Genomic DNA, 230686 nt, shown 5'->3' with positions numbered 1-230686 from the left:
TCATTGGAATCAGACATCGAATCTTTAGGTGCTTCATCCATTTTTTTATCGATTTTTTCCTGGCGGCTTCCAAACATCAGCTGATCAAACTTGTTTTTTGGGGGACTTGCCATTCTTTTCACCTTCCCGGCAATATAGTTCTGCTGATAATAATCTATGAAGGGGAGACAAATGTGCATGGACGAATGCATTAGTCTTATTGATAAATTAAACGATATGAGCTAAAATTAGTACCAAGTCATAATATATGATGTTAAAAATTTCTATACTAAAGGGGCTGCACATATGAACGCTGGAATTATCGGAATTGGCCGGTATATCCCTGAAAATGTGGTTACAAATCACGACCTTGAGAAACGTATGGATACGTCGGACGAATGGATCCGTACCCGGACTGGAATAGAGGAAAGACGCATTGCAAGCGATGATATTGATACATCTGATATGGCCTTCATGGCTGCTGAAAAAGCACTGATAGATGCCGGAATTACGGCGGAAGAACTGGATATGATTCTTGTAGCAACCGTAACACCTGATCAGCCGTTCCCTTCGGTTGCATGCCGAATACAGGAGAGACTGGGAGCACGCCAAATTCCTGCAATGGATATTAGTGCTGCATGTGCAGGCTTTATGTACGGTCTTGTCACAGGAAAACAGTTTATTGAAACGGGTGTCTACAAAAACATTTTGGTTGTAGGCGTTGAAAAGCTTTCTAAGGTGACAAACTGGGAAGACCGCAATACGGCTGTTCTTTTTGGAGATGCAGCAGGGGCAGCGATTCTTGGACCTGTTTCTGAAGGGAAAGGTATCCTTTCTTTCGATTTGGGAGCAGACGGTTCGGGAGGCAAGCATTTATACCAGGAAGAATTTATTATCATGAACGGCCGCGAGGTTTTCAAATTTGCAGTTAGGCAAATGGGCGAGTCCAGCGTTAAAGTGCTCGACAAAGCCGGATTGACAAAGGCCGATGTAGATATGCTTGTTCCTCATCAGGCGAACATCCGGATCATGGAAGCATCGAGAGAACGCCTTGAGCTTCCGCCTGAGAAAATGTCTAAGACAGTAAACAAATTTGGAAATACATCCGCAGCTTCTATTCCGCTAAGTATTGTAGAAGAGCTGGAAGCTGGTAAAATAAAAGACGGAGATCTGCTTGTCATGGTAGGATTCGGAGGCGGCTTAACATGGGGCGCCATTGCCATGAGATGGGGACGTTAAAAAGATAAACTATTTTAATGGAAAATGAGGTGTCTTCTATATGGAAAAGAAAAGAGTAGTGGTTACTGGACTGGGGGCTGTCAGTCCTCTGGGATTGGATGCTGAAACAACATGGGAAAATGCGATCAATGGCGTTTCCGGAATCAAGCCGCTTACGCGTGTAAATGCGGATGACTATCCGGCAAAAGTAGCCGGAGAAATCACAGATTTTGATCCTGAACAATACATGGATAAAAAAGAAGCAAGAAAAATGGACCGCTTTACGCAATATGCAGTAGCGGCTTCTATGATGGCCGTAAAAGATGCAAACCTTGAAATTACAGATGAAAATGCTCCAAGGGTTGGAGTATGGGTAGGATCCGGAATCGGAGGAATGGAAACATTCGAAACCCAGCACCGGATTCTTATGGAAAAAGGACCTAAACGCGTAAGCCCGTTTTTTGTGCCGATGATGATTCCTGATATGGCAGCCGGCCAGGTGTCCATTGCACTGGGAGCGAAAGGATTTAACGCATGTACAGTGACTGCCTGTGCGACAGGTACGAACTCCATTGGTGACGCATACCGTGTCATAGAGCGCGGCGATGCGGATGTGATGATTTCCGGAGGAGCAGAAGCACCGCTTTCACAAATGGCTTTTGCCGGTTTCAGCTCAAGCAAAGCGCTATCCACCAATCCGGATCCTGCTAAAGCAAGCCGTCCGTTTGACGCAGAGCGTGATGGTTTTGTAATGGGTGAAGGAGCTGGGATCCTAGTGCTTGAGGAGCTTGAACACGCTCTTGCACGCGGTGCTAAAATCTATGCAGAAATCGTTGGCTATGGTGCAACAGGCGATGCTTATCACATTACGGCTCCGGCTCCAGGAGGAGAAGGAGGAGTCCGTGCAATGAGACAGGCAATTGAAACAGCAAATCTTAAGCCGGAAAATGTGGATTACATCAACGCTCATGGAACCAGCACGCCTTATAATGATAAATTTGAAACACTGGCCATTAAAGAAGTATTCGGAGACCATGCGAAAAAAGTGGCAATAAGCTCAACGAAATCCATGACGGGCCATTTGCTTGGAGCAGCTGGCGGAGTTGAAGCCATTTTCGCTGTACTTTCGATTAAGGAAGGAATCATTCCTCCAACCATCAACCTGGAAAATCCAGATCCGGAATGTGATCTTGATTACGTTCCAAATGAAGCCCGCAAAACAAATGTGAATGTGGCTCTCAGCAATTCACTTGGCTTTGGCGGTCATAATGCAACGATCTTGTTTAAAAAATACGAGTAAGTTAGAAGCTGCCGATTGAATCGGCAGCTTTTTGCTATTTAACACTGGTCGTTAAAAAGAAAATTCCCTTCCCACATTAACCCGTCCCTTCATACATTAAAAAAGGGGGGATGAAGATGGGTGTAATTAGAACGGACCAATGGTTTGAAGAAGAGCTGAGCCTGGATGGGCTTGCCAAAAAGCTGAAACCGTACTTCCCTGACCGGAGTGAAAAAGCACTAATAAAGTCATTGCTTCCATTCGGGGTTTACCGAAATAGCCAGTCTGCTCGTAAGACGATGCAAACCATTAAGGAAGAGAAAATCCTGCCCTACATTAAAGGAGAGTTTGAAGCTCTTCGCAAGAAATGGTCTGGTCCGGATGCGCCGGTCTTTATTTTGCCCGGTGATCTATCAAACGGGAAAATAAAGCGGGAGTACGGCGGGAAATCTGGACTCGCTTTTCATGATAAATTGTTTCTGTTTCTGGCTCCAGACGTTCCTAAGGAAGAGATTAAAGCCCTGCTGATTCATGAATATCATCATATTTGCCGGTTAGCCAAGGATCCGAAAAAAGAAAAGGACTATACGCTGGCTGATGTAGTCATTATGGAAGGACTTGCTGAAAATGCCGTCCGGGAACTGCTTGGCGAGGATAAAACAGCCAGCTGGACCAGACTTTATCAGGATACTCAGCTTCGCCAATTTTGGAAAAGGCACATCCTTCCGAACCAGTCCCTCAAGCAGGAGGACCGGCAATTCGATAAAATGATATACGGTCTTGGAATGTACCCGAAAATGCTTGGCTATACAGCCGGGTATTATGCCGTTAAATTCTATATGAAAGATACAGGTTCGATGACGGAGAGTCTTTTCAAAACGCCTTCCGAACGCATAATCAAGGCCCTTAATATAGAGGAGTAAAGGCGAAAGAAAATCCGCCCATAATCTGCAGAAACTGGAATATTTTTTGCTCGTCCTGCCTATACTGATTGACAAACAGATGAGAAGGTGAGGGGTAAGAAATGTTGTTTCTTCATGATGTATGGGTAAATTGGTTTGAGGGAGAAGAAAATGGATACAACGTGTGCCATTTCCACGAATGGCGAAAGGATGACAGTGTTGAGCTTCTGGATCAAGTTCCTTTGCTCAAGGTGAATCAAGTGCTGTTCCGGTATATCGAAAACGATCTTTCCGAGATTCCGCAGAGCCTCCTAAAAGACATTCACCAAAAAGCCTACATCCGGAAAAATCATGAACGAATCCAACTGGATTACTGCTTCGTCGTTACAGATGGACAAGGAATTATTGCAATTGACACAATCGGCTATAGCATCCCTGTACGGAAAAGCCGGTTGATTCCAAGACAGGAACAGCTTGTCTATGAGATGGTGAAAGACGTAGAGGCAGATGATTATCCGTTTCAGGGGCCGCTGCATGGGGAAGAAAAGGAATTTCATATTTTGTCTCTGGCCCCTGATCACATGAGAGGACTGACCCGTAAGGAACGGCAGCTAAAACAGCTTCTATTCATGGCATTGGATCAGCTCCAAACCACAAAAAATACGGCAGAAATAAAATATTGGTACACAGAATGGAATCCGCAGGAGTATGAACAAATCCGTTCCATGGAATTTCAGGATGTCTTCCAAAAGCTATACAGTGAAACCGTAAATGGGTGGTCGCCGAAGCATATGTCGCTATGCGAGCATCTTGTTAAAGGACAACCCTTTTTTGAGAAATTATGGGATACCGAACACGAATCGAAAGTAAATTAAATGCAATGGACAAGCCTCCTGATAACCCCGGCTGAAGACTGGGTGCAGGGGGTTTTTGTGTGTTTAGGCTTACAGTCAGCTTCCAGGTGGTACGATATAATAGAAGATAAAGCGCTTTCTTTATAAAAAAATTCGTTTCAAGGAGGCATAAATATGGCAAAAGCAGCAGACTATGCAAGTACAAAGCGCATAACAGGCAATATTTTTAAAGGATCGGTCGGAAATCTAATCGAGTGGTATGACTGGTATGTTTACTCCGCTTTCGCTGTGTATTTTTCAGCAGAATTCTTTCCAGCAGGAGACTCCACGAGCCAGCTGCTTAATACGGCAGCCATTTTTGCTGTCGGCTTTCTAATGAGGCCGATCGGCAGTCTCATAATGGGAAGATATGCGGATCGTCATGGGAGAAGAGCTGCGCTGACGCTGTCCATCACCATTATGGCAGCAGGATCTTTGATCATTGCCTGTACACCTGGCTACAGTTCGATCGGTGTCATGGCTCCAGTCATTCTTGTTCTTGCTAGGCTTCTCCAAGGTCTTTCACTGGGCGGAGAATATGGTACATCTGCTACTTATTTATCCGAAATGGCCAGTTCGGGCCGCCGCGGATATTATTCAAGTTTTCAATACGTCACGCTGGTTGCCGGACAGCTTACCGCATTGGGTGTTCAAATTATTCTTCAGCAAGTATTAAGTGAACCTGATATGAACTCATGGGGATGGCGCATACCTTATGTAATTGGGGCAATGGGGGCGCTTGCAGTATTATGGCTGCGGAGATCCATGGACGAGTCTGATCAATTCGAAAAAATGGGGAAAGAAAAAAGAACGAATGCAGGGACTCTCAAGGTGCTGATGAAGTATCCGAAAGCAGTATGGACAGTAGTCGGTCTGACACTTGGAGGAACGGTTGCATTTTATACATATACGACATATTTGCAAAAATTCATGATTAATACATCAGGCATTCCAAAAGAAACCGTAAGCTGGATCAACTTTGCTGCCCTTTTTGTCTTTATTATTTTGCAGCCGCTTGCGGGAATGCTATCAGACCGAATTGGAAGAAGGCCGCTGCTCATGTGCTTTGGGATACTCGGAACCATTTTTACCGTTCCAATCTTCCTGCTGCTCGAGCAAACGCAAAATCCAGCAGGCGCGTTTTTGCTTATGATGACGGGGCTTATTATTGTGACCGGCTATACATCCATTAATGCCATCGTAAAAGCCGAGCTGTTTCCTACCCAAATCCGGGCACTGGGTGTTGGATTCCCTTACGCGTTAACCGTTGCAATCTTTGGTGGAACAGCCGAATTCATTGCTTTGTGGATGAAGAGTATGGGAGTGGAATGGCTGTTTTACGTCTATGTCGCTCTCTGTATTGCCATTAGTTTTTTTACTTATTGGAGGATGACAGAGTCATCAAAGGATTCCCATTTGGAATCAGAGCTGAAGGCGGAGAAAGTGGAGATTTCCAATGATTCTGGTCACTCGATGTAAACAAACGGTGATGTCTGGTCTCGCGGCCGGGCATCTTTTTGAGTTTTGGAACAGGGGATTTCTGTTTTGGAGCCACTGAACTGGAGGATTTCAGGAAATTAATAAGTGGAAAAAGGAGCTGTTAATAAGCGCTTCCGCCTTTAGAATTTAGATTGGGTTTGGCTGATTTCCGCTTCAGATTGCTTGCTTTCCGCGGGGCGGGCGGTGAGCCTCCGCGGCGCAAGCGCCTGTGGGGTCTCACCTGTCCCGCTGCTCCCGCAGGAGTCGCGCACCTTCCGCTCCAATCAGCCTAACCATAATTGTTCTGAGTACCTATATAAAATTACACCCCTGGGAAAGCTTTCACAACGTCCAGGGGGGTTCGATCATTTCCTCTCAGTAAGACTTTTTAGAAAGGCTCTTTTTCCCTCAAACCTGCTCGAATAAAAAAAGCCCAGCTAAGCTGAGCTATCTTCAAATTATCTGCGTTTTCTTCCTAATCCCATTGCATTTTCCATCTTACGAAGCATTTTATTCGCTGCGCGATTCGCTCGTTCTGCTCCTTCATCAAGGATACGGTCAAGTTCATCGGATTCCATCAGTTCGTAGTATCTCTCCTGAATCGGAGCAATTTCGTCAACTACGACTTGAGCTAAATCTCCTTTAAAATCTCCATAGCCTTTTCCTTCATACTTCGCTTCCAGTTCTTCAATCGTTAATCCCGTGAAAATAGAGTAGATGGATAGAAGATTGGAAACACCTGGTTTGTTCTCTTTATCAAATTTTACTATGCCTTCCGAGTCAGTCACAGCACTTTTGATTTTCTTCTCGATCTGCTTAGGCTCATCAAGCAGAGTAATAAAAGCCTTTTGATTCGGATCGGATTTGCTCATTTTTCTGAGAGGATCAGCAAGTGACATAATGCGGGCTCCAACTTTTGGTATCCTGACATCAGGCACTGTGAAAATATCATTGTATTTACGGTTAAAGCGCTCCGCTAAGTCCCTTGTTAATTCGATGTGCTGCTTTTGATCTTCCCCAACCGGTACTAGATCGGTTCCGTATAAAAGGATGTCTGCTGCCATTAAAGGAGGATACGTTAGCAATCCTGCAGCAACTGCTTCCTTACCGGATGACTTATCTTTAAATTGCGTCATGCGCTCAAGCTCCCCGATATAAGCAACACACTGAAGCATCCATCCTGCCTGAGCGTGCGCAGGCACTTCCGATTGGATAAACAGGGTCGCTTTTTCCGGATCAAGCCCGATCGCCACATATAGGGCAGCAAGGCTGCGGATGCTTTCGCGCAATTTAGCTTTATCCTGATGAACCGTGATGGCATGCTGATCCACGATGCAGAAATAGCTGTTATAGTCATTTTGAAGCTCAATAAACTGCTTCATGGCGCCGATGTAGTTGCCTAAAGTCACAACTCCGCTCGGCTGAATACCTGAAAAAATGGTTTTCAATAGAAACATCTCCTCTGCTGCATAAATTATGGCTCTGTGTTAAGCCAAACAAAAAAAGGCCCACTCATCCCTGAAGAAGGGACGAATGAACCGTGGTGCCACCCTGATTGCTCTCCGATCCAACGGAAAGCCGCTTAAAATCCTTTAACGCAGGACATACGGCATTGCCTACTTCAATTTCGGCATGCGGCTCAAAAGTCCATTCCACGAAGTTCAATGCCTGATTTCCAGCAGCCTCAGGCTCTCTGCAAATGAATGATCCGTGTACTACTCTTTATCTTCGCCGGTACATTTAACTGATACATATTATAAAAAAGAAATGCTTTTCGTGCAACTATACGTAGTATATGCCAAGCCCGATCAGCATTAAACCCAGCAATGCCAGACTGGCGAATAGAAGAGGAGAAACGGAAAAGGATACGAGCTCAGAAAATGGACGAATACTCTGAGCTTCATCTTTATCCATTTCTTTTCCGTTGATTTTAAAGGCCCTTCTCATCCCATATGTAGCAGCGTCGAAGAATCCGCTTTGTGCCACTGTTCCGAATAAAGAAATAAAAAGGAGTATGCCGCCAACTATAAATGATGAATTAATAAATCCCAGCAAAGTGAGTTCTCTATAGTAGAGAAAACATCCAATAACAGAGACAGTCAACCCGCCAAGGAAAATAAAGGCGCTTTTTTTCATCTGAAATCACCGCTTCCTTATGAATAATACTAGTATAGCCATAATATTTTGTGTGTGGTTCATTATATCTGAAAAGTAGCACACACATTTATATCCCTATATTTTACCATTATGCATAGGGAATCTTACACTCTCTTTACATAAACATTAATTATTTTTTACAGACACCCTGCTTGTCAAGGTTAAGCTAGCAACTTTTAAAAAAATCTCTGAAATATAAAACGAAACAACTAGGTATAAAGAACTATTTTTATAGGCCTGAATTATTAGTATTATTGCATTTGTGTAAATTTTTTTAAAAAAACACATGTACAAATATTTAAAAGCTTGTATAATAATCCTTGTAAGAATTATCAGAAAATAAAAGGGGGTCAAACAAGTGAAAAATTCTAAATTTTCACTTCTAGTAGTACTTACTTTAGTCCTGAGTTTGTTCTTGACTGCTTGCTACGGCGGCAATAAAGAAGGAGCAAGCACTAAGCCTAAGGATACCGGTAATGGCACAAAAGAAGAAACACCAGCTGTACCTCAAGAACTTAAAGTTTTTGAAAGTGCTGAGCTTCCTTCTATGGACAGCGTTATGGCTGAGGATGCAGCAAGCTTCGAAATCATTAATAACGTTAACGAAGGACTTTACCGCTTGGATAAAGACCAAAAGGCTATCCCGGCTGTTGCTAGTGAAGATCCGGTTGAAAGTGAAGATAAGCTGACTTACACAATCAAACTTAAGGATAATGCTAAATGGACAAACGGCGAGCCTGTAACAGCAAACGATTTCGTTTTTGCATGGCAGCGCGCTCTAGATCCTAAAACTGCTTCTCCTTACGGACCATACATGATGATCGGCAAAATCGCTAATGCTGACAAGGTTTATGACCAATCTGCTAAACCTGAAGAGCTAGGTGTTAAAGCGGTTGACGAGCACACTCTTGAAGTTAAACTTGTAAAGCCAATTACTTATTTCAAAGAATTGATGGCATTCCCATCCTTCTACCCGCAAAACAAGAAGTTTGTTGAAGAAAAAGGCGCTAAATTTGGAACAAATGCAGAAAACCTAGTATTTAACGGACCTTTCAAAATGACTGATTGGGGCGGCCCTCAAGCAACTTCTTGGAAGCTTGAGAAAAATGCAGATTACTGGGATGCTGCAAATGTAAAACTAGAAAATATTCAATTCAACGTTTCTAAAGATCCTCAAGCATCAGTAAATGCTTTTGAATCTGGTCAAGTAGATAAAACTCCTAAACTTGCAACTGCTGCAATCATCTCTCAATACGAGGGTGATGATCAAATGCAAAGATTCCTTGAGCCATCTGTATGGTGGATTAAGATGAACCAAAAGAACCCGGCTCTTAAAAACCAAAACATCCGCCGCGCAATTGCACTTGCAGTTGACAGAAAAGCGCTTGTTGACGATGTATTACAAAACGGTTCAATCGTTGCTGACGGTATCGTTCCAAAAGAATTTGCAGCTGATGATTCCGGAAAAGACTTCCGTGAAACAGGCAAATATCTTGAAACAAACAAAGAAGAAGCGAAAAAACTTTGGGCACAAGGCTTAAAAGAGCTTGGCCAATCAAAACTATCCCTTGGATATTTGAGCCAGGATACTGAAACAGCTAAACTTGAAGCTTCTTTCGTGAAAGAGCAGTTAGAAACAACACTTGAAGGTTTGGCAGTTGAAGTTAAGAGTGTACCTTTCAAAATTAAATTGGATCTTGAAGACAAAATGGATTATGACCTATTGAATGGCGGTTGGGGACCAGATTACCAAAATCCAATGACGTATATGGATCTTTGGATCACTGACGGAGCTCAAAACAAAATGGGATATTCTGATCCTAAATTCGATGATTTAATTAAACAAGCTGATAAAGAGACTGACCTGAATAAGCAATTTGAAATCTTCGCTCAAGCAGAAAAAGTTCTTCTTGAAGAGGATGTAGCACTTTCTCCACTTTACCAGCGTTCTGTAAACGTACTTATAAAAGCAAAAGTTAAAGGTCTTGTTCATCACAACATCGGTGGCGAGTACAGCTACCAATGGGTAACAATTGAAGGCGAATAAGTCAATTAAATAGCAAAAACTATTTTTCTATGAACAGTAGAAGAGAGTATAGAAATATACTCTCTTTTTACCTATCGTTAAATTGTCGAAATTTCTTGAATAATGCATTAATTAGGAGGTGTCTGCATCATGACAAAATACATCTTGCAACGTATTGTTTATATGATTATCACATTGTTCATTGTAATATCTGCAACCTTTTTCCTCATGAAACTAATCCCTGGAAGCCCGTTTAACTCTGCAGAAAAACTATCGGAGGAACAGCTTCATATTATGAATGAAAAATATGGGTTGAACGATCCCGTGCCTGTACAATATGCGAGGTATATGGGCGGAATGCTGAAAGGCGACCTGGGTACATCCTTCCAATTTAATAACACTCCAGTAACCACGATCATTTCCGCAGGAATTGGTCCCTCTGCCACTCTTGGTTTGCAGGCCATGTTTTTTGGAACAATTATTGGTATTTTTCTGGGGGTGATCGCAGCTCTTAAACAAAACACATGGATCGATTACGGATCTACATTCTTTGCGGTTGTCGGTAAGTCTATACCATCTTTTGTTTTTGCTGCATTGCTTCAATACTATATTGCACGTGAGCTTGGCTGGTTTCCGGTTATGCTATGGAACGGACCGGAGTACAGCGTTTTGCCGACTATTGCCCTTGCCATGTTCCCGATTTCAATTGCCGCACGTTTTATGCGTACTGAGATGATTGATGTATTAAATTCAGATTATATTACATTAGCTAAAGCAAAAGGTGCCAGCAGCTTTCAAATTTCTGTGAAGCACGCCCTTAGGAACGCACTTATTCCAGTTGTTACGGTACTTGCACCGTTAGCTGTCGGATTAATGACTGGTTCACTTGTTATTGAGAAAATATTTGGTATTCCCGGAATTGGAGAGGCATTCGTAAGATCCATCATGATGAATGATTATTCGGTAATTATGGGAACCTCCATTCTTTTCGCAACATTGTTTGTAGTTGTCATTTTATTAGTGGATATTTTATATGGATTAATTGATCCGCGTATCCGTGTTAGTGGGGGGAGTAGCAAATGATAAACACAGAAAAGAGATCACAGGACTTGTTCCTACCTGCCCCGCTTGATTCTTCAAAAAGCGAACGAATTGAAAAACCAAGTTTGAACTATTGGCAGGATAGCTGGCTGCGTATTAAAAAAAACAAGGCCGCAATTGTTAGCTTAGTCGTCCTGTTCTTAATTATAATCATGGCATTTGCGGGTCCTTTTATGACTCCTCACAGTGCACGTGAGCAAAATACGAAACATGCAAATCTGCCTCCGCGTATTCAAGGAATTGAAAATGTAAGCTGGCTTCCATTTGATGGGCAACTTAAGAAGAAAGATGGCACAGTTATTAATGCTTATCAGACTGAGACGCGTCAAGTTAAAGAATATTACTGGTTCGGAACAGATCAGCTTGGTCGTGACATCTTCGCCCGGATCTGGAAAGGGACTCAAATTTCTCTTTTAATTGCCTTTGTTGCATCATTGATTGATTTACTCGTTGGAGTGGCGTACGGTGCGATTTCCGGTTATGTTGGGGGAAGAGTAGACGGCTTTATGCAGAGGATTATTGAAATCCTTGTGGGGATCCCAAATCTAGTTGTGGTAATCCTTATGATTTTGATTCTAAAGCCTGGTATCATTCCTATTATCATTGCTTTAACTATTACAGGATGGACAACAATGGCTCGTGTAGTACGGGCTTCCGTATTAAGAATGAAAAACCAGGAATTTGTGCTTGCCTCCAGAACATTGGGAGCTTCCAATGCAAAGATTATTTTTCGTCATATGCTTCCAAACATGTTTGGGGTTATGATCATTAATACAATGTTCAGTATTCCGAATGCCATTTTCTTTGAAGCCTTCTTGAGCTTTATTGGATTGGGTCTGCAGGATCCAAATGCATCACTTGGAACACTTGTAAATGATGGATTCAGAAGTATGATCTTATTCCCATACCAAATGTTTATTCCGGCAATTATGATTGCCATACTAATGGTAGCATTCAACTTGATTGCAGATGGATTGCGTGATGCGCTTGATCCAAAAATGCGCGACTAAGGCAGGTGTCCAATAATGGAAAAAGTATTAGAAGTTAAAGACCTTGAAATCTCCTTCCATACGTTTGGCGGGGAAGTTCAAGCCATTCGTAATGTGAGTTTTGATTTATATAAAGGGGAAACCCTTGCAATTGTAGGAGAATCCGGTTCCGGAAAATCAGTAACGACTAAATCTATTATGAGACTGCTTCCTGAAAGCAACTCTGAAATTAAGAATGGCAGCATTCTTTTTGAAGGTAAGGATTTAACGAAGCTGAAAGATAAACAAATGCAAAAAATCCGCGGAAAAGATATCTCGATGATTTTCCAGGATCCGATGACTTCTTTAAATCCGACTATGACAGTCGGAAAGCAAATCATGGAACCGATTATCCGTCACCAAAATCTAAGCCGGGGAGAAGCTAAACGCCGTGCGATTGACCTGCTGAAGCTGGTAGGAATTCCAATGCCGGAAGAACGCTTTAAGCAATACCCTCATCAATTTTCGGGCGGTATGAGACAGCGTGTAGTTATTGCAATCGCGCTCGCGTGCAATCCAAAGGTTTTGATTGCTGATGAACCTACAACTGCTTTGGATGTTACGATTCAGGCGCAAATCCTTGATTTGATGAAAGAACTACAAAAGAAGATTGATACATCTATCATTTTTATTACGCATGATCTTGGTGTGGTTGCCAACGTTGCAGACCGTGTAGCTGTTATGTATGGCGGTAAAATCGTGGAATACGGTACAGCTGACGAGATTTTCTATAATCCTAAGCATCCATATACATGGGGCCTAATCAGTTCCATGCCAGATCTAGATTCGAAGGAAGACGAACTGTTCTCTATTCCGGGAACACCTCCTGACTTGCTTGCACCGCCGAAGGGGGATGCATTCGCTGCCCGTAATCCATTTGCCTTGAAAATTGATTTGGAAGAGCAGCCGCCTTTCTTTAAAATTTCAAATTCTCATTATGTTGCCTCCTGGCTCTATCATGAAAATGCACCGAAAGTTGAACCGCCTGAAGCGGTCAAAAAGAGAATGCGTCAGTTCCCTGAATTGAAGGAGGGAAAATAAGATGGCAAAAGAAAAATTGCTTGAAGTAAAAAATCTAAAACAATACTTTAATAAAGGAAAATCCAATGAAGTCAGAGCAGTAGATAACGTGACTTTTGATATTTTCAGAGGGGAAACCCTCGGCCTTGTTGGAGAATCCGGCTGCGGAAAGTCGACAACAGGCCGTACGATCATACGCCTGTATGATGCTACAGGTGGGGAAGTTTTATTTGACGGGGAGAATGTTCACGGGAAAAAGAGCAAATCCGATCTGAAGAAATTCAATCGAAAAATGCAGATGATATTTCAGGATCCGTATGCTTCGTTAAACCCAAGACTTAAGATCTCTGAAATCATTGCAGAAGGCATTGATATTCACGGGCTTGCTAAAACATCTAAAGAACGGATGGACCGGGTGGTTGAGCTTTTGGAAACGGTAGGTTTGAATCGTGAGCATGCAAACCGTTATCCGCATGAATTCAGCGGCGGACAGCGTCAGCGGATTGGGATTGCACGCGCTCTAGCAGTGGAACCGGAATTCATTATCGCTGATGAGCCGATTTCCGCCTTGGATGTATCCATTCAAGCTCAGGTTGTAAATCTGCTGAAAAAGCTTCAAAAGGAAAAAGGGTTAACGTTTTTATTCATCGCCCATGATTTATCCATGGTGAAATATATCAGTGACCGTATTGGGGTTATGTATTATGGGAAATTAGTAGAGCTTGCCGATGCAGATGAGCTTTATAAAAATCCGATTCACCCTTATACACAATCCCTTCTATCAGCAATTCCTCTTCCGGATCCTGATTACGAGCGCACGCGTGTAAGAAGGGCATATGAGCCTTCTAAACACAAAATACAGCCTGGAGAAGAGATGGAGCTTCGTGAAGTGAAACCAGGACACTTCGTTATGTGTTCAAATGAAGAGTTCGTTCAATATCAAAAACAATATGCTGCTATTGTTTAGTTCATAAAAACGCACGGACCTGGATGGGTCTGTGCGTTTTTTTATACTGTACAGGTATCAAGGCATTGAGAATAGAAAATTTTAGGATATTACTAGGCGGATTGGCTCGTTTTTTATTTATCCATAATGTGCGGTATATCCTCTATCAACCTCTGAAAAACTTCCCTATACTTTTTACATAGAGTGTTTATTAAGGAGGAACCGGATTTTGAAAAAATCGGATAAAAAGAAAATCACTATTCTGACTGTCTTGATGTCCTTGGCAGGAACCGCATTCGCAGCTCAACCTGCTCAAGCAGCCAATGGCTCTTCCCATGCACTGAATGAGGTTATCATTCCAGAAAAGAAATTGCCCGGTAACATGCCGAGATTTGTTTATGATTCTGGTTTCAAGTTTGAATATCCAGATGCGGTAAGAGGCGTGTACATCACTGGGACATCTGCCGGCGGAGAAAAAATGGATTCCCTCATAAAACTGATGGACGATACCGAATTAAATAGCATGGTGATCGATGTTAAAGACGATTCCGGAAATTTTACGTTTCATCCAGATAAGAAATCTCCGTTCTACAGCATTAGCAAAGCTTACATAAAAGATCCAAAGGCAATGATGAAAAAGCTTGAGGATCATAAGATTTATCCGATCGGCCGCATTGTCGTGTTTAAAGACAATGTGCTGGCAGAAAAAAAGCCCGAGTGGTCCTATAAGAAAGACGGACAGGTTTGGCAGAATGGTACAGGCGCTAAATTTGTGAACCCATTTGTAAAAGAAGTCTGGGATTACAATGTACAGGCAGCGATTGAAGCAGCAAAAATGGGTTTTAAAGAAATCCAGTTTGATTATGTCCGATTCCCTGAGGGTTTTGAAACGAAGGATAAAGTACTTTCATACAGTGAGGGAGACTACGAAAAGGACAGCCGTGATAACACTCAGAAACGGGTACAGGCTGTAACAGATTTCACGGAATATGCACGTGAGAAGCTGAAGCCGTACGGTGTGAAAGTGTCCGTCGATATTTTTGGCTATTCTGCAACCTTGCCAGAAGCGCCAGGAATCGGACAGAACTTCTCAAAAATTTCGGATAATGTCGATGTCATCTCATCCATGATTTATCCAAGCCACTGGGGCCCATATTTCGGGATTGAAAAACCGGATACGGAGCCATATAAGCTCGTTAAGGAATATGCAAAGCTTGAGAATGAGAAGCTTGGCGACCTGAAAACAAGACCGATTTCCCGTCCATGGCTGCAGGATTTCACGGCTTCTTATTTAGGGAAGGGCAACTATTTGAAATATGGCAAACCTGAAGTAGAAGCACAAATAAAAGCGTTAAATGAGGAAGGAATCAATGAGTTTCTTCTATGGAATGCAAGCAACCGCTATACTGAGGGCGTCGATTATACGCCGCTTAAATGAGAACGCTGAAAAAACACTTGGGAAATCCAGCCCAAGTGTTTTTTAATTCATACCGGATCTGTATTATATCCTGCAAAGATATTTTGAAAGCCTGTTCGCGTATCTGTCCATACTCCGATGTATCCGCCTGCAGGAACACATGCAATGTCTATATAATCTCCAATCAGCGGGACAGGAGTTGGACTGGTTCCGTTAGGATTGAAGGAAGTGGACGTAATTCTTTGGTTTACAAAGGTCTGCCCTCCGTCAGTGGATCTTGCGGTAAAGACATCGAGGTTAAATCCATCCAATTGATTGCTGTAATAAATGATGTTGATCGTTCCAATCAACGGGTCAACATCAATCGCAGGAAAGAAGTTTTGGGAACCAGGGATTGCGTTTGTTACACTTATTGGAGTACTCCATGTTAATCCCTCGTCTGATGATTTAGATAAGAAAACATCCGAATAACCCTGTCGAAAATCCTGCCATACAGCATAAACGCTCCCATTGTTAATTCCTACTGAATTATCGGTTCCTAAATTGGCGAATGTCAGTACCCTGAAGGCGTATCCTGGAACAGGCAAAACGGTTGGTACTGGTACAACATCGGATACAATCACCGTAGGCTCAAAGGTTGCGCCTCCATCCAAAGATCTTCTGATGTCAAATTGTGAAACAGGGTCGGTTGTTATCCATCCGGCATATACATTCCCTGTAAAACCAACGGTCACATCAGGCCTTTCCACTTGTTCGGCTTCGTCAGAGAGAAGCACAGGAGTTTGAAACGTATTGCCGCCGTCGATTGAACGATTGAAAAAGGCGACTGATCCTCCAATATTTTGTACGTTAAACTGATGATTATAGGTAACGTAAATGTTGCCTAAATATGGACTGGACTGTGAGTTGTCCGCTGTAATATTAGTTTCGTCATTATTAATATACGTACCATAACCAGGTCCGACGACAACTGGATTCGAAAATGTCACTCCATTATCCGTTGATTTATAAACGAGTGTAGTACCGCTCTCTGCACCAGGAAATGCATGGGCAGAAACGACAAATGTGGCTGGAAAAACGTAAGCAACCATCGCTGCTTCCGCTCCTGTAAATGGAGCTGGAAGAGGAAGAATCGAATTGGACCAGGTTGCGCCTCCATCCACTGAACGGTAAAGGCCTGTTCTCGGAAGACCGGTTGAATTATCGGTTGCGACTGCTACCATAAAGTTTGTGCTTAAAAGATTAACCGCGATACTGGGTTCGAATTTGGGCAGGCCATCGGGGGTAACCTGAAAATTAAAAATCGGCAAGTAGGGTCTCCTCCTTAACTGTCTCTTAGTTAATGTTATGCTGAGTAACTAAACATGGAATGGACAGGTTAATCAACTTACATAAAATGGACAGGAAAATCAGCAAACATACAGACACTTTTGCTTTATATTAATAAACTATAGCAATTCCATGAAAGGAGTAGATCCATATAGCTAGAATTGTAGATGCCAAAACTTCTCAAAATGCAAGCTATGCCAATTCCATTGGGGTTCTGGTAACAGGGACTCCACAGCTGACAGGCCAGTTAACACTGGATTTAAGCAGTGCGGGAGCAAACAGCCGTGTCACCTTCGAAGGGACCGTTTCATTGCAGCTTCCTTTGCTTCCTGTTACTGCCCAGGCTACCGCCACCATTGTAAGAGGAACTTCCCCCTCGGATTTGGCTGTTTATTCTGCTGCACAGACTCTTGATTTAAACATTATAGGGCCTCAAGTTTTATCGTTCAGCGGATCAGATTTCAATGTACCAGCAGGAGGACCTGTAACGTACACGATGTTTCTCAGTGTAACTGGGCTTGGAGTAACCCGGGTTGGCCCTGAAAGTTTTAATGCTGTTGCTTACACAGATTAAGAATAGTAGGTGAAATGAAAAATGAACTATTTTACAGGGGTTATTACGAATACACGCGTAACGGGTACGGCAGCTTCAACGGTAGTTGTAAATACTAGAAACCTTAGTCTAGTGGATGATGCGACCATTGTCGTTGAACTTCGCTATACGCTTGAATCGCCTATTATGACTCCGCTCTATGTAAATGGTTACGTTGTGCCGGCTGGTACAGTTGATATTCGTGAGTTTTCTATTCCTGGGGTATTTGCATATGAACTGGAAATCAGTGTAATCAGTCCATCTGAAGAAGAAACAATTTTGACGGTATTCGGATTGGATGAATCCGGGAATCTTGTGCAAAATCAAAGAGTTCTCCAGTCAGAATTTACGGTTCTGCCTGCTGTTCTGTAAAAAAGAGAATTTTTAATTAGTGACTTTAAAATAAATGGTGTTTTTGCAAGCTTTGTTGTATTAAATAGAGTTATGGTATGGCGTATTTCGAGCTTGCCGAGTGGCAGGGGCTTGGATTTTCGTCGCAGGGCATACGGAATATAACCTGTCCCTCAATTCCCACAGAACTCTCGCATCTTTCACTTCATTCCTAATTTATTTGGCTAATAGCACTACCGTAGCGAACTGAGAAACATTTAAAACACCCTAATAGGCTGCCGTGACTCGAAATTCAAAAAGGGTCAGGTGGCCTAATTTTGCTTGGATTCTTTCGTTGTAGTAAAGAATATCCTCGAAAATATTGATATTACGTTGGAAAAGGAATGGATGGATCTTGCAGTCTTAGAACTCCTCGGTTTTTAAATGAGATTGGAAGAAATCAATCACGGCATGACCCAACAATTTCCCCTTCTAGACATCCTGCTTACTGCTTTATTTTCCGTTACAGCGTTCTGATATGCATCTGTAAACACATCCTTTCAAGTACTTTATTATGATTTCATTCTCCATCTTTAAATGGAAGATCTGACGGTTCCTTCGTTTCTCTTCTGTGGTAGTATCAGATTCATGTTTATAGGAGTTCTATTTTCCAATCAGCTGATCAAACCGATGGATTTCTCCATTTCTATGCCACCGTATCTAAGTTTTAATTTGAAAATTAATTTTTTTCATATTTATCCATTAGCTGTTTGGTCGATAAATTCGTGTTAACTTATTTCGAATTACACCCATTTGATTTCACTAGAATAGGTGTTTTTGCCCACGCAAAAACACCTTCGAATAGTAGTGGTGGTGTAACCATTTCAAAGGTGTTTTATAGTGTGTCATTTTTTATGCTAGTTTAAAATTGAAATACTCTCGGCGGGTTTTTTCTCCTTTCGATTAGGTTGGATGAAAGTGATCCTTAATTGTTTGTGTAAAGCTGATTGTTTTGAAAAACATATTGAATTGAACAGAGTATGAAATCTCTCAGAGAAACCAGGTTAAGGCTGATGCTCAAAAAAAGCTATGAGGAGGATCGCCTATGAGGAAACTGAACGTCAGAAGAGCTTATCACAGCGGGCATGTTTGTTAGAGCATTACAAAAAAAGTGCTACCGTAAGTTCTGCTTCTCTCCAATTCATTAATGTTATGGTCCAATGATTCCAAGGGATCTGAGCATAACATTAAAAGAATTCCCATACTTTTCGGGTGAAAAATTCTGTTTAATATGGAGAACACCCTGCTCCCGAATTTTTTCTCTAGCCTCAGTGTTAATGATGATTTCTTTAGCATGATTGACAGCTTGCATCAAGTCTCCTTGAGGATTAATCTTTCCTGTGCAGTTATGAATAATGAAACTTTTGATTCCATCCGAATCGGTCGCTACTACAGGGCAACGGCACAGTAAAGCTTCTGAGACGCTGTATCCAAATCCTTCCAGAATTGATGTGGAACTAAGAAATCCGCCGGAATCGCCAATTTTTGAATAAAAATCAGCCATTTCATGATTGGGGACGTCCTCATGATGAATCAAATGAGAGGTAAGGTGAAGTTGTTCCGTAAGTTTTTTAAATTCCTCCTTTTGATCATCAGCACTCAATTTGAGATCTCCAAACATCCATATTTGGAGATTATTATTCCATTTAACTAAATGTGAACAAAGTTCTAAAAAAAATGACCAATTTTTATTAGGTTCCAGTCTGCCTACCCACCCGATAATTGGCTGGCTGATTTTTTCATGATTTCTATATCCAAATCCATGGATATCCAATGGATTGTCAAAACAGTATTGCGGAGTATCAGGGATTTTACTATTAAATAAACGAATAAGATGTGAGGTCTGCGGATATAAAATGGCTTGAGCATATGATTTGATGTAAGGAACAGCCTGATCGACTACTGCAGTTGCTTCACTGGGTATGCCAAGACCTTGGACTTCATATATGATTTTTCCGGAATAACCTAGATTCCGTACCCTTTCCATTAAATAAAAATCTGTGCAAACGACGATTACATCATACTGATTTTGATCCAATATTTCTTTTATTTTCGTGTCATCATTTGTGATATGAGTAGTAATACCTATGATGTTTTTCTTACCTTCTGCGTTGAAAAGGTAAAGAAGATGGGATTCAATTCCCATGTTCGCCAGTGATTTTGCCCTTATCCGGTTTAATGTTTCCATCCCTCCGCTTGGAAGATAGAATGTGAACAAAATTTTCATGTTTTAAACCTCTCTTGTTGGGATTGCATCCATTATTGAAGTTTTTCTTTTAACTTTAATGTCCTGAACAACTGATTTGTGAATGGATTTTCGGAATTAAGCTCTGTCTGAAAAACAACCTTTTCATAGTTTGAAGTAAAGGAGCTGGAAAGAATGGAGGGAGCAGCATTCCTAAGTTGAGAGATCAAAGTTTGAATGAACATTGGGGTTGGAAAAAGATCATCTCCTAAGATTAATGTATAAGGAGTTTGGATGGAACGTATGGCAGCAAGGAGTGCCTGATGTTCATTTACAAATGGGTTCGAGATAAATTCAGTAAGAGGATGGGAAATCTGGATTAAAGTGCCCGTTATAGATTGGTCTGGGGATCTATCCACGATTCTAAAATGATAATTGCTAAATACTTGATCGTAGAGATCTTCAGCTCTCTTTACTGCATTTTCTGTATCTGTTCCTACATATACAACTGTCAGCTCCGGTGTGATTTGGAGTCTCACTCTTGCTTGATGTCTTACTAGGTGATACATATATCTCCACCGGCGATGGTGATTTTCATTTTTTAATGAGGCGGAAATACTAAATTCCGAGTCAACCCGGTAATCAACAAGTTCAACAGGAATGAACGCCATGTCGCAGAATTGGGTAAGCCTCAGCCAGTAATCATAATCTTCAACGGGTTCAGCCCCGTAGCCGTCTAAATTTTTAGCATATTCACTTTTGTACATGAAAGAAACTCCAACAATACATGCGTCCATCAGATTTTCTTTCGGCATGGCCTGGTAGTTTCTTTGTATTTCAAGCTGTGCTTCGGTCAGGAGAGTATTTCCGTCATCATTAATATTCTGAAAGGAACTGTACACCAAACCTACGTTAGTTGGAGAGGTGGAAAGAAAGGTTCTTAATGTGCTTAGGAAATTTGGATAATAGATGTTATCACTTGAGACCCAGGTTAAATATTTAATTGAAGGATCTTGAAAAAGAATATCAAATCCTCTGTTTAGTGATTTGGAAACACCTTTATTGGTTTCATTAATTACAATCTCAATTCTAGGATCGTTTCTGCTGTATTCTTCCACAAACCCAATCATCTCAGGAGCTCCATCCACTACTATTATCATGCGGAAATAAGGAAGATCCTGGTGTAGCATGGATTCAATTGCAGCCTTTAGGAAGGAAGGTTTCTGTATATATACGGGCATAACAACACCGGTGTCATTCATGAATAAATACACCTCTTTGACTTTTATGCTATCTTATTCATGCGGTTGCTTCATGTCTGTATATTTGTCCATGGAATGTCTAAAAAAACAAGCACAGAGGCTTGGATTAGACCGATTGATCATCGGTTTATTCTTTTTACTCGGTTCCAGCCTTTCTGTGTTTTCTCAGACTGCTGAAAAAAGATATCCTTCGTTTTTCCTCCGAACAAACCCGACCCGATCCCATTTGCTAAAACACCCATTGTAGCAGTCAATCCGATAACAAAAACGGCGAAAAGAACGAAATCAGTAAAATAGCTGATCATGCCAATCAACTCCTTATTCCTATTATACATAAAATGTATTCAATTTTCAGTTAATTTAAACAAATGCTTTATAATATGTTTATGCAGAAGCAAAATGGGTAAATTATCAATACAACTACATTTAACAGGAGAGAAAGTATGAATTGGTACGAGAAACTTAGCCAGTATTTTCCGATTGAAGAAATGAAATCACGTGATCATATAGAAGGTCTTTTGAAAGACAGAGGCGATATTTATTACAAGGATGAAGGGCCAAAACATGTGCTCATGTATGCGGAGCTCGATGATTTTCTTTTTATCGATTACATATATGTCTCCAAAGATGCACGCGGCGAGGGTCTTGGACATAAGCTTATTGCGAAGCTGAAAGAGAAAAACAAACCCATTATTTTGGAGGTTGAGCCTGTTGATGATTCCGATCAGGATACGGCAAAACGCCTTAAGTTTTATCAAAGGGAAGGTTTTCATCATGCAAGCTCCATCGGATATTCCAGAAGATCTTTAGCAACCAATGAAGTGAATCATATGGAAATTCTCTACTGGTCCCCAAATGACCGTCCGGAATCAGAAATTTTTTCTGCAATGAAGGAAACCTATAAGCACATTCATACGTATAAGGATAAAGAGTGGTACGGCCGTTCTTATGAAGATGTGAAGGAAGTACTGAAAATACGGAGCGAGGAAGAATCTAACGACATTTTCGATGAGAAAAACTAATTGAGAATGCATACGCGTATGATACGCCGAAAAACAGGAAGTAAATGAATTTATTGGTACTGGAGCGCAGTTGTCAGAATGTTAAAGTAATATAAACAATACTGATTTATAGGGAATTGTAACGAATTCGTCAAACTTTTAAGGAAAAGATATTCACTAACTTACTTTTTTATAGTATAATGAGCAATAGATATTACTTGTTTAAAGTGATTTTATTTTAAACTACGTACAGAGGAGTGAAAGTTCCATGGTAACCTTATATACATCACCAAGCTGTACTTCATGTAGAAAAGCAAAGGCGTGGCTGGAAGAGCATGAAATTCCATATACAGAAAGAAACATTCTATCCGATACGATGTCTATCAATGAAATTAAAGAAATTTTAAGGATGACAGAAGATGGAACGGATGAAATCATTTCCACACGTTCTAAAATCTTTCAAAAACTAAATGTTAATCTTGAGAGCATGCCTCTTCAAGACCTATATCAGCTGATTCAGAATCATCCTGGACTGCTTAGAAGACCAATCATGATTGATGAAAAACGTCTTCAAGTAGGCTACAATGAAGATGAAATCCGCCGCTTTTTGCCAAGAAAAGTACGTACGTATCAGCTGCGTGAAGCACAGCGCCTAGTTAACGAATAAACGATAGATAAAAGCCTTCCAGTGATATTGGAAGGCTTTTATGTGCTTGTTCTCATTTTTTTCATAAGTACACCGCTTAACACAAAAATGAGTACGGTAAAATAAGGGATTCCCTCAAGAAACAATGGTTTACTTGCCAAAAATTGAAGCTGATCTTCATGAGAAATCATTTTCCCTGCAGTGTAAGCAAGCATTCCCCCTCCGACATAAATTAAATAAGGGAAGCGGTCAATCAGCTGCAGAACAAATTTGCTTCCCCAAATTATGACCGGAATCGAAATGAAAAGTCCGGTTACGACGAGCATGGTGTGGCCGTTTGCTGCTCCTGCAACGGCTATAACGTTATCAAGCCCCATTAGTACATCCGCAGCGACAATCGTTCTTACAGCCTTCCACAAACTCCCATGGCTTTTAATGTTTTCGTTTTCCTCCTCTTTTCCAGCCATTAAACCGAAAGAAATATACAGAAGGAATATCCCGCCTGCCAGCTGCAGATAAGGAATTGTCAGAAGATATACGGCTACAGTTGTAAGAGCGGTTCTAAGAGTTATGGCAAGAAGCGTACCAATAATAATCGCCTTTTGACGCTTTTTTTCCGGAAGCCTTCTGCTGGCCATAGCAATTACAATGGCATTGTCTCCGCCCAGGATTAAATCAATGCCAATAATCATCAATAAAGAGATTAGAAACTCCTGCTCCATCCAATACCCCCGTTTGTCCCGCATTAAAGGATTGTGCTTGTACCAAATATATGAAAAGCAACAAGCAATATGCCTCATCACAGGTTAATAACTGTTTTCATTCTTTTCAGGGTTTTTTTATTTCATTTATGTGTGATTTATCATAAAATAGGAGTACAAGATTCTCTAAGCTGTGGTTGACTAATATGAGGGTGTTGTGGTAAGTGAGAAGGCGGTTAAAAAGCCAGGCTTTGGGGTAAAGTGTAGGAAAGTGCAACTATCGGGGGTTTAGTTGTCCCTTCAACATCAAAAAAAGAAGGGAAGTGTAATCCATGGAAATTGAACGCATTAATGAGCATACCGTGAAATTTTATATTTCATATGGCGATATAGAAGAACGCGGCTTTGACCGGGATGAAATCTGGTACAACCGTGAACGAAGTGAAGAACTCTTCTGGGAAATGATGGATGAGGTGCACGAGGAAGAAGATTTTATGATGGAAGGACCACTCTGGATCCAGGTTCAGGCAATGGACAAAGGTCTGGAGGTAGTGGTCACCAGGGCACAGATGTCGAAGGATGGACAGAAGCTCGAGCTGCCGATCAGTGATGATAAATATCACGAAATTCCTGTAGATGACAACATTGACAGTATAATGGATGAACATTTCTCCAAAGCCCCTGCTGAAGGTGAGGATCAGCCTCCACAGCTGGAATATGTCATACATTTTAGTGATTTTGAGGATGTCATTTCGTTAGCAAAAACGAATCTTTCCGGATTTTCCAATAGCTTGTTTGCGCTGAATAATCAATACTATCTGTTTGCTGAATTTACTGAAGAACAAGCGGCAGAGGAAATGGAAAATGTACTAAGCATTATTTCTGAATATGGAAGCCAATCAAAAGTTACGGTCCACAGGCTTGAAGAATACGGAAAAAAGGTAATGGATGAACACGCATTGCATACGATCCGAAAGCATTTTGCTTAAGCTCACGAGCCGATTTCTATAGAAATCGGTTCTTTTTTTTGAGTTGTAAAGGGTATGATAGTAATGCCATAAGTTATTTTATTTCGGGTATGATTACGAACGAAACTTTTAGGGAATGTAATTCGTACTATACCTTAAGCTGCAGAAAAGTCAGGTGAGATTGGATGAAAAATTTTATACAGGTCATTATTTTTTCATTATTTGTAACAGCCGTTATTCTATTAACGAAAAATTATTGGGGAGACTGGATTTTAGCCGCATTAAGTATCATATTTACCCTTTCAATTGTCTTTATCGGCTTCGTCATTTTTATGGAAAACCGAAAACCTAATCAGACCTTAACATGGCTGATTGTCCTCGGCGCATTTCCAATCGTCGGGTTTTTATTTTATTTGCTGTTTGGACGCAATGTCAGAAAAAGAAGGCTTTTTGAAAAGAAAGCGCTTATCGATCAGCAGGTGTATTTGCAAATAGAAGGAGATCATCACGATTATGAAGAACGGGCAGCACAAATGGGGGACCACCAGAAACTCATGTTTAAGCTGGCTCACAATCTTAGTCACAGTCCTGTCTCTTTTGCATCAGAGACAACCATTTTAACAAATGGGGATGAGAAGTTTCCGGCGATTTTGAAGGAAATCAAAGAGGCTAAAAAGTACATTCATCTAGAATACTATATAGTCCGGCACGATGACATCGGGCTTCAGCTTCAGGAAGCTTTGATTGAAAAGGCGAGGGAAGGGGTCAAAATCAGATTCCTGTATGATGCAGTGGGGAGCTGGAAGCTTTCCAAAGGATATATTAGCAAAATGCACAGGGCAGGAATAGAAATGGTGCCATTTCTTCCGGTAACTCTTCCTTTCTTAAGCAATAAAATCAACTTCCGAAATCACCGTAAAATCATTATTATTGACGGTAAAATAGGATTTATGGGCGGCCTGAATGTAGGAGATGAGTATTTAGGAAAAGTCGACTTCTTTGGCTTTTGGCGTGATACACATCTGATGGTTAAAGGAGAAGAGGTGCGGACTCTGCACATGATTTTCCTTCAGGACTGGTACTATATGACCGGCAAGGAGCTTGATACGGAAACTTATCTTAAAGCAGATCCAGCAGAATTCCCTGAGGGGAATGGCGGAGTTCAGATGATCGCCGGAGGGCCTGATAATAAGTGGGAAAACATTAAAAGCTTATTTTTCTCCATGATTGTTTCAGCTAAAGATTCTATCTGGATCGCATCTCCATATTTTATTCCGGATGAGGATATTCTTTCAGCATTAAAAGTCGCTGCGCTTAGCGGTGTAGATGTGCGCCTTCTTGTCCCGAAAAGACCTGATAAAAAGCTGGTCTTCTACGCATCAAGATCCTATTTCGCTGAACTAATGGAAGCCGGAGCTCAAATTTATGAGTACGAAAAAGGATTCATGCACAGCAAAATTGTGATCGTGGATTATGAGCTAGCCTCCATTGGTACCGCCAATATGGATATGAGGAGCTTCCACCTGAACTTTGAAGTGAATGCATTCCTATACAGAACAGATAGTACTGTGACACTCGTAGAAGAATATGAGAAAGACTTGCTGGAATCTAAAAAGCTGGATATGGACGACTTCGTCAAACGCAGCTTTTTTCAGCGGATGTTTGAATCATTTGCTAGGCTGCTGTCACCGATGCTTTAAGGTTGGGCATATAGGAAAAAGACTAATCCATAAAGGGTTAGTCTTTTTTTATGGTTTTCGTTTCCCGGTCTCATGAACTGAGCCACTTTGATTGTGGTTCATGCTGGAAACATGGCCTTCCCAGCTACTTCGATATTTTTCTTATTTCCAGCCAAAAGGACCTGCATCGTTACCTAGCTGCTTGGTCTCTGCCTTTGAATACCGACTTTTAACCGCTGATAATCCCCTTTTCAACCCCGAAAATTCAATCTTCTCATATAAGAAGGATTCGCCTAAACACATGGAGAAAGGGTAGTTGCATTCTATTTATAAGGAGGAAGGATTGTGCTTACGTCTTTAACTGAATCAGGTGCATTTTCTTTACTAAACAAGGTTTATTCATTCGAGGAGCTGGATCAGCTTCGGAGTACCGAATTATTTTACTGTCCAGCTTGCAGGCAGAGCGTAGAGCTTAAGCTTGGTACGGTAAAGAGGTATCATTTTGCTCATCGTAAAAAAACAGCCTGTCATTATGAGGTGGAGCCGGAGAGTGAACGGCACTTGCTTGGAAAGCAGCAGCTGTTCGACAGGCTGAAACAAGAAGGGGAGGCGGAGCTGGAGCCGTATCTCCCGGAAATCCGGCAGCGGCCGGATATGATGCTGACGTTTAATAAGAAGAAGTATGCAATTGAATACCAATGCTCGTCCATTCCCCATGAACAGGTAATCCGCCGGAGCAGGGGCTATCAGAGTCTTAAGATAGAACCGGTCTGGATTCTCGGTTCGAATCAGCTTCATCGAACGGGAGCTTCTGAGTATCGTCTAAATGCCTTCCACTGGTTCTTCATCAAAAATTTCCCCTATTCATCGCTTCCCTACCTCTTGTATTATTGCCCGGAAAATAAGCAGCTCCTAAGATTATCCGGATTCTTCCCTATTTCTAAGCAGATTTTTCATGCAAAAGCCGAAGTGATGGAACTAAGCATGGATTCTCTGGCTCCGCACAAGTGCTCTGCTCCAAGCGGATATCCAGTCAGCTGGCTCCAAAGCAAGGTCCTTAAATATAGAAAATATCCTCCTTCAAAACAAGTAACCTCCCTGCAGAAGGTGCTTTATTTGAAAAAGCGACTTCCATTATCTCTTATCCCTCCTATCGTTTTCATGCCAGCGCAATTTGACTTTGCCATTGAAACAGAGCCATATGTTTGGAAAACATGGCTCCTATTATGGGCAGAGACCCGTCCTGGTTTTTCCAAACAAGAAGTGGTCCGTTATTTCTCTTTCCTCGAGTCGGAAGGGCATATTAAAAGGCGCAGTCTTCAGACCATTAGTCCTTCAATTGAAGAAATCCTTTATGAATTGGGAAATAGGCTGATGCAAGCAGGATTTTTAACATGGACGGAGAAAAACAACATATATACACTTGCACCAATCAGGTGGTCATCCAAAATAACGGACGTTTTGCATGAGGATTGTGAATTTTTCAGGCTAATTTCAGCACTTGAGCATAACCTATAGGCATGTACGGCAAATCAATTGACTTCATAAGAAAATTTAGACAAGATGAGTTTAAGGCTGATTTCAGCTTAAGTATGGATAAGGGGGAAAAGACATGTCAGAACAGCAAACAGTAAAAAAATTGCCGCTAAGAAGCGATATTGCGGTAGAGGATACATGGAGACTGGAAGACATTTTCGCAACCGATGAGGCTTGGGAGAAGGAGTTTGCGGAATTAAAAACAGCTATTCCTAAAATTGCGGACTATCAAGGGAAGCTTGGAGATTCTGCTCAAACTTTATATGAAGGTCTCTCCTATCAGGATTCAGTTACGGAGCGCCTTGGAAAATTATATACATATGCACACATGAGATACGATCAGGATACGGGTAATTCACTGTACCAGGCATTAAATGACAGAGCAGCAAGTCTTTATACAGAAGCGTCCAGCATTTCGTCCTACATGGTTCCTGAGATTCTAGCTATGGATGAAGGAACACTGAAACAATATGTGGAGGAAAGCGAAAGCTTGAGCCTTTACCGTCACGCCCTAGAGGAAATCAACCGTGAACGTCCCCACGTTTTGTCTGCTGAGCAAGAGGCTCTGCTAGCACAGGCAACAGAAGCACTTAGAGCTTCGAGCGATATTTTCGGCAAGCTAAATAATGCAGATATGGAATTCCCTGCGATCAAAGATGAAAACGGGGAAGAGGTGGAAGTTACACACGGCCGTTTTATCACATTTATGGAGAGTGAAGACCGCCGGGTAAGGCACGATGCGTTTAAAGCGGTTTATGATACGTATGGAAAATTCAAAAACACGCTGGCAAGCACACTGTCCGGTGCAGTAAAAAAAGATAACTTCTATGCAACTGCAAGAAAATACAGCTCAGCAAGAGAAGCGGCACTAAGCAGCAATAATATTCCTGAAGAGGTATATGATAACCTCGTTTCAACTGTAGAGAAAAATTTGCATTTGCTGCAGCGTTACGTAGAACTTCGTAAAAAAGCCCTAAACCTTGATGAGGTTCACATGTATGATCTTTACACACCGCTTGTCCAAAACACAAAGATGGAGATTCCTTATAAAGAAGCAAAGGATTATCTGTTAAAAGGACTCGCACCGCTTGGTGAAAATTATTTGGATATTTTGAAAGAGGGCTTTGAAAACCGCTGGGTCGATGTTCATGAAAACAAAGGAAAACGAAGTGGCGCGTACTCTTCAGGCACGTATGGAACGAACCCTTACATTTTGATGAACTGGCAGGATAATGTGAACAACCTGTTTACGCTGGCTCATGAATTCGGCCATTCCGTTCACAGCTATTACACAAGAAAAAATCAGCCTTATCCTTACGGCGATTATTCAATCTTTGTCGCAGAAGTGGCTTCAACAACGAATGAGGCATTGCTGAATGATTATATGCTGAAAACGATTGATGACAAGAAGAAGCGGATGTACTTGCTGAATAACTATCTCGATGGATTCAGAGGCACTGTATTCCGTCAAACCATGTTTGCTGAATTTGAACATGCTATTCACAAACGTTCACAGGACGGTGAGCCGCTGACACCAGAGCTTTTGACGAAAATGTACTACGATTTAAACAAAAAATATTACGGTGAGAACATTGTCGTGGATGAAGAAATCGGCTTGGAATGGGCAAGGATTCCTCATTTCTACTACAATTACTATGTATATCAGTACGCAACTGGCTTTAGCGCTGCCGCTGCCCTCAGCAAGCAGATTCTTGAAGAGGGAGAGCCTGCAGTAAAACGCTACATTGAATTCCTAAGTGCAGGCAGCTCGGATTATCCGATTGAAGTTCTGAAAAAGGCAGGGGTTGATATGACATCATCCCAGCCGGTAGAAGAAGCGTGCAAAGTATTTGAAGAAAAGCTGAACGAGCTCGAGAAATTAATGAACGAATAAAGCGAAAGGCCGCTCCTTTAATCACGGAGCGGCTTTCTCTTTAGGCATGTTTTGGAATTGCGGAGCGGAATCCCTGCAGTTAAAATCCTTTAAATGTTTTTTTGCGCGTCATCCCATAAATACCGCTCACGATGATAACAAAAAGAATGAGAGAAGAGAGGATGACCGGAATCATATTCATCAGACCCAGAATTTGAAGGAAGAATGCCCCTCCAAAAAGAAGGATCATCCCAGTAATTATGATTGGATTCATCTTGGAACCACCCCCGTCCTTCTGTATATGAAGGTAGATGATAAAATATGTATGTGACGAAATTGTGAATTAAGAACTAAGTACTTGTCAAAACTCGACATATTCTGATATACTCAGGGTGTGAAATTGATCACATAACAAACATTTACCCCTTTGTTTGACCGTGAAAAATTTCTCCCATCCCCTTTGTTGTCGTTAAGACATACAAGAAGAGACCATGCTTATCCCGGCATGGTCTTTTTTAATTTATTTAATAAAGTAAGCGGTTACAAATAGATTTGAGGAAATATGGTAAACTGGCTATACAAATTATGTAAGGAGATTCGATTGGATGAGTAAAGAGAGAAATAAAATATATGTTCCATTAATAATAGGGATCATTATGGTTATTGTGTTTCAGATACTTGGTGTATTCTTTTCAAGCTTTATTTTTTCCATGACCGTGCTGTTCCCTGGTATTTTAATTATTGTGCTCGGTGCTATCATCATGCTGTTTTTCACGATTCGCTATAGTGTGAAAAGGGTTAAAGAGAATAAAGTTCAAAGCTTTCTGCCGCTTATGCTGAACGCCCTAATCCTTGCTTTAATTTTCTTTAATCCGTTCAATTGTATGATCCAGTATGCGGAATTTTCCATTAAATACAATGCGAGAATGGAGGCAATTCATTCTTACTATGATGGGGAATTAGTGAAAGCAAAAGAAAGCGTATACTCATACTCTTTAAAAGGAAATCAATTTTTGTCAGATGGCAATGAAATAATAAAAGCTGGAGATAAAGTGCTATTCTTTACGGTCCGAGGCGTCTTAGATAATTTTTCTGGTTATGTGTATTCTCCGGACGGAACTCCACCTTCTGAAGAAGATGTCCAAGCTGATTTTTTAGAACGAAGAAAAGTCCATGAGCATTGGTATTATATTGTTTGTACATAAGAAAAATTTAGTAAAGAAGCAATCGAATATGCCTAAGTATTGGGTAGGGCTAACTGCAATCGGACAGAATGTTTTGGAGAATGGTTAGAAAACCAGGTCTGGTGGACAGGAAAAATGTACGGCTAAATTGAAATGAGGAACGGCCAGGATAAGAGGCGGAATGGACAGATAATGCCTGTGAACGGCCAGAAAACCACGTCGGTTGGACAGAAAATATCCATCGGCTAAATAAGGGTGGAGAACGGACAGATAATGCCCGGGAACGGCCAGAAAACCAGGTCGATTGGACAGAAAAAATCCATCGGCTAAATAAGATCGGAGAACGGCCAGAATAAGAGGCGGAACGGACAGATAATGACTGGGAACGGCCAGAAAACGGTGCAGGTTGGACAGAAAAAAACGGACGGTTAAATAGGAGTGGAGAACGGCCAGAATAAGTCACGGAACGGCCAGAAAACAAGTCACACCCCCATCACCGTCCACCAGCAACCAAAAAAACCGCCAAATCCTCAAAGGGGATGGCGGTTTTTCAGTCTAATGCTCTCCAGAACGTTCCGTGCTTGACGGGCACTTTTTCTACTTTTTGTGCAAGCTGATATTTTTTCATTTCACGCTCGGCTTCTTCAATGCTCATGTTGTAAACCAGAGCGATTTCTTTAGAAGCGACGAATCGGAAGTAAGATAGGAATACCTGCAGCGGAGGCGGTTCGGATGGCGGCGGGGTTTCGCCGAGCATTTCGAACAGCACTTCTTCGTACATTTCATATGGATAATAGCCGGCGATTTTCAAGCCTTCTTCTTCTACCCGTTCATTGAAGAATGCAATGGTAGGCATTTCGCTGACTTCCATCTCTGCAGTTATTTTCATATCGCATTGCAGAGCCTTTACGGCGCTCTCAGAGTGAAGGTCCTTAATGAATTCATCTTTATCAAGACCGGTAATACCCGCAATTTCAATAAGCACTTTTTCATCTGAGACATCCTGCTTTTCAGTGAAAAGGACTTCCTGCAGCTTGCGGAGGAATCGGATGCCGGATTTCCTCCCTTGCAGCTCTGCTGCTTTTATCGCAACAGAAGGTGCATAAGCAGAGGAGATTGGATTATCAAACCAGATTGATCCGTCGCATGACATTCCAGTGCGGCATGCAGTGCTGTCCCAGGAAGCTGCCATGTTCTCAGGGCGTTTCATTTTAATGGCATTTAAAGATGCCAGATTTCCGCTGATAATATGCTTCAGTGTAAAGAAGCGTCCGTATCTCATCAGCAATTTTTTAATTATGGGCTCAAGCGCCCAGCACTCAGGACAAAGAGGGTCGACGAACAAATATATTTCAAGCGGTTTCTTTGCATTGCCGTGGCAATGGGAGAAAAAATGCCCGATATTCTTTTTCTCGCCATAAGGCATTAATTCCATTCTCCTTTCTTATCGAGCGCACTGCCTGGAGTATTCACCATATGATGCGCCGTTAATGTAAGCCGCTCGAAAAGGAAATTTCGAATATCTCCCTCTAGTCCAACCTCGTCCATTGCTTTGTCCATACAATCCAGCCAGGCTTCCGCTCGGTCTTCTGTTATAGGAAAGGGCAGGTGCCGCGCTCTCAGCATTGGATGACCATGCTCATCCGTATATAAAGAGGGACCGCCTAAGTATTGAGTCATAAATTGTTTCTGCTTTCTTGCTGTTTCGCTTAATTCGTTAGGAAAAATAGGTGACAGCAAGGGATGTTTTCCTACATTGGAATAAAAAGCATCAACAAGCTGGGAAAGAAGCTCTTTTCCAATCGCTTCATACGGAGTTGTAAAAGATTCTGCCATGTTGATAACTCCTTTATCTTAAATTCTCTTCAAACTGAGTAAGATTATTCTTAAATAAGTGTGTTCAGTCGTGATATGCCAGGGTTTTTAGCTCTGTCCTGCTCATGTAATAAACTTATTTTAACAATGAGATTCATATATCTCAAACAAATCGCTCTGAGTTTTATTTAAAAATCCATTTTCCCATAAAAAAATCAGTCCGCAATGGACTGATTTGCCTAGGCAAAATAAGATGCTGAAATTTTCTCGACATAATTTCGTGTTTCTTTAAATGGAGGAATCCCACCGTACTTATCCACGTTTCCAGGTCCGGCATTATAAGCTGCAAGAGCGAGTTTGACGTCTCCATCGTACTTGGCAAGCATCTGTTGTAAGTATTTCGTTCCGCCCATAACATTGTCCCTTGGGTCAAAAGGATTTTCGACTCCAAGTCCTTTTGCTGTCGCAGGCATTAGCTGCATCAATCCCATGGCTCCTGCTCCGCTTTCAGCATTCGGATTGTAATTGGATTCCTGTTTAATGACGGATCGAATCAATTTAGGGTCCACGCCATACGCTTCAGAAGCCTCTGAAATAATCGTCTCAATAGAAGCGGGGCCTGATGGAAGTTTTACAGAAGATGCTTTGATTTCATCTAAGGAAGGGAGCGCTTGTGTAAATAGCGGCCGCTGCTGGTTTGGGAGAGCTGATGCCGGATCTTGCGGCGTTCCGGTATAAAATTGGAGCATTGTATCAAGCAGGTCGCTGAACATGTCGCTGGCTGATTGGCTTTCTGTCTGTTTATTGGATTGAAAATCAAGGGAGCGAAGGTTCTGTAGTTCCATCATCGTCTGAAACTGTTTTATTTCCATACGGAGTCATCTCCTTTATTCTCGATATTTTTGTTCATAAAAGCGGCGAACCTTATTTTTCGTTTCACGGACAGGAATCTGATGCATTTCGAGAAGCCTGCTGAAATACAGTTCTCCTGATGTAGCTTCGTCTGCTTCATATTCCAATTCATAGTCCTCTATAGATAAGTATCGGCTCCGATCAAGAACGATTAAGCCGTTTTCTGCTTTTTTTTCAGCACGGAAGGTTGTCAGGGAACCAAAATAGCGAATGGCGTCATCAGCAATTCCGAGCGATTTAAGCTGGTGCTTGACGCTACCAGCTGGAAATTGGTGTTCTTCCATTAGAAAAGCTGCTTCTTCATCTGTTAAAGTTTGCTCGGTTTCCAGAAGTCCTGTTTCCGCTGGCTGTTTAAGTGTAAGCACCCACTTTCCATGTTTATAGCGGGTTCTAAGGGCGGATTTCTTTTCTTTTATTTGAAAATCGCTGGTGTCAAAATAATGATTCACCTGCTCATGAAAATCTTTTTCATTAAAGCTGAATGCGATGGCTAACCGGCTGAATTCATCTTCCGTTAGCATGTTTTTAAATTCAATTTCGATATGCTGAGCCATGGTGATCCTCCAATATTACATGTTTTCTCTATTATCTCTCTTTAAAGCAGCCAGAGCAATCAAGAAAAGTTTGAAAAGCGGCGGGGATGAATGGAGCTTCCATTTTATAAGAGCGGCGACTGTATGGTAAAATAGATGTGTAGTTTTGGATTGGAAGGAGTTTTAATAAATGAACAATAAAATCGAAGTATTGGAAGCGTCAGTTAAAGAGGAGAAATTGGTGCTGACAGGGAATTCTTATAACGGCGAGGCTTCTGAATTGGAGGCTAAAGGACAAATTTTAGCAGATTCAGATAACCTCGCATTTGTATACATATTGGAAAACCCAGAGCATTTTACATACTTAAGTATTCCGGCTGCACATTGGCCAGAGGTTGAAAAAGCAAGAACAGCTTCATTAACCGTTTGGGCTCGCATAAATGAACATGAAATAGAGCTTGAGCAATTCTTTGAGGAGCTTGATGAGCTGGTTCAGAACATAGCAGGCAATGCGAATTACGGAGAGGAAATGGAAGGCAAGGTTTCCGAAGTGTTTGCTACCTAAGCAAAAAAAGAATGAGAACATTTCATGCTGGGGGCGATGGAAATGGATGAGAGAGAATGGGAGCTGTTCCTGGCTCCGTATCAGCAGGCGGTTGACGAATTAAAGGTTAAGTTAAAGGGATTAAGAACAGAATATGAGCTTGAAAGCTCGCATTCTCCTATCGAATTTGTGACGGGGAGAGTGAAGCCGATTGCGAGTATTCTCGATAAGGCTAAACGGAAAAACATTCAATTGGATCGGCTCCACAGCGACATGCAGGATATCGCGGGGCTGAGAATGATGTGCCAGTTTACAGATGATATCCGGGCAGTAGTAAACATGCTGAGAAAGCGGAAAGATCTTGAAATTGTTGAGGAAAGAGATTATATTTCCCATAAAAAAGAGAGCGGATACCGATCCTACCATGTCGTTGCACATTATCCCGTTCAGACGATCAGCGGCGAAAAGAAGATTCTGATTGAAATTCAGATTCGGACATTAGCTATGAATTTCTGGGCAACAGTAGAGCATTCTCTTAATTACAAATATAAAGGGAACTTTCCGGAAGCAATCAGAATTCGTCTTAAGCGGGCAGCGGAAGCCGCTTACAGGCTGGATGAAGAAATGTCACTGATAAAGGGAGAAATTCAAGAGGCCCATGCTATTTTCTCAAGAAAAACGGAATCGAACGAGTCGGAGTAGGCGCGGTATATAATCTATAGAAAAGGGGCCTGGAATATGAGATTCGCAATTACGTCTAAAGGCGATAGCAAATCAAATACACTGATGCAAAGAATGAGGACATACCTGAGCGACTTTGATCTCGAGTATGATGAAGACCGTCCGGATATTGTCATCTCTGTTGGCGGCGACGGCACCCTTCTTTACGCGTTTCACCGATATCGCAGCCGCCTCGATAAGACCGCTTTTATAGGAGTACATACAGGCCATCTCGGCTTTTATGCGGATTGGGTTCCGGATGAAATTGAAAAGCTGGTAATAGCGATTGCAAAAACACCTCATCAGATTGTGGAATATCCAATCCTTGAGGTTATTATCCGGCATAATGACGGGGGAAAAGAAGCGCGGTACCTCGCTTTGAACGAGTGTACAGTGAAAGCGATTGAGAATTCCCTTGTGATGGATGTCGAAATCAAAGGCCAGCGATTTGAGACTTTTCGCGGGGATGGGCTATGCATCTCCACTCCATCCGGAAGCACAGCTTATAATAAAGCATTGGGAGGAGCGATTTTGCATCCTTCTATCAGGGCTATTCAGCTTGCCGAAATGGCTTCTATTAATAACCGCGTCTTTCGTACAGTAGGCTCTCCGCTTATTTTGCCTGACCACCACACCTGCTTGTTAAAGCCTGTTAATGATGCGGATTTCCAAATCACGATTGATCATTTAACGCTCCTGCATAAAGACGTGAAATCGATTCAATGCCGCGTTGCAAAAGAAAATGTACGCTTCGCCCGATTCCGTCCATTCCCTTTCTGGAAGCGTGTAAAGGATTCCTTTATTGGACAGTAAACAATTTCAGATGGAGTGGAGCGTTTCGCAGCGGGAAAGCGGCCTGCTGGTGAAGGAATTTTTGCAGCAAAAGCAACTGACGAAACGTGCCATTATTGATATTAAATTCAGCGGCGGATGCATTACTGTGAATGGAATTCAAGAGACGGTCAGAAAAAAGGTGACAGCGGGGGATAAAGTGGCTGTTCTTTTTCCTGTTGAAAAACCAAGTGAAAGTCTGATTCCTCAGGATTTAGAGCTTTCAATCGTTTATGAAGATGACCATTGCATCGTTTTAAACAAAGCAGCAGGAATGCCGACGATTCCTTCCATGCTCTATCCGCACAGTACACTAGCTAATGGATTGCTGTATCATCTGCAAAAACAGGGACTCTCATCAACTATTCATATCGTAAACCGACTTGATAAAGACACGTCCGGTCTTATGCTTGCAGCGAAGCACCGATTCAGCCACTCCCAATTTTCCAAACAGCAGAAGCAGGCGGGTATTCATCGAACGTATACGGCGATTGTTCATGGGAAATTGCAGCTGGACAAAGGAATCATCAGCAAACCCATTGGCAGAAATCTGCAAAGTATCATTGAACGAGAAGTAAGGGAAGATGGCCAGTATGCTGCAACGGCTTATCTGACACTCGGAAGGAAACAGGACTGCAGTTTGGCTGAACTGAAGCTTGAAACAGGGAGAACCCACCAGATCCGAGTGCATATGAGCAGTATCGGTCATCCGTTAGCAGGAGATACGCTATACGGCGGCAGTGATCGTTTAATGAAAAGGCAGGCTTTGCACAGCTCAGAGCTCACGTTTTGGCATCCGTTTAAGGAAGAGCAAATGAGTTTTCATGCGACGCTCCCGAAGGATATGAAAGAGTTTTGGAATACTTCTGAATAACTGAGGCCCAGCGAATTGAACTGACCCTGGGCAAATAGGAAAAAAGACGAATCCGGCTGGAATTCGTCTTTTTTCTATATCTTTACCTTAATGAACCTGTGGTCTTGGCCGCTTAACTAATTCCCCGCTGCAATTTGGGCAAACCTTCATCATCTCTTCCGTACATGGTTCGCAGAAGGTGCATTCGTGTACACATATGTAGGCGGGGGATTGATCTTGGAGAGCTCCACTGCACCGCTCGCATTGCTTGCGCATCTCAAGAGACATGGATATTTCAGCTCCTTTTCAATTTTCCCTTCTGAAGGAATTTCATGATGAAAGCTGTTCCGGCGATATTTAAAATCAGTGATGGTACTAGCAGAGCAGCAAGCATCAGGCCTTCTGGCTTTAATGCAATCGAGAGCATTAAAAAGCACATGCCAGCCATGACAAATAGTAATCCTATACTATAGTTCTTATCCAATTTAGTCCGCTCCTTTTGTGCAAGAGAATAATACGAATAGCGGGATCCGCATGCGTCGTTTGTATTCCTCCGGATTTGAAAAGTTTTGAGGATCCGGCTTTGGTTCTATGAGACTTTCAATCTTAAACCCTGCATGTACAATGGCCGAAAAGTATTCACCAATTGAGCGGTGATATTTTACGACTTGTTCACCCATCCAATTCTCTACTCTCTTTCCGCTGTGAAAATAATCATCAACAACCCAGCTGCTGCGGCTCTTTCCCGATTCGCTGCTTGTAAATGATGAAGTCAGAAGCGGGTGCTGTACACTGAAAACAAGTCTTCCGCCGGGCTTTAGAGTCTGGAATATAGATTGAAAAAGTGTTTCAATGTCCTCTGCATAGTGAATGGCCAGCTCGGAAACGACCAGATCAAATGCTTCTGGCGGATAAGCATAATCTTCCATTGAGGATAATTCAATTTTTCCATTCGTTGTTTCAAGTACCCGAATCGCTTCTTCAAACATTTTATTCGAGCCTTCAATTCCTAAATAGGAGGTGCATCCCTGCATAAGTAAATCAAGCCCCAATGATGCATCTCCGCAGCCAAGGTCGAGAACCCTGCAGTCCTTGGGATTGCCGATTAATTGAAGGAGGGCTGGTTTTTCAATAATTAAATTTGGACTGTCTGTCCGATACCTTCTTTTCATAAATTCCTGAAAAAAAGCTTCTTCATCGTATGGCTTCGATCCTTTACGTTCCATCCCTATCCCCCTTTCGGTAAAACACACGACTTGAAAATTTTACTTTAAATATAAAATTTTTACAATAGAAATCAGGAGCCGGGATATTCTCTGAATCTTGCCGCATCGAAGTTCATGGAGGATGGGACGGATACCGTTTCTGCTTCCGGATACCGAAAAGCGGTCAGTTTTCCTCCGAAAACCGCCCCCGTATCAATGTTGATTGTTTTATTGATGATTCTTGGATTTTTCACAGGTGTATGTCCGTAAACAATCCAGGGCTGTCCACTATAATGAAGTGCCCAGTCTTTTCTCACAGGCATCCCATTTTCCATTATCTCACCAGTAACATCACCGTAAAATACAAATTCCTTAATTCGCTTCGTATAACGGCCAATATCCTTTTCCTGAATACCGGCATGGGCAACGATGAGCTTGCCGCCATCCAGCTCCTGATAAATAGGGGCTTCTTCATAAAGCTTCATAAATGTATCGCGAAGTGTTTTTCTGTCCCGTTCATTTAATTGATTCAATTCTTCAACTGTTGTCTCCAAACCGTGCTTGATTTGTACTTTATTGCCTTTCAAATAGCGATAGAGCTTGTCGCAGTGATTTCCGGGAGAGTAATACCCTTTTCCTGCTGTAATAATCCGGGCAGTTTTTTCGATGACTTTTAATGAGTCCGGTCCCCGGTCTGTTAAATCCCCGGCAAAAGAAATTTTTCTTCCTTCAGGATGGATGGGTATACCATCATGATCCCTATATCCAAGTTTATACAGCAGCTCCGTCAGTTCCTTATAGCAGCCGTGCACATCTCCAATCACATCTATTTTCATTCTTCATCACTCCATGCGGTCTTTCCGATTATTTTCCAGCCGTTATCACAAACTATACATAATGAAAGACGCGGTTTTCAAGGCGAACGGGAATGCTGCAGCCGAAAACGGGTATGAAGGGTTATGGGTGGAAGAAAAAAAGGGAATGCGTTATTCTAATCATTATGTTATCATGCTGTTTTCAAAGCGTATGAAATAGGAAGGGAGGGGCTGCAAATGGCAGAATTGCAAAAAATGGATGAGCTCGAAGAAGAGCTTCTTATTACCGCTTTAAGAGAGGATCAGCTGGATGCCTTCAGGGATTTGTTTTTCGACCGTCATTCCTATGATCAAGGAAGATGGTTCGTTAAGCTTGAACCTGAAGACCGGGCTATTCTTTACCGCTTTCTTTCACCCGAAGAAATGGCCTCAATTTTTGAGAACATAGATGCGGATGAGGAAGAGGTTGAGACGTACCTTTCTGAAATGGATTCCATATATGCTGCGCAAATGCTCGCTCAAATGTATGCAGATGATGCGGTTGATGTTCTGAATGAATTGGACCAGGGGAAAGTAGCCGGTTATTTGACTTTAATGGAGGAAGATGCGGCTAAGGAAATACGCGAACTGCTTCATTATAAGGAATTTACAGCCGGAAGCATCATGACAACAGAATTTGTTGCCATTCATGCACACCAGACCGTCCGCTCGGCTATGCAAATATTAAAAAGCGAAGCGCCGAATGCTGAGACGATTTACTATACGTTCGTCGTTGATGAGGACAGACGGCTTGTGGGAGTCGTTTCATTAAGAGATTTAATCATCTCAGAGGATGAAACGATGATCACCGAAATTATGAACGAACGGGTTTATTCGGTATTGGTATCCGTTGATCAGGAGGAGGCAGCGAGAAAAATCAGGGATTATAACTTCCTGGCCTTGCCTGTTGTGGACATAAATGACAGGCTCCTCGGCATCATTACAATTGATGACATCGTGGATGTTATTAATGAAGAAGCCTCTGATGATTACTCGAAGCTCGCTGGAATTTCCGATGCGGATTCCTCAGATAAAGGGCCATTCTCAGCAGCGAAAAAGAGACTTCCGTGGCTGATTATCCTTTTATTTCTCGGTATGCTCACAGCAAGCTTGATTGGACGTTTTGAAGAAACATTGGATCAAGTAGCCATTCTTTCCGTGTTTATTCCGCTTATTGCCGGGATGGCCGGAAATACGGGAACGCAGGCGCTGGCTGTTGCGATCAGGAGGATTGCTTTAGGGGAAGTGGAAAAGGAAACCTCCTTTAAGATCTTGTTCAGGGAAGCGGGTACCGGATTGATTGCGGGTGCAGTATGCGGTGTGCTTGTAACAGGCGTCGTATTTGTATGGAAGGGAGACCTTCTGCTCGGAATGCTGGTCGGAACTGCAATTCTATTTTCGCTTATCGTGGCCGCTGTCGCAGGAGCTATGGTTCCTATCGTGATGCATCGATTTAAGATAGATCCGGCTGTTGCATCTGGTCCATTTATTACTACGATTAATGATATTATCAGTATTCTTATTTATCTTGGACTGGCATCGTTATTTATTCAAAATCTTCATTAAGAGACAGGAGGGGAAAAGATGGAACATGAAGCTTCCGTTACGTCATTAGTCATTGTTGTCCTAGTCGCCTTTATGACACCGATTCTCATGCACCGGTTAAAACTGAATTTTATGCCTGTCGTTGTCGCCGAAATATTGATGGGTCTCGTAATAGGAAAAAGCGGCTTTGACATTGTCGCACAGGACACCTGGCTGCAGACACTCTCATCCTTGGGGTTTATTTTCCTCATGTTTTTGAGCGGTTTGGAAATTGATTTCAGTGCGTTTACAGGAGCGAAGAGAAAGGAAAAGCTTCCGAACGGGAAGCCCGTCCCCAATACGTTTATTGCTTCAAGTGTTGTATTCGCGGGAATCTTTGTCCTTTCCATTCTTCTATCCCTGATCTTTGTCTGGACAGGGTTTATCAAGAATGCTTTTCTGATGACCTTAATCATATCAACCATTTCTCTTGGGGTAGTCGTTCCAACCTTGAAGGAAGGCGGCATCATGAAAAGCAACATTGGCCAAATCATTTTGCTTGTCGCAGTTATCGCTGATTTGGTTACCATGATTCTGCTTGCCGTCTTTGCTTCCATCTATGGAGATGGCGGCGGAAGCATCTGGCTTCTGCTGATCCTGTTTGCAGCAGGAGTGGTTTTATACTTTGTAGGAAATCGATTCAAAAACCGCTCGTTCATTGATTCAATGTCAAAGGGAACGATTCAGATTGGTACGCGTGCAATTTTTGCACTTATCATTATTCTGGTTGGAATTTCAGAGACAATCGGAGCGGAAAATATTTTGGGAGCTTTTTTGGCGGGGGTACTTGTTTCTTTGCTTTCACCGAATAAGGAAATGGTACAAAAGCTTGATTCCTTTGGCTACGGCTTCCTCATCCCGATTTTCTTCGTGATGATTGGCGTGAAGCTTGATTTATGGAAACTATTCGAGAACCCTAAAATCTTGGTGCTGATTCCGCTTCTTTTGATCGCACTGTTTATTTCAAAACTGCTTCCTATTCTCTATTTACGAAAATGGTATGACATGCGCACGACTGCTTCAGCAGGTTTTCTTTTAACAGCTACCCTGTCACTTGTCATCGCGGCTACCACAATCGGTCAAAAAGCGAACGTGATTGATGAACAGATGTCTGGAGCACTCATTCTCGTCGCTGTCATTTCAAGCATCATTTCGCCGATTGGTTTTAAAAAGCTGTTTCCTAAACAGAAGCTTGCGGATCAGAAGCTGAAGGTAGCACTCATTGGAGCCAATCAGATGACGCTTCCTGTTACAAGAGAGCTCAATCCTGATTATTTTCAGACTGTTGTTTTCCACACGTTCCAAGACAAAATGGATGAGCAAATAGCAGAATCCTTATTTGAAATCAAGGAGCTCGAGGATTATTCGATGGAAAGTCTGCAAAGCAGCCAGGTTTTTGATGCAGATATCCTGGTTGTAGCGACAGGAGATGAAGAAAGAAACGCCGACATCGCTATTTTTGCAAAGGAAAAAGGAGTTCCGAGGGTAATCGCAAGCATTGCTTCTGCGGAGCTCGGGGAAAAGCTGAAGGAGCATGATGTCGATCTTTTCTCTGTACTCCTTTCAACGAAGGTATTGCTGCAGGCCCTGATTGAATCACCGGATATTGTCCGCATCCTGACAAACAAAGAGACAGGGCTGTACCAGGTTACGATGAACAATGCGAAATATTCAGGCGTTACGCTAAGAACCTTCCCGTTTACAGGAGACATCATTTTCGTCCGGATTTTTCGTGGAAAAGATTCGATTGTACCCCATGGAGATACAAATCTTCAGGTAGGGGACCGAATTCTTGTTACAGGGTCTGCTGAATATGTAAAGGATTTAAGATTAGAATTGCAAAATTAACGGAGGGACAGGCACAAATGGTGCCTGTCTTTTTCAGTGGGGAGGTGCTATAATTGGAACCAGGTACTAATAACATGTATAAAACAGGAGGCACGCCCGATGAACTTTTCTTTAAAAGGCCGGAATATTGTGGTCATGGGAGTAGCAAACAAACGCAGCATCGCTTGGGGTATTGCGCGTTCTCTTCATAATGCAGGCGCCAGAGTTATCTTTACATACGCAGGAGAGCGTTTTGAAAAACCAGTTAAAGACCTTGCCGAAACACTGGAACGCGATGATTCTCTTTTTTATCCTTGCGACATAACGAATGATGATGAAATTAAAAAATGCTTCGCTGACATCAAAGCGGAAGTAAACGTTCTGCACGGTGTAGCGCACTGTATCGCATTCGCCAACAAAGAAGACCTGGCAGGCGACTACATGGATACGACCCGTGAAGGCTTCCTTCTTGCACATAACATAAGCTCTTATTCTCTTACTGCTGTAGCAAAAGAAGCGAAGGGCTTGATGACAGAGGGCGGAAGCATCGTTACCTTGACCTATCTTGGAGGAGAGCGAGTTGTTTCCAACTACAATGTTATGGGTGTAGCCAAAGCCTCCCTTGATGCAAGCGTCCGCTATCTGGCAGAAGATCTGGGCAAAGAGAAAATCCGCGTGAATTCGATTTCTGCAGGCCCAATCCGTACACTATCTGCAAAAGGAATCAGTGATTTCAACTCCATCCTTAAGGAAATTGAAGAAAAAGCGCCGCTTCGCCGTACGACAACTCCAGAGGAAGTAGGGGACACGGCTCTATTTCTATTCAGCGATCTTTCCCGCGGCATGACAGGCGAAAACCTGCATGTAGATTCAGGGTATCATATTATTGGCGGCTAATGAGCCGCACAAAAGAGCTTGAGGGGACATCCCCAAGCTCTTTTATTTTGCATTTCTTTGTTTTCTGATTTCCTGAAAGGTGAACAAAAGTCCTGTAAATCCGGCAAAAAAGGAGGGGAAGAGGGAGAAAAGAAAGTATTCCCACACGCCAGAAGCGAGCGAAACAGCAAGAAAAAGAAGGGGAAGTCCAATCATAGCGAACAGCGATGCCATCAGTCCGGCCTTTAGTTGACTTGTCATCCTCCGTGCCTCGAAAAATAAGCTGCTGACAAAATAAGCGACAAGCAATGAAAAATATAAATCCCAGTCATAATAAAGAATGAAACCGAAATTCCCTCAAATAAAATAACTAGAGCCCAGGCAATTAAGATGACAACAAAGGTAATATTCCAGGAAACCGCCTTCGCGTTTGACATCAAATAATGATAGCGTTCATCTAAACCGCGCTTATTCTTGCTGAACCGTCTGCCGAGGAACATTGCAGTCCCTGCAAGGATGATGCCTGCAATCAGTCCGGAAAGACCGATCCAATTGTTCAGTAGTGCTTCATTCAATATTCTCATCCCCCTCAAAAATAAATAAATCCTCAATGCTGCATTTGAAAACCTGGGCAAGCTTATGTGCTAAAACAAGGGATGGTTTATACTTGCCCTTTTCCAACGAAATAACCGTTTGCCTGGACACATTTAATACTTGGGACAGCTCTTCCTGCGTAATATGGCTCTCTGTCCTTTTTTCACGAATGAGTGATTTCAATATCGGCCTCCTCGATATAAATGTAAAGCTTACTGTACGTTAAGTTTACTTTACTATTATTTGGTAGTCAAGTTCACTTTACTTTTTTCTTGTGAGGAATTTCCTTATAATAAGGGACAATTCATAGTACATAGAGAGGCGGGGAATTTAAGATGCAGCCAATTAACAAAACTCATTTGAAAAGATTTCAGGGGAAATACGAAAATAGGGGCAGGATCCTGCTAAAATGCGCAGATCGGCCAGGAATCGTGGCAGCCGTATCGAAATTTTTATTCGGGCACAATGCGAATATCATTGAATCCAGCCAATATTCATCAGATCCCGAAGGAGGCACCTTTTTCTTAAGGATTGAATTTGAATGCCCGGATCTTGCGGGAAAGCTTTCTTCCATGAACACTGCCTTCAAACCGATTGGGTCCGATTTTCAAATGGAATGGAAAATTGTCCAAGTGACAGATCTGAAAAAAACAGCTATTTTTGTATCAAAGGAACCTCACTGTCTGCTCGAGCTTTTATGGGCTTGGCAAAGCGGAGACATCATGGCGGATTTATCCCTTGTTCTCAGCAATCATGAAGATTGCAGGGAGATTGTAGAATCGCTCGGTATCCCGTTCTATTATATTCCTGCCGCAAAGGAGATCAGGAAGGAAGCGGAAGCCAGACAATTGGATCTTCTGAAAGAATACGGAATTGAACTCATCATTCTTGCCCGCTATATGCAAATATTGACCGAGGAATTTGTTGCGGCGAATCCGAACCGGATCATTAACATTCATCACTCGTTCCTCCCTGCCTTCATTGGGGCAAGTCCATATGAACGCGCGTATCAGCGAGGGGTAAAGCTGATTGGGGCAACCTCCCATTATGTAACGAACGAGCTCGACGAAGGACCGATTATCGAGCAGGATATTGAACGGGTTTCCCATCATGATCATGTAGATGAATTGAAGAGGATCGGACGTTCCATCGAACGAAGTGTATTGGCACGTGCGGTAAAATGGCATTTAGAGGACCGGATTTTAGTGGATGGTAACAAAACCGTCGTTTTCTCCTAATCTTTAAAGGTCATGAAATGGTACGAAGGTGAATAAACTGTCTTGAATAGTTTATGATCCGGAGGTGGAAAAATTGAACGAGAAAAATGCCAGGCGGCAGCAGCCGCTCATGTATATTGTTCAGCCCGAAAACATGCAGCCGCAGGCCCAAATGCAGCAGGTTGCTGTTAAGAAAAACCCTGTAAAAGCTAGGCTTGACAAAAAAGTTCAAGAAGCCAAAGAAATCGATTCTATTGAGGAAACATCTGCGGAAGCCGTGCTCGACGCTCCGAAAACAATCCCTGAAGAGCAAGGAGCAGCCGAAGCCAGGCAGAATCAGCCAGCAGATGAAGCCGTTTTAGCAGAGATAGTGAAGACTGAAGGAGATGAGGAGACAGCAATTACTGAACCTCCTAAGCCTGTGTACGAACGCAAAACAAGGAAAGTACTCAATCAAATGAGCGTTGTTGAAAAAATTGCATTCTTCGCCAATCTGCCTGGCAATATCCCAAGGACGCTCTGCCAGGTTGAGCTTGCAGACCAAACCTACAGAGGCATCATAATCGGTGAAACAGACGGCGTTGTTCATCTCAGAACAACCGCAAGCTCCCAGCCGGTAAACATTAGATCTGAAGAGATCCAGGCTATCCAGCCACTGGGCTTCTAACAAAAAGAGCTGAATCGGGATCCTCCGAATTCAGCTCTTTTTTATTAATCCTGATGAGTCCGATTAATTAAACGCGGATTCAAGCACTGAATGGAGCAGAAGCAATTCAAATCCACTTCAATACAAGAATCTGTCTTTTCCAAACGGAAAACATCGCATGCGCTGTCTTTATGGAAATCCAGCACATCTTTCTTTTCGCTGAATGCTATCAGCAGGCGAAGAGTAGCGCAGCAGCCATTAATCTGTTCTACACGAAAGAAGATCGTATTAAAGCAATCTCCCGCGGAAAGGCCTCCAACATTCCCAAACGCTTTGAAAGGAGTCCCTTTTTTCGTATATAGAATGAACGGAATTGTATCTCCTAAAGTATTAACTGGGGAAAGAAGATTGCTGTAACAGCTTGTAGAGCACTGCTCCTCAACCGCATTCTGGAGATCGTTGATGTTTTCAACCGCATCGCATACACAGCTAAGGTCTTTTTGACGGATCATATTATTCCCTCCCGATTAAGGATTTTTATCTATACTAGGATAGGCAGGTACAAGGCTAAATGTGCTAGTAAAAACGCCTATTAAGAAAAATAATTTAGATGATCGACATAAAGACCTGGGGAATGGTGTAGCACAAGGTTAAGGTTTGTCAGACAAAATAGTCAGACAAACTCCGGAATTTATGTATTTGTCAGACAAAATAGTCAGACAATCTAGGAATCCATGTATTTGTCAGACAAAATAGTCAGACAAATGCGGGATTTGTGTATTTGTCAGACAAAATAGTCTGGCAAACTCCGGAATTTATGTATTTGTCAGACAAAATAGTCAGACAAACTCCGGAATTTATGTATTTGTCAGACAAAATAGTCAGACAAACGCGGAATCCATGTACTTGTCAGACAAAATAGTCTGGCAAACTCCGGAATTTATGTATTTGTCAGACAAAATAGTCAGACAAACGCGGAATCCATGTATTTGTCAGACAAACCAAGACCCCAAACCTCCAAACACCAAAAAAAAATAGACTACCGGTTAGGCAGTCTATTCAATGTTATCCATGGTGATGCTTCTTTTTGCTCATCGGGGATACGCGGTTCACTAGTTCAGGGGATAGACATTGGATTGCACAGAAGCATTCAAGATCTACTTCGATGCAGAAGTCGGATTTTTCTAGTCCGAAGAAGTCTTCTGCACAAGGATCGCATACACTAAGTGTGTCGCCTTCTACGTCTACTGGCTTCAAAAGTTTAAGAGTTGCGCAGCAGCCTCTCAAGCCTTCTACACGGAAGAAGATTGTTTCGAAGCAAGTCATATCATCCAGGAATCCGCCTACGTTTCCGAATGCTGAGAATAGTTTTCCTTTTTTATCGAACAACAAGAACGGAATCGTATCTTTTCCAGGCAAAGCGGATGGACTAAGCAAGTTGCTGAAGCAACTGGTCGGGCAATTTTCCTCAACTGCTTCTTGTTCTGCGAGGATGTTTTCAACTGCTTCGCATACGCAGCCTTCGATGTCGCGTTTTCCATTGTTTTTTCCGCAGCTCATGTTTTCATCTCCTTAGTTAATTGGTTGATTGACATTAGTCTTTAACAACATATGTGCGGACGTCTTTATTGGTGTGGGTGAACATCACGAATATCTGGATGTGTGCGGAAAAAGAAAAAGCAGGCGGGGAGCCTGCTTTTTCCTTTCATGCTATTTTGGGGGAGATTACAGAATGTCGATGGAAACAACAAGCGCAAGAAGAATTTGGATAAGCAATTGAAGAGATACTGCTACGTCTGTGTCTGTAGTTTTTACATTTACGTTGCGGGAGTTTTCGATAACCAATTTTTGAGCGTTTGCTTGAGTGATTGTAGCTTTTTGAAGAAGATCTTGAGTGACCATTTCAGCACGTGCACTATCAGCGATTGTAAGGTTGATTACAAGAGCGATGGCTACTTGAAGAGCTGCTTGAAGGGATACAGCGATTTGCGTTTCAGTAGTTGTTACTTCAATGTCACAAGAATCCTTAATGATGATGGTCTCAGAAGAAAGCTGAGCAGTGTTGCTTACTTGATCAAAGTTTTGATCTACCTCACCATCTTTGCTGCACATATTGCCTAGTCTGTTACTGTTTTCAGTCGGATGAGAGCAGCTTCTGTCGTTCGCTACCCATGTGTAATTTGACATGTTCTTTTTCCTCCTTTCATTGTAATACTATTAAATGTTGGATTTACGTTTTGGTTTAGACAAACATCATGATTCAAGCACCTATTTTTTAGTTATTCGTTGTTTTTTTTGTTTTTTAGCATGTCTCTTAATGTGGTGTTTTTAGGTGCTTCAACAGGGGCTTTTTCTGCTTCTTCTGTTTTTTTGTTCTGAACTGCAAGAAATTCATCCACTTTTGCTTGAAGATCTAGGACGACTGCTTTGATTTTCGCTTTTTGATCTTCGCTTAGTTCTTTTTTCGTTTCGCTGGTGATGTTATTTTTATTAAAAACATCAGATACGAAAAGCTGCATAAGGGTAGCGGAGATTTCATTGAGGTTTTCTTTTGACATGGTTGTCACTCCTTTTAAAAAATTTAAGAAAGGGTTACAGGATATCGATTTGCAACAACAGAGCCAGCAAAATTTGGATGAGCAGCTGAAGGGAAATGGCAAGGTCTGTGTTTGTGGATCTTACGGTAACGTTTTCTGAATTGAGTACGATAATGCGCTGCTTTTTTGTTTGCTGAATGACAGTGTTGTTTAAAAGCTGCTGGGTCACTTGTTCCGCGCGAGCGCTATCTGCAATCGTTAAATTGATTGCAAGGGCGATGGCCACCTGGATGGCAGCTTGAATGGATAGAGCAAGCTGAGTGTCAGTAGTTTCGATTGTGACGTAATCGGAATTTTTGACATAGATTCCTTCGTCGGAAAGCTGAAATAAAGTTGTGTTCTGCTCGGTGTCCTGGCTCACTGCTTCATCCATGACTGACCATTCATTAGACAAATGATTCACTCCTTTCCCATATATAGCTAGTAAATGCAGGTTCGTTCCATTTGGTCTGATGAAAACATACAGATTTCTCCCGATTTTTTTCATATCTGTTCTGGCCGTTCATATCGTAATAGAAGAATGGCAGGTGAGTGATATGCTTGAGAGCTGGTTAACGGTTACTTTGTTTGCATTGGCGATTTTTCGCCTGACTCGTTTGATTGTGTTTGATAAAATTACAGATTGGCTGCGCAGACCGTTTCATGAGGAGTATGTTGTGAAGGATGAATCGGGTGCAGAAGAGGTCTATATCAAAATGAAGGGAAATGGCATCAGGAAGTGGATTGGAGAGCTGCTAAGCTGCTATTGGTGTACAGGAGTATGGTGCACAGCTTTTCTTTATACGAGCTGGCGAGTGTGGCCGGCGGGTGCTGAACCGCTTATCTGCGTACTTGCATTGGCAGGCTTCGCTGGAATCATTGAAACCGTGGTATCTAGGCTTTTAGATTAGGTTTTTGACTCAGTACGCATTCTGTCCAACCTTCATAACATAATTTATCCCCGAATAAGAAAGGTGGAGCGGTAATGAATAAGCCATATTTGCATGCTTATCCAGCAAATGCTGCGAAAACCCAGCAGGTTTCAAAACCAGTGAAGAAAAAAGGCTGCGGCTGCGGCAGTAAAAAACGTTAATGAAAGGTGAAAAGCGGGAGCATTTACCCTGCTTTTTTTTGTGTCCGCAAAAGGATCATTCCGTATTCTATAGAAGGGAGTGATGATGTGGGGAAGAAACTCAGCAAGGAATTTGAAACATTTATAGGGGATCGTATGAAGAGCCATGACGGGGTTATGAAAAAGAGCGATGGCTGGCTTAAGGGAAAGGAAAAGGATTTAAATAAAATGGAGAGAGCTGCTGATGGGTTTGATGCAAAAATGGAGAAATTAGCTGGAGATATCGAAAAATGGATCAGCAGCAGAAATCAAAAAAAATAATTCTGCTTATTTTTGAGCGAATGTCCATACCCTTTCTGGCCGATCTTCATATGTTGTAGAGAAGAACGAAAGGGAGGTGCTTGGCTAATGTCTTATGGTTATGGATGCGGTGGCGGCTACGGCGGTGGCGGATACTACGGTTCTACTTTCGTACTTATCGTAGTATTGTTCATTCTTTTGATCATCGTTGGTGCTTCTTTCTACAACTAATTTAAAACTTGCAGTCTCCTTCAAAGATATGCAAACAGGAAAGTACGGGCTCATGGTCCGTACTTTCTCCGTTTTGGAAACGCACCATTTTTTGGGCACCTTCATAGGATAAATCAACAGTAAGGAGGCAGAAAAAATGGATAATAAATTCTTTAAAAATATTGAAAAGAAAACAGGCGTAAACATGAATGAAATTCTCGCTCTCGCCAATTCCCTTCAAAATGCAAACTTCCGTGATGAAACAACAGTCCGAAACGTGATCCGCAAGGTTGCCCAAATTGCGAACAAAAAAGTACCGAAAGAAACAGAAGACAAAATCGTCAACTCGATTGTGAATGGAAAAGAAAAGCTCGACTTTAATACAATCTCCAAAATGATTAATAAGAAATAAACAAAAGCCTTTCGTCCGAATGGATGAGAGGCTTTTGTTTTGATGACAGGATTGTGTTTGTTGGAATGATGGATATCGGGTGTCACGAGTGTCCGATATAGGGTGCGGAGTGTCCGATATAAGGGAATGAAAGTCCGATATCCAGCGTGGAGTGTCCGATATAAGAGAAAGAAAGTCCGATATCGAGCGTGGAGAGTCCGATACATAGATCCGAAAGGCTAGTTGAATAAGGAAACGAGGTTTGTACTGAATCTCCACATTAAGTGAAAGTCTGAGTACTGTAAACAAAAAAGAAGCAGAGCAACCGTACCGCTCTGCTTCTCTAGCTATATACTGACCGCAAACGCGTAAAGCAGGTAAACGACCAGAGCAACCGCAAGGACAATTTTGGATACATCCAGTACTCTTTTGCTTGGAAACGTGAGATTTAAAAGATAAAAGAAGCCAACAGCCCAAATCCCGTTTTGGAAAAAAGTGAAGAAGATGTTCCGCAGCACTGTGAGTGATTCCAATTTCCACAACTCCTTTCCGCAATGTACTATATATGTATGGCTGTTTCTTTTATTCATGCGTACTATTTAATGGGGACATGGTTATTTGATTTTTTGACATCTCCTTAAAAAAAAGACGTGCAGGCAAAAGCACGTCTTTTTCCTATTCAATCGCCTGAAAAAACCTGGAAGGCGCGCTTTTCTTTCCTCGTCTTGTTTGCGGGGCGGACAAATAGAGTTCGTATTGAGCCCGTGTCATGGCGACATACAGGAGCCGCCGCTCTTCCTCAAATGAAGTGAAATCTCCGTTCCTTGCTGATTCAAGCGAGAAGTCGTGGGGGATGCTTCCATCGACGGCTCCCAGTACATAAACGTATGGAAATTCAAGTCCTTTGGATCGGTGGATGGTCATGAGCCGAACACCATTTGACTGGTTGCGGCCGCTTCTTTTAATGTCTGCTGAAAGGGCGGTCATGTGGTCAGCATGTTCAATAAGTTCGGCGATTGTACCAAACTTTTTGGCTGCGACTTTTAGGTCTTGCAAATCGTCTGAGCCTTTCTCCATTTTGTTTCCTTCATTGCCTCGCTTCTTGATGGCGTCGGCCAGTCCCATCTTCTTCTCTATTAAACTTAGGGCATCCAGGGGAGCCATTTTGCTGATTTGTTTAAAATACGGGAGAATGTCCCGTATTTTTTTCTGCTGGAAGGGCTTAATGTCCTGAACGTGGAGCAAAGCCTCCAAGAGAGTGCAGTCATTTATGATGGATAGGGCTTTTACATCTTGAAGAACCTGGGATTTCAAAAATAAGGCAAAAATCAGGTCTTTCATCGCTTGCCCATCATCTGGATTTACCGCTAATCTTAAATAAGCGAGTGGGGTGCGCACCATTTTCCGCTCGTAAAAGGATCCGGTTTCCTGGTCGACAGCGAAGGGAATGCTTGATTCGCTTAGACGCTCAAAGATTGCTCTTCCGCCGGTATGGGTGCGGTACAAGATTGCGAACTCTTCAGGCTTCCGTCCGTTTAACATCTTTTCCTTCAGATCATTGACAATCAGCGTTGCTTCTTCCTCTTCATCGTATGGATAGAAAAACAGCGGTTTGATTCCGTTTGTGAAGGTGGCGTCCATTTTCTTCTTGTGCCGCTCACGGTTTTTTGCAATCATTTTGTTCGCGGTTGCGACAATTTCGTGGCTGGATCGGTAGTTGGAAGCAAGATGAATCACCTTTGCATCCGGAAAATCCTTCGTAAATTGAAGCAGGAAAGCGGGATTGCTTCCGCGAAAAGCATAGATTGACTGATCATCATCACCGACCGCAAATACGGACTGGTGCTTAGCAGACAAGAGTTGAATAATTTCATACTGAACTTGGTTAATATCCTGGAACTCGTCAATCAAAATGGATTGAAACCGGTTCTGATAGGATTCGCGAATTTGGTCGTTGTTTTCAAGTAAAAGCAGACATTGCAGCAGCATGTCATCAAAATCAAACTGGCCGTTTGCTTCCTTAAATTCCTCATACTTTCGGTAAAGGAAAGCAGCCTTTTCCTCCCACTTATCCTCGGGCTTCACTTCTGCAGGAGAAAGACGGGAGTTTTTCCAAAGGCCGATTTGCTGAAGAGCCTGGTCGAAAGGGAATTCGGTTTCATCAAGCTTCAATTCCCTGCCCGCTTGTTTCACATACTGCTCGCGCTGCCACTCTTTCAGCAAATGCGTTGAATCCCATTTGCTCCGGTCATGGTGCGTTAGAATTCTGTAAAAAATACCATGGAACGTGCCGGTTACCATTTGGTTTACCTGCTGCATGGAAAGTCCATAAAGCGCGGCCATACGTTCCTTCATTTCCTTCGCAGCTTTTACCGTAAAGGTGATGAGCATGATGGAGGCTGGATTTGCACCTTTTTCCTGGATTAGGTAAGCTGCCCTTGAAGTGAGCACTCTCGTCTTTCCGCTGCCCGCTCCAGCCAGGACAAGGGTGGATGAGGCATTCGTCGTGACGGCTGCTGCTTGAGCCTGATTTAACGTAATATCGTCAAAAAGCGTGATCAGCGGGTCCTTTTTTTCAGCAAACGGGGTAATGATTCCCGGGAAGTTCGGATTTTTCCAAACGGTAGAAGGTTTGGGTTGCTCCGAATCAGTAATAGACCGGTTTTTGGGAATTCGAAAGGCTCCGGACGTTTCGTACTCCGGCTGATCCTTTTTCTTGATGAAGGGTTTTTCCGCCGGCATGTAAGCATTCACGCATGCTTCTGAATCTGATTGATCTTTATGCACAAACTCAGGCGGCGAGGAAATCCGGAACTTAAGCACGACAGGACGGCCGCAGACAGGGCATGTCAGAAAACCAGCTTTGCCTAAGTCATATACCTTTTGAAAATCTTCTCTCGGGTAAGTTGGAAGTTCTATTAATCTATCTGAATATTTTGCAAAAAACATCGGGTTTCCTCCCATAAAATCTCTATTGGGCACGTAAACTATATGTAAAATAGACAAGAACCATCTTAACAGACTCATAGAGAAAGAAAAAGGTGATTATGGCGTTTTCTATTTAAAATTTGGGGTATATTTTAAAACAAAAGGGAGTGGGAATATGAGCTGGATAGCACCTATTCAAAACGATCAGTACATACAGTATGCTAATCGATCCGTGCAGGTAAAGGATGACTACGCTTCACTTGACCGTGTCTCAAAAATCCATCTTCAGCGCGATAAAATGGAAGAGGAACGCAAGCACGAAGAAAGCCGTTTTTCCAGAATATTGGACCGGGTAAAACAATCTTCCACTCATGCTTTGCCTTCGGAGCCGGGAAAAGGTTTGTCCTTTGACGCGAGAATATAAATGAAAAAGTCAGAATGTTCGCTCAAAGAACCGGCGTCAATTGAGGATTTTTTAAAGCTGGACATCCGGATTGGCACGATTACTGCTGCTGAGGATTTTCCAGAAGCCAGAGTTCCGGCCATCAAGATGAAAATTGACTTTGGAGCGGAAATCGGAGTAAAGCAGTCCAGTACTCAAATTACAAAACGGTACACTCCAGACCTTCTTCTCGGAAGGCAAATAGCAGCTGTTGTGAATTTTCCGCCGCGCAAAATTGCCGGATATCGTTCTGAAGTGCTTGTACTGGGCGGTGTTTCAGGTGATGGGGAAGTTGTCCTGCTTAACACTGATGTTCCCGTTGAAAATGGTACCCCAATTGCTTAATCACCGTATAAAAGGGGGAGGCCGTTCTGTACGCCCATGAGCGGCCCGTAAAAAGACCATAAAGCTGGTCTTATTTTTTTTGGATATATAGGTCGTCTCCCTTGCGCCATTCCGCATAAAGCACATGCTGATAGGAGTGGATGCCCTGATTTGAAAGCTCATTAACAAGCCATTCTTCCTTGAGACCTGCTTCTTTTAAATTGTCCCTCTGCACTGCTCCGTCCAGCACCAGACTGTAGGGGAGAACAGGCATGGAGCCCATCATGGAAAAATCAGTTCGGACCGGCATGTCAAATTGAGGCTTTTTCAAGATACTCACACTGCCATCAGTTTCTAAAATGGCAAACTCAATTTCCCGCATGGAAAACGTACCTTTGGATCGGATCAGATGCTGAAGCTGGTTTAAATCAAGCTTTTCTTTTTTTAGCTGCTCTCTCAAAATTCTTCCATTGCGGATGATGATGGTTGGGCTTCCCTCCATCATAACCCTCGCTTTATTCGATTTTTGAGTCAGCCACTCAATTACAAATATAAGAATCCCCCAAATAGAAATGGCAAAAAGAATATCCAATAGTCCAATTTCATCGTCATATACGGCATTTCCTACGAGTTCTCCAAGGACAAGAGCCGATATGAAGTCAAAGGTCGTAATTTGCGTAATTTGAGTTTTGCCAAGCAGTCTTGACATGACAAACAATCCGAAGAATCCAACGACCAATTCTGTTGATATTCTGTACATATCCATCGAAATCACCCTTTATAGATTGCACACTAACAATGGTTTTCACTCAAAAAAAACAGACAGCTTAATCGCTGTCTGTCATAAACGGCTTTTGATCATCGTTACGTGAGGGATGCCGGCATCCATGAATACACCGGAACGCACTTCATAGCCAAGCTTTTCATAAAAGGGAATCGCTTGAGTCTGTGCATTCAGCTTGAATTTCTCAATGTTTGGAGCGGCGACAATTTCAAGTTCCTTCATAATCAGGCTGCCTGCGCCTTTTCCCCGGTAAGAGGGGAGAATGCAGATGCGCTCGAGCTTTCCGTAGCCGTCTGCTTCACGAATCCGGCCGGTGCCGACTGGCATGCTTTCATCGTATAGGACGACATGCACGGACATTTCCTCGTTTTCATCTACCTCTTCCTCTGCCGGTACTTTTTGTTCTTCAACGAATACCTTCATTCTGATTGAGAAGGCATCCTGCATTTCTTTTTCCGTCTGTACAACTTTTGCGAGCATTAGAGTTCTCCTTTTTCCAGGATGAACGTTTCATAAACAGTCCAAGCTCCGTTATCAAGCTGATAGAGCAGGTGGAAACGGTCAATCAGTTCAATATGATGATTATCCTGCATTTTCAGCTGTCCCAAAACATCTGCCATTTCTGCATCAGATAGCTTTTGGCCAATTGTGATGTGCGGAACAAAAGAATATTCAGGCTCGGAAGTAAGAGATCCTGAATGAAGCTCGGTATGAAGCTCCATTAATTCATCATTAGGCTCCACCTTAAGGTAGATCACGTTGTTTACAGGTGAGAATGAACTGATTTTTTGCACCTCAAGCTTAATCGGGCTCAGCTTGTTTGCAACAGATCGAAGTTCTTTGGAAATCGCCTTTATTTCTTCATCTGACGCTTCAAATGGCGTCTTCAGAGTCAAGTGCGGCGGAATAAGCGCGTAATGAGGGTCATAGCGTTTTCGGTAGGAATTCGCCAGATCTTGAAGTTTTTTTGCCGGAAATAGGACAATTCCATATTTCATACAGGTTCCCTCCAGTAGTAAGTAGTAGTTAATTAAAACATGGCTTTAAGCGCCTTAGGCAGTAAAGGCTGCCAATGTGTCCATGTGTGGTCCCCATCAAATTCTTCATATGTGTAAGGAAATCCTTTTTTTTCGATCGCTTTTTGCAATTTGCGATTCGGTTCGATGAAATTCTGCACTTCTCCAGCCGTTGTCTTAACATCAGTTTCCTTTTCGCCAATCTGATGATAGATAGTCAAATTCGGCTCTGCATCGTATTGCATGACAGCATTTAGGACCTTTTCGTCAACATAAGGGGACTGCATAATGATTTTACCAAAAATACTCGGATAGTCGAGTGCTGTCATGAATCCGACTGTTGCGGCGAGCGAATCACCAATGAGTGCGCGTCCCTGTCCAACCTGATATGTTGGGAACTCCCTGTCCAGAAACGGGACAAGCTCATGGGCAAGAAACCGTTTATAAGCAGGGAATTTCTCACCGTCGGGATGGTATTTTGCCCGGCGGTCCTGTACATTCTTGTATGGAATGCCGACAATGATTACATTCTCCAGTCCGCCGTTCTCAAGCAGGGATTCATACTGGCGGGCAATCCTCCCAAGCCTGAAATAATCCTGCCCATCCTGCGCAATCAGCAGACTGTACTTATACAGAGGGGAATAGCTTTTTGGCAAATATGTAAGGACAGTCAGATCTTCGTTCAATGCGCCTGAAAAAAAGGAAGCTTCTTTGACAACTCCAGTTTGCTTCTCCACAGATAAGTCCTCCAGATGAATTAAGTAAGGTTTGTACATAGTTTTTGTATCTAGCTCCGGCGCCTAGCCCCTCGAGGTCATATGCCACTCAACCTCCGGGCCCGCAGGATGCGGGTCAGTTCCCACGTCTTTCCCACGGCTGATTGTCTTATGCTTGTCGGGGGCCGGCAGGAGGCCGGTCAGTTCTGCGTTGCGGCAGGACGCCGCGCATTTAGCAGAACTACCTTACTAGAGCGCCTCCGCTTTTGAGTTGTATTCGCTTCCACTTATTTTATCATGATTTTTAAAAAAATGCTTTTCCGGAAAATCAGGGAAAGTTTACATGAATCACTTGTAAAATTTATAAAATTGCGTTAAAGTTATAAAAAATTCATAATATTCCTTACGATTTATTCTTATCCAGAGAGGTGGAGGGACTGGCCCTGCGAAACCTCAGCAACCGGCAGAACGCTCTAGGCGTGCCAAGGTGCTAAATCCAGCAAGCGAGCTTGGGAGATGAGAAGAAGAACTGTTAAGCGACAAGCCTTCTTCTTATTTTAGGGGAAGGCTTTTTTGTATTCTTAATCTGCAGAAGCGAGGGTGTAAAATGACAAAACATACAGAAACGATCTTAGCCCAAATCGGCAACCGAAGTGAACAGACGACAGGCGCCGTTAATCCTCCCATTTATTTAACGACAGCTTACCGTCATTCAGGAATCGGGGAATCGACCGGTTTTGATTACATACGAACCGGCAATCCGACACGTGCCATCGCTGAAAAGGCTTTGGCGGACTTAGAAGGCGGAAATCAGGGGTTTGCCTTCAGCTCAGGGATGGGAGCCATTCAGACCATTATGGCGCTATTTAAAACCGGAGATGACATTATTGCCTCATCCGATATTTACGGAGGAACCTACAGGCTGTTTGAACAGGAATGGCGTAAGTATGGACTGACATTCCAATATGATTCATTTGCAGATCCTGTGAGTACAGAGGCTAGGATCCTTCCGAATACGAAGGCGATCTTTCTGGAAACTCCAACGAATCCGCTTATGCAGGAGGTGGATATTGCAGCAGTTGCAGAAGTAGCGAAGCGCCACGGCCTGCTGCTGATTGTGGATAATACATTCTATACTCCTGTCATCCAGCAGCCATTAAAGAGCGGAGCTGATATCGTCATTCACAGTGCAACTAAATATCTCGGAGGACATAATGATCTCCTTGCTGGAATCGTTGTGGCAAAAGGTAAGGAACTTTGTGCGGAGCTTGCTTCCCATCACAATGCAATCGGCGCCGTTCTCGCTCCGTTTGATTCATGGCTTTTAATCCGGGGATTAAAAACACTGGCACTTCGGATGAGGCAGCATGAACAGAATGCAGCTGATATAGCCGAATTTTTAGAAGAAGTCCCGGAAGTAAGTGATGTACTGTATCCGGGAAGAGGGGGCATGCTGTCGTTCCGGGTCGCGAAAGAGGAATGGGTGAATCCATTCCTGAAAAATTTGAAGACGATTACGTTCGCAGAAAGTCTTGGCGGGGTTGAGAGTTTGATGACGTATCCAGCCACTCAGACGCATATGGATATACCAGAAGAAATACGTACGGCAAACGGTGTCTGTAATCGGCTTCTGCGTTTCTCGGTAGGAATCGAGCACGCAGAAGATCTCAAAGCTGATTTGCATCAGGCATTCCAGGCTGTGAAGGAGGAGGAAAAAATTGAGCAATACTGATTGGTCCATCCAGACGAAGCTGCTGCACAATAGCCATAAGACGGATAAAGAAACAGGAGGGGTAAGCGTTCCGGTCCACTTATCGTCCACCTTCCATCAGTCTGATTTTGATCAGTTCGGAAAATATGATTACGCCCGTTCAGGCAACCCGACTAGGGAAGTACTTGAAAAAGCAATTGCCGATCTTGAAGGGGGAACGAGAGGATTTGCATTTTCATCGGGTATGAGCGCAATCTCTACAGCCTTTCTTTTATTATCAAAAGGAGATCATGTCCTCGTGACGGAGGATGTCTACGGCGGTACGTACCGGATGGTGACAGAGGTTTTGAGCCGGTTTGGAATTGAATATACATTTGTGGATATGACCGATCTGCACAATGTAGCGTCTAAAATTCGTCCGAATACAAAAGTGATTTATTTAGAAACACCCTCTAATCCGCTGCTTAAAATTACCGATATCCAAGGGATTGTTAAACTTGCGAAAGCTAATAACTGTTTAACGTTTCTGGATAATACTTTTCTGACACCGGCACTTCAGCGTCCGCTCAATTTAGGAGTAGACGTTGTGCTTCACAGTGCAACGAAATTTTTGGCAGGCCACAGTGATGTCGTGGCGGGGCTCGCGGCTGTGAATGACGAAGAACTGGGAAACCAGCTTTACAAACTGCAAAATTCATTTGGAGCTATACTTGGAGCACAGGATTCCTGGCTCGTATTAAGGGGGTTGAAAACCCTTCACGTCCGTTTAAAGCAATCGACCGAATCTGCCCTTAAGCTGGCCGCCTTCCTATCAAGGCATCCGGCCGTAGAGGAAGTCTATTATCCGGGTCTTTCCTTCCACCCCGGCTGTTCCGTACAGCGCTATCAGGCAGACGGACCGGGTGCCGTGCTCTCATTCAGACTGTCAGATGAAGATGCCGTTCGAAAGCTCGTCCAAAACGTTCAGCTTCCGGTTTTTGCCGTCAGCCTTGGCGCCGTAGAAACGATTCTTTCATATCCGGCTAAAATGTCACATGCAGCAATGCCGAGGGAAGAGCGGTACGCAAGAGGAATTACAGACGGACTGCTCCGTGTCAGTGTGGGTCTTGAGAAAGCAGAGGACCTGATTCAGGACTTTGGGTCAGCTCTGGATTTGCTGCCAAAAACAAAGCCGCTGCAGTACGCGCGTGTTCAGGGAAGCGGGCGGAGATAAAGGGGCGGGTGTTGTTGTTGCCGCTCTGATAAAGGTGGAACCGGTTTTGGCGGTGTTAGATTCATAATCTTAAAAGGGTGAAATCGGGTATGGAAGTGTCTGACCCCTACTCTGCTAAAGAAGTAAAGCTTCGGCACCATATGGCTTCAACCATACTGCGGCAAGGGCTGGCAGAGAACAGTCTTTGTCCCCTGCTGCGGTGAAGAATGTGGGGACTGGCACAGTGCCAGTCCCCTTAAATTTTACCGGACTAAAGCTCCGGCACCAAACTTGCGAAGTCTTGCGGCGGATAGGATCGAGAACCTATCCCTCTGACCCCTGCTGCGGTAAAGCATTAAGGGTCAGGCACTAAATTTTTGATCATTGTAATAAATCCCAAAAAGATCGACAGGTGAACAGAGATGCATCAACGAATTCTATTAAGTTCCATCTTTAGCCAGCTTGAAGTTGCAAATCGTTCTATTATAGAAATGGCCATTTTAGCAGAAGAGAGTGATTTAAATTGGAGCTATCTAGAAAATAAGAGATCCCTTGGTGAACTGCTGAATCATCTATCCCTTCTCTACCGCGCGGATTATTTAATTATGGAAGAAGCCTCGAAGGATGAGATGGCGGACTATTATCTCTCTCATCCATTTAGAAGAGCAGAAAATGCGGGAACCGAGCTCTATAAGAATTTTAATGCGCTGAAAGAAGCTTTTTATTCCTTCAGTGAAGCAGAGCTGATGGAGGAAAAAATCTCTTATTGGGGGACAGGCTACTCCAGATATGAATGGCTTCTTGAAATCCTGGGTCACATATACCATCACAGAGCCCAGCTGCATATGTATTTGGAATTGCTTGGAATAAGGCCGCGGGTGCTATTATTCGAGTGAGGATCAAGAACCTCTGGCTGCCAGATCTGAAATAAAGATATATCTTAATAATGTATCATTCGTCGCCCTCTCTATTATTTTTGCATGGGTAATTATACCATTTGCTTGCCGGAATAGTTTATTCAGCAGGTTCGACGTAAGAACCCTTTTATTCAATGGAAAATAAAATAGCAGCAGATAGAAAAACGCTGAAGGGGGAGAGAAGGGTTGAATCCGCCGCTGACCATGATTCCTAAGATTGCTTCCGGCTTCATTCGCAAAAGGCTGCCAAGAAAGACGGAGGTTCTTGCTTACTATGCACTCTCCAATGGGAAGAGCCTGCATTACACAAATGCAGATGCGCTGCTCCCATACAGCAATACAGAGATTCTCGACCCAAAAGATGTTTCCTATCTGAATGTCTTTATTAATGCTGTTCTGCAGCCGGAGCATAATTATGAAGTTCAAAAAGGCCTTTTTACGCTCAAAACACGAGATGTTCCTCTAGATGGGACAGCCATTATTATTCAGTTTGTCAAACTTCATTAAGAAAGAAGGATTTAGATGCCAGCTGAATTGATTAAACTCGTCCTTTCTGCTTCCAATACGGTAAGCGGGGATGTAAATGTGAGCACGGTTACAGATGTTGCTCCGATCGCTTCCCGGTATGCAGCCAACGTGACGGCCCTTATGATTTTAGGCGGCAATACTACCATCCCTGCGACATCGTTTCGGGATGACAATGGGAATAGTTTGGCCGCAGGCGGACTGCCGGTTCCAAATACCGAAACGGTGGTAAATGTCTACGTAAATGGGGTTCTGCAGCAGGGGGGCCTCTCTACATTATCAGCGAACAATCTACTCATCCGTGCATCCATTCTGCTCGGAGCACCAGTCGTGCTGGAGTACCTGAATTTCAGCAATGTTACGTCTGCCTCTACTGCAACAAATACGCTTGCGGTGGATACAGTAATTGATACGTAATGATGAAAAGGGAAAACCGCGGTTACGATCACCGCGGTTTTTACATTTTTTCCTTCTTGTTTATTTCCTCCAGCACGGAGATGATTTTGTCATTTTGTTCAATGATTTCTTTGTTTTGCTGTCTTAATTTGGTGAAATCATATAAGAATACAATCAGAATAATCGTGATTAAAAATGTCATGTTCTCACCTCACATCACTTTTATTAAGCTGCTTTCCCAGTTGGGGCATGTGTGAAAAAGGCTTCATTGCCGCTGTGAACAGGAGCAGGGAGAGGAGCACCATAACACCTGCCCCCGAAATAATCACGATTCTCAAAGGAAACCAATCCCCAGCAAGTCCAATTCCAGATACAAAAATCACTTGAATGAGCGAGATCACCATGCCTAGCGCACTTCCGACCCGTCCCATGATGTCTGCCGGAACGTGATCCTGATAAAACGTCCAGATCCCGGTGTTCGCAAACGCCATAAAGAAGGCGAGAATGAAAAACCCGATGGCTGCCATTATAAACGTGGAGGAGAGGGAGTACACGAGATAGCCTACAGCAATCATCAAGCCTCCGCTGGCGATCAGTACGGATGGAGACAGTTTCTTTACAGCTAACCGATTAATAAAAGATCCAATCAGTAATCCTACGCCGGAAATACTAACAAGCAGACCATAAACGCTGTCAGAGAGCTTCAGGATTTCCCGGGAAAACACCACTTCCTGGGAGTCGAGAGCGGCCGCCATCATCATGAGTCCGTTAAAGAGGAGATATACAGTCATCACATAGCTTTCGGATTTCATATATCTCATGACTATTCGCCAATCCTCTGCCAAAACGGAAAAAGAAATTCTTTTTTCAGAAGAATGCTCCTCCGTTCTGAGATCGGGCAACCGAAAGAGAAGAATTGCAGAAAGAACAAAGGATAAAGAGTTAGAAAAAAACGCAAATTCCGGCCGACCGGTCATAAACAGCAGTCCGGCAAGAGCGGGACCGAGTATAAATGAACCGGACCAGACGAGGCTCTTATAGGAGTTAAAAACTTGACGGTCTTTAGATGGAATCAGCCTGACTGTATAAGCTGCTGCAGCAGGATCATAAAACGCATCCGCCATACAGATGAAAAAGACGAGAGCGTAAATAACAGGAAGGGAAGGAGCGGCTAATAAAAGCAAAACGAGGATCGCCCTTATCAAATCGAGCCCCATCATCAGGTTCCTCTGAGAATACCGGTCTATTAAACTTCCAGCCCAAAAGGAAGTCATTATGCCAGCCAGCGGACGGATCATGTAAAGCCCGGCTACTGCGGCAGCAGAACCCGTCATGCTGTAAACCATCATGTTCAAGGGGATGAAATAGATCCAGTCTCCGAGATTGGAGATCCCGGTTGAGGTTAAGAGGAGTGCGGCTTTTTTCTTCATTGTCTGCTCCCCCTTTAAAAGGATATTTTATCCACTTTATAGCAAAAGCAGAATAGAAGCAAGGGGGAAAGCGAAAAGAAAAAGACTGCCAGAGCGGCAGTCATTTCGGTTAATTCAATTCCATAAAGTCATACACATCTCCGCCGTCAAATCCGGCTCCAAGAATTACACCATCCGGAAAAAGCTCCGCATGCTTCGATACGAACTCTTTCACAAAAATAATCATCGTCGCCGCACCTAAAAATAAACCAGCAGGTAGATGATCCTCTAATAGCTGATAAATTGGCTTATAGACCGGAAAATAAGGCTCGACTGACAGCGGTGCATAATCCTTTGCCAGCGCCCAGTCGCCCTCCTCATCCCATTCTTCTGATCCTGCCACATACAAGCTGATCGTGTCAGCCGTCTCATAGAGCGAAAAGGTTATCGCTTCTAAAGAGGCAGGAGGTTTTTTTGCTGAGAGAAGATCTGTCAGCCATGCTTCAAATTCCTGAAAACTCGCATCAAACTCGTTCTCAATTTCCGTGAGATGGCTTTTAATTCCAAGCTTCCCTGACCGGGTCACAATCCATTGCTTGCCGTCCTGTACACCAGTTACCTCATCAATCGCGTCATAGATGGCATCTGTAAAAGCTTCTGTTTTAGCCATTTTAAATCACTCCCTATTAAAAAGTTCAGCAGCCTTCAGGTCCGCAAGAGGCTCCCTCGAACATACCGCCGTTCGCCTCATCTTCAATTACCTGTTCAATGGATTCCTTTGAATGAAGACCCTGAAGCTTTTGGTTCCCAATTATAAAGGTCGGAACCGCTTGAACTTCAGCATTTTTTGCCAAATTCAATGCCTCTTTGTGATCCTGTACATACGTGCCGCCAGTAATCGCATCCTGAAAAGCGGCTTCATTTAAGCCAAGCTCGCGGACAATGCCCGTCAGAACGGTAACATCTCCAATGTTTTGCCCCTCCTGCCAATAAGCCTTAAACACCGCATCCACATAAGCCTGACCCACACCATGCTCCTTTGCAAACTGATAGCCCTGATGCGCAAGATGCGTATGCGGCACAGGATCCAAATCCATCGGAAGCTCCATCTGAACCCCAAACCGCTGTGCCAGCGGCTGAACCGACTGCTTGTATGCCTGCTGAATATAATCGCTATTCGGAGACATTCCCTCCATCGGATAAGGACGAAGCTCAAACGGCATAAACTCTACCTCGACATCCTTTCCTTCCACCGCCTGCCGAAGCGGCTCCTCTCCAATAAAACAGAAAGGGCATACAAAATCTGAAAACACCTGAATCTTAACCGTCATCTAAAGTTCCTCCTCGTTATTGATAGACTCATTGTAGCAAAAGGGCTCAGAGAAGACGATTTATTTGGATAAGTTATTGACAGGGCAGGGGCGGAGAAATATAATAGAGAAAGTCAGCTGAAGGGCGGGCACAATTACATATCGCGATCTGGTAGTTCAGTGGGAGAACATCACGTTGACAGCGTGGGGGTCGGGGGTTCGAATCCCTCCCAGATCATATGGAAATGGAGTTGCTTTTTTGAAGCAGCTCTATTTTTATTTTAAACTCTAAAAAACAATGCCCTTAAAAAGTTGGTGCGGATATGATTGATAAGAAATATGAATTATTTAAAGCATTTCCAGCTGAACTAGAAGAAGATGTCAGCAAAGTGTTAAGTGTGCTTGAAGCAACTAATAAGTTACGCTTTTCTCACTGCTTCAAGGTTAATTTTAGGGGATCTAAGTTATTTATTCCTGAACGAATTTACTATAATGAGCCATATCTATCGTCTTACAGTTTATTAACTGACAGACAGCAAGCAATATTAAATTGCCTGTTTACAAGGCATGAAAATGGTTTTATTAGAGAGAATCATGTTAGAAAAATGATGGATCAAACAAGTACCTATAATTGGAATGTTCCTTATTTAATCCGGCTTACAGGAGAATATGTATTAGAAATCCTAGAAGTGATAAAAGATAATATAAATCATCTTGATAAGCGGGAGATAAAGTCTTTCATTTCAGAAAATAAAAGATTCTACAATACAATAGAAAGTCAAGTCGTGAGTTACTGGGATTGTTATTATCGAAGTAAATATCCAGAGAAAAGAGACTATGTGGGCTTTGAAATCATTCATTATTTCAATTCCTGAAAAAGCTACTTGCCATGTACTATTCCATTTAAGGTTGAACAACCCTCCCTCTTATACTTGAGAATATAATAAATTTTGGGTTTATACGTAAGTGTCACCTTGAAAAAGGGAAGGCTTTAATCAGAATCGGAATAAGAAAGACCAGCCTAATCGCCGTCACAGCTCAAATGGTGGTCTTACTTGTTGACTTTACCTTGTTTTACAAAAACCATTACTATAAAATAAAGTCCCGAACCTCTCTATCCTGATCCCTCCCAAAAGCAAACCCCACATGTCCATCCGGCCTTACCCAATAGACCGCATCCTTTTCAAATCCAGCCTTCGCCATCTCGGAATTCCACTCAAACTCTATCAGCTCAATATCTTTTTCAACGGCAAATTCCCGCAGATTTCGGCTTGCCTCCCCGTACACATGTATCTGCCATTCCATCGACTTCAGGGGTTCATAGTTATCCCCGCTTTCTGTCTTGATCCATGGCAGCCTGTCCCCGCCATGGATGTTTCCTGCTTTACCATCGCTTATCTTGCTGCCTCTGTAATGAATACGGGTTTGAGAGAGCAGGTTAAACGCTCTTTTACGTGCATTCGATACCTTAAGCAGAGCTGGTATAACAATAGGGAAGAGGACCTTGCGGATTAGCTTACTTTGAATGCCTCTGCCGACCAGTGGCTGGAAGGCCCTGTCGGTAGTGGAAACGAGCAGCCGTGCGAAAGCGATCCGCTCGGATTCGTACGTGTCTAAAATATCCGGATCTGCTTTTCCTTGCAGGACGGCGGCGAGCTTCCAGGAGAGATTGACGGCGTCCCCAATTCCGGTGTTCATTCCCTGACCCCCAGCGGGACTGTGGATATGGCCGGCATCTCCGGCGATAAACGCTCTGCCTTTGCGGAAATGTTCACTGACGCGATGATGAACCCGATAGGTGGAGAACCAGTTCACATCGAGAATAGATAAACCAACTTGTTTTTCAGCGATAGGCCGTAGGTTTTGAAAGGAAAGATCCTGTGAATTTCTCATTTCTTTCGGTACAATTCCAACGACTCTCCTCATCCCGGTTGTGCGGACCGGGATAAATGCACAAAATCCGCCATGATCAATGAACATGTAAAATCCGTCTTTTTCAATCCCGTCATCGGCTGCTTTTACATCCGCTACATAAAACAGCTCTTCATATGTCCCGCCGGGGAAGTTGAAGTTCAGGGTTTTCCGGACCGTACTGTGGGCTCCGTCGCAGCCGCATATGTAGTCAAAACGAGCACATTCTGTCTGTCCGTTTTTGCGGATGACAGCCTCCACCTCATCTCCATGGTCCGTAAAGGAGAGGAGCTCTGTTTCCCATTCCACTTCAATGCCTTGCTCTTGCAGTTTCTTAACTAAAAATTGTTCGTGAACATCCTGAGCGAGACTAAGGATAAACGGATAAGGGCTTAAACCTTCTCCTAAATCAGCCAGCTCCAGCTCAGCCTTTTCCTGTCCGTTTTCAAGAAGGTGGACGGATTTCATTTTGATTCCTAGTTGAATGACCTCATCAGCAAAGCCCAGCTGATGGTAAAATTCCAGTGTCCTCGCATGAACGACAAGAGCGCGGGAGGATTCACCAGGTCCTTTGTTTTGATCAATAATCCGGAACGAAATCCCGTGCTTGGCCAGACGAAGGGCGAGCACCAGACCGGTAGGGCCAGCTCCTGTAATTAATACTTGAGCAGACATAACGTTTCCCCCTTAATGAACTGAATAAAAACATGATCCTCCTGCAACGAGTAGAGCTAAAAAATTAAAAAGAAATAAAGGGAAAAAATCAAAATAATGATGACAAGCAAAGCGGAAACCCAAGTGACAATATGGCGTGAAGGACGAAAGGTCTGCTCGTCAATTTGCTTTGTTTTCCTTCGATAATCGAATGTAGAAAACAGAATGAGAGAAAATCCGCAGATAATGGAAAATAGACCTATGATGATGGTCAGCGTATTCGCTTCAGGAGATGCTTTGTCCATAAAGCTGAAGTGGAGATTGGTTATTAAAAACCCAATCCCTATGATGGCGATAGCCGTTCTCACCCAGGCGAGATACGTCCGTTCATTTGCCAGATGCTGCTGGATGTATTTTGAACTGATGGTTTTTTCTTTTTCCATTGAATCTCCTCTATGTTTGCCGTTTTACCCGTATTCTATCATATTATTCCATTAAAAAGAGCACCGGTATCCGATGCTCTCTCCTGTCTATTCTTTCTCAAATACGGCATTTGAAATCAGCCTGAATAAATAATCCGTATGGTTTCTAAAGCCTGCTTCAATGCCGATTAATGTAACCGGCTTGTCTTTTTCCTGCACGATGACTGGCTGGCCTTTAGCCGGTAACCGGTCTTTCCAGTGGCCGGCGGTAAAAAAGGAGTCATTGTTTACAAAAGAGGCGGCAATGTTTGTGCCTTCTGTATTTGAATACCAAACAGGACCATATACGAAACCAGCATCGTTTTTGCTGTACCCGGCTGTGAGAGGGGAAGGGAGATAATCCACTTTTACAATTCCGTTGCTGCTGGAAAAGCCTTTATTAATCTCCACTTCCGTCAATCCTGCAGCTTTAGCTGCCTGCGAACCGCCTGCACCAATCGCGATAAAATGGCCGTTCTGTTCGACAAACTGCTTGATCTGTTCATTAAACTTTATAAGTTCATCTTCGCCAGTTAAGCCGAATTCCTTATTTGCTTCACTGAGCTTATAGGATGTAAGGCTTGCGCTTCCGCTGTAAATAAAGGTATCAAATCCATTTAATCCATTATTGGCTACATCTCTCGGATGAACCTCAGATACTTGAAATCCAAGTCGTTCGAGTGCGAGCTTTGTGCCTGAATGGGACTGGACTTTGCCCATGCCGCCATCCTTTAAAATGGCAACCCTGTGTTTTTTAAGAGGGATTGCTTCTTTAGGGGCTGCTTTTGTCCGTATGGTTAATCCGGAAGCCTGAACAGTTCTCTGAATCTCTTTTCCTTTTCCCTCAGCATAAAAATTTCCTTCGTTATCTTTTTTGACGGAAACGCCCTGATCAATGAGAGAGTTAACAAGGCGAACTGCATTTACAGATGTATTCGGAATCAAGTAGGGTCCTTTGCCAATCAGCTTTCCGCGGACACTTTCCGCCCGAACTTCTTTTGTTTGGACGGTCAAATCTTCTTTACTTTGGATGGCATCAAAGCCCCAAAGTTCAGAGAGATTCCAGGCGGAAATATCATACATGGCATCAATTTCGTTTGTAATATCCTCTCCGTCCCATAGAAAAGCGTTAGCCAGACCTGCCTTTGGCTGGTTAAGATCGATAATATAGGTCCCTTTTTCATAGCGCTTTCCATCTGCGCGAAATGGTTTAGCCGCTTGCTCCACTTTCACATCATTTTTAAGTAAATGATGGACCACCTTTTGCACAGCGCTGTTATCTTTTTTATTTTCCGGGATGATGTAGCTGTCAGGATAGAAGCCATCTTTATTGTTCGGATGCTCACCCTTTACTCCGCGGTCAAAAACTTCAAGCTGGTCATGAAGCATTGCCTGCTTATTCTGTAAAGCGAATTTCAGGGCGCCATTCACAGCATCAACCTGCCATTTCACACCATCCCAATCATTCGTTGGTGCTTCCAATGTATAGCCAAGGCCGCCATGAAGCATGGCATAAGCGGGAGTGTAAATGGGAGGGTAGACATCCCAGCCGGATTTTGAATCTCTTAATGGGATGTGAGTGCCTTCCAGTGTTTTGTACAATTCGGTCTCATAGTTATCTTTTTCGCTGACAATATTCGATTCCATCGCTTCTGCCTGCTGATTCATCCACTTATAAAGCAAATCATATTCATAATTCGGGTTATGAGGGGGTGTACCCGGAAGAATCAGTCCTGGATGCTTTGCTTCTCCACGCTGTCTGACATATCCGTGAAGGTCAAGAAGTACGAGAGGGTTAAGCTCGGCGATTTGCTTTACTGCAGCCTGCGTTTCAAGCTGGGACTGTGTCACGAAATCACGGTTTAGATCAATCCCGTTTCCATTAAAGCGGGTAGCATCGACACGTCCGTCAGGATTCGCGTCCACATTGATAATCAGGGTGAAGTTCTTCAAAATCTCCCTCGTTTCCTGATCGTTCTTAAATCCATACCGTTCAATTAACCGGAGTGCTGCATCTGTACCGACAAATTCGGTTCCATGAATAGACGCGTGAATTAAAATCGGGGGCTTAATATCCGGATTTGCTTTCAGGTAGCGCTGCGCTTTTTCCGGATTTTCTCTCATGAGCTTCCGTAATCCCTTGTACTTAAGTTCACTTTCCTTAGACTTGCTGTCAGAAATAGTGACCGTGTATAAATTTTTGCCGGTGGAAGATTTTCCTGTAATGTCCAATTGAACACGGCTGCTTTGCTTTTCAAAGGACTCTAATTTCCCATTAAGAGCATCATACGTTATGTAGTCATATTGTTCGGAATTGAAAAGACTCTGCTTTCTTCCGGTCTCCCCGGCCAGTGCTTGAGCGGGAAGAAGGCTTCCCAATAAACTTGCGCTCAGTAAAACGGATAAAATCGGCTTCTTGTTCATTTCTTTCCTCCTAAAGGTTTTACAACACAGAAAAGCCTCTTTCCGGATAAGAAAGAGGCTTTGCACACAAAGGGATCCCTCTCTCTTATCTGTCAGCGTAAACGCTGCAAGAATTAGCACCGTATTGACCATGGTCAACCGGTTGCCGGGCTTCATAGGGCTTGTCCCTCCGCCTGCTCTTGATAAAAGAGTTTTCGTATTGAATTAGTTTGAATTATAGAGGATTTTAACAGCGCGTCAATATGAAAATAGGAAAATGATTCTTTGTGTTTAGAAGGAAATGGTAAAATAGGAATGAGGTATGGAGATAGGAAGATTAAATGAACACAATCTTTAGTTTTATTTTACCTATCTTCTTAATTATGATTTTTATCTAGGTAACATTGGAAATTTCAGTGAAATATCGTTTTCTTCCGGCTTTGATCCTTCTTGGAGCAGGAATTCTTGTCTTTCTGCTGCCGTTTTTTCTGGATGCATAAGGATAAGTGCTGGTCATATCCAGCATGTACTTTTCTTATGCTTTTTTATTTGGAGTAATCGTAAATGGAATGACTGCTTTAATCATTAGAAAAAGCTGAAATAGTATAGAGTTGCCCCTTACCAAAGAAAATATTGCCCGATTAATCGTAACTCCCTTAATATGGATAGAGAAGATGTGAACAAATCAAGATAGGAGAATCCCGTGAAGAATAAGAATCGAACATTTAAAGTGAAGGACCTTGAATATTCAATCAGGTCTGCCGTAAATAGTGACGCAAGGATGCTGTCCAAAGTAAGAGCCCGCATTGATGGAGAAACAGAAAATTTAGACAGGGAGGAGGGAGAGGGATTTATTGATGAAACAGGCTTTGAACGGCTGATTAAGACTGATACGGAAATGCCGAGCCATTTGTTTTTAGTTGCCGAAGTGGATGGAGAAATTGTGGGATTTTCGAGGTGTGAAGGAAATCAATTGAAAAGATCCTCGCATAAAGCAGAATTTGGAGTGGGCGTACTGATGGATTTCTGGGGGTATGGGATTGGCGTGAATCTATTAAAAGAATCGATTACCTGGGCAGACTCCATTGGAATAAAGAAAATGAATTTAAAGGTACTGGAAACGAATGACCGGGCGATAAAGATTTATAGCAGACTGGGATTTGAAACAGAAGGTATTTTAAAAAAGGATAAGCTTTTATCAGACGGCAAATTCTACAGCACTATTCTCATGGGCAGATGGAATGAATCATAATACATAATAGGGAGATTAAGAGAAATATGTCCAACATAACGATAAAAAGAGCTTCCTTATCGGACGCTGAAACCCTGACAAGCATCATGAAGGAAACCTTTAATGAAGAAGCAAAGAAATGGCTTTGTGAAGAGGATGAAATCATAGATTACAATATCCAGCCGCCAGGATATCAGTCCATTCATATGACGGAGTACAGTATTCGGGATTTAGTCTATTACAAAATCCTCGAAGATGAAAAGATAGCAGGCGGATTGATTATGACACTCGCAGGCAATTTGCACGCGAGAATCGACCGTATTTTTGTAAGCCCTTCCTTACAGGGGAGAGGGATTGGATCGATTGCGCTTAAATTGGCAGAAGAGGCGTACCCGAAGGTCACTTCCTGGGAGCTGGAAACGTCCAGCAGGCAGCTGAATAATCATTATTTTTATGAAAAAGCAGGTTTTAATAGAGTGTATGAATCCGAAGATGAGTTTTGCTATGAGAAGCGGACAAATACGAATGATGAAACCGAAAAAGTACAAAATCGTGATCTCTCAGGCACTCAATATGAAAGCTGCGGGATGGACGAAAGCGACTTCTTTAAAGTGAATATAGCCGGCAGCTCCATCAGCAGCAGCAATGTGATGAACAGCCATTTCAGCAATTGCAATCTGAGCCAGTCCAAGTTTCAAAATATCAATTTCAGAAACAGTCTGCTGGCTGATTTGAATATGTCCGGCAGTCGGATCGACCATGTAACGATGGGCGGGGTTCAGTTTAAGGATACGAGCCTTGATGAGAATCAGCCGTCTGTCACATTTGAACGTTGTGACCTGAAAGGAAGCCGATTTGTGGAGTGTAATCTGCAAGAGGTGGAGATTCAGCAAAGTGATTTGTCAGGGATGCGGATTAATGGGGTTTAGTGAAGGAATTGTTTGATGCGTATGAGAGGAATGTAAAACACACCTGATTTTGGGTGTGTTTTTTTATTGTTGTGCACTGACCCCCGCTTCTCTAACGCACTAAATCTCCGTCCCCGCTCACTGCAAGCTCTTGTCCTCCGTATCTTTAGCGAAGTCTTCCTTTGTCCCCCGATGCGGTGCTGTGTTGGGGGTCAGTGCAATGCACTGACCCCCATTTCTCTACCACACTAAATCTCCGTCCCCGATCACTGCCAGCTCTTGTCCTCCGTATCTTTAGCGAAGTCTTCCTCTGTCCCCCGATACGGTGCTGTGTTGGGGGTCAGTGCAAACCAAGAGTTTTCAGACAGGGATATTAGACCAGGCGCCACCCCGCTCAGTTCCCCCCCTCCCCCAAAAACGTCTCCCGAAACCGCACCGCTTTCTTCGATAAATACCGGTCCTTCAGCCAAATCAGCGCACAGTCTGATAGAAGTTCACTGTTTCTTATAGGAACAGCCTTCAGTCCGCTATTTGGAAAGGATCGGAGTGTGGACTCGGGCAGAATGGCAACGCCGACGCCTTCTCTGACGAGTGCCATCAGCATCGCTGCATCAGGGCATTGGCAAACGATGGCCGGTTTTAAACCGTGCTTTTGAAACGCGTTCACTACTAACTCAAACAGCCCGATTCCGCTGACCCGGTGAAGCAGCATAAGCGGCAGCTCGGAAAGATCCGCCATATCAATGGTGCTGTTCATTTCCAAATGCTCAGGTACGATTGCAGCGAAAGGATCTTTGGAGAGTGGGAGGCAGTCAAAATCGTTCAGGTCAAGAGGGAGGCGGACGAGAGCCAGTTCAATGCTTCGGTTTCGCACATCCTCTGCCAGCCGGTAGGAATCTCCTTCATGCAGTCTGAACGAGACGTTCGGATACTGTTCCCGAAAAAAGCGAATCCGCTCGGGGATATAGGAGAAGCCAGTTTTTACACAGCCGATGGAAAGCAGGCCGGATAAGCCTTCACCTGCCTCTTTCACCTCGGATACAGCGGCTTCCATTTGGAGCAGAAGTGAGTTGGCCCGTTCGTAAAGAATGGTTCCGGCTTCGGTCAGTTCCATTTTTTTGCCGTTCCTTTCCATCAGTAAAACACCGAGTTCTTCCTCGAGCGACTTTAGCTGGTAGCTTAGCGGAGGCTGGGCCATGTGCAGTTTTTTTGCAGCACGTGTCACTTGGCCTTCTTCTGCGATGATACAAAAATACCGGAGCTGTTTTAGATCCAAACCACTCACCCTATCCATACGTTTTTTGTATCGATACGCTATCTTTTATGTATTTTCCATATATGGTAGCACATGTTAGATTAATTTTGTAAGCGTTTTCAAGTTTTGTTTGAAAACAAATTAGATCGGATGATAGTTCTTACAAAAAGGAGAGAGTGCATGTGACTGGATATGAGGATGTAAAAAAGAGATTAAGAGGATCCATCGCCCCGATTATTACACCGTTCCACGAGGATGGATCGATTGATTTTCAAACTCTTGAAAAACTGATTCATTGGCATATCGAGAGCGGCAGCCATGGAATTTCTGTGACGGGGACGACGGGTGAACCGAGTTCTTTGACTGTAGAGGAACGCGTTCAGGTGATGGGAATCGCAGCAAAGGCGGTCAACAAACAGGTTCCTTTCGTACCGGGAACGGGATCGGCAAATTATGAAGAAACGCTTTATTTAACGAAAAAGGCTCAGGAGCTTGGTGCAGATGCAGCGATGGTCATCGTTCCTTATTATAATAAGCCTTCCCAGCACGCTCTTTACAAATATTTTAAAACGGTGGCTGAATCTGTAGAGATCCCAGTCATCATCTACAATATTCCGGGCCGGACAGCGGTGAACCTGGAAGTGAAAACGATGGCCCGGCTGGCAAAAGAGGTGCCGAACATTATTGGAGCAAAGGAATCCAATAAGGATTTCGAACATGTGAACCGTGTGCTTTTAGAGTGCGGAAGAGATTTTCTTCTTTACTCAGGCATTGAATTGCTTTGCTATCCGATGCTTGCCATTGGCGGAGCCGGCTACATCAGTGCCACGGCAAACGTTGAGCCGAAAAAGGTGGCGGATGTATACAACGCCTGGAATGAAGGCGATATTACCCGCGCCATTAATCTGCATTATGAGCTGATGCCGCTGAATGATGTTTTGTTCAAAGACACAAATCCGGCACCGCTCAAAGCTGCCCTTGGAATGATGCACAAAATTAAGCCGGTGCTCCGCATGCCGATGGATCTTCCAACAAAACAGCTTCAGGATGAGATCCGGGAAGTACTGAAAATGTACGTAGAACTTCCCGAAGAGGCAGGAACGCTTTAAGAAAACAGGAGGGTAAATATGCAGACACAATCCAATAAGACGGCTGCAGAGCATAAACTGCTTCAGCCTGTTATGCAGTATATAAACGGGGCATTTCTGAATTCGGATCAGACTTTTGAAAATATCAATCCGTATAAGAATGACAGAATGAATGAAGTAGCAGAGGGACGGAAGGAGGAAATCGATCAAGCCGTCGCTTCTGCTAAACGTGCCTTTGTTCAGTGGGGCTCCATGAAAATAGAGAAACGGATGAAGTTCATTGAGCGGATTGCCGCACTGATTGATGAGGAAATTGAGGAGATTGCTTATTTGGAATCGCTTGATACCGGCCTGCCCATCAGCCAGACAAGAAAAATGACGGCAAGGGCGGCGGAGAACTTCCGGTTTTATTCACGGATGGTTCAGACGAAGCTGCATGGAGAATCGTATGCGGCAGACGATGAGTTTATAAACTACACCGTGTATAAACCCCTTGGTCCAATCGGTCTAATTACACCGTGGAATGCACCGTTCATGCTGGAAACATGGAAGGTCGCACCGGCGCTTGCTACCGGAAATACCGTCATTTTGAAACCAGCAGAGCTTTCTCCGCTTACCGCCAATAAACTTGCAGAGATTATTCATAAAGCAGAGCTTCCTCCAGGCGTTTTTAACGTCGTACATGGATTTGGAGAAACAGCCGGGGCCGCGCTTGTCGCTCATCCTGATGTGAAGGCCATCTCGTTCACAGGGGAGACAAAGACTGGATCAATCATCATAAAAAATGCAGCCGACAGCCTGAAAAAAACATCGATGGAGCTTGGCGGAAAGTCTCCTCTTATCGTTTTTGACGATGCGGACCAGGAAAGGGCGCTGGACGCGGCGGTTTGGGGAATTTTTTCTTTTAATGGAGAACGATGCACAGCGAACTCCCGCTTATTTTTGCAAAAGAACATTAAAGAATCTTTTATTGCAAAGCTGAAAGAGCGTGTCCAAAATCTTGTAGTCGGCGACCCGCTGGACATGGGAACTCAGCTTGGACCGCTTATTGATAAAGCGCATTGCCGCAAGGTACGCGATTACATTGATTTAGCGAAAGAAGAAGGCTGCACGGTTTTCCAGGGGGAAATACCGGAGGAGCTCAAAGCAGGAAATTTCGTGCCGCCAACCTTGCTCCTGAACGCACGCAATGATATGAGAGTGTGCCAGGAAGAGATCTTCGGGCCGGTCATGTCTGTGATTGAATTTGAGACAGAGGAAGAGGCGGTTGAGCTTGCAAATGATGTTCCGTATGGCTTGGCAGGTTACGTGTGGACAAATGATTTGAAGCGGGGACACCGGGTTGCACAGGCGGTAGAGGCAGGAATGCTCTGGGTAAATTCGCAAAATGTACGCGATCTCCGCATTCCTTTCGGAGGGATGAAATCAAGCGGGATTGGAAGAGAAGGCGGTCATTATGCGATGCTGGAGTTTTACTGCGAGCCAAAAGTTATTCACGTCGCACTTGGCGATCATCACATTCCGCAATTCGGAAAAAGAAAGGGGAGTTAAGCATGCCGGCAAAAACGGGAAAACAGTATATTGAACGCGTGGACAAAGCGCAGGCGGAAATCTGGATTGATGGGGAGCAGGTTAAAGGCAGCATCTCTGAGCATCCGGCTTTTAAAGGAGTCATGAAATCACAGGCTGAGCTATATGATATGCAGCTTGATTCCGAAAAGAAGGATTATATGACATATGTGTCGCCATCTAGCGGAGAACGGGTTGGCACATCCTTTATGAAGCCTTCCACAAAGGAAGAGCTTGTGATGCGACGCCGAATGATGCAGGAGTGGGCCCGGTATAACGGGGGAATGATGGGGCGTTCGCCTGATTACATTAACGCTGGCCTTATGGCATATGGAGCGGCATCCGAAATGTTCGGCAGCCAGGATCCGATGTATGCAAAAAATATGAAGAATTACTATGAATACGCCCGCGAGAACGATTTATCTCTCACCCATACGCTCATTCAGCCGCAGGTCAACCGGGCAGTCAATGCGTCCCAGCTGCCGGATCCGTTTATTGCAGCAAGAATAAAAGAGAAAACTCCGGATGGTGTTGTCATTAAAGGAGCAAGACTGCTTGCAACCCAAGGCGGAATTACCGATGAAATCATGGTTTTTCCTTCTACGCTGCTTAAGCAGTCGGAGGAAGAAAATCCGTATGCCTACGCCTTTTGTATTCCAAACAACACGCCTGGCCTGAAATTCATTTGCCGCGAATCCTTCGACTATGGAAAAACAAGCTTCGATCATCCGCTGGGCTCACGTTTTGAGGAGATGGATACAATCGTCGTTTTTGATGACGTCACCGTTCCGTGGGACAGAGTATTCTCCCTCGGTGATGTGTCGGTGTGCAATCAGGCATATAACGAGAGCAGCGCCGTCGTTCATATGACGCATCAGGTTGTAGCGAAAAACATTGCAAAAACGGAGTTCGTTCTCGGCATTTTGCAGCTTATGGCTGAGACGATCAACATTGGACAGTATCAGCATATTCAGGAAAAAATTTCGGAGGTCATCATCGCTCTTGAGACGATGAAAGCGTATGTTACGGCATCAGAGGCCAATGCAAACCTTGACCGCTGGGGCACGATGACGCCGGATTTCGCTCCGCTGAACGCAGCGCGCAATTATTTTCCGAAAATTTATCCGCGGTTCACAGAAATTATGCAGCTTATGGGGGCAAGCGGGCTGATGGCTCTTCCTTCTCAAGCAGATTTCCAATCGGCAATCCGTCCTGACCTGGATAAATACCTGCAGTCTGCAACTGGTGATGCAGAAAGCCGCGTCAAGCTGTACCGCCTTGCATGGGACGTTTGCATGAGCTCATTCGGCTCAAGGCAAACGCTGTACGAGCGCTTTTTCTTCGGCGATCCGGTCAGGATGGCAAGCGCCCTCTACACCGGATATGACAAGCAGGAGCATGTCGACCGGGTAAAAGCATTCCTGGACCGATCAGAGGAACTGATCAAAAATAATGGATGAAAAGAGGGATCGTCATTGACGGACTTTAACATTATTCGAGTTGCCAGAACAGTTTTAAATGTAAAGGACCTCGACCGTTCCCGGAAGTTTTATGTGAACGCACTTGGATTCATTGAGACAGAGCGGACAGATGAGGCCATTTACTTAAGAGGCTTGGAAGAGCATACCCACCACAGCCTTGTCCTGAAAAAATCTGAACAGTACGGTGTTCATGCTCTTGGATACAAGGTGGGGTCGAATGAAGACCTGGATCGCCTTCAGGCATTGTTCCAATCGAAAGGGCTGAAAACTAAATGGATGGAGGAAGGGACCCAGCATGCACTTGGAAGAGCCCTTCATGTTCATGATATTTCCGGCATGCCGCTCGAATTTTTCTGCAAAATGGATGCGGCTGAGAGAATGCTGCAGCGATACGATCTTTATAAAGGAGCGAAAATACAGCGCATTGACCACGTCAACTGCAGTGTTCCGGATGTGGAAAAAGCGTTTAGCTTCTTTGTAAATGAACTCGGGTTTGCATGCTCGGAATATACCGCGGCCGATCAGGATCGGATTTGGGCAGCATGGCTGCACCGCAAGCAAACGGTTCATGACCAGGCTTTTATGAATGGGGAGGGACCTTGTCTCCATCACATTGGCTATTGGCTGCCGGATCCGATGGCGATCATTCATTGCTGCGATGTGCTGGCATCTCTTGGGTATGCTGCAAGCATCGAACGCGGTCCGGGGCGCCACGGATTATCGAACGCCTTCTTCCTATACTTAAGGGATCCAGATGGCTACCGGATCGAGCTGTACAGCGGAGACTATTTAACAAGCGACCCTGATTTCAAGCCGATTCGCTGGGATTTAAACGATCCGAGACGGCAAACGTTCTGGGGAACGAAAGCACCGGACAGCTGGTTTAATGAAACGGCACCGTTTTTGGATATCGAGACAGGGAAACCCGTTGGAACTGCTCCTCCGACGCTTGAGCAGAAGAAGCCTGAGTTTATCATTTAGTCTGGGAGGAAACCGAATGAAAACAGCGATAGTAAAAATCCCAGGAACCTCCCGGATCGAAAAGGTGGAGGTTCAGGGAGAGGAGTTTATTTACAATGGAACCTCTTATTTTACAAATGGGCTAATCTTGGAATCACCTATTTCCGGTACCGTTTATGGAACCGCTCTGAACTTTCGGGGAGAATTGGAGCAGCTTGGTGATTCCGTATACCAGCCTCCCTACAAAAAACCTCCCGAAGCACCCGTTTTATATATGAAGCCTGCCAACACAATCTCCGGGCATGGCATGCCCATTCCGCTGCCGGAAGGGGTAGAGGAATTACAGGCTGGTGCTGCTCTTGGAATCGTAATAGGAAAAAAAGCGATGCGGTTAAAGGAAGAGGAAGCCCTTGAATATGTTGCAGGATATACAGTGGTAAATGATGTGAGTATTCCGTATTCGAGTGTATACCGGCCTCCCATTATGCAAAAGTGCAGAGATGGTTTTTGCCCGGCAGGTCCTTGGATTGCAGCTCGTGAAAATGTGGAAAATCCGGATGCATTAATAATTCGAGTATATGTCAATGAAGTTCTTCAGCAGGAAACGACGACGGCGAACCTGATCCGTCCCGTTTCAAAGCTGATTGCTGATGTGACGGAATTCATGACGCTGGACGAAGGAGACATCCTGCTGGCAGGGGTTCCTGAAAATCCTCCTCATTTGAAAGACGGAGATACGGTCAAAATTTCCATAGAAAGTGTAGGTTCGCTGCAGAACCGAGTGGCAAAAGAAGAGGAATGGATGGTGCAGCTATGAAAAGAGCGAGGGTCGCCTATGCAGGAGCCGTTCATGAAGCAGTGGAATCAAATGGAGATGTAAAACTGGATGACGGACGTTTGGTCAAAGAAAATGAAGTTGTCTGGCTTCCTCCAGTCAACCCCCGTACCGTTTTTGCCCTCGGACTGAATTATGCCGATCATGCGAAGGAGCTTGACTTTCAAGCGCCCCCCGAGCCGCTCATATTTTTAAAAGGACCTCATGCATTCGTCGGCCACCGCGGCCAGTCGAGACGGCCTGCAGGAGCCGAATACATGCATTATGAATGTGAGCTTGCTGTTGTCATCGGGAAAAAGGCGCGGCACGTAAAGCGTGAGGAAGCGTATCAGTATGTGAAGGGATATACGATTGCCAATGACTATGCCATTCGTGATTATCTCGAAAACTACTTCCGGCCGAATTTGCGTGTGAAAAACCGGGATGGCTGCACACCAATCGGGCCATGGCTGACGGATGCGGCAGATATTACGGATCCTATGAATCTGGCACTCCGCACATTTGTAAACGGGAAGCTGACGCAGGAAGGAAATACGAGAGATATGGTGTTTGGTATACGGGACTTGATCGAATACCTCAGCCGGTTTATGACCTTGGAAGAAAACGATATCATTCTCACTGGAACCCCGGAAGGACTTTCGGACACTGCTGCAGGCGACATAGTTGTAACTGAAATTGAAGGAATAGGAAGACTGGAAAACACGGTTGTCAGCGATGAAGTATTTGGCATCCAAGAGGTAAAAAAGGAGGAGTCCCATGCCTCACATCGTGGTCGAATACACGAAGAACATTAAGGATCAGGCGGACATTCCAGCGCTTTTGAAAAAAATAAACGGCATCCTCCTATTAAGAAGCGACCTCTTTCCAAAAGGAGGGATCCGTTCCAGAGCAATTGAGCTTCAGGACTACTTGATTGCAGATGGTCAAGAAGATGATGCTTTTGTTCATATTTCATTGAAAATAGGTGCTGGGCGGTCGGATGAAGACAAAAAGGAAGTCTGTGAAAAGCTATTCGAAATGGTGAAACATCATTTTCAGCTGCTGTTTTCATCACGATATCTGGCCCTGTCGATGGAACTCGCAGAATTCAGTGAAGCGGGGACCTATAAGCATAATAATATCCATGAGCGCTTTAAAAAAGCACCCCGGTAGATTTCAGGGGTGCTTGACTGTTATTTTACGAGTTTCACTAGCATGTGAGCCAGTGCGTGCTGCTGTTCCTTGTCTCCCACTTTCCATAACTCATTCAATAAGTATTCTTCTGAATTACGAGGCTCTTCATGCTTCGCTAAGTAATCAGCCACTTTCTCCGCTGCCTTTGCAAGCTGTTCTTCACCTAAACCAAGCTTTTCACCTTTGCTTACCTTATCAGACAGATAACTCTTGAACGTTTCAAAGTCTTGTAAAATACGATCTTTTTTCTCGGAGTCCATTTGATCCACTTTTTCATCAACATTATTAATGTTTGGCATAAAAAAAACCTCCTTGGATTTGGTATATGTAACAATACCCGGTGTTCAAGTATGTAAACGTATAAACTTTTAAAATATTCTTGCAATGGTTGTACAAAAATTATACATTAACCAATCTCTTTAAATATTTCAGAAAAGTTGAAATTTTCAGCTGTAATAAGTAGTCTGTAATTGTAGGAATGGAAGGGGTGAAGCAGATGCATAAAGTAGGAAAACAGCATTTAATATATACTATGGGTCCAAACCGGGAACCTGTTCTTAGGGTGAAGACAGGAGAAAGAGTAGTTTTTGAGACGTGTGACTGTTTTGAGGACCAAATCACCTCTATGGATATTGCGTTTGATTCATTGAATTGGGACCGGGTTAATCCTGCTACCGGACCGGTATTTGTAGAAGGAGCGGAGCCGGGGGATATTCTATCAGTCACGATTGAGAAAATAACGATCGCAGACCATGGAGTAATGGTCACAGGACCGGAATTAGGTGTGCTGGGAGGGGAGCTTAATACCAATTCAATCCGAATTCTCCCTATCCGGAATAATTACGCTTATTTAAATGATTCTCTCAAGGTCCCAGTCAATAAAATGATTGGAGTTATTGGAACGGCTCCTGCCAGTGAAGAAATTTCCTGCGGAACACCTGATCTTCACGGCGGAAATATGGATTGCAAGGAAATCAAAGAAGGAGCCACTCTTTTGCTTCCTGTAAATGTGGAAGGCGGCTTGCTTGCACTCGGTGATCTTCATGGAGCGATGGCAGATGGGGAAGTGGCGGTGTGCGGCGTGGAAACAGCGGGAGAAGTAACCGTAACAATCCACGTTATTAAAGGTAAGAGACTGCCGCTGCCCATGCTGATAAATGATTCCGCCATTATGACCATTGCTTCTAAAAAAGAATTGGACGAAGCAGCTAATCAGGCAGTGAAAAATATGGCAGAGTTTTTAGTAGGCGAACTGAATTTCAAAAAGGATGAAGCCATATTCCTTTTATCACTCGCAGGAGATCTAAAGATCTGCCAGGTTGTTGATCCGAATAAAACCGCCAGAATGGAACTGCCATTGAGGTATGTTGAAGATAAATATGACTTACAGATTCTTTTAAATGGGCAGAAAATACTTAGCTAAAGCCAAGTAGAAGAAGGAGAAGTGTCAAATGAGAAAAATCCTTGTTCTCGGGGGAACAAACTATTTCGGAAAAAAATTGGTTCAGCGGTTACTAAAAAACGATGATCGTGTGACCCTTGCAACCAGGGAGTCACACGATGACGGATTTGGAATGCAAGTGGATCGATTGAAAATTGACAGGGAAGATAAACAATCCATGATGACCGCGTTCGAGGGCAAAAACTGGGATCTTGTTTATGATCAATCTTGTTTATGATCAATCTTGTTTAGCTTCACAAGAAGCATGGGATGCAGCAAAAGCTCTTAAGGAAAAATGCAGCCGGTATATTTTCACGTCCACTCAAGCAGTTTATGAATTTGGAACCAATCATAGGGAAGAGAACTTTGACCCAATGTCTTTCACCTATCGGCTTAAGAAAAGGGCTGAATATCAAGGGTACGAAGGTTATCAGGAGGCCAAACGCGCAGCTGAAGCTGTTTTATTCCAGCAGGGGTACTTTAAAATAGCTGCTGTAAGAATGCCAATCGTTGTATCCCAAGATGATTATACGGAAAGGCTTAAATTTTATGTGGATAAAATCAAGCAGTCAAACCCTATTGTGATAGAGGATCCTAAGTTTCGATACAGTTTTATCCATGCTGAAGAGGCAGCTGAATTTCTATTCCAATTAGGAAACAGCGATTTCACAGGTTCAATTAACCCAGGATGCAGTGAAGATATTAGTTTAGATGAACTTGTCCAGAAAATTGGAAGGATTGTTGAGAGGAAACCACTTATTCAATCCAATCAAACGGGTGATAAAGGATCCCCTTACGCACTTCCAGGCTCCTGGTCTGTCCATACAGGGAAGGCAAAAAGCCTGGGCTTTAGCTTTTCAAAGCTTGATGAAGTATTGGATCCATTAATTCGTTCATTCCAAAAATAGGGATATAACATCTCTTATTTAACAATGTAAACCGGGCAAGATGATTTCTGAACGACATAATGACTGACGCTTCCTAAAAACAATTCCTTCAGTCCTGTAACGCCGCGGCTCCCCATAATAATGAGTTCGGCATCTTTCTGAATAGCATACTCAACAATTGATAAAGAAGGCGTTCCTATAAGAACAGCGGTTTTAATCGTGTTCGGCAGCTGGCTCAGGTTCCTTTTTGCTTCATCCAAATGCTCCCGGGCTTCGGCTAATAGATCGTCTCTAATTCCTTTTACAGAAAGGTGTTCAGAATATAATAGATGAGTTTCCACAACGGTGATAATGTTCAGTTCAATTCTCTCATCTGCCTGTGCTAGGGCTGCAGCTTTTGCCAGTGCTTTTTTGCTTGATTCAGAATGATCATACGGAACGACTATTATAGAAACAGCTGTAATCATCTGCATACCCCCAAGCCGTTTTTAAAAGGTCTTTTCCCTATGGAAAGTTTTGCAAAACGGATTCGAAAATTTTACTTATTAAGGAGCGGAAAAATATGAGTATGTTAAGAGATCAGTATGAGCTAGTAAAGCAGACAAGAGAGCGGCTGTTTGAGTTTTGTGAAGGATTGGATTCGAGTCACTATATACAGGAGCTAGAAGCATTCGGCTGGGGATCTATCAGGAACCTGCATGTTCATGTTGCGATGTGCTATCAAGCGTGGCTGAAAAGATTCGGGTTGAAACAGGAGCATGTAAATATTGAAGATGGACAAATAAAGAATGTTGAAGAGATGCGTTATTTATTTGAGAAGGTGGACCAGCTCGTTCTTCAATTTCTAACGAAATATGAAGATGTCCCTAATAGCTTGCTAAAAGGCAAGGTCTCCTGGCAGGAAGAAGAGGAAGAGCTGTCCGTTCTCTGGCTGCTGACTCATACGATGACGCATGAATTCCACCACAAAGGACAAATTGTGTCCATTGCACGTCATTTGGGCTACACTCCACCGGATACCGATCTTATTATTCCGGCAGATACCGAACCGTTAACTGCACAATAACTATGAGGCTTTGCCGGTTTAAAAATTTGATTTGCCCCAGAGAATAAGGTAATATAAAGTCTACAAATAATGGAAGGGTGACCCAATCGCCATGATCAGCTAATCCTATCTTAAATCATTCGTATAGGAGACGAATTCTTTTCTGGATAGGATCGGTGTGTCTATAATACATAAGCGAAAATTTCCATTTCTTCCGAAAGGGAGGACTGTTCGATTTTGCTTTGTGAGACCTGCTATCCGGATTGTGATAGCATTTTTTTTATTTTTGGGAGGAAGTTCATCAAGTTCATAACAGAAAGAAGGGATCAGCACCATGTCAGGAAATCAGCGAAAGCAGCTATTTATTTTGATGATCAACATGTTTATTGCCATCGGCAGCTTTGGTATCATCATCCCGATTTTGCCAGCTTATTTAAAATCAATTAATCAGGGAGGCATGGCTGCCGGTCTTATGATTGCCATTTTTGCCGGAGCACAGCTTGTTTTTTCTCCGATTGCAGGAAGATGGGCTGATCAGCACGGACGGAGAAAAATGATCGTATATGGCCTCGCGGGTCTTACTTTGTCCATGTTCATCTTTTACGCTACGGATTCGATTCTTTGGCTGTATGCCTCACGGGTGATCGGGGGAATCGGCGCAGCTCTGTTAATTCCGGCTATTTTTGCTTATATTGCTGATATTACCACTATTGAGCAGCGGGCAAAGGGAAACAGTTATATCTCAGCCGCCATGTCGCTGGGAATTGTAATTGGACCAGGAATTGGCGGATTTTTGGCAGACTATGGCCTTAAGGTGCCATTTCTCGTTTCAGCGATTGTCTCTCTGGCCGCTGTTATTTTTTCCGTTGTGGTTTTGAAAGAGAGCGAGTCCATTCAAGCCCCGGATCAGCAAATGGTCCATGCCGATACAGAGTCCATGCTGAAAAAGCTTGCTTTGTCTGTAAGAAAGCCATATTTCATTCCGCTGGTTATTACGTTAATAATGAGTTTTGGTCTAATGGCCTATGAATCGGTGCTCGGTCTTTTCGTTGATAATCAATTCGGAGCATCCCCGCAGGAGATTGCATTAATGATTACCTCGACAGGAATTATCAGTGTTATTGTTCAACTCTTTATCGTGGATCGAATCGTTCAGAAGTTCGGCGAACAAGTGGTTCTCAACATTTTCATAGGGGTAGCCGCTGCAGGATTCCTTTTTAGCCTTTTTGCAAAGGATTACGTACTTTTCTTCGGCATCACATTGCTCATTTTCCTGGCTACCTCCATTTTAAGACCTGTCCTAAACACGCTTATTTCAAAAATGGCTGGAAATGAACAAGGTTTTGCCATGGGCTTGAACAATTCTTATATGAGCATAGGGAATATTTTAGGACCAACGTTCGCGGGAGTCCTCTATGACGTCCAAATTCTCTATCCTTTTATGCTGGGGTTTGTCCTGCTGGTTATTACTCTTTTTATAACAATCGGCTGGCAAAAGCAGACGCAAAAAAAGTCGGTACCGGTTAAATCATAATTGGGAATAATGTGCAGGCGGCTCTGGAAGCCTGGACCCTTGTTTTGTGTCAATTCAGCATAACATTTAATAAATCATCATAAATCCACGAAAAGTCATTACAAAACGAAAAGAGTCAGCAAAGGGGCACAGCAGGTTTTCTGCAGTGCCCCTTTTGTTAGTCATATTTACGTTCTCCTTTTCGATAACGCCATTCCCACCATCCGCTGATGAAAAGGAGAACTCCAAAAAAGATCAGAAAAATAGAGGGAGAGAAAATTTTTACAAACGAAAGCCCAATCATGATGATTCCCACCAGTAAATAGTGATGGACAGCATGTACCCGGTAGGAAGGCTTTTGAATATGCCATGCCCGGAAATACCCTTGCAGAAAGCCCAAACCGATTTGCATTAGAAGTGCTGCATATGGAAGCATTTCGACCGGGAAAACCATCCATCCTGCTGCTATATAGACCAGACCCATCCCACTATAAATGGCAGATATATAGGCAGATGAGTCCGGCTTTTTTACAGAATAAGTCCGGAATCCCCACGCGGCGGAAAAGGAAAACACCGCAAAAAGCCAGGCAAAAAGGGTAAAGCTCATCGAAACTTCTTTTAGCCAGATAATATAATAGGGGAAGATGACAACCTGCCCAACTGTTACGATAAGCGGAATCAGCCGCTGACTATTCTTTTCCATGGCAGCCCCTTAATCTTTCAGATAATGATTATAAAACAAATTGACAAAAACTTCGTTTGGATCAACCCTTTTTTTCTGCTCTTTAAATGCTTCCCATTCCGGATAGGCTCTCCTAAATTGATCTTTTGTTTGATAAGGGTAATAAGGAAGATAATATGTACCTCCAAATTTTAAGGTTGCTTCGGTCCATTTTTGAATCATATTCTCTGCGTGCTGCATTTGCTTGTCATTTACTCCATGCTGGATCAGGACGACCAATCCAAGCATGTCTTTTTTAGCATAGCGAAGATGTGTAAACGAATCTCTTTCTGTGAAACGGACGGTTATATTATGAACTTTAAAATCCTCGTGTTTGTCATTGGAGGGGAGGGTATTTTTCAGCTCATTTATATATTCCTCAAACGAATCAACTGGAACAAAAAACTCCTGCAGGACTTCAACCCTCCCTGGAACAGTGAATTCCATAAAATCAGATTCAGAACGCATGGCATTATTCCGCGTAACAGTATCCCCGTTAAAAGACCTGCTGAATTGTTTTTGGCTCTCCCAGAAAAAATCTTCAAGCCTCCCCCCGCTTCTTCCGAGATCGAGTGCAAACTTACTGAGTCTGACAGCACTTTCCCCTTTAAGCGGAGTGGAGTTATCCTTTTCTCCGGTCACATTGTAATCAATTGCATACATTTCATTTAAGAATGAACCAGGCGCCACACTAACTCTTGCATAGTGAAACCCGACTTTCTCGTTTTCTACTGCTTTATGAAAATATTCTTCGTATTCTTTTGTCTGGAGCTCTTTCGTATGCATGGAATAAACATCGTTATCAGTAAGCTCAAGCGTCACATCGGCAATCACTCCGAATAATCCATATCCTCCGAGCACTTCCTGCATCAATTGATCTCCACGCTTTAATTTCTTCACTTCTCCTGCTGGAGTAATCAGCGTCATCTCTTTCACAGTACCCGCCATAGAGCCATTTCTGATATCTCTGCCATGTGCGTTGACGGATAGGGATCCCCCAACGGTGAATATCGATTGTGATTGAGTTACTTTTAAGGCAAGTCCATATGGATTGATGGACTCTTGAATATCTCCCCATGAAGCCCCGGCCTCAACACGAACGGTTTTCTCCTGTTCATTGATTTCGAGAATCTTATTCATATTTTTCATGTCAAGTACTGTTCCGTTTTTATAATAGGTATGACCGCCCTGGGAGTGCTGGAGGCCGGCTATGGATATGTGCTTCCCGTGCTTATTTGAATCTTTTATTATTTTTTGCAGCTGCTCAATATTTTCGGATGGAATAACTTGTTCGATTTTCCCAGGAAGAAGGCCAGTGTAATCTGTAGCAAGCCCGCTTTGAGACAAACCGTATTTTCTTTTTTCAATCGGGATATTCCAAGCAGACATACTTGCAAAAATTATGACGAGGAGGGCTAGAAACCATGGTTTCTTTGTGATGCTTATCATTGTTTTCATAGTATCTCCTGATTTCTTTTTTAGGTAGGGACCACATTGATTATACCGAAAAAATGGAAGTAGGAGAGGTATTGAATTTCGGGAGAAAGATTTCATTCATCATTAACGGAGAATTGCTTTTTGAAAAAATTGGCTGCTTGAGAAGAAAGGATTTTTGCTCTGCATGTCTTAGGGATTGGTGCCGGGTCATGAAATGAAGAGTGAAAAAAGGGGTACCTCTGCTGTGGTATTTAGAATACGGGCATCTTTTTATTTAATGACAAATAACAGAAAACTGCTCCGCAGATACCGGAATTTCACCGGAGTCTACTGCTAAGAATTCATTTTTTTTCCTTCTTGTTTATGATGTTCCTAAGGTTGCGTGTAAGCTCCAGCATAAACTCCAATTCTTCCCTAGTTATAATTTTTCCATCTATATAAAAATCAAAGTTCTCCAGGACGTTGCTTGAGGCTAAATCCAATTCATGCATAAGGGTTCTTTCACTATCGGAGTACCATTTTTTTTCATCCTCCACAAAATAGTTCAGATCTTTTGAATAAACCTCCGCAATCCTTGTTAATAGCGTCAAAGATGGCTGATTAATGCCCCGTTCAATTTTGGAAAGGTTGCTTGGGTCATAATTCACTTTTTCGGCTAGGTCTTTTAGGGTGTGACCGTGACTTTTTCTCAATTCTTTAATCTTTTTCATAATGCTGATCCCTGCCTTGAGAGGTTTTATATTGTCATATTTGACCTAAACAGTGGGTTTTTTATCATTTTATTTAGGAATTTAATAAGGTATACATTATTGGTCAAGAAATTTCATTATTGGTGTAATCAGCCAAAAGATGTATTCATAAACTATCTTTAGTGTTTAAATTTTTGATGGAGGGAGGACATTTTCATGAATATAGATATGGCATCTTTTTTAGGGGAAATTATTTTGGAATATGAGGAAAATTTCGGACCGCTCCATTTCTCGGTTGAAAAGATGAATGGTGAATTTGCCTTTACAGAAATGGATGAAAGATTACTGGACCTGTCGAAATTGTCTTTACTCCACATTGGAAAGCCATTGGCTGAATTCGACTATCTGAATGAAAAATCGCTTCAATTTTATATAAATGTCTTTAATAGAGCATGGGGCGGAAAGACGGTTGTATATTATATGATTCCCAGACTGAATCCGGATATTTACCTCATTGTATTAATTAAACCTGTAGTGGATGACCAGGGGGAAATCTTATTTATTAAAGGCAGAAGCGCATGTAATTTCACCAGCAGATTATCAATCCTTTAGTTAATGAGGATCTGTATTTGACTTCCCGCTTAAAACCATTAAAATAAAATCCATGGACCTATTAACCATTTTTAAAGCACTTTCAAATGATACACGTTTGAGTATATTAGAGTGGCTTCGTGAACCTGAGAAGCATTTTCAGAATAAGCAAGCTCATCTGCCGAAGGAGGTTTATAATCAGGGCGGAGTTTGTGTTGGAGATATTCAGGAAAAAGCAAACCTTTCTCAGTCTACCGTTTCAAATTATTTATCCATGCTGCAAAAAGCCGGTCTTCTTCATTCAGTCCGTCATGGCCAGTGGACCTATTATCGCAGAAATGAAGAGCTGATTCAGGAGCTCTCGAACTATATATCCAAAGATCTTTGATTTGAGCACTTAATTATAGACACTTCCTGATCATCATGTTAATCTTGCTGGGAGCTATTGCAAATAGCTCTATAATTTTTATCTTATATATCTAAATTTCTAGATATGTAAATATAAAGGTGGGAAACTGTGTAATGAAAATTATATTTTACGCTGCTGCAGTGCTTGCAGGGGGCTCCCTTGCATTCGAAGGGGCGATTGCCGGCCAGCTCGGAACGGTCATTGGTGAACTGGAGAGCAGCTATTATATTTTTATGATGGGAACGATTCTTCTTGGGCTGATCACGGTATTTTTCGGGAAAGGAAATCTGTCGAATATTTTTAAAGCACCCAAGTGGAACCTGACAGGCGGATTGCTCGGGACCGTTTACTTAACGATCCTCGTCATAAGCATTCCTTTTGTAGGAATTGGTGTATCCATGGTTTCGGTCATTGTTGGCCAAATGATCACTTCGATGGTCATCGAACATTTTGGATGGCTTGGAAGCGAAAAAATAACCATCAGCAAGGAACGAATTGCAGCGATTGTCTGTATGGGCGCTGCGCTGTTCTTTATATTCTAGGAGGGAAATCATGAGTATCATTATGGCGGTTTTGGCTCTTTTTGGAGGAGTAACGTTAAGTGCGCAATCCTCCATAAATGGGGCATTCAGCAAGAAGACCGGAACATTCGAAACATCATTTTTTACATTTTTAACAGGATTCATGTTTCTAACGGTTATTGTTATTTTCTTTGGTGAAGGGAACATTTTGAATTTAGTTGAAGTTCCGAAGTGGCAGCTTATTTGCGCGATTCTCGGAACGGCGTATATGTTATTAACCGTTCTTTCTGTTCCATTTATCGGCGTTACCGCTGCAAGCATAGCGACAGTTATCGGGCAGCTGGGAGGGAGTATGCTAGTCGATCACTTTGGCTGGTTTGGAAGCACGCAAATCCCGTTTGAATGGGACCGTGCATCTGGTGTCCTGCTCATGATTCTAGCCTTATTTTTTATTTTTCAGGGTAATGTAAAAGCATCAAAATAACCGGAAACCTCAAAATAGAGGTTTCTTTTTTTTGACCACAAAAGCAAGTATAGGCATAACGTATAAGGGCGGTGAAGTATTTGTTTCCTTCTTTAGCCTTGTTTAGAGAAAGGAGAAATGACGTTGTTTACTAAGTTCAAGGAACGATTAGCCGGTGTCTCTGAACATGGACTGGGAATACCGATAACGAGTCAGATGCTTGAAAAAGCCATTCAAATGAAAGCGAAAGATGTTCAGGATGTGAAGGTGGAAATAGTCGGTCATCTCATCATTCTTCATGGGAAAATCACCGTAACGAAAATGATGATGAAGAAGGATATTGTGTTCCGTGCTACCCTGAAGCCTATTAGTTTAGAAGGAAGAACCATACTGATGGAGCTTGAGGATGTTAAGCCTTTAAACATCAGCTTAATTAACCGCATAATCTTGAATAAACCTCCATTTGCAGAATATAGACAGAAAATGATCAAACTTGATTTAAATGCCTGGGAGAAAATAAAAAATGTGCCTTTTGGAAAGCTGAAGTCCTTTGAGATGAAGAAGGATGCCATTTTAGTAAAGGTTTGGATTTAGAAGATTGTTGTATTTTCTATAAGACCATAAAACTGCAGAGATTCGCTATGAAAGAACAAGCTTGAGAATATGTTTCTCAAGCTTGTTAGCTGCTAAAATACCTCGTTCAAATGCGCCCTTAATTCCCTCTGCACCTTTTCAACCTGAGGATTTTTCACCACATCATAACATGCGAATGTTGGCAGGGGTTTCAATCCGATAAATTCCTGCATTTTGTGAAGATGATACAATGCCTCATCTACGCTTTTCCCTTCAAAAAAATCATTTTCGTTATTAAATGCATTTTCATATGCATTCCATGTAACGGAAAACATATAATGCTTCTCCTTAAACTGTCCGCCTTTTCCATAGAATTCAGAGCCTTTAAAGAAAATATTATCCATGTACACTTGATCAATATAATGTTTAAACAGTCCGGGGATACTGAACCAACAGATGGGTGTCTGTAAGATTACAGCGTCTGCCCGCTGCCATTTACCAATCTCTTCCTCAGAATCATAGCCCATTTGGACAATGGTCTCCTGAAGATCAAAACGATCATGGAGTGACTCTCGGATGGTTTGGAATAAAGCTGAATTCAAATTGCCTTTGGATTTTCTGTAATATTCGTGTCCATTGACTATGAGTATATTTTTCAAATGGCATCCTCCTTTGTTTACTCACTTGAAGTATGGGGAAGATGCCTTCCTATTAACAGTACGCACTTCAAAGTCTGATAGGTACTGAAAAGTAACAATTGAGAGGGGGGACAGGCGAATATAGAAGCGCCTTGCAGCCTGCAAGATGATTGAATGGGAATCCGCCAAAAGTCGCGATTACAGCATTTTCAAAATTGAGCACATTAATCCGTTAGGTTAAGAGGCTGAACTGGGTATATATAGTAAATGATAATTATTTTTTCAAGAGAATGATCTAAATACATAAAATATACGTTATACAAAGATAAGAGTCTGTTAGCGTAATATAGGCAGCAAGGGAGTGGCAGAATATGAGGATTTTGCATATTGGAATTGAAGAAACACAAGCACCGATTACAGGGTTGGATTGGCTGGGTGAGATCATTACTGCCTCTTCAATGCCGGAAGCTTTTCATTTAAAGGAAAGTGGCTGCAGTTTATTCGACCTCATATTGATTTCCGAGGAAATATGGCTGGATAGCCCGGCGGAGGTCATTCTTAAACTCAAGAGGGGAATCCTGAAAGAGGATGGCTGCATTATTGCCATTCTTGAAAACGAGACGTCAGAAAAGGTAGAGCAGCTATATCGTGCTGGAGCTAATGATTACCTTGTAAAACCTTTAACAGAAAGCAAGCTGCTATTCCGGTTGAATCGCATCTCCTCCGGAAAAACAGAGCTCGACCGCGAAGAAGAACTGCTGAAAGCTATACGGCAGCTTGAAAAGACAAATGAGCGGCTGAAAAGCTTGACTGACTTGGACTCCTTGACTGGGATTTTTAACCGGAGATACTTCCACACTTATCTATCAAAAAAATGGGACAATCCAAAGACGGATCATAACCGTATCTTTATTATGATGGCAGATATTGACGCTTTTAAAGCGTTCAATGATACATACGGTCATGTAAAAGGGGATCAATGCTTAAAGCAAGTAGCTGAATGCATGAAAGAATTATCCCAAAAACTTAATGGCATAACGGCCCGTTATGGCGGAGAAGAATTTATCGTCGTTATTGAAAATCATGATGAGAAGAAAGTTGTACAACTGGCAGATGAAATCAGAAGAGAAGTAGAAAAATTGAAAATCCCTAGCGAATCGGGGGAAAAACCAAAGGTAACCATTAGTATAGGGGTTGCCGGCGGAAGTATGGATGGAATAACGGCCTATAAAGAATTGATTGATGAGGCTGACCAAGCTTTATACCTTGCCAAAGATTTAGGCGGCAATCAGGTAATAAATGAAAAAACAAAAACGAATGCTTAAAATGTCAATGCCGGGCTCGGAAAAAATGGCTTTTCCTGTCCGGCTTTTTATATGAGTTTTAAATATCATTCCGGCTATGTTAAGTTTCGAGAAATCGGCAGGGATTTCACATAAGCAATTTTTTTGCAGGTAAAAAATAGTTGCAATCGCTTGCAAACGAGAGTATGATGGACCCATAAACGGTATCCGAAACGTTTTGGAGGTTTTTGGATTGACGACGATCAAAGATATTGCAAAAGCTGCAGGGGTGTCTGTTACAACGGTTTCTAGAGCCTTGAACGGATATTCCGATGTAAATGAAAAAACAAGGAAGAAAATTATTGAGATTTCTAAAGAGCTGAATTACAGCCCGAACATTCTCGCTAGAGGTCTCGTAATGAACAAATCCAAAACAATCGGATTGCTCGTTTCTGGATTTAATAAAGAAAGCATTAAAGACAACTTCACCTTTGAAGTTCTATCTGGTATTAACCAGTATGCGGCAGAGACAGATTACGACTTGGTGCTGTTTAATACTACTTCCACGAAACAGCGGGAAAAAACATATGCACAGCTGTGCCGCGAAAGACGGGTGGACGGTGTTATCCTGCAGGGGATAAAGACAGATGATCCATACTTGCAGGAAGTTGTTGAAAGCAACATCCCATGTGTACTAATCGATATTCCTATTCAGACAGAGAATGTTGGGTTTGTTACGACAGATAACATTGCCGGTGCGAAAAGCGCGGTGCGTTATTTGATTGAGCTTGGACATAAGAACATTGCCATGGTTAACGGTCACGATTTAGCATTTGTAAGCCAGGAGCGCTTGGAAGGGTATAAGCGTGCACTTTCCGAGGCGGGATTATCCTTCAGGAAAGAACTAGTAATAAATGGAGCCTTTGAAGAGGGAAAATCAGAAGAGGTCACTCACAAACTTTTGAATGATTACCCCGAGGTAACCGCTGTTTTTTGCGCAAGTGACTTGATGGCGTTAGGTTCAATAAAAGCTGCAGGAAAATCAGGCAGGAAAGTACCTGAAAGTTTATCTGTTATCGGCTATGATGATATTTTGCTTTCTTCTTACGTTTCACCGAGTTTGACCACTATTGCACAAAATAAACAACAACTTGGGTTCCATGCCGCTCAGCAGCTGATTGAAATGCTTGAAAAAGAATCAGCTCCTGCACATATAATATTGGAAACGGAGCTTAAAATCAGGCAATCTACTGCAGGAATTTAATAACTCTTCATTCACTGCATGAATTGCTATCTAAAAACCGAAACGTTTCGGATTTTTCCAAAACGTTTCGATTCAGCCAGGAGGAGACAGATGGACTACCTTGTAATCAAAGAAAACGATCTATTTTTATTATCTGAACCGAACGGAGATATTACAGGAAACCATTCTTACGGATTAGGACTTTACTCGAAAGACACCAGATTTTTAAGCAAGCTGGAGCTGACAATTAACGGGGAAAAGCCAATCCTTCTCTCATCAGATGGTTCAGACAACCGGATCTCCAAAGTTCTTCTCACAAATCCGCATATGGAGAAAAATGGTGAATTAATTCTTTGGAGAGAATCCATTCAGTTAGAAAGAGAGCGTTTTATATCTGAAGATACTTTATATGAAACCATTCGTCTTAAAAACTATTTTCCAAAGCCAGTTTCATTCTCGATCGAGGTTTCTTTTGACGCAGATTTCAGCGATATGTTCATAGTTAGAGGATTTCAAACAGGTAAAGTTGGAGAGAGAACGGGCCAGAAATTCAATGAAAACGCCTTCAAAATAATGTATGAAGGTTCTGATAAAATCAAGCGGGCTACAAGAGTTTCCTGGGACCTGCAGCCTGGCGAAATTCAGGAGCATGGGCTGATTACATATGTTTTCGATTTGGAACACGGCCAGGAGGATTCTTTTACCATCATGGTTGAGCCTTTAGCCGGTGACGAGGATAAAACAAATGCTGTTCAGCCGCAAAAAGCCTTGCAGAAACTAACCTCTTCTTATGAAGAGTGGAAGAACGCTTCCGCCTCCATTTCTACAGATCTCTTACCTTTGCAAAAACTTGTAGACAGAGGAATGGCGGATTTACGAGTATTGATGACTGACATAGGGCATGGAATTTTTCCGGTCGCAGGTCTCCCGTGGTTTGGGGTTCCGTTCGGACGTGATAGTTTAATAGCTGCTCTGCAAATGCTTGCCTTCAACCCGGAAGTAGCAAAAGGCACATTGAAGACAATGGCAAGCACTCAAGGCACGAAGGTGGATCCATGGCGCGATGAGCAGCCGGGAAAAATCATGCATGAAATGAGATTCGGCGAACTTGCCAATACGGACCAAATTCCATTTACTCCTTATTATGGAACCATCGATGCAACCCCGTTATACCTGATTCTGCTGACAGAGTACGTAAAATGGACTGGTGATTTAAAGCTTGCAGAAGAATTGATGGACAGTGTCGAGAAGGCTCTGAAATGGATTGATGAATACGGGGACCGGGATGGCGACCTATTCGTGGAATACCATCAGGAGTCGAGCAAGGGAATAGCGAATCAGGGCTGGAAGGACTCAGGTGACTCGATTGTTCACCGAAACGGGGATTACGCAGAAACTCCGATTGCTCTTGCTGAAGTTCAAGGATATGTTTATCAGGCTAAAACCGGCATCGCTGAGATTTTGGAAGCGCTCGGACAGACAGAAAAAGCATCAGAATTGAGACACCAGGCCCAAGAGCTTAAACAGAAATTCGAGGAAGAATTCTGGATGGAAGATAAACAATTTTACGCCATTGCGCTGGATCAAAATAAGGAACAGGTTGGAACGGTAACCTCCAACCCGGGCCACGTTCTTTTCTCAGGAATGCTTGAGCAAAATCGGGCGGACGCTGTGGCGGAAATGCTTACTTCAGAAAAAATGTTTTCCGGATTTGGAATCAGGACGATGGGCGAAGGAGAAGCAGGATATAATCCGATGAGCTATCACGATGGAAGCGTATGGCCGCATGACAATAGCATGACCTTGATCGGCATGAGCAAGCTAAAACAGCAAAGCCATGCAAAAACGGTGATGTCAGGACTGATTAAGGCAGCAGATCATTTTGAATACGAACGGCTTCCTGAATTATTCTGCGGATACCCTGCATCGATAGGCAAAGCCGTGAAATACCCTGTAGCATGTTCTCCTCAAGCATGGGCAGCGGGAACACCTCTTGTTTTTATCCAATCCATTCTCGGACTGTTCCCGGACAGTCTGAATAAAAAAATTGATTTGTCTCCAAATCTATTAGATGAAATGAATGAACTGCTAGTCAGCAATATTTCAATTGGCAATGGAATTTTATCGCTTTCTCTCAGACGGTCAGGGGAGACAACAGAGTGCGAAATAATAGAGAATACGACTGGTTTTGAAGTCATTACAGCGGGAATCGCTTCACCCGTTAAAAACAAATAAGAAGGGGATATGTATATGAAAATCAGAAAAATGCTTGCAGGAATGAGTATGACAGCCCTGCTGCTTGGTACGGCACTTACGGGATGCAGCGGAGACAAAGAAAAGACGGCATCAAATGGGGAAAAGACAGAAATCACACTTGCGGGATGGGGATCCTCTCCTGAAGAGACAAAACTCCTGGATGAAATCCTGAAAGATTTCGAATCCTCGCATCCAAATATAAAAGTGAAGAGAGAAACCATAGCCGATCAGTATATGGATGTGATTAAGACGCGGCTGATTGGCGGAGAGGGCCCGGATGTATTTTATCTGGACGCATTTGAAGCACCAGGCCTCATTTCCACCGGCACTGTGCAGCCGCTTGATGAATACATCAAAGAAGATTTCGATTTGAAGGATTTTGAGGAACCTTTAATCAAAGCATTCCAAAACGAAGGCAAAACGTACGGTGTACCTAAAGGCTATTCCACACTTGCGATGTTCTACAATAAAAAAATGCTGGAAGAAGCAGGCGTTGAAGTTCCAAAAACATGGGAAGAGTTCCAGGCTGCATCAAAAAAACTTTCTAATGGAAAAGGTGTATACGGTTTCGGAGCATCTCCAGAGCTTGCCCGTCTTTACCATATTGCTCAGGCAAAAGGCGGAAAGGTAGCAACGGATAACAAAGCAACATTTGCAGATCAAAAAGTAGTAGACAGTCTGCAGCCAATTGTTGATATGCACAACGTTGAAAAATCTGCAGCTGAACCGAAAGAAACAGGGGAAACATGGACGGGAGAAATGTTCGGTCAGGGAAAAGCTGCATTTGTATTTGAAGGAAACTGGGCAATTCCTTACTTAAAGGCAACTTTCCCGGATTTGGAGTATGGTACCGCTGAGCTTCCTGAAATCAATGGGAAAAAAGGAACGATGGCATACACCGTTTCCTATGTAATGAACGCAGCATCCGAAAAGAAAGAGGCTTCATGGGAATTGATATCTTACCTGACTGGTAAAGAAGGAATGGAAAAATGGACATCAAAAGGTTTTGAACTTCCAAGCCGGAAATCTGTCGCAGAAAAATCCGGTTTTGCTGAGGATGAAATCCGCGGACCACTTGTAGCGGGAGCGCCTTATGCTACGGTTTGGGCAGATGACACCAACCTGCCAATCATTTTCAATAACTTTAATAATCAGTTCATCAGCTCCTTCCTTGGTGAACAGCCGCTTGATAAAGCACTGAAAGCTGCTGAGACGCAAGCCAATAAAGAAATTGAAAACCAATAAGATGCAATAAAGAAGGAAAGAGGAGACCATCCTCTTTTCTTTGTTCCTGCACATTAAGGAAAAGGAGTGGTTAACACATGAGCAATCGAAACTTTTCAAAAGCTAAAGCAAGAGAAGCCGGTCAAGGTTATGTATTTATGAGCCCGACATTGCTTGTCCTGCTTTTGTTTATCATCGGACCTATTTTATATGCCATCTTCCTTGCCTTCCACAAGGTACAGCTGCTCGGCGCAGCTGACTTTCAATACGTCGGCTTTGATAATTTCACGAAAATCATGAATGATGAAAAAGCGAAAATTGCCCTTTGGAATACATTCAAATATGTCATCATCGTTGTGCCGGTCCAAACAATCTTAGCCTTAGTGCTGGCCGCTACACTAAATGCCGGAATAAAAGGACAGAAGTTCTTCCGAATTATCTACTTTCTTCCGACATTAACGTCATCAGCTGTTTTAACGCTGATCTTCATGTGGATGTATAACCAAAACGGTTTGTTTAATAAATTTTTATCCATTTTCGGATTACCTGGCTACAATTGGATTGGAGATCCATCCATTGCATTGAATGCCATCATGATGATGAATATCTGGTCGACTGCCCCATTCTACATGGTCATTTACCTGGCGGCACTTCAGGATATTCCTGAATCATTATATGAAGCAGCTGAACTGGACGGAGCAAATGTATTTCAGAAATTCTTATTTATTACCGTCCCGAATCTGCGTCCTGTCACTTCTTTTGTCGTCATCATGGGACTGATTGGAACATTCCAGCTTTTTGATCAATCCTACATTTTCTCAGGAGGATCCGGAGGGCCGAACAATTCCACGTTAACGGTGGTTCTGCTTATTTATCAATATGCTTTTAAGAGCATGGGAACGATGGGATATGCAGCAGCCATCGCCTTTGCGCTCGCAATCGTCATTCTGATTGCTACGCTCATCCAAAGAAAATTTTCAAAAGAAGAATCACTATACTAAGAGGAGGGACAGTCAGTGAAAAAATTCAAGCCAGGAAAACTCTTGCTGTATGTAATCCTTATCCTATACGCAGTCGTCACGCTTATCCCATTCCTATGGGCACTTGGCTCATCGTTTAAAACACTTGGAGAAATCGTGAGCGGATCCATCAATTTTTTTCCGAAAGAGTTTACATTTGATAACTATAAGCAAATTTTCCTTGAGCAAAAGCTTTTCCCGCGATGGCTCTTTAACAGTTTATTCATCGGAGTAGCCGGTACCCTGCTGAATCTCCTGTTCAACAGTATGGCGGGCTATGCTCTGGCAAGGCTGAGCTTTCCTGGGAAGAAGCCGCTGTTTATTTTAATCCTTGCCATTTTGATGATTCCTGCTCAGGTCACGATGATTCCGAACTACTTAATTCTTAAGGAATTTGGCTGGCTTAATACGTATCAGGGAATGATTATTCCTGCGATGATCAACGTTACCTTTATCTTTATGATGCGCCAGTTCTTTATTAACTTCCCTAAAGAACTCGAAGAAGCTGCAGAGATTGATGGTTTGAACCGTTTCGGTGTTTTCTTCCGGATCGTGCTTCCGCTTGCAAAACCTGCACTTGCTGCCCAGGCAATCTTTGTTTTCATGGGCTTCTGGAACGACTTTATGAGACCGCTGATTATCATGTCCGATCCAACAATGTTTACGCTGCCGCTTGGTCTTAATACATTTAAAGGCCAATATATTTCCTACTGGAACTATATTATGGCAGCTTCAATGGTATTTACTCTTCCTGTATTGCTTCTGTACGGATTCTTTAACCGGTACTTTATTAAAGGAATATCCTTTACAGGGGGAAAATAAGATTTAATGGCAGACAGGATTGCTCCACTATCCTTTCCATAACACCGAAAAAGAAGCTGGCCCAAAAGGTTTATTACCTTATGGGTCAGCTTCTTTCGCTGTGGTTATGATCATTTTTAAAGGCTTCAATTTTTTTTACTGCTGCATGAAGCGCCCGTATCGTTAATAGCGTAAAGCTGGTACAGCTGAACGTGTAAAAGATGTTCCATTTTTTCCACTTGAAAAGCTTTGTTTTTTTCTCCATATACCATTGAGCGATACTCATCGGCACACTCCACGTAAGGCTTTTTAATAGAATCCCGCCTATTCCGTCTCTATACGATTGCCGAACCCAAATAACACTCAGTAATGGGAAGAAAAACATATCAAACAGGATGTTCGTTTGAAAAATTTTTGGAAAAGGACGAACCGGATATTCAATTCTTTTATGGCGGATATAAACTAAATCCAAGATGGTTGATAGCGATCCTTTTGCAAAAAAGACAATGAGCAGCTCTTTGAAATATTTGCTTTTAAATACAAAAGGCAAAGCAACAGTACAAGCTGCGAACAGCCCTCTTATCAGCAATTTTTCCATGAAAACATCCTTTGCGATCATTAGTATGGTATGATGTCATTTTTTGCTGAGGGATGGAAGTTTATACATAAATGATCAGTTGGGATAGTAATTTAGAATCCGGAACATGCAGCCTTGAATAAACTATCTATATATATGGCCAGAACTTAAACAATGCTTGCCGGAAGACGACCTGAGTGAGGTAATGAAACAGAAAATATAAGGACCTGTTTCTGAATGTACTTTGCAAATTTTATCCTTCATAAGTAAACCTGTAAATTTGGTTATTTACGCTAAATTATTGAAATGAGGACGGACAATTGGCAACCATCAGTTTATGCATGATTGTAAAGGATGAAGAGGAGAATCTTGCAAATTGTTTACAATCTATAAAAGGAATTCCGGATGAAATTATTATTGCCGATACCGGCTCTAAAGACCAAACGAAAGCCATAGCATCGGAATGGACATCAAAAATTCTGGATTTTAAATGGTCAGATAATTTTTCAACAGCAAGAAATTATGTTTTTGACCAAGCAGAAATGGATTACATTTTATGGCTTGATGCGGATGATTTTTTAACTTCTGAGAACGCACAGAAATTACTTGCACTGAAGGAGACTTTGGATTCAGCCATTGATGCTGTGACGATGCCTTATCATATTCTGTTAGATGAAAACAACAACGTACTTTCAACAGTCAAAAGGATTCGCCTTGTTAAACGCGGGAAGTTCAGATGGCATGGGTATGTGCATGAGGATTTAGCTGCTGCTGAATCGTATCAGCTTTATGAGAGTGACATTGTGGTTACTCACAATAAGCAAGAGAAAAGGATGGATTCAGACCGGAACCTGAGGATTTATGAGAAACAGCGAAAGAAAGGAATACAGCTGACCCCTCATGATTTGTTTCATTATGCAAGAGAGCTGCATAAACACAAAATGTATGAAAAAGCTGTCAGTGCTTATAAACGGTTTTTGGCCATAGATGGGATTCCTTTGGAGAACCGCATTTATGTAAGCGGAAAGCTTGCCAGCTGTTATTATCATTTGGGAAAACAGGATAAAGAGCTTGAAATTACACTAAAAACTCTTGAATGGGATACCCCAAGGCCGGAATCCTGCTGCCGGCTTGGAGAGCATTTCCTTAAAAGCCAGCAATACAGCCAGGCAGCTTTCTGGTATAGATTAGCACTTGAAGTGCCTGTTCCGGATGATCTTTGGGCGGATGAGACAATGCCCTACAAGACCTGGCTTCCACACAAACAGCTTGGCCTTTGCTATTTCCATCTTGGAGACTATGGGAAGTCTTTGGTCCACAACCGTGCAGTGCTCAAATTTATACCGAATGATCCCGAAGTATTGCAAAACATTCCAGTGCTTGAGCAATTGGATCGGAAGCTTGATTAAGCCCTTCTTTAGGATCAATGGCATAATAGGGCTTAAATCAATCAGGATAAAAACTCACAAAATTCAGAATAAAATGACTTTTGATTTGAATTCTCTCATTTTTCCCCATAAGGTTAAAAGGTAACTATGGACTAAGGGAGGAAAAAAGATGGGAAATATTTTTAAAAAGAGTGTAGCCCTTTTCATTAGTTTAGGCGTTTTTATTGGGGCATGTCCTTTCATGGCTGAGGCAGCGCCTGGATCGAAGCATCAAAAAACCAGCCAGGTTGATACAGGCAGCAAAGGAATGGTATCTGCCGCTACTCCTCAGGCTTCTCAAATTGGAGCGGATGTATTAAAAGATGGAGGAAATGCGGTAGATGCTGCTGTCGCCATTCAATTTGCCCTCAATACGACCGAACCGATGATGTCGGGAATCGGCGGAGGCGGCTTCATGATGGTGTATGATGCAAAGACAAAGAAGACTTCCATTGTAGACAGCAGAGAACGGGCTCCAGCAGGGGCAAAGCCGGATATGTTTTTGGACAAGAACGGCAGCCCCATTCCTTTTGCTGAAAGGCATACACATGGGAATGCGGTGGGAGTGCCGGGAACACTGAAAGGCCTCGAAGCTGCATTAGACAGATGGGGAACAAGGCCGATGAAAAAGCTCATCGCTCCTTCCGTGAAGCTTGCTGAGAAGGGCTTCCCAATCGACTCTGTTTTAGCAAAAGCCATCATCGATAATAAAGACAAGCTTCAGAAAACAGCAGCCGGAAGGGTATTTGTACCAAACGGCAGACCGCTTAAAGAAGGGGAAAAACTGAAGCAGAAAGACTTGGCGAAAACATTTAAACTGATTCAGAAAAATGGATCAGCTGCATTATATAAAGGGAAAATAGCAAGCGCTTTATCGGAAGAGGTTCAAAAGCGCGGAGGATCACTTAATGAAAAAGATTTAAAAAAGTACGGCATTACCTGGGACAAGCCAATCTGGGGTGAGTACCAGGGCTATCAGATTGCAAGTATGCCGCCTCCAAGCTCAGGCGGAATTTTTCTTCTGCAAATGCTTGAAACGCTAGATGGGTTTGATTTATCTCAATACCCTCAAAAATCATGGCAAAAATATCACCTTCTTGCAGAGGCTATGCATTTATCCTATGCAGACAGGGCCGTCTATGCAGGGGATCCGGAGTTTGTCAAAGTTCCTGCCAAAGGCTTGCTGGATCCTAAATACATCTCCGAAAGGCAGAAACAGATCTCATTAGACAAAGTAAATTCATCTCCAAAAGCGGGAGATCCTTGGAAATATGAAAATGGACAGGCAAATTACGATCAGCAGCCAAAGCAGGATAAAAAAGCAGTGGGACAGACCACCCACTTTACCGTAGCGGACCGGTGGGGAAATGTAGTTTCCTATACAACAACGATTGAACAAGTTTTCGGCTCAGGGATTATGGTGCCGGGCTATGGATTTATGCTGAATAATGAGCTGACGGACTTTGATGCAGTTCCTGGAGGCGCAAACGAAGTTCAGCCAAATAAGCGTCCATTGAGCAGCATGAGCCCGACCATCGTATTCAAGGATGGAAAGCCGGCGCTGTCTGTTGGCTCCCCGGGAGGACCGACCATCATTACCTCTGTGCTTCAAACCATTATTAACAAACTGGAATATGGGATGGAGCTTAAGGCGGCAGTAGAGGAGCCGAGAATTTACACAAACAGCGTTACATCCTACAGTCAGGAGAATGGAGTCCCAAAAGAGATCCTTGAAAAACTTAACGGAATGGGACATAAATTCATTAAGCCTTCTGAAGAGATTGGAAATGTACAAAGCATTGAGATCAATGGACCTGAAGGAAGGTATAAAGGAGTCGCGGATTCGAGCAGGAATGGGGCGGCGATTGGGGTAGATTGATGGAGGAAGATGGATTTTTCAAAGCTGCCTCGTAATTTAAAATTGGATTGGTTTTGCCAAAAGCTGAAGAGGCGTGTGTTTGTATAGAACGGGCAAATTTTTGTCGATAGCGGGCAGATTTGTGTCGATAACGGGCAAACTCGTGTCGATAACGGGCAATCACGTGTCGATTACAGCCAACTCGACTAAATGCGACAATATCATCCTTTAATCTGCTGCTCCAGCAGGACAATTAGCAAAATCCATAATTTTGAAAGAAGTTATGTAATAGCCAAAACCCTCGGTATGCTTAAATGAAGCATCCCGGTGGTTTCTTTTTTTTCAATCCACTCAGCAGGACTTAGTTTAAGACGACCGATCTGTTCCTTTAAGAAGATGCTGTCAAATTCTCATGATTTTCAGTTCTAAATATAAGTGCCAAATGCCCATGCGCAAGTAAATAATTGGATATAGAATGAAAAGAAAATCGTAATTCTGTCAGGAGGAAGCTGGTTGAAAAAGAAAATGGCAGCGCTTACTTTGGTGTCTTCTTTAGTCTTTACTGCTGGTCCTGTAATAAATGTGAATGCTGTTGCTCAAACAATGGAAGAACAAGCGTTGGTAAAAGGTGCAGTGAATGTATCGGAAACCTATTTTGACGGGAAAAACAGCAGCTGGCTGACTACAAAGAATCCAAAGCAGTATGAGCAGGCTGTTTTGTATGGAAATCTTGGACTGGCCCCGTACAATTGGGGAAGTGCTGCAGGCGGAACGGGATGGCATCAAATGTATAAGCCAGCAGAAGTCACGGGTACTCAGGTAACGGGAATGTTTGATGACGCTAAATTTGTTATCCGTGTACCGGACCATTGGAATGGAAAACTGGTGACGGCAGGAATTCCAGCCACACGGAATGAAACGTCCACTGATTTGCTGTTTAGTGATTATGTTCTGGAAAAAGGGTACGCTTTTGCCGCCATTGATAAAGGGACGCAGGGAGAGATCGATTCGGCTGATCCTTTTGCAAAGGTCAAAAATGCGCTGGTCAATGAAGATGACAGTGTGGCTGAATGGCATGTGCGTTTCAGGCAGGTAACGAAGGCGGCTCAAAAATATTTGGCAGACAACTATCCGGACAAGCTCATCAAAGCCAGTGATAAAAAAAATCCTGCGAGTAAATTGATTAAAAAAGATCATAAAGTGCCTACATATGCCATCGGGATTTCAAATGGAGGATATGTTGTCAGGTATGCACTTGAGAATGACGGACCTGAAAAAACCGGAGAGCCCCGTCTTTTTGACGGCGGAGTCGATTGGGAAGGCGTTTTATGGACGGCAAAGGAACCGAATCTGATCAGTTCGCTGACAACGGTGGTAAACAATGCGGATGAGGCACTTTACGGGCAGGGTGAATTGAAGGAAAAAGCAATGAGGCAAATGTATAAAGCAGGTCTGCCTAAAGGCTCTGAAAAGCTTTGGACTTATCATGACCAGGTTTATTGGTTTGTGTCGCTGAATATATACCGTGACCATTTTGACTCGAGTGCACCTGGCAGAATTAATTGGAGAAACTATTTGAACTTTACGGCAGAAGGGAAACGGGACCGCAGCTATGATTATATTTTCGAAGACTATGATTACAGCAGCCGTAAGAAAGAGGTTAAGAAAAACATCAGCAAAATTGCCAACACAGGAGATATTGAAGTGCCTCTAATCAGTTTTACAGGTTCGCTTGATTCCCTCATTTTCCCGGATATTCATGCAAAAGGCTATGAGAAGATGGTAAGATGGCAGGACAAAGAAAAATTCCATCGCCTTTATACCATTGAAGGCGGCAATCACGTAGACAGCCTGGTTTGGAACAAGCAAACGGATCCAGAGCAAAAACTGCAGCCATTATTGCCGTATGCGCATCAATCCTTTGATTTGCTGATAGATTGGGTGGAAAATAAGAAAAACGCCCCTTCAAGCAGAACCATTCCATTGCCAAAAGACCCGGTCAAGGTGATTGATTTGAAAACAGGGAAGGAAACTGATCCCCGTTAATAATAGATGACAACAGCCTGGATGGAGAAAGAATCCAGGCTGTTATTTGTTGCTGGGATAAGGTGCTTAGTTTTGTTATGCGGAAATATTGTGTAGTATAGTTGTATCGCAGAAAAGAGAAGGTAAATTGGCTGCAGAAAGAAGGGACTACATGGAAGAAGAGTACGAGCAGCTTATGAATATCCGGACAGGGATTCATTTAGAAGATATAAAGCAGAAAATGAATGTCCATTACAATCCCTATGAACCGACGCCGTACGCTGCTCTGGACATATTATTTCAGCAATATAAACTGGATAGCAGTGACCAAATCGTAGACTTTGGGTGCGGGAAAGGACGGCTTGCTTTTTACATCCATTACTTTTTTCATGCAGCTGTGACGGGTGTTGAAATGAGTGAGGCGCTCTACAATGAAGCCGTTGAAAATAAAGACTATTACGTGGAACAGGTTCCTGATGGGGAAGAGCAGATTCAATTCTGCTGCTGCCTGGCAGAAGAGTATGACATTCATCCGCTCGATAACCGCTTTTATTTTTTTAATCCATTTTCCATCCAGGTATTTTATAAAATCATTCGAAATATATTGCTCTCCATGGAGCAGTCAGGTAGAGATGTAGAACTGGTATTATATTATCCTTCAGAAGAGTACATTATGTTTCTGGAAAACCAGACAATTTTTGAGTTAAAAGAAGAAATTCAGCTGCCTGGTTTGTATGAGAATAATCCCTCGGAGAAATTTTTGGTTTATTGGGTTCCATATTAGATTGTGGTGAAACCAGGTTTCCACTCAAACCTGAGAAGGATTAAACAACATTAATAATCCTCCAGTAAATAGAGGTTTATTAATCCCTTTTACTGAAGTAGTCTTTATATCTTTGTTATAGGCGGGTGTTGTGATGCTGCACCAAGAATATGAGTGGGTCCGGCAAACCAGAAAAATTTTATTGGATTACTGCAGAGAAATAAACCATGTTCATCTTAATCAATTAAATGGTTTCGGTTGGCAGAGTATAAGAGACACATTTGTACATACAGCAGATTGCTACGTGGCATGGCTTGGATCATTTGTTTTATTGAAGACTAAAAAACCACTTACACCTAAGGAAGAATTATATCATTATGGTATAGAAGAAATCACGCTTCGATTTGAGCAAGTGGATAAAATTGTAATGGAGTTATTAGAGCATCATGGTCATAACTTGAATGTGCAAATTGAGAGTGAGATTCCTTGGAGAGAAGCTTCTGAACGAATTTCGATTACTCCTGGAAAACTGCTGGCGCACGCCATTACGCACGAGTTTCATCACAAAGGGCAAATAGCAGCGATGCTCCGGGAGATGGGGTATGAACCTCCTAATACAGATATTTTAGGAACAGATGATTAAATTTTGTTTTTTGGTAAGGGAAAGGATAGCACAGGAAAGGCTTGGAATCATCCAAGCCTTTCTACTGTGCTGTTTATGCCAATTATGAAGTACGGACTTCTGAAGTGGCAGTTTTTTCTGAACCGCTGCTCCATATCTTTTTCTTTTTAGCCGGTGAAAGAACCTTTTCAAGCCAGCCTAAAAGCAAGTCAGCCAGAACAGCCATCAAAGCTGTCGGTATGGCTCCAGCCAATATAATCGCCGTCCCGTTTGTAGCATTTGTTCCGCGCACTATGATGTCACCCAGTCCGCCTGCGCCTACAAATGTTCCGATGGCGGTGATCCCGATTGCGATAACCAGTGCAGTACGAAGTCCTGCCATGATGACCGATAGCGAGAGCGGCAATTCGACCATCGTCAGAATCTGAAGCTTTGTCATCCCCATTGCTTTACCAGATTCTAAATATGCATTTTCGATGCTCACAATCCCGGTATATGTATTCCGGATGATCGGGAGAAGCGAATAGAAGAATAATGATAGAATGACTGTATTGACTCCAAGCCCCATTACAAGCATTAGGACAGCAAGCATGGCAAGGGCCGGAATCGTTTGAATGACATTTGTTATGGAAAAAATCCACTTGCTGAGCTTTCGATATCGGGCAATGAAAATCCCGGTGGGAATCCCAACAATGGCTGCGAAAAATACCCCGTAGGCAGACATGAGGAAGTGACGGTAAAATTCATGGAGCACATAGGCTCCATTCTGGGAATAATACGTCCAAAGCTGCTCCAGCACATTCATGTAAAACACCTCCAATTTCACTCGAAATAATGGTTCTTCTTAAGAAATTCCTCCGCTACAACAGATGGTTCTTTTAAATTTCCATCCACTTCATAGTTCAGTTCCTGCATCGTCTCTGTATCAATCTTGCCAATCAGCTTGTTCACGATCCCTTCAAGCTCTGGATGTTCTTTCAGCACCTTTTTTGGTATGACAGGAGAACAGTCGTAAGGAGGGAAATAGTTTTTATCATCCTCTAAAATTTTCAGGTTATAGGCTTTAATTCTTCCATCAGTAGAGAAGGCGAGAACGATGTCCATTTTTTTGTTTTTAACGGCATCATAGACTAGACCTATTTGCATAGGATAGGTTTGTCCAAACTCGATGCCATATGTTTCAACAAATCCCTGGTAGCCATCACCTTTTCTCTTCAGCCACGCGTTATCCACTCCAAGCTTATAGCTGTCCGCATCTTTCGTTAAATCGGATACCTTTTCCAGATTATTCTCTGCGGCCAGCTTATCCGTGACCGTAAAGGCATATGTATTATCGAAACCAAAAGAGTCAAACCATTTGTATTCGAACCGCTTGTCGAATTCATCCTGTACAACTTTTAAAGCTTTTTCAGGATCTTTAATGGCATCCATTCCAAGTGTGCTTGTCAGATCAGTTCCTGAATACCGTGTAGCAGATATATCCACATCCCCTGACAGCATAGCTTGATGCTGTACATAATTGGATCCCAGATTTTTAATCAGCTCTGTATCTAAATCCGTATTTCGCTGAATTAATTGTGCAATCATGTTTGCAAGAATCTCAGATTCCGTGAGGTTTTGAGATCCGATTTTAATAGTTGTGTCCGAAGCTCCGCTTAAGCCGGGAAGGGAGCAGCCGGTTAAGATGATGGAGAAGGATAATAAAATGACCGTTATTACTCTTTTAGCTTTATTCATTTTCAAGACTGCCGCCTCCTCATGCAACTTCCTTCATCCCTTTGATTCCCTTAGGTGTTACTTTATCTTCGGTAATGGAAAGGATGTAATCAATGACTACAGCGAGTATCGTTACAGGCACCGCTCCGCCGATAATAAACTCAGGCTGATACAAGTTCAAACCTATGAATATATAATCTCCAAGTCCGCCGCCGCCAATGAAGGATGCGAGTGTAGCCCAGCCAATCAGGTAAACGGTAGATGTCCGGATTCCAGCCATAATAATAGGAATGGACAATGGAATTTCAACGTACCTGATTTGTTCCCATACCGTCATGCCTACCCCTTTTCCAGACTCTAAAAGGTTCTTGTTCACCCCGCGGACACCCGTATAAGTATTACGCAGGATCGGCAGGACGGAATAGAAAAACAGAGCCGCGATGGCTGGGACTTTACCTATGCCGAGCAACGGAATAAAAAAGGCAAGGATTGCGAGGCTGGGCAATGTCTGAATAATATTTACAAAACCGATAATTACGCCTGCGCCTTTTTTCATTCTTGTCAGTGCAACGCCCATCGGGACAGCAACGATGATGCCGAATAGGACGGCAATTAATGAAATGTAGAGATGCTCCCATGTTTTATAAAGCATTTCTACTCCGTTTGTTTGCAGAAATTCAATGATTCCGTTCATGCGGAAGCCTCCTTTCTATTAAGATGAAACAACCTGAATTTCCTCGTCACCCCAAATGGAATCATACACAATATCCACCAGGCTCGCTCTGGTCACAATGCCGACCAGGCGCTTATTTTCATCGACAACAGGGACATATTTCATCCCTCTTTTTAGGATTTTTCTCACCGTGTCCCGAACCAGTGTATCTTTTTGAACAGTAAATACTTCAGTGTTAAGGACATCGCCAACGAAGGTTGCTGTCTTTCGGTTAAAGTCAATGGATTCAACGTCTATGTATCCTTTTAAAACACCGTTTTCTCCAACTACCAGCAGGGAATCTACGCGATGCTGCCTCATAATTTGAATGGCATCAGAGAGTGTTTTGTCCGTCGTAACCGTAATCGGATTCGGATTCATCAGCTGTTCGACACGCTCAAGGTTCGGGCGTGCTTGAAGCAAACGTTCTTTTCCTATAAATTCTTCAACAAATTCATTCGCTGGATTTCTTAAAATTTCATCAGGCGAACCAACCTGTACAATTTCTCCATCGCGAAGGATCACAATCCTGTCAGCGAGCTTAATCGCTTCATCCATGTCATGGGTGACAAAAACAATGGTTTTATGCAAGGTCTTCTGAAGCTTCTTAAATTCTTCCTGAAGAGCATCACGAGTAATTGGATCAAGCGCTCCGAAAGGTTCATCCATAAGGATCAATGGAGGATCAGCTGCAAGTGCCCGCAGCACGCCGATCCGCTGCTGCTGCCCTCCGCTCAGTTCGTGAGGGTAGCGGTCTAAATATTCAGGTCCCATATCAACAAGCTTAAGAAGTTCTTCGGCCCGGGCTCGTTTTTTGTCTTCCGGCCATTTTAACAATTTTGGCACAAGGACGATATTCTGCTGAATCGTCATATGCGGGAATAATCCAATCTGCTGAATCACGTAACCGATTTCACGTCTGAGCTTAACAGGATCTTTATCCAAAATGTTTTCGCCTTCAATAAAAATGCTTCCTTTTGAAGGTTCGATCATTCGGTTAATCATTTTCATCGTCGTCGTTTTACCGCAGCCGCTTGGTCCGATAAAGCAGATGAATTCGCCTTTTTCAATTTCAAGGTTTATTTCTTTTACCGCATGTTTTCCGCCTTTGTAGATTTTTGATAGATTAGTTAGTTTTAGCAAATGCCTGCACCTCCGTTTAGTAAATCTGTTGTCTTTTTTGATCTGTTGAAAATGTTTTTGGATTTAACCCTGCACCGTTTATGTTTCTAGAGAGAAATAGCTTTAAAGAGAAAGAAGATTTTAAGTATAATGAAACCTATTATAGAGTAAACTTTGTAAAATATAAAGTTTATGAACTTTACGTACAATTTTTAATGCATGATATTGGCGGGTATAGGGTATAAGGTTTATACCCATACATAGGAAAAACTAATCATAATTTCTCGTTTTTTCGGCAAAATTCTAAATTTTTCAGTAATGTTATATGAGATGAAAATATGGTATTTTAAAAAATGAGTTCGTATTTGGATGAAGGGAAGAAGGATAATGAACGAGAGGGCCCTGAATAAAATTAAACACACTGAGGATCAGTTCATTGAAAGAACTGCTGAAAATATGGCTGCTTTTGGAGTATCCGGAACAGTTGGAAGAGTCTTAGGCATTATTTATCTGAATAAGGAACCATTAACATTAGATGAGCTATCCCAGGCTACCGGTATGAGCAAAACGCGAATGAGCCAGGTTGTGAGGGAAATGCTTGATTTGAATATTGCTGAAAAAGTTTTTGAAAAGGGTGCACGCCGGGATAAATATAATGTGGAGCAGGATCATTATCAGACATTTATCTCTTTGTTTTCCGCCAACTGGAGTAAAATTGTCAGCAGAAATAAAATAACGGAGAAAAAAATCCGCAGAGAATTGCTGGAGGCCTTAGAGGAAGAAGGTCTTACGGAAGAGATTGAAGCCAGGCTGAACCTGCTTTTGACTGAGACGAAACGCTGGCTTGAATATTATCATTGGATGGATTCTCTAATTGAATTTTTTGAAAGCGAAGAGATCTTTAAACATGTCCCAAAGCCGCAAAGTGATAAAGACTGACTAATCTTGCCGGAGCCAATGAACGGATAAAGATTCTGGCAGCAAAAAAGCCTGGCATCCCTTGTACAAGGGATGCCAGGCTTTTTTTGTTAGACGTCCCAGGCGAGATTCGAACTCACGGCCTACAGCTTAGGAGGCTGTCGCTCTATCCTGCTGAGCTACTGGGACACAGAACAATAGTATAATCCAAATTCTCTAGAAGGTCAAAGAAAAAGCTATAGATGCGAGCGTATGTTTGCTATAATGATTGAGGAACTACATAACAGCTAGAATAGGCGGAATGATGATGAGGGGAAGTTCACATGCTTTTATAGGCGGCGCAGCTGGAATGGCTGTCGCGTATACGCAGCACGCAGATCCAATGACTGCTGCATCTTTAATAGGGATTGGGGTGCTATCCGGACTTGTACCTGATTTGGATGTAAACGGAAAGCTTTCAAACACCATTACCTCGAGGAAATGGATTTACGGGCTGCTGGCTCTAATTGGGATTCTCCTGGCAAGTGATAGTGCGTTTACAGAAAGAGGAACAGAACAATGGATCGGAATGATGATTGGTGCAGGTTTAATTGCTCTCCCAAGAATTTTTATGAAAAAGAGAACCATTCTTTTAATGACGGGCATTGTTATAGCGGGTGCCGGTATTGTCATGAATGAAATCTGGATCATCATGATGGGCCTCTATATTTCAGCTGCTTCCCGCCAGCCGCATCGGGGCATTACGCATTCGCTGGTCGGTCTTGGTTACTTCTGTGTTATTGGTTATTACCTGGAGCAGGATTTGCAGGTTCCCGGTGTTTTCTATGCATGTGCAGCAGGATATGCCAGTCATTTGATCGCTGCCTTGAAAGTCCTGCCGGTGAACCGGAAAGGGGTCAAGTGGTTTCAGCCTTTTTCCAAAAAAGAATTTTAATGAGGTGACAGCCAGTGGGATGGGTAATAAAACGATTTAATGAACTGACGACCCAGGAACTTTATTCGATTTTAAAAGAGAGAACGCAGGTGTTTGTAGTAGAACAGAACTGTCCTTATCTTGAGGCGGACGGAAAAGATTTGCATTCCTGCCACCTATATTATGAAATAAACGGAACGATTGCAGCTTACGCAAGACTGCTTCCACCTGGTATTTCTTTCGAAGAAGCATCCATTGGACGTGTATTGGTGAAAGCAGAATACAGAGGACAAGGTTTAGCTGCGCAATTAATGAATCATGCATTGGAATTCATCGGAAAAGTTCATACAGGATCCTCCGTTAAGATACAGGCACAGGAGTACTTGAGAAACTTTTACGGATCCTTTGGATTTGAAGCTGTGACAGATACCTATTTGGAGGATGGGATTCCCCATCTTGATATGATTCTGAGAAAATGAGAATTAGTTTGATAAAACGGATACGGATTTTCTTCATCCAAGAATTTGTCTGGCCAGCTATTTACTTTTGAATTTAATTGTTACATAAATGAAACCTTATGCTGCGATGTTTCGACAAATTCAATGAAAGTTCTTCAATGATTTTCCTCTATTTCATTATTTTATGGTAACATTATCAATGGAATTTTAACTTGGGAGGTATTATCCATCATGTTCAAGCAGATCATTACATTAGCAGCAGCCATCATGCTTGTTTTCGCTGCAGGCTGCCAATCACAGGGAGCAAGCGAGAAAAGAGCTGTACCAGCCGCAGAGAATGAACAAGAACCTGCGCAAAATGATGTAACAGAAGAACCGGCTAAAGAGGAAAAACCAGATCAGGAAACGACGCCAGAAGAACCGGCTCCTGAACAGGAAGAGCCATCAGCACCGGCGGACGGGGATACAGCTGCTGAGACGAAAGAGCCCGCACAGGATGAACCTGCAGAGGAACCTGCTCAAGAAGAGGATACACATTACGTTTCTCCTTTCGAAATGAGAGATGAAATTTCTATTGGTTTAACAAAAGAAGAAGCCGAGGACGTTCTGCAAAACACACAGCCGGTTGAAGTGACAACTGAAGACGGCAAAGCGCTTCGCTACGATTACATGCCGCAGGATGGATATAAATCAGCTGCTGCAGATCCGGATGTAGAAGCTATTAAAGCAGGCAAACTTGAATCGCAAATCTTCATTTACTATACTCCCGAAAATACGGTGGAACGTTTCCGCATCTATCATAAAACTGATGATGGGAAAGCAATTGAATACCGTGATGAGGGCAATGGAGAAGGAACAGAAACCATTCTGAATTAATAGAAGCCGCAAATCCATTTGGATTTGCGGCTTTTTTGGACATGTTTTAGTCTTCATCTGAATAGATTAATAAAAAAGACAGTGGGAGAGATCCTCTTATGAGCCTGAAAAAGAGCTTTTGGCCGGCAGTGATGGCGGTTTGCATCATCGGAGCTTCTGTTTATATGAGCTCCTGGGATGTCAGGAATGAAGAGACTCATAGTCCGGTTATGCTTAGCGGGGAAGAGACTATTTCCGTTCAAGGCAAGGCTGCCGGAGCAGCAGAAGATCCGTATGATTTGGAAAACAAGCTTGTAGGAACGAAGCAGGTCATGGATGATGGGATTGCCTATAAAGTGGAAACGTATCAGGAATTTGAAATCTTTAAAAGTGAAGATGGAAGCACAGTTAAAGAGATTCCAACCGCCAATTTTAATTATTTAAGATATCGTGTCGAGAAGTAGGACTTTGCATAATCTGCAAGTCTTTTTTTTAGGGAGATTTTCTTACAGTTTATACAAAAAAATAAGAATTTTGTCAGTTAAGGCAGGAAAATAGGAAATTTAATGGAATTATTATTACTCAAGTCAGAAAATTCATATTTTTTGGGAGCAGCAGGCTTAAAACCTGAGCCGCATACATACAAGCATAAGGGGGTGCAGGATTGATTTCTTTTCGAAAGGTTAATAAGCATTTTGGAGATTTCCAAGTACTGACCGATATCAATCTTGAGGTCGCTGAAGGAGAGGTCGTCGTCGTCGTCGGGCCTTCCGGTTCTGGCAAAAGCACGATGCTCAGGTGCATCAACCGTCTGGAAACTATTACAGATGGCGAGCTGGTTGTGAACAAGGAGCCTGTTCATGACAAGAAGGTCAAAATCAATGAGCTTCGGAAAAACATCGGGATGGTGTTTCAGCACTTCAATCTTTACCCTCATCGGACTGTTTTGGAAAACATTACGCTCGCTCCAAGAAAAGCACTCAGGGTTTCCGATGAAGAGGCGAAGAAAACAGCGATGTATTATTTGGAAAAGGTCGGGATTCCTGACAAGGCTGACTCTTACCCTGCTCAGTTGTCGGGGGGACAGCAGCAGCGGGTAGCGATTGCCAGAGGTCTTGCGATGAAGCCGAACATTATGCTATTTGATGAACCGACTTCCGCGTTGGATCCGGAGATGATCGGCGAAGTGCTGGATGTCATGAAGACACTCGCCAAGGATGGCATGACGATGGTCGTGGTTACCCATGAAATGGGCTTTGCCCGAGAAGTAGCCAACCGGATTGTATTTATGGACCATGGACACATTTTGGTTGATAGCGAGCCGGATGAGTTTTTTACTAATCCGAAAGAAGAACGGGCAAAAGTGTTTCTAAGCAGGATTTTAAATCATTAATACACAGGGGGAATGCTGGATGAAAAAACAGGCTAGATGGTTTCTTAGCGCACTGCTGATTGTTGTACTTGCACTTGCTGCGGGGTGCGGGAGCAGCGGCTCATCAGGATCGGAAAAGAAAAATACACTTGAAGCAATTAAAGACCGTGGAAAACTCGTCGTCGGAGTGAAATACGATACGAACCTGTTCGGATATAAGGATGCGGCAAGCGGAAAGGTTGAAGGGTTCGATATTGATGTAGCAAAAGCTTTGGCGAAAAAAATTCTTGGAGATGAAAGCAAGATTGAGCTAAAAGAGGTTACATCGAAAACGCGTGTGCAAATGCTTCAAAATGGCGACATTGACGCGATCATTGCGACGATGACGATTACGGAAGACCGTAAAAAAGAAGTGAACTTCTCAGATGTGTATTTTGAAGCAGGACAGTCTCTTCTTGTAAAAAAAGGCAGTGATATTAAGAGTGTAGAAGATTTGAAAGGCAAAAAGGTTTTAGCTGTTAAAGGGTCTACTTCTGTAGCGAATGTTAAAGAGAAAGCTCCTGATGCAGAGGTTCTTGAATTTGAGAACTATGCAGAAGCGTTCACCGCATTGAAATCGGGTCAGGGAGATACGCTGACTACAGATAACTCCATTCTTTACGGAATGGCTGCACAGGATTCCAATTATGAATTGGCAGGCGAACCATTCACAGATGAGCCTTATGGAATCGCAATTGTTAAGGGTGACGATGAGTTCACGACGTATGTTAATGACTTCCTTAAGGAACTTAAGGACAGCGGAGAGTATGACAAAATCAAGCAAAAATGGATCAAAGAAGAATAGGAGTTTAAGCGTGATGGGTGGGCTTCCTGCTCATCCATCTTCTGCTTGAAAGGAGACCTTCATGCTCGACTTCACCATACTAATCGATAATTTGGATGTATATTTGCAAGGCTTCGGAAATACGGTTAAGACAAGTGTGATCGCTCTTATCTGCAGTTTTATTCTCGGGGTCATCATTGCCGTTATGAGAATATCTCCAATGAAGGTCTTAAGTGCTGCGGGAACGGCTTACGTCGAATTTGTCCGGAACATTCCGCTGATTTTAATTGCTTTTTTCTTTTTCTACGGTTTGCCTGGCCTTGGATTTAAACTGAATGGCTACCAATCCGGGACGGTGGCGCTGACGATTTATACAGCTGCTTTTATAGCGGAAGCTGTTAGAGCTGGAATCCAGTCCGTTTCAAAGGGACAAATGGAAGCGGCAAGGTCATCAGGGCTTACTTATATTCAGGCGATGAGGTATGTCATTTTGCCGCAGGCAATCAAAATTGTTATTCCGCCCCTTGGAAATCAATTTATTAATCTCGTCAAAAATTCCTCCATACTTGGAGTGATAACAGGACTGGATTTAATGTACTTCGGAGATTCGGTTGCATCGAAAACGTACGTGATTTTTGATACGTATATTTTTGTCGCGATGTTCTATCTCGTACTGACAATCCCGCTGAGTATTTTTGTCGGATACCTGGAACGCCGGCTTGCGGTTAGCGGATAAGGAGGGAGCAACTTATGGATTTTATCGGAGCCTATTCAATCGGAAACATAAACTATTTGCTCGCAGGCCTTCTCAACACACTGCTCATGGCCTTGATTGCAATCATATTCAGCTTTATAATCGGCAGCGTGCTCGGCATCCTGAGATATGCTAAAATTCCAGTTGTTTCTCAGCTCGTTATTGTTTGGGTTGAAACGATACGGAATCTGCCGCTGCTGCTCATTATTTTCTTTACGTATTTTGCGCTGCCGGAAGTGGGAATTAAGCTTGATGTTATTGTTGCGGCGATCGTTGCTTTAATTGTTTTTGAATCAGCCATGCTGGCGGAAATTGTCAGAAGCGGATTGAATTCAATTGAAAAAGGGCAAATTGAAGCATCAAGGGCTTCGGGTTTAAGCTGGATGCAAACCATGTGGCATATCATTCTTCCTCAAGCACTGAGAAGAATGGTTCCCCCTATTGTGAGCCAGTTCATTTCTCTGTTAAAGGATACGTCTCTTGCGGTGGTCATAGCCATGCCAGAGCTTCTCCATAACGCTCAGATTATTAATGGGAAAAATGTGAACTACTTGATTCCAATTTTCCTTCTTACAGCCCTATTGTATTTTGCCGTTAATTACACCTTATCCATTGTGGCAAGGAGACTGGAAAATAAAGAGCGGTCAAGTAAAAAGACAACTGGAAAAACAATTCTTCGTCAAGATAAAGCTGGCGGGGAAGCGGTATAGGGTCAAAAAGGGGCTGCGTCTTTTCATTTTTTACAATGCTTATTTAAACTCGCCCAGCTTAAAGAAGGTGTTTGCAAATAGGTGCAGGCAGGTCAAGTGATCCAGGCTGCCATGCAGGGGACTCAACTGTCCCGCTGCTGGTAGCTTTAATCTGCAATGGTGAAAGGTTTATGATCCTTATTTCATAATAAAAACCCGGAAAATCCTTTCCGGGTTTTTATATATGATTTACTTGGCAAATCTTTTTAATAAGCCTTTTCCGTCATGATTTTATTGTTTTTCGGGTACTGCTTTTTCGTCAAAATTCAGAGCAAGATCCAGAAGGCCATCTGCAAGATCTGTTCCTCTCATTGGTCTTCCATGACCAGTTATGGCAACTGATGGCTTTATGTTTTCCAGATTACGTACAGAGTCCTTTGCTTTTTTCCATTGAAAAGTAAAATACTGAGGGGGTCCGCTTACTTCCTGATCTTGGATCATGACGTGATAAAGAGATTCCTGTTTGACCGTAACGAATGCATCGCCTGCAATCAAAACGCGGTCTTCCTCACGGAAAAGGGAAATGTGTCCGCGTGTATGACCAGGCGTGTGAATCCAGCGCCAGCCTCTTAAAAGAGGAATCGTTCCATCCGAAGGAAGTTCTTTTGCATAATTTTCAAGATTGATTGCTTTGTTGGGGTAATATGGAGACAATTTGGCCATCAATCCTTTAGGAAGCGGATTTCCTTCAGGATAATCTTCTTTTCCGGTTAAATAAGGGATTTCAAAAGGGTGGGCATAAACGGGAATATTCCAATGCTCAACCAACTCGATAATCGCTCCAACATGATCAAAATGTCCGTGTGTCAGGATGATCCCTTTAGGTTTCACGCCCTCCGGAAGATGATTTTCAGTAAATTCAATGATGGTTTCAGAGGATCCTGTCATACCAGCATCAACAAGGAACCATGTATCATTTACAAACTGGTCATTAATGAGGCAAACGTTCACAATTTGTATCGTTTTGCAAAAAACTCCCGGTGCGGCTTCTTCTTCATGGCCGCTCATGACGGAAACAGCGGGAATATGTTTATAGTCTTTACCGTATTGCAAGTAAGATCAGCTCCTTTGCTTTTCTTATTATGCTTATTACCGGGTTTGTCCATGTATAAAAAAACCGGCACGAAATGCGTCCGGTACTAAAATTTTTTCGTTCTTTCTTTATGAAGTTCGTCAAGTTTGGCCTCTATGCGGTCAAGCTGTTTTTTGGAGCGCGAATTGGATTGGAAAAACCGCACGAAAATCGCTCCTGCGAAAAATAATAGGCCGAAACTAAAAATCTGAAACAATAGATCCCCTAAATTAAAATGCATGTCTCCACCCCTTTTCCTTAGTATACACACTGGATACTAAGACAAAAAGAGAGCAGGGAACTTTTCATTGCTGCCCTCTGCAATTCCTGTTTTGCAATGGATAATAAAAAGTTATGAAAGATTATGGCTATTTGCGCATTCATCACCCGTTATCCGGCAAACTAACCGTATTCTAACTGCGGCGGTGAATAAGATGAAAGCAATTTTTTCTATTTACGGGAATGACCTTAAACGAATTGCAGCCAACTGGGCAGCCCTGATTATGACTGCCGGACTTATCCTTCTTCCAAGCTTTTATGCCTGGTTCAATATTAAAGCATCATGGGATCCCTATGGACATACGGATCAAATCAAAGTAGCGGTAACAAATTTAGATGAAGGGTCAAATCTTCAAGGGAAGGGCGTGAACCTAGGAAAGGAGATTGTTTCAACTTTACGAAAAAACGACGCCTTTGATTGGCAGTTCGTAAACAGGAAAAAAGCGATAAATGGGGTTCAGCATGGTGATTATTATGCAAGGATGGAAATTCCTGAGGATTTTTCACGGAAAATCGGCACTGTCGTTTCTGACCGGCCAGTTCAGCCCGAAATTATCTATTCCGTGAACGAAAAGATCAATCCAATCGCTCCTAAAATTACTGGGAAAGGAGCAGAAACGATCATTGATCAGGTAAGCTCAAACTTTGTAAAGGAAGCGACGAAAGCTATTTTTGAAGAATTCAACAAGCTGGGGATCAAGCTCGAAGAAGAACTTCCAACCATTCAAAAGCTGGAATCGCTTATTTTTAAATTGGAGGGTGAATTTCCGGAGATTAAAAAAATCCTGAATACAGCAGCAGAAGACACGGATCAGTCACAGCGATTAGTGAATGAAGCGCAAAAACAGCTTCCTATCGCAGCAGGTCTGTCTTCAAAAGGAATGAAGGTTACAGAATCTGTTCAAGATGTTTTGAATAAAAGCGAGAAAGTTTTTCAAAACCTGCCGCAAGTGATGAAAAGTGATTTAGGCTTACTGCAGGATATTTTTACATCATTAGAAGGAACAGCAGATCAATGGGCAGATCCAAATCTCAATCCTGCAACACTGGAAAAGGCGGAAAAAAGACTTTCTGCAGCAGCGGGATTGTCAGGTGCACTCGCTGACGTTCTAACCAGGCTAAACGCGCAGGCGGAAACATCTCTCCTTGATGTACCAATTGAACGGTTAAAAGAGATTCAGTCAGAGAGCAGGCAGCAGGAGGATCTTTTGAAAAAGCTTTCCGCTGTTACAGATCAGGCGAAGAGAGAAAAGCAGGCAAAAGAGCTCAAAAACCGGTTAGCCGGTACTCGTGCAAAAGCGGGTGAAATGTTTAATACATTCGATTCGTCCATTCAGCCGAAAATTCAAGAAGCGTTAAATGAGGCCCAAAAATCTGCGGATCAGGCTGACTCCATTTTGTCTGAGATCAACAGCAGCATACCGGACGTTCAGAAGATATTGAATGATGCAGAGAAGGGTCTGGCGCGGGGCGGGAACAAAGTAGCGGAATTTCAGAAAGAGCTGCCGCTTCTTGAAAAGAAAATCGGAAAACTCGCAAGTGATATTCGAGCCTTTAAAGAGACAAATAATATCAATAGCCTCATTGAATTGCTCCAGAATAACGCAGAAAAGGAAAGCAGCTTTTTCTCTGAGCCCGTAAAACTAAAGCATGAGCGCATGTTTCCCATCCCGAATTACGGTTCAGCTCTGGCGCCATTTTATACCGTTCTTTCCTTATGGGTCGGCTGCGTTCTTCTCGTTTCCCTACTGTCAGTTGAAATACATGAAAATCGCCGCTACAGAAGCATGCACATTTACTTTGGCCGTTTTCTAACATTCTGGACAATTGGATTATTCCAGGCATTAATTGCTTCAGCGGGAAATGTGTATATACTCGGTGTATATGCGGTCCATCCTGGATGGCTGATCCTTTTTTCTCTATTGATCAGTACCATATTCATGCTGATCGTTTACTCCCTTGTTTCAGTTTTTGGAAATATTGGAAAGGCGTTCGCCATCATCATGCTTGTCCTGCAGCTTGCGGGATCAGGAGGGACATTTCCCATTCAGGTTACCCCGCCTTTCTTCCAGGCAATCAATCCTTTCCTTCCGTTCACTTACGCAATCAGTCTGCTTCGGGAGGCAATCGGAGGAATCTTATGGGACATCGTTAGAATGGATGCAGCCAGAATTATTCTATATGGCGCAGCAGCCATATTGTTCGGTGTATTCCTGAAAAAACCGATTAATAAAGCATCGGAGGGATTTAGAAGGAAATTGGCGGAGTCGAAATTGATTCATTAATCGGGCGGGGAAACGGCCAATTCAGAATGCGAAGCAGCTGAAGGTTATAAATCCATTGCCAGCCGTACCATATCCACACATTGAATCCCGTTCTCATAAATTTTTTCTTCATAGTGGCGGATGAAATAGTCTCTGTCTATTCCAGTAATTCGGAATCCGCATTTCTGATAAAGAGCGATCTGGTCAATACTTGAATTTCCGGTGCCGATTTCAATCGCGTGAGATCCTTGCAGCCGAGCTTGCTCAATCGCATGGAGGACAAGCTTTTTTCCAATTCCTTTCCCCTGGTGTGGTGCCGAAACAGCTATGTTTACAAGCTCGGCAGTACCCGGTCTGGTGGGAAGCAAAACACATTCCCCAATAACTGAATCACTAAGCAGTGCTATAAAACAGCTGCCTCGCTCAAGGTATTTCCTTATTTGACGTTCAGATGGATCAGCTTGTAATAGCAAATCGATTGGAGCATCTTCATGGTTTTGCAGCTTGCGAATTTCCAACAGGATCACCCATTCTCTTTTTTCTCAGAATACCACGAATGACAAAAAAAGGCTGCCCCATATATAGAGGCAGTCTCACCCATTGATCCAAAGTATTTCTCCGCACTTATTTTCACTGTCCAAATCCACATTAAACTGATGTTTTTTATAGAAATGAACGAGGCGGTCAACGTGATCCCAGTCCCGTTCTGCAATATCCCCGACAATGTATGGAATATTGTTTTGGCGTGCCTTTTGCTTCAGGTAATTCATACAAATAGAGCCATATCCTTTGTTGGAAGGACCTTTAATGTCCCCTATTTTAATGGTGTCGTCTGTTTTGTAGGTTGCCTGTATGCTGAAGTCCCACATTCCTTTATAGGCAGTCTCGCAATCATTTATCATGATTTTACACGCATTTCCATCATCTATTGCGTGGACAATCACCCATTTATCCTCACTCGTCTGGTCAATGCCGAGCACTTCGCCTCTGCCGTTTTTAGCAATATCTTTGATGTTTGCCTGCATTCTGAAAAGCTGCATCTCCAGCTCTTCTTTTTCCTCCAGTATCTCTTCTGCGTCCTTTTCCTCTTCAGGTCTGGTATCCGCGAGAAGCATGATATGCGCCTCCTTTTTTAAGAAATAATTCTAAATCTACAATCTATCTGCATGGAATCAGAGAAAAATCTTGAGCCCATATGCCGTTCGGTAACACACACAATTTTATAATTTTAAGCTGTGTTAAAGCGCTATGATGATTTTTTAACACCTGTTGATTGGAGTGGAAGGCGTGAGACTCCTGTGGGAGCAGCGGGACAGGTGAGACCCCGCAGGCGCAAAGCGCTGAGGAGGCTCACCGCCCCACGGAAAACGAACGCCTGCAACGGAAATCAACAGCTAAGTTTAACAAAAATATATTCTACAAAAAATGAGACAGAAATTCAAATTGCATGCGAAAAAGATTTTTTCTTTCAAAACCTATACGGTACAGGGGATTAGGGCAATATTTCTTGATCAAGAGAATAATAAATTGAAGGATTTGGAAGCGGGTTAATCGAAAATATAGAACAAAAGACAGAATGCAAAAGGGGGCAGCAGGGATGTGGAAAAATAAATTCTTCCGGACTCTTTTATATTCATTTTGCTTCATTATCTTAATTTATTCCGTGGGCACTCTTGCTGTCTATTATTCAAAAAATATGGAAATCAGCCGGGTCGAGCGAAGCAGCAGCCAAAAACTGCTTTTGCAGCAGGCCCAGGATATGATGGATCAGCGAATTCAAGTGGCTCTTAATGGAATGATTCAGCTGGAAACGAGTGAAGCCTTCAAAGATTATACGGATCTCGCCCGCTCTGACTTAAAGTATTATCACATGGGGAGGGTCCTTCAGGAGATTCAGCGAAATAAAACCGCTTTTTCTAACTATGACTATGATATAGCTCTAATGCTGCAGGATGACAGAACCGTGATAACCTCCAGCTATACGATGTCTGCGGACAATTTTTTTAAAGAGCTTTCTATGACGAATGAAGCTAAGCGAAAGTATGAAGCTTTTGCTAAGGATTCGAGCTGGTCAAGCTACTTTGAAACCATTACGCTAACAGGAACGGAACATTCCGATACTCTTACATTAGTAAAAAAATATCGGGTAAGCACCGCTAAAACCGTCCTGTTTTTTCTCTCTTTTAAGAAAATGAATTTGCTCCCCGAAGCATTTGAAAACCAGGATGATGCACTGATGATCGTTTCAGGGACAGAAGTGTTTTCGCTGGATCAAAAGAAGAAGAAAGGACTGATTTTAAAGGGGAACGTTACAAAAGAAATTAATCGCAAAAATGAGCAGATTCCCGCTTATTACAAATTTGAGGAAGATGGCTATATTATACACTCCATTGGATCCAAAAGCCTCAAGGGTCTTAGCTATGTGTATATCACACCTAAGATTGCACCGCAAACTGATCAAAATAGCCAATGGCTCGCAGCTGCCCTTATTCCTGCACTTTTACTTCTTGCGGGAATCCTGATGGCTTGTGTTCTCATTTGGAATACGTATAAGCCGGTTCATAAAATGGTTGCAGCATTAAAAGAGGAGTATCCGATGAAGGCAGGAGAAGATGAATTTGTCTTTGTTCAGGCAACGGCTCTGCGTATGAAAGAGGTTAATCATGAACTCACGAATGTGATCAAACAAAGTGAAGTTCCTCTTAAAATGAAATTTTTATGGGATGTGCTCCATGGCATTGCTGCAGAAAAGGTCATTTTAAAAGGAATCAGCCAATTTCGAATGTCCCAATACGAGGAGAGGACGGTTGTATCGATTATCGAATTCGATTACAGCAGTGTCCGCTTGCTCAATGAAGGAAGAACAAAACTAGGCAGGCAGGCGGTTAAGCTTTTAGAGGATGTATTGGGGGAGGGGATTCCATTTGAAATGGTCGAGCTTGCCCCGGGGAAATCCGCATTAATTACAGCAAGCCTTCCTGTTTCAACATTGAAAGAGAAGCTTTCTGCGGCTCTGATGATTGTAGACCGGGAAATCAGTCAATACATTACCGTTTCCATCGGACAGGAAGTAAAGAGCTTATATGAGCTGGACCAATCATTTCAGCAGGCGTCCGAGGTATTGGAAAACAGGCTTTCTATGGAAAAAAAGCAGATTTTAAGCTGGGATGATTTGTCTCTTAAACAAAAACGATCCTTTTTTTATCCGTTAGAGGTCGAAAAAGAACTCATTCATTATTTTGTTCAGGGTAAAAAGGAGGAAGCGTTTCAAATTCTGAATCGGATTCTTGAAGAAAATCTTGAAGAAAAGAATCTTGATAAAGCAGCACTCTCTCAGTTTGTCTTTGCTATGGCAGGAACCGTTAACCGAATTGTTCAGTCATCGGCAAGGGTGCCGGGGGATGAGATGCTGCATTTGGAGCTGAGTGCCATTCGGGATAGGGAAACGCTGAAAGGTGAAATAGTGAAAACTTTCACAAGTGCTTCCGATCGAATCTCATCAGCCCTGCCAGGTCCATCGGCTGCGAGCCGGATTGTCCGGTATATCCAGGGGCACTACAGCAAAGACCTTTCCCTTCAGGATTTATCTGAACACTTTCAGCTAACTCCTAGTTATATCAGCACCATATTTAAAGAACATACCGGGGAAAATTATAAAGAGTATTTAAATCGTTTTCGAATTGAAAAGGCAAAGGAACTTCTTGCAGGAAAAAATATGAAAGTAAATGAGGCGGCAAGGCTGGTTGGCTATAACAATGTAAATACGTTTATCCGGATCTTTAAAAAATACGTAGGATTATCACCCGGGCAATATGAAAAAACAGACTAAAACAGGGGGGCTGCTTCCTGTTTTGTTTTATTTGATGGTTGAGGCTGCTGCATGCTGTCGATTTCAAGCATCAGGAATGCCGCCTCATCGCGGCATTTCTGATGGTCTTCCTTTAATGCAGAAAGTAGCTATTTTTTTCGATAAACCTCCATTCTTTCAACTAGTTCTCTATTTTAATAAAAATGAGTATCTCTAAAGAAAAATTGAGATAGTAGCTGAATCCCCTTAGCGATTATGATGAGATTGTAGAAAGCGCTTACAAAAAAGAGAGGGGATGTATAATTGGAAACACCCATTTTAGAAAGGAAATCACCTGAAGTAAAAACTGTACCAGCCAAAATACCCTTTCTCCTGTCAGTAAGGAACAGTCTGATTCGGGATCGGTATCTGTATCTGATGCTGATTCCGTTTATTCTCTGGTACATGATCTTTCAGTATAAGCCGATGGCAGGACTGCAGATTGCATTTAAAGATTACAGTTTATTTAAAGGAATCGCGGAAAGCCCCTGGGTCGGTTTTGATAACTTTATCCGCTTTTTTGAAAGTGAGTATTTTATCCGGACTCTTACCAATACAGCACTGATCAGCATATATGGGCTTGTTTTCGGATTTCCGGCACCGATTTTGCTTGCACTTCTCATCAATGAAGTAAAGAACAAAATGTTTAAAAATACGGTGCAGACACTCACCTATTTGCCGCACTTTATATCTATTGTGGTTATCACTGGGATCATCACCAACATGCTCGCCCCTACAAACGGGCTGGTTAACATTCTGATTGACAAGCTTGGCGGGGAGAAAACCTATTTTTTGACTGAATCCGAGTATTTCCGAACCATTTTTACAAGCATGAACATTTGGAAGGATGTAGGGTTCAACGCCATTATTTATCTGGCAGCGATGGCTGGGATTAATCCAGCCCTTTATGAAGCCTCCAAAATGGATGGAGCAAACCGCTGGCGACAAATGTGGCATGTAACCCTTCCTGGAATTCTACCGACGATTATCATTTTGTTTCTTATCCAAATCGGTGCTTTTTTGGAAGTGGGATACGAAGCAATTATCCTTCTTTATCAGCCAAGTACTTATGAAACAGCAGACGTTATTAACACCTATGTCTATAGAGCGGGACTACAGGGCGGGGAATATGAGATTGGAGCTGCTGCGGGGTTATTTAACTCCATCGTTGGTCTCATCCTTGTAGTCACAGCCAACAAACTCAGCAAAAAATTCACAGAAAATAGTTTATGGTAGGTGAGTCGTGATGATAAAGAGCAAAAGTGAACGATTGTCTGATGTGTTGATCTATGGATTTCTTGTTCTATTAGCCATCGCGTGCATCTATCCATTCATCTATGTATTTTCAGCTTCCATTAGTTCAGCTCAGTCCGTTATATCCGGAGAAGTTATTTTGTTTCCAAAGGATATCACGTTCATTTCATACGCTAAGGTCCTTCAGGATCCTGACATCTGGACCGCTTACGGGAACACCATATTCTACACGGTTTTTGGAACAGCGGTAAACTTGCTGCTAACGATATGCGGAGCCTATCCTTTATCGAAAAAACGGCTTCGCGGAAAAGCATTTATTGCCTTTTTCATCGCTTTTACGATGTGGTTTCAGGCGGGGATTATTCCTACCTATTTGAATTTTAAAGAGCTGGGCCTGCTCGATACGAGAACCAGCATCATTATTGGATTTGCGGTTTCTACTTTCCTGGTCTTTATTTTAAGAAGCTTCTTCCAATCAATTCCTGATTCATTAGAGGAATCGGCTAAGGTAGACGGGGCAAATGACCTCCAGATTCTGATGAAAATCTACTTGCCATTATCTAAGCCCGCGCTCGTAACAGTTGGCCTGTTTTACGCAGTAGCCCGCTGGAACGGTTATTTTTGGGCGATGGTCCTCCTAAATGATGAAAGCAAAATCCCGCTTCAAGTCATGCTTAAGAAACTGATTGTGGAAATGACGGTCAGTGAGCAGGTTTTAGCAACAGCAGATGCGATGACGGAATTTTCAAGAGAGACGATTATCTATGCGACTATTTTTGTCTCCATCCTGCCGATCATCATCATCTACCCGTTCCTGCAGAAATATTTCGTTAAAGGAACCATGCTGGGCGGAGTCAAAGAATAAACGGGTTTACTGATGGAATTCCATCATTTTTATAAAGAATTTTAAAGGGGGAGAAACAATGGGAAAAGGGAGAAAACTAACATTCGTCCTGGCATCCGGAATGCTTGTTCTATCAGCTGCAGCCTGCAGCAATACAACGAGTGCACCAAAAGAGAAAACAGAGCAAAAGGGTGAAAGCAAGGAAACGAGCGGTCCTAAAGTAAGCGAAAAGCCGATGGAAATGACGATTCACCTTCATTATAATGACGGTCAGGTTATATTTGATGATAATTGGAGCACATTTAAAAAAGCGGCTGAAGTGACGAATGTCTCCCTCAAAGGGGTCGCGCCTAAATCCTCTACAAAAAGCGAAGAAGCATTCAACCTTATGATTGCCTCCGGAAAAATACCGGACCTGGTTTTTGAGAAAAAAGAAAACCTAAATAAGTATGGAAAGGAGGGGGCTTTTGTTCCGCTTGAGGATCTGATTAAAGAACATGCTCCGCATATTCAGAGCTATCTTGATAAAATGCCTGAGATTATGAAGGTTTCTAAGGCTGCTGACGGCCACCTTTACTATCTTCCGTTTATTGCCGACGGGGAAGCGGCTGAAGGCTGGTTTATCCGTCAGGACTGGCTCGATAAGCTTGGCCTTAAAATGCCTCAAACGGTTGACGAATACTATACAGTGTTAAAAGCATTTAAAGAAAAGGATCCAAACGGAAACGGCAAAGCAGATGAAGTTCCGCTATTTACCCGCATTAATCAGCGCATTTTTGACCTGGCAAGTCTTTGGGGAGGGTACGGTGATTTCTATCTCCAGGGAGAAAAGGTTGTATATGGTCCGATGGAAAAAGACTTTGGTAATGCCATGGAAAATCTGGCCAAATGGTATAGTGAAGGGCTGATTGATCCTGAAATATTTACACGCGGCGCTACATCACGCGATGTTCTTTTTGGAAACAATACGGGAGGCTCTACCCATGACTGGTTCGCGAGCACGGTAACATACAATGATATTTCCAAAAAGCACACACCGCAATTTAATCTTGTCCCGATGGCTCCTCCTGAAAATTCAAAGGGAGAGCGGGTGGAACCTACAATCCGCTCACCATTTAATAATTATACAGGAGTCGCAATCGGCCATTCTGTAAAAGATCAGGTCGCAGCGATTAAGTATTTGGATTACTTCTTTACAGATGAAGGAAGAAGGCTCATGAACTATGGAGTAGAGGGTGAGACGTACACACTCGAAAACGGAAAACCTACATTTACAAAAGAAGTACTTGGCAGTCCCGATGTCCCTGGAGCATTGCGTGCTGTTGGCGCCCAAATTATGTTCGCCTACCAGCAGGATTTTGAATATGAAAAACAGTGGATGGCTCCGCTCGCGCTTGAGGGAGTAGAGGATTATGTTAAAAACGATTACTTCTTGAAAGAAGTCCCGGCTCTTAACTTTACGGAAGAAGAAGAAAAAATTAAAAACGACATCGGACTGCAAATCATGACTTATCGCGATGAGATGATTCAAAAATGGATGATGGGTGCTGAACCGGTAGACTTTGAAAAATTCACGAAACGCCTGAAAGAAATGGGTGTCGATAAATTGATTAAGGTACATGAAGACGCGTACAAGCGATATACAAAAGGATAATTAGAATGGGGTCTGGCTGGAAATGGCCAGACCTGTTCGTTTAAGGAGGTTTTATTATGACAACAGCCCTTTACAGGGGAATGGAGTGGACGATGCGGTTTGCTTATGTACAGCTGCTGTGGATTATATTTACGATTGCAGGATTGGGCATTTTTGGTGTCTTTCCCGCGACCGTGTGCATGTACACGGTGATGAGAAAATGGCTCCGGGGAGAATCTGAAGCTCCTATTTTGGAAACCTTTAAAAAGACTTGGAGAAGCGAATGGAAAAAGGCGAATCTGATCGGATTATTCTTTTTACTGGCAGGCTTTGTCCTTTATTTCTATTTGAGATTTGCAATCAGTCTTGAAGGAATTGCAGGCATGGCTCTTTATTTGTTTCTTGCCATGGCACTTTTCATATATGGAATTACTTTTTTATTTGTATTCCCCGCATATGTTCACTTTCAGTCAGGAGTCCGGAGAGCTGTGAAACTGGCGCTCATTTTTGCTCTATCCTATCCTTTTCATTCTGTTTCCATGTTTGCAGCGGTAGCGGGATTTTATTTTCTCGCAGGCGTACTGCCCGCATTGATGCCATTTTTAAGCTTCAGCTTGCTTGGGTTTTCCATCATGGGGACAGCTAATCTTGCCTTTATAAGGGCGATGGAGAAGGCGGACATAGCTTAAAGCTTCTGGTGTCTGCCTTGTCTGATTGAATTGCCGGCCACTTAATTTTCTGGTGAAAACTTGAGGTGCGGGTGTTCTCGCTGTGAGAATACATACTGCATTTCAAAATCTGCCTCCATGACCAAAGCCTCAGCAAAAAATCACATATTTCATAATATTTAGATAATTATTTCGTTTATATATAATGTACATATACACTGAGAGGAGTGGTGTCATGGAGAGAAGATGGGGTAAATTTGGGATTGCCGCTGCCGCTGCCGGAATCATGATTGCAGGGGCGATGCCATCAGCACATGCAGAAGCACCTTACTATGGGAAGGAATACAGTCAGCCAAAACAGGTGCTCGATCTTTACCCAGAGCCAAAGCCTGAAGTTCTGACTCCGGCATTTTCCAGAAGCGGGGAAGCTTTTACTTCCCAGAATGAACTGGAGGATTTTGTGGACGGTTTAAAAAAGGAATCAGATTTCTTATCCGTTAAGAAAATAGGAGAATCACAGGAAGGCCGTCCATTACTTGCCTTATATTTTTCAAAGGATCAAAAAATCTCTCCATCTGCTATTTCAAAAAAGCCGACTGTATGGCTTCAGGGGCAAATTCATGGAAACGAACCTGCGGCCGGTGAGGCAGTACTTGCAATGGCTAAAAAGCTTTCAGGGGAATTTGGGAATGACGTGCTAAATCGAATCAATGTCATCATCGTGCCGCGGGTTAATCCGGATGGATCCTTCCTTTTTACAAGACAGCTTGAAAATGGTCTTGATGGAAATCGCGACCACGTTAAACTTGAGTCACAAGAGGTACAAGCTATCCATAAGGAATTCAACCGTTTTATGCCGGAAGTCGTCATTGATGCTCATGAATATAGTGTGGGGCAGGAATTCAGCGAACTGGGGCTGTTAAAGTATCATGACTTGCTGCTGCTGTCAGGGAAGAATCTAAATATTCCTGAAAAAATCAGAAAGATCTCCGATGAGCTGTTTATAGAAGATACAGAAGCTGCACTTGATCAAAAGGGCTTCTCTAATGAACCTTATTATACGTCTAAAGTGAACAGCAGCGGTGGCATTGAACTGGAAGAGGGCAGTACAGAAGCAAGAATAGGACGTAACGCATTTGGCTTGTCACCTGCGATATCCTTCTTGGTGGAAACAAGAGGAATCGGGATTGGCCGCGAGAATTTTTCAAGACGGGTTGCAGCCCAGATTGCCACCCATGAAAACATCATTGCGCTTACAGCCGAAAATGCTGCGAAAGTAAAATTCGGGGTTGCAAAAGAGAGGCTGAACCTGATTAAGAAAGGCTTGATTCCCCATGACCGGGATCAGATTGTGATTGATAGCGAGAATCAGTCTGTTACAGGGAGAAAGCTGGAAATGGTTGATATTGAAGCAGGCAAGGTAAAAGAGGTGCCGGTTCTTTATAAGAGTGCTTCGAATGCAAAGGCTACCCTTACAAGAGAACGGCCGACTGCCTATATTCTGGAGCCCGGTCAGGAGAAAGCCGCCGCAAAGCTTGAGAATCAGGGATTAAGAGGGATTACACTTAAAAAGGATAAATTGCTTGAGGTTGAAACCATGACCGTAACGGATAAGACAGCTGCAGAAAAATATGAAGGGACCAGCCTTCATGAAATTAATTCCGAAGTAAAAAAACAAAAGGTTAACATACCGAAAGGCAGTATCGTCTTCCTGACAGCTCAGCCTCAGTCAAACCTTCTTTCCCTTACACTTGAGCCAGAATCGGTTGATAGCTATGCAAGCTTCGGCTATATCCCTTCAGAAAAGGGGGAACGGCTTCCTGTTTACCGGTTTATGGAGGACATTAGAAATTTAAAATGATTAAAACTGGTAATCAATTCCTCTTTATGGTAAAATAAGAACAAGCGTTCGACAACTTGACCCTTTACTTCTGGACTTACCCATTTTAAAGGAGGACAAGAGCATGAGCAAAGTTCGTTTAATACCATTCAAATTAGAAGAGGTTTATGATTCAGCAAAAGAAGATATTCCTTATGGTGTAAGAATGATTAATGCACCTGAAATTTGGGATCAGGGAATAAAAGGAGACACAGCTGTGATCGCCATTCTGGACACAGGCTGTGACGCCACTCATCCAGACTTGAAAGATCGGATTATTGGAGGGAAAAGCTTTGTCGATGGGGATGAGAGTGACTATAGTGATTCTCATTACCATGGAACGCACGTTGCCGGGACAATTGCAGCAAGTTTAAATGACCAGGGCGTAACCGGAGCTGCACCTGAAGTAAAGCTGCTGATTCTTAAAGTACTTGGAGATGACGGCAGCGGTTCTTATGAGGGCATTATAAATGCTGTTCGATATGCTTCAGAGTGGAAGGGCGAAAACGGTGAAACCGTAAGAGTCATCTCAATGTCTCTTGGCGGACCGGAAGATGTACCGGAGCTGCACGAAGCAATAAAAGAAGCAGTGGCAAATAATATTCTTGTTGTGTGCGCAGCGGGCAATGAAGGAGATTCAAGGGAAAATACCGTAGAAAAAGCCTATCCGGGCTATTATAAAGAGGTCGTGCAGGTAGGGGCCATTGATGAGAAAAAACAGCTGGCGGAGTTTTCAAATACAAATGACGAAATTGATCTTGTCGCCCCAGGAGTAAATATTCTTTCCACCTACCCAGGGAACAAATATGCGAAACTGTCCGGTACTTCCATGGCCACCCCTCATGCTTCAGCGGCGGCTGCTCTTCTTATTCAAAAAGAAGAAAAGGAATTTGGCAGAACATTAACGGAGCCTGAAGTATACGCACAGCTGTGCAAAAATACAGTCTCGATTGGTCTTTCCAAAAAGGCAGAAGGAAACGGCCTAATCTACCTCCGTGCTCAGGAAAAGGAAGAAACTAAACTGAATGATGCGGCAGTAAAAGCTGTAAATTAATTTCAGACCCCCCTGAATCCAATCAGGAGGGTCTTTTTTTTCTTTTTGTTAAGAAGTGAATGGAAAGTACCGATATAACCAGTGTATGTTTTATTTGACAAATGGGAGTGGCGGCAATGGATTTAAGCAGAGATAGAACGCGGGTGCACCAAAGGAATATCCTCATGGTATATATTATTTGGGGATCCTTGTTACTTGGTTTAGCAGCTTATTGGATTACAGGAGCAAGTACAATGTTTCTAATAACATTGGGAGGATATGGCGGAGTCATCGGGACCGTCTTTACATTTCTAGTCATGAAAAAATGGCTTACTTATCAATTAAGTTATCTGGCCATCGTATGTATCTCCATTTTAGGTTCAATTATGATGGAAATGGAGCCAACCATTGTTTCTTATTTAATGGCGTACTACATGATTGCAGTAAGTACGCTTTACCATAAGTATAAACAGGTTTTGCTGGCAGGTTTACTTGGTCTGCTGATGACAAATTATTTTTATTTTACACATGGGGATACAATGTTTCCCGGCGTTGATGCAATTGCTATCGTAAATTTGAATACATTTATGGTGCTGATTGTCGGAGCGCTGATTTTCCAAAGTACACAGGGTGAAAAAATGAGGGCAGAGGCTGAAAGGAGCCTGGACCGTGCGGAAGAATCGAAAAAAAACAGCGAGGCTTTATTGGCGCAAATCCAGGATGCCTTCGAATCTCTTTCGAAAAATACCCGCATGTTAAAAACAGATTCAGATACAGTCGGACAGATCTCAGATGATTTAACATCCGCTTTTAAAGAACTGGCAGCAGGGGCAGAAGCACAGGCAGGAAGCACTGCAAAGATTGATCAGTCCTTAAAGTTAATTGGAAATTACACCGAAAGTGTCCAGAACTCCTCAGAGAATATGAAGGATTCATTTAATAAAACGGAAACTTCTGTTGCGGATGTAAACCATCAAATGACGCTTCTATCCGAGGAAATGGAGAAGGTTTCCGCCATTATTCAGAAGGTAGTCGATTCTATTATTGATTTGCAGAAGGAAACAAAGGATGTTGAATCCATTGTAAAAACGATCACCCGCATTTCAGACCAGACCAATTTGCTGGCGCTTAATGCCAGTATTGAAGCGGCAAGAGCGGGAGAGCATGGAAAAGGTTTTTCTGTCGTAGCAAATGAAATCAGGGTATTGGCAGAAAACTCGAAGCAATCTGCAGGAGGTATTCATGAAATCCTCGATCGTATTATTGAAAAGACGAATAAAACGTCAGAGGATATGCAGCTTGGCAATGAGGCTTTCCTATCAAGTCTCAATTCGTCCGATGAAGTTACGCAGAGGATGAATCATATTTTGCTGACGGTCGAGGATGTTTCCGGAAGAGCAGTTCAGCTTCAGCAGAGACTTGATGCACTAAGTGAGAATACGAGGCTTGTCATGGACGAGGCTTCATCAGTATCAGCCGTGACTGATCAGACCAGTGCTGTAATACAAGAAGTACTTTCAAGTACTGAGGAACAGAATACTAGAATCAGCAATATGGTAAAAAGTATTCGTGATCTTGAGGAGGCAGCGTCAGCGCTGGAATTGAAAGCAGGGGAATAACAGCAAGAGGCTGTCCAGAAAGGATCATAGATCTCCCACCGGCTATTTACCTTAGATGTGTCCGCTGCGGGACTCCCTCATCCAAGGGCGGTGAGCGTCCTTCTCGCTTCGCGACTGCGGGGTCTCACATGTCCCGCTGCTTCCGCCGTAGTGTCGCCCATCTGCTTCAATCGGCCTGACTCAAATTCCAAACCAAAACAGGGAAACGCTTAGAATGCGTCTCCCTGTTTAAGGTCATGTTACTTTTCAGCACGCCCTTTCTTTGGCTACACGCTCCGGCTATAAGATAAATACCTTGTACCCTGATATGTAAGTTTACCCCGATCCCCTTCAGCCTGCTGTCCATATTCTTCTCCTTTTACTTGCAGCTCCAATCTCTCCCCGCTTTCTAACTCAAAAGTCGCGTAGTAGTGATTATAAGCTCTCGTATTACCGCCGCCATGTGTACTCGTTCTTTTCGCAACAATAGTTGCCAGGACTTCTGTTACTGGCTGCTGATTGTTTTTGTTCCAAGCAGCAATATTTTTAAATATCGTGAAAATAATGATTCCTAAAACCGCTGCAAATCCGCAAATGACAAGTACAGGAATAATTTGAAACATTGCATCCGGATTTTCTGGCATCTCCGCTGCTCACCTCAGAATTCAAATTGAATAGATTTTTAGAAGATGTGTTTGGCAAATACATGAAACCTTCCGTATAATGGTATTCAAGAGCTTCATGCTCAATCCCTTTAAGGAGTGATGAAATATGAGAAAATTTCCAATTGTAATCATCAGCGTCATGGAGGGATTGGATCGGTAACTTGATCATCTCTCTATGACGTTCATTCATTAATTTTGAACGAACAGAATAGGGAGGATATTAGCATTGAATTTATCTGAGTTGGGGATGACCCCATTTTTTGAAGAGGCATTTAATCCGTTTAAGACTGAAGGTTTTGAAATTGGCCGAGTGGCACTTGAACATAAAAGGCTATACAGAATTCTGACCGGGCAAGGAGAATTGCTTGGTGAGGTAGCAGGCAAGATGAGGTTTGAAGCAGGGGGAAGAGAAGATTTCCCTGCCGTGGGAGACTGGGTAGTTATTCAGCCGCGCTATGAAGAAGGGAAGGCAACGATACATGCGATTCTTCCCAGGCAGAGTAAATTTTCACGAAAAGCGGCGGGTGTGGCTACAGAGGAACAAATAGTGGCTGCAAATGTTGATACGCTCTTTATCGTGATGGCCCTTAACCAGGATTACAATATCCGCAGACTGGAACGGTATTTAATCATGGCCTGGGAAAGCGGAGCCAATCCGGTGGTTGTTTTGAATAAAGCAGACTTATGCGAGGATTTGAATGAGAAGCTCGCTGAAGTTGAAGCAGCAGCTATTGGTGTGCCTATACATGCAATAAGTGCTCTGGATGCCGAATCTGCTGAAATTCTCCGCAGCTATTGCACTGGGGGACGTACGGCAGCACTTGTCGGTTCATCAGGTGTAGGCAAGTCAACCATAACGAATCAGCTGATCGGCAGCGATTATTTAAAGACTCAGGAAGCAAGAGAAGATGATGACCGGGGAAGACATACGACAACGTACCGTGAACTGATCGCTCTTGATACAGGCGGCTGTCTGATCGACACACCCGGAATGAGAGAATTGCAGCTTTGGAGTGCCGAAGAAGGATTTCAGGGAACGTTTGAGGATGTGGAAACGTTAGCGCGCAGCTGCCGCTTCACCGACTGCAGGCATCAAAATGAGCCTGGCTGTGCCATCAATGCTGCATTAGAGGAAGGATCGCTGCGGGCAGATCGCTATGAAAGCTATCAAAAGCTTCAAAAGGAACTCGCGTTTTTAGCCCGTAAAGAGGATAAAAAAGCACAATCAGATGAAAAAGCAAAATGGAAGCAAATCACAAAAAGTATGAGAAAATTTAAGAAATAAAAAAAAGGTAATGGATATCGCTCCATTACCTTTTTTTTTGCTGCGGCAGGACGCCGCGCTCTTAGCAGAACTTCCTTACTAGAAGCCGCCTTCACTTTTCACTTTTCGTGGTGTCCAGCTCCGGGCGCTAGCCGTTCGGCCGCTTCGCTCTCTCGGGCCCGCAGGAGGCGGGTCAGTTCTGCGTTGCGACAGGACGTCGCGCTCTTAGCAGAACTTCCTTATTTGAGCGCCTCTCGGTCGAGAGCTCCACCGTCTCTCACGGAGCCCCGCACGATGCGGGTCAGTTCTGCGTGACGGCAGGACGCCGCGCTCTTAGCAGAACCTCCTTACTGGGAGCGCCCTCCGCTTTTCACATTGTCTAGCTACGGCGGCTAGCCCCTCGAGGTCATAAGTCACTCATCCTGAGGAAGGAAAGTTCACCTTCCCCAGGCTATTGTCTTATGCTTGTCGGGGCTGGGCAAGCCGCCTCCGCTTTTCGCTAGTACCCTATATGATCATCAAAGAAGAAGGCGATTACGATTACGAATACGAGAAGGATCGATGAAATATTCATATAGTGGGCGAACTTTGAGAAATAAAGTATTTTTGCTAGAAAGTATAGCAAGACCGATAGGATTGAACAAATCATGCAAAGCCTTGAGGTTAGCCTCATAAAGTTCTCCTTTACCCCTTTTTTCCATTGTTCCCCTTTTTATATATATACCCATATTCTATTCGAAAATGGTTGCGCTTTTATGAACTAATTGTAAAAGGGGAAGAAGGTTGTGGACTTTATGATTCAATAGGGATTAAGGGGCCTCTATCGAACCAGTATGTTTTTTTCTGATGCCTTATTTAAGAGAAAGGTCGTGGGTTAATCCCCTTAGAGTGAAAGATTCTGAAGGATATAGAAATATATGGATTAGGATGGAAAAATTTAAATAGGCCAGTATTTCTAAAAGTTAAATCTTTGTGCCTATGTGAAGGAATGTATAAGATACAGCTTGCATACCTATTGTTTGAAGAGAATTTCAAATGAGGGGTGACAGCGGGTGAAAGAGTTTCTTAGTTTTAATAAAATGATTACACCAGCCATAATAACCATTATTTTTTATATTGGGAGCGGAATCAGTGTACTGACCGGTTTGGTGATGATGTTTAATTCGGGTGAATCAATGACCCCCGGCCTGCAGATCCTGATGGGTTTGTTTACAATGCTTCTGGGCCCGTTTGCCATTCGGATTTATTGCGAATTGCTGATTGTGATGTTCAAAATGAACGAATCTCTTGGAAAAATAGCTTCAGACAGGAACGAGGAAGAAGAGAAGATTGGGTGACGCTTGATTTTTCGTGTGGTAAGGGATAAACTTACTTTAAAAAATACGGATCGGGAGCTTGTGGAAGCAGGCTGAGAGTACGGCTAATCCGCCGTAGACCGGGTGAACCTGTTGGATAATGCCAGCGCAGGGAGAATGTAATGACTGATCAGATTTTATGATTAAAGGCATTTCGCTTCTATGCGGGATGCCTTTTTGCATGGGCGCCCACTGGTTATCTGCGGCTCTTTCCAGAGAGGATGAATTTGAATGAATGCACAAAAAGCAGGAGCATTGCTGAGTAAAGTAAGAGAGGTAAATCCCCTGGTACATAATATAACGAATATTGTAGTTGCTAATTTTACAGCCAATGGGCTATTGGCCCTTGGTGCTTCACCGGTTATGGCAGATGCCAAGCAAGAAGCAGCAGAAATGGCTGCTATGGCAGGAGTGCTCGTTTTAAACATTGGCACACTGACAGAGCGGACTGTGGAATCTATGATTCTTGCAGGCAAATCCGCTAATAAGCACGGTGTTCCTGTTGTACTGGATCCTGTTGCAGCGGGTGCAACGGAGCTCCGTACACGTTCTGCTAAGCAGATTCTTGAAGAGGTAAAGGTTGCTGTTGTTCGTGGGAATGCGGCGGAAATCGCTAATGCAGCCGGTCAGAAATGGGCAATCAAAGGAGTCGATTCCGGAGAAGCTGAAGGAGACTTAGAAGAGCTGGCACTTCATGCTGCAAAGAAACTGAACACGGTGGTGGCTGTGACGGGAGAGACAGACTATATCTCCGATGGAAAACAGGTATTGAAGGTGTCGAATGGCCACTCTATCCTGACGAAAGTTACAGGTACTGGATGTCTGGTCACATCAGTAGTTGGAGCCTTTCTGGCAGTTGAGAAAAATCCGGTATCAGCTGCAGCGGCTGCGCTTGCTGTTTATGGAACCGCGGCAGAACTGGCTGCTGAAAAAACTGCGGATCAAGGACCCGGGAGCTTTCAAGTCGAATTCTTGAACCAGCTATTTCTGGTGACTGAAGAACAAGTCACTCTTCGTGCAAGAATTGAAAAGGGGGGGTTATAGAATGATCAAAAAGGCATTAACTATTGCCGGTTCAGACAGCGGCGGCGGAGCGGGTATTCAGGCTGACCTCAAAACATTTCAGGAGCTTGGCGTGTTCGGGATGAGTGCTGTTACAGCTGTAACAGCCCAGAATACCCTTGGTGTGCATGGAGTGTTTCCTTTAACTGCCGATGCTGTATCCGCGCAGGCTTCTGCAATAGGGGAGGACCTCCCTCCGGATGCCGTTAAAACAGGCATGCTCTTTAATGCAGAGATCATCTTGGCGGCAGCGGATTCAATTAAAAATTTTGGATGGAAAAATGTTGTTATTGACCCGGTTATGATTGCCAAAGGCGGAAGCACGCTTCTTCAGAGTGAGGCGGTTAAGGCAATGATTGATCACCTCATTCCGCTCGCTGCCGTTATTACTCCTAATATTCCAGAGGCAGAAGAAATTACCGGAATAACGATTAATAATGAGGAAAATAAACGAGAAGCTTGCAGGATTATTCATAATATGGGAGCTGCCTCGTGCCTGATTAAAGGCGGGCATGAAGAGAATGCGGAGGAGTCAGCCGATCTCCTTTACGATGGGCATGAGTTTACAGCACTGATAAGCAAGCGAATTGAAACAAGGCATACACATGGGACAGGCTGTACATTTTCAGCCGCCTTGACAGCTGAACTTGCTAAGGGCAGCACGATTGCTAAAGCTGCGGAAACAGCGAAGCAATTTATTCAGGCAGCTATTGAAGAAACGCTTGTAATTGGAGAAGGCCATGGTCCTACTAACCATTGGGCTTTCCAAAAGAGGATGAGACAGATATGAACAGGAACCGGATAAAACAGCACTTGGCCCTTTATTTTATAGCAGGAACACAGGACTGTCCGAATGATATTGAAGAGGTAGTAACCGGGTCGATTGAAGGAGGAATTACGCTCTTCCAATTTCGCGAAAAAGGCAAGGGTTCACTTCATACTGCCGATGAAATTGAACAGCTTGCGGTCCGGCTGATGCAAATATGCAGAAACTCAAATATTCCCTTCATTGTAAATGATGATGTGGAGCTGGCATTAAAAATAGGGGCGGACGGAATTCATGTAGGACAGGATGACGCCAAAGCCAGTGAGATCATTACACGCTTAAATGGTATGATTCTCGGGGTATCCGTGCATAGCGCAGAAGAGGCAAAGCGTGCTTTAGCCGATGGGGCAGATTACATTGGGGTGGGTCCTGTCTTTCCGACTTCATCCAAAGAGGATGCGAAGGAAGCGAAAGGCACCGCTGTAATCGAGGAGATCAAGCAAGCAGGCATTGATATTCCAATGGTAGGGATTGGCGGAATAACGGCTGAGAATGCGAAGAACGTTGTAATGGCGGGAGCAGATGGAGTATCGGTTATTTCAAGCATCAGCAGATCGGAAAATCCCGCCGCAGCTGCCAGAGCTTTGAAGAAAGAGATAACCCGGTAGAGAAAGAAAACAAAAACGCCTAGCTTTTCTTAGCAAGGCGTTTTGTTTCTTTGCTCTTTTTCTTTCTTTTGTAATATCCGTTAATCTTCAGGTATTTCTGATAGCCTTTGCGAATCCGTTCGAGCATCCAGCGCGGAATCTTCCATTTTCTGAATCTTGAAAGGGGAAGGTATATCCGGTAGTAGGCCTTTTTGAAATCCTTCCACCTTGGACAATCAAACACTTCTAAAAAATCAGAGACGTCCACAATATAGCCGCGGCCATCCTTCATCATGACATTTTTTCCGTGTATATCCGTGGGGTTTAATCCCTTTTCCCTGGCATATGCAATGGCGTCGTCTACATCTTTTATGACTTTTTCAGGGATGTAAACACCTTTTCTAAGAGCATCGTAAAGAGTGATGCCCTCCAGTTTTTTTAATATGAGATAACGGTCACTATAGCTGAACATGACCGAGTATGCTGGGTGATCGCCAAGTATTTGGTATACTTGTCTTTCTTTATCGGCGCCTTCGCGGTTTTCTGCATAAAGCTTAACAATTTTTCCTGGGAGTCCTTCGTTTACGAAAACGGCCGCATAGTTTCCGCGGCCAAGCAATTTCCAGCCTTGCGGTATATTTTTTACATGAACCGGGTCAAGAGGGTCTACACTTTTTACGGAAACTTTCGCAGTTAATTCAGCATCAATATTCATCCTATTTATCACCTCAGGGAACAAACAAATCCCGACTTATCTTTCATTAATATAAAGTATGGTTAAACCTATCATACTCTTTTCTGCAGGTCTAGTCATCCACTTGAAAATAGGAAGTTTTAGGAGAAGGCTAAGCTTGTAAGATTCGTTCACTTGATTTAATATTTGCTATGAATAAAGCACAGAAAGTATGTGGACTATGATCAAATCTATCATTTTATTTGTATTAGCGGGTTTAGCGGAAATTGGTGGAGGCTATTTAATTTGGCTATGGATCAAGAACGGTCTTCCAATATGGTACGGAATCATTGGCGGGGCAGTGCTGGTTGTGTATGGCATATTGCCGGCCCTGCAGGATTTTCCTGATTTCGGCAGAGTGTATGCAGCGTACGGAGGATTATTTATCGTTCTCGCTTTACTATGGGGTTGGGGAGTAGATGGAAAAGCACCTGATTTCTATGACACATTAGGAGCCGTTATCTGTCTGATCGGTGCAGGAATTATCCTATGGGCACCCCGCTGAATCATAGAATAATAGAAGCAGCAGGGATATTCGTCGCCTCCAACTGATAGAGTCTGAATACTCTATTAGGGAAAGGAGGGGATATTATGAGTTCTCGAAATAGATGCCATTCTGGCAGTAAGCCAAGACTCTATTTGGATGAATTGGCGGGTTCATCCTGTCATCGCAGCAGAAAAGGAACGTCCGATCACGGCCGCAAGTCGTGCGGAAACGGACAGACAGAAGGAATGTCAGACCGCCGCAGGAACTGCGGATGCAGCCAGGTAAGCTCTGGAAGCTGCTCCCGTTATTGCGCGAATGTATGCCGGACACTCTTCCCTCTCAACTATACTCAATGCTTTAATGACTGTACTTCCTGCCAGTAAGAGTTTTTCAGAACATGCTAAAAGTTAACCAAAATGATGGCGCAGAATGGTCTTCTGCGTTTTTTTTTGGTGGAAAACTGACTTAACAATGTACATATTGTTCATTTGGCACCTATAATCTTATATAACTGCAAAGTAAAGGAGTCTTCATAGAGTTGAAAAAACAGATGATAGCGATTATTTTACTTACTCATTTAAGCTTGGCAGGATGTTCGGCGATGACGCAGCCATCCGATCAACCCGTTCAAACCCATTCTTCATCCAATAAAGAAACGAAACAGGAAAAACAAGGAGATGAAAAAAGCGCTGTATTAGAGGAAGAAAAGGGAAATACGGTTCCAGCAACCGTACTTTCTGTTACAGATGGAGATACACTGAAAGCAGAACTTAAAAATGGGGCAACGGAAAAAGTCCGTCTTATATTAATTGATACGCCCGAAAGCAGAGGGAAATACGAAGGAAACCCTCAGCCATTTGCCAAAGAGGCCTCAGCCTTTACAAAGGAGCAATTGGAAGGGAAGGAAATTGAACTTGAATTAGGAGTAGAGGAAAGAGACCGTTTTGGCCGTTTGCTCGCATACATATGGATGGACGGACAAATGTACAACAAACGCCTCTTAAAAGAAGGGCTTGCAAGGGTAGCTGTATACCCGCCTAATACAAAATATCTGGATCAATTTAAGGAAGCAGAGGCAAAGGCAAAAAAAGAAGAACGGAAAATATGGTCACTTGAAAATTATGCCACTGATCGCGGATTTGAAGATGAAGTGAATGATCAGGTGCCAGAGGAGCCATCTAAAGGAGAAAATTCTCAAGCAAATCAGCAATTCGACCCAAAAGGGCCGGATAAGGATTGCGGTGATTTTTCCGGCCATGAGGAAGCCCAGGCCTTTTTTGAAGCAGCAGGCCCCGGAGATCCGCATAGACTTGACCGGGATGGAGACGGATTGGCATGTGACAAATAACGAAGAGGAGAAGGCGGTGGCCGGTCTCCTCTTTTTTGCACATTAGCAGGTAAACAGCTGAATTTCTGCCGTGAAGTATACCGGAATAATCCGGCAGCGGGTTAAAGGCTTTGCTATTCTTAGTAAACTGGATGCACAATTGAATAAATCCCCATAGATTAGCGGATGATGATTCAGAGGTGATGACATTTTGGACAAGGCTTTTCATATTTTTTCTGAAGCACACATTTTGGCGCTATTCGTGACTTTTATTGCCATGGCGCTTGTATTTATTCTCCGGTATCATTTTAACGCAGCCCGGTATGCTTTTGGATTTGTCCTATTGTCGTCTGAAGTGGTTGAACAGCTATGGAAGCTATCAGCTGGAAGATGGTCTCTGTCGGCGGATCTCCCGCTTCATTTAAGTGATCTTGCTGTTATCCTGGCAATAGTCATGACTTTTACGAAAAATAGAGCCCTCTTTCAATTTCTTTGGTATGCAGGAATTGCAAGTTCATTTCAAGCAATCGTAAGCCCGGATCTTGGTCCCTATACATTTCCGCATCCTGTTTTCTTCACGTTTTTTGTATCTCATGCAGGAGTGATCATGGCATGCCTTCTTTTTGCTGCAATGGGCTTTAGGCCATCACTGCGATCTCTCTGGATCACAGCTATGCTGGTCAATCTGTATGCAGCGGCAGTTTTTTGGATCAATCATCTTCTAAACTCAAACTACTTATACATTATGAAAAAACCAGCAGGGGGATCCCTTCTGGAGGTACTTGGCCCATGGCCGTGGTATTTGCTTTCTATGGAAGGAGTTATGCTGGTCAGTTTTTTTCTTTTATATCTGCCTTTTCGAAGTGGCAGAACCCTTTAATCAAGCTTGGTGAGCGGTTTTACAGCAGGGCCTTCGAGAATTTCTCCATCTGTACTGAATCTGGATCCATGACAAGGGCAGTCCCATGACCGATCACCATTGTTCCACTCCAGATCGCATCCCATATGTGTGCATACAGGTTTCACCAGCGAAATGTTTCCGGCTGGATCCTTATAAGCACCTGCTTTATGTCCATTGACTTTTATTCTCGCCCCTTCATCAAATCCCAAGTCCTCTGCTTTTTCTTGAGATCTTTTCAGCTTTCCTTTTACAAATTCCTTTGCTGTATCCGTATTCTGTTTAATAAATTGGACAGCAGCGGTTTTATTTCCCGGCCTCTGAGGAGAATATAGCTCTGCATAAGGGTTCTTTTTCCCCATAATTGAATCAGCAGCTATCTGGGCAGCCGCCGTGCCGTTCGTCATTCCCCATAGACCATATCCAGTTGTTATCAAAATATTGGGATGCTCTTTCGTGATAGGACCTGCATAAGGAACGCCATCTAATGTTTTTAAATCCTGTGCCGACCAGCGGTAGCGGATCTCAGTCATATCTAGTTGCTCCTCTCCGAATTCCGCCAGCGCTTCGTAGCATTGCTCTGTGTTCAGAATTTGTCCCGTTTTATGATCCTCGCCGCCTATCAGCACAAGCTGCTCCCCGTCTTCTTCTGCCGACCGGAGTGATCGGACTGGATCATCGGCGCTGATATACATTCCTTTAGGGAACGGGTGGGAGGTTTTTGCCGCCAGGATATATGAACGCTCCGGTTCCAGTTTTGTAAATTGCAGCCCTGTAATATCCGGAAACGGGTAGTGAGAGGAAATGAGAACGTGCTGGCTGGTTAATTTATACCCTTCTGCAGTTGTGATAACAGGATTTTCTGACTTCTCGAGTTCCACTGCACGGGTATGCTCGAAAACATATCCTCCAGAGCTGACAAATTCCTTCAGCAGATCAGAAAGATATTCTACTGGGTGGAATTGTGCCTGATTTTTGACCCGAATGGCGGATTTCACAGGGAATGGAAGTGGTGTGTTTTCAATGAATTCAGCGGGAATGCCAAGTTTCTTATAGGCTTCATATTCAGCCCTGACTTTTTTGTCTCCGCTTGAGGAAGCGGCATACAAATAAGCATCCTGCGTTTGCAGCTGACAGGAGATTTCTAGCTTTTGAACTGTGTCTTTAATAAACGATAAGGCTGTTTCATTCGCTTGAAAGTATTCTCTTGCTTTTTCTTCGCCAATTCCTTGAATAAGAGAGTCATAAATTTCACCATGCTGGCAGGTAATTTTAGCTGTCGTATGTCCCGTTGTTCCGCCAAGAGCTTTCCTGGCATCGATTAGAGCAGTATGAATTCCCGCTTTTTGCAGCAAATAGGCTGCTGTTATTCCTGTAATGCCAGCTCCGACAATGACGGTATCAACGGTAAGAGATTCTTCAAGAGGCGGAAAAGAGGGTTCATTTTCAACAGGTCTCCATAAGGAAGAAGGATAGAGTGGAAGCTTCGTATTCAAACGTGAATTTGTCATGCCATACCTCCAGGTAAGTGTTTTACTGTTCTTTACCCTTCGTTATGTATTTGAATCTGCTCATTGCAGAATGAAAGTTTTTGAGAAGGGGAAAAGATAGGAGACATGTTCTTACTGAGAGAAGGATATGTATGAAGTAAAGGAAAGAAAAGGGAGGATGAGAATGAGAACCTTTAGAGCTGTTGCAGTTATTAATGTGCTCGCTTATATCGTCATGGTGGGAGTGAATTTCTTAGCCAATGCTCTTCCCATAAACGGCCAGACTACTGGGGAGGTTTCAGCAGGAGTGCCTGTCCTGTTTGAACCGGCAAATTATGCGTTTTCCATTTGGGGACTCATTTATCTCCTGTTAGCTGTTTGGGTAATTCGGGCATTTTTTGTATCTGCTGAAGAGAAAGCTGTTTATGCATCAATAGGATATCTTTTTGCTGTGAATGCACTGCTTAATGCATTATGGATCGTTCTTTTTCATTATGAACTGTTCAACCTGACCGTTCTTGTCATATTCGGGATACTATACACACTGATTAAAATTTATTCCCTCATTGAAAAATCCGGTCAGACTTCACTCATGCTTAAACTGCCGATTTCTGTTTACATGGGCTGGATATCAGTCGCAGCAATCGTAAATGTATTCATCGTTTTTAAATCCAATGAAATCAGTTCATTTCTGGGTTTGGGAGAATTGGCGTGGACGATTCTTTTGCTTATTGTTACGGCTTTGCTTGGAGCCTATATGATTCTTGTGAAAAATGATCTGGCTTATGGACTGGTGCTGATTTGGGCGGTCATCGCTATTGCTGTTAATCAGATGACAGCTGCGCCGGCAGTCGCAAAAACTGCGATGGTAGTTTGGATTTTCCTGGCCATATTGACAGTATTAAAAGGGAGCATGCTTTTACTAAGAAAAAAATAATGGTGCCGCCTTATAAGAGCCGCCTGGGTTTTTGCGGCCCCAAATAGCTTATCAGGTTTTAGCTATAGAAACTCTTAAAAAAATTACGGGACAATAGCACTTTCAAAGTTACTTCCTTTGTTTAAATTAGTTTAGTGTGGGCTGATTTGCGCTAAAATCAGCCTAACTATAATTGTTAAGATACACATAAAAAAAGAAAACCCCCGGAATGCGTTCCGGGGGTTTTATCCTATTCTTATTTCAAATCTGTTTTATATTGCATATATACAACTTGTGTAACAAGATAGTCTTCTAAACCATGTTTGCCGTCAGCACCGCCGAGTCCTGACTGGCGCATACCAGCATGGTACCCCTGAATGGCTTCGAAGTTTTCGCGGTTGACGAATGTCTCGCCAAAACGAAGCTGATTCGATACATACATAGCTTCATTGTAATCATTCGTATAAACAGAGGAAGAAAGACCGTATATGGAATCGTTCGCCATCCGGATTGCATCATCCAAATCTGAGAATGTGGCAACCGGTAATACAGGGCCAAACGTTTCTTCCTTCATAATGTCCATATCGTGCGTCACATTTGTCAGAACAGTCGGACGTAAGAAGAATCCGCCTTTTAAGCCTTCAGGACGGTCTCCGCCTGCAGCCACTTTGGCACCGGCTTGAATGGCTTTTTCCAGAGCTTCTTCGACCGTTTTCAAGCGATCTTCACTGACGAGGGGTCCCATCTGGGCATCTCGGTCTTTTACTGCGTCGCCGACCTTTACGTTGTTGAATGCTGCTGCTAATTTTTGAGTGAACTCCTCAGCTACGGATTCGTGTACATATACTCTTTCAGCATTTGTACAAGCTTGGCCGGCATTGGTAATGCGGGAGGTTGTAATGTTTTCCACTGCAAGATCAAGATCAGCATGCTTTGTAACAATGGCAGGTGCTTTCCCGCCGAGTTCAAGGTTAACCTTCGTAATATTTTGGGCAGCAGCCTCCATTACTTTCGTTCCGGCGCCTGTGCTGCCTGTCATTGTGATCATGCCAACTTTCGGACTGCTGGCCAGTGCATTTCCTATCGTGGATCCTGTTCCCGTAATCATGTTATATACACCTTTAGGGAGGTCCAGATTGGCAATCATTTTTGTAAGTTCTGCAGCTGTATTAGGTGTTTGCTGGCTTGGTTTTAGAACAATCGAACAGCCTGCAATTAAGGCAGTCGCAACTTTTCGGGCAAAAATAAAAACGGGGAAATTCCAAGGCACAATTCCCCCAACCACGCCTATTGGACGTTTGTGAAGGAAAATATTTTCATTTGGCCGGTCACTTTGAATAACCTCTCCTTCAATTCTTCTGGCCCATTCAGACATGTAGCGGAAGTAGTCTACGGCCAGGTCTACTTCGGCTGAAGACTGTTCGTAAGGTTTTCCTTGTTCCTCGGATAATAATGCAATCATTTTCTCCCGGTTTTTTTCAAGCTCGTCTCCAATTTGACGGACGATCTTACCGCGCTTATAGGATGGAACCTGCTCCCATTCCTTTTGAGCTTCATAAGCCGCTTCAATTGCTTTTTCAGCATCTTCCTTTGTTCCGTCAGGAATCCTCGAGATGACATCTCCATTTGATGGATTCACAATTTCAATCCATTCACCTGAAGTTGAATCTGTGTACTCTCCATTAATATATAACTTGTGCTCTTGCATGAATAAATGCCTCCTCAATCTTTTTAGCGAATAGTAAATACGTTCCACAATGCCGCGTTAATAAAACATTTGAAGTTTATGGAAAAAACAGGATGGAGGAAGGATGGATTATTTTTGAAATAAGCCGAATAGAACAAAAGGATACAGACTAATTCCTTATTTTTATAAAAAATTGAAATAAATGGTTTTTAATAGGTTGATAGAAGGGTATAGATACTATGACTTTAACTTACATATTGGGTATGGAGGAATGGGAAGATGAAGAAGATAGCAGGTTTGGGATTGGGTTTTATGCTGGCACTTGGTGTTCTGCCAGCGCATGAGGTTCAGGCTTCTACTAGCAGCACGGCGGTACAGCAGGGGGAAAAGCTTGCCTATCAGCTGCGAGGTTTTAACAGATTAATTGATTCTGCAGACACATATGATGTAAACCAAGCCTATGACAGCTTTTCCAGGCAGATTCAAACTGCCGAAAAAGCAATAGGAAAAGTGTCAGGTTCATCCAAAAGAAGAGCGCTCTCCAAAAAGTATGTAGCTCCAGCCAAGGTGGCAAGGGAGAGAGTGATTTACGAGGTTTCCCAATACCGGTTAATGAAGGTTATCGGCAAAGATGCCCTTGCCAACCGGGTTACTTATGTAGATAGCAATTTGAAGAAGCTCGATCGCTTGAAAAAGCGTGCTGTCGAAATCAAAAAGGCAGGCAAGTACAAAGCACTCCCTGCAAAAATGACGGGCTACCTTGCTGAAACAGAGAAGCTTCAGAGAACAAACCGCTTTGCTGTGCCTGATCTCCAGCTCAACCATACGCTGTCCAGTGACGAGTTTGATTCCTTTTTATTACTCAACCAGGATCGATATGTAAATGGTAAATCTCTCATGACCCTAAGCGAAAGATTAAGCTATATTTCGGAAATGAAATCAAAGGATATGCATTCTACCGGCTCATTCAGCATCTATTCAACCAAGTATGGCAGTGCGCAGGAAATGATTGTGAAATTAGGTTTTCAGCAGCACTCAGAATCAGGAATTCTGATTTACAAATATGCGAATTCTCCTAAAGCACAACGTGATTTATGGAGAAAAAACAGCAGTCAGAAAGAAGTCCTGCTCTATAATACAATCGATTATGCAGGTGTCGGACGCTACAATGATTACACCACTCACCTTTTTGTGAATATGTAATGAAAAAAAGCAGCCCGCCAATCCGGAGGCTGCTTTAAAACTTGTTTTTCAACTCAAAAAGAGTCTGAGACAGCCATACTTGTTTCAAATCATTCGGAAAGACAAATTCCTTTGAAAGGAGGAGCTGCAGATCCAAATGGATTCTTCTAAGCTCCATTTTTGTCTTTAACAGATGAAAATCTTCAAGTTTTAGCCGGCAAAATGAATGGAGCAGAGACTGGAGCATTTGTAGCTGATTTAAAAGTTTTATCAGATAATCTTTATAAAATGCCGTCAGCTTTTTCCTTAGAATGGCTAGAACTACTGCTTCAGCTGCAGAGAAAAGGCCATCGATGATCATGCTAAGGGAGTTTTTTTCTTTCAAATTTTCACACTCCTTAAGCTTGTTTATCTAAAATTATATGGTGAAAGAATGAAAAAAGAAGAATAATTACATGAAAAATTTGAATTGGTTCAATTTTTTTAAGGGTAAGCAGTATGTAAGGCATCAGGCTAGGACTAATATAATGATTAAGTGATACATATTATATGTGGACTGAAACTTTCATCATTTAAAAACGTATGTATTAAGACTAATAAAGGAGTGATCCAATATGAGAACAGCGAATCCGACATTAAAATCATTTGAAAAAGGAATGGGATATGCTGGCGGGCGCCGAATGACTCTAATGGGCGCTGTCCATAAGTCATTTTTGCTCCTGTTTATTCTTGTTGTTTCTGCCGGAACAACATGGTATTTCGCAGCGCAGGGGGATAACGTAACTCCAATGATGCTGATCGGTGCAATAGGCGGACTGATTTTTGCGCTTATCACAAGCTTTTCACCAAAAGCATCGCCGATAACGGCGCCGATCTATGCCGTGCTGGAGGGAATGTTTGTCGGTGGTATTTCAGCGTATTATTCAAGCTTGTATGAAGGGATTGTTATGCAGGCTGTATTGATTACCATGGGGATTTTTCTTGGCTTGCTGCTTGTCTACCGAAGCGGATTGATAAAAGTAACCAACAATTTCCGTCTAGGAGTAGCGGCAGCGACAATGGGCGTATTTATGGTCTATTTGATTTCATTTGTGCTGGGCCTTTTTGGAGTCAGTGTTCCATTTCTTCACGAATCCAGCACCATCGGGATTGTGATTTCGCTCGTCATTATAGTGATTGCCGCCCTTAACCTTGTTCTTGATTTTGACTTCATCGAGCATGGGGCAGCGAGAGGATTGCCTAAGCATATGGAATGGTACGCAGGCTTTGCTCTCCTTGTTACGCTAGTCTGGCTTTATCTTGAAATCCTCCGTTTGCTTTCTAAAATCAGCTCTAGAAATTAATGATTGGAAACCTCTCTTATATAAGAGGGGTTTTTTTGATGAGGAATGGAATACTAAGGGAAATGGAAAGGGGGGAAGAGTATATGGATCACAAAGAGGATGAAAAACAATATTTGAACATTGATCACGCACAATTTGTACAGCATCCCAAAAACAAAGATGGTGTTGCCTTGTTTTTAAAGGAATCTTATCATCTGCTGTCTTCGGAGGATTTAGAACAAGTATCAAATGAAGAAGAGTAAAACAGCAGCTCATTCGGGCTGCTGTTTTACTCTTGAGTCCGCTCTAATAATTTTTCGAATTTCTTTTTCCAGTCGTCAGCCAGACTTTGGATTTGTAAAATTCTCCGGATTGCATCCGTATCTTTACGGTTGTGGAAGAAAGTGTGGTGGATATCCGCAACCGTCATAGAGGCTGTCCGATTTACAATCGAGATTGAATCCTGCTTTCGAATCGTTCCAGGTTTAATAATTCGTAAGAAATACCCTGTATATCCCGTTTCAATGATCCTCGCCAATAGCTGATCAATTCCTGTATGCCGATTAATTGTCACGCAAGGATAACGGCCTTGAGAAACCTCAGCAAGAACGGATCCAATCTGTAGTTGATCCCCAATACAAATTTCGTCTTCTCTCATACCGGTAACAGTTAAATTTTCTCCGAAAGCCGGCTGTATCAGAGTTTTTCCAAATTCCGTTTCCCAGTTTTGATAATGCTCGAATGGATATACACAAAGAACACGGTCACGTCCTCCATGAAAATCATGATTCGCGACCTCATCTCCCGTTATGTATCCTGATGAAACTTCAAGCTCATTAGCACTATCTTTACTTATTCCGGATTTAAAAAGCTTCCCCTTATGGTCTGTCAGCTGCTTTGGCATTCCCTTACTCAAATATTCAATTTTCATCATTCTGCTTCCTTTCATTAGAGAAAAAATAGGCGATGCCAAGCCGGCCGCAAATCACTTGCAGAGCATATACTGGCAAGGAATCAATTGTTTTCGAATTTGATTGACAGGTTTCAGGAATTTCTGTAATCTCAATGTGTGAACTGAATAGGTTCTTCGTTAGGTGAGGCTCCTGTGTGGAGATACGCTGCTGCCCAAAAATGTCCAAAGACGCCAATGGGTCAACAGGAATCATCGACTTAAGGTGATTTTTAACGCAGCTGGACATCGTCCTATGCTGCACAGTGCTAAAGCTCTACGATGGAAGAATGGAATGCTTGTTTTCACACGCCTTCATTCTTGGTGTGTTTTTTTATTACCTATATTAGCATGATGAAAGAAAAATAGGGAGGTGCTGGCATGGAGATTCCCCGATCGGGAGGGACACAGGTAAAAGATTCAGAAAGTCATAGTATACACTCCGCGGAAGGGAACCAGCCGGCGCTTTCAAAAGCATGGGCCTCCGCGGATTAACGAGGAGGACCATCCATGGTGAAAAATATGACGTACAACGAAATTCTTCTTCGGATTATTCTCCTGCTTAGGGACGGGAAACGGAAAGATTTTCGTGAATTAATAGAAGAACTGCAGCCATATGATATGGCGAGTATATTTAAAGAAATGCCTGAAAAACATTATGCGCGCTTTCTGTCTTTTATGAGCGTGGACGATATTACCATACTCATGCAGGAGCTTGAACGTCCTTACCAGCTTGCTTTATTTAACAAGGTGGGAAAACTGAAGGGCGTTCAGGTGATGAACAAAATGGATAACGATGACTTGGCACAGCTTTTAGAGGAACTTGATTCGGACCTGAAGGATCAGCTTCTGTCTAGTATGGAGCAGAAAGAGTCGGAAGCGGTCCAGACTTTAATGAATTATCCTGCAGAGACTGCAGGACGGATTATGACAAACCGTTTTGTATGGATACCGCAGCACTTTACTGTTTGGGACGCTGTGGTCAAACTCAAGGCGTTCGCAGAAATTGCGGAAACGATTAACTATTTGTATGTCATAAACGAAGAGAAGCAGCTGGTCGGAGTTATCTCCTACAGGGATTTGATCCTGGGCGAACGTGAAGAGCTCATTGAAGACATTATGTACACAAGGGTTATTTCCATTAAAGCAGACGCTGATCAGGAAGATGTGGCACGGTTAATTGAGCGCTACGACTTCCTTGCCTTGCCAGTGGTTGAGGAGAATAACGTGTTAGTCGGAATTGTTACAGTCGATGACGTAATTGATATTGTGATTCAGGAAGCAAATGAAGACTATGAGAAATTTGCTGCGTCCGGTAAATCCATCGATTTTGAAACAAAGGCGCATATAGCTGCTTACCGAAGACTTCCGTGGCTGATTTTGCTTTTATTTATCGGACTTGTCTCAGGAAGCATCATCAGTTTTTTTGAAGGAACGCTTAACGAAGTAGTAGCGCTGGCATTTTTTATGCCAATGATTGCCGGCATGACCGGGAACACTGGAACCCAGTCACTGGCTGTAGTTGTCCGCGGCCTTGCTCAGAATGACCTGGATTCCAAAATGATTGTCAGGCTTATATTCAGAGAATTAAAGGTTGGGTTAATGATAGGGGTTGTCTGCGGGATCCTAATTACCGGCATTGCCGTAGTATGGCAAGGGAATCCCCTTCTCGGCCTGGTTGTAGGCTCATCTTTGTTTTTTACACTTATAATAGGAACAATGGCTGGTACGATGATTCCAATTTTGCTTCATAAAATGAAAATTGATCCTGCCATAGCCTCCGGGCCGCTTATTACAACTTTGAATGACATTTTATCCCTGCTTATTTATTTTGGGATTGCAACCTCCTTTATACAGCACCTGCAGTAAAAGAAAGAGCTGATTCAGTTGAGTGCTGAATCAGCTCTTTTTATTAGTAGAATATTTTATGTCATCATGAGCCCGGCTCATGCCCTGTCTTACCGGATGTGTGCTCATATTGAGCAGCTTGTCCAAGTGCTGGCTTACCTTCACCGTTTCTTCTGCTGTATATCCATGCTTACCGGCTACTTCTACCATTCTCTGACGATATTTTTCCACAACCGTTTCATATATATTCAAGGCACTCACCCCTCTTAAATAGTTTAGAGTTCTTCTATTCATTATATCGAAAGAGTAATAGATGTACGGGAAAATAGTTAGACAAAATAGTACAAATTTTGACAAACATATCTAAAATTTGCAGAAAATACACAAAAATTATTTCTTTTTGAACTTTCTAATAGTAATATAGGAGGAGGCATATTGTTACAGGGGGGCAATTATGAAAAAGACACAGAAGAAGATAAAAAGTGTTCGCTATATCTTGGTGACAGGCTTTGGAATTCTTATTGGTTTAAGTGTATTGCTGGCCGTATTGAATTTTGCCAGCATTTATAAAACGAAAATGGACACGGAGAGGATTGTAAATAAAGAAACAGCCGCTCTCATTCTTGATGAAAAGCTTTCATACAATCTTGCGCAGCAGGCCTCAACCATCCGCGCCTATTTTCTGTATGACAGTCCTTCCTACAAAGATGAATATGAAAAACTAAAAAAAGACGGGGCTGCCCTTCAAAAGGATCTTCTTGCTGTAAACGATACTCCAGAGATCAGAAAGCTAATTAAGAAAACAGAAAGTTGGCAGAAACTGATTGATGAAGAAGTTATCACACCTTATGAAGGCGGTTTTAAAATTCAGGCCGTCCAGAATTTATCAAAAGAACCTCAGGCGGTATCCAACCAGCTTATGAAAGACTATCAGGCAATCGCAGAGGAACGGGAAAAGGAAATTATGGATTCCGGGATACAAATAATCCGTGGCGGGGAAATAACGGCAGCACTCATCCTTGTTTTTTCTTTGCTTATAGCAGCGGGCGGGTATTTTATTGCCTTTAGAACGTCTCGGATGATTGCAATCCCTATCTCCCAGCTTACGAAAAAGATGAATGAGATCGCTTCGGGAATTTTAAAAAAGGAAACCCTCTCTTCAAATAGCAAAAATGAGCTCGGAGTTCTAATAGATTCCGCGAACTCTATGAATATGACCTTGCTGACTCTTGTTGGAGGAATAAAATCAGCGGCAGGAGAAATCGCCGATCAAAGTGAAAAGCTTCAATTTTCATCGACCCAGGTGAAGGAAGGTAATGAGCAAATTGCATCAACTATGCAGGAGTTAACGCTTGGAGCGGAGAGTCAGGCAAGTACGGCAGCAGATATGGCGGAAAATATGGGTCACTTTCTGGAAAAAATTAATGAAGCGGCTACTGCTGGCGAACTTGCTTCCCATTCTGCAGAAGAAGTAATGGGTGAAACGAATGAAGGCAGCAAGTTAATGGGGAAATCCATCGATGAGATGAACCGCATACACGATATTATGAAGGGTTCTGTAACGAAAGTAGCGGGGCTTGATGAGCAATCAAAAAAAATCTCTAAACTTATGGAAGTCATTCAGTCTGTTGCAGATCAGACGAATTTACTTGCGTTGAATGCGGCTATTGAAGCTGCTCGTGCAGGTGAACATGGCAGAGGATTTGCTGTTGTTGCAGACGAGGTAAGAAAGCTCGCTGAACAAGTATCTCTATCAGTAGGGGATATCGATGTGATCGTAACCAGTGTCAGGGCTGAGACAGGGGCTGTGGCAGGAGACTTAAAAGCTGGTTACGAACAAGCTCTTATTGGAAAGGCTGCAATCGAAAAGACTGGACTTACCTTTGAAGCCATCCGATCCAAGGTTGAGGAAGTATCGTCCGGAATCACTCTCATCTCGGACCGTCTTGATGACTTGCTTGAAAGAGGAAAAAACATGGATGAAGCCATCTCTAATATCGCAAGTGTATCTCAAGAAGCCGCAGCAGGAGTAGAACAAACTGCCGCTGCAGCAGAGCAGGCAAATGGAACAATGGAAATGGTCAGAGAAAATTCCATTCATTTAACAGGACTATCAGAAAAACTGGCTCTGTCAGTAAATCAATTTAAGAGCTGAGACAAAGAGCTGTTCCATCGAGGAACAGCTCTTTAACTTTCTTCTTTAGCTTTGCAAAGTCTGCGGTTATTGCATTTTTGCTGCGCCTTTAGCAGAACATCCTTAAAAAAGCCGCTTCCGCTTTTCGGTTTGTCTAGCTCCAGCGGCTAGGTCTTCGGCTGCTTCGCTGGCCCTGTCAAAGTCAAAGAGCGACTTTGTCAATTCCAGCTCCACCAGCTTTCAGAGGCCCGCACGACGCGGGTCAGTTCTGCGTTGCGGCAGGACGCCGCGCTCTTAGCAGAACATCCTTACTGGAAGCCGCTTCCGCTTTTCGGTTTGTCTAGCTCCAGCGGCTAGGTCTTCGGCTGCTTCGCTTCTTCTGTCGGGGCAAAAAGCGCCCCTCGGTCAGAAGCTCCACCAGCTTTCAGACCTGAGCAAGCCGCTTCCGCTTTTCGGTTTGTCCAGCTCCAGCGGCTAGTCCTTCGGCTGCTTCGCTGGCCCTGTCAAAGTCAAAGAGCGACTTTGTCAGTTCCAGCTCCACCAGCTCTCAGGCCTGAGCAAGCCGCTTCCGCTTTTCGGGTTACCCATTGTGTTTGTATTGAAAATGGGCGTTTAGTTGGCCTTGGAGCATTTTTTTGCGGAGCTGGGCGGGATTTTTGGATTTTTCTTCTTTTTTCCGTATATCCTTTAATATTTCTGTCGTTTGGACGCCCTCTTCACGCAGGTCGGCTATGTTCATAAGCCTTTCTACGTCGGAAAAGGAGTATTTTCTGGTTCCTTTTGAGCTTCGCTCAGGAGAAATCAGCTGGCGTTCTTCATAATACCGTATCTGTCTTACAGATAGGCCTGTAAGCTCGCTTACTGTCCCGATTGAGATGACTTTTTTATCCTTGTAAGACCGCTCTTCTTGCAATGGACTCACTCCTTGAGGAAACAACTCTTTCCTATACTATACTCGACAACGGAAAGAATTTCTCATAATATGTGAGATTTTATAACATATACTGCAGCTGAAGAGGATTACGTGTCAGATTTCATATCAAAAAGGAGGAAAGGTACTCAAACGCACGTTAATATAAGTGTACCAGCAATTTAAAGGAGGCAGAATAATGGAACCTGGCAAAGCGCTTAAGCTTGCCCATAAACTGATTGAACTTGATTTGAAAAGGGATCAGCTGCTTGAGGAATTATTGAGGACAGCAGGAAAGGACACGTATGAATTATTGCGCTTCGTCCAGAATGGTCAAATCAAGAAGATTAGAAGACAAACACCTTAATCGGACAATTTCTTGGAATGCCGTCATCCATCCCTTCAGAAGGGCCGGGTTAAATAGGATGGTTACTTCCTGAAATTTCGTCTCATGATGAACATATAATGAAAGCCCTGCGGATTCTTCAGCAGATAGCATCATAAGCTGTGTATCATCAGGTTCATTTTCGATAATAAAATAGTAATTTTTCAGCTCATCGAAAGCAATTAGCTGTGTCTGCATTGTCGATCCTTCCTTTTGAATAGGATAGGACCATTGTTGACGGCTTTCATAAATCCCATACTTTTAAACAATCTTAATATCAGGTGATGCAATTTTTACAATGGATTAACCGTCTGCTTACAATCATTGGGTATTGTAGGAGTAAGATTAAAGAAACATGGAGAGGGGAAAGTGTGATGAGCAACCTATTAAAATTCGCTCTTGAGGAACAAAGAAATTATTACTCCCAAAAGCTGCTTGCGATAGGCGTCTACAACAGCGATGTACTTCAGAAAATGACGATTTCAGAGCTGAAAAATGAGTACGTGTATTTTTATCATAGTATTCCGGCAATCAAACGGAAGCCCGCTGCACAGTAAGGAATTTGCCCCTGAACAGGCAGGTTCCTTTTCTTATGCAGGGATTTCTCCTTCTATTGCATTTAGCCAGTGAATATTCCTTCAATCCCCTGCAAATGCCCTATTCTAAACGAGTATAAAGTCTTAAAGAATTCTTTTGAAAAATCGTTCTTTAAATATTGCCCTCTTCATAGTAAAATAAAGATAAAATTTGAGAATTTTGAGAATATTTAAGAGGGCGATGATTCTATGAGATTTTCTTACACTCAGGAAGAGACTGACCGTGCATTGGCCCTTTTCAGGGTTTTTGCTAAAGCGTTTAAAAGTATTTCGGAGCATTCGATTAGAGATAGCAAGGAGCATGGGTTTAATCCAACAGAGTTTGCGGTTCTTGAATTGCTGTATACGAAAGGCCCGCAGAAGCTTCAGCAGATTGGATCGAGGCTGCTTCTTGTTAGCGGAAATGTTACGTATGTAATTGATAAACTTGAGAAGAATGAGTACATTGTCAGACAGCAGGATCCGCGGGATAAACGTTCCATTTATGCCAAGCTGACGGAAAAAGGGGAGGCATACCTCGATGAAATCTACCCGATTCATGCTTTGAGAATTACGCGGGCTTTTTCTGGATTATCAAGTGAGGAACAGGAACAGCTGAATCAGCTGCTGAAAAAAGCGGGACTGCATAGCCAGCATCTGCTTTTCAGGTAACCAGTCCATAAAGGGAATTTTTTGTAAATACCTTCCATATGTAAAAGTGAATTGTAAACCCCTGGGTCGCTAAGTCCCGGGGGTTTTGTATTTCCAAACAAATATTCAGAAAAAATATGGACTAGGCTGAATAGTGCAGAAGGAGTGAGACTTCAAATGGACCAGCCTGACAGATTAGACCCCTCAGGCATTGGAGGTTAGGAGGTTTACCGCCAGCAACTTGGGAGCAAGAGCATATTGGGAGGAAGCTAGCAAAGACCTATCAGATTTCAAAGCACCGATTGCAGGTTTAAAATCTGTTTGATGGACAAACCAAGTGTTAAGTTCGGAAAAGCAGTCTTTTCAACAAGAGGCTGCAGCCTATGAAAAACAAATGGGTGGCTGCCAGGGATACGGCATCTGTGGAGTTATGGATTGTTAAAATATGCAGCCTAAAAAGTAAGCAGTCTGCCAGTAATATACTGAGGAAGTACAGAATTTTCCAAGATAAACGGCGGGAATAAGGAATGGCTGTATATAATATTGATATGAAAATGCTGTAAATTCCGTTTGCAAAGGTATGATCCCTGCTGCTTTCTGCGAATAGTCCAGTCATAAAAATAATAGTTGGCTGCAGAGCATAAAGGAGCCATGTTACAGTAATGGAAATAGTGATCATACAGACATATTGGGTGAGGATGATGACGAGCCGAAGCTCCCTTTTTAACAGACTGTACCATGCTTTGGATAGATAAAATAAGACTGGAATTAGAAAGAACGTGTAGTACGTCCGCCACCAATGATGCTCATAAATATCAAGGGTGAGAAACAGAATCTCAATTAATGAAAAAAACAGAGCAAATCCTGCCGTATATCGTGCCTTAATATTGTATATGGAACCAAAAGCGGCTGCTATTGGTACGGAAAGCCCCTGGCTGAAGATTGATCCAAATGTACTGTCGATAAATGAATCCCTGAAAACATTAGGTTTGTAAATGTAACAGTTAAATAAAACGTAAACGATGAGTTCAAATAAATAGCAAAGACCAGAATTAAAGAGCCATAAAATGAGAGAACCTCTCTTGTCTTTGATCAGGCAAACAGCAAATAATCCAACTGAAAAGACCAAAATAAGTAGATACCCGAAAATATTAGGCATATAGCAAGTCTCCCGAATATAGACATTACAGATAGTGTGAGCAATAGACGCCATTTTAAACAAAATACTCTTTAAAAGGAAGAATGAGACTATTTACCCTTCATATATGCAGGATTTTGACGATAGAAAGAATATAATCTGTTTTAAGAAAGGAGGGAGAGCCTTGTGAATCCAATGTCTCCTGAGTTCAAAGCAGAAGTCAACAAACCTGTCCAGGTAAGGGATAACTCCTTTGAATATCTGTATAAATATCATCCGGATGCGATTTTGCGAATCGACTGCAGCGGCATGATTTTGTATGCCAATGATTCTGCGTCGGAATTGTTCAATCGGCCGCAAGATGGATTTTCGGGCAGTCACTACTCCTCCATTCTGACGAAAAGCGAATGGCAGAAGGAAGAAATCATCCTTTCCCACACGAATGACGCCTATTTACCTCATACAAGAGAAATTATTCTACAAGGAGAAAGAATCTGTAAAGTAACATCCGTCCCTATCCTTCTTGAAGGGACCATTCAAGGGTTTTTCCTCAATTTACGTGATGTGACTGAAATGAAACGGGCGGAAGAAAAGATTGCCCATTCTTCCTATTATGATGAATTGACGATGCTTCCAAACGACCGCATGGTGATGGAAAAGCTTGAATATATCACATCTCAGGAAATCGAGCGGACGGCTATTATAAAAGTTAATATTGATCGTTTTAAATATATTAATGAAATGTTTGGCAAAAGAACAGGCGATGCCATTATTCGTGAAATTGGCGGGGAATTGCGGAAGCTCGTGCCGAAGCAATTTTTTGTTGGCAGGTTTTTCAACGATGAATTTGTTGTAATTGTACATCGCCTCCAAGATACCGACTTTTTCTATACAATCGCCGGTGAGATGGCAAAGGCTTTTAAGAAACGGTATATCATAGATGACCAGGAATATCATGTTCAGGTCAGTTTTGGCGTGGCGATTTATCCGGATCATGGAACACACCCGGATATGCTTTTGAAAAAAAGTGACCTTGCCTTAAAGATCAGCAAGGAATCAGCACTCGGCAGATACAATGAAGAGAAAAGCCAGGAAATAGAAAGACGCTATTTTTTACAAAAAGAACTCATGCACGCATTAAGGCGGAATGAATTTCTTCTCTATTATCAGCCTCAGTTTGATACAAGGACGAATCAAATTACAGGAATGGAGGTTCTCCTTAGATGGAATCATCCGGCACTGGGTATTATTTCGCCCGCTGAGTTCATTCCGATTGCGGAAGAGACGGGTCTGATTATTGATATTGGGAAATGGAGCATGCAGGAAGCCTGCCGTCAGCTGCGGCATTGGCAGAAAACCAAGTCTCCGGACCTGCGGCTGAGTATGAATTTATCCGTCAAACAATTTTATCAGCCTGATTTGGTGCCGATGGTAACCAATGTTCTCCGTGATAACAGTATTATTCCGGAACATTTCGAGCTGGAGTTTACAGAAAGCCTGTCTATGCATAATAGTGAGACCTTTATCAGAACTATACGTGAGCTGAAAAATATCAAAATTCATTTGAGTATTGATGATTTTGGAACAGGCTATAGTTCTCTGAGCTATTTAACTCAGCTTCCACTGGATAAAATTAAAATCGACAGGAGCTTTGTCCATAATATGCTGAGCAGCAAGCAGGACGAAATCGTAATTAAAGCGATTATCGGCTTGGCTGAAAATTTGGGACTGCAAATGATTGCAGAAGGGGTCGAATCAGAAGTGCAGGCTGCATTTTTAGAAGCCCACGGCTGTCATCATATGCAGGGGTTCTTATTCAGCAGGCCCCTGCCCCACGACCAAATTACTGAAATGCTGAGCAAACAATATATTTCCTAACCATTTCCGTTAATAAATGAGATGATTTTAGAGACTGTTTCGTCTTGAGGGCTATGAAAATAGTGCTTGAGCGGGCAGCCTCTTTTATTTAGATGGTCAAAAATGGTTGCAATCGTATAATTCATAGGTGAAAGACCTTCAGTTACTTCCTCCCATAAAAGGGGAGCGGCGATGCAGGCTCCTTCAGCACCTCTGGGGGAATATGGGGCAATGATGGTCTTACCTTCTGCGTGCTGAAGAAAATCTACGTAAAGCTTGCCTCCGCGGTTCTTTTTCAAGCGCTCAGTTGTAAATTTTTCAGGGAACTGCTTTGTTAAAAAGTCAGCGAAGAATGCTGTAAACAATCTTGTATCGCTAAAGCTCAAATTTTTACCGGAAAGAGGGATATGGATTTGAATGCCTTTTCCGCCTGAGAGTTTAGGGAAGGAATCGAGATTAAATTCCCTGAATAGCTTTTCAAGCTGCTGTGCGGCAAAAATTGCGAGCTCAAATTCGTCCCTTGAAGGCGGATCAAGATCAAAAACAATTTCCACAGGGTGGGAATCCGAAATTCTCTGGAAGGGCAAATGGAATTCCAGAGCAAGCTGATTGCCAAGCCAAATTAGGTCCGATAGAAACTCACAGCGCATATAATCAATGCCATCAGCACGGGCCGATTGAATAAAATCGGGGGCGTAATCGGGCTTGTTCTTCTGGTAAAATCGTTCTCCGGAGGAACCATGAGGATAACGGATTAGCGTAAGTGTCCGATTTCTTAAAAGAGGCAGCATATATGGAGCAATATTTAATAAGTAAAGGATATATTGAAGCTTATTAATTGCTGGTTCATTCCAAATAGGCTTATCCGTGTGGGTGAGCAGAACCTCATGATGAATGGGTGCTGCATCCAGCTGAAATTGTTCCCAAGTGCATTGCGCAGGATCTGCTTTGAAGTTGAATGAAGCAAAGGATGGTTCCCTAAGCTGTTCTTTGTAAAAAGAAAGGAAATTAACATAAACGCAAATAGCAGGTGCAACCTGATAAACCTGGCCGCTAGAGGAAGAAGCGTTCTTTTTAATTGTTTGAATAAGAGCCTCTCGTTCCTGTCCGGTTAGTCCATGCGAAAATGAGCCAAGCGAGAATACCTGGCCATTTTTGAACAGCCCTGTATTAAAATATCCGTTTTTTTCATCGTATCCTGTAATAAAAAGGGTGGACCTTCTATAGTTCTTTACCTTTTTCCATGTTTCCGTTCTTGCCCCAGCTGTCCATTTCCCATTTTTGTGCTTTGCCACGATTCCTTCTGCTCCGTGAAGTTCAATGAGTCCCCATAGATGACTTGCCTTCTTATAGGAGGGGACCATTTGGAGAAGTTCAGCAGAGTCCGCAGATGTATGAATGGGAAGCTTCAGCTCTTTGAAAAATACCTCGAGCTGTCCTTTCCTTAGAGAATAAGGTTCGTTCATAAGCGATCTTCCCTTGTAGTGAAGCAAATCGAATACAAGCAGCTTGCACGGATCATTAGCAGAAGCTTGCTGAATTCGATTCGCTGATTTCAAACGTCCTCTTACTTGAATATCCATAAAATCAGCGGAAAGAGATGAACGGAGTGAAGCGAGTTCACCATCTAGAGTAACCGGGAGGAACGGCTGGATAGAAGGCATGAGCTTATGGACAAACTCTAAAATTTCCGGAAAAAGAATACTTAAATCCTTTCCATTCCGGCTGATGAGAGTGATGAAGTCCCTTTCTATGTATAAAATGGCGCGAAAGCCATCATACTTCACTTCGTAAGCCCATTCGGGTCCTGCCGGAAGCTCAGAGGCGAGGACAGGGAGCATCGGTTTCAATTAAATCACCTCGGATAATATGTGAGAAGCGGGAATAAGAAAGGAGCCAAATCACTGAAAAAAGCTGTATTTCTTGATCGGGACGGGGTCATAAATGAAGTGCTGACCGACAGAGTTAAATTTGTAAACCGTCCAGATCAGTTTTATCTTTTGGACCGTGCAGGTGAGGCCGTAAAACTGTTGAATGATCACGGCTACCTCGTATACGTTGTAACCAATCAGGGCGGCGTTGGACTTGGGTTTATGACAGAGTACCAGCTGAATCAAGTGCACAATGAGATGATCCGCCAGATTGCTGAAAAAGGAGGAGTCATCCAGGAAACGGCGAGCTGCACACACGTTCCAAACAGCGGCTGTCTTTGCCGAAAACCGGAGCCGGGAATGATTCTTTCGCTTGCTGAGCGCTTTAAAATCGACCTTTCCCGCTCCTACATGATCGGCGATCGGGAGCCGGATATGTCAGCTGGAAAAGGCGCTGGTACTCATGTTTTGTTTATCGGCAATCAGCCCGGCTTGGGGGAAGCTCAATTTCCGACGCTTTGGGAGGCGGCGCAATGGATTGTTTTGAAAAATTAAGCCTTTTTCCTTGCTGTCCGCATCTTTTTCCCTGTTGAGGCGGGTTCTTTATTGGATTCTGCTGCAGATTCCTTCGCTTTTTTCGGTTTTGATTTTTCAATGCTTGCCTGAAGCTGGCTCATCAGATCGACCACATTTTCTCTTGGGGCATCTTCAGGAACGGCAGTCCCTTCATTTTGATCGATTTTGCTTTGGATCAAGCGGAGCATAGCCTCTCTGTAATCATCTTTGTACTGCTGCGGATCAAACTCTGCTGTGAGCTGATCAATCAGCATCATAGCCGTGTCGAGTTCTTTTTTCTGTATATCAGTTTGTGCTGGAACAGATGGGACTTCTTCTGCAGAACGGACTTCATCAGGATAATGGATTGTTTCCATAACGAGGCAATTTTTATAAACCCTGACAACAGCCATTTGCTGCTTGGACCGAATGGTCATTTCGGCAATCCCTATTTTTCCTGATTGCTTCAGGGCCTCCCTTAATAAAGCATAAGCCTTTGAACCGTTATCTCCAGGACCTAAGAAATAACTCCTGTTGAAGTAGATGGGATCAATATCTTCCAGTTTTACAAAATCAACAATCTCAACGGCCTTATCTGCATGCTCCTCCTTCATATCCTTTAAATCTTCTTCTGATAAAATGACAAATTTTCCTTTCACATATTCATATCCTTTGACGATGTCATCTGCTTCCAGTTCACGGTCGCAATTCGGGCATTTTTTTTCATATTTGATTGGTGTATGGCATTCTTTATGAAGACTTCTTAATTTTACGTCTTTATCCTCCGTTGCTGCATAGAGCTTCACTGGAATGTTAACTAAGCCAAACCGAATGGAACCCTTCCACATCGTATGCATACATTTTTCCTCCTCGGTCATTTATTCCTGAATGCATCATCTAAGTGAATCCTCCTGATTGAGGTTTCATTTTATAGTTCTAGTTTGTATACGTTCACATGGTATGATGAATAAAAAAATATGCAAAATCAGGAAGAGGAGGGAACAACATGAAAAAATGTTTCATTACAGGTTTCCCGGGCTTCATATCCAGGGAATTAATTAAAGAAGCCGTTCAGCAAAATCTTTTCGATTATTATTATGTGCTGGTGCTGCCGGAATTTGCGGAGCGTGCAAACGAAGAACTTAATCTCCTTGCAGCAGGTAAGGCAGAGGCTGTAACTGGAGATATAACAAAAGAAGGTTTGAATATAAACCCAGCCATTTTAAAGGGTCTTGAGCAGGAAGTAACTCATGTTTTTCATCTGGCAGCTATATATGACCTGGGTGTAGATGAGGAATTTGCAAAAAAGGTAAATGTAACAGGGACAGAGAATGTTATAGAATGGGCGCTTACACTCAACTTGGAATGCTTTACATACTTCAGTACCGCTTATGTGTCCGGCAAGAGGACAGGAGAAGTTTTTGAAGAGGATTTAGAGAATCGGCATAGCTTCAAAAACCATTATGAATCAACGAAGTATCTGGCCGAAAAACTCGTCAGAACACGGATGAATAAAATGCCGGTTGTTATTATCAGACCTGGTATTGTCACCGGGAATTCGAAAACAGGTGAAACAAGTAAGTTTGATGGCCCCTATTATATGCTCAATATGTTCAGTAAGCTTAAGTTCCTTCCTGCTACACCAAGAATAGGGAAGGGGAATGTATTGTTTAATACGGTGCCTGTCGACTTTCTGGTGAGCGCGGTCCTCTATTTATCTTTAAGGAAAGAGGCTGCGGGCCATACGTTCCATGTGACAGATCCGAACCCCGGAACAATTGGCGAACTGTATGATCTCTTTTTAAAAGAGCTGCTGAACAGGAAAACCAAGGGGAGCATTTCTCCCGGTGCTGCAAAATTAGGCCTGTCTTCGAAGGCTGTTTGCAATTGGCTCGGCACTCGCAAAGAAGCCCTCGATTACTTTCAGTATGATGTGCGCTATGACTGCTCCAATTTACTGCACCATTTGGAAGGGTCAGGGATTGATTGTCCAAATATAAGGGAATACGGACATAAACTCGTTCATTACTATAAAGAAACCCAATTTGCCAAGGAGGAGAAAATTCATGCTTAAAGCCATTAACCCTGCAACAGGTTCTGAGATTAAAGAAATCGAGGAGGTTCAGCTGAGTGAAGCTGGACGGATTTTCCAACAGGCAGAGCACGCCCAAAAAGAGTGGCAGGATAAATCATTAAAAGAGAGGCTTGCTTACTATAAAACGCTTCGCCTGCTTATGGCTTCAAAACTGGACCAAATCACGACAATCATTCATGCGGATACGGGGAAACCGAAAGCGGAGGCGCTTGCTACTGATATTATGCCGGTTATTGACTCGATCCAGCATCTGGAGAAAACAGCCGAAACCGTATTGGGGAGGCAAAACCAGACAACCCCCGTCCTTTTTTGGGGCAAGAAAAGCTACATTGAATATATGGCTAGAGGAACGGTTCTGATCATTTCACCATGGAATTACCCGCTTCAGCTGGCGATGGTCCCGGTATTGAGCGCGCTCGCAGGGGGAAACTCGGTCATTTTAAAGCCTTCCGAAATAACCCCGCTAACTGGGAAACTGATTGAGCTGTTATTTAAGGAAGCGGGATTCCCGGGAGGTATTGTTCAGGTCGCGCAGGGCGGCAAGGAACTGGGAGAAGCGCTTGTGAAGGAAAAACCGGATTATATCTTTTTTACCGGCTCTGTTAAAACCGGGAAAATAATTCAGGAGCAGGCTGCAAAGGATCTTATTCCAACAACTCTGGAACTGGGGGGGAAAGATCCGCTGATTGTATTTGATGATGCGAACCTCGACAGGGCAGCAAAAGCGGCAGTGTGGGGAGCATTTACAAATAGCGGCCAGGTATGCATGAGTACGGAAAGGGTTTACGTGCAGCGTGCAGTTTATCAGACATTTGTGAGGAAAGTACAGGAGCTGACCATGAAGTTGAAGCAGGGATCCTCTTTAAATGATGATATTGGATCCATGACTTTCCCGCATCAGGTTGACGTTGTCAAGAAGCAGGTCGCTGATGCAGTGAACAATGGAGCTAAACTTGCAGCGGGCAGCATCCCGGCGGAATGGGAAGAGGACAGCATGTTTATAAAACCTATGGTTCTGATTGACGTTGATCAGGATATGGAGATCATGCAGGAGGAAACATTCGGCCCGGTCATGCCGATTATGCCTTTTGATACGGAAGAAGAAGCCGTTGAGCTTGCAAATGGGACGGTTTATGGCTTGAATGCGAGCGTCTGGTCGTCAGATATTGAGAGGGCTGAACGGGTAGTATCGAAGCTTGTTACGGGAAATGCGGTTGTAAATGATGTTATGCTGACCGTTATGAATCCCAATCTCCCATTCGGAGGGGCGAAGCAAAGCGGAATTGGCCGGTATCATGGGGAAGGCGGCCTGAGAATCTTCTGCCATGAGAAGTCCGTTATGACGGACACGGGGAAACGCAGCTCCGAAATTCAATGGTATCCGTACCGCGGGAAATACAAACCATATAAAGTTCTATTCCAAACTGTGTTCGGGTCCGATAAAAACTGGAAAGCCGCAGCGAAAGCATATCGGGAAATTATGAAACAATCTAAATAACAAGAATGGGCAGTAAGGAAAGCCCTGCAGAATAAAAATGTTAGAAATGAAACTCAAGCTCTCTACGTGAACTTGGGTTTCATTTTTCTCCTCAGGATTGTTTTTTTTGGGAACAGAAGGGGGAGACTGCATTTCCCAAGTATACAGCTGGAATCTTAAAAACACGGCACCGAATCATTTTAAGCAGCTCTTTGAGAAAACAGCCTTCTGCCAAGACATCCTAAAAGATTTTTAACCCCTGAAGAAGCAAAATCCCCGCTCCCAATCCAAAAACATATAGCGCAAACCACTTCAAGGAATGTTTCTTGACAAAACTAATCATGAAAGCGACAGCCAAATACCCAAAAATAGCTGAAGTTGTAGTAGCAATCAGCATAGAGGGAAAACCGATGGAAGGCCCTGTATATTCTGCCAAATCCTTGAGCTGGAATAGCAAAGCGCCAAAAACAGCTGGAATAGAAAGCAGGAAGGAAAAATAGGCAGCCGTCTTTTTATCAATTCCCCTCATAAGAGCTCCTGCGATGGTCAGACCAGAGCGGGATACAGCAGGGAAAATAGCCAGTGCCTGAAATGAACCGATCCATATAGCATCTGAAAGATTGAGATCGTCCAGTTTGCGATCCCCTTTTTTTATCTGATCAGCATATAGAAGAAATACGGCTGTGAATATAAACTCCCAGCCAATTGTCATTCCGGTTTTGGAGATTCCATCAAAAAAATCTTTGAATAAAAGACCTGCAGCAACAGCAGGGATGGTTCCTGCGGCTAAAAGAAATACGATCCTGCTGAATGGCCGTTTAGCCATTTCCCACAAAATATCTTTATAAAAGACAACCAGAGCAATGAACGTTCCAATATGGAGCATGGTATCCAAAAATAGTCCGGCATCCTGAAGTCCAAATAGTTTACGGCCGAGATATAAGTGCCCAGTACTGCTGACAGGCAAAAATTCAGTCAATCCCTGGATCAAACCAAGTATGGCAGCTTCGAGCCAATTCATCGCCTATGCACCCTTCCTATCGCCTTTTGAGTCATTAAAAAGTGTATGTACGAGTCTTCTTTGTTTAGAACGGACAATGTTATGGATTGACAAGTTTACCAGGATAGGATAATATGAACATAACAAAATAGTATTCTCTCTCAGTCAAAGGGGAGTAGCCGGTCAGGTGCATGCACCTGTAAACAAAGTCGTCAATTCATGGATATGTATCCATCGGCTTTGTTGACATGATTTATCAACCATGTTCAGCAAGACCTTTGCCCATTAGCGGCAAAGGTCTATTTTTATGTCCGCTAATGGGTCGCCGAGAGGGGAAAACCCATTAGGAGGAAGAAAAAATATGGATGCATCATTGTTTCTCGAGTATGGCTGGGTCCTGCTCATTCTAATCGTTCTTGAAGGAATCCTGGCAGCAGACAATGCTCTGGTAATGGCTGTAATGGTCAAGCATTTACCAGAAGAGCAGCGTAAAAAAGCATTGTTTTATGGATTAGCCGGAGCTGTTGTTTTAAGATTTGGAGCGTTATTTGCTATTTCATTCCTTGTCAACGTTTGGCAGGTACAAGCTATTGGAGCTCTATACTTACTGTACATTTCGATTAATCATTTAGTGAAAAAACATGTTTTAAAGAAAGATGATGCTGAAATAAGCAACCCGAAAAAGCAATCTGGTTTTTGGGGAACTGTCTTAAAAGTTGAATTGGCAGACCTGGCATTTGCTGTAGATTCAATTTTGGCAGCAGTTGCTTTGGCTGTCACGCTATCTCCTACGAACCTTCCTGAGATTGGCGGGTTAGACGGGGGACAGTTTTTAATCATTCTAGCCGGTGGATTAATCGGTGTTGTGATTATGAGATTTGCCGCGAATGCGTTTGTTAAATTGCTTAAAAAGAAGCCCAACCTGGAATCTGCAGCCTTCTTAATTGTCGGCTGGGTAGGGGTTAAGCTTGCATTATATACATTGGCTCATCCTGAAATAAATGTCATTTCTAAACATTTTATTGAATCTCCGCTTTGGAAGGGTATTTTCTGGACAGTATTAGCGGGAATTGCCGTCGGAGGATGGTTCCTATCCAAAGACGTTGAAGTCCAAGATGAAGAGGATTCAGAACCATTAAAAAGAGCAGAAAATGAATAAAAAAAGGATTTGTTTTTAAAAAACCAATTGAGAAAAACGGCCCCAAGAACGCTCGCGGTATGAGTGATCTTGGGGTTTTATTTTGCCTCATTGGTGCTTTGGCAATGGACAGTCTGTCTGAAGGGGGGGCGTCTTACTGGTTCTTGAAGCAGCAGGAAGGGTGAGACATAACAGGGCAGAAAGATTGCCTGTCCAATAGCACGTTCCCGATAACAGCTCCATTCTTGTGGCTTGTTTTGTTACAAATCTATTACGGTATCCGGAAACTCAACGTACGAAAGAGTTTTGAAAGTTTTTTAAAACAGACTTCATCGGGTATTTAGACTCAAAAGAAAAGTTTTTTTCAGGTCTCCCCCTTAAACAGTCTATAAAGGGCGAAACGTATTAGTAGGAGGTGAAAACGTCATTTAAAGGATATAGTATGTGTGTCATTAGTCGTGGGTAATTAAACCTTTTTGGTGTCTATTCAGAACGGTCACGGTGAATCTCTTTTCAGGAAATAATATTTCATTAAAGTTACATTACAGTAACAAAACCATACGAAACCCCTTATACAGTAGGCTTTTGATAAAAAAATGGCTGAAATGATGTAAAGATGTCTTTTGAATCCATGTTTTTTCGTCTGTGAAAAAGGGCTGTATCAAGCATTGGTGCGGGTTATATAGATAATTCCAAATTTCTTCCTTTGCGCTCTATTCATAATTTAGCTATGATTAACGCAGTATGATCGGGAGAAACTGAGGTGAAACCGTTGCTCAGCCTTTTATTCAAATATGGCAGGAAAAAAAATACACTAGAAGACAGCGTGTTCAAAATCCAAAATGGAGATTTGGATTTGCAAAATAAATTGATCGACCAATATAAACCCTTTATTGCAAAGACCGTTTCATCTGTTTGCAAAAGGTACATAGACGAAACAGATGATGAATTCAGTATAGGATTAATCGCCTTCAATGAAGCCATTGAAAAGTATTCAACAGAGCGGGGAAACTCACTCCTTGCATTTGCAGAACTGATCATTAAGAGAAAAGTGATTGATTATATCCGTAAAGAAGCCCGAAATGCACAAACCGTCAATATGGATTTGCAGGAACATGAAGAGGGAGAAGCATCCCAAAGTAAAATTGAAGCGGATTTATCCATTGATGAATATCAAAAGTTAGTAGAACAGGAACACAGGAAAGAAGAGATCCTCCATTTTCAGGGAGTCCTTAAAGAATTCAGCTTGACCATTGCGGACCTGATTGATCATTCTCCAAAGCATATTGATGCAAGGCAGAATGCAATTCAAGTTGCGCAAATACTTGTTGAGCATGATGAATTAGTAAAAATTCTTTTTCAGAAAAAACAGCTCCCGGTCAAGCAGCTGGAAAAACTTGTTTCCGTTAGCCGAAAAACCGTGGAACGGAATAGAAAGTACATTATCGCCATGGCCGTTATTATGACTGGGGACTATCTTTATCTTAAGGATTACATTAAAGGAGTGCTTGAAGCATGAAACGAGGGGTCATCATCGATCTGAAGGATGATTTTGCAATTGTCCTTACAGCAGACGGGCACTTTGTCAAAACCCGGGATGTGAAAAGCCACTATCAGCTAGGAGAAGAAATTACGTTTAACGCTGCCGAAGCGTCCAGAGCTGCTTCTCCAAAACGCCGTGGCTTATTCGGGTTGCAGCAATTAAGGATTGGATTTGTTACAGCTATCGCTATTATTTTAATTTTCTTCAGCTTGTATCCAGTTTTTAATTCAGACAAAGTTTATGCCTACATGACGATCGATATCAATCCCAGCTTTGAGCTAGCGATCAACGGAAACATGGAAGTGGTTAAATTAGAGCCTCTGAATGAAGACGGCGAGAAACTTCTTTCATCTTTCCCTAACTGGAACAAACAAGGTTTCCAGTCAGTGGTCAATAGCATCATTAATCAAAGCAGAACAATGGGATATACGAAAAGCGGCAAAGAAATCTTCATTACCACAGTTGTCGACCGCAAGAATGATAAAAAATTCGAAGCAAATCTGCTCAATCGTGTGCAAATGATGAAAAGCACATACAAAGCAGATCCGCTTATAATCGAAACCGTTCAATCAGATATGGAAACACGTAAAAAAGCGAAATCTGAAGGAGTATCTACAGGCACGTACATTCGAAATCACAAACCGTCTGAGAAGAGAGGCAAATCTTCTGACGATAAAGAGAACAAGCCTGTACCTGGCGAAAAACCAGACAATTCCATTACTCCAGCTCCGAAAGTGAAAGAAAGCAAACCTGAATCAGATGATAAAACGTGCAAGGCACCATCATGCCGTGACCAAAAACCAGCCACCAGTAAACAAAAACCTGCCACCGGTAAACAAGAGCCTGACCCGAAGGCTTTAAAAGAAATGGAAAAGAAGGGGAAGCAGCCCCCAGCTGTCCCGCCTAAACGCGATGAGCCTGCTCCTATTCCTGCTCCTAAGCAGGAACGCAATGAGAATAATACAGAGCAAAGAGGCTTTATCCATGAAGATGAGGATTCTGGCGAGGATGATTGGGAAAAGGAAGAGAACGACGATTCTCATTCAGAGGATTATGATGACGAAGATGAGAATAATAAAAAAAAAGATAAGCAGCTAAAAGACGAATTTCGTAAAAATGAAAAGAATAAGGATCAGCGCAAAGCAAACAAGCAAATACAAAAAGCTGCAGAAGAGCCCTATAATAAAGAAAAAAGCAACGCAAAAAAACTGAATGGGCGAGTTAAGAGCCCTTCAAATAAAACGGATGAAAATTATTCTGCACCGGACGTTAAAAAAAATGAAAACAATCTTGAGCAAGAGCCTGAAAAAAATCTGGAACAAGGGCTTAATCAAGAGCCTGATCCGGCGCTGCAGGAATTGAATCCTGCATCTGATAGCAGCACATTTATAGAGCCTAATGAAGAAAACATAAAGCAAGATCAGCTGAAATAATCTCATTCTAAAGTACAGTGTTCTACATATAATGATCGCCGTGCAGATTAACACGGCGATCCATCCATTATTATTCAGTTTTTCCATGCTGGCTTTGCTGTGCCTGGGCAATAAGCCGTTTTGTCATCTCGCCGCCTACAGAGCCATTTGAACGGGAAGTCGTGTCTTTTCCGAGTGATACTCCGAATTCTTGTGCTACTTCCATTTTAAACTGGTTAAGGGCTTGTTCTGCTCCAGGTACGAGCAGTTTATTTGTTCTTGCCATTTCGTCTTCTCCTCCTTCCTCTTTTACAATCAATCACAGCTTCAAGGCTGTACCTCTATTTTTAATCATACGTTTCAAACTATTCATGGAAAACCAAGGGACTAAGTTTACCATGCAGGTAATATCTGAAGGTACTCTGGTGAAAGCTAGAAAAGCGGGTAGCATTCTGCTGTCTTTTTTAATGAAAAATTCGCTCCATTTGTTACAGCGTATCCAGATGATTTTCCTGGTATGCTTGAGCTCTGCTTAGCAGGTGAGAGTAGAGGACAGAGAATACAGTCAGAACGAGGACTGGTTTGATCAGCGTCCAGTTTTGATCCGGTATAGAGGGAAATGCAGTCCGGATAATCTCTGCTTCCAGCTCTATTTTTTCTTCAATATCACTCGCTGGAGGAAAATGAAAAGCTTCATTGAGCAGTTTATCCAGTACGACCGCATATGCCTCATAATAATCAACAGGGCTGATCAGGTCGTCTGTCCTGTCTGAAATGGTGTTGAAAAGCCTGTTTAGCATTTTCCGGATTGTTTCAAAATCATAGGTGGCTTTTAGATCTCTTACAATCAGCAGAATGACAGCTTGGTCAATCGAATATTTTTTTCCAAGCTCGGGGTGCCCAATCAGGCCTTTGATGTCGCGCTTAATCCAGTTTTGAATGGATGTGGACTTAAAGGTTGTCAGCTCACAAAGGTTACCTAGAGCAACAATGTCATTTGTGGAGAGTCCTGTAACGGCTCCGCTGCTGCGTTTAAATCGTTTTACGAAATCCGGCAAAATTACACTGGCATGCTGATTCCATTTGCTGAGAAAATTCTCAAGCTCTAATCCATTCTGAAGATCAAGTGCGTGAAGCAGCCCTGACATCTCCAGCCGGGTAAGTTTAGGTTCTTTCATCGTGCACCTCTTTTATCATCCTGTTCTTTGTTTCCTCTTCTGAAACCCTAATACTTGTCATACAATGAAGATGGAATTATAATTATTGTATAATAAGTTCATATGAACTTGAAACTATGAGGTGAAAAATGTTTAAACGAATTGGATTATTCATATTAACCAACATCCTGGTCATTACAACAATAGGGATCGTTCTATCCGTTTTAGGCGTTGGCAACTATATAACGGCTTCTGGCGGAATCGACCTTGTAACTTTGCTTGCCTTCAGTGCAGTTGTAGGTTTTACAGGTTCTTTATTCTCCCTGGCCATTTCCCGCTGGATGGCGAAAATGATGATGGGGGTTCAGGTATTAAAACCTGAAGACAATCTTTCCCCTATTGAAAGAGACCTTGTCGAACGCGTTCATCAACTTGCACGGACTGCAGGTATGCGGGTCATGCCGGAGGTTGGGATTTACCGCTCACCGGAGGTAAATGCATTTGCTACAGGTCCTTCCAAGAACCGCTCTCTCGTAGCAGTATCAACCGGCTTGCTTGAAGAAATGGATGAGGATGCTATTGATGGTGTTCTTGCCCATGAAATTGCCCATATTGTTAATGGAGATATGGTGACGATGACCCTTCTGCAAGGGATTGTCAATACATTTGTCGTGTTCCTCGCAAGAGTTGCCGCATGGGCAGTATCAAGATTTGTCCGCGAAGAACTTGCAGGAGTTGTCCATTTTATTGCGATTTTGGTATTCCAGATCCTTTTCTCTATTTTGGGAAGTCTTGTCGTATTTGCCTTCTCGCGCTACCGCGAATACCATGCTGACCGCGGCGGAGCGGACTTTGCAGGTAAAGATAAAATGATTCATGCATTAAGAAGCCTTCAGAACTATACTCAGCGCACAAGAGATGATGATACTTCTCTTGCTACTCTGAAAATAATCAGCAAACGAAAACGTTCCATTTTCTCCACACACCCTGACCTTCAGGATCGGATTGCTAGATTGGAACAGCGTTAATCCAGGAAAAGCGCAAGCTGCTAAAAAAAGCTGACCTCACTTGAGGCCAGCTTTTCATATTTTGTAGGCTGAAAAAGAAGCTCGGAATTTCTTTGAAAGCGATGATAGCACATGGGAGGAATTAAGCATTTCCTGCATAACAGCATTTTGTTCTTCAGTCGTGGCTGCGATATGTTCAATGCTCTCATTCGTCAATCTGCTGACATTTTCGATATGGCCAGTTGCATCATTAAGGACATCCATCTGTTTCTTAACGCTCAGAACAGCTTTTTCAGCCTCCTGACTTTTTTTCTCCAGCTGTTTAATATGAGTAGAGATGATTTTAAATGATTCATCGACTCCTAAAACCAGCTGGTTTCCCTTTGCAACAGCTTCGGAGCTCTCTTTCATAAGCTTAGAAGCAGAAGCTGTTTCCAGCTGGGTTGATTGAAGGATTTCCTGAATGCTGCCTGCTGCGCCTGCGGTCTGCTCAGCTAATTTTCTCACTTCTGATGCAACAACGCCAAATCCTTTACCGTGCTCGCCTGCTCTGGCAGCTTCAATGGCTGCATTTAGTGCAAGCAAATTGGTCTGTTCTGAAATATTTGTGATCATGGAGGCAATGGCCGTAATTGTTTGTGATTTTTCTTCAAGATTGTGAATGGTTTTCTCGAGACGTTCTACATGATTCAAGATGGTTTCCATCTGAATCATTACATCGTTTGCATGGTTTTTGCCTTGTTTGATTTTAACGGATGAATCAGCACTCAAAAGGCTTGCTTCATTTGATTCTGCTGCTGCGACATTCAGCTGTGCGGCAATCATAGTAACGGATGATGCTGCCTGCTGAATGGATTGCACCTGCTGTTCAGAACCCGAAGCTAATTGGAGGATGGACTGTGTTATCTGATCGGTACCCTCAGAGGTTGATTCAGTGTTTTCCTTCAAATGACCGGACATCCCTCTGACTTGCTCTGAAAGGGCGAAGATCTCCTGAATCGAACGTTTAAGCTCCGCTTTAAGACTGTTCATCGCAACCGAGATATCTTCCGTTTCATCTTTAGAATTAAAATGCAAATCCTCTGTAAGGAGATTGCCTGCTGCAAGCTCCTTGCACATGCTGACAGCCTGTGAGAGCTGTTTGCGGATTCTTCTGCTTACAACCGACAGCAAAAGAGCTGATAACAGAATCGAGGCTGCAATAAACCCTGAAGAAAGCAAGATTTGGTTTTTGGAATTTTGTTCAGTTTGACCGATCATCTTCGTTCTGTCATCTGAAATCAGTCTTCCAAGTGCCATCAGCTTTTCATTACTGACGTCCCTAATTACAGCAGCACGGTTTTGAAGCTCAATTTGTTTCAGGGGGTCCAAAACACCGCCTTTGCTTGACACCGCCTGAAGCTCTGTTTTTATGCGGTTTTCAAACAATTTATCCAGCTCGCCATTCATCAATTTGGCGGCATTAAGAAGCAGCACCTGTTCTTTGTTGGATATGCTGTTTTTCAACTGGCTGAATGTTTGATTCATTTCCTTTACCTGATCTGTGTAGGCGCTCTCATTTTCAGGTGCCGCCTTTGTCAGGTAATCAGTGATCACGATGTATTTTTGCTTGAAAATTGCGGAGGCAGCAGCGACTTTTAATGCATCATCGGACTTTCTCTCTGCTGTTTTAACGGTTTGAAGAGTTGAGGATAAGGAAAATAAAATAAAGATAAAGGCAATAATGATTAGAGTAAGGCAAGTATAAAAGACTAGTCCATATTTCCGGCCGATTGATGATTTTTTGCTCAAGTACATTGTTTTGAACCCCGTTCACTCGAATTTTGTTGAAAAAAATAGGAAAATTGGTATAAATTTAATAATCATATTTTAATGCAAAGCCCTATGGCTTGTAAACGCTTTACACTAAAAGTTTTAAAAGGGTTTTTTAAATCCCTTATTTTTTTACCGGAAGCTGATCAAAAAAAGGATGGTTACTTATGCGAATTGATCTGAGGCTTAGAAGGCAGAAGCTTTCACCTGCCAAAATTATTGTGACATACTATTTTATTGCAGTAACGGTTTCCATCCTGCTATTAAGCCTGCCCCTGGCCAGGAGACCGGAAGCGGAATGGACATTTATTGATGCTTTATTTACCTCGGTTAGTGCTGTAAGTGTCACCGGACTTTCTACTATATCTATTAAAGATACATTTACGACACCAGGTTACTTTATTCTTGCCTTCATTCTCCAATTCGGAGGCATCGGAATTATGACATTAAGCACATTTATATGGCTGGTTTTAAGACGGCGGATTGGACTGAAGGAAAGAAAGCTGATCATGACCGATCAGAATCAGTCAAACCTTTCAGGCCTGGTAAACCTCTTGAAACAAATTCTTATTTTAATTCTGGCTATTGAAATTGTTGGCGGGCTTATTCTGGGTACATATATGCTTAAATATTATCCTGATTGGCAGGAAGCATATCTTCATGGCTTTTTTGCTTCAGTCAGTGCAACGACAAATGGAGGGTTTGATATTACCGGGCAATCGCTCATCCCCTTTGCAAAGGATTATTTCATACAGTTTATTAATATTTTGCTTTTGACGCTGGGAGCAATTGGATTTCCCGTTTTAATTGAGCTTAAAACGTATCTCTTTCATGAAAAAAAACACCGGTTTACACTTTTTGCCAAAGTAACATCCATAACATTTCTTGGTTTGCTTGCCTTTGGAACGATTGGCATCCTGCTCCTTGATTCTCAGCATTTTTTCAAAGATAAACCCTGGCATGAATCCTTGTTTTACGCACTTTTTCAGTCATCAACAACGAGAAGCGGCGGCCTTGCGACGATGGATGTGTCACAGTTTAGTGATTCCACTCTGCTGTTTATGTGCCTGCTCATGTTTATCGGTGCTTCACCGAGTTCTGTTGGAGGAGGGATCAGGACAACCACGTTTGCGCTTAATCTTCTCTTTATTTATCACTTTGCCCGGGGAGCTAAATCCTTAAAGCTCTTCAAAAGAGAAGTCCATGAAGCTGATATTACAAAGTCCCTTGTTGTAACCATTGTTGCTGTGATGATTTGCTTTGTTTCCACTATTATTTTGGCAGCAACAGAGCCTTTTACACTTCTTGAGATCCTGTTTGAAGTGTCATCAGCCTTCGGTACGACGGGGCTGTCACTTGGAATAACAGCGGATTTGAGTACTATTGGAAAGATCATCATCATTTTACTAATGTTCATCGGCAGAATCGGAATTGTTACTCTCCTTCTTATGATGGGGAAGAAGGAAATTGAAGCCAATTTCAAATATCCTACCGAAAGAATCATTATTGGATAATAATTAGAATTAAGCCTCTCGTTCTCTCCTTGCATTCATAAGAATTCCAGTGAAGGAAACACTCATAGGTGAGGGGAGTGATAAGGGATGAATGCTAAAAAGCAATTTCCGGTTGCAGAATTGAATCCGGAAGAGCTTAGTCAGCTGCAGCAGTTTGAAGAAGACTTCCGCAGCCGGACGGGCGAAGAAATTGTGCTGATTGCGTATGGCCAGCAGGAACAGAACTGAAGAAACTGGAAGGATGAAAAAGATAAAACCGGATTAAACTAACCTTGCGGATGATTCCGCTGCTGTACATTCAATTTTTAGGGGGATGTTTATGAAACGAAAAGCTGCAAGCCATCAAGCTCTAAAAAACAACAACACTCCATCCGAAAGCATGGCAAAGACAGAGTTTGCTGCAGAATTTAATCATGAGAACCCTCAAAAATATGCAAACCGCAATTCCAAAAAAGGAATGCAGGGCAAGTCGGAGAGTAACCGATGAGTAAAAAGCACGTCAAAAGCAAAGACCTTCAAAATCATAAAAAGCCAATGAATGCTGATCTTCTGGAGCAGGAGTTTGGCAGCGAATTCGGTGATGGAAATTCCGCCAAAATTTATGAATTGAAGGAAGAGCTTAAACGCAAATCAAAATCAGACAAAAAGAAAAAGTGAGAGCTTGTGCTCTCACTTTCAGACTGCCCGGATATGATCCGGGCTTTCGTTTGCAGTAAAGATATGCGGACGGTTCTCTGAAGGATCGTAATGGACGAGAATCCATGTTGCTGCATTCATTACAACGGTGCCATTCATCTTATATTCTCCCAGGTCAAATGGAAGCTTTTCGACGATTGTATGTTTGTACAAATCTTTTTCAGAAAGCGGATTCTTCTGATAAGCTGCCCCGAGAAGCTCCGGCTGATCCATGAGCTGCCTGTAAAATAGATCGCGCTCTTCTTTAGCAAGCATTGCATCATCCCACAATGCTTTTCTTGGTTTATAGCGCTGATTTTTCAAATAATCAAACGTCATAAATGCTGTGGCTGCCTCAAGGTGGTCAGGTGCGGCTGCTTCTATAAAATCACGGAGCCTTTTGAACAAATCCTCCAGCTGATGGCCAATCCTGCTCCACCCCTGTTCATCCCAAAACGTTCCGAAATCCTGGAAGAAATCGAACGGAGATGGAAACACGTGCTGAACAAGATACTCAACCGTTTCGTCCATACGATGATCATTCCAATATTTCTCCAAAACATCCTCGACTTGCTTAATCCTTGATATATCATCGAAGGTTAATACGTTGTTTTTTAAGATTTCGTAAGGCGAGTGGTCCATGTATACATAATCGTGCTGAGCGGCTCGTAAACGCAGCCCTGTGCCGCGAAGCATTTTCAGGAATCCAAGCTGGAGTTCCTCAGGACGCATCTCAAATACGTCATTGAAAGTCTTTTTAAATGAATGGTAGTCCTCTTCGGGAAGGCCAGCAATAAGATCTAAATGCTGTTCGATTTTTTGCCCTTCCTTTACCATCATAACTGTCCTCGTTAATTTGCTGAAGTTCTGTCTCCGCATGACGAGATCATTTGTCTCATCGTTCGTAGACTGAACACCGATTTCAAAGCGGAACAGCCCTTTTGGAGCGTTATCGTTTAAAAATTGGATAACCTCCGGCCTCATGATATCCGCTGTAATTTCAAATTGAAAGACGGTTCCAGGGCGATGCTCATCAATAAGAAATTGAAACATTTCCATTGCATAGCTTCGGCTAATGTTAAAGGTCCGGTCAACAAATTTAATGGTTTTAGCGCCGTGCTCCATCAGGAATCGGATATCCTCTTTCACTTTCTCGCGATCGAAGTAGCGGACGCCGACTTCAATAGAAGAAAGACAGAATTGGCAGCTAAATGGACATCCCCGGCTTGTTTCTACATAAGTTACCCGTTTAGAAAGGCTTGAGAGATCCTCTTTAAAACGGAATGGAGAGGGAAGCTCTTTTAAATCAAGCTTGTTTGCCTGCGGCTGAATTCGGACTTTACCGTCCTCACGGTAAGCAATTCCATTCACCGTTCTCATGGGAAGACCTTGATCAATTGCCTGAAGCAGCTGTTTAAACGTCTGTTCCCCTTCGCCAATTACAATATAGTCAGCTTGAGGGATTCTTTCCATCCAGTCCAGAACATCATAAGTAACTTCGGGTCCCCCTAGGACAATGACAAGCTCCGGTTTAATTTTCTTCAGCATATTGATAACCTTAATCGTTTCTTCGATATTCCAAATATAGCAGCTGAATCCAATGACATCAGGATTGCGTTTGAACAAGTCGCTTACGATATTAATGGACGGATCTTTAATCGTATATTCGGCAAGCTCCGGCTCATATTCCGGCTGAGCGTATGCTTTAAGATAACGGATCGACAGGCTTGTATGAATGTATTTTGCGTTTAATGTGCTGAGCACAATGTTCATGTTTTTACACCACTTTTAATAAGAATAGTTGTTTTATTAAAACATTACCTATTTTAACACATAACAGCACTGGGAAAACATTTTTCATTAAAGCTGTTAAACTTGACTGTTGATTGCAGGTAGCAGGCGCTCGCTTATCCTTGGGCAGGCGGTCAATCTTTCGCCTGCGGAATCTCACCTGTCCCGCTGCTCTAAGCGGGAGTCGTGCGCCTTCCTTTCCAATCAGCCTTTCCAATTATGGATCATGAACAATGTTACAATTCGTAATCCTTAGTAATCATTAATCGAATACAAAAACCCGGAAATGCTCGTGCCAGCGTTTCCGGGTTGTCATATTTTTGCTCCTCGCAATCTTTTTTAAAATACTCCTTAAACTACGTTTGCTGCAGTGATTTCCATTTTCTTTTTAAACTGGTTGCCCTTAACTCAATCATTGGCTCTGTCCAGGTTTTTACGAAGTTCGATGACAGGAGGAAGGTAACAGCAATTGCTGCAGCTGCATAAATGGCGATGCTTTGGTAATCAGCCAGCCATTCAACTGCCGGACTGTTACGAATCCCGTTAATAATAAAACCGTGCAGGAGGTAAACGTAAAAGGTTCTCGTGCCCCATGACGTGAAGAATGCCTCCCGTTGGGGCACGATAGCCAGAAAGCTTAGAGTAGAAGCGACTGTCATCACGTAAAAACTTGTACGGATGAGGGCGCTGGCTGCAATTTCCTGGCCAAATGCCGAATAGGGCTTGGAGCCGAAAAGCCATTCAAAATCAAACTGCAAAAAGAAATACATACTGAATGTAAAGGCAAGAAAAAGGAGTGAAATGGTTCTTCCCTTTACAGAAGTCAATTTGTAAAAATGATCTCTTTTCATATAATACCCGATCAAGAAGAGCGGAAAAAACACAAATGTACGGCCGATACTCAAAAAGTTATTCGCAAAATCAACATACCCAATTCCTATCCCAAGCAAGAATGATAGAGCAAGTGCGTTTTTCCAATTTGTTTTTGTGAAAAGGAACAGCATCAGATTCCAGAAAAACAGGCTGAGCAGAAACCATAGCGACCACTGAGGATCAAGAGGGTTGAGTTCGATTTTATCCTGCTTCTGAATCAGGTAGTAGTAAACAGAGTAAATCCCCTGAAAAATCAAATAGGGAACAATCAGCTTTTTGGCAATTTTCCCTACATAGCCTTCTTTTCTGAATCCCTTGGCAAAATAGCCTGAAACGAGAATAAAGGCGGGCATATGAAACGTGTAGATAAATTTATAAATGTGAAGCATTACATCATTATTGTCTATAAAAGAACGGATGAGATGGCCAAATACGACAAGAATAATCAATAAAAATTTCGCATTATCAAAGTAGCTGTCTCTTGTTTTCAACTCACATCACCTGCCTGAACATGCTTTTAAATCGGCAATTCCTGTAAATCTGTAAATACATTTTACCCATGCCAGACCAGTGTAAAACAAAATAAAATGTGTTTCCTGCCTTTAGCAGCTATTGTGAGACGGATTTAATCATCTTGTTACACAATTGTGAAATATGTATCAGACGAAACAAACAAGCCATATTTGCGGTAAATGGCGGTTTTTTTTTCAAATCACGACTTAATACGGCAAGGATGGAAGGACAATAGAATTAAATGTAGAAATTAATGATAAATGATATGGGGAAAAAAGGGAGTGTACGGGGGATGAGTCAGCTAATAGAAGAGGCGCAAATTGCTCAGCTTAATAGCGAACTGGACCGTCTTAAAAAGGAAAATCAGCATTTGCTGGCAGAGCTTGCCAAACATCAGGTTATTTTCGACCAGGCTTTGGATGCTATTATTATTTTTGATCAAAATATGAATTTTATAGATGTCAATGAAGCAGCATGCAGTCTGTTTAATGAAAGGAAAGAAGTGCTGTTGGAAAAATCGTTATATGATTATCTTGCCATGTTTCCTAATGAGGAGATTAAAAGGCAGCGGGAGCAGCTATCTGAAACAGGCTCACTCAGTGAGGAGATAATTATTAAGCTTAAGAATGGACAGCTGAAATTTATTGAGTTTTCCGCTAAAAGAAAAGCTATTGGAGATTACGATTTGTCCATCATGCGTGACGTTTCATCAAAAAAAATGCTGGAGAGAGAACGGTCTATTAATGAAAAAATGTTTCAGGATCTATTTCATCGCGCGTTGGACGGGATTGTTATATATGATCACCATGGCAGGCTTGTGGATGCCAATACCTCATTTTGCCATAGCTTTGAACTTCAAAAAAATCAGCTTTCTTTCTATAAACTGAAAGATTTTATCGATAAAGAGAGCCGCGATAAAATTGAAGAAACGTGGTCCCTCCTCTCTAAAGCTGGAAAAGCTAAAGGGGATTTGCCTGTAAGACTGAAGAGCGGTACCCGTAAGATCTTTGAATTCACAGCGACCTCTAATGTACTTAATGGTTACTATATGTCAATCATGCGGGATATTACTGAAAAAAGATCCATGGAAGCCAAACTTCATAAAAGCGAAGTACGCTTCCGTGAAATATTTGAGAATGCCATGGATGCGATTATTATTTGGGATAAAAAAGGGCAGATCTTAAAAGCGAATCGGTGGGCAACACGTATTTTTGAGCTCCCAATGGAAGGACTTCTTAAAAGTTCGATAACGGATTTCCTGGATTTAGCGGATCCCCGCTATCTTTCTGCCTTTAAGCAATATATGACAACGGGATCCATTCGTCAGGAACTTCATTTTTATATGCCTAATGGGCAATGCAAGCATTTGGAATTCACGTCCAAGGCGAATGTGTTTGAAGGACAGCATTTGACCATTCTCCGAAATGTAAGTGACCGGAATCGGATGGAAAAAGAATTAAGACAGAGTGAAGAGAAATTCCGGAAAATTTTTAATGGAGCGCTGGAAGGAATTATCCTGTTTGACAGCAATTACGACATTATGGCTGCAAATCCTGTATCAGCTAAAATTTTTGAAATGCCGCATGAAGAAATCGAACAGTGCAACCTGTACGCTATGCTATTCCCGGATGAGAGCAAGCAGCCTTCCGACTTTCTTGCGGAATTTCAAAAGGAAGAAGAAGGTACAGAAGAAATTCTCCTGACATCTAAGCACGGTCAAACAAGGATATTGGATTTTTCCTTAAAGCTGAATTTAAATGAAAACATGCATCTTGCCATTTTCAGAGATATAACTGAAAGGAAGGAGCTTGAAGAACGGCTGCGGAAGTCAGACACACTAAATGTGGTTGGAGAGCTTGCCGCGGGCATAGCTCATGAAATACGCAACCCGATGACAGCCCTTAAAGGCTTTATCCAGCTTCTTGAAGGCAGTGTAAAAGACGATTTCAGCATGTATTTTAATGTCATTAAATCAGAATTGAACCGGATTGAATCGATTATCACGGAATTTCTTGTTCTTGCAAAACCACAAGCCATCCACTTTGAGCAAAACAGCATCGTGAAAATTATGAAAGATACAATGGAGCTTCTAAACGCACAGGCCATATTTTCAAATGTTCAAATGGAGCTCATTACTGATGGCGAAATTCCTTCCATCTATTGTGAGCCAAATCAAATGAAACAGGTGTTTATCAATATATTGAAAAATGCTATTGAAGTGATGCCGGGCGGAGGCAAAGTCCTAACGATTCTTAAAATGAAGGGGCCGGACAGTCTTTGTATTTCCATTAAGGATGAAGGAAATGGAATACCTGAAGATAAGCTTAAAAGACTGGGGGAACCCTTCTATACTACGAAGGATCGGGGTACTGGCCTCGGACTTATGGTAAGCTATAAAATAATAGAAGAACATCGCGGGAAGGTGAAAGTGGAAAGTCAGGTAGGAAAAGGGACGACGTTCTACATTACCCTTCCCGCAGGGACGAATGAGGTGTGAAAAATGAAAGGTTTCATTCAATACGACTCACCGATTGGTGTGCTGACGATTGTTTCAGACGGGACTTCAATTACGCAGGTTTTGCTTCCGGAAACGGAGCTTTCTCCCTTCAATGGGGAACCTGCAGAATACCCTGTCCTGATTGAAGCGAGAAAACAGCTTCAGGAATATTTCAGCGGAATACGGACTCATTTTGAGCTTCCTTTTTCTACAGAAGGAACGCCATTTCAAATGAGGGTTTGGGATGCGCTTAGAGAAATACCTTTCGGGGAATCTCTCAGCTATGCAGAACTAGCACAAAAGGCCGGCAGTCCAAAGGCTGTCCGGGCTGTGGGTCAAGCGAACAAAGCAAATAAACTGCCAATTCTTGTGCCATGTCACAGAGTAATCGGAAAAAACAAATCGCTAACGGGTTATGCAGGAACGAAAACCGATCTGAAAGCGATTCTGCTGGGATTGGAAAAGGTAGAGTTTAGATAATCTGTTTCAATAAGATGTAAGACCGGGTGTTATAGGACATCCGGTTTTTTTTGTTTTTTGATTAGAAAATGTTTATAAGGAGCAGTGGGTCAGATGAGGCCTTCAAGCTAAAATTGGGTATTTCCATTCAATCGTGCCTATGCAGCAAACTTTAATTTTAAGGTTTAATATGCCGCTTGTCACAAATATGACACAGCGACATATTATTTAGTAAAGCTAAAAAAGTTGCCCTAGGGAAAAAGGAGGAGGAATCATGATTAAACCTGGCAGAACGGCAAAGGTTGCAGCATATGCGGTTCTTTTTCATAAGATGAATCTGCTTTCCAAAGAGCAAACGGATGCGATTGTTAAGCTGCAGAAATAATTGACAAATCAAACTGATAAGATTATTATCTAATTAGATATATGTCTAATGAGGAGATGTGCATGTGCAGCTGAATCGTTTAGTCCAATTTCATAAAGCAATGGGTGACCCTACCAGGCTGAGGATCATTGCAATCCTATCCGATGGTCCTAAGCACGGTCAGGCTCTGGCGGGGATATTAGGCCTCACCCCTCCAACCATCACCCACCATTTGACCAAATTAAAAGAGATGAATCTAGTTCATCAAAAACGTGAAAAGAACACCATCTATTACTTTCTGCAGGAAAAAGTTATTGAAAAGCATGCAAGCGATATCGTTCAGCTTATGCAGCCGAAAGAGGGGAATGGAATGAAGGAGTTGACAGGGGAACACATGAAAGTCGTTCAAAACTATTTGACGAAAGAAGGAAAACTTAAAATCATACCTTCTCAGCGAAAGCGCAAACTTATGGTGCTCTTCTACATAGCAAAAGATTTCGAGCCAGGCAGAAAATACAAAGAAAAGGAAATCAATGAAGCCATAAAATTGTATCACGAAGACTTTGCTACCATTAGGAGAGAATTTATTGTAAATGGGATCATGTACCGTGACAACAGCATTTATGAATTAAACCCGAAGGAATTGTGGGCCGGGATAGAGGGAAATTAATGGTAGCTGCTGGTGCCACGCCGGGGAGGAATGCCCGGCATGGCATGGTATAACAGGTTAAAAAAATTCCTGTCTCACCTTGCCGGCAGCTAATAAAGAGCCTTCAAAGAAGGCTCTCTAATTCAATGTACTTTATCAGCAAACAGCTCCTTGATTCCAGCCTTCAAATCCCCGGTAAGAACGCCTTTTTCCGTAACAATGCCTGATATTAGATTGGCTGGGGTAACATCAAATGCAGGGTTATAAACCTCTATCCCTTCAGGTGCAATTCTTGTGCCTGCAATCTCCGTGATTTCTCTTGAATCTCTCTCTTCAATCGGTATTTCTGCACCGGAATCGATGCTGAAGTCAAACGTGGAGAGGGGGGCTGCGATGTAAAATGGGATTTCAAAGGCCTTAGCGAGTATGGCCAGGTTATATGTGCCGATTTTATTGGCTGTATCTCCATTACGGGCGATTCGGTCGGCCCCGGTAATGATGGCGGAAATGTTCTTCTGCTGAATTGTGAAGGCAGCCATGTTGTCGGTAATGAGTGTGACATCGACTCCAGCCTGCATCAGTTCCCAAGCCGTCAGCCTTGCCCCCTGAAGGACAGGCCGGGTTTCGCAGGCATATACCTGAAGCGGAAAATCCTGTTCCTTCGCTAAATAAAAGGGCGCAAGAGCGGTCCCGTAACGGGCTGTAGCAATGGAACCAGCGTTGCAAATCGTCATAATGCGGTCACTTTTATTAAAGAGCTTTAATGCATGCTGTCCAATCTGCCTGCATGTTTCCTCATCCTCTACCTGAATTTGGATGGCTTCATGGATCAGATTGGTTTTAGCTTCATTCACCGATTTCACCTGGCTGCAGGAAGCGGTTAAACGGTTGAGTGCCCAGGCAAGATTAACAGCTGTTGGCCGTGATCCAGCCAAATAGTCTTTTTCCTCATGGAGTTTAGCGAGGAAAGAATTAATATCTGATTCCTCGTAACGTGATGCGGACAGCGCAAGTCCGAATGCAGCTGCAATGCCGATTGCCGGTGCCCCTCTGACCTTCAAGGTTTGGATAGCATGCCAGACCTCCTGGATTGAATGTAATTCAATGTATTCGGTAATTCCAGGCAGCTTTTGCTGGTCTAGCAAAGAAATATAAGTTTCCTTCCATTCTACAGAACGGGGGATTGTGAAAGAGTGTTTTGTCATGTTCGTAAATCCTCCTAGTTAACGGGCAATTGCATGCCGGAAAAACCGTTTTAGCTGGCCAGGCTCATTGATGTTGCGGCGGTTTTTGATTAATTTTTTCCCTAATTCCAGTGCCTGGATTTTTGATTCTATTCTGCGGCTGTATGGCTCAATGGAATCGAGATCTGCAACGTGGGCAAGCCCGATTGTTCTGCGGATAACTTCACACCCTGCAAATCCGATCGTATCCTCAAAAATTTGCTCCAGCGTATGCTCAAGATAGCCCTCTACTTCCGAAAAACGCTCTAAGCTGTCCTTTTTCCACGCTGCAGAAAATTCCACTTCAAATGTGTTCCAGGCTTTTTCAATGGCCTCGAAAATAAAATCCTGATCCTGTTCTTCTCGAGATAACGCGTTGAGAAGCAGATTTGCGATGAATTGGCCCGGGTCAAATCCAATCGGTCCAAAGAAAGCAAATTCAGGATCAATAACCTTTGTTTCCGTCTCACTTACAAAAATACTGCCTGTGTGAAGATCCCCGTGAAGAAGTGCTTCTGCCTCCGTCAAAAACTTTCTTTTCAATTTAGCGACTTCGAGCTTTACGTGTGTATCCTCCCATAGTTTTTCAGCAGCCTCCCGAAGCTCCGGTTCAAAAACATTGGATTCATAGTCGAAGAATGGGTCCGTAAAAACGAAATCCTCGGTGATTTTGCATAAATCAGGATTCGTAAAATGTTTAACAAGCCGTTTTTTTACATGCGGTTTCAGGGCGAAATCGCTTGTGTAAAAAAGTGTACGGGCCAAAAACGTTCCGATATGTTCAGCGAGCAGCGGAAGTTTTTTTCTATCCATCAGTGCTTTTCTTGCAATCTGCAAATGTGAAAGATCCTCCATTACAGTAATGGCAAGTGTCTGGTCAGTGTAATAAACTTCAGGAACCAATCCCGGAGCAAGCTCTGCCTGTTTAACAAGGGCGCTGCTTTCGATTCTTGCCCGGTCCAATGTAAGCGGCCATGATTCTCCGATTACTTTTGCATAGGGAAGAGCTTGCTTCAAAATAACGCCTTTTCCCGATTTTGGATCGGTTATATGGAAAACGAGATTTAAGTTTCCATCTCCGATTTCCTCACATTTAAGAACAAGATTGTCTTCAAAAAGTCCAAGCCTTACTGCAAGTGCTGCGGCAGTGCTTTCGATAAGCGGTTCGTAAAGCGATGTATTTGCGATTGCCATGTAATTTTCCCTCCTGAGGTGGTGATAAAAAATTTATTGAACATGAAAAAGCCTCTTTCATTTTGAGAAAGAGGCTTGAAGAGGCAGTCTTCGCACCTCTTATCTCCCAAAAAGCATTTGCTTTCTGACGGATTTAGCACCGTGCCTTGCGGAGCGATAAGCCCCGGCGCTTGCTGCTGCGCCCCATTTCACAATGGTATTACGGTCGGTTGCTGTTGGGGTCAACGGGCCAATTCCCTCTCCCAACTCTCGATAAGAGTATGTTTAATTTTTTGAATGTTTTAATTGTTTCGTAATCACTTGATGAAAATGTTACCAGCTTAAGAGCAGGACTGTCAATCCCTTTTTACAAATGATTGATAAAATTCCGGACGCCGGTCCTGAAAAACCGAAATTTGTTTTCGAATCCCAGCAATTTCACTAAAATCCAATTCCGCACTCAGTATTTCTTCACTCTCCCCAGCTTCAGCTATTACATTACCCCATGGATCAATGACGAGTGAATGACCGGCAAACTGATTATTAGGATCTGAACCGGAGCGGTTGCAGGCAACAACATATGCCTGATTTTCAATGGCTCTCGCTATAAGAAGGGATCTCCAGTGGTGAAGGCGCGGAAGTGGCCACTCTGCAGCAACAAAGAGCACCTCTGCACCATTTGCGGCATGCTCGCGCATCCATTCCGGAAAACGGATGTCATAGCAGATAAACCCTGCACAGTTAATACCGTCTAACGTAAATAGCCCGCTTTCTCTCCCGCCTTTCAGATAATGATGTTCATCCATCAGCTTAAATAAATGCAGCTTGCTGTATTCATGAATCAGATTTCCTTCACGATCAAAGATAAGCATCGTATTGGTAACTTCATGGCCGGATTTTTTTGCAATGGACCCCGCTATCAAATTAACGCTGTGTTTTTTTGCAAGCTCTGAAAGGAAAGCTTTAGAGTCAATGCCTTCTTCATCTGCGATGACTTCAAGTCTTGTCAAGTCGTAGCCTGTATTCCACAATTCCGGAAGAATGAGAAAGTCCGGCGCTTCCTTACTCATTGCCTCTTCCATTGCAAGAGACACACGCTTTTTATTTTCTTCAGGATCCCCAAAGGCAATATTGAATTGTATGCAGCAAATGGTTCGTTTCATTTCAGACCAGCTTCCTTCAGGTAAATTTTAGCTTTACTTTTTGTTACTAACACTATATGATTTTGGACTAGAATTTCAAGAATTTTTTGAGAAGGTGAAAAAAATGAAGTTTTTTGAACCATCGCGCTTGCTTACTCGCTTGCCTGAGCAATTTTTCGCCTCGTTGGCACAGAAGGCGGCTGCCAAAGTGAAAGCCGGGCATGACATAATCAACCTCGGCCAGGGGAATCCTGATCAGCCCACTGCTGAGCATATTGTCCAAGCACTACAAAAGGCTTCGGGTGATCCGGCCAATCATAAGTACTCTCCATTCAGAGGAAAACAATCACTAAAGGAAGCAGCCGCAGGATTTTACGAAAGAGAATACGGCGTTACATTGGATCCAGAAACGGAAATTGCGGTCCTTTTTGGAGGGAAAGCCGGTCTTGTAGAGCTTCCTCAATGTCTGATGAATCCAGGGGAGATTGCTCTCGTACCGGATCCAGGCTATCCGGATTACTGGTCTGGAGTCGAAATGGCAGAAGCGAAGATGCACATGATGCCATTGCTTGAGAAAAATCAGTTTTTGCCGGACTATACGGAAATTCCGTCTGACATTTTGGACTCTGCGAAGCTTATGTTCCTGAACTATCCAAACAACCCAACAGGAGCTGCCGCGAATAAAGCGTTTTTTGAAAAGACGGTTGACCTGGCCAATAAGAATCATATTTGCACCGTGCATGACTTCGCATACGGAGCCATTGGTTTTGATGGTGAAAAACCCGTCAGTTTCCTCCAGACACCTGGCGCAAAGGAAGTCGGAATTGAAATTTATACGCTTTCCAAGACGTTCAATATGGCAGGATGGAGGGTGGCCTTTGCGGCAGGTAATCCATCCGTCATTAATGCAATCAATGTATATCAAGACCATATGTATGTTAGTGTGTTTGGTGCGGTTCAGGATGCAGCTGAGGCAGCGCTGCTCGATGAGAGCGGCAGCACACAAAAACTTGTCCAAATGTATGAGAAACGAAGAAATACACTGGTAAACGCTTTTCGCGGCATTGGCTGGGATATTCAGGCGCCGAAGGGAAGTTTTTTCGCCTGGCTTAAGGTGCCGGATGGATACACATCACAGGAGTTTTCCGATATTCTCTTAGAGAAAGCGCATGTGGTCACCGCACCGGGCGATGGCTTTGGGCAATATGGAGAAGGATATCTCCGAGTTGGTTTGCTGACAGATGAATGGCGGATTGAGCAAGCAGCCGCCCGCATTTCAAAGCTTGGTCTATTTATGACGGCCGATTAAGTAAAATAAAAAAATAGGTTGACAGAGTACTTAATTCCTGTAATAATCCAAATTAATTGAAAATTTAAACCTGCAGATGCCATGCAGGTCTATATTGTACTTATCAAGAGCAGGTGGAGGGACTAGCCCAATGAAGCCCGGCAACCGACCCGAACGAATCATGTTCAGGCACGGTGCTAATTCTTGCAGCAGACATGCTGAGGGATAAGGTACTGCAGAATGAATGATGCAAAGCCTCTTCTCTTGTGATGAAGGGGCTTTTTATTTTTTCACCAAAAGCGAGGGACAAAAAAATGAGTGAAATTATCGCAACCTATCTTGTTCATGACCGGAAGGGAAATTTAGAAAAAAAAGCAGAAGGAATTGCTCTTGGACTGACAATCGGTTCCTGGACTGATTTGCCCGAGCTTGAAAAAGAGCAGCTGAAAAAGCATAAGGGAACCGTCATTTCGGCGGAAGAACTGGAGAAGGATACGGATCTTGAAGGACAATATACGAAGGGTCTTATTAAAATCGCTTATCCTTCAGTCAATTTCAGTTCCGACCTGCCGGCCATATTAACCACGGTTTTCGGGAAACTTTCATTGGACGGTGAAGTGAAGCTATTAGACTTAGACTTTTCTGATTCATTGGCAAAGCATTTTCCAGGGCCTAAATTTGGCATTGAAGGAATTAGAGAGAAGATGAACGTATATAACCGGCCGCTCCTAATGAGCATTTTTAAAGGGGTGATTGGCAAGGATTTACATTATTTAGAGCAGCAGCTGTTTGATCAGCTTGCCGGCGGGATGGATTTAGTAAAGGATGATGAAATTCTCTTTGAAAATCCGCTGACTCCATTTTTTGAAAGAGTGAAGCGAGGCGGCCAAATCATAAAGCAGCTGAAGGAAGAGACAGGAAAGAATGCTCTATATGCTGTCAATCTTACAGGAAGAACGTCTCAAATCCGCGACAAAGCGAGATTCGCTGCAGAGGCTGGAGCCACTGCATTGCTATTCAATGTTCATGCTTACGGGCTCGATGTCTTGCAATCACTGGCAGAGGATGATGAAGTACCGGTTCCTATCATGGCTCATCCTGCTGTGAGCGGGGCGTTCGCAGCATCAGAGCGATATGGATTCTCGTATTCTTTAATTTTGGGAAAACTAATCCGCGCGGCTGGAGCAGATTTTTCTTTATTTCCGTCTCCATACGGCAGTGTGGCATTGAAGAGAAAAGAAGCCCTCGGAATAGCTGAGGAATGTACAGTCTCCTCTCCATTTAAACAAGTATTTCCAGTACCTTCAGCTGGAATACATCCTGGACTGGTGCCGGTTATCATGAAGGATTTTGGAAATGACAGCATCATCAATGCTGGGGGCGGGATTCATGGCCATCCGAACGGAGCCAAAGGAGGAGCAGCAGCATTTCGTTCAGCCGTTGATGCGGTTCTTGAAGGCATAACACTCGAAGAAAAAGCAAGGACGGATGAGCACCTGGAAAAGGCCCTAAAGCTCTGGGGCCAGCTCGAGGCGGCAAAATGAAGCCAGTCATATTTTGCGACTTCGATGGAACCATCACAAAAAATGACAACATTATCGAAATCATGAAGCAGTTTGCCCCTCCTGAATGGGAGGAGCTAAAGAATCAGGTCCTTAATCGAACCATTTCAGTTAAAGAAGGGGTCGGCAAAATGTTTTCTCTGCTGCCTTCTTCTAAACGAGAAGAAATCACCGCTTATGTTTTGAATCAAGCCGAAATTCGGGAAGGATTTATAGAATTTGCAGCCTATGCAAAAGAGCAGAAGATCGAATTGTACATTGTAAGCGGAGGAATTGATTTTTTTGTTCATCCTCTTCTTACTAGTCAAATTGAGCAGCAAAAAATCTATTGCAATGAGGCGGACTTTTATGGGGAACAAATCCTTATTCAATGGCCGCATCCATGTGATGCAGACAGTGGGTGTGAAATGGAGTGCGGCTGCTGCAAACCCTCCATCATTCGAGGTATTGCAAGCGCTGATCAGGAAATTATTGTAATCGGAGATTCTGTTACCGACCTGGAAGCAGCAAAAATGGCTGACCTTGTTATTGCAAGGGACTATTTGCTGGATAAGGTGAAAGAACAGCATTTATCATTCGAACCGTTTGAAACATTCCATGATGTTGTGAGCATTTTAGAGAAGAGGAGGGTGAGTGTGTGAGGACGATTATGGAACAGCGCTGGCGTGAGCTGGCTGAAGTGAAACGTGAGCTTGCAGAAAGAGACTGGTTTCCTGCTACAAGCGGCAATCTTGCAATCAAAACGGGCAGTGAGCCATTAACCTTTTATGTGACGGCGAGCGGCAAGGATAAGAGGAAGGAAAGTTCGGAGGATTTTTTGCTTGTTGACGTCAGCGGGCAGCCGGCGGAAGAAACGGCATTGAAGCCATCTGCTGAAACTCAGCTTCATATCGAGGTCTATACAAGAACGAACGCTGGATGCAGTCTGCACGTTCATACGGTGGACAACAATGTGATTTCTGAGCTATATGCTCAAGAAGGGCAGATAACCTTCACAGGACAGGAAATTATTAAAGCTTTTGGCCTTTGGGACGAAGAGGCCTCCTTCACCATCCCCATCATTCCGAATCATGCCGACATTCCTGAGCTCGCCCGCGTATTTGGCCAGCATGTCCATGGAGATGCCGGTGCCGTTCTGATCAGGAATCATGGAATAACTGTATGGGGAAGAAACGCCTTTGAAGCAAAAAAATATTTAGAAGCTTGCGAATTCCTATTCTCTTATCATCTGAAACTCAAGCAATTCAGCGCTTTACCAATTAACTAATAGGGGGAAGAACAATGGCAACGATTTATTTTCAAAGTACAGGTGAAAGACTCAGCGATCAGGATCAAGTCGCAGCTTTTTTAGAAAAGCAGGAAGTCATTTATGAAAACTGGGATATTCAAAAGCTTCCAGGACATTTAGAGGAAAAGTATGATTTGTCTGATGAAGAAAAAGAAGAGATCCTGCAAGTGTTCAAAACAGAAATAGAGGATATCTCCAAAAGACGCGGCTATCAGGCGCAGGATATCATTTCACTTTCTGACAAAACTCCTAATCTTGAAGAACTGCTGAAAAATTTCCAGCAGGAACACCACCATACAGATGATGAAGTAAGATTCATTGTCAGCGGACATGGAGTTTTCATTATCCAGGCAAAGGACGGTTCTTTCTTCAATGTTGAGCTTGTACCAGGCGATTTAATTTCCGTTCCTGAAAACATCCGCCACTATTTTACACTTCAGGAAGACCGCAAAGTCGTAGCCGTAAGAATTTTCGTTACAAAAGAGGGCTGGGTGCCGATTTACGATAAAGAAGAATTAGAAGCAAAATAAGAAAGAGACGGGGAATATATTTCTCCGTTTCTTTTTTTGTTAGCGTCATGCTAATTTTTGAAGAGGGCTAGGCGGCGGGTGGTTCACTTTACTAATTATATAAAACCTGTAGAGCTGGATCTGTCCCTGGCTAATTTCCTGTCCGATGAGGGAGTGAATTTAGCTGGCTATTTAGGCATTCCGGCTGGGAAATTGAGAGGGACGGCTGGAAAAATAAGTTTGGCTGGAAAGAGGGGCGGAACGGCCGGAAAAGGGAAGGATTCGGCTGGAAGCAGGGTAGAACCGGCTGGAAAACGGAGTAGACCAGCTGGAAAAATAAGTTTGGCTGGAATGAGGGGCGGAACGGCCGGAAAAGAGAAGGATTCGGCTGGAACCAGGGCAGAACCGGCAGGAAAACGGAGTAGACCGGCTGGAAAAATAAGTTTGGCTGGAAAGAGGCGCGGAACGGCCGGAAAAGAAAAGGAGTCGGCTGGAATCAAGGCAGATCCGGCTGGAAAACAAAGGGGAACGGCTGGAAAAAATAAGTTTGGCCGGAATGAGGGGCGGAACGGCCGGAAAAGAGAAGGATTCGACTGGAATCAGTGCAGAACCGGCTGGAAAACAAAGGGGATCGGCTGGAAAAATAAGTTTGGCTGGAAAGAGGGGCGGAACGGCCGGAAAAGAGAAGGAATTCGCTGGAATCAGTGCAGAACCGGCTGGAAAATAAAGGGGATCGGCTGGAAAAATAAGTTTGGCCGGAATGAGGGGCGGAACGGCCGAAAGCAGCCTCGAAATTGGCCAGTGGCTCGCGGTAACTGTCCGGTGTTTTTAGTATGTTCTCCAATTCATCTCTTCAGCAGCTCAATCATACGGTCATTCAAAACTATAATTTACATAACAGCTTTTTATGGGATTAGAATCATAGACTAAAAGGTATAAGACTACTAACTAACTGAAAAATCATAATTTTCTTTACTTATACTCACCTTAAGTGTAAAATTCTCTAAAATCCTTATCAGTCTACTTTACTAGGAGGGCTATGATGAAAATCCGTTATAACTATGTGAAAAAAGAAGAGGTAAAGTACTGTGATGCTTCAAGTACTGTAAAGGAAGCATATGATCAATTGAAGGAAACCGGATACAGGAGCATTCCGGTTCTTGGTGACGGCGGAAAAAAATTTGCCGGTTTAATTTATAAAGTAACCCTCCTTGAGTATTACCATGAGATGGATGGAAAAGATGAAGATTCAATTGCGTCGCTTATAAAAGATGAGGATGCATTTATTTTAGAGGAAGAATCCTTTATTAAAGCATTTTTAACGATTAAAAGATTGCCATTTCTAGCTGTCATCAATGAAGATCAGGAGTTCGCTGGAATCATGACGCATACAAATATTATGGAAGTACTGGAGGATTCCTTCGGTATGAAGACAGGCGGATATTTAATGACTGTCGCAACAAAGGAGCATAAGGGAGCGATCAAGGAACTGGTAAGTACCGTAAAGGATGTTAACATAGAGGGAATGCTGACCTTGGATAATGGGGATTATTTGCGGAGAATTGTTGTAAATCTATCGCATGAATTAACGGAAAAGAAGCTGAATAAGATTATCAGCAAGCTGGAAGAAAAGGATTTCCGCGTCACCTCAATTGATGATGTTCATAAGGAAAAGGCTGTCGCATTAAAAGGGAATTAAGTTCAGATTAGAAATCAAATGGGCTTGGGGATGTCTTCCTCAGGCTTTTTGTTTTGGCTTTTATCGTTAAAAACGTAAGCGATGGCTCCAGATTGTGCGCCGACTGAATTATTCTCCATGCCGCGCTGCTCACGTCTGATCAGGCTCTATGGGTATTCCATAAAGTTTGGACAGCATTAGCAAAATATACTTTTTTATTTTTTATTGAATTTTAATTATACATTTTTATATAAAAAAGAGGTTTACTTACTTCGCAAAATGGGAACAAAGTAATAAAATCTAAATATTAACAATTATGTAACATATTTATATATGATTCGGCAAATTTTTCTCTAGGAATTTACAAAATTAGGTTTTTGAAAATGCCCGGCTTTATAAATCCTATGAGGAGGAGAAAATGTGATTGTACATGAACAAAAAGAAGAACTGATCACTAAAATTAATGCGAAAAGAGAGGAAATGATTTCAGCTGCCACATCTAAAAGCTTTACGAGCAGCGAAGTCGTTAAGTACAGCCAGGAATTGGACGAGCTGTTGAATCAATTTCAGATGCTTGAATGGGGGGAGGACCGGACGTCCACACCCTTTTCAAAACTGGTCACCCGAGTGGCCAAATGGGGATTTGCATCAGAGTCGCAGCAGGCTGCTGCAGAGCATTAAAATACAAGACTGGGAGAAATAAGCTTCCAGTCCTGTTTACGTATTAGAAGGCCTCAATAAGCATTAGCATAATCACTATCCCTGTAATAAAGGCATAGGTTGCTGTGCGTTCATTTCCGTCGCCGTGACTTTCAGGAATAAGCTCTTTATAAATAATGAACAGCATAGCTCCAGCCGCAAAAGAAAGTCCGTATGGGACGAGCGTATTTACATAAGCAGTCAAATAATACCCTAGCAGTGATGTTACAATTTCAACGGCTCCGGTAGCAGTTGAAATTAAGAATGCTTTCATTCTTCCGATATTTTGGCTGATTAAAAATAAGGCGACTAAAAATCCTTCCGGGGCGTTTTGAAAGCCTATTGCGAAAGCAATCAAATTCCCCGTTTCGCTTGCATCAGCCGCATAGCTTACACCTACGGATAATCCTTCAGGAAGATTGTGAAGAGTAATAGCTGCAATGATCAGCATTGCTTTCTCATCAAATTGTATTCCGCTTCTCGAATGCTCAAGATCAATATGGGGAATCTGTTTCTCCAATATGGTAAGAACTATTACTCCTAAAAATAATCCCGCCACGACTTGAAGCATTCCTCCAATTTTTAATGCTTCAGGAATGAGGCTGAACATGGAGGCGGTCATCATGATGCCAGCTGAGAAAGCCAGCAGGATATCGCGCCATTTATGAGTGAGTGTATTTTTTAAAAATAAGATAGGTACAGCGCCCAATCCAGTTGATAGGGCGGATAGAATACTTCCGGTAAAAACGTCGTCCATGTGTCACCTCAACATTCCATTTCTTATTCTCCCAGCTCATTCAAATGTACCACAAACTGCCTGTAAATTAAAAAGCCTGCGTTTCATTTCGACAATTCTCTGTCAACGGGCCGATTATGTCGTCTTTCGTAGAATGGTTTCACCCCAAATTCCCTTTACGATGTTGGAAATTTCTGATAAGTTTAGAGTGATTTTAAGGAATTCTGTCAAACACTCTACAAGCGTAGACGATTACACACGGGGGGATTGGGATGAATTATAGAAGGTTAGGGAGATCAGGATTGAAGGTGTCGGAAATCAGTCTTGGGAGCTGGCTTACATTCGGGCAGACGATCGACGAAAAGTCGGCGGAATTGATTATACATAGTGCATATGAAGCGGGCATTAACTTTTTTGATTGTGCTAATGTATACGCAAAAGGAATGGCTGAACAGGTTATGGGGAAGGCACTGAAATCGTTTGAAAGAGAATCCTATGTTGTAACTACAAAGGCATTTTGGCCGGTAGGGGATGGTCCGAATGACAGAGGTCTATCCAGAAAGCATATTATGGAGCAAGTCCATTCTTCCTTGAAAAGAATGAACTTGGATTATATAGATATCTTTTATTGCCATCGGTATGATACGGAAACTCCCCTCGAAGAAACACTTAGAGCCATTGATGATTTAATCAGACAGGGGAAAATCCTTTATGCAGGAGTAAGTGAATGGTCAGCTGCACAGCTTCAGGAAGCGGTTCATGTAGCAGACCGTTATCTGCTCGAGAGAATCGTTGTTAACCAGCCGCAATACAATATGTTTCACCGTGATATAGAAGAAGAAATTATGCCAATCAGCGAAAAGAATGGAATTTCCCAAGTTGTTTGGTCGCCTCTTGCTCAAGGGGTACTGACAGGGAAGTACATGGAAGGCAAAATTCCTAAGGGAAGCCGTGCATCCAACGAAGAGGTTAACACGTGGGTTAAGGAAATTTTAAATGATATTATGAATCGGAAGGTGTCTATGCTTTCTGAGCTGGCTTCCAGTCTTGATATTAGTCTGGCACAGCTGGCACTTGCCTGGACCTTAAGAAACCCCAATGTTGCAAGTACGCTTGTCGGAGCTTCTACTCCAGAGCAAATTGAAGAGAATGCAAAAGCTTCTGAGGTCATTCTCACTTATGAAGTCCTAAATGAAATTGAAAGCATTCTTGCTATATAAAAGGAGAAGAAAGATGGAACCGTCTGTTCGGAAGCAATTTAATGAAGAAATCATTAAGGAGGCTGCTCATTTTTTTGGTGCGGATGCTCAAATTGCTAAAAAACTCGGCGAAGCGGAAAATTATGTGTACGAAGTTAAGCTTGATGGAGCTCCTGCCATTTTAAGAATTACCCATTCCAGCCACAGGAGCTTAGATCAGCTTCTGGCTGAACTGGAATGGATTGAGTTTTTACATAGGAAAGGCATTCGTGTTAGCCGGCCATTTAACTCAAATGGAGCCAATGTCCATGTGATTCCTTTAGAAACAGGAACCGAATTTTACTGCTGTTTATTTGAAAAAGCGATGGGCGATCGAATTACCGCAGATGGGCCCCAATGGACTGAACCGCTGTTTATTGAATGGGGCAGAACGATAGGGAAAATGCATAACGCCTCTATTGAATATGAGCCCGCTCCAGGCAAAACCCGCAGACCGCATTGGAACGAAGAAGAACTGCTTGATATAGAGCGGTATAAACCGGACGTTTCGGATGAAATTCTTCAGCAGAAGAATATACTGCTTCGCAAGCTTAATGGACTTACAAAAAACAATTTCGGCCTTATCCATTCTGACTTGCATACAGGGAACTTTCATTACCACCGGGAGGAGCTTTATTTGTTCGACTTTGATGACAGCTCCTATCACTGGTTTGCAAGTGACGTAGCCATTCCCCTCTATTACTATGCCTGGACTCTTGAAAAGAATGGAGAGCCGAATCCTGTGGAAAAATGCACACTCTTTTTCAGTGGATTTTTAAAGGGATATGAACAGGAAAGAAGTTTTACTGAGGAAATGGCAAATAGCATTTCTATTTTCCTTAAGCTGAGGGACTTTGTCCTTTACACATTTTTATTAAAAAAATTTGGAGCGGAAGAAATCGAGGAGACTTATCGAAATTTGATGTCCGCTATTAAACAAAGGATAGAAGAGGATCGCGAAATCATTTCAATAGAATGGAACGTTTATTGAAACCGTTCTATTGACTTCGCATGGATATTTTACTATGATTTAGTTGGAATTCAAGATTTTCTAAATTTGAAGGATTGATATAAAATGAATGATTCAGAACAATCACTAAAGCTATTTGTTGTTTTGTCCCGGGCTTACCGCGCGATTAACGACAGAATGAACAAGCATATTACTTCTTTTGGGCTTAACCCAACCGAATTTGGTGTATTGGAGCTGCTTTACCATAAAGGCGATCAGCCCCTTCAGCAAATCGGAGGAAAGATTTTATTGGCCAGCGGAAGCATTACCTATGTAGTGGACAAGCTTGAGCAGAAAGGCTTTCTTGCCCGCAAAGCATGTGATAAAGATCGCAGGGTTACTTACGCCCACATAACCGATGAGGGAAAAGCTCTCATCGAAGACATATTTCCATCTCATCAGCAGAAGATCGATGACATTATCGGTATTCTCTCAGAAGAAGAAAAAGCACAGGCTATTGAAATGATGAAACGCATTGGTTTTCATGCTAAGGATCAAAAATAAGACCCTCCATTTACGGAAGGTCTTTTTTTATCTTGTTTTATTCGGCCGCGTTTTTTGAGGCCAAAGGGAGGATGAGGATTTCAACACGGCGGTTTTTTTGTCTTCCTTCAGCGGTCTTATTGTTAGAGATTGGTTTGAACTCTCCATATCCTTTTGCACTGAACAATTCCGGAGACAGCTTAGGATTTGTAAGCAGCAGCTTCATAAACTCGACAGCTCTCATTACACTAAGTTCCCAGTTGGAATCAAATACCCCGTTATTAATGGGAATATTATCGGTATGACCGCTGACAATAATACTTCTCGGGGGCTCCATGACAAGGAGCTGGGAGATTTCTTTTGCCAGATCCTCATCCCGTTTCCGCACATAAATGCTTCCTGATTCGAAAAGAATATCATTGTTGATGGTGATCAGAAGACCTTCATCAGTAAGAGAGGTCTTCAGTTTAGCATTGAGGCCTTTATTAGTGATATATTCATTTATTTTCTTCTCCGCTTCCTTCAGCCTCTCAAGCTCTTGCTTCTGTTCCTGCTGTTCTTTGGGCTCGATCTTGGTCACATCCAGCTGCTCCATTTCTCCATCCGGTAATGGGCTTGGATACTCCATTATTCCAGTACCGCCTTCAAAGGTGCTGTTGAAAGCCCTTGCCATCATTTGAAATTTATTCGCATCAATGGAACTCATGGCAAAAAGGACAATGAAAAGGGCGAGAAGAAGAGTTAAAAGATCGGCATAAGGAATGAGCCATGACTCGTCCATATGCTCATCATGCTTTTCTTTTCTCTTCCGTTTAGCCATTTGAATTCTCACCCTCCATCTTTAGTTTTGCTCTTTCACCGGCAGGGAGATACGTTGCCAGCTTCTGTTCAATTGCTTTTGGTGCCTGTCCTTCTAATACAGAGAGGACGCCTTCGATCATGACTTCTCTGATTTTAACCTCCTGGCGGGATTTGCGTTTTAATTTGTTTGCAAAAGGGTGCCAGAGGACATATCCTGTATAAATTCCAAGAAGGGTCGCAATGAAAGCTCCTCCAATTGCGTGTCCAAGTTCATCTGTTTTGTCCATATGGGAGAGAGCGGCAATCAGTCCGACTACAGCTCCAAGAACTCCTAGTGTTGGAGCGTATGTGCCTGCTTGAGTGAAAATAGCTGCTCCTGATGCATGGCGGTCTTCCATCGCTTCTATTTCCTCACTCATCACATCTCGGATAAAATCCGCATTCTGTCCGTCAACAGCCATGCTCAATCCATTTTTCAGGAACACATCATCCACATCTGAAAGCTTTGCTTCAAGTGCGAGGAGACCTTCCTTCCGGGCGACTTGTGCCCATTCAGAAAACATGGGGATCAACTCTTGAATGGACGGTATTTTTCTTTCTTTAAATAAGACCCCGAATAGCTTTGGGACTCTTTTTACTTCGTCTGCCGGAAAAGCTGTAACAACAGCGGCTGCAGTTCCGACGATGATGATTAGAATCGCAGCAGGGTTGATCAGTACAGAGAGGTTAACCCCTTTAAGGACCATCCCTACACCAACTCCTACGATTCCTAAAATGAGACCTATGAGTGTTGTTTTATCCATGTCTTCACCAAACCTTTGTACATCTGTATTCCGGTTTTCTTAATGCACCGGTGCGGGTATGAGCCCTTTGTCTACTACCTATATCGGATAAATCGTGCCAATCTTAATAGGAAAAAGGAAATCATCCTTAGAAGGGATTTTAAGACTGGATGAAGAATTACTAAAGGAAGGTTATTTCATAGGAAAGGCAGTGTTACCATGCGTTTTGAACAATACATATACAAAAGACCAGATCTTAATCAAATACAGACAGAATTTAAGGAAGCCCTCCAGTTATTTAAAGTAGCTGATAGTTTTGAAGATCAGGATCAGGCGATGAAAAAAATTTATAAAATCCGGAATGCAGCGGATACGATGTCAAACATTTGCTATATCCGACATTCAATTGATACGAATGATGACTTTTACAAAGAAGAGCAGGATTTCATGGACGATCTTCAGCCGCATATCCAGGCGCTTGTAACGGAGTTTTACGAGGCGCTGGTCCGCTCGAAATACCGTGAAAAATTAGAATCGAATTGGGGGCAGCAGCTTTTTGATCTTGCTGAAACCCAGCTGAAGACCTTTAAGGAAGAGGTTCTTGAAGATCTGCAGGAGGAAAACAAGCTGTCCAGTGAATATACGAAGCTTGTAGCCTCAGCGAAAATTGAATTTGACGGGAAAGAATACACCCTCGTGCAGCTTCAGCCCCTTGCAGAGTCTACAGACCGGAATTTGCGCAAACGGGCAAGCGAAGCAAAATTTGCATTTTTTTCGAGCCAATCGGAAAAGTTCGACGAAATTTATGACAAGCTTGTGAAAATCCGCACCAGAATTGCGAAGAAGCTTGGCTTCCGTACATTTACGGAACTGGGATATGCAAGGATGAACCGGATTGATTATACCTCTGAGATGGTGAGCAAATTTCGCAAACAGGTAGTGGAGCATATCGTTCCAATCGCGACAAGCTTATATGAGCGGCAAAAAGACCGCCTTGGCATGGATGAGATGGTCTATTATGATGAGGCAGTTGAATATACATCAGGAAATGCAGTCCCAAAAGGAGATCCTGATTGGATTGTGAATAACGGCAAACAAATGTACAAGGAGCTTTCAGCTGAAACAGATGAATTCTTCCAATTCATGGCGGATAAAAATCTTCTTGATTTGCTTGCTAAAAAAGGCAAAGCAGGCGGGGGCTACTGTACGTATATTGCGGACTATGAGTCACCATATATTTTCGCTAATTTTAACGGTACTTCAGGGGATATTGATGTGCTGACACATGAAGCCGGGCACGCATTCCAGGTTTACATGAGCCGCGGATTTGATGTTGCGGAGTATCAGTGGCCGACACATGAAGCCTGTGAAATCCATTCTATGAGCATGGAGTTTTTTACATGGCCCTGGATGGAGCTCTTCTTTAAAGAGGATACGGAAAAGTATAAATTTTCACATTTAAGCGGAGCCCTTAAGTTCATCCCTTATGGAGTTGCAGTCGATGAATTTCAGCATTTCATCTATGAAAATCCAGATGCTTCACCAGCGGAGAGAAACCTTGCGTGGAGAGAGCTGGAAAAGAAATATCTTCCACACCGTGAATACGAAGACAGCCATTATCTCGAGCAGGGGGGCTTTTGGCAAAAGCAAAGTCATATCTATAATTCGCCCTTCTATTATATTGATTACACCCTGGCCCAAATTTGTGCGCTTCAGTATTGGAAACAGCTTCATGAAGACAGAGAGGCGGCTTGGAGCAGCTATTTGAACCTGTGCAAGAAGGGAGGAAGCAAAGCATTCCTTGGACTGGTAGAAGCAGCTGGCCTGAAATCACCGTTTGATGAAGGCACCGTAGAATCCGTAGTTGGTGAAATTACCGAGTGGCTGAATCAAGTGGATGATAAAGCATTATAATAAAGGAAAAAGAACAGCCCTCTGAACCGGAGGGCTGTTTGTTTTGGCATTTTATTGGGGAGCGGCGGGGGATTGACAAAATGGGGAGCGGGCATTGAAATAACCGGTACGGATCATAAGCTGCCTTTTTATTTTTCCCTTTTCGTTTTACGTTCCATCTCTTTGAATTCTTCTTTAAGCTGCTCCCGTTCGATTAACTGAACTGCTTTCTCTTCTTCCAGTTTTTTTAGCTTCCAAAGTCCGTATTCATTCATGGTGCTGAAGCTCCTCCTTTTTCATACCTTCTCATTGTAAGGAGATCGAGATAAAAATGAATCGGATAGATGCCTGTTTTTAATAAAGAAGGAGGAGTCAGGAGGAATTGTTCAAATTTTTATAAAAAATAACCCCCCGAATGCTCATAAGGGGGGTTATTTCAATTATTTTCTCTAAGGAGAACTTTTCAGAAAGACCTCTATATTTTATCGGATTTCGAAACTGTGATGCTCCCATTTTCAACATTTGCCTGTACATGATCCAGTTCATTGTAATCAATGAGCAGGTCAGTTATTTGGTCTTCCAGCTGTTCCTGGATGACCCGGCGAAGAGGCCGTGCACCGAATGCAGGGTGATATCCCAGTTCAGCCAATTTGTTTTTTGCTTCATCAGAAACGGTCAGCTTCATGTTCTTTTCATGTAAAGTTTCTTGAAGTTCTTCAAGCATGAGCTCAACGATCGAAAGCATATGTTTTCTTTCGAGGGATTGAAACTCAATGATTGCATCAAAGCGATTCAGGAACTCCGGTTTAAAGAATGTTCCAAGTGAATCAAGCAGTGTGCTCTCTTTTATGGCTGCTGTTGCTTCTGTATCAAATCCTACAGTCATTCGTTTTTCGGAAGTGCCTGCATTGCTGGTCATGATGATGACCGTATCCTTAAAGTTGACCGTACGTCCATGACTGTCCGTTAAACGCCCGTCTTCCAGGATTTGAAGGAACATGTGCTGTACATCAGGATGAGCTTTTTCAATTTCATCGAGAAGCAGAATGGTGTATGGATTTCGGCGGACTTTTTCTGTGAGCTGTCCGCCATCATCATGTCCCACATATCCAGGAGGGGAGCCGATAATTTTGGATACAGCGTGTTTTTCCATATATTCACTCATATCAAGACGAATCATGGAGTCTTTCGTTCCGAAAAGCTCTTCTGCCAATGTTTTGGTCAGCTCCGTTTTTCCCACACCTGTAGGACCTGCGAAAAGGAATGACCCAATAGGACGATTTTTGCGTTTCAAACCGGCACGGCTTCTGCGAATTGCTTTTGCTACTTTTTGTACCGCTTCTCCCTGGCCGATTACTTTTTTAGCAAGACTATCTTCAAGATTCTTCATCTTAGCTTGTTCATCTTCTTGAATCTTTCCAACAGGAATACCGGTTTTCTGTTCAATAATGGCCTGGATTTCGCTGAGGCCAACAATCATTTTTTCTTGATGATCCTGTTTCTCAAGCTGTTTTTCAAGAAGAATCTCCTCGTGGCGGAGTTTTGCCGCAAGCTCATAATTCTCTTCAGCTGCCGCTTTTTCTTTATCTTTCGCGAGTTTGCTGAGCTGATCGTGAATATCGGCTTCCTCAACCCGGTCTGCTTTCAGATTGGCTTTTGAACCGGCCTCATCAAGCAAATCAATCGCTTTATCCGGCAGAAAACGATCTTGAATGTAGCGGTGAGAAAGAGTTACACAAGCCCGGATGGCTTCATCGCTGAATGTAACTCCATGATAATCCTCATATTTTGACTGAATGCCTTGCAGGATTTCAATGGCTTTATCCAAGGATGGTTCGTGAACCATGACTGGCTGGAAGCGGCGCTCCAGAGCAGCATCCTTTTCAATCTGGCGGTATTCTTTTAAAGTAGTTGCCCCAATTAGCTGCATTTCACCCCGTGCAAGTGCAGGCTTTAAAATGTTTCCTGCATCCATAGAGCCTTCCGCAGATCCCGCTCCGACTACTAGGTGTATTTCATCTATAAATAAAATGACGTTTTTACGTGATTGAAGCTCAGCTATGAGTTTTTTCATCCGGTCTTCGAACTGGCCGCGCATGCTCGTATTGGCAACGAGTGATGCTATGTCGAGCAAATACACTTCTTTTTTCATCAATTTAGATGGAACGTTTCCTTCAGAAATTTTCAATGCGAGACCTTCAGCTACAGCTGTTTTACCAACACCGGGTTCACCAATAAGAACCGGATTGTTTTTATTGCGCCGGTTAAGAATTTCAATCACCCTGTTTACTTCATCTTCCCGGCCAATGACTGGATCGATAAGCCCCGCTTTGGCAGCATGGGTAAGATTGCGGCCCATTTGGTCAAGAAGCCCTCCGCCATTGCGGCTTGATTTTTGATTCTCTGCACCAGGTGTCCCTTCATCCTGACTGCCAGCATTTTTAAAGAACTGATCGAACGGGAAGGAAGAGAATCCTCCGCCGCTGATACCGCTGGAAGGGATTTGACTTTCATAATGTGAAAAGCATGTATTGCAGAGCTGTAATTGTTTACGGGCTCCGTTAAATTGAACATGTAATTGAACGGTTGCCTGATTTTGCTTACAGTTTTGACATTGCATAAAAAAACAACCTCCTTAAAATTCAACTGACTTTGACTATCTTTGACTATTATTATAATTTGACCTTTTTTGACTTTCAAGTATTTTGTTTGAGAAAATTTTTTGGGGCTGAAAAGAACTTTAATCCATCTTTATCCTTCTTTTCAAGGAACTTGTCTCATAGCTTTATATAGAAGAGGAGGGATGGACCGTCATGCAAAATAAGAGCTTTATCATCGTGCAGATTGCTTTTGTGTATGTTGGAACAGTTGTCGGGGCAGGCTTTGCAACTGGGAAAGAAATTGTGGAATTCTTTACCCGTTTTGGTGCGGCGGGAACCATCGGGATTCTCCTTGCAGGAAGTTTGTTTATTCACCTTGGAACCAAGCTGATGGTGATTGCATCAAGAATTCAAGCTCCCTCCTTTAAAGAATTGAATCTATTTTTATTAGGAAAGCATGCAGGGCAGGCAGTAAACGCAGTCATGCTGCTCTTATTATTTGGGGTAACCTCTGTCATGGTATCGGGAGCTGGAGCGATATTTGAAGAACGATTAGCGCTTCCGCACTCAGTCGGGGTGCTGATTAGCATTCTTTTAACTTTAATCATTATGGCGAAGGGCTTGCATGGAGTTGTCGGTGTTAATATGCTGGTTGTGCCGATGCTGCTTCTGCTTAGTCTGGTAGTCATGACAAGCTCTATAACAGAGGGGGGATTGAAGACTGTCTTGACCGGTTTTAGGCTCTCCGATAGCGGCTGGGCCGTTTCCTCTGTTTGCTATGCCGCCTATAACCTCGGACTTGCTCAGGCTGTTCTCGTCCCCCTTGCAGCTGAGATAAAAGATGAGAACGTACTAAAAAAAGGAGGAAGGCTCGGCGGACTGATATTAATGATCATTATGCTTGGCAGCCACTTAGCTCTTCTTTATGTCCCAGGTGCTGTAAAGTTTGAAGTTCCGATGGCTGAGGTAATGAATACAGTCTTTTCGGCTGCTTATTATTTGTACGTGCTGGTAATTTTCGGAGAAGTGCTCACCTCTATTATTGGAAATTTATACGGGATGGAGCGTCTTCTTTCTCAATTTTTCAAGGTTCCCAGAATGGTGATGATTGCCATCATTTTGGCGGTTTGTTTTTTCTTAAGCTTTATTGGATATGGGAAATTAATTTCTGCCATTTATCCAGTCATTGGGTACATAAGCCTTTTATTTCTAGGAGCATTGCTTCTGAAAAAGAAACCAAAGAGGGGATGATCTTATGGTAGAATGGAATCTGTCTGGAAGAAGGAGTGAAGTCGATTGAACCGTATAGCTGTTATTTCAGATATACATGGTAATGTCCCGGCTCTTGAAGCCGTTCTGGACGATATTCATTATAGAAGAATCGAAAAAATTATTTGCCTGGGAGATTTGGTAGGGAAAGGTCCTCAATCTCATGACGCGATTGCGATGGTTAGAAAGCATTGTGAAATTACGGTTAAAGGAAATTGGGATGATTTTATAACAAAGGATTCCGAATTTGAGACATTGAAATGGCATCAGAATCAGCTGACTGATGAGGACCGCCGCTATTTAACAAAGCTTCCTTTTTCAGCTGAACTGACCATGAGCGGCAGACTAATCCGGTTATTTCATGCTTCGCCTTACAGCATATATACAAGGATTCAGCCATGGGATTCAATTGAACGAAGAATGAGCATGTTCGAAGATACAGAAATGACTGGAAAATCTTCAAAGCGGCCAGATGTAGCAGGCTATGGAGATGTTCATCAGGCTTTTGTTCACCAATATAAGGAAAAAATGCTGTTTAATACAGGCAGTGTGGGGAACCCGCTCGATATGACCCAGGCCTCCTATGCCGTTCTTGAGGGGCTTGAAGGTGAAGAGGCGGAAGGACCGTTCTCTATCCAGCTTATCCGGGTTCCGTATGATATTGAACGATCAATCCGGATTGCCCGGGAAGCGGATATGCCTGACTTGAAGGAATACATTCAGGAACTTACTACGGCTAAGTACAGAGGACTTAGCTGAAGGATAAGGGTGATAGTTGACATGCATATTTTATGGGATTTTGACGGGACACTGTTTAATACGTACCCGGCGTTTACCGAAACGATGTACAAGCTTTTAAAGTCTGAAGTGAAAAAAGAGCATATATTTGAACAGCTGAAGGTATCTTTTTCTCATGCTGCAAGCACCTTTGGGATGACAGACGAGGATATTGCCGATTTTAAACGAAATGAAAAGGCATTGTCTCCTGTTTTAAAGCCGCCCTTCCCATATGTAGAAAAGGTGCTGAAACACGCATCAAAAAATGTAATCATGACTCATAAAACAAGAAGTGAAGTGGATGCAATATTAAATTATTACGGGTGGGAGCATTACTTCGATGAAATTGTAGCAGGTGATGATGGATATCCCAGAAAGCCAGATCCGGCATCTTATATATACCTTCATCAAAAACACCATATTGATCTTGCTATAGGTGACCGGGAACTGGATATTCTTCCGGCGAAAAAGCTCGGAATAAAAACGTGTCTTTTTCAAAATGATTCGGAGGGGGCCGATTTTTATTTAATTGACTACCGGCAATTTGCAGATAAAGTGGCTCCTTCCTTTAAATAGCTATAACAAAAAAAGCGCTTGCGCTTTTTTTTTGTTATAGCTCGTCTAGGGACTGGATAATGAAAAACCCTCCAATCCAATGAAAAAATGAGATATAAGATGGTAACCAAGTATTTTTCTAGAATTTTCGTCATATTTATAAGGAAATTGGAAAACTGTTATGTTTGACTGGATACTTTTCTTTCGTATATGATTCTAGTAACTATACAAAGATTGGGGTGATAAGATGGGGCAGTGAACATGTTGAAGTATTTAAGGGATCCAGCCGATCATTCGGTTTTCCCGTATCAGGCTGCTTCATGCTTATCGGCCACAATTAACGGCCGGAACCATCCGATGAAATACTTCGGATGCATGTTGACGGATTTTGAGTGGAAGGCAGTTTTTTAGATTATTCATACAATATTGTAAAATGAATGATCTGCCGGCTCAAAGCCGATTGTAAGAACCTTGGAACGGTTTACTTTTGCCGCTGAATCCGGCACCGCCATCAATTGATGATGGCCATTTTATAATCAACCCAGGAGGTGACTTCCTTTTCCGTAAATTACGGAACAAGGAACATATTTGGACATAGTAAATTTATTGCTCATTGCAATATTGATTGGATTAACCGCGTTTTTCGTGGCATCTGAATTCGCTATTGTAAAGGTAAGAAGTTCTCGTATTGACCAGCTGATCGCGGAAGGAAATAAAAACGCGAAAGCAGCAAAACGCGTCATTTCCAATTTGGATGGCTATCTATCAGCCTGTCAGCTTGGAATTACTGTGACAGCGCTTGGAATCGGGTGGCTTGGGGAACCAACTTTTGAACATATGCTAAAACCGCTATTTGTTCAGCTTGGTTTGCCAGAGGCACTGACACCGGTTATCTCTATTGCTTTTGCATTCGCCATCATGACCTTTTTGCACGTCGTTATTGGTGAATTGGCTCCTAAAACGTTAGCGATCCAAAAAGCAGAGGAAATTACCTTGCTGCTCGCGCGTCCGCTCATTCTGTTCAATACCATTATGTACCCTTTTATATGGGCCCTTAACGGCTCTGCCAGATTTGTAACTGGTTTATTCGGACTAAAGCCTGTATCTGAGCATGAATTGGCACATAGTGAAGAAGAGCTTCGAATCATTCTTTCAGACAGCTATAAAAGCGGTGAAATTAATCAATCTGAATTTAAATATGTCAACAAAATCTTTGAATTCGATAACCGGATTGCAAAGGAAATCATGGTTCCCAGAACGGAAATCGTCTCCTTGTCTATTGATTCTTTAATGGATCAAAATATCGAAATTATGCAAAATGAGAAATACACAAGGTATCCGGTAACAGACGGCGATAAGGACCATATTATTGGAATGGTGAATATCAAAGAGGTGTTCACGAATTTAATTCAGAAAAACAGCAAGGATTCTTTTTCTCTTAAGGAATATGTTCGTCCGATTATCCAAGTGATTGAATCGATTCCGATTCAGGACCTGCTTGTGAAGATGCAAAAGGAACGGATCCACATGGCGATCCTGATTGATGAGTATGGGGGAACAGCCGGTCTTGTAACGGTTGAGGATATTTTAGAAGAGATTGTTGGAGAAATTCGTGATGAATTTGATACAGATGAAGTTCCTAACATTCAAAAAATCAACGACAACCGCTATATTTTAGATGGGAAAGTCCTAGTAAGTGAAATAAACGATATGTTCGGCCTCGAAATTGATGATAAAGATGTTGATACAATTGGCGGCTGGGTGCTGACTGAAAAGTTTGATATCCAAAAAGGCGATACAGTTCAATTTGGGTCTTTTACATTTAAAGTTCGGGACATGGAAAATCATCACATTAAATATTTGGAACTGACAAGGCAAGTTAAGGAAAGTCCAAGTGCTGTTCTTGAACAAGTAGATCGAAGTGTAGCAAGTACAACTTGAAAGAACCACTAAACACCTGCTTTTAAAGCAGGTGTTTTTTTTTACTCTTTTCCGAAAAAGCAATGCATAAACTATAGAAAGTTGCAGACAGGAGAGGAGAATATGGGCAGTAACCATAAAAAGCTGTTTGGTTTGTTTCTTATTCTGTTTGGACTGTATTACTTTTTAAAATCTTTAGGGATTTTTACGGAAATTGGAGTATATGCATGGCCGTTTATACTTTTAATTCTTTCGGGTGCCTTTCATATCGCTTTTTTCCTTGGAGGCTGCAAAAAGGAGAAGGCGGGCCTCCTTTTGCCGGGTGGTGTCTTACTTGTCTTAGGGCTGCTGTTCATTTTTGAAACAGCTGCAGGCTGGAATTACGCAGGCAGCACATGGCCAGTTTATCTCCTTGCTGCTGCTTTTGGCTTGTTTGAGCTCTGGCTTTTTGGAGGCAGGGAGCGAGGGCTGCTCATTCCGATCTGCGTGCTTTCCGCAGTTGGCGGCTTCTTTTTTGCGGAACATTTTCTCTCCTTTAGAGGAAGTTTCTGGCCACTTGCCGCTATCATCATTGGGCTATATTATGTTTTCAGAAAAACCAATCCTGATAAGCCTGAAGAATAAATCCTCTCTTCTTAAAGAAACTAAAGGTAATCGAGAGGAAAGGATGAATACAATGAGCCAATCTAAAAAACAGGAAGAACGACAATGGAAGGATCATAAGCAAGCCCAGCACCCTCATGGTGAAGTGAAATCACTGAAAGAGCTATCTAGGGAAACAGATAAGGATTCAAAAAGGTCTTAATGGCTGCCTCTTAAAGGCAGCTTTTTTCTTAATTTTGCAAAGTTTAATTTGAATCCATACGGCACAATGCATCCTATAGAATAGCATGGATGCTATTGGACAAAATAGTACGGATTCCTTAAGAAAAGAGGGAGCCTGGTGCCTGTAAATTCTTCTCAGCGACGGAGGATGATTGCCACCGTCAATCCATATATGACAAACTTGTTTCATTTGAGAAATCCATTTATTGTTGCCTGGTGGTCTGCATCCTTTCCGGGATTTGGCCACGTCCTATTAGGGAAATACATAACCGGCTTTTTGCTAATGGTCTGGGAAGTTTTTGCAAATAATATAGCTCATTTAAATGAGGGGATTTTTTACAGTATGACAGGCAGGCCGGAAGCTGCCTTAAAGGTCATGAATGAGGAATGGCTATGGCTTTATGTAACGTTTTATGTGTTTATCATTTGGGATAGTTACAGGCAGGCCATTGAGTACAATAAATACTATATTTTGTCGGTCCGGGAAGGCGCACCCATTCAAATGAAAAATATAAATCCTCTTGAAATCAATGTCCTTGAGAAACGAAAACCTGGCTATGCCTTATTTTGGTCTCTGCTTACACCGGGACTTGGACATTTTTATCTAAATCGCCTTCCATCCATCGTATTTGGTGTTTTCTTATGGATCATTACCGCCTATTATTCTGGTCTTTATAAATGTGTCCTATATACTGTAAGAGGCGAATTTGAACTTGTTTCCCAAACCGCAAATCCTCAATGGTTTCTTTTTTTGCCTTCATTATATGTTTTTCTCGCTTATGACAGTTATGTTAGTACAGTTGAATACAATAAGCTTTTTGACAGAGAGCTGGAAAAGCATTTGAAAGCCAGCTATCAGAACCGGGATTTCAAAATGCCGCTGTAGATAAGGACGTGGTGAAGCTGAATTACTTAATCACAACTTTCACATACTCTACTTCGCTTGAATTGCTCTTAACAGAAATAGAAAAAGCGGGAGTCCATCAAACGCAGATTATGGCCATTCCTATGGAACGACTGGGAGAATTTCAAACCCTGTTTGATACGGATCTCTCTGATGATCAAAAGAGTCTGCTGGATTTAGCTGGTGTTTTTGGGGCAGTATTCATGCTTTTAGGGGTTATTTATGGTCTTTCCTTATTCTGGGGACCAGTCATTTGGGGCTCGATTGGACTGATTTTTGGTATGATATCTGGCTTTTCTGTCGAATATTTATACAAGAAAAAAAGAAAAGAGCCTTTCTTAAAAAAACATGAAAAAGAGGTAGTTATTATTCTGCATATTGAGAATTCATTGACAGAACGGGTAAAAAAAATCATTCAGAGTCATGGTGCGAAAGGAATCGGAACAGTAAAAAAATAAGAAAAAGCTGTATTCAGGTGGTCTTTTAATGCGTCTCGCCCTTTGCTTTTTTACCTTTTTTTACCTGCTTCAGTGCTTTCTCACCTTCCGCTCCAATCAGCATAACCCATATTTGTTCTTAGCACCTATACAAAAAGCAAAACCCCCGGAATGATCACACAAGGTATCACGGAGGTTTCAATACTAATCATTTGCTCTCATCAGAAAGCCCCTTTTTAATTCCCTCAAATTGACCATCTCTGCAGCAGGCGTGAGCCAGTTTTTGAAACTGATGGTTAAGATAGGACCGATCAAGGCTGATCCAATCAACCTCTTGCAGCCCTTCAAGAATATAACATGAAAATTTCCAGATGATGTCTTTTACTTCTTTATCATTGTTTTCCGCCACTATGGTAAGGGCAGATAAAATGGAATGCATAACGGCTGTGTCTTCTTTTCCATGGTGTCTGATCAGATAAAAGCTTTTATAAAGCAAATCCTCAAAGGAGGGTTTATGAAAAATGACACGCAGTCTTTGTGCTTTATCCGTATAATAGGGTGTTGGAGTGTAGCTTTTCCCAAGACGGGTTAGAATCCGTGCAATATGCTCAACCGCATTTGCAGTTGTATATGGATCGTTAAATGCCGGAGAAATGGATCGAATGGCAATCTCTGAAAGCTTTTGGATGCCAAACCCCACATCCCTGACAGGCTCCTGCTCAGGTATGATCAGAATCTGATTCAGCAGGCTGTCAGCATCGCTTAGCTCATCTTGTCCCCAATAGGTAAGCAGAGGTGTTCCTTCATCTACGTAGCTGCCTAATGATTTTTCAACTTTTATGGTTATCTTTGATTTTTCAGCTGCCTGAATCAATTCCCGTACTTGCACGTGCTGTATGTATCCGGCTTTTTTGCTCTTCAGCTGTCTGTCTATTCCTGAAGTAATTTCTTCCGCTCCAGCGTAATCTCTCATGGCATTAAGGCTTTGATCTTCTTCATAATTTTCCTTCCACGCCTTCATTGTTTTGCTTGCGATTTGAAAGATCAGGTTGCTGACCTTAATTGACGCGACCGAATGATGGATAAAGTAGACAAACGCAGCAAGGCATGCGAAAGCAACACCGATGGCTAGAGCGGGGACAATAAACAAGTCGCCGCTTTTACCCTTTGCTAAAAGCAATAGTACAATCGTATAAACAAATCCGCCGGTAAACATGCCAAGAACGCGCTGAGAGCTGCGGTCAGACGTAAAGTTCTGCAAAGCTCTTGGAGAAAACTGGGCTGCATAAGTAGTCAACACGACCAAAATAGAAGAAAACGTGATGGTCGTCATGGTTAATAGCGATGTGGCGATCGAGCTTAAAATGGTTTGAGCAAGCTGCATATCAGATAGAAACAGGTCAGGTATGTAATCGTATAATTCCGTATGTTTTGAAGCATATTGGTCAAGAGCCATACTCACATATGCCAGTAACAGGGCAATCATTCCATAAATCAAAGGGATAAACCAGAAGCTGGCTCTTACTTGCAAAAAACGGTTCTTTTCCATAAATGCTCCTCCTGTTATTGGCAGACGGCCATTTTTCATGTATAGTGAACAGGTCAGCTAAATACAAATCCGTTTCAAATGAACGGGAGAGGTTCTAGCACAACCCTCTATAAAAAACTAAGGACAGCAATATCAAAGGCGTTCCTTGGATATTGTTTTTGTTTTTTTATAGACCATTCGCTAAGGCACCTCTATTGGGGTGCCTTTATTATTTCACCGAATTGAATCATGATAAACATGGTTGTGACTGGAAGCTCCGTCAACAGGAGGAGATTCAACATGAAAAATGAAAAAGCGCTAGTTGTCTTTAGCGGAGGACAGGACAGCACAACATGCCTGTTCTGGGCACTAAAGAATTATAAAGAAGTAGAAGCCGTCACATTTAATTATAATCAGCGCCACAAGCTTGAAATTGAGATTGCCGAATCCATTGCAAAAGAGCAGGGCATCCGGCACCACGTCCTGGACATGTCCCTTTTGAATCAGCTTGCACCGAACGCATTGACAAGAAATGATATTGTAATTGAACAAAAAGAAGGCGAGCTCCCATCGACTTTTGTTCCTGGCAGAAATCTGCTGTTTCTATCATTCGCATCCGTTCTGGCCAATCAGATTGGGGCCAGGCATATCATTACCGGTGTTTGTGAAACAGATTTCAGCGGCTATCCGGATTGCCGGGATCAATTTATAAAATCATGCAATGTGACCGTAAACCTGGCCATGGATGAGCAGCTTGTCTTCCACACACCGCTTATGTGGCTTAACAAAGAAGAAACGTGGCAGCTTGCAGATGAATTGGGAGCCCTTGATTATGTCCGGACGAAAACCCTCACATGCTATAACGGAATTCCGGCAGATGGCTGCGGGGAATGCCCGGCATGTGTGTTACGAAAAAGTGGCCTTGAAGCCTATTTGAACAAAAAGGAGGCGGCGCAATGATTCAGCAGATTTACCCTCAAGTGAACCATGACTATCAATATGAGCTCAATAAAGACATGCATCTGTCTGCCGCCCATTATGTTCCTCATGAGAGTGCAGGCCCGTGCCGGAATGTTCATGGTCATACGTATTTTGTGAATGTTACGATTGCCGGAGACACGCTTGATGAGTCAGGGTTTCTTGTAAACTTCAAAACGCTGAAAAATCTTGTTCATGGACAATTTGATCATACGATTTTAAATGAGCATGCCCTTTTTCAGTCCGGGAGTCCAGAAGATTTTCCGACGACAGAAGTAGTTGCCCGAAAAATAAGTGAAGTGATTCAGGCAGAATTGGATCAGCTTCCCGGCAAGCCTGTCTGTGTACAGGTATTTGTCAGAGAAACACCGACAAGCTATGTGGTCTTTCGTCCGAAGAAGGTGAAAAGCAATGGCTGAAACGATTCCGGTTCTTGAAATTTTCGGCCCGACGATCCAGGGGGAAGGGATGGTCATCGGCCAGAAAACAATGTTCATTCGAACGGCAGGCTGCGACTATTCCTGTTCGTGGTGTGACTCCGCTTTTACATGGGACGGTTCCGCGAAGAATGAAATCATCCAGATGGATGCCGAGCAGGTGTGGGCAGAGCTCACCCGGGTTGGCGGAAACCGTTTTTCGCATGTGACGGTATCCGGAGGAAATCCGGCGCTGCTGAAAAATTTACAGCCGGTCATTGCACGGCTGAAAGAAAAAGGGATGGAAATCGCTCTTGAAACGCAGGGAAGCCGCTACCAGGATTGGTTTACGGAAATCGATGACCTTACCATATCCCCTAAGCCCCCAAGCTCAGGGATGAAAACAGATTTTGATGTGCTAAGCAGTATTTTTACCCGTTTGAGGGATGCTGGTACCCTCTCTTCAGCTAGCTTAAAAGTTGTTATATTCAATGCTGAGGATCTCGCCTTTGCAAAAAAGGTCCACTTGACGTATCCCGGTATTCCGTTTTATCTGCAGGTCGGAAATGACGATACAGCTACAACAGATGATGAAGCCTTGATGAAAACACTGATGAGCCGCTACCAATGGCTAATTGATGAGGTAATGGAGGATGAACAATTAAATCTTGTCCGCGTTCTCCCGCAGCTGCACACGCTGTTATGGGGAAATAAACGCGGCGTATAAAGGAGAAATGAAAATGAGCGGAAGAAAAGACGAAGAACTGACAGGCGTAACTCTATTAGGAAACCAAGGAACGAACTATTTATTCGAATATTCCCCGGACATTCTTGAATCCTTTGAAAATAAGCATATCAACCGGGATTATTTTGTTAAATTCAATTGTCCGGAATTTACGTCCCTGTGCCCAAAAACAGGACAGCCGGACTTTGCAACCATTTATATCAGCTATATTCCAGACAAGCTGATGGTGGAAAGCAAATCCTTGAAGCTATATCTTTTCAGTTTCAGAAACCACGGCGATTTTCATGAAGACTGCATGAACATCATCATGAATGACTTGATTGACCTGATGGATCCCCGCTATATCGAAGTTTGGGGGAAATTCACACCAAGAGGCGGAATCTCCATCGATCCGTATACGAATTACGGGAAGCCTGGAACGAAGTACGAAACAATGGCGGAACACCGTTTAATGAATCATGATTTGTATCCGGAGAAAGTGGACAATCGTTAGTAACCAAAGGTTAGGAAACTGTCTCTTTGATCACAAGAAAACACTGAATTTGTGACCATTTATATTGAAAATTACTCAGGATGTGACCAAGCATATTTACGTTTAAGGTGTCTTTAAGAGGCACCTTTCTTTATGTCTAAGCCTGATTAAAATTATGATTGATTAAAAGGACAGGGGGAGCTTTTCACCATTACATATAACTGATTTTCCTATACAGCTGATAGGTATACAATCCCTACAATCAAACTTATTTTTAAAGGCTGTTTTTTTGAAGGGAGAAAATGACTACTTTCTCTATACTAAAAAGGAGAAATTAAACTTATTGTTTTGATTTTCCAACTTCCATGGTGAGCTTTCTATCTTGAGGAATCTAAATATGCTTTTCATATAGCTGCACAACTTGCTTTGCTACAGTTTCAATATCACTATCTACTTCTTCTAGTACATAAGATTCCAATACTCCCATTGTTGCCGTTCCTAAGAACTTCAAAAAAATATGCCTATCGATAATGGGATGCGAATCTTCATTAAGCTTTTTATTTATCTCCCACATTGTAAAAGACAATAGCTTTTTACGAAATGATGAAGCACCTTGACTTTTAAATAATGCCGCAAAAAATGATTTATGTTCCTCAAAATAGGCAAACCATAATATCGAACCTTCTATGATGCCTTTGTCTTGTTTTTGATCACATATTTCTCGCAATTGTGCTATATGATCATCCACAATCTTATCTAACAAATCGTATTTATCAAGGTAATGTAGGTAGAATGTTTTTCGACTAATGTTGGCTGTTTCCGCAATATGTTTAACCGTAATTTCGTCAAATCCATCCGTAACTAACATTTGTAAAAACGTCAATTGTATAGCCTGTCGAGATTTTAAAATTCTTCGATCTATTTTGTCCACACAGCAGTCCTCCTCAAATTTGTAAACAACACAAGCAATCTGTGTATTAATACTCATCTTGCGTAATGTGGTAATTGAATCAACTATTCCTTTATTTTAAAATAAATATACACGAGGCGATTAATACGCACAAGTGTATTTAATTCTTGAATAAAGGTGGTTATAGCTGTGCCAGTTACTAATAAGAAAGTAAAATTTCATGCACATGGACTACAAATTTCGGGGATTGTAAATGTACCTGAATTTGCTTTAGAAAAGAAACAAAATCCAGCAATTGTTTGCGTTCATCCGGGCAGTAGCTGTAAAGAGCAAACAGCTGGCATTTACGCGGAGAAACTTGCAGAGCTAGGGTATGTAACGATTGTATTCGATGCTTCCTTTCAAGGAGAAAGCGAAGGCGAGCCACGTTATGCCGAATACCCAGCTGCTCGTGTTGAGGATATTCGTTGTGCAGTTGATTACCTAACGACACTAGCTTATGTCGACGAAAATCGTATTGGCGTATTAGGTGTTTGTGCAGGAGGCGGATATGCCGTAAATGCTGCAATGACAGAGCGTCGCATCAAAGCAGTTGGTACGGTCGTCGGCGCGAATATCGGTCGTGGATATCGTGAAGGAGATCCAATCAAAGTTTTAGAGGGAATTGCTCAACAACGCACTGCTGAAGCGCGTGGAGCCGAACCTATGGTTACACAGTGGATTCCTAATAGTCATGCAGAAAGGGAAGAAGCTGGTATGACTGATATCGATCTTGTGGGAGCAGTAAATTACTACAGAACTCCAAGAGGTCAGAATCCTAATTCTCCAAACAAATTGAAATTTACCAGCATAGACTCGGTAATCGGTTTTGATGCTGTCCATTTAGCGGAAATTCTGCTAACACAACCACTGCAAATCATTGTCGGTAATTTGCAGGGAGCATTTGGTTCATACAAGGATGGCCATGAACTTTATGACAGAGCAGCTTCTGAGAAAAAAGATTTGTTCGTTATTGAAGGAGCAAGCCACTATGACCTATACGACAGGCCGGAGCCAGTGAGCAAGGCAATTGAAAAGTTAGGCGTTTTCTATAAAGAAAATCTTTAGTAATAATGCCTAGAAGATGCTGGGACATTTGATACTTTCTATCATAACCAGTTAAGTGACCATAATTTTGACCAGTAACTGATCAAGAGCTCCTATACTTTGGGAGACATGGTCTTGTGGCCGGCGATTTTCATGAAGACTGCATGAACATCATTATGAACGACTTGATTGACCTGATGGATCCCCGCTATATCGAAGTGTGGGGGAAATTCACTCCAAGAGGCGGAATCTCCATTGATCCGTATACGAATTACGGGAAGTCTGGAACGAAGTACGAAACCATGGCGGAACACCGTTTGATGAATCATGATTTGATCCGGAGAAAGTGGATAATCGTTAAAGTTAGACAGCTTTCCTTTTGGAAGGCTGTTTTTTTGACCCGTTTTTTCATCCTATTACAAGTAAGAGATAGGAATGGGACTAATTATAAATAAAAAAGGTGGATGAACAAGGAGTCTTTAGTGGAATTGTTGAATAGGTAAGAAAAAGGAAATGGGAGGGGAGAAAATGAACAAATACAAAATCCGCTATCACTTCAGCAATGATTTTTATGTGACGAGAGAAGTAGAGAGTGAGTTTGATAAGACATCCGCTGCAATGAGATTCAGTGAAGAGGAACGAATTACGTTCGAAGACAAGCGCGGAGACCTGCTCAGCTTTTTTATGCGGGATGTGAAGCTGGTCACGGTTGAAGATGATAAAGTAAATACAGTCAAAGCAGGTTTTTGAATTATGAGACCGTACAGGAGACTCTCCATGTACGGCCTTTTCACTTCGTGTCGAATGTTAGCGAATAGTCGATATACAGAGAAAATCGCCGATATATTCAAAAAATCGCCGATAAATTGAGAAAATCGCCGATATATTGAAAAAATAGTCGATATATCGAAAGAATAGCCGATATAACCGAAAAATAGTTGAGCTACAACAGAAAAATAAGTAAGGTACCCGGAAAAATAGCTGGTTTACATGAAAAATAGCCAAATTCTTCACTTTAGCCAGAATAACTCTATCAAAAGGACAGAATTTCCGATCGTCCAATATCCTTATGCTGAAACGAAACCCGTTTCTCCTTCTGCCCCTGCAACGATTGAAAGCATCACCAAATCGTAAAATTTTCCTCCGCTATGCTGGTATCCTCTCAGTATTCCTTCTCTCTCAAACCCGAATTTCTCCAGTATCATAAGTGAGGCTTTGTTTTCTGAACGGACGGTGGCACCGATCCGATGGAGACCTAGTGTCTTGAATCCGAATTCGACGGCTGCTTGCAATGCCTCAGATCCCAATCCCATTCTCCAGAAATCAGGGTGAATTTCATAGCCGATTTCCGCCCGCTTATGTGTTTTGTTCCAATTATGGTATCCGATGGTGCCGATTAGCTGTTCATTGTACTCCATGCCCCAGCGGATCGAAGTTTCATTATGCCAGCCGTCAAAAAAACGTTTTGCCAGCAGTTTTGCTTCTGCCAGTTCTCTCAGTGGTTCCATTCCATAATATTGAAGAACATCTTTCCTTGAGAAAATCTGCAGTAAATCCCCGGCATTTTCTTGCGTAATCTCTTTTAATCGCAATCTCTCAGTATTCAGTTCAGGAAATTTCATAGCAGTCTCCCCATTATGTATTCGTCAACCCATTCCCCATTTACAAGCAAAGAATGCCTTACTGTTCCTTCGATCGCAAACTTCTTCCTTTTATAAAGAGCGATGGCGGGCTCGTTATGTGTCATAACGGTCAGCTCCAGACGATGAAGCCCCTGATTCATACTCCATTCGAGCGCAGCATCCATTAATTTACCGCCAATGCCCATGTTTTGATATTTAGGAAGCAAGCCTATTACGACGGATGCTTTATGACGGTTTCTATTCAGCTGACAGGGTATTACTGCAAGATGTCCATGATAAACATCCTGATCCTCGCTAATCCATATGAACAATTGTTTATTAAGATTAGCATCAAGCTTATTCCGATAATCACCTGCATCTGTGGAACGCTCTCCATGCTCATACAGCATGGTATCTGTTTGCTGATCCAATGCAATCAAAAGCTCAAGGTGCCTAGATGCATCTTCTGAAAGAAGAGGTCTAATCATTTTTTCACCCGCCTAAAATTTCCCTTTATTTTACCATGGACCGGGTAAATATTGCTGAAATATTTCCTTCTATGAAAAAAGACAGAAAAAGAAGAAGATAATGGAAGAGTTATAGGGCGTCCGTTTTGTTTTTGAGCGGGTGCCATTATAAACGGAAAAACAGGACGAAGATTTTAGATGTTGATTTAGAATTTTAGGAGGAACGTACAGCATGATAAGAAAAACCACGGCTTTAATAGGAGTTTGTCTTTTAGGAACAGCGATTTTTGCCCCGTCTAAAGGGGAGGCAGCTTTAGGAGATCAGCTGCTTCATAAAGGTATGTCTAATGGGGATGTTAAAGAACTTCAAAGCTACTTGATGACTAAACAAGTCTATCCTTATTACGATAATACAGGAAACTATGGGACAATCACAGAAGAAGCTGTTCGTGATTTTCAAAGTAAAGCAGGCATAAAAACAGATGGAGTGGCCGGCCCTCAAACCATTGCAAAAATTAAAGTACTTAAGCCAGGAAACATTGGCAAGCCTGTTGCTGATTTGCAAAACAAGCTAAAAGCATGGGGTACATATTCAGGATCAGCGGATGGAATATACGGGAAGGGTACGAAAAGCGCTGTGTCTAAATTTCAATCCGGTAAAGGTCTGTCAGCGGACGGAATTGCTGGACCAAGAACGTTAAATGAACTGAACAAAAGAGTAAATCCGGCCTCGGGTGCAGTGAAAGAAGTAACTGTTCACAGTACAGCCTATACCGCGAGCTGCCAGGGCTGTTCAGGAGTGACTAAAATGGGAATCGATTTGAACCGTTTTGAGGAATCCAAAGTGATTGCAGTGGATCCTAATGTGATCCCGCTTGGCTCAACCGTTGAAGTTGAGGGATATGGTAAAGCTGTCGCAGGTGACATAGGCGGAGCAATTAATGGAAGTGAGATTGATGTTTTCTTTAAAGATCTCAATGAAGCAATGAATTGGGGAAGCAGACAAGTAAAAGTTAAAGTGTATCAGTAAGTGGAAAAGGGATGGCCATATAAGCCATCCCTTTGTTCATGAGATATTACGAGTGAAAAGAAGGAGCCCGCTTTAGGATTCCTTGAGGATCTTATAGTTTTTATGATTTACGACTGTGCGTCTTTCAAGTTCAAGGTCAAGAAAATTCTCCATATACGTTAAATCAACGATTACTGAATTTTCGTTCACCTTCTCAACAATACCACGCAAGCCGTTTTTAAATTCAATAAGGTTTCCAACTTTAGCAATCTTCATTTCCTCTCTCCTTCAATCGTACTAAATACCCCCATTAGAAAACATTTTGCACTATTTTGCCAATAAAGTAAAGACTATTTTGACAGCGCTGTCTCTCTGTGTCAAGTCCTGATTTGAGATAGAGTATTTCTATTGTGCTATCATAACAGGGAGGGTTACATATAAGTACGGCAAACTTTCATTTTTATGTTCTGATTGCGTACAGCGGAAGTTATATACAAAGGAAGTTATGAAAGGAGCAAGGGGAAGTGGAACAAACAGGTTTAGTGCTGGAAGGCGGCGGTATGAGAGGTGTCTATACCGCAGGAGTTTTAGAGTATTTTATGGAAAATGAACTTTATTTCCCATATGTAATTGGGGTATCAGCAGGGGCTTGTATGGCCGCTTCATATTTATCAAGGCAAATGGACCGAAACCGGACAGTTAATATTGACTATGCTGGGGATCCGAAGTATTTATCCCTTCAAAATTATATTAGAAGCAGACAGCTGTTTGGCATGGATTATATTTTTGATGAGATACCGAATCGGCTCGTTCCTTTTGATTTTGAGGCATTCTCCAATAACCCTGAGCAGCTGGTAATAGGAACGACGGATTGTGAAACAGGCAAACCTGTTTATTTTGACAAGCCTGAGACGATGGGGGATTTGTTAACGATTATCCGCGCTTCAAGCTCACTTCCATTTATTGCACCGATGGTTCCTTTTCGAGGAAAAATGCTCATGGATGGAGGCATTGTCGATTCCATTCCACTCAAAAAGGCGGAACAGGATGGGATTGAAAGAAATGTCGTGGTGCTTACTAGAAATAAGGGGTATGTGAAATCTCAGCCAAAAGCCCAATGGATGGTTGAACGGACCCTCAGAAAGCATCCTCTGCTCGCAAAAGCCATCCTTGAACGTTACAGAATGTATAATGACACCCTTTCGTATATAGATGAACAGGAAGCGAAAGGGCATATTTTCGTCATCCGTCCGTCAAAAAGGCTCGAGGTTGGAAGAATTGAACGAGACCCTGTAAAACTGGATGCTTTATACAGACAGGGAATAGAGGATGCGAAAAGATTATTAGAGGATCTTCAAACATGGCTTGCTAAAAGCGGGCAGCCAATATCAAAGTAAAAAAGTTCATCGGTTTAGTTAGCTCTTCAGTAGGGAACAGTACGAGCAGAGGAGTGATAACAATGAAAGTATTAATAGCAGGTGCCAATGGAAGCACAGGACGATTGGCTATAGAAAAAGCAATAGAACAAGGCTACCAGCCGATTGCTATGATTCGTGATCCTAAGCAGGCGGATGAGCTTGAACATAAAGGAGCTCAGACTGTAATTGCGGATTTAGAAGGAGACGTATCAGAAGCTGTTCAGCAAGCGGATGCTGTTATTTTTGCGGCTGGTTCAGGTTCAAGTACCGGTGATGATAAGACAATCGCCATTGATCAGGACGGAGCTATTAAACTGATTGATGCAGCTAAAAAACATAACGTAAAAAAATTTGTCATGCTGAGTTCAATCGGTACGGACGCGCCTGAAAGGGCTCCTGAAGAGATGAAGCTTTATCTGCGGTCCAAGGCCGTTGCGGATGAGTATCTGAGAAATGCTGAAATCCCTTATACCATTGTCCGTCCCGGAGCACTTTCAGATGACGAAGGTTCAGGAAAAATTGCAGCCTCCAAGTCTGTAAACCCAAAAGGTTCCATTCCGCGTGAAGATGTTGCAGAGGTGCTAGTCGCTTGTTTAAGTGAACCATCTACACAAAATCAAACCTTTGAAATTATCAGCGGAGACCGCAGCATTTCTGAAGCAATTCAATCGATTATGTAAAAATCCATTGAATGAATAAAGCTCCCCCTGTAAACTTAATCAGGTAAGGGAGGCTATTGTATGGATCACCAAACAATTAACGAGATGCTCGATCAGCTGAAAAACGGGGAGCGCATGGAATTTCAAGTATCGAAGGAGGATTTCCTGCCTGTTCGTGAAGTCCTTGTTAAAAGAGAAGATTTTAAGCATTTTCGCGGGATTGCCAGGCATGGAGGCAACACCGTTTACCGCTATATAGCAACAGCGAGAAGCTGAAGAGGATTTCGCCTGGATAATGGCGAAATCCTCTTATTTTTTGAAGCTTTATTTTGTAAGCTGTTTTTTCAGCTTTCTCAGTGTATCTCTTCTCCAGCTCTTTACAGCAGCAGGCGTGACACCCTCAAGACTTGCAATTTCTGTAATAGTAAGTCCGAGATAGGCATATCCATGCATCCACTTCTTTTGATTAAGAGTAAGATCTTTCTCCAGTTCCTCCCAGTCAAATTGATCTTCGGTTTCTTTTAAAATATGGCAATCTTCTGCATAACTGAAATCGTCCTTTAAGTCCTCTCTTTCTGAAAGCCGGTTTTGGCGAGTCATTTCGTTCATGAGCTTTCCTTTAATATACAAATAGTAATAGGCATCCATTGATCCTTTTGAGGGCCTGTATTGATTAGAAGCCTCCCAAAGGGCGATACAAGCAGTCTGGAAGAATTCCTCATGATTTCTGTAGATAGACAGTCTTTTCAGTAAATGTAATATCATTGGTTTATATCGTTCAAGCAGTTGTGAATAGTTCAATTCTCTCTTCCCTGATGGGATGCATCCTCATTATTATTCCGCCGGTAATTACATAGTAAATTTCTTTTTTTATGAGCAAAAATTTACTTTTACTCTATATAAGAAATGATTTTTCAAAGGAATTATGGATATGAGATTCGCTTTTGGGCGGTATGGTGTTTGAATAGAAGCGCTTGGCGCAATAAAGAATGAAATTTTTTTGGAAACTTTTCACTAATGATTTAAAGCGGAAAAGCTGGTAGGCTGAAGGATATGAAATTTTAATAATGGCTGGAGGGCTGAAATGAAACAGACGACGAGAAAAATGATTCAGATCGCTGCCATAGCCTGTGCAGCATTTATCATTTGCGCAGCACCAGCGTCTGCAAAAATGGCGCATACAGTGAAAAAAGGAGAAACAATGGAGCAAATCAGCTTCGCATACATTGTTTCGATTGACGATATAAAAAAGTGGAATCACTTAGATCGGAATACTGCTGTGGAGGGAGATGCAATTCGAATTCCTGAAAAAACCTCAAAGCCAGGCAATAACAGTGAAGAACCGAGTATAGCTGTCTCCAAAGAAGAAAAGCAGCTTCTGGCTCAGCTTGTTCATGCTGAGGCAAAAGGAGAGCCATATGAAGGGAAAGTTGCTGTTGCTTCGGTAGTCCTGAATCGAGTAGAAAGCAGGGAATTTCCAGACTCTGTGAAGGATGTTATATACGAGAAAAACGCATTTTCTCCTGTAGGGAATGGAACGATTCATAACAAGGCAGATGAAGCATCCAAAAAAGCTGCCGAAGAAGCGCTCCGAAAAAAATCTGTCAATTACCTCTACTTCTTTAATCCAGAAACAGCAGAAAGCGAATGGATCAAAACAAGAAAAACAGAAAAAACCATAGGAAATCACAGTTTTTCAATGTAAAATGAATGCCCAAAAACCCTTCCGCTGCACGCGGAAGGGTTTTTATTATGCGCATAGGAGCTGGCCGTTTTTGTGAGAGTTTGTCGATTGGCCCGTATTCAGTGAAAGCTGGCCCGGATGTGAGGAAACATGGCTCGTATTCAGTGAAAGCTGGCCCGGACGTGAGAAGAAATGGCTGCGTTCCGAATGACGCGGCCAAGGTCTTCCGCATTTTTGTATAACTTTCTCCCATTTTTCGCAAAATAACCCTAATTATATGAGACCGGGGTTGAGGCTTGTGGATTTAATGAAAAACATGGATGGGTCACCGAAAACCTCAATGCCTGAGCTAATGGCAGTCTTGAGGAGTTCTTCTGATTTTATTCAATTCGGAAGCAAGGGCGTATCGACAAAGTACTGGATATCTTATTTCCGGACACTGGTTGATACGAAAATGCTTCATGAAAGCGTTCTCGCGGTTTTATCAAAAGTTAATTGGACCTCGCTTGAGGAATTAAAGAATGCCGTGCCAGTAGAAAATATTATATTAACTTCAGACACCGATGTGGTGAAAGAGAAGCTGCTGCAGGGCTTTATTATGATAAGCCTTTCAGAGTATGGGCAGTCCGTCCTGCTGATTCGGGTGTTTATGGAAAAAGCAAGGCAGGTCAGTCTTCCTGAGGTTGAATTTAGCGTGGTGGGACCGAAGGAAGCCTTCGTTGAGTCGCTAGAGTCGAACATTCATCTTATACGAAAGCGCATGCCATCAGATCAGCTGAGAATCAGAGAAATCAACATTGGCAAGCTGACACATACGAAGGTTGCAGTCATTTATATGGAAAGTATCGCCAATGATGAAAATGTGCGGACAGTATGGCAGAGACTGAATGGAATTGAGATTGATCACATTAGTGACAGTTCTGTTTTGACAGAGATTATGTCCGATAATCAAAATTCTCCCTTCCCGCAGCTATTGGACTCAGAGCGGCCAGACCGGGTGGTGTCCATACTTTCAGAGGGCAAGATTGTGATTGTAGTGGATGGTTCACCGCAGGTGCTGATTGGTCCAAGTACGCTGATTGAGTTTTTCACAGCATTTGATGATTATTTTTTTAATTATATCGTCGCATCCTTCTTCCGGATTGTTCGTTTAGCATCTGTTGCCTTTTCTATATTAGTTACCCCTGTTTATGTAGCTACATTAAATTTCCACTATGAACTGATCCCAAGAGACCTGCTGAATACGCTTGTCAGTTCAAGGGAAGAGATCCCGCTGCCTCCAATTCTCGAAGCCATTTTTTTGGAACTGACGATTGAGCTGCTCCGTGAAGCGGGGGCGAGACTGCCGACAAAGGTCGGTCAGACGATTGGGATTGTAGGCGGTATCGTAATCGGAACCGCATCTGTTGAGGCGGGACTAACGAGTAACGTCCTCCTGATTATTGTTGCACTTGCAGCATTGGCTTCCTTTACAACGCCTGTTTACAAAATGAGCAACACGATACGTCTAATACGCTTTCCATTTTTGCTGTTTGCAGAATTCTATGGATTGCTTGGAATTGTTTTTTGTTTCTGTGTTCTGGCCACTCATTTATTGAAGTTATCTTCACTTGGAAGACCATTTTTAGAACCAATCTATCCGCCAAGAACGGCTGACATGAAAGATGCGCTGATCAGGCTTCCGTTTTCCATGATGTCAAAAAGGCCGATTCAGCTTCGAACGAAACAGCCAATCCGTTTTGATAAAAAAAGGGCGTCTCAGAAAAAAGATATTGATGAGTGAGGAGTGATTGGATATGACTAAAATTGCTGAAAAATATCAAGTCTCTCATTTTATGGTCTTCTATCTGATTCACTCTCTTCAATTCGGGGTCGGAGTCCTTGGCTTTCAAAGAATCATTGTAAAGGTTGCCGGTCAGGATGCGTGGATTTCCGTCATTTTATCAGGTGTTTTTTCACACATTATGGTCTGGATGATTTACCGTATTTTAAGGGGGGCTGAAGGTAACATTCATGACATTCACCACCGTATATTCGGGAAATGGCTGGGGAAAGGACTAAATCTATTGATTTCGCTGTATTTCACTATGCTTGCGATTGGTGTACTGCGGACGTTCATAGAGATTATTCAGGTTTGGATGTTCCCGGATATGAATGTTTTGATTTTTAGTATCCTTTTCCTTGCACTTGTCTACTACATTGTAACCGGAGGATTCCGGGTAGTGACTGGCGTTTGTTTTTTTGGGGTGGTTTTGCCATGCTACCTTATTATTACCTACTTTTTCCCACTGGAATTTGCTGAATGGGTAAATTTATTTCCAATGTTTGACCACTCGATCGGAGAGATAATGGAAGGAACAAAAAGTATGGCATTAACTGTTCTTGGCTTTGAAGCATTGCTTGTCTATTATCCCTTTATTAAAAATCCGGAAAAATCCCATAAATGGGCTCATGGAGCAATTTTTTTTACCACTTTCTTATACTTGCTCATTTTGGTTATCACCATTGTGTTTTTCAATGAGGAGCAGCTTCAAAAGAATATTTGGGCAACATTAACGATGTGGAAAATCGTTGAAATTCCGTTTGTAGAGCGATTTGAGTACATTGGCATTGCGAACTGGAATTTGGTTATTCTTCCTAATGTGTGCCTAACCCTATGGTGTGCAAGCAGAGGCATCAAGCAGACACTCAATATCACTCAAAAGAAAACATTAATCATTGTGCTGATCCTTACACTAATTGCAGTGAATATGTTTAACACCCGTGAGCAAATTGACCAATTAAACACTTTCATGGGGGATGTGGGATTGTGCTTTTATCTATACATTCCGTTGATTTTATTTTTGCAGTTTTTCCTGAAAAAGATTAAAAATCAAGGTGGTGCAGGATGAATAGAATCATTCAGCTATCTATCCTTTTTCTTTTTCTCTTCAGTCAAACCGGATGTATACAAAAAGAAATTATCGATGACGTGAACATCATCCTTGCTTCAGGGTATGACGCAACTGAAGATGGGGAAATAACCGGAACCGTAATTGTCCCCGTTTATCAGAAGCAGCAGCCTGTAACAAGTGAAATATTAGAAGAGAAGGCGGTTCTTTCGAGGGATTTACTAACCAATCTTCAGCGTAAATCTTCTGATCCGCTGGTTTATGGCAAGCTTCAAGTGGCTCTGTTCGGAGTAGATCTGGCCAAGAAAGGGTTCAAAGATCTGCTTGATTCACTGCAAAGGGATGCAAGTGTAGGATCGAGGGTATACCTCGCAGTTGCTAGAGAAAGCGCATCGGAAATTTTAAAAGGCCAATATGGAATTCGCGGAACCGCTGTATATTTGAGCAATTTAATTCGGCACAATATTGAAAGCAGGGACTTATCGAGGGAGAACCTCCATTTGTTCTTGTACAATATGTATGACAAGGGAAAGGATGCTTATCTTCCCATCCTTGAACTCTCAGGCAAGGATGAACTGGAAATCACCGGAGTTGCTCTATTTAATAAGGATCGAATGGTATCTGAAGTTCCGAGCGATAAAATGATTTTCTTTAAACTGCTGACAGATCAGTATATGGAGGGAACCTATACGATGAACCTGGAGGATGGAGTGAAGGTTTCTGTAAAAAGTATCACGTCCCATAAAAAAGTGAGAATGGCTTCGAAGGACATTGTGAAGATTGATATTAAGCTCGAAGGCCATATCCGGGAGTATACAGGCAGCAAAATCACGCCGGAGGTTATCAAGAAGGTGGAAAGTGAATTCAAAGATACCGTTGAAAAGGAATGTCTGGCAATGATGGAGCACTTTCAGGAATTGGATATTGATCCAATTGGAATAGGTGATCAAGCGTCCCATACCTTTAGGAATTTCAAGATTGACCAATGGAAAAAACAATATCCAAATATAAAGACCGAAGTTAAGGCAGAAATTATTGTCAATGAATCCGGTGTAATTGAATAATAGAACGTTAAATAATTTGTCCGCCTCTCTCATAGGATTAAAAAGCGGGATTAAGATGGGAGTGCGTTGGATGAGTTCATTTGCAAAGGGTGCCTTTTTACTGGCGCTGGCGGCTTTCTTTGGCGAGTGTCTGGAGTTTTTTTTGAATATGATTCTGGCGAAAGAACTGGGAGAACACGGAATGGGAATGTACATGCAAATGCTGCCAATTATCTTTTTTGTGGTGGTCATATCGAGTTTGGAGCTTCCTGTTTCCATATCGAAATTTGTTGCGGAGCAGAAGAAGGAATATCATTACAGTATGCTTAGGCATGCCCTGAGGTTTGTCTATAAGCTTACAGGGATGATCCTGATTATTGTATTAGTTATTCTGCCATTTCTTCCGATCTTCTCGGAATACCATCCACTCGTCCGTTATATGATGTTTTTGCTTGTGCCGATTGTATCTTTCTCCTCCATTGCCAGGGGTTATTTTATGGGAGTTCAGCAGATGGACAAAATCGCTATTTCCAATTTTTTGAGAAAAGCGGTTCAGCTTCTTGCGCTCTATTTTCTTTTTCATGGCATGCAATTCAGTGAGAGTACCGCTTTGTTTACAGCATTGGCTGTATTAATCGGCAGTGAAGCAGTCGTTTTCTTCTATTTATTTACTCAATACCTCATTCAATACAGAATGATGAAACATGGGCGTTATCACGAAATGAATGAAAAAGAGGTCCGGAAAAGTTTAATGGCGGTATCTGTCCCCACCACAGCTCTTCGCATTTTTAATGCGATTACAAATGCTATTCAGCCGTTTTTGATAAAAGGAGCATTGGTGATATCTGGTATAGGAAGCGTAATGGCTACTGAACAGTACGGTCTTCTAGCGGGAGTTGCAATGAGCATTGGATTCTTTCCTGCGTTTTTATCTCATTCATTAATGGTCGCATTGCTGCCTAATGTTTCAGAAGCGTATGCTAAACAGGATGGCGAAAGATTGCGGACCTTGCTGCAGCAATCCATGTGGATTACATGTATATACGGGATCCCAGCTGTTTACCTCATGTACTGGTTTGCTGAGCCCCTTACCCATTTATTTTTTAAATCACCGGAAGCCTCTCTTTATTTACAGCTTTTATGGCCCTATTTCCTTTTTCATTTCTTTATCCATCCTCTTCAGGCCTATTTAATTGGATTGGGACTTGTTAAGGATGCTTTTTATCATTCAGTATGGTCCCATGTTGTCTCGTTTTTGATGATGTACGTGCTCGGTTCCATGGGAGAATTTCAAATGACGGGAATTATTCTTGGTATGAACATGGGCATTATTCTCCTTTTTCTCCTTCATTATGTGACGATATGCAGAAAAATTGGATTATCGATGAGCCTGATTTCAAGTAACCGGTTCACTTGAGCAAGCAAATTGAATATCTTTCATGTGGAGATTATAATTGCTGTACAATTGAAAAATGAGGAGGATTTCCTTGACCGTGTTCGCCGCAGCAGCAGCCATTGCCCTAATACTTTATTTAACAAGGGAATGGTATAGAAGATACATTCCCGTACGGAATATTCCGTGCCTGCCTATCCAGAGGATGGAGGGTATTCCGATTGTTGATGTAAGGGACTACAACAATCGTCAGGTCATTACTTTAGAGCGGAGTATGAATATTCCTTATTCTTATTTGCAAAAAGCATTTAATGATATTAATGGACAGGAAATCTACTTAATCGCGGCTACAAAACTTGAACGGAATATGAGTATCCGGTTTTTTAAAAGGAAAGGTATTTTGGTTAAAGGCTATGCCCTGTCTGACCATAGAGGGTGCAAAGAGAAAAGTCGATTGAACACGATGCAAATGTAATAAATTATTCTGCAGCACCGCAGTCATTTTTAGCAGCAATGGATTCAAAAGGAGTCATATAAATAGATTAGGAACAAAAAAGCGGCTTTCATAAATATGAAGCCGTTTTTTTAATCTTTAAATGTTGCTGCCGCCTGTTTGCCTGTTCCATTGCAGCTGCTGCACTTTGTATTTAGGGGGAAAAATGAAATGCGTTTTTGCTTGCCTGATCCGCTGCAAGTTTTACAAATAATAACTAAAGCCATAAGCTAATGCCTCCTTATCGTATTTGTCCCCAGGTAATGATGGAAATATAAAAAACTGAATATTCTATAAATTATATTATACTTAGTTTATGATAGCACTGCCAATTTGCCTGCTTCCTTTGAAATGAAAGCTCATAAATATTTATTAATCAGCAAAAGTTGGGGGGTTTCATGCAAAAGGACTCAGTTAATTCAGCATAGGTTTACATAATCGAAAGCTATTATTTACACCACCTTTAGATTGGGGTAATGGAGCGTTATCATCTGTCATTTAAATTTAAAGGGTAGTAAAAAATGACATCGGAGGTAACAAAAAAACATGAAATGGTTAAAAACTTTAGCAGCTGGTGCTGCGCTCGCTGCTGCCCTTGTATCCGGATCCGCTGTACAAGCTCCATTGACAGAGAATAAAGCAGAAGCTGCAAGTGCGTATGATGAGGTCTTATATTTTCCTTTAGACAGATATCCATTGACGGGCGATCACATTATTGATGCAATCGCTGCAGGACACTCCGATGTGTGCACAATTGACCGTGCCGGTGCGGATCAAAACCGTGCGGAATCCTTAAAGGGGATCCCTACAAAATCAGGCTATGACCGTGATGAATGGCCAATGGCTATGTGTGAAGAAGGCGGAGCAGGAGCAGATATCCGCTACGTACCTTATTCAGATAACCGCGGCTCAGGTTCATGGGTTGGAAATCAGCTTGAGGCTTATCCTGATGGAACGAAAGTATTATTCATCGTTCAATAATGAATGTAATCGCTCAAGGAGAAATTCTTATTTCTTATCATCAGTTTACGGTTTACCAGCAAGGGATGAAGCGTCCTCATTTTGACTGGCCGGAGAGTGCTCTTGAAAAAGGGTTTGCCGCAGACCTGAGTGCAGCTGCTTTTGCAGCTGAAACGAGCAGTAAAGCACTTATAGAAGTGCGAGTCAGTCCTTCAGGCAAGGAACCGGAATGCACCATTGTAATACCATTTCATGTGAAGGGTACAGGAGTCGAAGTGAGCAGTGTTATGTCTGAGAAAATGACATGCGAGCTCTCGTCTGGTGACTACATGCTTTGTATGAATGCCATTTCATTGGGGAAGCACGAAAGCACAGATGAACAAAAGATGAAATATGAGCTAACTTTTATACCTAAGTAGAGAGGCTGGGACAAATCTCAGTAAATAAGAGAGACCGTCGCAATTAAGTTTGCGACGGCCTCTCTTTTTATGTTTAGTGTTCATTTTTTAATGAAGAATATAAGGACACCTTCTGATAAAATTAAAGTTACCACACAATAACCATCGGAGGTGCCCTTATGTATAAACAGTATAACATGGACCAAATTGTTTTGCCCTTAGATTTAGAAATGAAACTCGATGAAAAAGATATCGCCTACACCGTCCATCATATGGTTGAACAGATCCCCAATGAAGCCTTTTCTGGTTTCGTGCGAGAGACCGGATGTCCAGC

General features: G+C 42.6%; 246 protein-coding genes, 2 tRNA genes, 1 pseudogene, 6 riboswitches and 1 other annotated feature (1 of these 256 cut by a window edge). Of the genes and pseudogenes, 162 read left to right on the top strand and 87 right to left on the bottom strand.

Annotated features, from left to right (window positions below):
• Positions 1 to 113: the 5' end (the start) of a hypothetical protein gene (locus AS29_RS15675; RefSeq protein WP_035409300.1), read on the bottom strand. Its footprint begins 139 nt before the window's first position; the window shows 113 of its 252 coding nt (coding positions 1–113); its start codon is at positions 111 to 113; its stop codon lies off the left edge, out of view.
• A 172-nt stretch (positions 114 to 285) separates the two neighbouring features.
• On the opposite strand from AS29_RS15675, the gene AS29_RS15670 reads away from it, so the two are divergent.
• The 5 genes from AS29_RS15670 to AS29_RS15650 all read left to right on the top strand — a co-directional run bounded on the left by AS29_RS15670 (position 286) and on the right by AS29_RS15650 (position 5750).
• Positions 286 to 1218 carry a beta-ketoacyl-ACP synthase III gene (locus tag AS29_RS15670; RefSeq protein WP_035409298.1) on the top strand — a complete coding sequence of 311 codons (933 nt, stop codon included), beginning with the start codon at positions 286 to 288 and terminating at the stop codon, positions 1216 to 1218.
• Positions 1219 to 1258: 40 nt separating this feature from the next.
• A complete protein-coding gene (gene fabF, locus AS29_RS15665) occupies positions 1259 to 2497 on the top strand; it encodes a beta-ketoacyl-ACP synthase II (RefSeq protein WP_035409296.1) in 1239 nt (412 codons plus the stop codon).
• Positions 2498 to 2613: 116 nt separating this feature from the next.
• Positions 2614 to 3399, top strand: coding sequence for a DUF2268 domain-containing protein (locus AS29_RS15660; protein ID WP_035409295.1), 786 nt, complete (start codon positions 2614 to 2616; stop codon positions 3397 to 3399).
• Positions 3400 to 3500: 101 nt separating this feature from the next.
• Positions 3501 to 4253 (top strand): YjbA family protein, encoded by a 753-nt coding sequence (locus AS29_RS15655; RefSeq protein ID WP_035409293.1) that lies wholly within the window; start codon positions 3501 to 3503, stop codon positions 4251 to 4253.
• A 153-nt stretch (positions 4254 to 4406) separates the two neighbouring features.
• Positions 4407 to 5750, top strand: a complete 1344-nt coding sequence (locus AS29_RS15650) for an MFS transporter (RefSeq protein WP_035409291.1) — start codon at positions 4407 to 4409, stop codon at positions 5748 to 5750.
• Between the two features lie 458 nt (positions 5751 to 6208).
• Here the strand turns inward: AS29_RS15650 and trpS are convergent, their stop codons facing one another.
• Both trpS and AS29_RS15640 read right to left on the bottom strand, forming a co-directional pair.
• Positions 6209 to 7207 carry a tryptophan--tRNA ligase gene (gene trpS / locus AS29_RS15645; RefSeq protein WP_035409290.1) on the bottom strand — a complete coding sequence of 333 codons (999 nt, stop codon included), beginning with the start codon at positions 7205 to 7207 and terminating at the stop codon, positions 6209 to 6211.
• Positions 7208 to 7272: 65 nt separating this feature from the next.
• Positions 7273 to 7488: a binding site (T-box leader), on the bottom strand.
• 44 nt (positions 7489 to 7532) lie between these two features.
• Entirely contained in the window at positions 7533 to 7886 is a 354-nt protein-coding gene (locus tag AS29_RS15640) for a DUF3899 domain-containing protein (RefSeq protein WP_035409288.1), read from the bottom strand.
• Between the two features lie 379 nt (positions 7887 to 8265).
• On the opposite strand from AS29_RS15640, the gene AS29_RS15635 reads away from it, so the two are divergent.
• The 6 genes from AS29_RS15635 (at position 8266) to AS29_RS15610 (ending at position 15466) form a co-directional block, all read left to right on the top strand.
• Positions 8266 to 9954, top strand: a complete 1689-nt coding sequence (locus tag AS29_RS15635; protein ID WP_035409286.1) for a peptide ABC transporter substrate-binding protein — start codon at positions 8266 to 8268, stop codon at positions 9952 to 9954.
• Between the two features lie 129 nt (positions 9955 to 10083).
• A complete protein-coding gene (gene opp3b, locus AS29_RS15630; protein WP_035409284.1) occupies positions 10084 to 11016 on the top strand; it encodes an oligopeptide ABC transporter permease in 933 nt (310 codons plus the stop codon).
• Complete coding sequence (gene opp3C, locus AS29_RS15625) at positions 11013 to 12044, top strand: oligopeptide ABC transporter permease (RefSeq protein WP_051860740.1); 1032 nt, start codon at positions 11013 to 11015, stop codon at positions 12042 to 12044. The genes opp3b and opp3C overlap by 4 nt, the downstream gene beginning before the upstream one ends.
• A gap of 15 nt (positions 12045 to 12059) precedes the next feature.
• Complete coding sequence (locus AS29_RS15620; protein WP_035409282.1) at positions 12060 to 13103, top strand: ABC transporter ATP-binding protein; 1044 nt, start codon at positions 12060 to 12062, stop codon at positions 13101 to 13103.
• 1 nt (position 13104) lies between these two features.
• Entirely contained in the window at positions 13105 to 14049 is a 945-nt protein-coding gene (locus tag AS29_RS15615; RefSeq protein ID WP_035409281.1) for an ABC transporter ATP-binding protein, read from the top strand.
• A 238-nt stretch (positions 14050 to 14287) separates the two neighbouring features.
• On the top strand, positions 14288 to 15466 hold the full coding sequence (locus tag AS29_RS15610; protein WP_442854539.1) for a putative glycoside hydrolase: 1179 nt from the start codon (positions 14288 to 14290) through the stop codon (positions 15464 to 15466).
• A gap of 47 nt (positions 15467 to 15513) precedes the next feature.
• Here AS29_RS15610 and AS29_RS15605 read toward each other — a convergent pair whose 3' ends face one another.
• Entirely contained in the window at positions 15514 to 16755 is a 1242-nt protein-coding gene (locus tag AS29_RS15605) for a sialidase family protein (protein ID WP_231889962.1), read from the bottom strand.
• A gap of 329 nt (positions 16756 to 17084) precedes the next feature.
• Here AS29_RS15605 and AS29_RS21825 point away from each other — a divergent pair, with 329 nt between their 5' ends.
• Positions 17085 to 17348, top strand: coding sequence for a hypothetical protein (locus tag AS29_RS21825; protein ID WP_231889961.1), 264 nt, complete (start codon positions 17085 to 17087; stop codon positions 17346 to 17348).
• Positions 17349 to 17369: 21 nt separating this feature from the next.
• Positions 17370 to 17738, top strand: a complete 369-nt coding sequence (locus AS29_RS15595) for a hypothetical protein (protein WP_035409276.1) — start codon at positions 17370 to 17372, stop codon at positions 17736 to 17738.
• Positions 17739 to 18906: 1168 nt separating this feature from the next.
• Here the strand turns inward: AS29_RS15595 and AS29_RS15590 are convergent.
• From AS29_RS15590 to AS29_RS15580, 3 genes are all read right to left on the bottom strand, one after another.
• Positions 18907 to 19902, bottom strand: a complete 996-nt coding sequence (locus tag AS29_RS15590; RefSeq protein WP_231889960.1) for a glycosyltransferase family 4 protein — start codon at positions 19900 to 19902, stop codon at positions 18907 to 18909.
• A gap of 113 nt (positions 19903 to 20015) precedes the next feature.
• Entirely contained in the window at positions 20016 to 21203 is a 1188-nt protein-coding gene (locus AS29_RS15585; RefSeq protein ID WP_035409272.1) for a glycosyltransferase, read from the bottom strand.
• Between the two features lie 119 nt (positions 21204 to 21322).
• Positions 21323 to 21508 (bottom strand): hypothetical protein, encoded by a 186-nt coding sequence (locus AS29_RS15580; protein ID WP_035409270.1) that lies wholly within the window; start codon positions 21506 to 21508, stop codon positions 21323 to 21325.
• A 138-nt stretch (positions 21509 to 21646) separates the two neighbouring features.
• Between AS29_RS15580 and AS29_RS15575 the strand changes: the two genes are divergently transcribed.
• Together AS29_RS15575 and spxA are read left to right on the top strand one after the other, a co-directional pair.
• Positions 21647 to 22225, top strand: coding sequence for a GNAT family N-acetyltransferase (locus AS29_RS15575; RefSeq protein ID WP_035409268.1), 579 nt, complete (start codon positions 21647 to 21649; stop codon positions 22223 to 22225).
• Between the two features lie 247 nt (positions 22226 to 22472).
• Positions 22473 to 22871 carry a transcriptional regulator SpxA gene (gene spxA, locus AS29_RS15570; protein WP_035409267.1) on the top strand — a complete coding sequence of 133 codons (399 nt, stop codon included), beginning with the start codon at positions 22473 to 22475 and terminating at the stop codon, positions 22869 to 22871.
• A 38-nt stretch (positions 22872 to 22909) separates the two neighbouring features.
• Here spxA and AS29_RS15565 read toward each other — a convergent pair whose 3' ends face one another.
• Positions 22910 to 23572: a TerC family protein gene (locus tag AS29_RS15565; protein ID WP_035409265.1), complete on the bottom strand. Its 663-nt coding sequence runs from the start codon at positions 23570 to 23572 to the stop codon at positions 22910 to 22912.
• A 311-nt stretch (positions 23573 to 23883) separates the two neighbouring features.
• Between AS29_RS15565 and mecA the strand changes: the two genes are divergently transcribed.
• The 4 genes from mecA to pepF all read left to right on the top strand — a co-directional run bounded on the left by mecA (position 23884) and on the right by pepF (position 29628).
• Complete coding sequence (mecA, locus tag AS29_RS15560) at positions 23884 to 24540, top strand: adaptor protein MecA (protein WP_035409263.1); 657 nt, start codon at positions 23884 to 23886, stop codon at positions 24538 to 24540.
• A 164-nt stretch (positions 24541 to 24704) separates the two neighbouring features.
• Positions 24705 to 26219 (top strand): cardiolipin synthase, encoded by a 1515-nt coding sequence (cls, locus tag AS29_RS15555; RefSeq protein WP_035409262.1) that lies wholly within the window; start codon positions 24705 to 24707, stop codon positions 26217 to 26219.
• Positions 26220 to 26543: 324 nt separating this feature from the next.
• On the top strand, positions 26544 to 27716 hold the full coding sequence (locus AS29_RS15550) for a competence protein CoiA (protein WP_051860739.1): 1173 nt from the start codon (positions 26544 to 26546) through the stop codon (positions 27714 to 27716).
• 94 nt (positions 27717 to 27810) lie between these two features.
• Positions 27811 to 29628, top strand: coding sequence for an oligoendopeptidase F (gene pepF / locus AS29_RS15545; protein ID WP_035409259.1), 1818 nt, complete (start codon positions 27811 to 27813; stop codon positions 29626 to 29628).
• A gap of 79 nt (positions 29629 to 29707) precedes the next feature.
• Here pepF and AS29_RS21650 read toward each other — a convergent pair whose 3' ends face one another.
• Positions 29708 to 29881, bottom strand: a complete 174-nt coding sequence (locus tag AS29_RS21650) for a hypothetical protein (protein ID WP_197491620.1) — start codon at positions 29879 to 29881, stop codon at positions 29708 to 29710.
• Between the two features lie 331 nt (positions 29882 to 30212).
• Between AS29_RS21650 and AS29_RS15540 the strand changes: the two genes are divergently transcribed.
• Positions 30213 to 30812 carry a hypothetical protein gene (locus AS29_RS15540; protein ID WP_035409258.1) on the top strand — a complete coding sequence of 200 codons (600 nt, stop codon included), beginning with the start codon at positions 30213 to 30215 and terminating at the stop codon, positions 30810 to 30812.
• A gap of 529 nt (positions 30813 to 31341) precedes the next feature.
• Here the strand turns inward: AS29_RS15540 and AS29_RS15535 are convergent.
• The 4 genes from AS29_RS15535 to AS29_RS15520 all read right to left on the bottom strand — a co-directional run bounded on the left by AS29_RS15535 (position 31342) and on the right by AS29_RS15520 (position 34072).
• Entirely contained in the window at positions 31342 to 32217 is an 876-nt protein-coding gene (locus AS29_RS15535; protein WP_051860738.1) for a ClpXP adapter SpxH family protein, read from the bottom strand.
• On the bottom strand, positions 32217 to 32627 hold the full coding sequence (locus AS29_RS15530) for a globin domain-containing protein (protein ID WP_035409256.1): 411 nt from the start codon (positions 32625 to 32627) through the stop codon (positions 32217 to 32219). The genes AS29_RS15535 and AS29_RS15530 overlap by 1 nt, the downstream gene beginning before the upstream one ends.
• Before the next feature lie 218 nt (positions 32628 to 32845).
• Positions 32846 to 33478: a lytic transglycosylase domain-containing protein gene (locus AS29_RS21930; protein WP_035409254.1), complete on the bottom strand. Its 633-nt coding sequence runs from the start codon at positions 33476 to 33478 to the stop codon at positions 32846 to 32848.
• 15 nt (positions 33479 to 33493) lie between these two features.
• Positions 33494 to 34072 (bottom strand): CYTH domain-containing protein, encoded by a 579-nt coding sequence (locus AS29_RS15520; RefSeq protein WP_035409252.1) that lies wholly within the window; start codon positions 34070 to 34072, stop codon positions 33494 to 33496.
• Positions 34073 to 34241: 169 nt separating this feature from the next.
• On the opposite strand from AS29_RS15520, the gene AS29_RS15515 reads away from it, so the two are divergent.
• Genes AS29_RS15515 through AS29_RS15500 form a run of 4 tightly spaced genes read left to right on the top strand, consistent with a single transcriptional unit; the run spans position 34242 to position 37020 of the window.
• Positions 34242 to 34616, top strand: a complete 375-nt coding sequence (locus AS29_RS15515; RefSeq protein ID WP_035409250.1) for a hypothetical protein — start codon at positions 34242 to 34244, stop codon at positions 34614 to 34616.
• A gap of 42 nt (positions 34617 to 34658) precedes the next feature.
• Positions 34659 to 35297, top strand: a complete 639-nt coding sequence (locus tag AS29_RS15510; RefSeq protein WP_035409248.1) for a GTP pyrophosphokinase — start codon at positions 34659 to 34661, stop codon at positions 35295 to 35297.
• A gap of 36 nt (positions 35298 to 35333) precedes the next feature.
• Positions 35334 to 36128, top strand: coding sequence for an NAD kinase (locus AS29_RS15505; protein WP_035409246.1), 795 nt, complete (start codon positions 35334 to 35336; stop codon positions 36126 to 36128).
• Complete coding sequence (locus AS29_RS15500) at positions 36118 to 37020, top strand: RluA family pseudouridine synthase (protein WP_231889959.1); 903 nt, start codon at positions 36118 to 36120, stop codon at positions 37018 to 37020. The genes AS29_RS15505 and AS29_RS15500 overlap by 11 nt, the downstream gene beginning before the upstream one ends.
• Before the next feature lie 87 nt (positions 37021 to 37107).
• On the opposite strand, the gene AS29_RS21110 is transcribed toward AS29_RS15500, so the two are convergent.
• The 4 genes from AS29_RS21110 to prpE form a co-directional block, all read right to left on the bottom strand.
• Entirely contained in the window at positions 37108 to 37287 is a 180-nt protein-coding gene (locus AS29_RS21110) for a DUF1272 domain-containing protein (RefSeq protein WP_082883876.1), read from the bottom strand.
• 7 nt (positions 37288 to 37294) lie between these two features.
• The gene (locus AS29_RS15495) at positions 37295 to 37483 is read right to left on the bottom strand and encodes a hypothetical protein (RefSeq protein WP_035409244.1); all 189 of its coding nucleotides are present in this window, start codon (positions 37481 to 37483) and stop codon (positions 37295 to 37297) included.
• Between the two features lies 1 nt (position 37484).
• Positions 37485 to 38225, bottom strand: coding sequence for a class I SAM-dependent DNA methyltransferase (locus AS29_RS15490; protein WP_035409243.1), 741 nt, complete (start codon positions 38223 to 38225; stop codon positions 37485 to 37487).
• A 71-nt stretch (positions 38226 to 38296) separates the two neighbouring features.
• Positions 38297 to 39040: a bis(5'-nucleosyl)-tetraphosphatase PrpE gene (gene prpE, locus AS29_RS15485; RefSeq protein ID WP_035409241.1), complete on the bottom strand. Its 744-nt coding sequence runs from the start codon at positions 39038 to 39040 to the stop codon at positions 38297 to 38299.
• A 216-nt stretch (positions 39041 to 39256) separates the two neighbouring features.
• On the opposite strand from prpE, the gene mgtE (AS29_RS15480) reads away from it, so the two are divergent.
• The 3 genes from mgtE (AS29_RS15480) to fabI all read left to right on the top strand — a co-directional run bounded on the left by mgtE (AS29_RS15480) (position 39257) and on the right by fabI (position 43366).
• The gene (gene mgtE / locus AS29_RS15480; protein ID WP_051860737.1) at positions 39257 to 40624 is read left to right on the top strand and encodes a magnesium transporter; all 1368 of its coding nucleotides are present in this window, start codon (positions 39257 to 39259) and stop codon (positions 40622 to 40624) included.
• An 18-nt stretch (positions 40625 to 40642) separates the two neighbouring features.
• Positions 40643 to 42490 (top strand): monovalent cation:proton antiporter family protein, encoded by a 1848-nt coding sequence (locus AS29_RS15475; protein ID WP_035409239.1) that lies wholly within the window; start codon positions 40643 to 40645, stop codon positions 42488 to 42490.
• 99 nt (positions 42491 to 42589) lie between these two features.
• The gene (gene fabI / locus AS29_RS15470) at positions 42590 to 43366 is read left to right on the top strand and encodes an enoyl-ACP reductase FabI (protein ID WP_035409237.1); all 777 of its coding nucleotides are present in this window, start codon (positions 42590 to 42592) and stop codon (positions 43364 to 43366) included.
• A 42-nt stretch (positions 43367 to 43408) separates the two neighbouring features.
• Here fabI and AS29_RS15465 read toward each other — a convergent pair whose 3' ends face one another.
• From AS29_RS15465 to AS29_RS15455, 3 genes are read right to left on the bottom strand one after another with little or no spacing between them, the layout of a single operon-like run.
• On the bottom strand, positions 43409 to 43606 hold the full coding sequence (locus AS29_RS15465) for a hypothetical protein (RefSeq protein WP_035409235.1): 198 nt from the start codon (positions 43604 to 43606) through the stop codon (positions 43409 to 43411).
• The gene (locus AS29_RS15460; RefSeq protein ID WP_035409234.1) at positions 43603 to 43920 is read right to left on the bottom strand and encodes a hypothetical protein; all 318 of its coding nucleotides are present in this window, start codon (positions 43918 to 43920) and stop codon (positions 43603 to 43605) included. The genes AS29_RS15465 and AS29_RS15460 overlap by 4 nt, the downstream gene beginning before the upstream one ends.
• Entirely contained in the window at positions 43913 to 44122 is a 210-nt protein-coding gene (locus AS29_RS15455) for a helix-turn-helix transcriptional regulator (protein WP_035409232.1), read from the bottom strand. Before AS29_RS15455 ends, AS29_RS15460 begins: the two co-directional genes overlap by 8 nt.
• A 152-nt stretch (positions 44123 to 44274) precedes the next feature.
• On the opposite strand from AS29_RS15455, the gene purU reads away from it, so the two are divergent.
• The gene (gene purU / locus AS29_RS15450) at positions 44275 to 45177 is read left to right on the top strand and encodes a formyltetrahydrofolate deformylase (protein WP_035409230.1); all 903 of its coding nucleotides are present in this window, start codon (positions 44275 to 44277) and stop codon (positions 45175 to 45177) included.
• A gap of 73 nt (positions 45178 to 45250) precedes the next feature.
• Positions 45251 to 45823, top strand: a complete 573-nt coding sequence (locus AS29_RS15445; RefSeq protein ID WP_051860736.1) for a CotO family spore coat protein — start codon at positions 45251 to 45253, stop codon at positions 45821 to 45823.
• Positions 45824 to 45867: 44 nt separating this feature from the next.
• Here AS29_RS15445 and AS29_RS15440 read toward each other — a convergent pair whose 3' ends face one another.
• From AS29_RS15440 to AS29_RS15420, 5 genes are all read right to left on the bottom strand, one after another.
• A complete protein-coding gene (locus AS29_RS15440) occupies positions 45868 to 46314 on the bottom strand; it encodes a CotY/CotZ family spore coat protein (RefSeq protein ID WP_035409226.1) in 447 nt (148 codons plus the stop codon).
• A 553-nt stretch (positions 46315 to 46867) separates the two neighbouring features.
• Positions 46868 to 47362, bottom strand: coding sequence for a CotY/CotZ family spore coat protein (locus tag AS29_RS15435; RefSeq protein ID WP_035409224.1), 495 nt, complete (start codon positions 47360 to 47362; stop codon positions 46868 to 46870).
• A gap of 165 nt (positions 47363 to 47527) precedes the next feature.
• Positions 47528 to 47989: a spore coat protein gene (locus AS29_RS15430; RefSeq protein WP_035409221.1), complete on the bottom strand. Its 462-nt coding sequence runs from the start codon at positions 47987 to 47989 to the stop codon at positions 47528 to 47530.
• A gap of 92 nt (positions 47990 to 48081) precedes the next feature.
• Positions 48082 to 48360, bottom strand: a complete 279-nt coding sequence (locus AS29_RS15425) for a hypothetical protein (protein ID WP_051860735.1) — start codon at positions 48358 to 48360, stop codon at positions 48082 to 48084.
• Positions 48361 to 48394: 34 nt separating this feature from the next.
• Entirely contained in the window at positions 48395 to 48793 is a 399-nt protein-coding gene (locus AS29_RS15420) for a spore coat protein (protein ID WP_051860734.1), read from the bottom strand.
• Between the two features lie 142 nt (positions 48794 to 48935).
• On the opposite strand from AS29_RS15420, the gene AS29_RS15415 reads away from it, so the two are divergent.
• The 4 genes from AS29_RS15415 (at position 48936) to AS29_RS15400 (ending at position 50372) form a co-directional block, all read left to right on the top strand.
• Complete coding sequence (locus AS29_RS15415; RefSeq protein ID WP_035409373.1) at positions 48936 to 49289, top strand: DUF1360 domain-containing protein; 354 nt, start codon at positions 48936 to 48938, stop codon at positions 49287 to 49289.
• Positions 49290 to 49558: 269 nt separating this feature from the next.
• Positions 49559 to 49771: a hypothetical protein gene (locus AS29_RS15410; protein WP_035409219.1), complete on the top strand. Its 213-nt coding sequence runs from the start codon at positions 49559 to 49561 to the stop codon at positions 49769 to 49771.
• A gap of 87 nt (positions 49772 to 49858) precedes the next feature.
• Positions 49859 to 49981, top strand: coding sequence for a YjcZ family sporulation protein (locus AS29_RS15405; protein ID WP_035409218.1), 123 nt, complete (start codon positions 49859 to 49861; stop codon positions 49979 to 49981).
• A 136-nt stretch (positions 49982 to 50117) separates the two neighbouring features.
• On the top strand, positions 50118 to 50372 hold the full coding sequence (locus AS29_RS15400; protein ID WP_035409216.1) for a stage VI sporulation protein F: 255 nt from the start codon (positions 50118 to 50120) through the stop codon (positions 50370 to 50372).
• A gap of 326 nt (positions 50373 to 50698) precedes the next feature.
• Here the strand turns inward: AS29_RS15400 and AS29_RS15395 are convergent, their stop codons facing one another.
• Together AS29_RS15395 and AS29_RS15390 are read right to left on the bottom strand one after the other, a co-directional pair.
• A complete protein-coding gene (locus AS29_RS15395; RefSeq protein WP_051860733.1) occupies positions 50699 to 50884 on the bottom strand; it encodes a hypothetical protein in 186 nt (61 codons plus the stop codon).
• Positions 50885 to 51026: 142 nt separating this feature from the next.
• The gene (locus AS29_RS15390) at positions 51027 to 53300 is read right to left on the bottom strand and encodes an ATP-dependent helicase (protein ID WP_035409212.1); all 2274 of its coding nucleotides are present in this window, start codon (positions 53298 to 53300) and stop codon (positions 51027 to 51029) included.
• 154 nt (positions 53301 to 53454) lie between these two features.
• On the opposite strand from AS29_RS15390, the gene AS29_RS15385 reads away from it, so the two are divergent.
• Both AS29_RS15385 and csaA read left to right on the top strand, forming a co-directional pair.
• The gene (locus AS29_RS15385; protein ID WP_035409210.1) at positions 53455 to 53703 is read left to right on the top strand and encodes a hypothetical protein; all 249 of its coding nucleotides are present in this window, start codon (positions 53455 to 53457) and stop codon (positions 53701 to 53703) included.
• Positions 53704 to 54066 carry a chaperone CsaA gene (gene csaA / locus AS29_RS15380; protein ID WP_035409208.1) on the top strand — a complete coding sequence of 121 codons (363 nt, stop codon included), beginning with the start codon at positions 53704 to 53706 and terminating at the stop codon, positions 54064 to 54066.
• Positions 54067 to 54136: 70 nt separating this feature from the next.
• Here the strand turns inward: csaA and AS29_RS15375 are convergent, their stop codons facing one another.
• From AS29_RS15375 to AS29_RS15360, 4 genes are all read right to left on the bottom strand, one after another.
• A complete protein-coding gene (locus tag AS29_RS15375) occupies positions 54137 to 54811 on the bottom strand; it encodes a DUF421 domain-containing protein (RefSeq protein WP_035409207.1) in 675 nt (224 codons plus the stop codon).
• 75 nt (positions 54812 to 54886) lie between these two features.
• The gene (locus tag AS29_RS15370; RefSeq protein WP_035409204.1) at positions 54887 to 55309 is read right to left on the bottom strand and encodes a GNAT family N-acetyltransferase; all 423 of its coding nucleotides are present in this window, start codon (positions 55307 to 55309) and stop codon (positions 54887 to 54889) included.
• Positions 55309 to 55827, bottom strand: a complete 519-nt coding sequence (locus AS29_RS15365) for a YjcG family protein (RefSeq protein WP_035409202.1) — start codon at positions 55825 to 55827, stop codon at positions 55309 to 55311. Before AS29_RS15365 ends, AS29_RS15370 begins: the two co-directional genes overlap by 1 nt.
• A 32-nt stretch (positions 55828 to 55859) precedes the next feature.
• On the bottom strand, positions 55860 to 56582 hold the full coding sequence (locus AS29_RS15360) for an esterase family protein (RefSeq protein ID WP_035409200.1): 723 nt from the start codon (positions 56580 to 56582) through the stop codon (positions 55860 to 55862).
• Between the two features lie 392 nt (positions 56583 to 56974).
• Positions 56975 to 57084, top strand: a riboswitch (SAM riboswitch).
• 84 nt (positions 57085 to 57168) lie between these two features.
• Between AS29_RS15360 and AS29_RS15355 the strand changes: the two genes are divergently transcribed.
• The 5 genes from AS29_RS15355 (at position 57169) to AS29_RS15335 (ending at position 61323) form a co-directional block, all read left to right on the top strand.
• Positions 57169 to 58293, top strand: coding sequence for a methionine biosynthesis PLP-dependent protein (locus AS29_RS15355; protein ID WP_035409198.1), 1125 nt, complete (start codon positions 57169 to 57171; stop codon positions 58291 to 58293).
• Positions 58280 to 59485: a cystathionine beta-lyase gene (gene metC, locus AS29_RS15350; RefSeq protein WP_035409196.1), complete on the top strand. Its 1206-nt coding sequence runs from the start codon at positions 58280 to 58282 to the stop codon at positions 59483 to 59485. Before AS29_RS15355 ends, metC begins: the two co-directional genes overlap by 14 nt.
• A gap of 401 nt (positions 59486 to 59886) precedes the next feature.
• Positions 59887 to 60360 carry a DinB family protein gene (locus tag AS29_RS15345; protein WP_051860731.1) on the top strand — a complete coding sequence of 158 codons (474 nt, stop codon included), beginning with the start codon at positions 59887 to 59889 and terminating at the stop codon, positions 60358 to 60360.
• 207 nt (positions 60361 to 60567) lie between these two features.
• Positions 60568 to 60888, top strand: coding sequence for a DUF4183 domain-containing protein (locus AS29_RS15340; protein WP_051860730.1), 321 nt, complete (start codon positions 60568 to 60570; stop codon positions 60886 to 60888).
• A gap of 15 nt (positions 60889 to 60903) precedes the next feature.
• Positions 60904 to 61323 carry a DUF4183 domain-containing protein gene (locus AS29_RS15335; protein WP_035409193.1) on the top strand — a complete coding sequence of 140 codons (420 nt, stop codon included), beginning with the start codon at positions 60904 to 60906 and terminating at the stop codon, positions 61321 to 61323.
• Positions 61324 to 61363: 40 nt separating this feature from the next.
• Here the strand turns inward: AS29_RS15335 and AS29_RS21645 are convergent, their stop codons facing one another.
• From AS29_RS21645 to AS29_RS15320, 4 genes are all read right to left on the bottom strand, one after another.
• Entirely contained in the window at positions 61364 to 61504 is a 141-nt protein-coding gene (locus AS29_RS21645) for a hypothetical protein (protein WP_197491619.1), read from the bottom strand.
• Between the two features lie 4 nt (positions 61505 to 61508).
• Entirely contained in the window at positions 61509 to 62732 is a 1224-nt protein-coding gene (locus tag AS29_RS15330) for an MFS transporter (RefSeq protein WP_051860729.1), read from the bottom strand.
• 109 nt (positions 62733 to 62841) lie between these two features.
• The gene (locus AS29_RS15325; protein WP_035409191.1) at positions 62842 to 63381 is read right to left on the bottom strand and encodes a hypothetical protein; all 540 of its coding nucleotides are present in this window, start codon (positions 63379 to 63381) and stop codon (positions 62842 to 62844) included.
• A 25-nt stretch (positions 63382 to 63406) separates the two neighbouring features.
• On the bottom strand, positions 63407 to 64042 hold the full coding sequence (locus AS29_RS15320) for a DsbA family oxidoreductase (protein ID WP_035409189.1): 636 nt from the start codon (positions 64040 to 64042) through the stop codon (positions 63407 to 63409).
• Positions 64043 to 64187: 145 nt separating this feature from the next.
• On the opposite strand from AS29_RS15320, the gene AS29_RS15315 reads away from it, so the two are divergent.
• A tRNA-Val gene (locus tag AS29_RS15315) sits at positions 64188 to 64259 on the top strand.
• 85 nt (positions 64260 to 64344) lie between these two features.
• Positions 64345 to 64896, top strand: a complete 552-nt coding sequence (locus tag AS29_RS15310; RefSeq protein WP_051860728.1) for a hypothetical protein — start codon at positions 64345 to 64347, stop codon at positions 64894 to 64896.
• Between the two features lie 214 nt (positions 64897 to 65110).
• Here AS29_RS15310 and AS29_RS15305 read toward each other — a convergent pair whose 3' ends face one another.
• The 3 genes from AS29_RS15305 to AS29_RS15295 form a co-directional block, all read right to left on the bottom strand.
• Complete coding sequence (locus tag AS29_RS15305; RefSeq protein WP_035409187.1) at positions 65111 to 66607, bottom strand: FAD-dependent monooxygenase; 1497 nt, start codon at positions 66605 to 66607, stop codon at positions 65111 to 65113.
• 56 nt (positions 66608 to 66663) lie between these two features.
• Positions 66664 to 67029, bottom strand: a complete 366-nt coding sequence (locus AS29_RS15300; RefSeq protein WP_035409185.1) for a YidH family protein — start codon at positions 67027 to 67029, stop codon at positions 66664 to 66666.
• An 87-nt stretch (positions 67030 to 67116) separates the two neighbouring features.
• Entirely contained in the window at positions 67117 to 69471 is a 2355-nt protein-coding gene (locus AS29_RS15295; RefSeq protein ID WP_035409360.1) for a M14 family zinc carboxypeptidase, read from the bottom strand.
• Between the two features lie 82 nt (positions 69472 to 69553).
• Positions 69554 to 69660, bottom strand: a riboswitch (SAM riboswitch).
• Positions 69661 to 70153: 493 nt separating this feature from the next.
• Here AS29_RS15295 and AS29_RS15290 point away from each other — a divergent pair.
• Together AS29_RS15290 and AS29_RS15285 are read left to right on the top strand one after the other, a co-directional pair.
• Entirely contained in the window at positions 70154 to 70702 is a 549-nt protein-coding gene (locus AS29_RS15290; RefSeq protein ID WP_035409183.1) for a GNAT family N-acetyltransferase, read from the top strand.
• Positions 70703 to 70728: 26 nt separating this feature from the next.
• A complete protein-coding gene (locus tag AS29_RS15285; RefSeq protein ID WP_035409358.1) occupies positions 70729 to 71610 on the top strand; it encodes a GNAT family N-acetyltransferase in 882 nt (293 codons plus the stop codon).
• A 373-nt stretch (positions 71611 to 71983) separates the two neighbouring features.
• Here AS29_RS15285 and AS29_RS15280 read toward each other — a convergent pair whose 3' ends face one another.
• Positions 71984 to 72865, bottom strand: coding sequence for a LysR family transcriptional regulator (locus tag AS29_RS15280; protein WP_035409181.1), 882 nt, complete (start codon positions 72863 to 72865; stop codon positions 71984 to 71986).
• Between the two features lie 161 nt (positions 72866 to 73026).
• Between AS29_RS15280 and hpaI the strand changes: the two genes are divergently transcribed.
• Genes hpaI through AS29_RS15245 form a run of 7 tightly spaced genes read left to right on the top strand, consistent with a single transcriptional unit; the run spans position 73027 to position 79929 of the window.
• Complete coding sequence (hpaI, locus tag AS29_RS15275) at positions 73027 to 73953, top strand: 2,4-dihydroxyhept-2-ene-1,7-dioic acid aldolase (RefSeq protein WP_035409179.1); 927 nt, start codon at positions 73027 to 73029, stop codon at positions 73951 to 73953.
• Between the two features lie 18 nt (positions 73954 to 73971).
• The gene (gene hpaE, locus AS29_RS15270; RefSeq protein ID WP_035409178.1) at positions 73972 to 75483 is read left to right on the top strand and encodes a 5-carboxymethyl-2-hydroxymuconate semialdehyde dehydrogenase; all 1512 of its coding nucleotides are present in this window, start codon (positions 73972 to 73974) and stop codon (positions 75481 to 75483) included.
• Positions 75484 to 75485: 2 nt separating this feature from the next.
• Positions 75486 to 76961, top strand: coding sequence for a 4-hydroxyphenylacetate 3-monooxygenase, oxygenase component (gene hpaB, locus AS29_RS15265; protein ID WP_035409176.1), 1476 nt, complete (start codon positions 75486 to 75488; stop codon positions 76959 to 76961).
• A 15-nt stretch (positions 76962 to 76976) separates the two neighbouring features.
• On the top strand, positions 76977 to 77963 hold the full coding sequence (hpaD, locus tag AS29_RS15260; RefSeq protein ID WP_035409174.1) for a 3,4-dihydroxyphenylacetate 2,3-dioxygenase: 987 nt from the start codon (positions 76977 to 76979) through the stop codon (positions 77961 to 77963).
• Between the two features lie 16 nt (positions 77964 to 77979).
• Entirely contained in the window at positions 77980 to 78759 is a 780-nt protein-coding gene (locus tag AS29_RS15255; RefSeq protein ID WP_035409171.1) for a fumarylacetoacetate hydrolase family protein, read from the top strand.
• Positions 78756 to 79571: a fumarylacetoacetate hydrolase family protein gene (locus AS29_RS15250; RefSeq protein WP_035409169.1), complete on the top strand. Its 816-nt coding sequence runs from the start codon at positions 78756 to 78758 to the stop codon at positions 79569 to 79571. The genes AS29_RS15255 and AS29_RS15250 overlap by 4 nt, the downstream gene beginning before the upstream one ends.
• A complete protein-coding gene (locus AS29_RS15245; RefSeq protein ID WP_035409167.1) occupies positions 79534 to 79929 on the top strand; it encodes a 5-carboxymethyl-2-hydroxymuconate Delta-isomerase in 396 nt (131 codons plus the stop codon). The genes AS29_RS15250 and AS29_RS15245 overlap by 38 nt, the downstream gene beginning before the upstream one ends.
• A gap of 20 nt (positions 79930 to 79949) precedes the next feature.
• Here the strand turns inward: AS29_RS15245 and AS29_RS15240 are convergent, their stop codons facing one another.
• Positions 79950 to 80249, bottom strand: a complete 300-nt coding sequence (locus AS29_RS15240; RefSeq protein WP_035409165.1) for a DUF3243 domain-containing protein — start codon at positions 80247 to 80249, stop codon at positions 79950 to 79952.
• A 197-nt stretch (positions 80250 to 80446) separates the two neighbouring features.
• Here AS29_RS15240 and AS29_RS15235 point away from each other — a divergent pair, with 197 nt between their 5' ends.
• From AS29_RS15235 to AS29_RS15230, 3 genes are read left to right on the top strand one after another with little or no spacing between them, the layout of a single operon-like run.
• On the top strand, positions 80447 to 81373 hold the full coding sequence (locus tag AS29_RS15235) for an acetamidase/formamidase family protein (protein WP_035409163.1): 927 nt from the start codon (positions 80447 to 80449) through the stop codon (positions 81371 to 81373).
• Positions 81374 to 81401: 28 nt separating this feature from the next.
• Positions 81402 to 81629, top strand: coding sequence for an NAD-dependent epimerase/dehydratase family protein (locus AS29_RS21105; protein WP_051860727.1), 228 nt, complete (start codon positions 81402 to 81404; stop codon positions 81627 to 81629).
• Positions 81610 to 82299, top strand: a complete 690-nt coding sequence (locus AS29_RS15230; RefSeq protein WP_051860726.1) for an NAD-dependent epimerase/dehydratase family protein — start codon at positions 81610 to 81612, stop codon at positions 82297 to 82299. Before AS29_RS21105 ends, AS29_RS15230 begins: the two co-directional genes overlap by 20 nt.
• A 14-nt stretch (positions 82300 to 82313) precedes the next feature.
• Here AS29_RS15230 and AS29_RS15225 read toward each other — a convergent pair whose 3' ends face one another.
• The gene (locus AS29_RS15225; protein ID WP_035409161.1) at positions 82314 to 82745 is read right to left on the bottom strand and encodes a universal stress protein; all 432 of its coding nucleotides are present in this window, start codon (positions 82743 to 82745) and stop codon (positions 82314 to 82316) included.
• 95 nt (positions 82746 to 82840) lie between these two features.
• On the opposite strand from AS29_RS15225, the gene AS29_RS15220 reads away from it, so the two are divergent.
• A complete protein-coding gene (locus tag AS29_RS15220; protein ID WP_035409159.1) occupies positions 82841 to 83344 on the top strand; it encodes a DinB family protein in 504 nt (167 codons plus the stop codon).
• A gap of 313 nt (positions 83345 to 83657) precedes the next feature.
• Positions 83658 to 84857 carry an MFS transporter gene (locus tag AS29_RS15215; RefSeq protein WP_035409157.1) on the top strand — a complete coding sequence of 400 codons (1200 nt, stop codon included), beginning with the start codon at positions 83658 to 83660 and terminating at the stop codon, positions 84855 to 84857.
• Positions 84858 to 85014: 157 nt separating this feature from the next.
• On the opposite strand, the gene AS29_RS15210 is transcribed toward AS29_RS15215, so the two are convergent.
• The 3 genes from AS29_RS15210 to AS29_RS15200 all read right to left on the bottom strand — a co-directional run bounded on the left by AS29_RS15210 (position 85015) and on the right by AS29_RS15200 (position 87704).
• Positions 85015 to 85539 carry a hypothetical protein gene (locus AS29_RS15210; protein ID WP_035409155.1) on the bottom strand — a complete coding sequence of 175 codons (525 nt, stop codon included), beginning with the start codon at positions 85537 to 85539 and terminating at the stop codon, positions 85015 to 85017.
• A gap of 9 nt (positions 85540 to 85548) precedes the next feature.
• Positions 85549 to 87015 (bottom strand): FAD-binding oxidoreductase, encoded by a 1467-nt coding sequence (locus AS29_RS15205; RefSeq protein ID WP_231889958.1) that lies wholly within the window; start codon positions 87013 to 87015, stop codon positions 85549 to 85551.
• Between the two features lie 320 nt (positions 87016 to 87335).
• Positions 87336 to 87704: a helix-turn-helix domain-containing protein gene (locus AS29_RS15200; protein WP_035409153.1), complete on the bottom strand. Its 369-nt coding sequence runs from the start codon at positions 87702 to 87704 to the stop codon at positions 87336 to 87338.
• Positions 87705 to 87899: 195 nt separating this feature from the next.
• Between AS29_RS15200 and AS29_RS15195 the strand changes: the two genes are divergently transcribed.
• The 5 genes from AS29_RS15195 to AS29_RS15175 all read left to right on the top strand — a co-directional run bounded on the left by AS29_RS15195 (position 87900) and on the right by AS29_RS15175 (position 90261).
• The gene (locus AS29_RS15195) at positions 87900 to 88295 is read left to right on the top strand and encodes a hypothetical protein (protein ID WP_035409151.1); all 396 of its coding nucleotides are present in this window, start codon (positions 87900 to 87902) and stop codon (positions 88293 to 88295) included.
• A 52-nt stretch (positions 88296 to 88347) separates the two neighbouring features.
• A complete protein-coding gene (locus AS29_RS15190; protein ID WP_035409148.1) occupies positions 88348 to 88662 on the top strand; it encodes an ArsR/SmtB family transcription factor in 315 nt (104 codons plus the stop codon).
• Positions 88663 to 88796: 134 nt separating this feature from the next.
• Positions 88797 to 89225, top strand: a complete 429-nt coding sequence (locus AS29_RS15185) for a DMT family transporter (protein WP_035409146.1) — start codon at positions 88797 to 88799, stop codon at positions 89223 to 89225.
• Between the two features lie 10 nt (positions 89226 to 89235).
• Entirely contained in the window at positions 89236 to 89688 is a 453-nt protein-coding gene (locus tag AS29_RS15180; RefSeq protein WP_035409144.1) for a DMT family transporter, read from the top strand.
• A gap of 123 nt (positions 89689 to 89811) precedes the next feature.
• On the top strand, positions 89812 to 90261 hold the full coding sequence (locus AS29_RS15175; RefSeq protein ID WP_035409142.1) for a hypothetical protein: 450 nt from the start codon (positions 89812 to 89814) through the stop codon (positions 90259 to 90261).
• A gap of 92 nt (positions 90262 to 90353) precedes the next feature.
• Here AS29_RS15175 and AS29_RS15170 read toward each other — a convergent pair whose 3' ends face one another.
• Entirely contained in the window at positions 90354 to 90899 is a 546-nt protein-coding gene (locus AS29_RS15170; protein ID WP_035409140.1) for an NAD(P)H-dependent oxidoreductase, read from the bottom strand.
• Positions 90900 to 91249: 350 nt separating this feature from the next.
• Between AS29_RS15170 and AS29_RS15165 the strand changes: the two genes are divergently transcribed.
• The 6 genes from AS29_RS15165 (at position 91250) to AS29_RS15140 (ending at position 98725) form a co-directional block, all read left to right on the top strand.
• A complete protein-coding gene (locus AS29_RS15165; protein ID WP_051860725.1) occupies positions 91250 to 92203 on the top strand; it encodes a GGDEF domain-containing protein in 954 nt (317 codons plus the stop codon).
• Positions 92204 to 92414: 211 nt separating this feature from the next.
• Positions 92415 to 93425 (top strand): LacI family DNA-binding transcriptional regulator, encoded by a 1011-nt coding sequence (locus tag AS29_RS15160; protein ID WP_035409138.1) that lies wholly within the window; start codon positions 92415 to 92417, stop codon positions 93423 to 93425.
• 90 nt (positions 93426 to 93515) lie between these two features.
• Complete coding sequence (locus AS29_RS15155; RefSeq protein ID WP_035409135.1) at positions 93516 to 95639, top strand: amylo-alpha-1,6-glucosidase; 2124 nt, start codon at positions 93516 to 93518, stop codon at positions 95637 to 95639.
• 15 nt (positions 95640 to 95654) lie between these two features.
• A complete protein-coding gene (locus AS29_RS15150; RefSeq protein WP_035409133.1) occupies positions 95655 to 96905 on the top strand; it encodes an ABC transporter substrate-binding protein in 1251 nt (416 codons plus the stop codon).
• Positions 96906 to 96982: 77 nt separating this feature from the next.
• Positions 96983 to 97885 (top strand): carbohydrate ABC transporter permease, encoded by a 903-nt coding sequence (locus AS29_RS15145; RefSeq protein WP_035409131.1) that lies wholly within the window; start codon positions 96983 to 96985, stop codon positions 97883 to 97885.
• Positions 97886 to 97900: 15 nt separating this feature from the next.
• Complete coding sequence (locus AS29_RS15140) at positions 97901 to 98725, top strand: carbohydrate ABC transporter permease (protein ID WP_035409129.1); 825 nt, start codon at positions 97901 to 97903, stop codon at positions 98723 to 98725.
• A gap of 85 nt (positions 98726 to 98810) precedes the next feature.
• Here the strand turns inward: AS29_RS15140 and AS29_RS15135 are convergent, their stop codons facing one another.
• On the bottom strand, positions 98811 to 99302 hold the full coding sequence (locus tag AS29_RS15135; RefSeq protein ID WP_035409127.1) for a CBO0543 family protein: 492 nt from the start codon (positions 99300 to 99302) through the stop codon (positions 98811 to 98813).
• A 299-nt stretch (positions 99303 to 99601) separates the two neighbouring features.
• Between AS29_RS15135 and AS29_RS15130 the strand changes: the two genes are divergently transcribed.
• The 5 genes from AS29_RS15130 to AS29_RS15110 all read left to right on the top strand — a co-directional run bounded on the left by AS29_RS15130 (position 99602) and on the right by AS29_RS15110 (position 105997).
• Positions 99602 to 100690: a glycosyltransferase gene (locus AS29_RS15130; protein ID WP_035409125.1), complete on the top strand. Its 1089-nt coding sequence runs from the start codon at positions 99602 to 99604 to the stop codon at positions 100688 to 100690.
• Between the two features lie 148 nt (positions 100691 to 100838).
• The gene (gene ggt, locus AS29_RS15125) at positions 100839 to 102587 is read left to right on the top strand and encodes a gamma-glutamyltransferase (RefSeq protein ID WP_051860724.1); all 1749 of its coding nucleotides are present in this window, start codon (positions 100839 to 100841) and stop codon (positions 102585 to 102587) included.
• Between the two features lie 582 nt (positions 102588 to 103169).
• Complete coding sequence (locus AS29_RS15120; protein WP_442854538.1) at positions 103170 to 104612, top strand: alpha/beta hydrolase; 1443 nt, start codon at positions 103170 to 103172, stop codon at positions 104610 to 104612.
• Positions 104613 to 104763: 151 nt separating this feature from the next.
• Complete coding sequence (locus tag AS29_RS15115) at positions 104764 to 105375, top strand: class I SAM-dependent methyltransferase (RefSeq protein ID WP_035409350.1); 612 nt, start codon at positions 104764 to 104766, stop codon at positions 105373 to 105375.
• A gap of 133 nt (positions 105376 to 105508) precedes the next feature.
• The gene (locus AS29_RS15110) at positions 105509 to 105997 is read left to right on the top strand and encodes a DinB family protein (protein WP_035409119.1); all 489 of its coding nucleotides are present in this window, start codon (positions 105509 to 105511) and stop codon (positions 105995 to 105997) included.
• Positions 105998 to 106079: 82 nt separating this feature from the next.
• Here the strand turns inward: AS29_RS15110 and AS29_RS15105 are convergent, their stop codons facing one another.
• The 4 genes from AS29_RS15105 to AS29_RS15090 are packed head-to-tail and all read right to left on the bottom strand — an operon-like array spanning position 106080 to position 109547.
• Positions 106080 to 106781, bottom strand: a complete 702-nt coding sequence (locus AS29_RS15105; RefSeq protein WP_035409118.1) for an ABC transporter permease — start codon at positions 106779 to 106781, stop codon at positions 106080 to 106082.
• A gap of 17 nt (positions 106782 to 106798) precedes the next feature.
• The gene (locus AS29_RS15100; protein WP_082883880.1) at positions 106799 to 107713 is read right to left on the bottom strand and encodes an osmoprotectant ABC transporter substrate-binding protein; all 915 of its coding nucleotides are present in this window, start codon (positions 107711 to 107713) and stop codon (positions 106799 to 106801) included.
• Between the two features lie 19 nt (positions 107714 to 107732).
• The gene (locus AS29_RS15095; RefSeq protein ID WP_035409113.1) at positions 107733 to 108386 is read right to left on the bottom strand and encodes an ABC transporter permease; all 654 of its coding nucleotides are present in this window, start codon (positions 108384 to 108386) and stop codon (positions 107733 to 107735) included.
• A gap of 18 nt (positions 108387 to 108404) precedes the next feature.
• The gene (locus AS29_RS15090; protein WP_035409111.1) at positions 108405 to 109547 is read right to left on the bottom strand and encodes a betaine/proline/choline family ABC transporter ATP-binding protein; all 1143 of its coding nucleotides are present in this window, start codon (positions 109545 to 109547) and stop codon (positions 108405 to 108407) included.
• A 366-nt stretch (positions 109548 to 109913) separates the two neighbouring features.
• Between AS29_RS15090 and AS29_RS15085 the strand changes: the two genes are divergently transcribed.
• Positions 109914 to 110465, top strand: a complete 552-nt coding sequence (locus AS29_RS15085; RefSeq protein WP_035409110.1) for a GbsR/MarR family transcriptional regulator — start codon at positions 109914 to 109916, stop codon at positions 110463 to 110465.
• 94 nt (positions 110466 to 110559) lie between these two features.
• Here AS29_RS15085 and AS29_RS15080 read toward each other — a convergent pair.
• Positions 110560 to 110633 (bottom strand) — tRNA-Arg (locus AS29_RS15080).
• Positions 110634 to 110751: 118 nt separating this feature from the next.
• Here AS29_RS15080 and AS29_RS15075 point away from each other — a divergent pair.
• The 8 genes from AS29_RS15075 (at position 110752) to AS29_RS15040 (ending at position 116329) form a co-directional block, all read left to right on the top strand.
• Positions 110752 to 111378 (top strand): metal-dependent hydrolase, encoded by a 627-nt coding sequence (locus AS29_RS15075; RefSeq protein ID WP_035409108.1) that lies wholly within the window; start codon positions 110752 to 110754, stop codon positions 111376 to 111378.
• Positions 111379 to 111392: 14 nt separating this feature from the next.
• Positions 111393 to 111836: a GNAT family N-acetyltransferase gene (locus AS29_RS15070; protein WP_035409106.1), complete on the top strand. Its 444-nt coding sequence runs from the start codon at positions 111393 to 111395 to the stop codon at positions 111834 to 111836.
• Positions 111837 to 112046: 210 nt separating this feature from the next.
• Entirely contained in the window at positions 112047 to 112691 is a 645-nt protein-coding gene (locus tag AS29_RS15065) for a hypothetical protein (RefSeq protein WP_051860723.1), read from the top strand.
• Between the two features lie 98 nt (positions 112692 to 112789).
• Complete coding sequence (locus AS29_RS15060) at positions 112790 to 113134, top strand: hypothetical protein (protein WP_035409104.1); 345 nt, start codon at positions 112790 to 112792, stop codon at positions 113132 to 113134.
• 200 nt (positions 113135 to 113334) lie between these two features.
• Entirely contained in the window at positions 113335 to 114063 is a 729-nt protein-coding gene (locus tag AS29_RS15055; RefSeq protein ID WP_035409102.1) for an amino acid ABC transporter ATP-binding protein, read from the top strand.
• 19 nt (positions 114064 to 114082) lie between these two features.
• Positions 114083 to 114886, top strand: a complete 804-nt coding sequence (locus AS29_RS15050; protein WP_035409100.1) for a transporter substrate-binding domain-containing protein — start codon at positions 114083 to 114085, stop codon at positions 114884 to 114886.
• A 61-nt stretch (positions 114887 to 114947) separates the two neighbouring features.
• Positions 114948 to 115601 carry an amino acid ABC transporter permease gene (locus AS29_RS15045; protein WP_035409098.1) on the top strand — a complete coding sequence of 218 codons (654 nt, stop codon included), beginning with the start codon at positions 114948 to 114950 and terminating at the stop codon, positions 115599 to 115601.
• A 14-nt stretch (positions 115602 to 115615) separates the two neighbouring features.
• Entirely contained in the window at positions 115616 to 116329 is a 714-nt protein-coding gene (locus AS29_RS15040) for an amino acid ABC transporter permease (protein WP_082883873.1), read from the top strand.
• 270 nt (positions 116330 to 116599) lie between these two features.
• Here the strand turns inward: AS29_RS15040 and AS29_RS15035 are convergent, their stop codons facing one another.
• Entirely contained in the window at positions 116600 to 117376 is a 777-nt protein-coding gene (locus AS29_RS15035; protein WP_051860745.1) for an MBL fold metallo-hydrolase, read from the bottom strand.
• 498 nt (positions 117377 to 117874) lie between these two features.
• Between AS29_RS15035 and AS29_RS15030 the strand changes: the two genes are divergently transcribed.
• Positions 117875 to 120004 carry a YhgE/Pip domain-containing protein gene (locus AS29_RS15030; protein ID WP_035409094.1) on the top strand — a complete coding sequence of 710 codons (2130 nt, stop codon included), beginning with the start codon at positions 117875 to 117877 and terminating at the stop codon, positions 120002 to 120004.
• A 44-nt stretch (positions 120005 to 120048) separates the two neighbouring features.
• Here the strand turns inward: AS29_RS15030 and AS29_RS15025 are convergent, their stop codons facing one another.
• Together AS29_RS15025 and AS29_RS15020 are read right to left on the bottom strand one after the other, a co-directional pair.
• On the bottom strand, positions 120049 to 120501 hold the full coding sequence (locus AS29_RS15025; RefSeq protein ID WP_035409345.1) for a GNAT family N-acetyltransferase: 453 nt from the start codon (positions 120499 to 120501) through the stop codon (positions 120049 to 120051).
• A gap of 75 nt (positions 120502 to 120576) precedes the next feature.
• Entirely contained in the window at positions 120577 to 121098 is a 522-nt protein-coding gene (locus tag AS29_RS15020) for a hypothetical protein (protein WP_035409093.1), read from the bottom strand.
• Between the two features lie 482 nt (positions 121099 to 121580).
• Between AS29_RS15020 and AS29_RS15010 the strand changes: the two genes are divergently transcribed.
• The 9 genes from AS29_RS15010 to AS29_RS14970 all read left to right on the top strand — a co-directional run bounded on the left by AS29_RS15010 (position 121581) and on the right by AS29_RS14970 (position 132760).
• Positions 121581 to 123812, top strand: coding sequence for a helix-turn-helix domain-containing protein (locus AS29_RS15010; protein WP_035409089.1), 2232 nt, complete (start codon positions 121581 to 121583; stop codon positions 123810 to 123812).
• Positions 123796 to 124008 (top strand): hypothetical protein, encoded by a 213-nt coding sequence (locus AS29_RS15005; protein WP_035409087.1) that lies wholly within the window; start codon positions 123796 to 123798, stop codon positions 124006 to 124008. Before AS29_RS15010 ends, AS29_RS15005 begins: the two co-directional genes overlap by 17 nt.
• Before the next feature lie 86 nt (positions 124009 to 124094).
• Positions 124095 to 125066 carry an ABC transporter permease gene (locus AS29_RS15000; RefSeq protein WP_231889957.1) on the top strand — a complete coding sequence of 324 codons (972 nt, stop codon included), beginning with the start codon at positions 124095 to 124097 and terminating at the stop codon, positions 125064 to 125066.
• A gap of 10 nt (positions 125067 to 125076) precedes the next feature.
• Positions 125077 to 125949 carry a carbohydrate ABC transporter permease gene (locus tag AS29_RS14995; protein WP_035409086.1) on the top strand — a complete coding sequence of 291 codons (873 nt, stop codon included), beginning with the start codon at positions 125077 to 125079 and terminating at the stop codon, positions 125947 to 125949.
• Positions 125950 to 126007: 58 nt separating this feature from the next.
• Complete coding sequence (locus AS29_RS14990; RefSeq protein WP_035409084.1) at positions 126008 to 127582, top strand: extracellular solute-binding protein; 1575 nt, start codon at positions 126008 to 126010, stop codon at positions 127580 to 127582.
• 56 nt (positions 127583 to 127638) lie between these two features.
• The gene (locus AS29_RS14985) at positions 127639 to 128250 is read left to right on the top strand and encodes a YesL family protein (protein WP_035409082.1); all 612 of its coding nucleotides are present in this window, start codon (positions 127639 to 127641) and stop codon (positions 128248 to 128250) included.
• A gap of 214 nt (positions 128251 to 128464) precedes the next feature.
• Positions 128465 to 130090 carry a M14 family metallopeptidase gene (locus tag AS29_RS14980; protein ID WP_035409080.1) on the top strand — a complete coding sequence of 542 codons (1626 nt, stop codon included), beginning with the start codon at positions 128465 to 128467 and terminating at the stop codon, positions 130088 to 130090.
• 103 nt (positions 130091 to 130193) lie between these two features.
• Positions 130194 to 131162 (top strand): S8 family peptidase, encoded by a 969-nt coding sequence (locus AS29_RS14975; RefSeq protein ID WP_035409078.1) that lies wholly within the window; start codon positions 130194 to 130196, stop codon positions 131160 to 131162.
• A gap of 101 nt (positions 131163 to 131263) precedes the next feature.
• Entirely contained in the window at positions 131264 to 132760 is a 1497-nt protein-coding gene (locus AS29_RS14970) for a methyl-accepting chemotaxis protein (protein WP_082883871.1), read from the top strand.
• A gap of 266 nt (positions 132761 to 133026) precedes the next feature.
• On the opposite strand, the gene AS29_RS14965 is transcribed toward AS29_RS14970, so the two are convergent.
• Positions 133027 to 133383 (bottom strand): DUF2500 domain-containing protein, encoded by a 357-nt coding sequence (locus AS29_RS14965; protein WP_035409074.1) that lies wholly within the window; start codon positions 133381 to 133383, stop codon positions 133027 to 133029.
• Between the two features lie 247 nt (positions 133384 to 133630).
• Here AS29_RS14965 and rsgA point away from each other — a divergent pair, with 247 nt between their 5' ends.
• The 5 genes from rsgA to thiE all read left to right on the top strand — a co-directional run bounded on the left by rsgA (position 133631) and on the right by thiE (position 138519).
• Positions 133631 to 134689: a ribosome small subunit-dependent GTPase A gene (gene rsgA / locus AS29_RS14960; RefSeq protein WP_035409072.1), complete on the top strand. Its 1059-nt coding sequence runs from the start codon at positions 133631 to 133633 to the stop codon at positions 134687 to 134689.
• Between the two features lie 1031 nt (positions 134690 to 135720).
• Entirely contained in the window at positions 135721 to 136005 is a 285-nt protein-coding gene (locus AS29_RS14950) for a DUF4282 domain-containing protein (protein WP_035409068.1), read from the top strand.
• Positions 136006 to 136254: 249 nt separating this feature from the next.
• Positions 136255 to 137067: a hydroxyethylthiazole kinase gene (gene thiM, locus AS29_RS14945; protein ID WP_035409066.1), complete on the top strand. Its 813-nt coding sequence runs from the start codon at positions 136255 to 136257 to the stop codon at positions 137065 to 137067.
• A 1-nt stretch (position 137068) separates the two neighbouring features.
• Entirely contained in the window at positions 137069 to 137875 is an 807-nt protein-coding gene (gene thiD / locus AS29_RS14940) for a bifunctional hydroxymethylpyrimidine kinase/phosphomethylpyrimidine kinase (protein ID WP_035409064.1), read from the top strand.
• On the top strand, positions 137872 to 138519 hold the full coding sequence (gene thiE, locus AS29_RS14935) for a thiamine phosphate synthase (RefSeq protein WP_035409062.1): 648 nt from the start codon (positions 137872 to 137874) through the stop codon (positions 138517 to 138519). The genes thiD and thiE overlap by 4 nt, the downstream gene beginning before the upstream one ends.
• Positions 138520 to 138538: 19 nt before the next feature.
• On the opposite strand, the gene AS29_RS14930 is transcribed toward thiE, so the two are convergent.
• The gene (locus AS29_RS14930) at positions 138539 to 139213 is read right to left on the bottom strand and encodes a hypothetical protein (RefSeq protein ID WP_035409059.1); all 675 of its coding nucleotides are present in this window, start codon (positions 139211 to 139213) and stop codon (positions 138539 to 138541) included.
• A gap of 199 nt (positions 139214 to 139412) precedes the next feature.
• Here AS29_RS14930 and AS29_RS14925 point away from each other — a divergent pair, with 199 nt between their 5' ends.
• The 4 genes from AS29_RS14925 to AS29_RS14915 all read left to right on the top strand — a co-directional run bounded on the left by AS29_RS14925 (position 139413) and on the right by AS29_RS14915 (position 141925).
• Entirely contained in the window at positions 139413 to 139736 is a 324-nt protein-coding gene (locus tag AS29_RS14925; RefSeq protein ID WP_035409057.1) for a YnfA family protein, read from the top strand.
• Positions 139737 to 139822: 86 nt separating this feature from the next.
• On the top strand, positions 139823 to 140101 hold the full coding sequence (locus AS29_RS21430; protein WP_156505957.1) for a hypothetical protein: 279 nt from the start codon (positions 139823 to 139825) through the stop codon (positions 140099 to 140101).
• Between the two features lie 155 nt (positions 140102 to 140256).
• Complete coding sequence (locus AS29_RS14920; protein WP_051860722.1) at positions 140257 to 141066, top strand: thermonuclease family protein; 810 nt, start codon at positions 140257 to 140259, stop codon at positions 141064 to 141066.
• A gap of 190 nt (positions 141067 to 141256) precedes the next feature.
• Entirely contained in the window at positions 141257 to 141925 is a 669-nt protein-coding gene (locus AS29_RS14915; protein WP_231889956.1) for a YwaF family protein, read from the top strand.
• Here AS29_RS14915 and AS29_RS14910 read toward each other — a convergent pair.
• Positions 141922 to 143454: an FAD-dependent oxidoreductase gene (locus tag AS29_RS14910; protein WP_035409052.1), complete on the bottom strand. Its 1533-nt coding sequence runs from the start codon at positions 143452 to 143454 to the stop codon at positions 141922 to 141924. The two genes, AS29_RS14915 and AS29_RS14910, sit on opposite strands and share 4 nt — an antisense overlap.
• 163 nt (positions 143455 to 143617) lie before the next feature.
• Between AS29_RS14910 and AS29_RS14905 the strand changes: the two genes are divergently transcribed.
• The gene (locus tag AS29_RS14905; protein WP_035409340.1) at positions 143618 to 144370 is read left to right on the top strand and encodes a tryptophan-rich sensory protein; all 753 of its coding nucleotides are present in this window, start codon (positions 143618 to 143620) and stop codon (positions 144368 to 144370) included.
• A 235-nt stretch (positions 144371 to 144605) separates the two neighbouring features.
• Here AS29_RS14905 and aldA read toward each other — a convergent pair whose 3' ends face one another.
• Positions 144606 to 146057 (bottom strand): aldehyde dehydrogenase, encoded by a 1452-nt coding sequence (gene aldA / locus AS29_RS14900; protein ID WP_035409050.1) that lies wholly within the window; start codon positions 146055 to 146057, stop codon positions 144606 to 144608.
• A gap of 258 nt (positions 146058 to 146315) precedes the next feature.
• Between aldA and AS29_RS14895 the strand changes: the two genes are divergently transcribed.
• A complete protein-coding gene (locus AS29_RS14895; protein WP_035409049.1) occupies positions 146316 to 147239 on the top strand; it encodes a CAP domain-containing protein in 924 nt (307 codons plus the stop codon).
• 34 nt (positions 147240 to 147273) lie between these two features.
• Here the strand turns inward: AS29_RS14895 and AS29_RS14890 are convergent, their stop codons facing one another.
• The gene (locus tag AS29_RS14890; RefSeq protein WP_035409047.1) at positions 147274 to 147603 is read right to left on the bottom strand and encodes a hypothetical protein; all 330 of its coding nucleotides are present in this window, start codon (positions 147601 to 147603) and stop codon (positions 147274 to 147276) included.
• Positions 147604 to 147832: 229 nt separating this feature from the next.
• On the opposite strand from AS29_RS14890, the gene AS29_RS14885 reads away from it, so the two are divergent.
• Positions 147833 to 148561 (top strand): Bax inhibitor-1/YccA family protein, encoded by a 729-nt coding sequence (locus tag AS29_RS14885; protein ID WP_035409045.1) that lies wholly within the window; start codon positions 147833 to 147835, stop codon positions 148559 to 148561.
• 83 nt (positions 148562 to 148644) lie between these two features.
• The gene (locus AS29_RS14880; RefSeq protein WP_156505960.1) at positions 148645 to 148803 is read left to right on the top strand and encodes a transcriptional regulator SplA domain-containing protein; all 159 of its coding nucleotides are present in this window, start codon (positions 148645 to 148647) and stop codon (positions 148801 to 148803) included.
• A gap of 26 nt (positions 148804 to 148829) precedes the next feature.
• On the opposite strand, the gene AS29_RS14875 is transcribed toward AS29_RS14880, so the two are convergent.
• On the bottom strand, positions 148830 to 149471 hold the full coding sequence (locus AS29_RS14875) for an MOSC domain-containing protein (RefSeq protein ID WP_051860720.1): 642 nt from the start codon (positions 149469 to 149471) through the stop codon (positions 148830 to 148832).
• A 148-nt stretch (positions 149472 to 149619) separates the two neighbouring features.
• A riboswitch (M-box (ykoK) riboswitch) is annotated at positions 149620 to 149784 on the top strand.
• A 215-nt stretch (positions 149785 to 149999) separates the two neighbouring features.
• On the opposite strand from AS29_RS14875, the gene mgtE (AS29_RS14865) reads away from it, so the two are divergent.
• A complete protein-coding gene (gene mgtE / locus AS29_RS14865; protein WP_035409038.1) occupies positions 150000 to 151358 on the top strand; it encodes a magnesium transporter in 1359 nt (452 codons plus the stop codon).
• A 30-nt stretch (positions 151359 to 151388) separates the two neighbouring features.
• On the opposite strand, the gene AS29_RS14860 is transcribed toward mgtE (AS29_RS14865), so the two are convergent.
• Positions 151389 to 151589, bottom strand: a complete 201-nt coding sequence (locus AS29_RS14860) for an aspartyl-phosphate phosphatase Spo0E family protein (protein ID WP_035409036.1) — start codon at positions 151587 to 151589, stop codon at positions 151389 to 151391.
• Between the two features lie 202 nt (positions 151590 to 151791).
• Here AS29_RS14860 and AS29_RS14855 point away from each other — a divergent pair, with 202 nt between their 5' ends.
• Positions 151792 to 153492, top strand: a complete 1701-nt coding sequence (locus AS29_RS14855; RefSeq protein ID WP_035409034.1) for a methyl-accepting chemotaxis protein — start codon at positions 151792 to 151794, stop codon at positions 153490 to 153492.
• A 559-nt stretch (positions 153493 to 154051) separates the two neighbouring features.
• Here the strand turns inward: AS29_RS14855 and AS29_RS14850 are convergent.
• Together AS29_RS14850 and AS29_RS14845 are read right to left on the bottom strand one after the other, a co-directional pair.
• Positions 154052 to 154384, bottom strand: coding sequence for a MerR family transcriptional regulator (locus AS29_RS14850; RefSeq protein WP_035409032.1), 333 nt, complete (start codon positions 154382 to 154384; stop codon positions 154052 to 154054).
• Positions 154385 to 154691: 307 nt separating this feature from the next.
• On the bottom strand, positions 154692 to 154964 hold the full coding sequence (locus AS29_RS14845; RefSeq protein ID WP_035409028.1) for a hypothetical protein: 273 nt from the start codon (positions 154962 to 154964) through the stop codon (positions 154692 to 154694).
• Between the two features lie 176 nt (positions 154965 to 155140).
• On the opposite strand from AS29_RS14845, the gene AS29_RS14840 reads away from it, so the two are divergent.
• Positions 155141 to 155323: a Fur-regulated basic protein FbpA gene (locus AS29_RS14840; RefSeq protein ID WP_035409026.1), complete on the top strand. Its 183-nt coding sequence runs from the start codon at positions 155141 to 155143 to the stop codon at positions 155321 to 155323.
• A 228-nt stretch (positions 155324 to 155551) separates the two neighbouring features.
• Positions 155552 to 156013 carry a MarR family winged helix-turn-helix transcriptional regulator gene (locus tag AS29_RS14835; RefSeq protein ID WP_035409024.1) on the top strand — a complete coding sequence of 154 codons (462 nt, stop codon included), beginning with the start codon at positions 155552 to 155554 and terminating at the stop codon, positions 156011 to 156013.
• A 319-nt stretch (positions 156014 to 156332) separates the two neighbouring features.
• Here the strand turns inward: AS29_RS14835 and AS29_RS14830 are convergent, their stop codons facing one another.
• The gene (locus AS29_RS14830) at positions 156333 to 157151 is read right to left on the bottom strand and encodes a hypothetical protein (RefSeq protein ID WP_035409022.1); all 819 of its coding nucleotides are present in this window, start codon (positions 157149 to 157151) and stop codon (positions 156333 to 156335) included.
• A gap of 174 nt (positions 157152 to 157325) precedes the next feature.
• Here AS29_RS14830 and AS29_RS14825 point away from each other — a divergent pair, with 174 nt between their 5' ends.
• On the top strand, positions 157326 to 159008 hold the full coding sequence (locus tag AS29_RS14825; RefSeq protein ID WP_231889964.1) for a sensor domain-containing protein: 1683 nt from the start codon (positions 157326 to 157328) through the stop codon (positions 159006 to 159008).
• Here AS29_RS14825 and AS29_RS14820 read toward each other — a convergent pair.
• On the bottom strand, positions 159005 to 160828 hold the full coding sequence (locus AS29_RS14820) for a DNA ligase D (protein ID WP_051860744.1): 1824 nt from the start codon (positions 160826 to 160828) through the stop codon (positions 159005 to 159007). The genes AS29_RS14825 and AS29_RS14820 overlap by 4 nt on opposite strands.
• 63 nt (positions 160829 to 160891) lie before the next feature.
• Between AS29_RS14820 and AS29_RS14815 the strand changes: the two genes are divergently transcribed.
• Positions 160892 to 161413: a D-glycero-alpha-D-manno-heptose-1,7-bisphosphate 7-phosphatase gene (locus AS29_RS14815; protein ID WP_035409338.1), complete on the top strand. Its 522-nt coding sequence runs from the start codon at positions 160892 to 160894 to the stop codon at positions 161411 to 161413.
• Here the strand turns inward: AS29_RS14815 and ku are convergent.
• Positions 161410 to 162270, bottom strand: a complete 861-nt coding sequence (gene ku / locus AS29_RS14810; RefSeq protein WP_035409015.1) for a non-homologous end joining protein Ku — start codon at positions 162268 to 162270, stop codon at positions 161410 to 161412. The two genes, AS29_RS14815 and ku, sit on opposite strands and share 4 nt — an antisense overlap.
• A 149-nt stretch (positions 162271 to 162419) precedes the next feature.
• Here ku and AS29_RS14805 point away from each other — a divergent pair, with 149 nt between their 5' ends.
• Together AS29_RS14805 and AS29_RS14800 are read left to right on the top strand one after the other, a co-directional pair.
• Positions 162420 to 163487 carry an SDR family oxidoreductase gene (locus AS29_RS14805; RefSeq protein WP_035409013.1) on the top strand — a complete coding sequence of 356 codons (1068 nt, stop codon included), beginning with the start codon at positions 162420 to 162422 and terminating at the stop codon, positions 163485 to 163487.
• The gene (locus AS29_RS14800; protein WP_035409012.1) at positions 163480 to 165006 is read left to right on the top strand and encodes an aldehyde dehydrogenase family protein; all 1527 of its coding nucleotides are present in this window, start codon (positions 163480 to 163482) and stop codon (positions 165004 to 165006) included. Before AS29_RS14805 ends, AS29_RS14800 begins: the two co-directional genes overlap by 8 nt.
• A 220-nt stretch (positions 165007 to 165226) precedes the next feature.
• Here AS29_RS14800 and AS29_RS14795 read toward each other — a convergent pair whose 3' ends face one another.
• A complete protein-coding gene (locus tag AS29_RS14795) occupies positions 165227 to 166006 on the bottom strand; it encodes an undecaprenyl-diphosphate phosphatase (RefSeq protein ID WP_035409010.1) in 780 nt (259 codons plus the stop codon).
• Positions 166007 to 166346: 340 nt separating this feature from the next.
• Between AS29_RS14795 and AS29_RS14790 the strand changes: the two genes are divergently transcribed.
• From AS29_RS14790 to AS29_RS14780, 3 genes are all read left to right on the top strand, one after another.
• Positions 166347 to 167144: a TerC family protein gene (locus AS29_RS14790; protein ID WP_035409008.1), complete on the top strand. Its 798-nt coding sequence runs from the start codon at positions 166347 to 166349 to the stop codon at positions 167142 to 167144.
• A gap of 742 nt (positions 167145 to 167886) precedes the next feature.
• The gene (gene sigI, locus AS29_RS14785) at positions 167887 to 168642 is read left to right on the top strand and encodes an RNA polymerase sigma factor SigI (RefSeq protein WP_035409006.1); all 756 of its coding nucleotides are present in this window, start codon (positions 167887 to 167889) and stop codon (positions 168640 to 168642) included.
• Positions 168639 to 170099 (top strand): anti-sigma factor domain-containing protein, encoded by a 1461-nt coding sequence (locus AS29_RS14780; RefSeq protein ID WP_051860719.1) that lies wholly within the window; start codon positions 168639 to 168641, stop codon positions 170097 to 170099. The genes sigI and AS29_RS14780 overlap by 4 nt, the downstream gene beginning before the upstream one ends.
• A gap of 70 nt (positions 170100 to 170169) precedes the next feature.
• Here the strand turns inward: AS29_RS14780 and AS29_RS14775 are convergent, their stop codons facing one another.
• On the bottom strand, positions 170170 to 170364 hold the full coding sequence (locus AS29_RS14775) for an alpha/beta-type small acid-soluble spore protein (RefSeq protein ID WP_035409005.1): 195 nt from the start codon (positions 170362 to 170364) through the stop codon (positions 170170 to 170172).
• 202 nt (positions 170365 to 170566) lie between these two features.
• Positions 170567 to 171256, bottom strand: a complete 690-nt coding sequence (locus AS29_RS14770) for a DUF1836 domain-containing protein (RefSeq protein WP_035409003.1) — start codon at positions 171254 to 171256, stop codon at positions 170567 to 170569.
• 128 nt (positions 171257 to 171384) lie between these two features.
• On the opposite strand from AS29_RS14770, the gene htpX reads away from it, so the two are divergent.
• Positions 171385 to 172263 carry a protease HtpX gene (gene htpX, locus AS29_RS14765; protein ID WP_035409001.1) on the top strand — a complete coding sequence of 293 codons (879 nt, stop codon included), beginning with the start codon at positions 171385 to 171387 and terminating at the stop codon, positions 172261 to 172263.
• 54 nt (positions 172264 to 172317) lie between these two features.
• Here the strand turns inward: htpX and AS29_RS22085 are convergent, their stop codons facing one another.
• Positions 172318 to 172947, bottom strand: coding sequence for a methyl-accepting chemotaxis protein (locus AS29_RS22085; protein WP_442854537.1), 630 nt, complete (start codon positions 172945 to 172947; stop codon positions 172318 to 172320).
• A 1274-nt stretch (positions 172948 to 174221) separates the two neighbouring features.
• On the opposite strand from AS29_RS22085, the gene AS29_RS14755 reads away from it, so the two are divergent.
• From AS29_RS14755 to AS29_RS21630, 4 genes are all read left to right on the top strand, one after another.
• Positions 174222 to 175568: a TrkH family potassium uptake protein gene (locus AS29_RS14755; RefSeq protein WP_035408997.1), complete on the top strand. Its 1347-nt coding sequence runs from the start codon at positions 174222 to 174224 to the stop codon at positions 175566 to 175568.
• Positions 175569 to 175655: 87 nt separating this feature from the next.
• Positions 175656 to 175796, top strand: a complete 141-nt coding sequence (locus AS29_RS21640) for a hypothetical protein (RefSeq protein ID WP_197491617.1) — start codon at positions 175656 to 175658, stop codon at positions 175794 to 175796.
• A 91-nt stretch (positions 175797 to 175887) separates the two neighbouring features.
• Positions 175888 to 176055 (top strand): hypothetical protein, encoded by a 168-nt coding sequence (locus AS29_RS21635; protein ID WP_197491621.1) that lies wholly within the window; start codon positions 175888 to 175890, stop codon positions 176053 to 176055.
• Positions 176052 to 176225 carry a hypothetical protein gene (locus AS29_RS21630; RefSeq protein WP_197491616.1) on the top strand — a complete coding sequence of 58 codons (174 nt, stop codon included), beginning with the start codon at positions 176052 to 176054 and terminating at the stop codon, positions 176223 to 176225. Before AS29_RS21635 ends, AS29_RS21630 begins: the two co-directional genes overlap by 4 nt.
• Positions 176226 to 176243: 18 nt before the next feature.
• Here AS29_RS21630 and AS29_RS14750 read toward each other — a convergent pair whose 3' ends face one another.
• Entirely contained in the window at positions 176244 to 178016 is a 1773-nt protein-coding gene (locus tag AS29_RS14750) for a B12-binding domain-containing radical SAM protein (protein ID WP_035408995.1), read from the bottom strand.
• Positions 178017 to 178390: 374 nt separating this feature from the next.
• Positions 178391 to 179398, bottom strand: a complete 1008-nt coding sequence (locus AS29_RS14745) for an acyltransferase family protein (protein WP_035408993.1) — start codon at positions 179396 to 179398, stop codon at positions 178391 to 178393.
• 314 nt (positions 179399 to 179712) lie between these two features.
• On the opposite strand from AS29_RS14745, the gene AS29_RS14740 reads away from it, so the two are divergent.
• The 3 genes from AS29_RS14740 to AS29_RS14730 all read left to right on the top strand — a co-directional run bounded on the left by AS29_RS14740 (position 179713) and on the right by AS29_RS14730 (position 183410).
• Positions 179713 to 181917, top strand: coding sequence for a PAS domain S-box protein (locus AS29_RS14740; protein WP_035408991.1), 2205 nt, complete (start codon positions 179713 to 179715; stop codon positions 181915 to 181917).
• Positions 181918 to 181920: 3 nt separating this feature from the next.
• Positions 181921 to 182397: a methylated-DNA--[protein]-cysteine S-methyltransferase gene (locus AS29_RS14735; RefSeq protein ID WP_035408989.1), complete on the top strand. Its 477-nt coding sequence runs from the start codon at positions 181921 to 181923 to the stop codon at positions 182395 to 182397.
• 428 nt (positions 182398 to 182825) lie between these two features.
• On the top strand, positions 182826 to 183410 hold the full coding sequence (locus AS29_RS14730) for a DUF2087 domain-containing protein (RefSeq protein ID WP_035408987.1): 585 nt from the start codon (positions 182826 to 182828) through the stop codon (positions 183408 to 183410).
• Positions 183411 to 183532: 122 nt separating this feature from the next.
• Here the strand turns inward: AS29_RS14730 and mtnA are convergent, their stop codons facing one another.
• From mtnA to AS29_RS14715, 3 genes are all read right to left on the bottom strand, one after another.
• On the bottom strand, positions 183533 to 184594 hold the full coding sequence (mtnA, locus tag AS29_RS14725; RefSeq protein WP_035408985.1) for an S-methyl-5-thioribose-1-phosphate isomerase: 1062 nt from the start codon (positions 184592 to 184594) through the stop codon (positions 183533 to 183535).
• An 18-nt stretch (positions 184595 to 184612) separates the two neighbouring features.
• Complete coding sequence (gene mtnK, locus AS29_RS14720) at positions 184613 to 185806, bottom strand: S-methyl-5-thioribose kinase (RefSeq protein ID WP_035408983.1); 1194 nt, start codon at positions 185804 to 185806, stop codon at positions 184613 to 184615.
• A 96-nt stretch (positions 185807 to 185902) separates the two neighbouring features.
• A riboswitch (SAM riboswitch) is annotated at positions 185903 to 186065 on the bottom strand.
• Positions 186066 to 186141: 76 nt separating this feature from the next.
• Positions 186142 to 186948, bottom strand: a complete 807-nt coding sequence (locus tag AS29_RS14715; protein ID WP_035408981.1) for a carbon-nitrogen family hydrolase — start codon at positions 186946 to 186948, stop codon at positions 186142 to 186144.
• A 103-nt stretch (positions 186949 to 187051) separates the two neighbouring features.
• On the opposite strand from AS29_RS14715, the gene AS29_RS14710 reads away from it, so the two are divergent.
• From AS29_RS14710 to AS29_RS14675, 8 genes are all read left to right on the top strand, one after another.
• Entirely contained in the window at positions 187052 to 188236 is a 1185-nt protein-coding gene (locus AS29_RS14710) for a pyridoxal phosphate-dependent aminotransferase (RefSeq protein ID WP_035408978.1), read from the top strand.
• 97 nt (positions 188237 to 188333) lie between these two features.
• Positions 188334 to 188447: riboswitch (SAM riboswitch) on the top strand.
• A gap of 82 nt (positions 188448 to 188529) precedes the next feature.
• Positions 188530 to 189759 carry a 2,3-diketo-5-methylthiopentyl-1-phosphate enolase gene (locus AS29_RS14705; protein WP_035409334.1) on the top strand — a complete coding sequence of 410 codons (1230 nt, stop codon included), beginning with the start codon at positions 188530 to 188532 and terminating at the stop codon, positions 189757 to 189759.
• Complete coding sequence (locus AS29_RS14700; RefSeq protein WP_035408975.1) at positions 189756 to 190418, top strand: 2-hydroxy-3-keto-5-methylthiopentenyl-1-phosphate phosphatase; 663 nt, start codon at positions 189756 to 189758, stop codon at positions 190416 to 190418. The genes AS29_RS14705 and AS29_RS14700 overlap by 4 nt, the downstream gene beginning before the upstream one ends.
• A gap of 8 nt (positions 190419 to 190426) precedes the next feature.
• A complete protein-coding gene (locus tag AS29_RS14695; RefSeq protein ID WP_035409332.1) occupies positions 190427 to 191044 on the top strand; it encodes a methylthioribulose 1-phosphate dehydratase in 618 nt (205 codons plus the stop codon).
• 14 nt (positions 191045 to 191058) lie between these two features.
• Positions 191059 to 191595, top strand: coding sequence for a 1,2-dihydroxy-3-keto-5-methylthiopentene dioxygenase (locus AS29_RS14690; protein WP_035408971.1), 537 nt, complete (start codon positions 191059 to 191061; stop codon positions 191593 to 191595).
• 78 nt (positions 191596 to 191673) lie between these two features.
• Complete coding sequence (locus tag AS29_RS14685) at positions 191674 to 192504, top strand: hypothetical protein (protein WP_035408969.1); 831 nt, start codon at positions 191674 to 191676, stop codon at positions 192502 to 192504.
• A 112-nt stretch (positions 192505 to 192616) separates the two neighbouring features.
• The gene (cbpA, locus tag AS29_RS14680; RefSeq protein ID WP_035408966.1) at positions 192617 to 193273 is read left to right on the top strand and encodes a cyclic di-AMP binding protein CbpA; all 657 of its coding nucleotides are present in this window, start codon (positions 192617 to 192619) and stop codon (positions 193271 to 193273) included.
• Positions 193274 to 193672: 399 nt separating this feature from the next.
• Positions 193673 to 193933, top strand: a complete 261-nt coding sequence (locus tag AS29_RS14675; RefSeq protein ID WP_035408963.1) for an aspartyl-phosphate phosphatase Spo0E family protein — start codon at positions 193673 to 193675, stop codon at positions 193931 to 193933.
• Between the two features lie 43 nt (positions 193934 to 193976).
• On the opposite strand, the gene AS29_RS14670 is transcribed toward AS29_RS14675, so the two are convergent.
• Positions 193977 to 194708 carry a ZIP family metal transporter gene (locus tag AS29_RS14670; RefSeq protein WP_035408958.1) on the bottom strand — a complete coding sequence of 244 codons (732 nt, stop codon included), beginning with the start codon at positions 194706 to 194708 and terminating at the stop codon, positions 193977 to 193979.
• Between the two features lie 251 nt (positions 194709 to 194959).
• Here AS29_RS14670 and AS29_RS14665 point away from each other — a divergent pair, with 251 nt between their 5' ends.
• From AS29_RS14665 to AS29_RS14655, 3 genes are all read left to right on the top strand, one after another.
• Positions 194960 to 195907, top strand: a complete 948-nt coding sequence (locus tag AS29_RS14665) for an aldo/keto reductase family protein (protein ID WP_035408953.1) — start codon at positions 194960 to 194962, stop codon at positions 195905 to 195907.
• Positions 195908 to 195920: 13 nt separating this feature from the next.
• The gene (locus AS29_RS14660; RefSeq protein ID WP_035408950.1) at positions 195921 to 196916 is read left to right on the top strand and encodes a phosphotransferase enzyme family protein; all 996 of its coding nucleotides are present in this window, start codon (positions 195921 to 195923) and stop codon (positions 196914 to 196916) included.
• 84 nt (positions 196917 to 197000) lie between these two features.
• On the top strand, positions 197001 to 197438 hold the full coding sequence (locus AS29_RS14655) for a MarR family winged helix-turn-helix transcriptional regulator (RefSeq protein ID WP_035408947.1): 438 nt from the start codon (positions 197001 to 197003) through the stop codon (positions 197436 to 197438).
• Between the two features lie 37 nt (positions 197439 to 197475).
• Here AS29_RS14655 and motB read toward each other — a convergent pair whose 3' ends face one another.
• Together motB and motA are read right to left on the bottom strand one after the other, a co-directional pair.
• The gene (gene motB / locus AS29_RS14650; protein ID WP_035408944.1) at positions 197476 to 198237 is read right to left on the bottom strand and encodes a flagellar motor protein MotB; all 762 of its coding nucleotides are present in this window, start codon (positions 198235 to 198237) and stop codon (positions 197476 to 197478) included.
• A complete protein-coding gene (gene motA / locus AS29_RS14645) occupies positions 198230 to 199021 on the bottom strand; it encodes a flagellar motor stator protein MotA (RefSeq protein WP_035408941.1) in 792 nt (263 codons plus the stop codon). The genes motB and motA overlap by 8 nt, the downstream gene beginning before the upstream one ends.
• 198 nt (positions 199022 to 199219) lie before the next feature.
• Between motA and AS29_RS14640 the strand changes: the two genes are divergently transcribed.
• Positions 199220 to 200914: a M3 family oligoendopeptidase gene (locus tag AS29_RS14640; protein WP_035408938.1), complete on the top strand. Its 1695-nt coding sequence runs from the start codon at positions 199220 to 199222 to the stop codon at positions 200912 to 200914.
• 128 nt (positions 200915 to 201042) lie between these two features.
• Here the strand turns inward: AS29_RS14640 and AS29_RS21925 are convergent, their stop codons facing one another.
• Positions 201043 to 201168, bottom strand: a complete 126-nt coding sequence (locus tag AS29_RS21925) for a hypothetical protein (RefSeq protein WP_269449400.1) — start codon at positions 201166 to 201168, stop codon at positions 201043 to 201045.
• 200 nt (positions 201169 to 201368) lie between these two features.
• Positions 201369 to 203513 (bottom strand): ATP-dependent Clp protease ATP-binding subunit, encoded by a 2145-nt coding sequence (locus AS29_RS14635; RefSeq protein WP_035408935.1) that lies wholly within the window; start codon positions 203511 to 203513, stop codon positions 201369 to 201371.
• Between the two features lie 193 nt (positions 203514 to 203706).
• Here AS29_RS14635 and AS29_RS14630 point away from each other — a divergent pair, with 193 nt between their 5' ends.
• The 8 genes from AS29_RS14630 (at position 203707) to AS29_RS14600 (ending at position 210201) form a co-directional block, all read left to right on the top strand.
• Positions 203707 to 204744, top strand: a complete 1038-nt coding sequence (locus AS29_RS14630) for a YkvI family membrane protein (RefSeq protein ID WP_035408931.1) — start codon at positions 203707 to 203709, stop codon at positions 204742 to 204744.
• A gap of 45 nt (positions 204745 to 204789) precedes the next feature.
• Positions 204790 to 205521 carry a metallophosphoesterase family protein gene (locus AS29_RS14625; protein ID WP_035408928.1) on the top strand — a complete coding sequence of 244 codons (732 nt, stop codon included), beginning with the start codon at positions 204790 to 204792 and terminating at the stop codon, positions 205519 to 205521.
• 21 nt (positions 205522 to 205542) lie between these two features.
• A complete protein-coding gene (locus AS29_RS14620) occupies positions 205543 to 206115 on the top strand; it encodes an HAD-IA family hydrolase (protein WP_035408924.1) in 573 nt (190 codons plus the stop codon).
• Between the two features lie 567 nt (positions 206116 to 206682).
• Positions 206683 to 208035 (top strand): hemolysin family protein, encoded by a 1353-nt coding sequence (locus tag AS29_RS14615; protein ID WP_035408923.1) that lies wholly within the window; start codon positions 206683 to 206685, stop codon positions 208033 to 208035.
• A gap of 102 nt (positions 208036 to 208137) precedes the next feature.
• On the top strand, positions 208138 to 208638 hold the full coding sequence (locus AS29_RS14610; RefSeq protein WP_035408920.1) for a hypothetical protein: 501 nt from the start codon (positions 208138 to 208140) through the stop codon (positions 208636 to 208638).
• A gap of 52 nt (positions 208639 to 208690) precedes the next feature.
• A complete protein-coding gene (locus tag AS29_RS21810) occupies positions 208691 to 208819 on the top strand; it encodes a DUF6254 family protein (protein WP_231889954.1) in 129 nt (42 codons plus the stop codon).
• Positions 208820 to 208957: 138 nt separating this feature from the next.
• Positions 208958 to 209725, top strand: a complete 768-nt coding sequence (locus AS29_RS14605) for a hypothetical protein (protein WP_082883867.1) — start codon at positions 208958 to 208960, stop codon at positions 209723 to 209725.
• Between the two features lie 11 nt (positions 209726 to 209736).
• Complete coding sequence (locus tag AS29_RS14600) at positions 209737 to 210201, top strand: hypothetical protein (RefSeq protein ID WP_035408917.1); 465 nt, start codon at positions 209737 to 209739, stop codon at positions 210199 to 210201.
• Positions 210202 to 210388: 187 nt separating this feature from the next.
• On the opposite strand, the gene AS29_RS14595 is transcribed toward AS29_RS14600, so the two are convergent.
• Positions 210389 to 211729, bottom strand: a complete 1341-nt coding sequence (locus AS29_RS14595; protein ID WP_051860718.1) for a DUF2254 domain-containing protein — start codon at positions 211727 to 211729, stop codon at positions 210389 to 210391.
• A gap of 82 nt (positions 211730 to 211811) precedes the next feature.
• Positions 211812 to 211856: riboswitch (PreQ1 riboswitch) on the top strand.
• 152 nt (positions 211857 to 212008) lie between these two features.
• Between AS29_RS14595 and queC the strand changes: the two genes are divergently transcribed.
• The 4 genes from queC to queF are packed head-to-tail and all read left to right on the top strand — an operon-like array spanning position 212009 to position 214340.
• Positions 212009 to 212668 (top strand): 7-cyano-7-deazaguanine synthase QueC, encoded by a 660-nt coding sequence (gene queC / locus AS29_RS14590; RefSeq protein ID WP_035408914.1) that lies wholly within the window; start codon positions 212009 to 212011, stop codon positions 212666 to 212668.
• Positions 212665 to 213105, top strand: coding sequence for a 6-carboxytetrahydropterin synthase QueD (gene queD / locus AS29_RS14585; RefSeq protein ID WP_035408911.1), 441 nt, complete (start codon positions 212665 to 212667; stop codon positions 213103 to 213105). Before queC ends, queD begins: the two co-directional genes overlap by 4 nt.
• The gene (queE, locus tag AS29_RS14580; protein ID WP_035408908.1) at positions 213098 to 213829 is read left to right on the top strand and encodes a 7-carboxy-7-deazaguanine synthase QueE; all 732 of its coding nucleotides are present in this window, start codon (positions 213098 to 213100) and stop codon (positions 213827 to 213829) included. The genes queD and queE overlap by 8 nt, the downstream gene beginning before the upstream one ends.
• 13 nt (positions 213830 to 213842) lie before the next feature.
• Positions 213843 to 214340, top strand: a complete 498-nt coding sequence (queF, locus tag AS29_RS14575; protein ID WP_035408903.1) for a preQ(1) synthase — start codon at positions 213843 to 213845, stop codon at positions 214338 to 214340.
• Positions 214341 to 214710: 370 nt separating this feature from the next.
• Here the strand turns inward: queF and AS29_RS14570 are convergent, their stop codons facing one another.
• Positions 214711 to 215250 (bottom strand): TetR/AcrR family transcriptional regulator, encoded by a 540-nt coding sequence (locus tag AS29_RS14570; RefSeq protein WP_035408900.1) that lies wholly within the window; start codon positions 215248 to 215250, stop codon positions 214711 to 214713.
• Positions 215251 to 215418: 168 nt separating this feature from the next.
• On the opposite strand from AS29_RS14570, the gene AS29_RS14565 reads away from it, so the two are divergent.
• The 3 genes and pseudogenes from AS29_RS14565 (at position 215419) to AS29_RS14555 (ending at position 217065) form a co-directional block, all read left to right on the top strand.
• Positions 215419 to 216336, top strand: coding sequence for an alpha/beta hydrolase (locus tag AS29_RS14565; RefSeq protein ID WP_035408898.1), 918 nt, complete (start codon positions 215419 to 215421; stop codon positions 216334 to 216336).
• A 122-nt stretch (positions 216337 to 216458) separates the two neighbouring features.
• Positions 216459 to 216676 (top strand): annotated as a pseudogene (locus AS29_RS14560) (preQ(1) synthase); the annotation flags it as partial.
• Positions 216677 to 216843: 167 nt separating this feature from the next.
• On the top strand, positions 216844 to 217065 hold the full coding sequence (locus AS29_RS14555; protein WP_035408895.1) for a hypothetical protein: 222 nt from the start codon (positions 216844 to 216846) through the stop codon (positions 217063 to 217065).
• Positions 217066 to 217382: 317 nt separating this feature from the next.
• Here AS29_RS14555 and AS29_RS14550 read toward each other — a convergent pair whose 3' ends face one another.
• Together AS29_RS14550 and AS29_RS14545 are read right to left on the bottom strand one after the other, a co-directional pair.
• Positions 217383 to 217937: a GNAT family N-acetyltransferase gene (locus AS29_RS14550; RefSeq protein WP_035408892.1), complete on the bottom strand. Its 555-nt coding sequence runs from the start codon at positions 217935 to 217937 to the stop codon at positions 217383 to 217385.
• The gene (locus AS29_RS14545) at positions 217934 to 218425 is read right to left on the bottom strand and encodes a GNAT family N-acetyltransferase (protein WP_035408889.1); all 492 of its coding nucleotides are present in this window, start codon (positions 218423 to 218425) and stop codon (positions 217934 to 217936) included. The genes AS29_RS14550 and AS29_RS14545 overlap by 4 nt, the downstream gene beginning before the upstream one ends.
• A 211-nt stretch (positions 218426 to 218636) precedes the next feature.
• Between AS29_RS14545 and AS29_RS14540 the strand changes: the two genes are divergently transcribed.
• On the top strand, positions 218637 to 219434 hold the full coding sequence (locus AS29_RS14540) for a peptidoglycan-binding protein (protein WP_035408887.1): 798 nt from the start codon (positions 218637 to 218639) through the stop codon (positions 219432 to 219434).
• A 72-nt stretch (positions 219435 to 219506) separates the two neighbouring features.
• Here AS29_RS14540 and AS29_RS14535 read toward each other — a convergent pair whose 3' ends face one another.
• Entirely contained in the window at positions 219507 to 219689 is a 183-nt protein-coding gene (locus AS29_RS14535) for a YkvS family protein (RefSeq protein ID WP_035408884.1), read from the bottom strand.
• A 248-nt stretch (positions 219690 to 219937) separates the two neighbouring features.
• Between AS29_RS14535 and AS29_RS14530 the strand changes: the two genes are divergently transcribed.
• The 3 genes from AS29_RS14530 (at position 219938) to AS29_RS14520 (ending at position 221766) form a co-directional block, all read left to right on the top strand.
• A complete protein-coding gene (locus AS29_RS14530) occupies positions 219938 to 220810 on the top strand; it encodes a patatin-like phospholipase family protein (RefSeq protein WP_035408881.1) in 873 nt (290 codons plus the stop codon).
• A gap of 62 nt (positions 220811 to 220872) precedes the next feature.
• Entirely contained in the window at positions 220873 to 221511 is a 639-nt protein-coding gene (locus AS29_RS14525) for an SDR family oxidoreductase (RefSeq protein ID WP_035408878.1), read from the top strand.
• A gap of 60 nt (positions 221512 to 221571) precedes the next feature.
• Positions 221572 to 221766 carry a hypothetical protein gene (locus AS29_RS14520; protein WP_035408875.1) on the top strand — a complete coding sequence of 65 codons (195 nt, stop codon included), beginning with the start codon at positions 221572 to 221574 and terminating at the stop codon, positions 221764 to 221766.
• A gap of 48 nt (positions 221767 to 221814) precedes the next feature.
• On the opposite strand, the gene AS29_RS14515 is transcribed toward AS29_RS14520, so the two are convergent.
• Positions 221815 to 222291 carry a sigma-70 family RNA polymerase sigma factor gene (locus AS29_RS14515; protein ID WP_035408872.1) on the bottom strand — a complete coding sequence of 159 codons (477 nt, stop codon included), beginning with the start codon at positions 222289 to 222291 and terminating at the stop codon, positions 221815 to 221817.
• A 283-nt stretch (positions 222292 to 222574) separates the two neighbouring features.
• Here AS29_RS14515 and AS29_RS14510 point away from each other — a divergent pair, with 283 nt between their 5' ends.
• From AS29_RS14510 to AS29_RS14485, 6 genes are all read left to right on the top strand, one after another.
• Positions 222575 to 223195, top strand: coding sequence for a cell wall hydrolase (locus tag AS29_RS14510; RefSeq protein WP_035408869.1), 621 nt, complete (start codon positions 222575 to 222577; stop codon positions 223193 to 223195).
• Positions 223196 to 223481: 286 nt separating this feature from the next.
• A complete protein-coding gene (locus AS29_RS14505) occupies positions 223482 to 224957 on the top strand; it encodes a spore germination protein (protein ID WP_035409326.1) in 1476 nt (491 codons plus the stop codon).
• A gap of 13 nt (positions 224958 to 224970) precedes the next feature.
• Entirely contained in the window at positions 224971 to 226065 is a 1095-nt protein-coding gene (locus AS29_RS14500; RefSeq protein WP_035408866.1) for a GerAB/ArcD/ProY family transporter, read from the top strand.
• Entirely contained in the window at positions 226062 to 227129 is a 1068-nt protein-coding gene (locus tag AS29_RS14495) for a Ger(x)C family spore germination protein (protein WP_035408863.1), read from the top strand. Before AS29_RS14500 ends, AS29_RS14495 begins: the two co-directional genes overlap by 4 nt.
• 70 nt (positions 227130 to 227199) lie before the next feature.
• Positions 227200 to 228525, top strand: a complete 1326-nt coding sequence (locus AS29_RS14490; RefSeq protein ID WP_035408861.1) for a polysaccharide biosynthesis protein — start codon at positions 227200 to 227202, stop codon at positions 228523 to 228525.
• A 70-nt stretch (positions 228526 to 228595) separates the two neighbouring features.
• The gene (locus AS29_RS14485; RefSeq protein WP_051860716.1) at positions 228596 to 228976 is read left to right on the top strand and encodes a hypothetical protein; all 381 of its coding nucleotides are present in this window, start codon (positions 228596 to 228598) and stop codon (positions 228974 to 228976) included.
• A gap of 110 nt (positions 228977 to 229086) precedes the next feature.
• Here AS29_RS14485 and AS29_RS21920 read toward each other — a convergent pair whose 3' ends face one another.
• A complete protein-coding gene (locus AS29_RS21920) occupies positions 229087 to 229221 on the bottom strand; it encodes a hypothetical protein (RefSeq protein WP_269449399.1) in 135 nt (44 codons plus the stop codon).
• A gap of 319 nt (positions 229222 to 229540) precedes the next feature.
• On the opposite strand from AS29_RS21920, the gene AS29_RS14480 reads away from it, so the two are divergent.
• Together AS29_RS14480 and comJ are read left to right on the top strand one after the other, a co-directional pair.
• Positions 229541 to 229975: a NucA/NucB deoxyribonuclease domain-containing protein gene (locus AS29_RS14480; protein WP_035408858.1), complete on the top strand. Its 435-nt coding sequence runs from the start codon at positions 229541 to 229543 to the stop codon at positions 229973 to 229975.
• Entirely contained in the window at positions 229975 to 230373 is a 399-nt protein-coding gene (comJ, locus tag AS29_RS14475; RefSeq protein ID WP_051860715.1) for a competence protein ComJ, read from the top strand. Before AS29_RS14480 ends, comJ begins: the two co-directional genes overlap by 1 nt.
• Positions 230374 to 230686: the final 313 nt, after the last annotated feature.

It is taken from the genome of Bacillus sp. SJS, from assembly GCF_000732485.2.
Classification (GTDB): Bacteria; Bacillota; Bacilli; order Bacillales; family Bacillaceae; genus Metabacillus_B; species Metabacillus_B sediminis.
This window is presented reverse-complemented; position numbering and strand designations above follow the sequence as displayed.

Coding starts and splice junctions, on each gene's coding strand:
- AS29_RS15670 (WP_035409298.1), top strand. CDS start 286: ATGAACGCTGGAATTATCGGAATTGGCCGGTATATCCCTGAAAATGTG.
- fabF (WP_035409296.1), top strand. CDS start 1,259: ATGGAAAAGAAAAGAGTAGTGGTTACTGGACTGGGGGCTGTCAGTCCT.
- AS29_RS15660 (WP_035409295.1), top strand. CDS start 2,614: ATGGGTGTAATTAGAACGGACCAATGGTTTGAAGAAGAGCTGAGCCTG.
- AS29_RS15655 (WP_035409293.1), top strand. CDS start 3,501: ATGTTGTTTCTTCATGATGTATGGGTAAATTGGTTTGAGGGAGAAGAA.
- AS29_RS15650 (WP_035409291.1), top strand. CDS start 4,407: ATGGCAAAAGCAGCAGACTATGCAAGTACAAAGCGCATAACAGGCAAT.
- trpS (WP_035409290.1), bottom strand. CDS start 7,207: ATGTTTCTATTGAAAACCATTTTTTCAGGTATTCAGCCGAGCGGAGTT.
- AS29_RS15640 (WP_035409288.1), bottom strand. CDS start 7,886: ATGAAAAAAAGCGCCTTTATTTTCCTTGGCGGGTTGACTGTCTCTGTT.
- opp3b (WP_035409284.1), top strand. CDS start 10,084: ATGACAAAATACATCTTGCAACGTATTGTTTATATGATTATCACATTG.
- opp3C (WP_051860740.1), top strand. CDS start 11,013: ATGATAAACACAGAAAAGAGATCACAGGACTTGTTCCTACCTGCCCCG.
- AS29_RS15620 (WP_035409282.1), top strand. CDS start 12,060: ATGGAAAAAGTATTAGAAGTTAAAGACCTTGAAATCTCCTTCCATACG.
- AS29_RS15615 (WP_035409281.1), top strand. CDS start 13,105: ATGGCAAAAGAAAAATTGCTTGAAGTAAAAAATCTAAAACAATACTTT.
- AS29_RS15595 (WP_035409276.1), top strand. CDS start 17,370: ATGAACTATTTTACAGGGGTTATTACGAATACACGCGTAACGGGTACG.
- AS29_RS15590 (WP_231889960.1), bottom strand. CDS start 19,902: ATGGGAATTGAATCCCATCTTCTTTACCTTTTCAACGCAGAAGGTAAG.
- AS29_RS15585 (WP_035409272.1), bottom strand. CDS start 21,203: ATGAATGACACCGGTGTTGTTATGCCCGTATATATACAGAAACCTTCC.
- AS29_RS15580 (WP_035409270.1), bottom strand. CDS start 21,508: ATGATCAGCTATTTTACTGATTTCGTTCTTTTCGCCGTTTTTGTTATC.
- AS29_RS15575 (WP_035409268.1), top strand. CDS start 21,647: ATGAATTGGTACGAGAAACTTAGCCAGTATTTTCCGATTGAAGAAATG.
- spxA (WP_035409267.1), top strand. CDS start 22,473: ATGGTAACCTTATATACATCACCAAGCTGTACTTCATGTAGAAAAGCA.
- AS29_RS15565 (WP_035409265.1), bottom strand. CDS start 23,572: ATGGAGCAGGAGTTTCTAATCTCTTTATTGATGATTATTGGCATTGAT.
- mecA (WP_035409263.1), top strand. CDS start 23,884: ATGGAAATTGAACGCATTAATGAGCATACCGTGAAATTTTATATTTCA.
- cls (WP_035409262.1), top strand. CDS start 24,705: ATGAAAAATTTTATACAGGTCATTATTTTTTCATTATTTGTAACAGCC.
- pepF (WP_035409259.1), top strand. CDS start 27,811: ATGTCAGAACAGCAAACAGTAAAAAAATTGCCGCTAAGAAGCGATATT.
- AS29_RS21650 (WP_197491620.1), bottom strand. CDS start 29,881: ATGAATCCAATCATAATTACTGGGATGATCCTTCTTTTTGGAGGGGCA.
- AS29_RS15540 (WP_035409258.1), top strand. CDS start 30,213: ATGAGTAAAGAGAGAAATAAAATATATGTTCCATTAATAATAGGGATC.
- AS29_RS15535 (WP_051860738.1), bottom strand. CDS start 32,217: ATGCCTTATGGCGAGAAAAAGAATATCGGGCATTTTTTCTCCCATTGC.
- AS29_RS15530 (WP_035409256.1), bottom strand. CDS start 32,627: ATGGCAGAATCTTTTACAACTCCGTATGAAGCGATTGGAAAAGAGCTT.
- AS29_RS21930 (WP_035409254.1), bottom strand. CDS start 33,478: ATGGAAATAAAACAGTTTCAGACGATGATGGAACTACAGAACCTTCGC.
- AS29_RS15520 (WP_035409252.1), bottom strand. CDS start 34,072: ATGGCTCAGCATATCGAAATTGAATTTAAAAACATGCTAACGGAAGAT.
- AS29_RS15515 (WP_035409250.1), top strand. CDS start 34,242: ATGAACAATAAAATCGAAGTATTGGAAGCGTCAGTTAAAGAGGAGAAA.
- AS29_RS15510 (WP_035409248.1), top strand. CDS start 34,659: ATGGATGAGAGAGAATGGGAGCTGTTCCTGGCTCCGTATCAGCAGGCG.
- AS29_RS15505 (WP_035409246.1), top strand. CDS start 35,334: ATGAGATTCGCAATTACGTCTAAAGGCGATAGCAAATCAAATACACTG.
- AS29_RS21110 (WP_082883876.1), bottom strand. CDS start 37,287: ATGTCTCTTGAGATGCGCAAGCAATGCGAGCGGTGCAGTGGAGCTCTC.
- AS29_RS15490 (WP_035409243.1), bottom strand. CDS start 38,225: ATGGAACGTAAAGGATCGAAGCCATACGATGAAGAAGCTTTTTTTCAG.
- prpE (WP_035409241.1), bottom strand. CDS start 39,040: ATGAAAATAGATGTGATTGGAGATGTGCACGGCTGCTATAAGGAACTG.
- mgtE (WP_051860737.1), top strand. CDS start 39,257: ATGGCAGAATTGCAAAAAATGGATGAGCTCGAAGAAGAGCTTCTTATT.
- AS29_RS15475 (WP_035409239.1), top strand. CDS start 40,643: ATGGAACATGAAGCTTCCGTTACGTCATTAGTCATTGTTGTCCTAGTC.
- fabI (WP_035409237.1), top strand. CDS start 42,590: ATGAACTTTTCTTTAAAAGGCCGGAATATTGTGGTCATGGGAGTAGCA.
- AS29_RS15465 (WP_035409235.1), bottom strand. CDS start 43,606: ATGACAAGTCAACTAAAGGCCGGACTGATGGCATCGCTGTTCGCTATG.
- purU (WP_035409230.1), top strand. CDS start 44,275: ATGCAGCCAATTAACAAAACTCATTTGAAAAGATTTCAGGGGAAATAC.
- AS29_RS15440 (WP_035409226.1), bottom strand. CDS start 46,314: ATGATCCGTCAAAAAGACCTTAGCTGTGTATGCGATGCGGTTGAAAAC.
- AS29_RS15435 (WP_035409224.1), bottom strand. CDS start 47,362: ATGAGCTGCGGAAAAAACAATGGAAAACGCGACATCGAAGGCTGCGTA.
- AS29_RS15430 (WP_035409221.1), bottom strand. CDS start 47,989: ATGTCAAATTACACATGGGTAGCGAACGACAGAAGCTGCTCTCATCCG.
- AS29_RS15425 (WP_051860735.1), bottom strand. CDS start 48,360: ATGTCAAAAGAAAACCTCAATGAAATCTCCGCTACCCTTATGCAGCTT.
- AS29_RS15415 (WP_035409373.1), top strand. CDS start 48,936: ATGCTTGAGAGCTGGTTAACGGTTACTTTGTTTGCATTGGCGATTTTT.
- AS29_RS15405 (WP_035409218.1), top strand. CDS start 49,859: ATGTCTTATGGTTATGGATGCGGTGGCGGCTACGGCGGTGGCGGATAC.
- AS29_RS15400 (WP_035409216.1), top strand. CDS start 50,118: ATGGATAATAAATTCTTTAAAAATATTGAAAAGAAAACAGGCGTAAAC.
- AS29_RS15390 (WP_035409212.1), bottom strand. CDS start 53,300: ATGTTTTTTGCAAAATATTCAGATAGATTAATAGAACTTCCAACTTAC.
- AS29_RS15385 (WP_035409210.1), top strand. CDS start 53,455: ATGAGCTGGATAGCACCTATTCAAAACGATCAGTACATACAGTATGCT.
- csaA (WP_035409208.1), top strand. CDS start 53,704: ATGAAAAAGTCAGAATGTTCGCTCAAAGAACCGGCGTCAATTGAGGAT.
- AS29_RS15375 (WP_035409207.1), bottom strand. CDS start 54,811: ATGGATATGTACAGAATATCAACAGAATTGGTCGTTGGATTCTTCGGA.
- AS29_RS15370 (WP_035409204.1), bottom strand. CDS start 55,309: ATGCTCGCAAAAGTTGTACAGACGGAAAAAGAAATGCAGGATGCCTTC.
- AS29_RS15365 (WP_035409202.1), bottom strand. CDS start 55,827: ATGAAATATGGAATTGTCCTATTTCCGGCAAAAAAACTTCAAGATCTG.
- AS29_RS15355 (WP_035409198.1), top strand. CDS start 57,169: ATGACAAAACATACAGAAACGATCTTAGCCCAAATCGGCAACCGAAGT.
- AS29_RS15345 (WP_051860731.1), top strand. CDS start 59,887: ATGCATCAACGAATTCTATTAAGTTCCATCTTTAGCCAGCTTGAAGTT.
- AS29_RS15335 (WP_035409193.1), top strand. CDS start 60,904: ATGCCAGCTGAATTGATTAAACTCGTCCTTTCTGCTTCCAATACGGTA.
- AS29_RS21645 (WP_197491619.1), bottom strand. CDS start 61,504: ATGACATTTTTAATCACGATTATTCTGATTGTATTCTTATATGATTTC.
- AS29_RS15330 (WP_051860729.1), bottom strand. CDS start 62,732: ATGAAGAAAAAAGCCGCACTCCTCTTAACCTCAACCGGGATCTCCAAT.
- AS29_RS15325 (WP_035409191.1), bottom strand. CDS start 63,381: ATGGCTAAAACAGAAGCTTTTACAGATGCCATCTATGACGCGATTGAT.
- AS29_RS15320 (WP_035409189.1), bottom strand. CDS start 64,042: ATGACGGTTAAGATTCAGGTGTTTTCAGATTTTGTATGCCCTTTCTGT.
- AS29_RS15310 (WP_051860728.1), top strand. CDS start 64,345: ATGATTGATAAGAAATATGAATTATTTAAAGCATTTCCAGCTGAACTA.
- AS29_RS15305 (WP_035409187.1), bottom strand. CDS start 66,607: ATGTCTGCTCAAGTATTAATTACAGGAGCTGGCCCTACCGGTCTGGTG.
- AS29_RS15300 (WP_035409185.1), bottom strand. CDS start 67,029: ATGGAAAAAGAAAAAACCATCAGTTCAAAATACATCCAGCAGCATCTG.
- AS29_RS15295 (WP_035409360.1), bottom strand. CDS start 69,471: ATGAACAAGAAGCCGATTTTATCCGTTTTACTGAGCGCAAGTTTATTG.
- AS29_RS15285 (WP_035409358.1), top strand. CDS start 70,729: ATGTCCAACATAACGATAAAAAGAGCTTCCTTATCGGACGCTGAAACC.
- hpaE (WP_035409178.1), top strand. CDS start 73,972: ATGCAGACACAATCCAATAAGACGGCTGCAGAGCATAAACTGCTTCAG.
- hpaB (WP_035409176.1), top strand. CDS start 75,486: ATGCCGGCAAAAACGGGAAAACAGTATATTGAACGCGTGGACAAAGCG.
- AS29_RS15255 (WP_035409171.1), top strand. CDS start 77,980: ATGAAAACAGCGATAGTAAAAATCCCAGGAACCTCCCGGATCGAAAAG.
- AS29_RS15250 (WP_035409169.1), top strand. CDS start 78,756: ATGAAAAGAGCGAGGGTCGCCTATGCAGGAGCCGTTCATGAAGCAGTG.
- AS29_RS15245 (WP_035409167.1), top strand. CDS start 79,534: ATGCCTCACATCGTGGTCGAATACACGAAGAACATTAAGGATCAGGCG.
- AS29_RS15240 (WP_035409165.1), bottom strand. CDS start 80,249: ATGCCAAACATTAATAATGTTGATGAAAAAGTGGATCAAATGGACTCC.
- AS29_RS15235 (WP_035409163.1), top strand. CDS start 80,447: ATGCATAAAGTAGGAAAACAGCATTTAATATATACTATGGGTCCAAAC.
- AS29_RS21105 (WP_051860727.1), top strand. CDS start 81,402: ATGAGAAAAATCCTTGTTCTCGGGGGAACAAACTATTTCGGAAAAAAA.
- AS29_RS15230 (WP_051860726.1), top strand. CDS start 81,610: ATGATCAATCTTGTTTATGATCAATCTTGTTTAGCTTCACAAGAAGCA.
- AS29_RS15225 (WP_035409161.1), bottom strand. CDS start 82,745: ATGATTACAGCTGTTTCTATAATAGTCGTTCCGTATGATCATTCTGAA.
- AS29_RS15220 (WP_035409159.1), top strand. CDS start 82,841: ATGAGTATGTTAAGAGATCAGTATGAGCTAGTAAAGCAGACAAGAGAG.
- AS29_RS15215 (WP_035409157.1), top strand. CDS start 83,658: ATGTCAGGAAATCAGCGAAAGCAGCTATTTATTTTGATGATCAACATG.
- AS29_RS15210 (WP_035409155.1), bottom strand. CDS start 85,539: ATGGAAAAGAATAGTCAGCGGCTGATTCCGCTTATCGTAACAGTTGGG.
- AS29_RS15205 (WP_231889958.1), bottom strand. CDS start 87,015: ATGAAAACAATGATAAGCATCACAAAGAAACCATGGTTTCTAGCCCTC.
- AS29_RS15200 (WP_035409153.1), bottom strand. CDS start 87,704: ATGAAAAAGATTAAAGAATTGAGAAAAAGTCACGGTCACACCCTAAAA.
- AS29_RS15195 (WP_035409151.1), top strand. CDS start 87,900: ATGAATATAGATATGGCATCTTTTTTAGGGGAAATTATTTTGGAATAT.
- AS29_RS15190 (WP_035409148.1), top strand. CDS start 88,348: ATGGACCTATTAACCATTTTTAAAGCACTTTCAAATGATACACGTTTG.
- AS29_RS15185 (WP_035409146.1), top strand. CDS start 88,797: ATGAAAATTATATTTTACGCTGCTGCAGTGCTTGCAGGGGGCTCCCTT.
- AS29_RS15180 (WP_035409144.1), top strand. CDS start 89,236: ATGAGTATCATTATGGCGGTTTTGGCTCTTTTTGGAGGAGTAACGTTA.
- AS29_RS15165 (WP_051860725.1), top strand. CDS start 91,250: ATGAGGATTTTGCATATTGGAATTGAAGAAACACAAGCACCGATTACA.
- AS29_RS15155 (WP_035409135.1), top strand. CDS start 93,516: ATGGACTACCTTGTAATCAAAGAAAACGATCTATTTTTATTATCTGAA.
- AS29_RS15150 (WP_035409133.1), top strand. CDS start 95,655: ATGAAAATCAGAAAAATGCTTGCAGGAATGAGTATGACAGCCCTGCTG.
- AS29_RS15145 (WP_035409131.1), top strand. CDS start 96,983: ATGAGCAATCGAAACTTTTCAAAAGCTAAAGCAAGAGAAGCCGGTCAA.
- AS29_RS15135 (WP_035409127.1), bottom strand. CDS start 99,302: ATGGAAAAATTGCTGATAAGAGGGCTGTTCGCAGCTTGTACTGTTGCT.
- ggt (WP_051860724.1), top strand. CDS start 100,839: ATGGGAAATATTTTTAAAAAGAGTGTAGCCCTTTTCATTAGTTTAGGC.
- AS29_RS15120 (WP_442854538.1), top strand. CDS start 103,170: ATGGAAGAACAAGCGTTGGTAAAAGGTGCAGTGAATGTATCGGAAACC.
- AS29_RS15115 (WP_035409350.1), top strand. CDS start 104,764: ATGGAAGAAGAGTACGAGCAGCTTATGAATATCCGGACAGGGATTCAT.
- AS29_RS15110 (WP_035409119.1), top strand. CDS start 105,509: ATGCTGCACCAAGAATATGAGTGGGTCCGGCAAACCAGAAAAATTTTA.
- AS29_RS15105 (WP_035409118.1), bottom strand. CDS start 106,781: ATGAATGTGCTGGAGCAGCTTTGGACGTATTATTCCCAGAATGGAGCC.
- AS29_RS15100 (WP_082883880.1), bottom strand. CDS start 107,713: ATGAATAAAGCTAAAAGAGTAATAACGGTCATTTTATTATCCTTCTCC.
- AS29_RS15095 (WP_035409113.1), bottom strand. CDS start 108,386: ATGAACGGAATCATTGAATTTCTGCAAACAAACGGAGTAGAAATGCTT.
- AS29_RS15085 (WP_035409110.1), top strand. CDS start 109,914: ATGAACGAGAGGGCCCTGAATAAAATTAAACACACTGAGGATCAGTTC.
- AS29_RS15075 (WP_035409108.1), top strand. CDS start 110,752: ATGAGGGGAAGTTCACATGCTTTTATAGGCGGCGCAGCTGGAATGGCT.
- AS29_RS15065 (WP_051860723.1), top strand. CDS start 112,047: ATGTTCAAGCAGATCATTACATTAGCAGCAGCCATCATGCTTGTTTTC.
- AS29_RS15060 (WP_035409104.1), top strand. CDS start 112,790: ATGAGCCTGAAAAAGAGCTTTTGGCCGGCAGTGATGGCGGTTTGCATC.
- AS29_RS15050 (WP_035409100.1), top strand. CDS start 114,083: ATGAAAAAACAGGCTAGATGGTTTCTTAGCGCACTGCTGATTGTTGTA.
- AS29_RS15045 (WP_035409098.1), top strand. CDS start 114,948: ATGCTCGACTTCACCATACTAATCGATAATTTGGATGTATATTTGCAA.
- AS29_RS15040 (WP_082883873.1), top strand. CDS start 115,616: ATGGATTTTATCGGAGCCTATTCAATCGGAAACATAAACTATTTGCTC.
- AS29_RS15035 (WP_051860745.1), bottom strand. CDS start 117,376: ATGAGCGGCCATGAAGAAGAAGCCGCACCGGGAGTTTTTTGCAAAACG.
- AS29_RS15030 (WP_035409094.1), top strand. CDS start 117,875: ATGAAAGCAATTTTTTCTATTTACGGGAATGACCTTAAACGAATTGCA.
- AS29_RS15020 (WP_035409093.1), bottom strand. CDS start 121,098: ATGCTTCTCGCGGATACCAGACCTGAAGAGGAAAAGGACGCAGAAGAG.
- AS29_RS15010 (WP_035409089.1), top strand. CDS start 121,581: ATGTGGAAAAATAAATTCTTCCGGACTCTTTTATATTCATTTTGCTTC.
- AS29_RS15005 (WP_035409087.1), top strand. CDS start 123,796: ATGAAAAAACAGACTAAAACAGGGGGGCTGCTTCCTGTTTTGTTTTAT.
- AS29_RS14995 (WP_035409086.1), top strand. CDS start 125,077: ATGATAAAGAGCAAAAGTGAACGATTGTCTGATGTGTTGATCTATGGA.
- AS29_RS14990 (WP_035409084.1), top strand. CDS start 126,008: ATGGGAAAAGGGAGAAAACTAACATTCGTCCTGGCATCCGGAATGCTT.
- AS29_RS14985 (WP_035409082.1), top strand. CDS start 127,639: ATGACAACAGCCCTTTACAGGGGAATGGAGTGGACGATGCGGTTTGCT.
- AS29_RS14980 (WP_035409080.1), top strand. CDS start 128,465: ATGGAGAGAAGATGGGGTAAATTTGGGATTGCCGCTGCCGCTGCCGGA.
- AS29_RS14975 (WP_035409078.1), top strand. CDS start 130,194: ATGAGCAAAGTTCGTTTAATACCATTCAAATTAGAAGAGGTTTATGAT.
- AS29_RS14970 (WP_082883871.1), top strand. CDS start 131,264: ATGGGAGTGGCGGCAATGGATTTAAGCAGAGATAGAACGCGGGTGCAC.
- AS29_RS14965 (WP_035409074.1), bottom strand. CDS start 133,383: ATGCCAGAAAATCCGGATGCAATGTTTCAAATTATTCCTGTACTTGTC.
- thiM (WP_035409066.1), top strand. CDS start 136,255: ATGAATGCACAAAAAGCAGGAGCATTGCTGAGTAAAGTAAGAGAGGTA.
- thiD (WP_035409064.1), top strand. CDS start 137,069: ATGATCAAAAAGGCATTAACTATTGCCGGTTCAGACAGCGGCGGCGGA.
- thiE (WP_035409062.1), top strand. CDS start 137,872: ATGAACAGGAACCGGATAAAACAGCACTTGGCCCTTTATTTTATAGCA.
- AS29_RS14930 (WP_035409059.1), bottom strand. CDS start 139,213: ATGAATATTGATGCTGAATTAACTGCGAAAGTTTCCGTAAAAAGTGTA.
- AS29_RS14925 (WP_035409057.1), top strand. CDS start 139,413: ATGATCAAATCTATCATTTTATTTGTATTAGCGGGTTTAGCGGAAATT.
- AS29_RS21430 (WP_156505957.1), top strand. CDS start 139,823: ATGAGTTCTCGAAATAGATGCCATTCTGGCAGTAAGCCAAGACTCTAT.
- AS29_RS14910 (WP_035409052.1), bottom strand. CDS start 143,454: ATGACAAATTCACGTTTGAATACGAAGCTTCCACTCTATCCTTCTTCC.
- AS29_RS14905 (WP_035409340.1), top strand. CDS start 143,618: ATGAGAACCTTTAGAGCTGTTGCAGTTATTAATGTGCTCGCTTATATC.
- aldA (WP_035409050.1), bottom strand. CDS start 146,057: ATGCAAGAGCACAAGTTATATATTAATGGAGAGTACACAGATTCAACT.
- AS29_RS14895 (WP_035409049.1), top strand. CDS start 146,316: ATGAAGAAGATAGCAGGTTTGGGATTGGGTTTTATGCTGGCACTTGGT.
- AS29_RS14885 (WP_035409045.1), top strand. CDS start 147,833: ATGAGAACAGCGAATCCGACATTAAAATCATTTGAAAAAGGAATGGGA.
- AS29_RS14880 (WP_156505960.1), top strand. CDS start 148,645: ATGGATCACAAAGAGGATGAAAAACAATATTTGAACATTGATCACGCA.
- AS29_RS14875 (WP_051860720.1), bottom strand. CDS start 149,471: ATGAAAATTGAATATTTGAGTAAGGGAATGCCAAAGCAGCTGACAGAC.
- mgtE (WP_035409038.1), top strand. CDS start 150,000: ATGGTGAAAAATATGACGTACAACGAAATTCTTCTTCGGATTATTCTC.
- AS29_RS14855 (WP_035409034.1), top strand. CDS start 151,792: ATGAAAAAGACACAGAAGAAGATAAAAAGTGTTCGCTATATCTTGGTG.
- AS29_RS14845 (WP_035409028.1), bottom strand. CDS start 154,964: ATGCAGACACAGCTAATTGCTTTCGATGAGCTGAAAAATTACTATTTT.
- AS29_RS14840 (WP_035409026.1), top strand. CDS start 155,141: ATGAGCAACCTATTAAAATTCGCTCTTGAGGAACAAAGAAATTATTAC.
- AS29_RS14835 (WP_035409024.1), top strand. CDS start 155,552: ATGAGATTTTCTTACACTCAGGAAGAGACTGACCGTGCATTGGCCCTT.
- AS29_RS14830 (WP_035409022.1), bottom strand. CDS start 157,151: ATGCCTAATATTTTCGGGTATCTACTTATTTTGGTCTTTTCAGTTGGA.
- AS29_RS14825 (WP_231889964.1), top strand. CDS start 157,326: ATGTCTCCTGAGTTCAAAGCAGAAGTCAACAAACCTGTCCAGGTAAGG.
- AS29_RS14820 (WP_051860744.1), bottom strand. CDS start 160,828: ATGCTCCCTGTCCTCGCCTCTGAGCTTCCGGCAGGACCCGAATGGGCT.
- ku (WP_035409015.1), bottom strand. CDS start 162,270: ATGCATACGATGTGGAAGGGTTCCATTCGGTTTGGCTTAGTTAACATT.
- AS29_RS14805 (WP_035409013.1), top strand. CDS start 162,420: ATGAAAAAATGTTTCATTACAGGTTTCCCGGGCTTCATATCCAGGGAA.
- AS29_RS14800 (WP_035409012.1), top strand. CDS start 163,480: ATGCTTAAAGCCATTAACCCTGCAACAGGTTCTGAGATTAAAGAAATC.
- AS29_RS14795 (WP_035409010.1), bottom strand. CDS start 166,006: ATGAATTGGCTCGAAGCTGCCATACTTGGTTTGATCCAGGGATTGACT.
- AS29_RS14790 (WP_035409008.1), top strand. CDS start 166,347: ATGGATGCATCATTGTTTCTCGAGTATGGCTGGGTCCTGCTCATTCTA.
- AS29_RS14780 (WP_051860719.1), top strand. CDS start 168,639: ATGAAACGAGGGGTCATCATCGATCTGAAGGATGATTTTGCAATTGTC.
- AS29_RS14775 (WP_035409005.1), bottom strand. CDS start 170,364: ATGGCAAGAACAAATAAACTGCTCGTACCTGGAGCAGAACAAGCCCTT.
- AS29_RS14770 (WP_035409003.1), bottom strand. CDS start 171,256: ATGAAAGAACCTAAACTTACCCGGCTGGAGATGTCAGGGCTGCTTCAC.
- htpX (WP_035409001.1), top strand. CDS start 171,385: ATGTTTAAACGAATTGGATTATTCATATTAACCAACATCCTGGTCATT.
- AS29_RS22085 (WP_442854537.1), bottom strand. CDS start 172,947: ATGGAAACCATCTTGAATCATGTAGAACGTCTCGAGAAAACCATTCAC.
- AS29_RS14755 (WP_035408997.1), top strand. CDS start 174,222: ATGCGAATTGATCTGAGGCTTAGAAGGCAGAAGCTTTCACCTGCCAAA.
- AS29_RS21640 (WP_197491617.1), top strand. CDS start 175,656: ATGAATGCTAAAAAGCAATTTCCGGTTGCAGAATTGAATCCGGAAGAG.
- AS29_RS21635 (WP_197491621.1), top strand. CDS start 175,888: ATGAAACGAAAAGCTGCAAGCCATCAAGCTCTAAAAAACAACAACACT.
- AS29_RS21630 (WP_197491616.1), top strand. CDS start 176,052: ATGAGTAAAAAGCACGTCAAAAGCAAAGACCTTCAAAATCATAAAAAG.
- AS29_RS14750 (WP_035408995.1), bottom strand. CDS start 178,016: ATGAACATTGTGCTCAGCACATTAAACGCAAAATACATTCATACAAGC.
- AS29_RS14740 (WP_035408991.1), top strand. CDS start 179,713: ATGAGTCAGCTAATAGAAGAGGCGCAAATTGCTCAGCTTAATAGCGAA.
- AS29_RS14735 (WP_035408989.1), top strand. CDS start 181,921: ATGAAAGGTTTCATTCAATACGACTCACCGATTGGTGTGCTGACGATT.
- mtnA (WP_035408985.1), bottom strand. CDS start 184,594: ATGACAAAACACTCTTTCACAATCCCCCGTTCTGTAGAATGGAAGGAA.
- mtnK (WP_035408983.1), bottom strand. CDS start 185,806: ATGGCAATCGCAAATACATCGCTTTACGAACCGCTTATCGAAAGCACT.
- AS29_RS14715 (WP_035408981.1), bottom strand. CDS start 186,948: ATGAAACGAACCATTTGCTGCATACAATTCAATATTGCCTTTGGGGAT.
- AS29_RS14710 (WP_035408978.1), top strand. CDS start 187,052: ATGAAGTTTTTTGAACCATCGCGCTTGCTTACTCGCTTGCCTGAGCAA.
- AS29_RS14705 (WP_035409334.1), top strand. CDS start 188,530: ATGAGTGAAATTATCGCAACCTATCTTGTTCATGACCGGAAGGGAAAT.
- AS29_RS14700 (WP_035408975.1), top strand. CDS start 189,756: ATGAAGCCAGTCATATTTTGCGACTTCGATGGAACCATCACAAAAAAT.
- AS29_RS14695 (WP_035409332.1), top strand. CDS start 190,427: ATGGAACAGCGCTGGCGTGAGCTGGCTGAAGTGAAACGTGAGCTTGCA.
- AS29_RS14690 (WP_035408971.1), top strand. CDS start 191,059: ATGGCAACGATTTATTTTCAAAGTACAGGTGAAAGACTCAGCGATCAG.
- cbpA (WP_035408966.1), top strand. CDS start 192,617: ATGAAAATCCGTTATAACTATGTGAAAAAAGAAGAGGTAAAGTACTGT.
- AS29_RS14670 (WP_035408958.1), bottom strand. CDS start 194,708: ATGGACGACGTTTTTACCGGAAGTATTCTATCCGCCCTATCAACTGGA.
- AS29_RS14665 (WP_035408953.1), top strand. CDS start 194,960: ATGAATTATAGAAGGTTAGGGAGATCAGGATTGAAGGTGTCGGAAATC.
- AS29_RS14660 (WP_035408950.1), top strand. CDS start 195,921: ATGGAACCGTCTGTTCGGAAGCAATTTAATGAAGAAATCATTAAGGAG.
- AS29_RS14655 (WP_035408947.1), top strand. CDS start 197,001: ATGAATGATTCAGAACAATCACTAAAGCTATTTGTTGTTTTGTCCCGG.
- motB (WP_035408944.1), bottom strand. CDS start 198,237: ATGGCTAAACGGAAGAGAAAAGAAAAGCATGATGAGCATATGGACGAG.
- motA (WP_035408941.1), bottom strand. CDS start 199,021: ATGGATAAAACAACACTCATAGGTCTCATTTTAGGAATCGTAGGAGTT.
- AS29_RS14640 (WP_035408938.1), top strand. CDS start 199,220: ATGCGTTTTGAACAATACATATACAAAAGACCAGATCTTAATCAAATA.
- AS29_RS21925 (WP_269449400.1), bottom strand. CDS start 201,168: ATGAATGAATACGGACTTTGGAAGCTAAAAAAACTGGAAGAAGAGAAA.
- AS29_RS14635 (WP_035408935.1), bottom strand. CDS start 203,513: ATGCAATGTCAAAACTGTAAGCAAAATCAGGCAACCGTTCAATTACAT.
- AS29_RS14630 (WP_035408931.1), top strand. CDS start 203,707: ATGCAAAATAAGAGCTTTATCATCGTGCAGATTGCTTTTGTGTATGTT.
- AS29_RS14620 (WP_035408924.1), top strand. CDS start 205,543: ATGCATATTTTATGGGATTTTGACGGGACACTGTTTAATACGTACCCG.
- AS29_RS14610 (WP_035408920.1), top strand. CDS start 208,138: ATGGGCAGTAACCATAAAAAGCTGTTTGGTTTGTTTCTTATTCTGTTT.
- AS29_RS21810 (WP_231889954.1), top strand. CDS start 208,691: ATGAGCCAATCTAAAAAACAGGAAGAACGACAATGGAAGGATCATAAG.
- AS29_RS14595 (WP_051860718.1), bottom strand. CDS start 211,729: ATGGAAAAGAACCGTTTTTTGCAAGTAAGAGCCAGCTTCTGGTTTATC.
- queC (WP_035408914.1), top strand. CDS start 212,009: ATGAAAAATGAAAAAGCGCTAGTTGTCTTTAGCGGAGGACAGGACAGC.
- queD (WP_035408911.1), top strand. CDS start 212,665: ATGATTCAGCAGATTTACCCTCAAGTGAACCATGACTATCAATATGAG.
- queE (WP_035408908.1), top strand. CDS start 213,098: ATGGCTGAAACGATTCCGGTTCTTGAAATTTTCGGCCCGACGATCCAG.
- queF (WP_035408903.1), top strand. CDS start 213,843: ATGAGCGGAAGAAAAGACGAAGAACTGACAGGCGTAACTCTATTAGGA.
- AS29_RS14555 (WP_035408895.1), top strand. CDS start 216,844: ATGAACAAATACAAAATCCGCTATCACTTCAGCAATGATTTTTATGTG.
- AS29_RS14550 (WP_035408892.1), bottom strand. CDS start 217,937: ATGAAATTTCCTGAACTGAATACTGAGAGATTGCGATTAAAAGAGATT.
- AS29_RS14545 (WP_035408889.1), bottom strand. CDS start 218,425: ATGATTAGACCTCTTCTTTCAGAAGATGCATCTAGGCACCTTGAGCTT.
- AS29_RS14540 (WP_035408887.1), top strand. CDS start 218,637: ATGATAAGAAAAACCACGGCTTTAATAGGAGTTTGTCTTTTAGGAACA.
- AS29_RS14535 (WP_035408884.1), bottom strand. CDS start 219,689: ATGAAGATTGCTAAAGTTGGAAACCTTATTGAATTTAAAAACGGCTTG.
- AS29_RS14525 (WP_035408878.1), top strand. CDS start 220,873: ATGAAAGTATTAATAGCAGGTGCCAATGGAAGCACAGGACGATTGGCT.
- AS29_RS14520 (WP_035408875.1), top strand. CDS start 221,572: ATGGATCACCAAACAATTAACGAGATGCTCGATCAGCTGAAAAACGGG.
- AS29_RS14510 (WP_035408869.1), top strand. CDS start 222,575: ATGAAACAGACGACGAGAAAAATGATTCAGATCGCTGCCATAGCCTGT.
- AS29_RS14505 (WP_035409326.1), top strand. CDS start 223,482: ATGAAAAACATGGATGGGTCACCGAAAACCTCAATGCCTGAGCTAATG.
- AS29_RS14500 (WP_035408866.1), top strand. CDS start 224,971: ATGACTAAAATTGCTGAAAAATATCAAGTCTCTCATTTTATGGTCTTC.
- AS29_RS14495 (WP_035408863.1), top strand. CDS start 226,062: ATGAATAGAATCATTCAGCTATCTATCCTTTTTCTTTTTCTCTTCAGT.
- AS29_RS14490 (WP_035408861.1), top strand. CDS start 227,200: ATGAGTTCATTTGCAAAGGGTGCCTTTTTACTGGCGCTGGCGGCTTTC.
- AS29_RS21920 (WP_269449399.1), bottom strand. CDS start 229,221: ATGGCTTTAGTTATTATTTGTAAAACTTGCAGCGGATCAGGCAAGCAA.
- AS29_RS14480 (WP_035408858.1), top strand. CDS start 229,541: ATGAAATGGTTAAAAACTTTAGCAGCTGGTGCTGCGCTCGCTGCTGCC.
- comJ (WP_051860715.1), top strand. CDS start 229,975: ATGAATGTAATCGCTCAAGGAGAAATTCTTATTTCTTATCATCAGTTT.